We start from the raw sequence: 224,289 nt of genomic DNA, 5'->3' as shown, positions 1-224,289 counted from the left end.
CACCACGCATGAACATTGACCAGATTGTCGAAGAACTCACCGCAGCCGTTGCGGGCATCGTTGACAGCAGCACCCGTCGACGCGCGGAATATTCCACGGACGCCTCGAACTACCGGGTAGTGCCCCAGGTGGTAGTCATGCCCAAGAACGCGGACGACGTGGTCGAGGCGGTCAGGATTGCCCGCCGGCACGGACTGGCTGTCACAGGCCGCGGTGCCGGCACGTCGTGCGCCGGCAACGCCGTGGGACCCGGATTGGTGCTGGACTTCAGCAGGTTCATGAACCAGATCATCAGCATCGATGCGGAGAACCGGACGGCGGTGGTCCAGCCCGGCGTCGTCCTCAGTGACCTGCAGCGGGCTGCCGGCGTCCACGGGCTTCGGTTCGGGCCTGATCCGTCCACGTCCACTCGGTGCACCATCGGAGGCATGATCGGCAACAATGCGTGCGGCCCCCATGGGCTCTCTTTTGGGCGGACGGCGGATAACGTGCGCCGCCTTCGCTGGCTGACCGGCTCGGGACAAGTTGTGGAGCTGGGCTCGGGCAAGGAAGCCACGGCCCAAATCCCCGGACTCGATGAGTTCATCACCGCCAATCTGGACGTCCTTCGGCTGGAGTTCGGCCGGTTCGGCCGCCAAATCTCGGGCTATAGCCTTGAGCATCTCCTGCCCGAGAACGGCGGAAACCTGGCCGCTGCCCTGACTGGGACGGAAGGAACCTGCGGCATCATCCTGGAGGCCGAGGTCCGGCTGGTTCCGCAGGCGGCCGCCCCGGCGTTGGCCGTGTTGGGATATCCGGATATGCCGACTGCGGCCGACGCGGTTCCCGGCTTGCTTCCGCACCATCCGCTGGCCTTGGAGGGACTGGACGCGCAGCTGGTCAACGTGATCCGCAACGCCAAAGGCGAGCACGCCGTCCCCAGCATGCCGGCGGGGAACGGCTGGCTCATGGTGGAAGTGGGCGGAGCGACGTCGGATGATTCGGTAGCTGCCGCAGAGCGGATGGTCCTGGACGCGGGCGCGATCGACTCAATGATCCTTCCGGCCGGACCGGAGGCCAAACGGCTGTGGCAGATTCGGTCCGACGGCGCCGGTCTGGCCGGGAGAACCGCAGCCGGGAACCAGGCATGGCCGGGCTGGGAGGATTCGGCCGTCCCGCCCGAACATCTGGGCGACTACCTTCGTGATCTTGAACTGCTCATGGCCCGCGAGAACGTTTCGGGGTTGGCATATGGCCACTTTGGTGACGGCTGCGTCCACGTCAGGATCGACTTTCCGCTGGATCATGATGCCGCCGTGATGCGCCGCTTCCTGACGGCCGCGGCGGACCTAGTCGCCAAGTACGGCGGCTCGCTCTCGGGGGAACACGGCGATGGCCGGGCGCGCGGCGAGCTGCTGAAAACAATGTATTCGTCCCGGGCCCTGGCGGCGATGGCCGGGTTCAAGGCACTTTTCGACCTCCAGGACATCTTCAATCCGGGCGTCATCATCAAGCCTGATTCCTTCGACGCGCACCTGCGCCGCCCGCAAGCCGGCAACCTGCTGGCTTCAGATGGTTTCGCGTTTGCCCACGACGGCGGCAACATCACCAACGCGCTACACCGCTGCGTAGGCGTGGGAAAGTGCCGGGCCGATCTCCGAGAGGAGGGCGGGTTCATGTGCCCCTCGTACCTCGCCACCAAGGATGAAAAGGACGCGACCAGGGGCCGGGCGCGCGTCCTGCAGGAAATGCTCAACGGCGGCATCGTGGATATGTCCTGGAAGTCCCCGGAAGTCCATGAGGCCCTCGATCTTTGCCTGAGCTGCAAGGCCTGCGCCAGCGACTGCCCCACCGGCATCGACATGGCCATGTACAAGTCGGAGGCACTGCACCAGAGTTACAAGGGCCGCCTCCGTCCGCTCAGCCACTACACCCTCGGCCGGCTGCCCACCTGGCTGGGACTGATCGGACCCCTCGGCCCCCTGGTCAACAAGGTTGCCTCCATCGGGATCCTCCGCCGGACCATGCTCCGGTTTGCCGGCGCTGATCCTCGCCGGTCCCTGCCGACATTCCCCAAGACGCCGTTCCATTCCCTGGCGACGGCTCATCCCGCAACACTGAATGCATCGCGGGTCCCGGCGGCCGTGGCGGCAGACGGACCTGCACCGCACACGGCAAACTCTTCCCACAAGGTGCTGCTCTGGGTGGATTCGTTCTCTGACGCGCTTAGCCCCAATGTCCCCCTTGCCGCGGTCAAGGTACTCCAGGCCGCGGGATGCGATATCAAAATTGCCGGCCCCGGAGCATGCTGCGGATTGACACTGATTTCCACAGGACAGCTAACCGCGGCCAAGGCCACCCTCAGGAAGACCCTTGACGTCTTGCACCCGCATGTAGTCGACGGCAGAACCATCATCGGGCTCGAACCGTCCTGCACGGCAGTGCTCCGCTCGGACCTGCTCGAATTGCTGCCCGACGACGAACGCGCCCGGCAGGTCTCCGCCCGGACACAGACGGTCTCGGAATTTCTGACGTCCATCAACTGGCAACCACCTACCAGCGACGAACGGATTCTTGCGCAGCCTCACTGCCATCAAAACGCTGTCATGGGGTACGGCAAGGATCTGGAGCTGCTGAAGTCCATGGGCTGCGACGTGGACATCTCCAGTGGATGTTGCGGCCTCGCCGGCAACTTCGGCATGGAAAAGGGCCACTACGACGTCTCTGTGGCGATTGCCGAACAGGGCATTCTGGGCAAGATCGCGAACGCCCCGGACCGGGCCATCCTGGCCGACGGGTTCTCCTGCCGCACCCAAGTGGCCGATCTGGCCCGCCGCGACTCCCGCCACATCGTCCAGATCATCGCCGAAGCACTGGACAACGCCGGACATCGTTGAGCGCAAGCCTAATATGGACCACCCATCTCAACAAACGACAGTCGTGGGCCAGTGCACGACTGTCCGGCTGCGCCTGCCCACGGTCAGGGCGGTCTTGGACGAAGCCCTGACCGTCGCCGGGAAGGAACAACTCTACTACCAAGGCACCCACGCTCAAGATCCAGTCTGACGCCGTATTGAATGCGTTCATGGCATGGCGCAGGACCGCGTACTTCTACTCAGTGGATATGAGCAAGCTTACGCCGATGGACGCGCTCCCCAAGGGCGAGCACAAGGTGACCGCGATACACTCGGGCCCGCCCGCTGAGATCGCGGCCATGGTCGAGAGGGATGGCGGCGACAAGATCTCCGACTGGGATATGGCCCAAGCCGTCCTATACGGGGACCTGTTCCACTTCGACGCCGACAAAGCTCTGCATCTCGAGACTCTCGGCGCCATGACGCGGGCCATGCACGTCAAGGCGGCGGAAGTCCGCTGCCGCACGAGCTGCTACTACCTGCGGGGAGCCGTGGCGCTCATCGACCAAGGATGGGAAAGCGGGCTGCTTCCTCGCGTTGATGGCGATTTCGTTGGGTAAGCGTTGGATCGGTTGCTAAATCAAAAGCAGGCCAGGGGCTATGTGCCCCTGGCCTGCGCTTTTGGTGGCGGTGAGGAGGGCCCGATCCCCCGACCTCACGATTATGAGTCGCTCTCTCATCAACCACTACGACTCCGACAACACGAAGTGGCTGCCGTCAGCCCCGCCTTTGCGAGCTTAAGGATGGCCTTGAGCGGAACGTTCTTGGTCATGTCGATATCCTCCCCAAGTCCAGCGAGGGGTCAGACCAACGCCACGGAACGCAATCGGCCGGGCCTCTCGTCTTCTACGCCGGCGGCCTTCTGCCAGTGTCCCCTTCTACCAAGGGAATACCAGAGGCCTGTCTCATAACTTGGCTGATTCTGGCTGATCCAGCCTGAATGGTCACGTCCATCAGGCAACGAAAAAACCCCGCAGTCCCGTGTAAACACTGGGAACTGCGGGGTTCTAGCTGGTGGCTCCGACCGGCGTCGATCCGGTGACCTTTCGATTTTCAGTCGAACGCTCTACCAACTGAGCTACAGAGCCTAGGCGACACGTCACCTTGAAGGCCAGAATTTCTTCCGGCAATCAGAGCGACCCTGACGGGACTTGAACCCGCGACCTCCGCCGTGACAGGGCGGCGCGCTAACCAACTGCGCTACAGGGCCTTGCTTGTTTACTGCTTGTTCTTGCTGCCTGCGATATCGCTACCGCAGATTTTCAAGGCCTTTAGCCTACCAGACTTTTTCACCCGGTTTGACCAGTTCCTTGCGTACCCCCAACGGGATTCGAACCCGTGCCGCCGCCGTGAAAGGGCGGTGTCCTAGGCCGCTAGACGATGGGGGCCAGGACGCCATCCGGTGAAACATATCAGGGCAAAAATTAAGGGCCGAAGCCTGTCGTTTTTGTCCTTTCGGGTTCCTCCGAACTGGACTATAAAACTATAAGGGCAGACCCCCGGATTATCCAAAATCGGCCCCTCCCGCCGATACAAAGCCTGGCCAAGATGGGGGCGGGGCCGGGCAGAGTGGGTGCAAGATGGACTGATGGATGCCGTTGATGCCCTCAATGAGATTGCGTTCTGGCTCGAACGCGGGTTCGCCCCCACCTTCAAGATCCAGGCGTTCCGCAAGGCAGCCAGGATTATCGGCGCCCTGGACCCGGAGGAGGTCGCAGCGCGGGCACGCAACGGCAGGCTCAAGAGCATGAAGGGGATCGGCGACAGAACGTTCGAGGTCATCCGGCAGGCGGTCGACGGCGGCGTGCCCGACTATCTTGAGGACCTGCGCCAACGCGGGCAGCAACCCCTCGCGACCGGTGGCACCGAACTGCGCTCGGCCCTCCGCGGCGACCTGCACAGCCACAGCGACTGGTCCGACGGTGGGTCCCCGATCGGACTGATGGCTGACGCCGCCCGGACGCTGGGCCGGGATTACCTCGCCCTGACGGACCACTCCCCCAACCTCAAGATTGCCAACGGCCTGAGCGCCGAACGCCTTCGGGAACAGCTGGACGTTGTTGCGGACATCAACGCGGACGGCGGGGACTTCCGCCTCCTGGCCGGGATCGAGGTGGACATCCTGGAGGACGGCACCCTGGACCAGTCCCCGGCGATGCTGGACCGGCTGGACATCGTGGTGGCGAGCGTCCACTCGAAGCTCCGCTCCGACCGGAGCACCATGACCGAGCGGATGCTGGGCGCCATCAATGATCCGCACACGAACGTCCTCGGCCACTGCACCGGCCGGCTGCTGCAGGGGTCGAGGGGAACCCGCCCGCAGTCCGAGTTCGACGCCGCGCGCGTGTTCGCGGCGTGCGCCGGCAATAATGTGGCCGTCGAAATCAATTCCCGCCCCGAACGGCAGGATCCGCCGGACGAGCTGATCCGGCTGGCCCTCGATGCCGACTGTCTGTTCAGCATCGACAGCGACGCCCATGCGCCGGGCCAGCTGGATTTCCTGCAGTACGGTGCCGAGCGCGCGGCCTCGAACGGGGTACCCGCCGAGCGGATCGTCACCACCTGGCCGCTGGATCGGCTGCTGGAGTGGGCCGGAAGCGGCAAATAGCGGCCGGACAAATGCCCTGGGCCAGGCCCCAGGGCTACCCCAGCCCGCGGATGCCCCGCCCGCCAATGCCCTGCCCGCCGACGCCTAGGGCCGGGACGGCTCCGGCCCTTCGGGCTGCCACGGCGTGGGCCTGGGCAGCCAGCGCGGGACGTTGCTGCGGTACTCCTCGTACGCCGCACCGAACTTCCGGGCCAGTGTGGGCTCCTCGAACTGCCGGACGAAAGCCACCACCGGGATGGCGCCGATGCCCAGGGCGAGGAAGAGCTTTGGCTGGCCCAGCAGGAGCCCCTGCCCCGCGACGGCCGCGGCAATGGACACGTACATCGGATTCCGCACGTACCGGTAGAGGCCGCCAACCACCAGTTGCCTGGGCGGGGCAAATGGCGCGGGGTCCCGATGCCCTCGACGGCGAAATGCACAAAGGAGTTCGCGATGACGGCGGCGCCCGCACCGATCATCATTGCGCCCGCGATCTGCGCGGGCACCCCGCCGGGGACCGGGGACTCCACTTTCCAGCGGGTCAGCAGCCACGGCACCACGCCGGCGGCGGTTGCGGGGGCGATCGCGAAGACGGCTGTGCCGATGCCTGCACGCCGTCGTTCGCTGGCCGAGGCTGGGGATGCTGTCATACCAGCAATCGTGACCCCGCCACGTTAAACGGACAAGGGCCCGCCGGCCCAACCCCGGGGACGTTGGATCAGCCTCAGCTTTCCCGACACTTTGCGTGGACGCGCGGTGGGCGGCGGGCGGCGCGCGGCGGGGCGGGGCGGTGGGCGGGCGCGTGTCAGGTCAGCAGCAGCACGGCAAGGGTGACCATCACGACGGCGATTCCGGCGTCGAGCACGCGCCAGGCCGTCCGGCGCCGGAACAGGGACGTCAGGAACCGCGCACCCGCGCCGAGGGCGGTGAACCAGGCAATGCTTCCCAGGCCGGCCCCGGCGGCGAACCACCAGCGCCCGGCTTCGCCCTGGGCGGCAGCGAGGGACCCGAGCAGCAGCACCGTGTCCAGGTAGACGTGCGGGTTCAGCCAGGTAAAGGCCAGGCAAGTGCCAAGGACGGCGGCCCGGCCGGCGGCGGGCTTGTTGCCAGGATTCTCCATCTGCTCCCCGCGGACCGCGCGCCGGGCCGCGAGCGCCCCGTAGGCAAGGAGGAACGCCGCCCCGGCCCACCGGATCACGACGAGGGCAGCGGGCGCCCGGTCCAGGAGGATGCCGATGCCCGCGACGCCCAGCAGGATCAGCGCGAGGTCCGAGACCGCGCAGACTGCCACCACCATGACGACGTGCGAGCGCTGAATGCCCTGCCGGAGGACAAAAGCGTTCTGCGCGCCGATAGCAACAATGAGGGACAGTCCGGCGGAAAGACCGGAAAACAGGGGAAGGATCACCACTCCACGGTAGGCGCCCGCCAGAGATGAAACCAGTTAAAGATTCTGCTGATACGTAAGATGGGCTAATGATGGAGATTACCCCCGAACAGGCCCGGACGCTGGCCGCGATTCTGACGCACGGGAGCTTCGACGCCGCGGCCGCGCACCTGTCCGTGACGCCGTCGGCGATCAGCCAGCGGGTCCGGGCCCTCGAGACCGCCGTCGGCCGGCCGGTCCTGACCCGGGCGCGGCCGCCCGGACTCACGGAGTCCGGCGAGGCCGTGGTGCGCTTCGCCCGGCAACTGGAAATGCTCTCCGCGGACCTGGCCGAGGAGCTGCAGCCGGAGCACCCCCGCGGAGGGACGCGCCTGACGCTGGTGATCAACAGCGATTCCTTGCACACCTGGGCGTTGGCCGGCCTCGCGGCGGCCAGTGACAACGTCCAGCTCGAGATCCTGCGTGAGGACCAGGAGCACTCATTGGACCTGCTGCGCGCCGGAGCCGCCGCGGCCGCCATCACGGAAACAGCCCAGCCCGTGCCCGGCTGCTCATCGAGCAAGCTGGGCACCATGCGCTATTTGCCGGTGTGCGCTCCGGACTTCACCCGCCGCTGGTTTGGGGCGGGTGCGACCGGCGCGACGCTCGCCGCGGCTCCCGTTGTGGTCTTCGACCGCAAGGACGACCTGCAGGACCGCTGGCTGCGCCGGGTCAGTCGGGCCTCCCTGCAGCCGCCGCGCCACTATGTCCCGGCCGCCCAGGAGTTTGGCGACGCCATCCGCTGGGGCATGGGCTGGGGCATGATGCCCGAGATCGAAATCGGCGAGGACCTGTTGGCCGGCAGGCTCGAGGCCCTCGCCCCGCGGGCGCACGTGGACGTTGCCCTCTACTGGCAGCAGTGGCGGCGCGGCTCGGCGGCTCTGAACGACGTCGCGGCCGCTGTCCGGACGGCGGCGCGCGTCCTGCGCTGAGGCCATTCGGGATGTTGGCAGGATCTCGACTAGACGTGACCGATTCCCGCCAGCCGGGAGGAGGCGGGAACGGCTACATTGGCAGCATGGCAACAACAGCCGCATCCGGCCCCACTCCGTCCGCAGGCCCCCACGAAGGGTCTCCGCACGCTGCCCCCGCACCCGCCCCGCAACCCGCGCCGCCCCCTCCCGGGCAGCCGGCCACGATCAGCAGGCTCGGCATCGCCGCCGTCGTCGTCACCGTGGTCCTGTGGGCCTCCGCCTTCGTGGGCATCCGGGCCGTGGGCCCGAGCTTCTCCCCCGGCTCCCTGACCCTCGGCCGGCTGGCCGTTGCCGCCGTCGTGCTGGGCCTGCTGGTGGTGCCCAAGCTCAGGGGCCTGCCCCGGGGCCGCGAGTGGTGGCCCATCCTGGCCTATGGCGTCATGTGGTTCGGAGGCTACAACGTGGCCCTGAACGCCGCCGAACACATGCTCGACGCGGGCACGGCCGCCCTGCTGATCAACGTCAACCCCATCCTGGTCGCCGTCATGGCCGGTGTGATCCTGAAGGAAGGGTTCCCGCGCTGGCTCATCATCGGCAGCCTGATCGCGTTCGGCGGCGTGGCCGTGATTGCGCTTGGTTCCGGCCAGCGGTCGACGGCGGACGTGGCCGGCGTCCTGCTTTGCCTACTTGCGGCCGCGCTGGCGGCCGTGAGCGTGATCGTGCAAAAACCGGTGCTCCGCAAGTTCCCGGCCGCCCAGGCCACCTGGTTCGGCATCATGGTGGGCGCCCTGTGCTGCCTGCCCTTTAGCGGCCAGTTGGTCACCGAGCTGCAGGCCGCTCCCCTGCCGGCCACCCTGGGCCTGGTCTATCTGGGCATCTTCCCCACTGCGATCGCATTCACCACGTGGGCCTATGCGCTCTCGATGATTGATGCGGGACGCCTCGCGGCCACCACCTACCTGGTCCCGGGCACCACAATCCTGATCTCCTGGCTGGTTCTGGGCGAGATTCCGACCATCTGGGGCCTGGTGGGCGGCGTGATCTGCCTTGTGGGCGTGGGGCTGACCCGGCGCCGGTCCCGCTAGAGTTTGCCTATGCCCTCCTCCCTCCCGCCCGGCCTGCCGATCGTTCCGAACGGCGGGGACGGTGGTGACGGCCCCTTCCCGATGTCCGAGGCCGATTTCGAGGCTGCCGTGAGTGATGCCCTCGACCGGATCCCGCCGGATCTGGCAAAGACCATGAGCAATGTCGCGATCTTCATCGAGGACGACTACACCCCGCAGCCCGGGGAGGATCCGGACACCGTGCTGCTGGGGCTCTATGAGGGGGTGCCCCTGACCGAGCGGGACTCCTGGTGGGACGCCGGCTCGCTGCCGGACCGGATCACCATTTTCCGCCAACCCATCCTGGACATCTGCACCTCCCGGGAGGACGTGATCGAGGAAGTCACCGTCACCGTGGTGCACGAGATCGCCCACCACTTCGGCATCAGCGACGCGCGCCTGCACGAGCTCGGCTGGGGATAGCCTTGTAGGCATGGGACACGACCACAGCCACTCGCACGGCCTGACTGCCACCGGCAAGCACCGCAAGCGCCTGGTCGCCGTCCTGGCCATCACGCTCGCCGTGGTGCTCGTGCAGACCATCGGTGCGGTGGTCTCCGGCTCCCTGGCCCTGCTCGCCGATGCCGGACACATGCTCTCGGACGCAGCCGGCGTCTTCATCGCCCTGCTGGCCGCATGGATCGCCACCCGGCCCGCCAGCGATCTGCGCACCTACGGTTACCAGCGCGCCGAGGTTCTGGCGGCGCTGGCCAACGCACTGGTCCTGATCGTCATCTCGGTGGTCATCTTCACCGAGGCCATCCGCAGGCTCGGCACCACCCCGGAGGTTCACACCGACGTCATGCTCGCCGCGGCGGTCCTCGGCGCCGTCGCCAACCTGGTCTCCCTGCTGATCCTGCGCGGCGCCCAGAAGGAAAGCCTGAACGTCCGCGGCGCCTACCTCGAAGTCCTGGGGGATCTGCTGGGGTCCTTTGCCGTCATCGCGGCGGCGGTGGTCATCATGGTCACCGGGTTCCAGGCGGCCGACACCATTGCCTCGATCCTCATCGCCCTCATGATCCTGCCCCGTGCCTGGCACCTGCTGCGCGACGTCGTGGACGTGCTCCTCGAGGCCACGCCCAAGGGCGTGGACGTTCAGATGATCCGCGACCACATCCTGGCGGTGGACGGCGTGGTATCCGTCCACGACATCCACATCTGGACCATTACCTCTGGTGTCCCCGTCTTCTCCGCCCATGTGGTGGTGGAGGACGCAGCGCTCGGCGCCAAGGGCGCCGACCGGGTCCTGGACAAACTCACCAGCTGCCTTGGCTCCCATTTCGACACCGAACACTGCACGTTCCAGCTCGAGCCCACCACGCATTCAGAGCACGAGGCACACCAGCACGCCTGACCGTCGGCAGGACACGCCCGTCACGGACGTGGCCAAATGACACTCGTGTTGTTTATGTTATTCATGTGACTCGTGTTGCCAAAGTAGCCTTTGGCACGTAGCCTCATGCCTGCTGGGTGATCCGCAGAGGGCTTTCACGCGCCAAATCCGACCTCGCTCACTCCAGCCTGAGACTTCAGCGAGGTTGCCCATGAGTTGGATCCGATCCGGCCGCAAGACGGCTGTGCTCTGCACCGCCGTCGTCCTCCTCGGAACGCTCGCGCTCCCGGCCCAGGCCGCGCCGCTGACCTCCGCGCTGATTTCTTCGCAGCTTTCTGCGCAGGGGCGCCCGCCGCTGGAGACTGCCGGCCGGGTTCCGGCGTCGCCGGAGATCCCCTCACCGGAAGAGATCGCTGCCGCCAAGTCCAGTGCGAGCTCGACGGCGGCAGAGGTCACCAGGATCGACGGGCTTTTGGCCGACGCGTCGGCCGGTCAGGAAACCAGCCTCGCCGCATCCCTGCAAGCTAACAACGCGTACGGCGAGGCCCTCGTGGAGCTGGCCACACGCCGTGACGCGGCGGCTGTGGCGGCCGCCAGGGCTGCCGCCGCCGGGGCAGAACAGGCCAAAACCCGCAAACAGCTCGGCCAGCTGGCCGGTGACCTGTACCGCAACGGCGGCCTGAACCCGGCCCTCAGCAGCTTTGTCAGCGGCTCCGGGCGGGCCCTGGAGGATGCCGCCACGCTGGAAGCTGTAACGGCCGGACGCGCGCGGGCCTTCGAGTCCGCGGAAAACGCGGCCACGGCCGCGCAGTCCCTGACCGAAGCCGCAGCGGACGCCAACCGCGCCGCCGACGAGGCCGCCGCGACTGCCGCGGACCGCAAGGCCGACGCCGACCGCGCCGCTGCAGCCCAGCGCCAGGTCGTGGCCGATGCCAAAGCGCAGCGCAGCGCGCTCGTGGACCAGCTGGCAAGCCTGAGAAACACCACCGCGGCGCTGGAATCGGCCCGGGTGGACGCCCTCGACCGCCAGCGCCAGCAGGCTCGGCTCGCAGCACTGACCGCGGCGGCGGGCCCCGCGCCGCAGCCTGGCACGGGTTCACAGCCGGCACCAACAGCTCCGGGACGGGACGATTCGGCAGCAGGACAGCCAGCCGCTCCGGCTCCCGCCGACGTGCCGGCCCCCGCTGCAGCGCCCGCACCCGCACCCGCACCCGCACCCGCACCAGCGCCCGCACCCGCGCCGGATCCGGCATCCGCGCCGGATCCCGCGCCAGTACCTGCTCCGGTCCCCGCACCGAGTCCTGCCCCGGTTCCGGCGCCAGTACCTGTTCCGGTTCCGGCGCCGATTTCTGGCGGGTCAAACCAGACCGCGATTTCGGTGGCGCTCGGCAAGACCGGATCGCCATTCTTCTACCAGTACGGCGGAACCGGGAGCTATGGGTTTGACTGCTCGGGCCTGGTGCAGAATGCGTTCGCTGCGGCAGGGAAGTACCTGCCCCGCACTGCCTCCCAGCAGTTCGCCCAGGCCCCGGTCCATGTCCCGCTCTCCCAGGCGCGTCCGGGCGATCTGTTCGTCTGGGGTTCGGCCCCGGGCTTCTACCACGTGGCCATCTACCTCGGCGGCGGCCGCGTGGTCCAGGCGCTGAACCCCGACGCCGGCATTACCGTGACCGATGTTGCCGCCATGTCCGGGATGCAGCTGTACGGCTACGCGGCCCGTTACTGAGACTGGCGGCTAGGAGAGCACGTCCTTGGTGATGAACCTGCCGTAGGCCAGCGCGCCGAAGACGGCGACGTAGCCGCCCTGGAGGAGGGCATTGGCGGCCAGGGAATCCCAGGAAACCGGCTGCCGGAGCAGATCGCCAAAGTCCAGCCAGTAGTGGCTGAAAAGCCAGGGATGCAGCCACTCGAGTTGCGGCAGCGCGTCCAGGACCTGCGCGACGACCGAGAGCACCACGGTGGCCGCCATGGCCCCCACCGGAACATCGGTCAGGGTGGAGATGAACAGCCCGATCGCCGATAACCCCAGCAGCGAAACCGCCAGGTAGGCGGCGATCAGCAGGAGCCGGACCATGGCCTCTCCGGTGCCGATCGTGTCGCCGGAGAGCAGGGTCACCGGCCCCACAGGGAAGAGCGCCGCGCCGATTCCGGCCCCGGTCAGGGCCACCACGAGCGGGGCAACGATCACGAACACGGCCGCCCCGGCATATTTGACGATCAGCAGGCGGATCCGCCCGGCGGGAGCCACCAGCAGGTACCTCAGGGTCCCCTGTCCGGCCTCCCCGGCGATCGTGTCTCCGGCCACGACGCCGACGGTAAGGGGCAGGAACAGCGGAACGGAGACCACCATTGCCGTGACGCCCACGAACAGGCCGTTCTGGGCGATCCGGTCCAGGAAGGCCGGCCCGCGGCCTGCCGGCACGGCCGAGGAGACCCGCACCGCGACCGCGATCAGGATCGGGATGGCCGCCAGCGCGCACAACATGGCCCACGTCCTGCGGCGGCGGAACAGCACCCCGAGCTCGGACGCCAGCAGATCACCGGTCAGGGACCCGCGCCGGACCGGCGCAGCGCCGGCCCCGCTGTCCCCGACAGCGTCTGCGGCCGCGCCGCTGCGGCCACCGGCCGCTTCGCTGTGTCCCGGCGCCGGGGCAACTGACGGGCCTGCTGCCGGATCGCCCGCGGATGAGCTGTTACTGGACAACGTCGAACCCCTCCCCCGTCAATGCCACAAACCGGTCCTCAAGGCTGGCCTGTTCGGTCGCGAAACCGCGGACCCGGACCCCCGCCGCCACGAGGGCCGCCACCACGGCCTCCGGCTGCACGGTCTCCACGGACCGGGACGATCCTCCGTCTTCCCGGGCTGCCGCCCCTGGCGGAGCCACAGCCGGACCCGCAGCCGGAGCCCCAGGCAGTGACGCGAACAGGGCCGCGTCGGTCCCGGAGCCGGCGGCACCGGAACCAGCGGCACCGGGAGTATGGCCGTCGATGCCCAGGGTCGCGGTCAGGCCCAGGCCGGCCAGCACCTGCGCCGCGGTACCCGGATCCGGGGTCAACACGCGGATCCTTGCCTGGCCGGCCCCGCGCAGTTCCGCCAGGGTTCCCTGCGCCACAAGCCGGCCGGCGCTCATGATGGCCGCATGGGTGCAGATCTGCTCGACCTCGGCCAGCAAGTGGCTGGAGACGAACACCGTGGCGCCGTCGGCCGCGAGCGATCGCACCAGGCTCCGCACCTCACGGGTGCCCTGCGGATCCAGCCCGTTGGTGGGCTCGTCCAGCACCAGCAGTTCCCGCGGGGCGAGCAGTGCGTTGGCGATCCCCAGCCGCTGCTTCATCCCCAGCGAGTAGGCCCGGACCAGCTTGTCCGCGGCGTGCGTCAAACCCACCCGTTCCAGGGCTGACTGGACGCGGGCACGCCGCGTCGCGCCCGAACCATAAGGGTCCGCGGCGTCCATGCGGCGCAGATTGGCGGCGCCGGAGAGGAACGGGTAGAACGCCGGTCCTTCCACCAGCGCCCCGACCCGGGGCAGCACGTCATTGAGTTTGCCGGGCATCTCCTCGCCCAGCACGCGCATGGAGCCTCCGGTGGCCGTGGCCAAGCCGAGCAGGAGCCTGATGGTGGTGGTCTTCCCCGAACCGTTCGGGCCCAGGAAACCAAAGACCGCGCCTTTCGGCACGGCCAGGTCGACGCCGTCGACAGCCATCTGCTGGCCGAACCGTTTGGTCAGGCCCGTGGTCTCAATGCTCAGCTCGGCCGCCGGCCCGGCGGCGCTCACGCGGCCGTCACCGGATGGTCAGGGAGCAACCGTCGGCCACCGGATACCGCGCCGGACATCACTTCTGTGCGGCAGCGGCCTGGAGCCGCTCCAGTGGCACGGAGCCGGCGACGACCCGGCCGTCGTCGAGCACCAACACGTTCACCAGCGCGGTGGACAAAAGCCGGCCGCCCTGGACCGGGACGGTGGCCTGTTCGAGCAGGGCCGTGGCGTCCGACGCCGGGCCGGCCGTTCCCGCCGGGAACTCAACAACCGAGTCCCAGCCGGAGCCAGTGACGGCCGGCTTGCCGGCGCGGTCCTTGGCCGCCGGCGCCGTCGCGTTCCCGGCGTCGTTTCCGTGCTTGTGCTCCTTTACCGGAATCTCCTCGACCGTGGCACCCGGCGGCGGGGTGAATGTGAAGACCGACGCGTCGGGGGCCCCGAGGGTCAGGCTGGTGTAGGCGACGCGGAAGGCGGGATCCGACTGTCCGCGAGCCTTGATCTCGACGCCCAGTGGCAGACCGGTCTGGCCGTCAACGGCTACTGCGATGGACCCGACCAGCGTCGCATCGGACTTTGGTGTCAGCACCAGGTTGTAGGCGGGCCGGCCGGCTACCTGGACATCGGCTCCCACCGCCACGTCGGTGCCCGGTTCGATCTTGGCCAGTAGCATCGCGGCGAGCTGGTCGGGGGTGGCGGTGACGTCGCTGCCGGCGCTGTGACGGCCTGTGTCACCGGCGTCGTTGGCCGGGAGCTGGGCATGGGCGGCCGTGTTGTCCTTGGAGTTGTAGAACCACACGTCGTTGCCGTGGCGGATGGCGTTGCGTTCGGCCAGCCGGTCCATCACCTGGACGCGGGCGTTGTCCGTGCCGTCGCGATAAACCCGCGCGGTGTGCGGCCCCGTCAGCAGTTCGAGCCATGCCGTACCTGACGGGGCCGAACCGGCACCGGTCTTGCGCAGCTCGGGAAGCCCGAGCGCAGAAGACTGTTCCAGGGTTCCGGAGAGTGCGGGCTCGCGGTGCTGGGCAATCAACTGCAGCACCTGCTCCGGCGTCTTGGGCGGCAGGGGATCCCCGGCGCTGGCGGGCAGGGATCCGGCCAGCGCGCCGGCGGCAATAACGGCAGGAACGGCGGCAGCAGGCAGCCAGCGCAGCCACGTGCGCGTCATCGCGACCGCGCTCCGGAAAGAGATGTTCCAACTATCCGCGCCTGGGGAATGCGCGCTTCAGTGCAGCTCATAGGTCAACAGTACGCCTGGCCCCGGCGGCCCGGTTATCCTACTTCAGCACATTAATGGTCAGTTCCACGGCGCCCAGCAGGAACGCGAGCACGGAGGTGCCCAGGCCCGCCACGAGCAGCAGGCCGGGGTGGGCCAGGCCCACAACCACCCGCCTCAGCCGGGGCCTGTCCCGCAGGAACTTCTTGGGCACGGCGCCCGGTTCCGGCGTTTGTTTCCAGCCCCGGAGCCGCCGCAGGAACCAGGCGCAGCGAATGATGAAGGCCAGCCACAGTACGGAGACCACCAGTGGGATCGCGGCCAGCAGGAGGTTGAAGCCCACCGCGGTGACCTCGCGTTCGGACGCCCCGACGAGTGACTGAAGGGTGGTTGAGATCGAGGCGCTCATGACCACGGACACCCCCCACACGAGGAAGGCGGCGATCAGGGCCAGGAAGCGGACGAAGAAGTGGCCCAGGACCGTGTCCCGGCGCGGCTTCAGGTAGCGGCGCGGGGTGGCGTGCAGAAGGGCGATGCTTGCCAGCAGCGTCGGCAGGGCGGCGAGGCCAACCAGCACATACCAGGACCAGCCGGCCAGATCCAGGAACTCGTCGGCCACGATCAGCACCGCCCAGAACCCGGCCCACGCCCAGCCGGCGGTGAGCGGACGCCCCACGAACCACTCCGGCAGCCACGCGTCCGGGTCCGCGGGGGCGGGGGTCGCGTCAGCGGGGGTCGCGTCAGTCGCAGGCGCGGGGCTGCCGGGCGGCCGGGTGTCAGGCGCCGAGTTGCCCGCCGCGGGAACTCCGGCGCTCCCGGGCTCCCGGCCCTCGGAGCCGCGCACTTCGCTCATGGCCCCACTGTAGCGAGCCGGCCGACACCATGGTGCGGAGCCCGCCGCCGCCGGCGGCCCGGCGCGAAGTGGCCGGCGTCAGGGTGACGGCGTCAGGGTGCCGGCGGCGTTGACGGCGTCACGGTGCCGGCGGCGCCGTCGACCGTAATGCTGTGGCCCGTGGCGATCCTCGACGTCGCGTCGGGGACCCCCACCACTGCGGGGATCCCGTATTCCCGGGCGACGACGGCGCCGTGGGAGTTGGGCCCGCCCATTTCCATCACGAGGCCGCCGGCCGTCAGGAACAACGGCGTCCAGCCCGGATCGGTGGACGGCGCCACGAGGATCTCGCCCGGTTCCAGGTGCGCGCCCTGGGGGTCCAGGATCACCCGGGCCCGGGCCGTGATGGTGCCGGCCGAAGCCGGTGTGCCGGAGAGCCGCCCCGCGCCGCCGTCAGAACCCGCCGGACCCCTTCCGCCGGCTGTGGTCTGTATCGCAGTGATCTGCACCGCCTCGGGCTCGGTACCGTCCGAGAGCAGCACGCGGGGAATGTGCCGGCGCCCCAGTTCGGCCGCGTACGCCTCCCGGCGCCGTGCCACGAGCCCCTGCAGCGCGGCGCCGCCGAGCCCCCGGTGCGCGTCAGCCAGGTCGAGGAAGAAGATATCGTCCGCCGCATCGATGGCCCCGGCCGCGGCGAGTTCGGCCCCGACGGCTGCGAGCTGTTGCCGGACGGCGCCGAGCGCTTCCACGAGGTGGTACTTGGGCAGCTCACGCAGCCCGGCGAACATCCGGGTCCGCCGCAGCGCGGCGCGGGCGAGTGCACCGCGAAGGCGGCTGCGCTGCCCCGCCGCGGCCACCAGCCCGGCCACCTGCGCCTCCGCCTCGCGGGCCGCCTTGCCGAACTGCCGGTCCGGGGCGAGCGCAGGATCATCCATGCGCAGATAGTTGGCCAGGACCCCGAGGATGTGGGTCGGGTCATCAGACCAGCGGGGCATGCCGACGTCGATCTCCGCCACGGCCCGGTGGCCGTACCGGCCCAGGAAATCCCGCAGCCCGGATTGCACGACGCCGGGCAGGTCCCCCGCCCGGTAACGCCGGGCTATCTCGGGCAATGCGGCTTCCCCGAACACCGCCGCCGACGCCGGGTCGTGGCGGATGGCAGTTGCGAGCGACCACAGGTCCAGGTCCATTTCGGTGGTCACGTTGTTGGGCAGCCCCCGCAGGACTTCCTGCAGCGCCCCGTTCCCCTGTTTCCCGGCGAGTTTTCCGGCCACGGCCAGCAAGGCGAACCCCAACGCGGGCAACGGCAGGAGGGCGGGAACCACCGGAAAGACGTTCCGGCCGAGGATCCGCTCAACGTGGTCCAGGCGCTGCGCGGCCGTGGCGCCGGCGGGCACCGTGAGTGAGGCCCTGAGCTGTTCGCCCACCCGGTCTGCCCGGCGCAGCGCGTCCTCGGGCCGGATCAAGGCACGGATCAGCGTCTCCGGGACTCTCGCCCGCGCCGCCACCGGGGCGATGTGGCGCAGGAGCCGCCAGGGCGAGGTTGAGACGACGGAGAACCGGGGGTCGGCGAAAAGTTGGCGCAACACGACGGCCGAACGCGCCTCCATGACGTCAAACACGCGGGGGACGATGGCGCGCCCCGTCTGGCTCCGGAGCACCGGCGTGAGATCGAAGAAAATCCGCTGGCCGGCCTCCGCGTACGGCGCGGGCCCGTCACGGGGCACCGGCACCGGGAAATGCGCCGCCCCCGCAACCGAGGACGCAATCAGCCGGATGCCGGCGAGTCCCATCGGGGTGAGGGGCCGGGTCAGCCCCTGGGCCAGGCTGAAGCACAAATAGACCCGCGGCGTCGGCCCGGAGGGAGGCCGGTCCGGCATCGGATAGAGCGTGGTGATGGGCCTGGACTGCGTCAGCCACACGGCACCGTCCCGGCCGATGGCCCATTCGAGGTCCTGCGGCGAGCCGAAGTGCACCTCCGCGCGGCGGCCCAGGAGCTCCAGGGCTGCCAGTTGGGCGTCGTCCAGGCTGGGCGCCAGCCCGGCGTCCGGTTGCGCCACCCGCTCGGTGCCGCCGCCGGGCAGGGGACGGATGAGCAGGCCCTTGTCCCCAATTCGCCGCTCGAGGATCCGTCCCGTGGTGCCATCGAGCACGAAGTGGTCAGGGTTGACCGCCCCGGACACCACGGCCTCCCCCAGCCCCGGGCTGGCGTCGATGACGGCCTCGTGCCGCCGGCCGGTCACGGGATTGGCCGTGAACAGCACCCCGGCCACGGCCGCGTCCACCATGCGCTGGACCACCACGGCGAGGGACACCGCCGAGGGCTCAATCCCCTGCACCGCGCGGTAGGTCACCGCGCGGTCTGTCCACAGCGAGGCCCAGCACCGGCGGACGGCAGCCAGCACGGCATCCGCACCCACCACGTTCAGGAAAGTGTCCTGCTGGCCGGCGAAGCTGGCAAACGGCAGGTCTTCGGCGGTCGCGGAGGACCGCACGGCGACCGCCGTGTCGGTGCCCAGCGCCGCATAGGCGGCGCGCACGGCGGCGTCGATGCCGGCGGGGACATCGGCGTCGAGCACCAGCGCGCGGGCCTTCGCGGCAAGCGCAGCCAGCCCCGCCAGGTCGTCGGGGGCTGTTGCGGCGAGGGCGCGGTGCACGTCCGCCAGCGCCGGGGATGCCGTGGCGTCCAGATACGCCCTGGTGGCCAGGCAGAAGCCGGCGGGCACCGGTAGGCCGGCGCGTGCCAGTTCGCCCAGGTTCGCCGCCTTCCCGCCGACGGTGGCCAGCATGTCCGGGCCAAGGCGTTCAAGGGCCAGGACCGGCCCGCCCTCGGCAGGGTCCGGCGTCCCGGGGTGCTCCATCCGTTAACCGTCCTTCCGACGCCGGGCCCGTCGCCTTCTAGGAGTCGCCGAGCATCGGGCCGAAGCTGGCTCTGTCCGCCAGCCGCGGGTCGTCGCGGTCCGGCACCACCATGACCGGGCCCTTGGCGTGGTGGAGGACGCCGTCGGACGTGGAGCCCAGCAGCATCCCGGTGAATCCGCCGCGCCCTCGGGTGCCGACCACCACGAGCTCCACGTGCCGGCTGGCGTCGACGAGGATGTCGACGGGCGAGCCGTCGACGAGCTGCGTCTCCACCTGCAGGGCCGGGAAGTGGCTCCGCAGCCAGGCCACGCCGGCGTCGAGCTGTACCTTGATGTCGGCGAACAGTGCGTCGCGATCCATCGGGGTGGGCACCCATGCCAGCGAGCCGGTGTACTGCGGCACCGCGCACACCACGCGGAGCCGGGCGGAGAGCCGCTCGGCCTGCGCTGCGGCCTCCAGCACGGCGACGCGGGCCTGCTCGGAACCGTCGACACCGACGACCACGACGTTCTCCACCGGCTGGCTGCCCGACCTGGCACGTTCGGCGAGGACGTGCTTGTCGTCTGTGGTTTCGCCCAGGCGGTCCGCGCAGATCAGCGGCACGGTCACGGTGGGGCACTTCGAGTGGGCGGGCAGCGCGCTGCTGACGGAGCCGAGCAGCCGGCCCACGAAGCCACCGCGGCCGCGGGTGCCGAAGACCAGAAGCTCCGCGGTTTCGCTGATTTCCAGCAGCACGCCGGACGCGTCCCCGTTTTCGACGGACGCGTCGACGTCGATGTTGTAGAAGGCGATCTTGTCCATGGCGTGCTTGAGGATGGCTTCGGCGCCCTCGCGGATCACGGAGTCGTCCACCGTGGCGTAGCCGCCGTCGAGCCCGGAAGCGGCGAAGATCGGAACGGAATAGGCGGTCACGATGTGCAGCGGGCGGCGGCGGCGCTCCGCCTCGCGGGCCGCCCACACCAGGGCGCAGTGGCTGTGGTCCGAGCCGTCCACTCCCACGACGATTCCGCGGGGCGGCGCCGGCTCGCCACCGGTCTCCCATGCCGGGTCCGGATGCACCTGTTCACGGCCCATAGGGTCCGCCTCCTCGCGATTCTTGCCTGATGTTGCGGCTATTCTGCCAGAAGTACTGCCGCCCGGCGTCCACCGGCGAGGCGACCCGGAATCTGCGTGCAGGAACCCCTGATTTTCCTCACTATTCTCGGTTAATTGCGAACATTCAAGACGGCGGCACGGCGTCCCCGGCCGCCCGCGGCGGAAGGATTTACGCAGAGTTAACACGCCGTTTCCCGGCCCGGAAATTCAGGCTTTTGAGCCGGTTTCCGCTGGAGCGGGGGCACGGAAACCGCCGGAATCCGGCACCACAGCCAATGTCCTACCTCCCCTATCCACGGGCGGGAATCTTAGGTATCCTTCGAGGCATTGCTGAACCGAGACTGGTGTTCCAGAAAGCAGCCGCTGGGGCTGTGGAACCAGGCACGGGTTGGCGTCCGGGGTTTCCCCCGCGACTCGCACCATTTCAAGGAGGTACCCTGCAGTGTCGAGCATGCCTTTGTACGGCGGGATTGAGCGGACCACGGCCGTAGTCATCGGGACGGGGCTCTCCGGCCTGGCTGTGGCCAGCGAGCTCCAGCGCCGGGGCGTTGCGTCCATCATTGTGGACGGGCTCGACCTCCTGGGTGCCGGCCATCCGGCCAACACCTCCTCGCTTCAGCGCTGCGACGCGGCGGACGCCGCAAGCCTGAGGGAGCGCAACGAAATCCTGCGGCACCTGCGCAACTACGCCGCAAGCCACAAGCTCGACGTGCGGAACAACATCCGGGCCCTGCAGCTGGACCTCCTGGAGGCCGGCACGGACGGCTCACCCACCGAGAAGTGGGCCGTCCAGACCCCGGGCGGCGTCCTGCTGGCCGACCACCTTGTCCTGACCCGCTGCGCCCACAGCCAGCTGCGCCGCATGCTCTCGGAACTTGGCATGGCAGCCGGGCAGAACCTCATGGCGGCGATGCATGCCTTGGGAATGTACCTCGTGGGGGTGGGCGAGCTCATTACCCCGACGCCCAAGGAAGTCCTGCGCCAGGCCAAAGTGGTGGGACAGGCAATCTCCGCCAAGGTCCACCCGAACGGGATCCCCGCGCTGCTGCCCGGCGGCTTTGCCCTGGCCGCCCCCGCCTAGCAGCGCTTTGGCCGCGTTGCCGGAGTCGCGTCGGTTTGTTTCAGCCTTCGGTGTCGCCGCCATCGTCCGGTGTGAGGCGGCGTTTGGCCATCAGGCCCAGGGCCACCAGGATGCCGACCCCGACGGCGACGAAGACCATGACGCTCCAGGGAAACTGCTGCGACCCGGCTGGCGCAGGGGCAGGCGCCGGTGTGGTCCCCGGCTGGGCGGTGCCCATCGTGGGGACGCCGGCAGCCGCCGTCGTGCCTGCCGCAGCCGCCGTCGCGGTGAACGTGAAGCTGCCCTCGATCGGGTGGCCGTCGGAGCTGGCCACCCGCCAGTGCACGGTGTACGGCCCTGCGGGGGCGCCGGACTTCAGCTTCTGCGCAGCGACGTTGTCCACGATTTCCACGGGACCGTCCGACCAGTTGGCGCCGGTGGCGTCATTGACCAGGATCTGCGACCCCAGGGCGAGCGGATTGTGGTTGAACGTGACCGAGACCTGCTCCGGCGGTGCCGCGACGGTTGCCCCGGCAGCCGGGCTGGTGGACTCCGCGGTGTCGTGCGCCGCCGCCGGGCTCACTGCTCCCACCAGGACGGCCACAAGGACGACGGCGCCCAGCAGGGCGCTGCGAAGCTGGCGGATACGGCGCATGGGCAGGCTACTCCTAGTGTTGGCTTCCTTACAGACTAGGCGAAAACGCAGGGTTGGCCCTCGGGCGCCAAATAAGATATATGCAACACCCATCACTCCCGGAGGACTAATGCAAGACCTAATGCTCAAGCAGGGCTCGGCACTCGACCGGTATTTCAAGATATCCGAGCGGGGGTCGAACGTCTCGCGCGAGATCCGCGGAGGGTTCGCCACGTTCTTCGCCATGAGCTACATCGTGGTGCTGAATCCGCTGATCCTCTCCGGGCCGGACTCCTCGGGCGCCACGCTGGGCTTCCCCGCCGTCGCCGCCGTCACCGCGTTCGTGGCCGGCATCCTGACCATCCTCATGGGCGCGTGGGCCAAGCATCCCTTCGCCCTGGCCACCGGGCTCGGCGTCAACGCGTTCGTCGCCGTCACGGTGGCCACGAACCCCGGCCTGACCTGGCCGGACATGATGGGCCTGGTGATGCTCTCGGGCATCACCATGCTGATCCTGGTCCTCACCGGCTTCCGGACGGCCGTGTTCAAGGCCGTACCCGAGGGGCTGAAGACCGCGATCGTGGTGGGCATCGGCCTGTTCATCGCCCTGATCGGTCTCGTCAACGCGGGCTTCGTGCGCCGCGTCCCCGATGTCGCCGGCACCACCGTCCCGGTCGGCCTGGGCTTCGACGGCAAGCTCCTGGGCTGGCCGACCTTCGTGTTCGTCTTCGGCCTGATCCTGACCATCGCGCTGGTGGTCCGGAAGGTCAAGGGCGCCATCCTGATCGGCATCGTGGCCTCGACCATCCTGTCCGTGATCCTGGAATCCATCCTGCACATCGGGCCCAGCTTTGACGGCAAGACCCACAACCCGCAGGGCTGGTCCCTCGTGGCACCGCAGTTCTCCGAGTGGACGGCCCCGGACCTGTCCCTGATCGGCAAGGCCAACCCCTTCGGCGCCTTTGAACACCTCGGCTTCGTCGCGGCGACCCTGCTGGCGTTCGTGATCCTGCTCAGCATCTTCTTCGACGCCATGGGCACGATGGTGGGACTGGCCACCGAGGCCGGCACCATCGACAAGGACGGCAACATCCCCGACGTCGACCGCGTGCTGCAGGTGGACGCCCTGGGCGCGATCATCGGCGGCGGCGCCTCCGTCTCCTCGAACCAGATCTACGTCGAGTCCGGTGCCGGCATCGGCGAAGGCGCACGCACCGGCCTGGCCTCCGTCGTCACCGGCCTGCTGTTCCTCGTGGCGATGTTCTTCACCCCGCTGATCAACCTCGTGCCGTTCGAGGCCGTGGCCCCCGCCCTCGTGGTGGTCGGCTTCATGATGGTCTCCCAGGTGGGCAAGATCGACTGGCAGGACTGGGGCATCGCGATTCCGGCCTTCCTGACCTTCACCCTCATGCCGTTCACGTACTCGATCGCCAACGGCCTGGGCGCTGGCTTCATCAGCTTCGTGCTGATCCGCCTGTTCGAGGGCCGTGCCCGCGAGGTGCACCCGCTGATGTGGGCCGTGGCGTCCGCGTTCCTGCTCTTCTTCGCGATCGGCCCGATCGAGGCCGCCCTGGGGATCCACTAACGCAGCCCCGCCCGCGGTCACGCCCGCCGGGTGGGCCACGCCCACCCGGCGTGGCCCGCCCGGCGGCGTTTAAGCTCGGTTTCCGGGATTCCGGACAGTCCGACGGCGGTCCGGCTGGTTTTCCGGCCCGGGCTGCGGTGAGCTAGGGGCATGGTTTCTCCCGCGCTCCCCGTTGATGTCCCGCCCCAGCCCTGGACCGGCAGGTTCGACGGCGACGGCGACGAGCACCGGCGCTGGTGGCAGGCGGTGACCCCCTACGCTCCCGGCACGGTTCCGGCGGGTGTCCCTGCTGCGCGCCCCGCCGTCATCCTCGGCTTCGGCAGCGACGCCGGGGTGCGGCGGAACAAGGGCCGGACCGGCGCCGCGGCCGCCCCCGCCGCCATCCGGGCCGCGCTCGGCCCGCTCGCGTTCCACCTGACGCGGGCCGTGCACGACGCCGGCGACGTCACCGTGGCCGGGGACGCGCTCGAGGCAGGACAGGCACGCGCCGGGCTCGCGATCACCAGTCTGCTCGACGCCGGCGGGCTTCCCGTGGTGCTCGGCGGCGGACACGAGACCGCCTTTGCCAGCTATCTCGGCGTGGCCGGGTCGGCGGCCGTGCGCGAGGGCCTGAGCGTCGGCGTGCTGAATCTCGATGCGCACTTCGACCTCCGCGATGAGCCGGTGCCCAGCTCCGGCACGCCGTTCCTCCAGATGGCCCGCACCGAAGCAGCCGCCGGCCGCGAACTGCGCTACGCCGTCGTCGGGATTTCCGAGCCGAACAACACCCGCACGCTGTTCCGGACGGCAGACGAGCTCGGCGTGGATTACCTGCTGGACGAGGACTGCTCGGCGGACGCCGCGCACGCGTTTGTGGCAGCCTTCCTGGCACAGGTGGACGCGGTGTACCTGACCATCGACCTGGACGTGCTGCCGGCCTCCGTGGCCCCCGGGGTGAGCGCTCCCGCGGCCTTTGGTGTGCCGCTGCCGGTGATCAGCGCCGTGTGCCGCCAGGTGGCCGCGAGCGGGAAGCTCCTGCATCTGGATATCGCCGAGCTGAACCCGGAGTTCGACATCGACGGCCGCACCGCCAAAGTGGCCGCCCGGCTGGTCAATACGCTGCTGGGATAGGCGGGGCGGCGGGAACGGTCAGCCGCCGCCTCAGATAGGCGTTTTCGGCGCCTTGCCCTCGTCGCCATGTTGCTGCACAGCCTTCCGTTCGCGTAGCCGGTCCAGCCGGTTCATGACGGGAGCCGTTGTCGCCCCATGCAACACGATGGACATCCCCACCACCAGGCCGATGAACGCCCACAATTCCTCGGCCTGGGCTCCAAAGTCGCCGTTGCTGAGCGCGTATGCGAGATAGTAGAGCGAGCCGATGCCGCGGATGCCGAAAAAGGCGATGGCGATCCGTTCCCGCGGGCCGGTCTTACCCCGGGCGAGGCCGGTCCAGCCGGCCAGCGGACGGACGAGCAGCAGGAACGCCAGCGCCACCAGAACCTCCGCCCAGCCAATGCCGGCCAGCAGACCTCGTGCAATCGCGCCGCCCAGCAGCACCAGGATGACCACCGTCATGAGACGTTCGAGCTGCTCCACATAGGCGTGCATGACACGGTGAAACCCATGCGTGCGTTCAGCGGCCCGAATGGTCACGGCGCATACAAAGACGGCGATGAACCCGTAGCCTTCCAGCATTTCCGTCACCCCGTACGCGAGGAACGTCGCCGCCAGCGCCACGAAGCCCTCCGAGTGGTTGGACAGCCGGATGCTGTCGCGGGCGGAGAAGAACAGCTGGCTCAACGCTTTCCCGGCCAGCCAGCCGACGAGTAGCCCCATGCCGATCCGCCACAGGACATCGGTGAGGAACCAGGGCCAAAACCACTCGGACGGCGCCGACCCGGACAGGCTGATGGCGATGGCCAGGTAGACAAACGGAAAGGCCAGCCCGTCATTCAGGCCTGCCTCGGAGGTGAGGCCGAAACGGATCTCGTCTTCGCCACGCTCGGTTTCGTGCTCGTCGTCGGCGGGCTCGCCCACCTGCACTTCAGAGGCCAGCACCGGGTCGGTTGGGGCGAGCGCGGCTGCGACCAGCAGTGCCGCTCCGAGCCCCAGCCCCAGCGCCCAGAGCCCCAGCAGGGTCAGTGCAACAATGCAGACCGGCATGGCGATCCCCAGCATCCGCCAGGTGGTGGACCATTCGCGTCGTCCCACGGGACGGTCGAGTGCGAGGCCCGCGCCCATCAGGGAAATGATGACGCAGACTTCCGTCACGTGGGTGGTGAACTCCCCATATTGCAGGGGATCTGGCGCCGGCAGGCCGGGGATGAATGTGAAGGCGAGTATGCCGGCGGCCAGGAAGACCATCGGCATGGACAGCGGCGCGTTTCGCAGCAGCTTGGGCAGGAGTGCGGCGGCGAAAACGGCCATGCCTGCCGCGGCAAAAACGATGCTGGGAGCCTCAAACACTGCGTGGTCCTCCTGCCCGGGCCCGGATGCCCGGGGGATGAGTCGGGGCCCCGTCCCTGTGGAACGGCGCCCCTCACCCAACGATACGCGTGAACGCGTAAAACCCGGCCAGCCTAGCTGCGGCGGACCTGCACGCCGTCGGACTGCAGGAAAAGCTGCGTTTCCGACGGCCCCGCGGGGACCAGCCAGAGCACATTCCCGCTTACCGAGACCTCTTCGACCTCACCGGCCGCAATGACCTGTGCGTGCTTGACAATTTCGACGCGTTCGCCGACCCGGAGGCCGCTCCAGTCGGAAACCGTAGCTGCGGATGCTAGGCGCCTGGACAGTACCGTGCCGCGTGCTTTCATAGAACTCTTACCCCTTTGTATGTGTTCTTTGCCACAACTTCGTTGGTGTGGACTCTCCATTTGTACTACAGTTCCCGGGCCCCCGCCGTCCGTGTCGCCAAAGATTTCGGGGGCGCCGGGAATTGTTCAGCTGCCCTGCATTTTGTTTCTTCTCAGGCGAGATTTCCGACGGCGGATTCGGCCGCCGCCCGGACCTTGCCCGAGGCCACGAGGGCATCCGCCGCTTCGAGCTCCGGTGACAGGAACCTGTCGGTGCCCGGACCGTCGACGACGTCGCGCAGCGCGGCGATCACGGCCGCGCCCGCAGGTCCCGGCGTGAGTTCGCCGCCGGAGAGCTGGGTGCGGATGTCCAGCGCCCGGGCCGAGGTCACCAGTTCGATCGCCAGGACCCGGCGCAGGTTCTCCACCGCGCGGCGGAGCTTGCGGGCCGCGTGCCAGCCCATGGAGACGTGGTCCTCCTGCATCGCCGAGCTCGGGATCGAGTCCACCGACGCCGGGACGGCCAGCCGCTTGTTGTCCGAGACCAGGCCGGCCTGCGTGTACTGGGCGATCATGAGGCCGGAGTCGACGCCGGGGTCCGAGGCCAGGAAGGCGGGCAGCCCGTGCGAGCGGGCCGGGTCCAGCATCCGGTCGGTCCGGCGCTCGGCGATGGAGCTCAGGTCCGCGACGGCGATCGCCAGGAAGTCCAGCACGTAGGCCACCGGGGCGCCGTGGAAGTTGCCGTTGGAGCTGACCCGGCCGTCGGGCAGGACCACCGGGTTGTCGATCGCGGCGGCCAGTTCGCGGGAGGCGACCAGGGCGGCATGGTCCACGGTGTCGCGGACGGCGCCGGCCACCTGGGGTGCGCAGCGCAGCGAGTAGGCGTCCTGGACCTTGGTGTCGTTGATCCGGTGCGAGGCCACGATCGGGGAGTTGGACAGCACACGGAGCATGTTGTCCGCGGCGGCGGCCTGGCCCGGGTGCGGGCGCAGCGCCGCGTGCAGCTCCGGCAGGAACACCTGGTCGGTGCCGAGCAGCGCCTCGACGCTGAGCGCGGCGGTGATGTCCGCCGTCGTAAGCAGCTGGCGGATGTCCGCGATGGCCATCAGCAGCATGCCGAGCATGCCCTCGGTGCCGTTGACGAGGGCCAGGCCCTCCTTTTCGGCCAGCGTGACGGGTTCGATGCCGTGCGCGGCGAGGAGCTCGGCGACCGGGCGGGCATCCTTGCTCCCGTACAGCGTGCCGTCGGGGCCGGTCGCCTCACCTTCGCCCATCAGGACCAGGGCGCAGTGGGACAGCGGCGCGAGGTCGCCCGAGCAGCCGAGGGAGCCGAATTCGCGGACCACCGGGGTGATGCCGGCGTTGAGCACGTCCACCATGGTCTGCAGCACCACCGGGCGGACGCCGGTGCGGCCGGAGGCCAGGGTCTTGGCACGCAGGAACATGATGCCGCGGACCACTTCGCGTTCCACGGCCGGGCCCATGCCGGCGGCGTGGCTGCGGATTAGGGATTTCTGCAGCTGGGTGCGCAGCTCGTTGGGGATGTGCCGGTTGGCCAGCGCCCCGAAGCCGGTGGAGATCCCGTAGGCCGGGACCTCGCTGTGGGCGAGGTCGTCGATGTGGGCACGGACCTTGGCGACGGCGTCCAGGGCGTCCTGGGCGATGGTGACGTGGGCGTCGTGGCGGGCAACGGCCACGACGTCCTCGGGGGTGACACCGCTGGAGCCGAGGGTGACGGTGAGCGGTTCGTGGGTTGTAACAGTCATGGTGTTCCTACTTCTTTTCGTTCATCGGGATGCGGACGCCGCGTTCCTTGGCGACCTCGACGGCGCGGTCGTAGCCGGCGTCGGCGTGGCGGATGACGCCCATGCCGGGATCGTTGGTCAGGAGGCGCGCGAGCTTTTCCGCGGCGAGATCGGTGCCGTCGGCAACGGAGACCTGGCCGGCGTGGATGGAGCGGCCGATGCCGACCCCGCCCCCGTGGTGGATGGAAACCCAGGTGGCGCCGGAGGCCGTGTTGAGAAGGGCGTTGAGCAGCGGCCAGTCGGCGATCGCGTCGGAGCCGTCGGCCATGGCCTCGGTCTCGCGGTACGGGGAGGCGACGGAGCCGGAGTCGAGGTGGTCGCGGCCGATCACGATGGGCGCCTTGACCTTGCCCTCCTTGACGAGCTGGTTGAACAGCAGGCCGGCCTTGGCGCGTTCGCCATAGCCGAGCCAGCAGATGCGGGCCGGCAGGCCTTCGAACTCGACCCGTTCGGCGGCGGCATCGAGCCAGCGGTGCAGATGCTTGTTCTCGGGGAAGAGCTCTTTGATGGCCTTGTCTGTGACTGCGATGTCCTCGGGGTCGCCGGAGAGGGCCACCCAGCGGAACGGGCCGAGGCCCTCGCAGAACAGCGGCCGGATGTAGGCCGGGACGAAGCCGGGGAATTCGAAGGCGCGGTTGTAGCCGCCCTTGCGAGCCTCGTCACGGATGGAGTTGCCGTAGTCGAAGACCTCGGCGCCGGCGTCCTGGAACTCGACCATGGCCTGGACGTGCTTGGCCATCGAGGCCTGGGCCTTCTTGGTGAAGCCTTCGGGATCGGCCGCGGCCTCGCTGTGCCATTCCTCGACCGTGATGCCCTCGGGCAGGTAGCTCAGGGGGTCGTGCGCGGAGGTCTGGTCCGTGACGATATCGACGGTGAGCTCGCCGGCGTTGTGGCGGCGCAGGATCTCGGGGAAGACCTCGGCGGCGTTGCCGACGTAGCCCACGGACCAGCCGCGGCGCTCTTCCTTGGCCTTCAGGACCTTGGCGATCGCGGCGTCGAGATCAGTTTCGACCTCGTCGAGGTAACGCTTCCCGGCCCGGCGGCGCAGGCGGGTCTCGTCGACGTCGACAATCAGGCAGGCGCCGTCGTTCAGGGTGACGGCGAGCGGCTGGGCGCCGCCCATGCCGCCGCAGCCCCCGGTGAGGGTCAGGGTGCCGGCGAGCGTGCCGTTCTCGTCCCCGGTGAGCTTACGGGCGATCGCGGCGAAGGTCTCGAAGGTGCCCTGCAGGATGCCCTGGGTGCCGATATAGATCCAGGACCCGGCGGTCATCTGGCCGTACATCATCAGGCCCTCGGCCTCGAGCCGGCGGAACTCGGGCCAGTTCGCCCAGTCGCCGACGAGGTTGGAGTTGGCCAGCAGCACGCGCGGTGCCCATTCGTTGGTGCGGAAGACGCCGACCGGCTTGCCGGACTGGACCAGCAGGGTCTCGTCCTTTTCCATGGTTTCCAGGGTGCGGGTGATGGCGTCGAACGCGGCCCAGGACCGGACGGCGCGGCCGGTGCCGCCGTAGACCACCAGGTCATCGGGGCGCTCGGCGACCTCGGGATCGAGGTTGTTCATGAGCATGCGCAGCGGGGCTTCCGTCTGCCAGCTCTTGGCGGTGAGCTCGGTGCCGCGGGCTGCTTTGACCGGGCGGGCACCGGTGGTGAAATCGGCGGGTGCCATGAGGGTCTCCTTTGTCGCTGGATATGTGGCCGGATGATGTCTGTTCGGACGGGTGTCCTGGTGTATCCGGAGGAATGAGGTTCTGTATCAACTAAAGCCCCTTCGCGGCCGCGGAAACAGGCCTGCCGGAGGGGTGCTGTCCGGGATTCCAGACCCTTCCCCTCCCCCGTTGCGCGATCACTTCCGGTTGCTAAAAAGGGCGAATGGGAGCCCTAAGTGACAGCGCAACCGGGGGGTGGGGATAGGGGTGGGATGGGGCAACCGGTCAGGCGGGGCGGCCGTGGATCCGGACCGAGAGCTCGTTGGCGACCTTCTGGACCCGGGCGGCCAGGGCCGGCCACTGATCCGCGGGCAGCTTGTCCTCCAGGAACGTCACGGCGACGGCGGCGGTGGGCCACCCTACGTGGTCGGTCACGGCGGCGGCGATCGAACCGAATCCGGGGGTCACCTCGCCATGTTCGGTGGCGTAGCCGCGCTGGCGGACCTGGTCCAGATGCGAAGACAGCGCGGAGTACTTCATGATGGGCGATTCGGTTTCGTGCCGGGCCGTGAAGGCGGCAGCGTTCGGGTACAGCGCCCGCACCTGCGACTTCGGCAGCGCGGCGAGGATGGCCCGTCCACTGGCGGTCAGATGGCTGGGCAGCCGGACGCCGACGTCGGTCACCAGGGACGGCCGGTTCTTGGCCCGCTCCTCCACGATGTAGAGCACGTCGCGGCCGTGCAGCACCGCCAGGTGCGCGCTTTCGCCGATCACGTCCACGAGCGAGGCGAGCATTGGCCGGCCCAGCCGGGACAGCGGCTCCTGCCGGGAATAGGCCGAGCTGAGCTCGAATGCACTGATGCCCAGGCCGTAGCGCTGCTCCTCGTGCAGGTGCAGCACGAAGCCGTTCGCCTCCATCACCCCGAGCAGGTGGTAGACGCTGGAGCGCGGCAGTCCCAGCGCGGTGGCAATGTTCGACGCCGCCATCGGCCCGCGCCGGGAGGCCAGCAGCTTGAGGATGCGCAGCGTGTTCTCGGCGGCCGGCACCTTCGACGCCGCCTTGGTTCCGGCGGCCCTGTGGACGGCCTTGGGCGCGGGCGTGTCCGGCGCTGCGGACAACGTGGCGGCGGCGGGGCTCACTGCGGTGCTGGTGGGTGGCATTGATCCTCTTCACGGTCGGGCGGTGTCCGGTATCCCGTACTTAAGCATGCGCCCGGCGACGGTCAACCGACAGCCTCCCACAGGAACGGCTGTCTGGAATGCCGGACAAGTGCCACGTTCCGATGGCGGGCCTTCCGCCCCTAGCCCGGGCCGACCCCCGGTGTTCCGATGAACATGGGCGCCGGCTTTCCGGTGCGTGCCCCGCCATCGGACCCCGCCATAGGAGCCGGCCCGTCGCCGGCTGAGCCCGGCCCGTAAGGTCCCGGAGGGAAGGCACAGACGTGAATGCAGCGCTGTCGGGCAGGGTCGCCCTGGTTGCCGGGGCCACCCGGGGCGCGGGGCGCGGCACCGTCGTCGCCCTCGGCGAGGCCGGAGCGGTGGTGTACTGCACCGGGCGCACCACCTCCCGCCACCGTTCCGACTACAACCGGCCCGAGACGATCGAGGAGACGTCCGGGCTTGTCAGCGCCGCGGGCGGCACTGGAATCGCCGTCGAGGTCGATCACCGCCAGACCGCCGAGGTGGAAGCCCTCGTGCAACGGATCGACGCCGAGCAGGGCCGGCTGGACATCCTTGTCAACGACATCTGGGGCGGCGAGGACTTCATCGAATGGAACACTCCGCGCTGGGCCCACGATCTGAATTCCGGGCTGCAGATGCTCCACCTCGGCCTGGACACCCACCTCATTACGAGCCACTTCGCGCTGCCGCTGCTCACCCGCCGCCCCGGCGGCCTGGTGGTGGAGATGACCGACGGCACGCGCGAGTACAACGCAGAGCACTACCGGGTCTCCGTGTTTTACGACCTCGTCAAGACCGCGGTGCTCCGCCTGGCGTTCAGCCAGGCGGAGGAGCTGAGATCCTCCGGCTGCGCGGCGGTGGCGCTGACGCCCGGCTGGATGCGTTCGGAGATGATGCTCGAACACTTTGGCGTCACCGAGGCAAACTGGCGGGAGTCCGCCGGGACGCAACCGCACTTCGCCGCGATCTCGGAAAGCCCGCTGTTCGTCGGGCGTGCGGTCGCGGCCCTGGCGGCGGATCCCAATGTGCTCGGCCGCACGGGCGGCTCGTATTCGTCCGGCGCGCTGGCCCGCGAGTACGGCTTCACCGACACCGACGGCTCGCAGCCGGACTGTTGGAGGTACCTCGTTGAGGTCCAGGAAGCAGGACTCGACGCCGATGCCGCCGGATACCGCTGACATCCGCCCCTTCCTGGTCACGGACAACCGGCGGCAGGACGGACTACGATCGGTTCATGAAGCACACGTGGGAAGCTTCCGCGGACGGCATCATGGCTCTTCCGTCCGGCCGGCTCGTTCGTGGCCGCGGCCTGCACTACCCCCTTCCGGCCGGGCCGTTTCCCGAGTTCGGCGTGTATTTGCTGGGCAAGCAGCCGCCGCCCGTGGGGTGGGAGTCCCGATGGGTGCCCTGGCCCGACCTTCGGCTGCCTGTCGACCAGCCGGACGCCCTGGAGGCGTTCCGGGAGGCCTGGCGCCGGGCCGAGGCCGAACGGGTTGAAGTGGCCTGCTGGCGCGGGATCGGCAGGACCGGCACTGCGCTGGCCTGCATCGCGATCCTGGACGGAGTCCCGCCCGGCCAGGCTGTGTCCTACGTCCGCCGCCAGTACCGGCGCCGGACAGTGGAAACCCCGTGGCAGCGGCAGTACGTCGCCCGCTTCCCGGCCGGCACACCGTAGGCGGCGGCTAAGGCCTGACCGCTCCGGCTCAAATAGTGACGACGGCCTGCCCGCGGAGGTGTCCATCACGCAGGTCCCGGATTGCCGCCGGCGCGTCCGCCAGGGCGTAGCTCTTGCCGATGACCGGGGTCACCGCGCCCGCCTCGATGAGCCCGGTCAGGAACCGGAGGTCCTCCGCCCGCTCTGCGGCCATGACGCCCCTGAGCCGCTGGCCGACAAACACGGAGAGCAGCCCGGCGCCGAGCGAGCGTTGAAATCCGCCCGTCAGCCGCCCTCCGCCTTCCCCGCCGACGATCGCGAGCGTGCCCTTCGGCTTGAGCGCCCGCCGCAGGACGGTGAGCGGGCGGTTGCCGGCGGTGTCCACAATGAGGTCGAATTGCCGGGATCCGTCTGCGAAATCGTCATGTGTGTAGTCGATGACGTGGTCCGCGCCGATCGAGCGGACCAGATCGGTTTTCGCGGTGCTGCACACCCCCGTCACCTGCGCCCCGAACGCCTTGGCGAGCTGCACCGCGTACGCGCCGACACCGCCGGCCGCGCCGATGACGAGGACCTCCTGCCCGGCCTGGATCCTGCCGGCGTTCCGGAGCGCCTGCAGGGCAGTGACGGCCGAGATCGGGACGGCGGCGGCCTGTTCGAAGCTGAGGTTTTTCGGCTTCAGCGCGAGCCGGCCTTCCTTTGCGCACGCGTATTCGGCGAAGGATCCCTCACAGGTGCCGTACACCTCATCCCCGGTCCGGAAGCCGACAATATTCCGGCCGACAGCCTCCACCCGGCCGGCCACGGCCCGGCCCCGGATGCGGGTCTTCGGTTTCCTGAGCCCGTAGCCGACCACGCGGGTCAGGTACGGAAGGCCCGTCATGAGGTGCCAGACGCCCTGGTCGACACCGGCTGCCCGGACCCGGATCAGCACATCGTCGTCGCCGGGCACGGGGGCGTCGACGTCGCGCAGTTCCAGCACTTCAACGGAACCGTAAACATCCTGGACGATCGCTTTCATGGTGCTTCTCCTCTGGGTCAGCTCGCCATTCCGTAACCGCAGGCGCCGCGCGACACCTTGAATGTGAAGAAATCCTGACATGTTGTCAAGCTCTTTCGCCGCTCCCCCGCCGGTTGGGGTTCGACGACGCCGGCGACCGGCGCCGCGCGGGGGCGCCGCACAGTCTGAAATCAAAGACACGAAGTTCCCGTGAGACTCCTCACAGCAAGGCCGGACGTGGTCTGCTGGATGGCGATCCCCCTCCCAATGACGAGAAGGTATTCGCATGCAACAAGCCCAAACCGCCACGAAGGCGGCTCCTGCCGAGGCCGGCACCGGCAGCGCTGCCACCGCCGTCGGCGCAGCCGTCGACTCCGTACTCAGCCGGGGACTCAACGTCCGCCACATCCGCTTCATGGCGCTGGGCTCGGCGATCGGCACGGGGCTGTTCTACGGCTCCGCCTCCGCCATCCAGAAGGCCGGGCCCGCCGTCCTGCTGGCCTACATGATCGGCGGCGCCGCGGTCTTCATGGTGATGCGTGCCCTCGGCGAAATGGCGGTGCGGCATCCGGTGTCCGGGTCCTTCGGCCAGTACGCGAGCCGCTACCTGGGACCGCTGGCCGGATTTGTGACGGGCTGGACCTATGTCTTTGAGATGGCGATCGTGGCCATCGCGGATGTCACGGCGTTCAGCATCTACATGGGATTCTGGTTCCCCGGCGTGGAGCGCTGGGTCTGGATCCTGGCCATCATCTTCTTCCTGGCTGCCCTGAACCTGCTCAGCGTCAAGGTGTTCGGCGAGCTGGAATTCTGGTTCTCCCTGATCAAGGTGGCGGCCATCATCGCCATGATCGCGGGCGGGGCTGCGATCATCGTCTTCGGTTTCCAGGCCGGCGGCGCCACCGTGGCACCAGGGCTCGGCAACCTCGTGGATCACGGAGGCCTGTTCCCCAACGGGTTCGAAGGACTCCTTGCCTCCTTCGCCGTGGTGATGTTCGCGTTTGGCGGCGTGGAGACCCTCGGCATCACCGCAGGTGAGGCCGCCGATCCGAAAAAGGTCATCCCCAAGGCCGTCAACACCGTGCCCGTCCGGGTCCTGCTGTTCTATGTGCTGACCCTCGGCGTGCTGATGAGCCTGTTCCCGTGGGACGAAATTGGCAGCAACGGCAGCCCCTTCGTGCAGATCTTCAGCGGCCTGGGCATCCCGGCCGCACCCCACATCCTCAACGCCGTGGTGATCACGGCGGCGCTCTCGGCAGTCAACAGCGACATCTTCGGCGCCGGCCGGATCCTCTTCGGCCTGGCCCGGCAGGGCCACGCACCGGCGAGCTTCGGCAAGGTTTCCCGTCACGGGGTGCCGTGGATGACCGTGGTGATGATGACCGGCATCCTGCTGGTGGGGGTGGTGCTGAACGCCGTGATCCCGGAAGACGTCTTCCTGCTGATCGCCTCGATCGCCACCTTCGCGACCGTGTGGGTCTGGGCCATGATCCTGGCCTCCCATGTCGCCATGAAACGCGAGATCGCCCGCAAGTCCCTGCCGGCGTCGGAGTTCCCGTCACCGTGGTGGCCCGCCGCCTCCATACTGACCATCGCGTTCATGGCCCTGGTGATCGTGATTCTGGGCGCCTTCGAGGACACCCGGGTGGCGCTGTACGTGGGCGCCGTCTGGCTGGGCGTCCTGGTACTTGCTTACCGCCTCTGGGTCCGCGGCCACGGCCGGGCGCGGGCGGAACTGGTCGACGAAACCGCCCAGCTCCCGCAGGTTCCCGCCGGGCGGTGATGGGGGCTCGCACCCAAGGGATTAAGACGCTCCCGGGCGGGCCCTCACGGGGTTAGGATCAGGCATGGTCCCCGCCACCAACCTCTTGGCCTTTGCCCTTGCCGCCCTCGTGCTCATCGCCATCCCGGGGCCCAGCGTGCTGTTCGTGATCGGACGGACGCTGGCCCTGGGACGCAGGGGCGGGCTGTTGAGCGTCATGGGAAACGCGGCGGGAGAGGTGGTGCAGATCGCCGCCGTGGCCCTGGGCGTCGGCGTGGTGCTGGCACAGTCCCTGCTGCTGTTCAGCGTGGTGAAATTCGCCGGCGCCGCCTATCTGGTCTACCTCGGGATCCAGGCGATCCGGCACCGCGGCGGCGGCGCGGCGGCGGCGTCGTCCTCGAACCCGGCCTCGACCGCCCGCGTGCTCCGGGAGGGCTTCATCGTCGGCGCGACCAACCCCAAGTCGATTGTGTTTTTCGTGGCCGTGCTTCCCCAGTTCGTGGACTACTCGGCCGGAGCGATTCCCGTGCAGCTCGCCGCCTTGGGTGCGGTCTTCCTGCTCATTGCCCTGGTCTCGGACAGCACGTGGTCCCTCGCGGCCGGGACGGCCCGGCACTGGTTTGCGCGCTCCCCCCGGCGGATCGCCGCTCTCAGCACCACCGGCGGCGTGATGATGATCGGGCTGGGCGGCACCCTGGCGCTCGTGGGCAACAAGAACTAGCGGATTCCTGTCGCCCAGCAGATGGAAGCGGGCGGCGGCGGGCATGTGGAAGCGTGCGTCTAAGCAGGGCCCACGCCGTCCGGGTTCCTTGGCCGAGCTTGCGAGGCCAGGGAGACGGCGGGGAGGAACGAGCGAGCACGCGGACCATGTCCGTGCCGCCCGCACGGCAGCCCGGCCCGGGCTACCGCGCGGACCAGCCGCCGTCCATCGTGTAGCTGGCGCCGGTGACCATGCCGGCGTCGTCGGATGCCAGCCACGCCACCAGGGACGCCACTTCCTCGGGCTCCACGAGCCGCTTGACCGCTGATTCGGTCAGCATGATCTTGGCGAGCACCTCGGACTCCGGGATGCCGTGAACCTTGGCCTGGTCCGCGATCTGCGATTCAACCAGGGGCGTGCGGACGTAGCCGGGGTTGATGCAGTTGGAGGTGACCCCGTGCGCCCCGCCTTCGAGGGCCGTTACCTTGCTCAGGCCCTCGAGCCCGTGCTTGGCCGAGACGTAGGCGCTCTTGAACGGCGAGGCCCGGAGCCCGTGCACGGAGGACAGGTTGATGATGCGGCCGAAGTTGTTGGCGTACATGTGCGGCAACGCGGCCCGGATCAGCAGGAACGGGGCCTCCAGCATGAGGGTGATGATGCGGCGGAAGTCGGCCGGATCGAACTCCTCGATGGGGCTGATGCGCTGGATTCCGGCGTTGTTCACCAGGATGTCGCAGTCCAGGCTGAGCGTCTGGAGGGATTCGACGTCGAGCAGGTTGACGGCCCACGCGGTGCCGCCGACCTCGTCGGCGAGCGCGGCGGCTGCGGCCTCGTCCATATCCGCGATCACCACCTTGGCCCCGCGCGCAGCCAGGGCCCGGACGCTCGCCGCGCCGATCCCGCCGGCGCCGCCGGTGACCAGGGCCTTGCGTCCGTTCAGCGTGTTTTCCATAACTCAGCCTTCCGTGTCAAAAATTCGATGAGGCGGCCGGCTCCAGCGTGGCTGGAGCCGGCCCAAAACTCAAGCAGCTCAGCGGGTGGCTGCTACGGGCAGGCCTTCGCGTTCGGCGTCGGCCCGGTCCACGTCCTCCAGCGCGATGCCCTTGGTTTCCTTCAGGGTCAGCACTGCGACGGTGGTGATGGCGCAGGCGACCAGCAGGTAGATCGCGGTAGGCAGCCAGGAGCCGGTGTCCTTGAGCCACTGGGTGGCCAGGAGCGGCGCCAGCGAACCGGCGAAGATCGAGGTGACCTGCGAGCCAAGGGAGACCCCGGCGTAGCGCATCCGGGTCGGGAACAGCTCCGACATGAGGGCCGGCTGGCCGGCATACATGAAGGCGTGCAGGCACAGGCCGATCGTGACGGCCAGGACGATGATCACCGGGTTGCGGGTATCGAACATCGGGAAGGCGAAGAACGGCCAGGTGGCACCGGTGACAGCACCGATGAGGTAGACCGGCTTCCGGCCCCAGCTGTCCACGAGGCGCCCGACCTGCGGGATGACCAGGAAGTGGACGACGTGGGCGATCAGCAGGGCCAGCAGCAGCGAGGAGGTGTCGTACTTGTGCACGGACTTCAGGTAGACGATCGCGAAGCTGACCACGAGGTAGTACATGATGTTTTCCGCGAACCGGAGCCCCATGGCCTGCAGGATGCCCTTGGGGTATTTGCGGATGACTTCGCGGACGCCGTAGCTGGCGGACTGATCCTCTTCCAGCTGGGCCTTGGCCTCGAGGAAGATGGGCGATTCGGAGACGTGGGTGCGGATGTAGTAACCGACGAACACGATCACGGCGGAAAGCCAGAACGCCACCCGCCAGCCCCAGCTGAGGAAGTCGGCGGAGCTGAGCACGTTGGACATGATGAACAGGACCAGGGTGGCCAGCAGGTTGCCCACGGGAACGGCGGCCTGGGGCCAGCTGGACCAGAAGCCACGGGACTTGTTGGGGCTGTGCTCGGCGACGAGCAGGACTGCACCGCCCCATTCGCCGCCGAGGGCGAAGCCCTGGATGAAGCGCAGGAGGACCAGCAGCGCCGGCGCCAGGTAGCCGAGGGTGGCGAAGCCCGGGAGGCAGCCCATCAGGAAGGTGGAGACACCGATGATGATGATGGTGAGCTGCAGGGTGGGCTTGCGGCCGAGCTTGTCGCCGATCTGGCCGAAGACAATGCCGCCCAGGGGTCGGGCCACGAAACCGACGGCGTAGGTCAGGAACGCCTGGATGATGCCGTCCAGTTCGTTGCCCGTGGCGGGGAAGAAGTACTTGCCGAACACCAGGGTGGCGGCGGTGGCGTAGAGGAAGAATTCGTACCACTCGACGACGGTTCCCACCATCGATGCGGCGACGATTTTCTTGAGCCCGGAACCCTTGGATGCGGGTGCTGCGGCGGTTGTTGCAGAGCGTTCGTTTACGCTCATCTGATTCTCCTTAGTGTCCACGGTGACACGCGCTGTGACGCACAGCACTGAAATGGCTTCATTGAGTATTGCCGCACATCCACGGCGATTCAATGGCCAAACCAGCACCCGCTATGTGCAGAATTGCAGATATGAACGCCAATCCCGATGACCTGCTGGTCCTGCTCGCGGTCTCCCGTTCGGCTAAATTCACGACGGCGGCACAGACGCTCGGACTGAACCACACCACCGTTTCCCGCCGGATCGCGGCGCTGGAGAAGGCGCTGGGTGGCCGCGTGCTCTCCCGCGCCTCGGGAGGCTGGGAGCTCACCGAACTCGGTGCCGAGGCCGTTCGGGTGGCCGAGCAGGTCGAGAGTGCCGTGCGCACCCTCGAGCAGCCCGGGCACACCCCGGACCCCATCACCGGCGTAGTTCGGATGACCGCGACGGATGGATTCAGCGCCTACATCGCCGCCCCGGCCGTGGCCCGGCTCCGCCGCGACCATCCCGGCCTCAGCGTCGAGATCATCACCGTGACGCGCCGGGCGCTCCAGCAGCGGTCCGGCCTGGACATCGAGGTGGTGGTCGGCGAGCCGCAGGTGCACCGGGCAGAGGCCGCGCGGCTCGGCGAGTACATGCTGGGGATGTACGCCTCCCGCGGCTACCTCGCCGAGTACGGCACCCCGGCCACCGTGGAGGAGCTGACGGCCCACTCACTGGTCTACTTCGTCGATTCGATGCTGCAGGTGGACGATCTGGACGCCCCGCGGCGGCTGGTGCCCACCATGCGGGACGGGCTGAGCTCCACCAACGTCTTCGTCCACGTGGAGGCCACCCGGGCCGGCGCCGGGATTGGGTTCCTGCCCTGTTTCGCGGCCGACCTGCATCCGGACCTCGTCCGGCTCCTGCCGGACGAATTCGCGGAGCTGCTGCCCTACTGGATGGTGCTCCGGCCCGATTCGATGCGCCGGCCGGCGGTGGCCGCGCTCGTGCAGGCGCTGCGGGAGCAGACCGCGGCGCACCGCGATGCCCTGCTGGGACGGGGAGCAGCCCCATCGATTGCTCCGTAGCCGCCTTTATCGTGCCGCAAATATAGTGCCGCAAAAGGGCCGCTACGGAGCAGTCGGCGTCCCTGCGCGGGGCCCGGCCGGGGGCTCGGCGGGCGGCTGAGCGGGAACGGGCGGTTCCGCGGCCGGCTCAGCGGGCACGGGCGACTTCGGGTCATGCCGGACGGCGGCGCCGGCCGCGAACGCCCGCACCTTTTCGTCGTTCCAGATGTGGGCCGGTACCGCACCGCCGAGCAGGCGCCGCGCGAGGCCGGGGTCGTCGTCGAACGGGACATCGCTGCCGGCCATGACCATGTTGCCGAAGCGCCGGCCCTTCAGCATGGCCGGATCCGCGATGATCACGGTGTAGGCAAAGGCGTCGGCGATGGTCGCGGCGTCCTCGCGGGCATTCTTGAGGTCCGGGGCGTCGCCGGAGTTGACTACATATATCCCGCCGGGGGCCAGGACGCGCTTGGCGTGCTCGATGAATTCCCGGGTGGTCAGCGGCCGCGGGGTCAGCGAGCCGGCGAAGACGTCGCGGATGATCAGGTCCCGGGTCTGCGGGGTCAGGCTCTCGGTGACCTCGCGGGCCTCTCCCACGCGCAGGCGCAGCAACGGCGCCTTGGGCAGGTCGAACCAGCCCCGGACGTAGTCGGCGAGCTTGCCGTCCAGCTCCACCACCACCTGGCGGGCGTCCGGGTAGGCGGCGTGGAAATAGCGCGCCAGTGAGCATGCTCCCCCGCCAAGGTGCAGGGCGCGCAGCTTGGGCCCAGGCTCCCGCGGCCAGCGCGACTCCACCAGGGCTGCTATCCAGCGCATGTACTCGAAGTCGAGGAACAACGGGTCCGCGAGGTCAATGTGCGAGCTCATGACGCCGTTGATGCGCAGGAGCCAGCCGGTGGAATTGTCCTGGTCCGGGATCAGCTCGCAGTCCCCGGTATCGATGTAGTACACCCCGGCCAAAGGACCGGCCGGGCGGGAACCCTTGGGCACTTCCACAACACCCGGCCCGGCGGCTTGGACGCCCCGCCCTTTGCCCCGCTTGGCCATCAGCTATCCCCCGCATTGTGCATGTTTCAACCCTAGTTCACCGGCAGCCCCTGACGCGGCCCCGGACGCGGCCAGCCCGCGGGACCAAAGCCCCTACACATTCCCGGGCCGCAGGGTTCTACTGGGGCTGCACATAGTGCCGGGCGAAGGGGTGCGTCCGACGAGCCGGGAGGAAAAATGTCGGCACCCACAGGGCAGCAGGGCGGCACCGTGGCGGTCGGCTACGGCGGATCCGGGGCCGCCCAACTCGCTGTTCGCTGGGCGGCCGAATACGCGGCCGCGGCCGGGCTGGACCTCCTGGTGATCCACGCCTGGGTGTGGCCGGTTTTCACGAAGAACCTGGGCCCTGTCAAGGGCGTGGCCGGCAGCGGGCTGCGGCATTCCGCGGAAGCCGTCCTCGCCGAGGGCATCGAGCTGGCACGCGGCGCCGCACGCGAAGCGGCCGCTGGCGCACCGCTGGGGGCCGAGCGCGCCGTTACCGGGCAACAGCCGGAACGTCCGGGCCCCGCCGTCGACGGCGTCATGGAGGCCGGGCTCCCGGCGCCCGTGCTGCGCGACGCCTCCCGGGACGCACGGCTGCTGGTAGTGGGCAGCCGGGGCCTCGGCGCCGTCCTGGGCCAGGTGGCCGGCTCGGTCTGCGTCGATCTGGCCGGCTCGGCACCCTGCCCGGTGATGATAATCCGGCGCCCGCGCCGCCGGGCCCACCCCGTTGTCGTGGGAGTCGACGCCTCGCCCCGCAGCCCCGCCACGGTGGCCGAGGCCATCCGGTTGGCCAAAGTCCTCGGCGCCCCGCTGCACCTCGTCCACGTCGATCCATTGCGCGGCGGGGCACGGGAAGAGCACGGCCGCCATGCCCTGCTCCACGGCCAGGATCTGCTCGAGCGCGCCATCGACGAGGCCCGCGGGATGGCGCCCGGGCTGGAGGTTGCCGGCGTCCTGCGTGAGGGCCATGCGGCCCGGGAGCTCCTCGACGCCGCGGACGACGCCGACGTGCTGGTGCTCGGGACCCACAACCCTGCGGCCGGAGCCGGCAACACGGTCTCCGCCGTGCTGCACAAGGCGCGCTGCAACGTGCTAGTCACCCGCTAGCCGCCGCCAGCGCAACCGATTCGGACCTGCAGACGCTGCAAGAAGGAGGCCGCGGTGCGAGCATGGCAAGTTGGACTTCCGGGCCCCATGTCCACCGGCCCCCTCGTGGCAGCCGACCGCCCGGATCCTGTGCCGGGACGCGGCGAAGTCCTGCTGAAAGTGCGGGTCTGCGGTGTGTGCCGCACGGACTTGCACCTGGCCGAGGGCGACCTCACGCCGCGCCATGCCGGGGTCATCCCGGGCCACGAGGTAGTGGGTGAGGTGATCGGGCAGGGACCGGGGGCCGCCAGGTTCGGCATCGGCGAACGGGTGGGCGTGGCCTGGCTGGGCGGCACCTGTGGCGCCTGCCGGTTCTGCCTGCGCGGCCAGGAAAACCTCTGCCTGTCCCCCACGTTTACCGGCTGGGACCGCGACGGCGGGTACGCCGAGCTCATCACCGTGGCGGAGAACTTCGCCTACCGGATCCCGGAGACGTTCAGCGATGAGGAGGCTGCGCCGCTCCTGTGCGCAGGCATCATCGGCTACCGGGCCCTGACCCGGGCCGAACTGCCGATCGGCGGACGGCTGGGCATCTATGGGTTCGGCGGCTCCGCGCATCTGGCGGCCCAAATCGCCCTTTACCGGGGTGCGCGCGTGTACGTCATGACCCGGTCCGCGCAGGCTCGCGCGCTGGCCCTGGACCTGGGCGCGACGTTCGCGGGCGGGGCCGAGGAACAACCGCCCGATCCCCTGGATGCCGCGATCCTCTTCGCCCCCGCGGGCGGGCTGGTGCCGGTTGCGCTCCGGGCCCTGGACCGCGGCGGGACGCTCGCCGTCGCGGGCATCCACCTGAGCGATATTCCGTCGCTGCACTACGCCGACGAGCTCTTCGAAGAGCGCCAGTTGCGCAGTGTCACAGCCAACACCAGGGCCGACGGCGAGGAGTTCTTCCGGCTCGCCGCCGAGATCCCGCTCCGCCCGACCACTGTGCCGTACCCGTTCGAGGCCGCGGACCGGGCCCTGCGGGACCTGGCGGAGGACCGGATCACCGGAGCAGCCGTGCTGCACATGGACGCGACATAGCCCGGAACCACCCCAAGCAAGTCACCGCACCGACGCCAGGGACACGCCAGCGCGGCGGCAGCTGTGGGCGACTCCGTCATGGCCCAGTCCTACCGGCGGTCGCTGCGGAGTAACAGCGGCCTTTGGCCCGGCCGCGCTCAGCCCAGGACTGCATCGAGGGTGGTGAAGCCGTAGCCGGCCTGGCGGATGCGGCTGATGACCTGGGGCAGGGCAGCGGCGTCCAGGGTGGTGCCGTCGTCGGGGTTGGAGCCGATGTGCATCAGGACAATTTCCCCCGGCTGCAGGCCCGACAGGACGCGGTCCGCCACGACCTGCGCCGTCACTCCGCCGCTGGTGCCTTTCCAGCCCAGGGTGTCGACGCTCCAGCGGACGGGAAGGTAGCCGAGGTTGTTGACGGTGGCGATGGTCCTGGCATCGCGGTCGCCGAAGGGAAACCGGAAGAGCGGCCGCGGGTCAGCCCCGGCCGTCCGGATGGCCTCTTCGGCCGACCGGACCTGGTCCTTGATGCCGACGTCGGGCAGCCCGGTGAATGCCGGATGCGTCATGGAATGGTTGCCCACCCGGTGCCCGCCGGCGACGATCGCCGCCACTCCTCCGGGGTTCGCGGCAGCCCAGCTGCCGGTAAGGAAGAACGTGGCCCGCACGTCCGCGGCGGCGAGACTCTGCAGGATGCTCGGCAGTCCGGCAGCGTTGGCGCCGGCGTCGAAGGTCAGGGCCACTACGGTTCCGGCGCCCGGGATGCTCTCGACGTCGTGGCCGGCGAGCGCGGCGGGGAACCGCGCCGCGGGGGGCACCGCAGGCGGCACGGGAGCGGCTTCGGTTGGTTCTGGTGCCGGCGGCGGGACGGGAACCGGCACGGCCGGCGCAGGCAGGCTGGTGCCCGGGGGCGGCGATGCCGCGGTCGTCAAGGCAGGGGTCTGTGTCTCGGAGGCGGAGGCAGTTGCGGGGATGGAGGCAGTTGCGGAGGCGGATCCGGATGCCGTCGCGGTGACAGGCGTAAATGCGGGCGGGAACGCCGTCGGCGTCCCCGGCAACAGCAGGACCGCGACGCCGGCGGCGAGCAGCCCGAGCGCAGCCACGACGGCCGCGATCATCATCAGCCGGCGCCGGCCGCCGCTAATCATGGACCGCATGGTTCACTGTGGCCCCACCGGTCACGGCCGGTCCAGTGCTGAAAGGCCCGCGCGGCCTTGTCGCAGCGTAGGAGGACGCCGGAATCAAGCCGGAATCAAGCTGGAATCAGGCCGTCCGCACGGTACCGGTCGAACAGCTGCAGGAAGGCGTCTTCCGTGCGGCGGTACCCGGTGAAACCGGCGAGCCGGCTCTTGCTCATGTCCGTGACCACCTCGAGGTTCCGGCCCAGGTCGCCGTCCGTGTGCCACCAGGAGGCGACCTGCGCGAGGTCGGGTTCGGCCAGCCCATGGCGGGCGGCGATGCCCGACCACACGCCTTCCATGCCGCTCATTTGCTGCTCCAATGGCCGCGGTTCGTTGCTGTAACCCACCGGCTCGACCCCGAAGTAGTCGGCCAGCGCAGGCCACATGCGCCGCCAGCGGAAGACATCGCCGTTGACGATGTTGTAGGCCTGGTCGCCAACGTTGTCCGCTGTGGCCGCCCAGATCATGTGGTCCGCCAGCAGTCCGCTGTCGGTCATGTCCGTGAGGCTGTTCCACTGCGTCTCGGAGCCCGGGAAGATGAACGGCTGGCCCAGTTCCTTACAGATGGATGCCTGAACGGCGAGGGTGAGCCCCATGTTCATGGCGTTCCCGACCGCATGCCCGATCACCGTATGCGCCCGGTGCACGGACCAGCCAAAGCCCTGCTTCGCGGCCGCAGCCCACAACTCGTCTTCCTGGGCGTAGTAGAAGTTCGGCGTCGGCAGCCTCGGCTCGCTCTCCCGAAAGGGGGTGTCCGGCATTTCCCCGGCCGCATACGCCTCAAACGGGCCCAGATAGTGCTTCAGCCCGGTCATGAGGGCGACGTGCTTCACAGGCTTGCCGTTGAGGCTGGCGAGGACGTTCCGCAGCATGCCCGCGTTTGTGTCGATGTTCTCTTGTTCGGTCTTCCGCCTGGACCAGGCGGTGTAGAACACATGGGTGGGCGAAACACCTGCCAGGGCCTGGCGCAGGTTCTCCACGGATGTCAGGTCCGCGCTCACATGGCGTACGTCACGGCGGCGGAGGGGATTGCGGGAGAGCCCCACCACGTCCCAGCCCTCCTCGGCGAGCCTGTCCACCAGGGCGGATCCGGCAATTCCGCTTGCCCCCACCACCAGGGCGGTCCGGGTGTCGACGGTCTCTGAACTGCTTCGCACGTCATTCCTCCTGGCATCGCTTGTGCTGCGCCGCGCCCATTGCATGTATCGGGTCCCTGCGCGCCGGCCCGCTTGATCGGGACGGCTGCTCGTCCAGCCTCTCATGCCGGGGTCCGGGGACGGTCCGGGAGGCCGTCCCGGCAAGCCGGTCGCGGCCGCGCAGTAGGATTCAGGGAGACGCCAAAACTGATACGAAGCTAAGGCGGAACATCCGTGAAATTCGTACTCCGGTATCCGCTCGTGGCCGGGACCCTCGTCGTCCTGCTGGCCGTGCTGGTCTTGCTGTTCTCCGGGCAGGAAGGCATAGCCCGGGCCGTTGCGAGCGTCTATGCCCTGGCCGTGGCGGCCTACCTCGCCGTCGGGATGGCGCGCCGGCTCGCAGGCGGCCAGTTCGGCATCGACATCCTGGCCGTCACGGCAATCGTCAGCACCGTGCTGGTGGGCGAGTACGTCGCCTCGATGATCGTCGTACTCATGCTCGCGGGCGGCACTGCCCTTGAGGACTACGCCGCCGGCCGGGCCAAGGGCGAACTCACCGCGTTGCTCGAACGCGTCCCGCAGACGGCCCACCGGGAGCGCAACGGCTCCGCCGCCGGAACCCACACAGCCGGAACCCCCGCCGCCGCCGGAACCCCAACGGAGAGCCAACACGAGGACGTGGCGGCCGCCGACGTCGAGATCGGGGACATCCTGCTGGTCAGACCCGGCGAGGTGGTCCCGTTGGACGGCGTCCTGCTCTCCGAGACCGGCTCTTTCGATGAGTCCTCGCTCACCGGGGAGAGCCTGCCGGTGGAGCGGTCCGCCGGGGACGGGCTCATGAGCGGTTCGCTGAACGGTGAGGCCGCGGTCCGGATGCGGGTCACGGCGCGCATGGAGGATTCGCAGTACAGCCGGATCGTCGCCCTCGTGCAGGAGGCGGCGGACAGCAAGGCGCCCATGGTCCGGCTCGCCGACCGCTATGCCGTGCCGTTCACGGCCCTCGCGTACGTGCTCGGCGCCGTGGGCTGGATCATCAGCGGCAGCCCGGAACGCTTCGCCGAGGTCCTCGTGGTGGCCACGCCGTGCCCCCTGCTGATCGCAGCGCCGGTGGCGTTCCTCGGCGGCATGAGCCGCGCCGCGCACTCCGGTGTCATCGTCAAGTACGCCGGGGTGCTGGAACAGCTGAGCCGGATCAAAACGGCCGCCTTCGACAAGACAGGGACCCTCACGTACGGCCGCCCGTCCCTGCTGCGTATCCGGACCGCCGGGCCCCTCGCAGAGGACGAGGTCCTGCAGTTGGCGGCGTCCGCGGAACAGTATTCCTCGCATGTCCTGGCCGCCTCGGTGATGGAGGCCGCCCGGAACCGGGCCCTGCCCTTCGCGGCCGCCACCGAAGCCACCGAATTCGCCACCCACGGGGTCCGCGCCAGGTTCGACGGCCAGGACGTGGTGGTGGGCAAGCCCGCGTTCGTCGCAGAGTGGGCGTCCGGCGTGGCGGAGGAGGGGCTGGCCAGCGGCGAGCTCGCCATCTACGTCGGTGCCGGCGGAAAATTCGTGGGCGCCCTGGTGATGAGCGATCCCATCCGCAAAGAGACCCGCCGCACCCTCGCCGACCTCAAGGCCCTGGGCGTACGCCGAACGGTCATGCTGACCGGTGACGCGCTCGCCACGGCCCGGCACATCGCGGACGAGGCAGGGCTCACCGACGTCCGCGCCGAATGCCTGCCGCGGGACAAGGTCGAGGCCGTCAGGTCGCTGCCGGACCGTCCGGTCATGATGGTCGGCGACGGCGTCAACGATGCCCCCGTCCTGGCGGTCGCCGACGTCGGAATCGCCATGGGCGCCCGCGGCTCGACGGCGGCCGGCGAATCGGCCGACGTCGTGATCATCCTCGATGACCTTTCCAAGGTGGGGACCGCCGTCCGGATCGGGCAACGCACCGTGCAGGTGGCCCTGCAGAGCATCTGGATCGGCATCGGCCTGAGCGTGGCCCTCATGCTGGCCGCGGCCGCGGGCTACGTGCCGGCCATCGCCGGCGCCCTGTCCCAGGAACTGGTGGACCTCGCCACGATCCTCAATGCCCTGCGTTCACTCGGCCCCGGCCGCCACGGCGCCGCCAGCCCGGTGCGGTCCCGGGAAAGCGCGCGGCAGGCCCCGCTACCGGGATGACTATTTCCTGGCTGACTCTGTCTCTGCTGCCGCGACGGCTGACTCAGTCTCCGCTTCCGCGATCCGCGGCACGGTCTTGAGGTAGCTGTCCGGGTTCAGGGAGATCGAGTCGATCCCTTCGCGCACCAGGAACGCGGCGAACTCCGGGTGGTTGCTCGGTCCCTGCCCGCAAATGCCGATCTTGATGCCGGCGGCGTGGGCCTTGCGGATGGCCTCGCTGATCATCGCCATCACGGCCTCGTCCCGCTCATCGAAGAGCGCCGCGAGCTGGCCGGAGTCACGGTCCACGCCCAGGACCAGCTGGGTGAGGTCGTTGGAGCCGATCGAGAACCCGTCGAACCGCGTGGCGAACTTCTCGGCCAGGACCACGTTGGAGGGGATTTCGCACATCATGTAGACCTGCAGCCCGTTGCTGCGGCGGACCAAACCATGCTCGGCCATCACGGCCAGGACCTTGTCCGCCTCCTGCGGCGTGCGGCAAAACGGCACCATGACAATCACGTTGGTGAACCCGAGCTTCCCGCGGACACGTTTGAGCGCGGCGCATTCGAGCGCGAACCCCTCGCGGTAACGGGGGTCGTAGTAGCGCGAGGCGCCGCGGAACCCGAGCATGGGATTCTCTTCCGGTTCCTCGAAGGCGCCACCGCCGAGCAGGTGGGCGTATTCGTTGGTCTTGAAGTCGCTGAGCCGGACAATCACGGGGCGCGGGTAATACGGCGCGGCGATCTTGGCGATCCCCAGCGACAGGGCGTCCACGAAGTACTCGGCCGGGTCCGCATAGGCCTGCGCCAGCTCCCGGATCTGGTGCGCCTCGGCCGGATCCGTGACCCGTTCCGGGTGGACAAGCGCCATGGGATGGACGCGGATCAGGCTGCTGATGATGAATTCCATCCGGGCAAGCCCGACGCCGTCCGCCGGCAGCCGCCACCACTGGAAGGCCGCGGCTGGGCTGGCGATGTTGACCATGACGGCCGTGCGCGTCGCAGGCAGCGCGCCGAGGTCCACCTCTTCGGTTTCGAACGCCAGGGTGCCGTCGTAGACCCGGCCCAGATCACCTTCGGCGCAGGAGATCGTCACGGGCCGGCCCTCGGCCAGGACGGCCGTGGCGTTGCCGGTTCCGACGACGGCGGGAACACCCAGCTCCCGGCTGACGATCGCCGCGTGGCTCGTGGGGCCGCCGTGGTCCGTGACGATGCCGGCTGCCCGTTTCATGATGGGCACCCAGTCCGGGTCGGTCATTTCGGTCACGAGGATGGCGCCGTCGCGGAACGCCGCGATGTCCGCCGCGGTCCGGATGACGCAGGCCGTGCCGTGCGCAATCGAGTCGCCGATGGCCGATCCGGTGGCGAGCACGGGCCCCTGTTCCAGCAGGTGGTGGATGGTGAACTGCGGCCCGGTCCGGCGTGACTGGACCGTCTCGGGCCGGGCCTGGACCATGAAGAGTTCCCCGGTCTCGCCGTCGCGGGCCCATTCCATGTCCATGGGCCGGCCGTAGTGGTTTTCGACCGTGACGGCCCAGCGGGCGAGGGCGAGGATCTCGGCGTCGCCCAGCACGAAGGCCCGGCGCTCGGCCTCCGAGGTGTCCACCATCCGGGTGCGGGCGCTCCCGCCGCGGCTGTAGACCATTTTCCGGGCCTTGGAGCCGAGCGATTTCTCGATGATCGGGGTGATGCCCTCCGCGGCCGCGGACTCTGTCAGGAGCGGCTTGAAGACCAGGTACTTGTCCGGATTGATGGTGCCCTGGACGACGGTTTCGCCAAGGCCCCAGGCCGCGCTGATAACGGCGGCGCGGGGAAAGCCCGAGTCGGTATCGATGGAGAACATCACCCCGGAGGCGCCGACGTCGGAGCGCACCATCCGCTGGACGCCGATCGAGAGGGCGACGTCCATGTGGTCGAAGCCCTTGACCTCGCGGTAGCTGATGGCCCGGTCCGTGAAGAGTGAGGCGTAACAGCGGCGGCAGGCGTCCAGCAGTTCCCGCTCACCCGCGATGTTCAGGAAGGTCTCCTGCTGCCCGGCGAAGCTCGCGTCCGGGAGGTCCTCCGCCGTCGCGCTGCTGCGCACGGCCACGGCGAGCCGGTCCATGCCGGCCCGGTCCCCCAGGGTCCGGTAGTGGGCGCGGATGGCGTCGGCGATGTCGCCGGGGAACTCGCTGGCCAGGAACAGGTCCCGGATGGCGTCTCCGGTGGCGCGCAGTGTGGCGTCCCCGGCCCGGTAGGCGGCAATGCGCGATCGCATGGCGGCGTCGATCCCGTTGGCCGCGACGAACGAGCGGTACGCGGCGGCTGTGGTGGCGAACCCGTCAGGGACCCGTATCCCCTCGCCTTGGAGGGTCCGGATGAGCTCGCCGAGCGAGGCGTTCTTCCCGCCGACCAGCGGGACGTCGGCCATGCCGATCTCGTCAAACCACATCACGGGCGATTCAGCCATCACAGCACTCCTGTGGATTGTCGGTGGACCCATACTGCGCGGGATCGGTGTTCCTGGGTCAGGGGCTTTGGACCCGCGCGCCCCCTCCGGCTACTGTGCCGGCTGCCCCGGGCCGCCGCCGTCGAAATCGCCGGACACCTGCGGGATCGCCGGAACTATACGGCGATGTCGGGCGGATCCGGCGAACTCGAGGGTGCGGGGTCGCGCGGGGTGCGGGGGGTGCCGGGTCGCGCGCATCCGGCGAACTCGCGGCTAGGGGGCGGCGTCACGTGCGTTAGTCTTCGGCGGCGCTGATCCCGAACTCGCTCTTGAGCCGCACGCGGGCACCGCGCTCAACCAGTGTGGGTATGTAGGTCCGGATCCGGCCTGCGTTCAGGGCATCGAATTCCTCGCCGACGATCCCGGCGATGTGCATCCGCGGTACGTGCGGAAACCTGGCAGCCAGACGCTCGACAACCTGATCAATGCTGGGTTCTTTCGCATCGTCCGTCACTTCTTCAGTGTGGAGCGGCCGGGTCCCGGCGTCAATGAATCTTCAGCCGGCAGGCGGCAGCAGGTGGCCCAGGCTCCGCAGGTAGGTGCCAAAGCCGTGGGGCGCCCGGGCATGGGTCCGGCCGGAGGTCATGACCCTGATGCTGTCCGTTGCGGTGACCGTAAAGGCGCGGCTGCGGAGGCTGTGCACCAGGGTCCGGTCTTCTTCGGACGTGACCCGGGCGAACCCTCCGGCGGCAAGATAGGCGGAAGCCCGGACCCCGAAATTCGCGCCATAGATATGGGGGTGGTCCTCGCGGAAGGGGTGGCGTTCGTGCCAGCGCCGGAGCAGCTCAGGGTCCATCCCGGCGGGGTCCGGTTCCACGGAACCCAGCACGGCGTCGGCCCCGGCCTCGGCGAACGCCAGCTGGTGCACCAGCCAGTTCTCCGGCACGCGGGAATCGGCGTCGGTGTTGGCCAGCCAGGTCCGACCGGCCCAGGGCGGCGGCGTCCAGCGCTGGCCGGGCGGCCGCCGCCGGGTCACGCCGATGCCGGAGGCCCGGACGCCAGCGGCCCGGCTGGCGCCGGCGCTGCGGTAGCTGACCGCCAGTGCGCTGAAACGCGGGTCCGAGGCTGCGAAGCCGGCCATGACGGCGGCGGAGCCGTCCGTGCAGCTGTCCAGTACCACCGTCACCCGGGTCTCGACGTCGGACCGGACCCTGTGCAGGGCGTCCGCGGATCGCTGGACGGCCTCCAACGCCAGTTCCAGGTGGTCTTCCTCGTTGTTTGCGGGCATGACGACGGCGACCCGGTCGATGCGGTGCCCGCGCGGCAACGGCAGCGCCGTCATCGGGGTCACCGCATCCGTTCCGGGCCGCCCAGGCCCGGCACGGCACCCGGTACAGCGTCCGGGGCAAGGAACACCTCGAGCACAAAGTCGCGCTCCTGGTAAGTCCCGCTGCCGGCCCAGCCCAGGTGCCGCCGGGCCGCGGCGTGGACCGCGTCGCCGTCGAGTTCCCAGCCGGAAATGGGGTGCCGCCAGTGGCACAGCGCGAGGGTCCCGCCAGGCATGAGCGAGCCTTGAATCCGGTCGAACAGTCCCGCGAGCTCTGCCGGTGAGAGGTAGTAGCCCACCTCTGAAACCACGATCAGGTCGAACGATCCGTCCGGCCACTCGTTCGGGACGGTCAGGTGTCGCGTCGTCGCCGCGGGCAGGTGCGCGAGCCGCCTGGCGGCACGGTCCAGCGCGGCGCCGCTGGCATCGACGGCGAGGAAGCTTCCGCACCGCGGCGCGAGTTCCACGCTCAGAGTCCCGATGGAGCAGCCGATCTCCAACCCGGACGTGTAGCTGCTGCCGGGCAGCGCGGCGAGCGTGAGGGTGCGTTTGCGCTGTTCGTACCAGCTCGACGTGTACTGCCAGGGGTCCTCCTCCCGGGCGTGGACCGCATCGAACACGCGCTCCGCGTCGCCCGCGGCGAAGGGCCGCCGGGACCCGCCATCCGCCCCGCCGTCGCCGGTGCCGTCCGCATGACCGTCGCCGTGGCCGTCGGCCGGCGCGACCGCGGGGTGCCAGGCAAATGTCTCCCAGGTCCGCGCAAAGTGTGCCAGGAAGGCCGGAGGCAGGAGCACCTCGTCGCCCGGCAGCCCGGAGAGCGGGCGGACCTGGGACACATGTGCCGCCATCGCGGCGGCCTTGGCCTCAAGCTCTGCCGGGCGCAGCGGCAGCCGGAACCAGCCGCGCCATGCGCCGCCGGCCGGGTCGCCGCCGGCATCCGGCGCGCCTGGTGCCGCCCACAGCCAGTACCAGATGGGGTACTCGAGGAGGGCGTGGCCCGCCGCGGCGCTGAGCCCGGCGGCAACGGATCCGAGGACGTCGTGGTCGGTGTGTCCATCAGAGCGGTAAGGCGCCACGAGAACCACCTCGTCCGCGGCGCGACCGCACACGGCCGCCGCCTCCCGGACCGCGTCCCGGACGGCCTTCCGGATCTCTTCCCGGTGCCCGGCGAGGTGACCGTCGGGCAGGCCCAGGCACTGCCACGCCACGTCCCCGGCCCCGTTCCCGACCCCGGAAAGGCGTTTCAGGGCATCGCCGAACTCCTGCAGCCGTACCGCCGCGAGCTGTTCCGGCGTCGTCGTTGGCGAGCCGGGGTGGGATCCTTCCCCCGCCGTGCACAGCAGCACCCGGACCGTGGCACCGACGGCGTGCAGCCGGGCCAGCAGCCCGCCGGCCCCGAGCGACTCGTCGTCCGGGTGCGCGGCCAGGACAACGAAGGCCCGGCCGGCGAGCGCCGCGTCATCCAGCGGCAGGTCCGGCAGCCCGGCGGCACGGCTGCCGGCCCAGGCGGCCTCGGTGGTCCCGGCGTCGTTGTGGGTGAAGGTCACCATGGGTTGCTTTCGGCCAGCGCCAGGGCGCCCAGCTGCGCGTCGTCGCGCATCGCGTGGTGCTGGCGGATGTACAGGGCGAGATCGGCCATCCGTTTTCCGTAGCGCTCGTCAAAGGCGAGCGGGGCCGGACCGAGATTTTGGCTCACGAGCGTCTGGACGCGTTCGACGGCGGCGGCCACGCTGCCGCGCACGCGCAGGGCTTCCTGCCACGCACCGCGGTCCGAGAGTTCGCCGGCGTCGATCCTCGCGGCCGTGCCGGCCAGGTAGGCGGTCAGGGCGGCCAGCGTTCGGTCAATCTCGCCGAGGTGGGCCAGTGCAATCTGGTCCGGTTCCCGTCCGCCGTCGGCGGCGTGCCGCAGGGAGTCGGCGAAGCTGCGCGCCACGGCGACGGCGCCGCCGAGCCAGCAGGCGGCCACGCCCATGCCGCCCCACGCGAAACCCGGGCGCTGATAGTACCAGCCGGCGCCGCCGAGGGGCACGGCGGAAACGGCCTCGAAGTGGACTGTGCCGCTGGGAATCTCGCGCAGCCCCCGGCTGGTCCACTCCGGATTCGCGAAGCCCACCCCGTTCGCGTGGAGGTCGACGGCGAAGGCGGCCCGGCCGCCGGCCTCCAGATGGGCCGTCAGCACGGCATGGTCCAGCTGGGCGGCGAGCGAGCACCAGGGCTTGGATCCCTGCAGGATCCAGCCATCTGCGGCTTCCTTGGCTTCGAGCCGCAGGCCGGGCACCTCGGCGGCGAACACACCCCAGGTCCCCTCGAAGTCGGCATCGTCCGGGTCCGGGCAGTCCCGGCCGTGCCGTGCCGCCTCATCGCCGGCTTGGGCCAGGATCGCCACGGCATCCAGGTGTGGTTCCAGCACCCGTCCGGCGGCGACATCGACGGCGGTCGCGGAGGCCAGAATCTCCCACAGGAACGCGGTCCGGCCGTCCCCTGGTTTGGGCGCCGCCGCCGCGGCCGCCTTGGCCAGCTCCAGCAGCGCCGGCACATCGCCGACGGCGTCCTGCGCCTCGGACAGCAGGGGGCTGATCGTCTCCAGCTCCGCGGCCGCGGAGCTGATCCGGACAGGTAGGGGGTGGTGCGAGATGGGGATCCCGTTCATTTCGGCGGCCTGTGTTCCTTCGGGCTGGGCGGATCGGGCTGGGCGGATCGGGCTGGGCGGATCGGGCTGGGCCCGGCCACGTGGCTGAAGTCCTGCGCGTCCGCGGCCGCGCCGCCATCGCTGGCGCCGTCGACAAGTAATCTAAGCATACTTAGCACTTGGGGGTGGCCGGGCGCTTCACGGGGTCGGCTGCCACCGGCGCGTTCGCCCCGGCGGACAATCTCTTGCACCTAGCGGACGATCGCGAGGGCGAAGCCGTCCCAGCCTTTCGAACCCACGGTCTGGATCACGGTGCCGTCCAGCCGAGGGTCATCGCCCATCATCTGGAGGGTGCTGATGATTCCGGGGGCGTTGACCGGGTCCATCGACGCGTCCAGCACCGCACCCTCCCACACGACGTTGTCCACCACGATGGTGGTGCCGGGCCGGCCAAGCCGGATGGCCCAGTCCAGGTAGTGCGGGTTGTTTTCCTTGTCGGCATCGATGAACACGAAATCGAAGGGCGGCCCGGCCTCGCTTTCCAGCTCGGGCAGGGTGTCCAGCGCCGCGCCGACCCGGATGTCCACCTTGTGGCCCAGCCCGGCGTCGTCAACGTTGGTGCGCGCGACGCGGGCGTGCAGGGGGAGGTATTCGCAGGTGACCAGCCGGCCGTCGTCGGGCAGTCCCTGGGCCATCCAGATGGTGCTGAAGCCGGCCAGCGTGCCGATCTCCAGGACGCGGCGGGCACCGGAGAGCTGGACCAGCAGTTTCAGGAGTTTGCCGGCGTTGGGGGCGACTTCGATGGGCGGCATGCCTGCCTCAAGCGCGCTGGTGACGGCGCGCTTGAGTGAACGGTCCGGGCGGACCACCGCGTCGGAGAGGAAGTTCTCGACGGCGACCCAGCCGGGGGCGGATTGATGCTCGATCATGCCCCCAGTGTTCCAGCCGCCCGCGCCCGGCGGTACCCCTCCGGGCGCGCCGTTCCCGCCGGCGTTTCGGCGTCCGGTCCGGCTCAGTACGCCTAGTTTCCCGGCCGGGTTGGGATTTGCGGGCCGGTCCCGCCGGCGCCCTGCCCGTCGATGGCGTTTTCCAGCCGTTCCACCTTGCCGGTCAGCTCGCCGCTGTAGCCCGGCCGGATGTCCGCCTTGAGGACCAGCGAGACGCGCGAACCGTAGGCGCCCACCGCGTCCGTGGCCCGCTTGACGACGTCCATGACCTCGTCCCAGTCGCCCTCGATCTCGGTGAACATGGAACTCGTCCGGTTGGGCAGGCCCGACTCCCGGACGATCCGCACCGCCGCCGCGACGGCGTCGTGGACCGACGCGTCGCCGGGCGCTTGCGCGTTGGCTGGGTCACCGGAGGGTGCTACGGAGAATGCGACCAGCATGTGGTGGTTCCCTTCACTCAGTCAGGACACCGGGGGCGAAAACTTCCGGGCTGTCCGGCACTAGTCTTTCACGCGATTCCAGCCCGGCAGCGGCCGGGGGCACCTCCGCCACCGTCACATAAGTCACTACCCGCCGGTAACAGGTTCGCGCACCCTTCGCGTTGCTACCCTAGGCAAATGAACCGGGCAGTAGACCGCAGGCCGCTCCGCGCAGATGCCGCGCGCAACGTGGACAAAATCATCGCCGCGGCCCGCCAGTGCTTCCGCGAGCACGGCCCCGAGGTGCCGCTGCAGACCATTGCCGTCACCGCCGGCGTGGGTCCCGCCACCCTTTTCCGGAATTTCGCCGACAAGGAAGAGCTGGTGCTCGCTGCCCTGAACCAGCAGCTCCGGCTGCAGGTGGATCCGGCCATCGATGAGGCCCTGGCCGATCCTGACGCCGCCGCAGGGCTCTTTCGGGTCATCGATGCCACGATGCATGTCGCCAGCGAAGAAGCCAACCTGCTGGGAGCTGTCGCGGGCCGGCGCGGGCTGCTGACCGGGATCACGGGCGGCCTGATTGAATCCATCGCCGTGCTGCTGGGCCGGGGCCAGGGGCAGGGCACCCTGCGCAGCGATATTTCCATGACGGACATGATCCGCCTGCTGGCCATGCTGATCGGCGTCGTGGACACCATGGAGCCGGGCTCCGACGCGTGGCGCCGGCCCGTGGCGCTGGTTGAGGACGCCATCCGGACGGAGCGGCCGGACCGGGCGTTGCCGCCGCAGGCCCCGCTGACGGGCACCGCGTTCGACGCCGTTCTCGGCTAGCACCCATAAGCGCCGGTTCCTGCAGGTGCCCCGACAGCCCGGTGCCCGGCGCTAGTCTTCGGCCGGCTTTTCCTTGGCTTCGAGAAGGTGTTGCTGAAGCTTCTCTTCGGCTTCCCGACGGCGGCGGGACATTTCGCGCATTTCACGGGTGGACTCAGCCCCGCCGGAAACATACGGCTCGTGCTGCTTGGTGCGCTGATCCTTGCGCGGCTCCGCGGCCTGCTGCTCCGCGGCCTGCTGCTCCGCGGCCTGCTCGTCGGCAGCCTCCCGGTCGGCAGCCGGCAGCTCGCCGTCGTGTTCAGTCATGTTCGAATGCTCCCATGCGATCCCGGCACCAAGTAGGGACTAAAGACCGTTCCGGCCCACCCACAGCCGGTCCGCGGCCCAGCGCGGTCAGGCGTCCCACGAACGGGTCAGTCCCAGCCGAGCAGCCGGAGCCCGGCGGCCGCGGCCGCACCGGCGATCACCACCACGAGGAACGGCGCGCGCAACCATAAGGCGATGCCCGCCGCCGCCAAGGCGCCCAGCCGGGCGTCCAGGACGAGCGACTGGCCGGAGGCGACGGCATTGACCACCGTCAGGGACGCCAGCAGCCCGATTGTCATGGTCCCGGCCATCCTGGACATCCGCGGGTTGCGGAGCAGGCTGGCCGGCACCAGGTAGCCGAGCAGCTTCCAGGCGTAGGCGAGCAGGCAGGAGAGCAGCAGCCACATCCAAAGGTTCATGCGTCGTCTCCGGAGCGTTCGCCGCGGGAATCGCGGGCAGGGTCGTGGTGGTGGTGGCGCACGTGGTCCTCCGCGTACGGATCGACGTCCGGTTCCAGGCCCTCGTCGCTGCGGCCGTGGCTGAACCAGCCGATCCCTGCCGCGACCACGGCGGCGACGAGGATCGGCACTCCCGGGGGCACGTACGGCACGGCCAGCACGGTGGCCAGCGCGCAGACCACCGCGATGGCCACAGGTTCCCTGCCTTTCAGCCGCGGCCAGAGCAGGCCCAGGAAGGCCGCCACGGCGGCGCCGTCCAGTCCCCACTGTTTGGGATCCCCGAGTGCTCCGCCGGCCAGTGCGCCGAGGGCGGTGAACAGGTTCCAGAGGACAAAGACGCCGATTCCGGCGGTCCAGAAGCCGCGTTTCTGCTCGTCGGGGTCCGTCTGCCCGGTGCTGGTGGCGGTGGACTCGTCGATGGTCAGTTGGGCGGCGGCAAACTTCCGCCACCCGCGCGGCTGCAGGAGGGCGTTGATCTGCATGCCGTAGATGCCGTTGCGCATGCCCAGCAGCGTCGCGGCGCCCATCGCGGCGACGCCGGACCCGCCTCCGGCCACCACGCCGATGAAGGCGAACTGCGAGCCGCCGCTGAACAGCAGCAGGCTCAGCGCCATGGTTTGCCAGAAATCCAGGCCTGAGGTTACGGACAGCGCGCCGAAGGAGACGCCGTAGAGGCCGGTGGCGATGCTGATCGACAAACCGATCCGCACCGCCGGTGACTGCAGGATTTTCACGGGCGCCGGTTCCGCCGTGTCAAAGTCCAGGCCCATGCGATGAGGGGCGCCTGGAGCGGGAGCCGCAGGGTGTGCACGCGTCGCCGGCGCGGCGAGCCCTCCGGTCCGTAGGCTTTGCGCAGGGCGTCCACGTGGCCGGCGAGGAAGGCGGCGAACAGCGCCGTGACACAGCCCGCGGCGGCCCTCCGGGTGGCCGGGACCAGGAGCCCGACGGCGGCGGCGGCTTCCAGCAGCCCGCTCACTGCCACCCATTCCTCACGGGACAGGACGGCCAGGGGCCCGTTCGGCTGCTCGCCGGAGTCGTCCCGGCACAGGAAGTCGGGTACCACCGGGTGGAAAAATTCAGGCTCGCGGAAGTGCTTGGCGGCACTGGTGAGCAGCAGCGCGCTCATCGCTGCCGCGGACAGCGTCTGGAGGTCCGGGACGGGCCGGCGAAATGGCATGCAACAACTCAACCACAGCGGCCACGCCGGCCGTAATCCGCGGGGACGCAGGGGATGTGAAGATGTGAGCCCAGGTTCCTTGGAGCGGCCAGGCGGCTAGCGTGGGGGCCGGCTGTCCGCCATGAGCTGGGAGAGGACCTGGGCCGGCCAGTTGGTGGTGATCTCCTGGATCCCGAGTTTCCGGCACCGTTCGACGTCGTCCTCGGTGTCGACCGTCCACACCCGGCACCGCAGCCCCGAGGCGAGCCAGCGCTGAACGGCCGGGGCGTGCGTGCGGACGTACCCGATGCCGGGGCCGGCAATGCCCGCCTCGGCCGCCGCCAGGATCCGTTCCCCCTCAGCCTGGGCGGCCTTCATCACGTTGGCCAGCGCCCCGCCGGTCAGGGCACCGAGGCCCAGTTCCTCCCGGATGTCCGCCACATTGACGTCGTCCACGAGCTGGCAGACGGCCGCGGCCGGCACGGACTCCAGGAGGTGTTTTACGGAGTCGGGGCTAAAGCTCATGAAGGAAACGGTGATGTTCTCCAGCATCGACGTCCGCGGATCCCAGCCCTCGGCCCTCAGGACCTCCAGGGCCCGGTCCTCGAGTCTGAGCTGGTACGGGCTCGGGTGCTTGAACTCGATCGCCAGCCCGATCCCGCGGCCGGCCGCGCGCAGGATGTCGAGCAGGTCCGGCAGGGTCAGGAACTGCCCGGACTTGGCGCCGTAGGCCTCCGGGATCCGGGCTCCCTTCCAGGAGGAGAAGTCCAGTTCCTGGAGTTCTTGCAGGGTCCGGTCGGCCACCTGGCCGGTGCCGTCCGAGGTGCGGTCCAGGGTGGCATCGTGCAGGAGCACCACGTGCTGGTCCCGGGTCAGGTGGACATCGCATTCCACGCCGTCGGCGCCGTCGGCGATGGCCTGCAGGTACGCGGCCCGGGTGTGCTCGGCGAAGGTTCCGCTGGCGCCGCGGTGGGCATAGACCAAAGGCCGGGCAGCGGCAGGCTCATCAGTGGTCATGGTGCCACGTTAGCGGACCGTCCGTTTCGGTGGCGGGCTAGGCTGGGCTCATGCAGGTCAATACTGAGTCAACTTCCCTGACCGGCGCCGCGGGACGTCCGGGCGGCGCCCGGCCGGGCGGTCCCCCCGGACAGCGTTCCGCTGCCTCCAGCGACGTCGAGAAGGCCGCGGCGCTGCGCCGGATGAAGCTCCTGGCCCTCTCGCTGCTGGTCGTCATGGCGGTGGTCTTCATCGTCGCGTTCGCCCTGCAGAAGCAGTACCCGGGGTTCGAATACGTCCGCGCCGCGGCCGAGGGCGGCATGGTCGGTGCCCTCGCGGACTGGTTCGCCGTCACGGCCCTGTTCAAGTACCCCATGGGCATCAAGATCCCGCACACCGCGATCATCCCGCGCCGCAAGGACCAGATCGGCGCCTCGCTGGGCGAATTCGTGGAAACCAATTTCCTCTCCGAACAGGTGGTCCAGGAGAAGCTGGCGTCCGCAGACATTGCGCGCAAGGCCGGCGCCTGGCTGTCCAGCCCCGGCGGCCCGGACCGGGTCGCCAAGGAGGGTGCCGCCGTCATCCGCGGCGCGTTCAAGGTCCTCAACGACGACGACGTCCAGGCCGTGATCGAGTCCATGGTCCGCAAGCACCTGCTCACCCCGCCGTGGGGGCCGCCGGTGGGCCGCCTCGCCGAGCGGATTTTCGACGACGGGCACCACCATGCGCTGGTGGACCTAATGGTGGACCGCACCGTGGACTGGGTGCGGGACAACCAGGAGACGGTCAACAGGCTGGTCACCGACCGGTCCCCGACGTGGGTGCCCTCGTTCGTGGACGGGCTGGTGGGCGACAAGGTGTACGTGGAGATCCTCAAGTTCACCCGCGCCGTGCAGTCCGACCCGCAGCACCAGGTGCGCCTCTCGATCGACAAGTACCTCAAGGAACTCGCGCAGGACCTGCAGCATGATCCTGTCATGATCGCCCGCGCCGAGGGCATCAAGGCCCAGGTGCTCGGCGACCCGGAGGTCCGCGAGCTCGCCTCCCGCACCTGGGACACCATCAAGACGGCCCTGCTCACCGCCGTCGATGACCCGCACAGCGAACTGACCGTCAAGTTCAAGGCGGCCGTGCATGACTTCGGCACCCGGCTGCTGGTCGATCCCGAGCTCGCCGGCAAGGTGAACGCCTGGATCGGCGACGCGGCAGGCTACCTCGTGAAGACCTACCGCTCGGACATCGCGGGGGTCATCACGGACACCGTGGCCCGCTGGGATGCCGAAGAGACGTCGCAGAAGATCGAGCTGCAGGTCGGCAGGGACCTGCAGTTCATCCGGATCAACGGCACGGTGGTGGGCGCCCTGGCCGGGCTGGCCATCTTTACGCTGGCCACCCTGCTGTTCGGCTAGTCCCTTGGCTGCGCTAGGCGGCCGCAACCTTGGCCTTGGTCCTGCCGTGCATGGCGAAGATGGTGAAGACCAGCGCCGCGAGCGCTGTGGCGACGAGCAGCAGCAGCCCGATCGCGTAGCTGTGCGCCGCGGCGTCATAGGTGGCGCCCATGATCAGCGGCGGGAAGTAGCCGCCCAGGCCGCCGGCCGCACTGACCACCCCGCTGATGCTGCCGACCTTGCCCTCCGGCGCGAGCACGCCCACCCAGGCGAATACCCCGCCCGTGCCCAGGCCCAGCGCCGCCGCCATGGCGACGAACGTCAGGCCGGCGGGGACATCGCCGTCGGGCTGCAGGTTCACCACCCAGGCGAGGACGGCGACGCCGGCGAGGGCGGCGATCACCACGGGCTTGGGACCGATCTTGTCGGCGAGTACGCCGCCCACCGGCCGCGCCAGCACGGCGGCGAGCGCAAAACCCGCGGTGCGGGCGCCGGCCGCGCTGGGATCGAAGCTGTAGACATCCCGGAGGTACGTGGGCAGATACGTGGCGAAGGAAACGAAGCCACCGAAGAGGACTGCGTAGAGGAAGCACAGCTTCCACGTGACCGGGGTCTTCGCGGCGTCGATCAGCTTGGGCATCACGGGCGCGTTGCTGCGGGTCCAGCCCGGCGCCTCCTTCATTCGGAACCAGATGATGGCGGCCATGACCGCCAGAATCGCGGCGATCAGCAGGTGGGTGGGAACGTAGCCGATGGCGGCGACAAGCCGGGGGTTCAGGAAAGCGGCCAGCGCCGTTCCGCCCATGCCCGCGCCGAAGACGCCGGTGGCGAAACCCCGCCGGGCGGGCTCGTACCAAGCGCTGACGAAGGGGATCCCGACGGCGAAGACGGTTCCGGCGACCCCCAGCAGCACGCCGGCAGCCAGCACCAGGGCGAAGGAGTCGAGGCTGCCGCCGACGGCCACCAGCAGGATCGGGACGATGGAGGCCAGCAGGACAAAAGTGAACATGGCGCGGCCGCCGTACTTGTCCGTCAAGGCGCCGACGACGATCCGCCCCAGCGAGCCGACGAAGACGGGCATGGCCACGAGCACGCCGGTGGTGGCCGGATTGAGGTGCAGATGCTGGGTGTAGAACGCGCTCAGCGTGGCGATGGAGTTCCAGGCCCAGAAGCACACCACGGAGGTCGAGGTGGCGAGCGTCAGATTGAGCGCCCGGCCCGCAGGGGCGGCGACGGGCGGGGACACTGCTCCGGCCACGGCGGTCTCCTTCCTGGTTCAACAGCGGTTCAGCAACGCAGCTTCAGTAACGCAGCTTCAGCGATGGCGCCGGGTCACCGGTTCCTGGTGTCCCGGTCCCGGGTTCCGACGGCGGACCAGCCCCGCCGCGCGCCGGCCGTGGAGCTCCGGGCGCCAGCTGTGCCTTTGGCCCCGGCCCCGCCGGTGTCCCGGTCCCGGGAGCGGTAAACGATGTAGGGGCGGAAGAGGTAGTGGAACGGGGCCGTGAAGGCATGGACCAGGCGCGTGAACGGCCAGATCACGAACAGCGCCATGCCTACCAGGGTGTGCAGGTGGAACGAGAACGGCGCCGCGGCCATCGCCGCGATGTCTGGCTGGAAGATGAACAGCGAACGGAACCACGGGGCCACGGTCTCGCGGTAATTGTGCCCGTGCTCGCCCTCGAAAACACTCGCCAAGGTGGTCCACAGCCCGAACACAATGGCCGCGGTGAGCACCACATACATGGTCTTGTCATTGCCGGTCGTGGCCATGAAGACCGGCCCGGTGGTCCGGCGGCGGTAGATCAGCAGGAGGATCCCGCCCAGCGTTCCCACCCCGGCGATCCCGCCGACCAGCAGGGCGTTGAAGTGGTAGAACTCCTGGCTCATCCCGGCCGCCTGGGTCCACGCCATCGGAATGACCAGGCCGAAGAAGTGACCGGCGATCACGGCGAGCAGGCCAAAGTGGAACAACGGGGACGCAATCCTCAGCAGCCTGGACTCATAGAGCTGGGAAGACCTCGTGGTCCAGCCGAACTGGTCGTACTTGTAGCGCCAGAGAAGTCCGCCGACCAAGACCACCACCATGACGTAAGGGAGAACGCCCCACACCACGATGTCCAGTGCCGAGAGTCCGACGGCGGATCCGGGTTCCGCTTCGAATGCCAGCATGCTCAGGCCCCCTTCACGGGCAGCAGGCGCGGATCGTACGGGTCCAGGCCCACGGCCTCGGTGGGCGGGCCGTAGCCGGCCATCCGCATGACGGCCTGCTCGTCCGCCGGGGATTTCCCGGGCAGCGTGGCGCAGACGGCCTGCAGGATCCGGGCGTGCGGCAGCTGGTCCCGGAGCAGCCCGAAGCGGAGCATCTCCAGGCTCGCCCGGAAGCGCGTCAGCAGCTCGCGGCCGGCCGCCAGGTCCACCAGCGCGGCGTATTCGAGGACCATCGGGAGGTAGTCGGGCAGTTCGCCGTGGGTGTCCACGAGGATGTCGCTTTGCCGGTAGGTCTTCTTGAAATTGCCCAGAACCTCGCCGCGGCGCCGGGTGTCCCCGTCAGTCCAGTAGGACAGGTGCAGGGCGTGGCGCTTTCCGAGGTCGAACTCGCGCACGTACTGGGACTGGAGCTGGATCGGCGGCGTGGACTCCAGCTGGTCCAGGACCGCCACGAAGTCCGCCGTGGCGCCGGGGAACTCTGCCAGCGCGGCCCGCATCAGCGGGACCCGGCCGGTCAGTTCCTCGTCAGGGTAGGACAGGCACCAGGCCGCAGCGAGGTAGAGGACCTGCTGGCGGCGGGTCATGGCTGCTCCCCCGCCGGAGGGGATTCCGCGGGGCCCGCCGGTTTCGGCGGCGGCGGTTCCGCCGGAGGCGGTTTTTCCGGAAGCAACGCCTTTTCCGGAAAAAGCCCGGAGGGTGCTCCGGTGCCGTCCCAGTTCAGCAGGTTCACCCTGCCGCGCAGGGTGGTTTCGCCGGGCGCGGAGCCGGAGGTCTGCCGGTCCCGGAGGGCGTTGAAGGTTTCCACCGCCACGGGGACGGGCCGGCCGCTGGCTTCGCCGAATCGGGCGGTATCCTGCATGCCGGGGCCGCCCTCGAAGTCGAGCGAACAGCCCATTTCCTCGAGGTCGTGGGCCTGTTCCACGTGGGCCTTCGGGATGACGTAGCGCTCCTCGTATTTCGCGATCGCCATCAGTCGGTACATCTCGTACATGCTCTGGCTGTCCATCCCCACGGCCTCCGGGATGGCGTCGTCCGGGTCATCGCCGAGGCTGATGCCGCGCATGAAGGAGCGCATGGCTGCGAGCTTCTTCAGCACCGCGGTGACCCGGTCCGCGTCGCCGGCGGTGAAGAGTTCAGCGAGGTATTCCACCGGGATGCGCAGCGCGTCGATGGCGCCGAAAAGGTTGCCGGTGTCCTCGCCGTCGTGGCCCTGGTCGCGCAGCAGGTCCACCACGGGTGAGAGCGGCGGCACGTACCAGACCATCGGCATGGTCCGGTATTCCGGGTGCAGCGGCAGCGCCACCTTGTAGACCTTGGCCAGGGCGTAGACCGGCGAGCGCCCGGCGGCGTCGATCCAGTCTTCGGGGATGCCCTGGGCCCGGGCCTCGGCCTGGACGGCGGGGTCGTTCGGGTCCAGCAGCACGTCCATCTGGGCGTCGTAGAGTTCCCGGGGGTCCGTGACGGCGGCCGCCGCGGTGACGGCGTCGGCGTCGTACAGGAACAGCCCCAGGTACCGCAGCCGGCCCACGCAGGTCTCGGAGCAGACTGTCGGGAGCCCCACCTCCACCCGCGGGTAGCAGAAGGTGCACTTCTCGGCTTTGCCGGTCTTGTGGTTGAAGTAGATCTTCTTGTAGGGGCAGCCGGTGACGCACTGGCGCCAGCCGCGGCATTTGTCCTGGTCCACCAGCACAATCCCGTCCTCCACCCGCTTGTAGATCGCGCCGGAGGGGCAGGAAGCCATGCAGGACGGGTTCAGGCAGTGCTCGCAGATCCGCGGCAGGTAGAACATGAAGGTCTGTTCGTACGCGAACTTGATCTTGTCCTCGGATTCCCGCCGGACCTTCTCCACGATCGGGTCCAGGTGGCCGTTCTCGGCGGAGCCGCCGAGGTCATCGTCCCAGTTCGCGGACCAGGTGATCTTGGTGTCCTCCCCGGTGATCAGGGACTTGGGCCGGGCCACCGGGAAGTCGTCGCCCAGGGGCGCGTCAACGAGGGTCTTGTAGTCGTAGGTCCATGGCTCGTAGTAGTCCTTGAGCTGGGGCTGGACCGGGCTGGCGAAGATCCCGAAGAGCTTCTTGACCCGGCCGCCGGCCTTGAGCACCAGTTTCCCGCGCTTGTTCAGCGCCCAGCCGCCGTGCCACTTCTCCTGGTCCTCGTAGCGGCGCGGATAGCCCTGCCCTGGGCGGGTTTCGACGTTGTTGAACCACACGTATTCGGTGCCGGCACGGTTGGTCCAGGCCTGCTTGCAGGTCACGGAACAGGTGTGGCAGCCGATGCATTTGTCCAGGTTCATGACCATGCCCATTTGGGCCATGACACGCATCAGTACTGCACCTCCTGGGAACGACGCCGGACGGTGGCCACCATGTCGCGCTGGTTTCCGGTGGGGCCAAGGTAGTTGAACGCGTAGGCGAGCTGGGCGTAGCCGCCGATCAGGTGCGAGGGCTTGACCAGCAGCCGGGTCACGGAGTTGTGGATGCCGCCGCGGCGGCCGGTGGCCTCGGACTTGGGCACGTCAATGGTGCGTTCCTGCGCGTGGTGGACGTAGACCACGCCGGCCGGCATCCGGTGGCTGACGATCGCCCGGGCCACCAGGACGCCGTTGATGTTCAGGCACTCCACCCAGTCGTTGTCCTTGACCTCGATGGCCGCCGCGTCGGCGGGGCTCATCCAGACGGTCGGGCCGCCTCGGGAGAGCGAGAGCATCAGCAGGTTGTCCTGGTATTCGGAGTGGATGGACCACTTGGAGTGCGGGGTCAGGTAGCGGACCACCACCTCCAGTTTCCCGTCCTGGCCGAGTTTGGGTTCGCCGAAGAGCCGGTGCATGTCCAGCGGCGGCCGGTAGATCGGCAGGGACTCGCCGATGTCCCGGATCCAGTCGTGGTCCAGGAAGAAGTGCATCCGGCCGGTCAGCGTGTGGAAGGGCTTGAGCCGCTCGACGTTGATGGTGAAGGGCGCATAGCGCCTGCCGCCGGTCTCGGAGCCGGACCATTCCGGCGAGGTGATCACCGGAACAGGGCCGGCCTGGGTCTGGGCGAAAGTGATGAATTTTTCTTCGGAGCCTTCGGCCAGGTCCGCCAGTTTCCTCCCGGTGCGGATTTCCAGGTCCTTGAAGCCCTGCACGGCCAGCGCCCCGTTGGTGGTGCCGGAGAACGCCAGGATGGCCTCGGCCATCTTCGCGTCCGTGTCGATCGCGGGGCGGCCGTCCGCTGCCCCGCCAAGCATCACCCCGTTGGAACGGCTGAGCCGGTCCAACGGGCCGGCAAGTTTGTACGTGACGTTCTTGACCGTGAAGCCCAGTTTGTCCGCCAGCGGCCCGACGGCGGCGAGCTTGTCCGCGATGGCGGTGTAGTCCCGCTCGACGACGGAAAAAATGGGCATGTTCTGACCCGGAACCGCGGGGATGGACATGTCCCGCCAGTCCCGCACAATCCCGCCGGGCTGGGCCAGCTGGCCGGGCGTGTCGTGCTGCAGCGGCACGCTCACCAGGTCCCGGCGGACGCCGAGGTGGGTTTTGGCCTGCCGGGAGAACTCCTGGGCCAGCAGGTGGAAGGTGTCGAAGTCCGTCTTGGTCTCCCACGGCGGGTCAATCGCGGGGGTGAAGGCGTGCACGAACGGGTGCATGTCGGTGGAGGACAGGTCGTGCTTTTCGTACCAGGTGGCGGCCGGGAACACGACGTCGGACAGCAGGGTGGTGGAGGTCATCCGGAAGTCAGCGGAAACCAGCAGGTCCAGCTTCCCTTCGGGCGCCTGCTCATGCCATTTCACATCCTTGGGCTTGAGCCCCTCGGCATGGTCCTGGCCCAGGACATTGTTGTGGGTTCCCAGCAGGTTCCGCAGGAAGTACTCGTTGCCCTTGGCCGAGGAGCCGAACAGGTTGGAGCGCCACAGCACGAGGGTCCGCGGCCAGTTTTCCGGGGCGTCCACGTCCTCGATCGCCGGGTTCAGGGTGCGGCTCTTCAGGGCATCGGCGATGTAGCCGGCGGCGTCCGTCGCGGTGCCGGCGGCGACGGCCGCCCCGGCCTCGTCCGCGAGGTCCAGCGGGTTCCGGTCGAACTGCGGGTAAAACGGCATCCAGCCCAGCCGCGCGGACTGGGCCAGGGCGTCCGCGGTGTGCATGCCGTCCAGGGCCCCGGTGGAGAGCGGGGACTTCAGCGCATCCGCGCAGTAGCCGTCCTGCCGCCACTGGTCCGTGTGCATGTACCAGTAGCCGGTGCCGATCATGGTCCGCGGCGGCCGGGACCAGTCCAGCGCGTTGGCCAGCGACAGCCAGCCGGTGACCGGCCGGGTCTTTTCCTGGCCGACGTAGTGCGCCCAGCCGCCGCCGTTACGGCCCATGCAGCCGGTCAGCATCACCAGGGCCAGCACCGCCCGGTAGGTGGTGTCGCCGTGGAACCACTGGCAGATCCCGGCACCCATGATGATCATGGACCGGCCCTTGGACTGTTCGGCGTTGCGGGCGAATTCGCGGGCCACCCGGATGCAGGCCTGCGCCGGGACGGAGGTGATCTCCTCCTGCCAGGCCGGCGTGTAGGGTGTCGCTGCGTCGTGGTAGCCGGCGGCCCAGTCCCCCGGGAGCCCGTCGCGGCCGACCCCGTACTGGGCCAGCATGAGGTCGAAGACGGTGGTGACCAGCTGGCCTTCCACCTCCAGGACGGGCACGCCGCGGCGGAGCACGCTGCCGTCCCCGCCGGCGTCCTCGAAGCACGGCAGCAGGATCTCGGCGCTTTCCGTTGACACTTCCCGGAGGGACAGCGCCGGTTCGATCGCTCCGAGGTCCAGGTTCCACTTGCCCTCGCCGCTCTCTGAGTAGCGGAAGCCCATGGAGCCGTTGGGGACCGCCGGCAGCCCGGTCTTCTTGTCGAACAGGACCGTGCGGAACGCGGCGTCCTCGGCCCCGGCAGCGGCGGGAAGGTCTTTGGCGGTGAGGAACTTGGCCGGTGTCAGGGAGCCGTCGTCGCGCCGTTCGAGACGGACCAGGAACGGCAGGTCGGTGTACTGGCGGACGTAGTCGGCGAAGAACGGCACCTCACGGTCGACGAAGAATTCCTTGAGCATGACGTGCCCCATCGCCATGGCCAGCGCGGCGTCGGTTCCGGCCTGCGCGGGGAGCCATTCGTCGGCGAACTTCGTGTTGTCCGCGTAGTCCGGGCTGACCGTGACCACCTTGGTGCCGCGGTACCGCACCTCGGCCATCCAGTGCGCGTCCGGGGTGCGGGTGACGGGGACGTTGGATCCCCACATCATCAGATAACGGGCGTCCCACCAGTCCCCCGATTCCGGGACGTCGGTCTGGTCCCCGAACACCTGTGGGCTGGCCACGGGGAGGTCTGCGTACCAGTCGTAGAAGGACGTCATCACCCCGCCGATCAGCTGGATGAAGCGGGTCCCCACGGCGTGCGAGACCATGGACATCGCTGGGATGGGCGAGAACCCGGCGCAGCGGTCCGGGCCGTAGGCCTTGATGGTGTTCACGTGCGCGGCGGCGGCGATTTCGATCGCCTCCTGCCAGGAGACCCGCACCAGGCCGCCCTTGCCGCGGGCCTGCTGGTAGCGGCGGCGCCGCTCGGGGTCGCCCACGACGTCGGCAAAGGCCAGCACCGGGTCACCCAGCCGGGCCTTGGCCTCGCGGTACATCTCGACGAGGACGCCCCGCGCATACGGAAAACGCACCCGGGTGGGTGAATAGGTGTACCAGGAGAAGGCCGCGCCGCGCGGGCAGCCCCGCGGCTCGTATTCCGGGCTGTCCGGCCCCACGGAGGGGTAGTCGGTCTGCTGGGATTCCCAGGTGATGATGCCGTCCTTGACGTACACCTTCCAGGAGCAGGAGCCGGTGCAGTTCACCCCGTGCGTGGACCGGACCACCTTGTCGTGGCTCCAGCGGTCCCGGTAGAAGATGTCGCCCTTGCGGCCACCCTCGCGGAACACCGCCCTGCCGTCGTCGGTCTGGTCCCATTTCGTAAAGAATCGGCCCAGCTTCAACATTGCATCCGAGGCGGGCCCGTCCAGCCCCGCCGCGTCTCCGGCAGTCATTCCTTCAAGCTAGGGTGCCCCTTCTGGCCGGAACAGGGCCTTAGGACACTGTGGCAGCCCCGGGTCCGGGCGGCCCGGGAGCTGCCCGGCCGGCCCCGCAGTTCAGGGCCAGCGGGTCAGGGCCAGCGGTTCAGGCGAAGCTTTCCAGCTCGACGCCGGCAGCCTCCAGCGCCGCACGGATCGCGGTCGCCGCGGCAACGGAGCCGGGGGTGTCGCCCTGGAGGCACAGCGACTGCGGCTCGATCCGGAGCACGGTGCCGTCGACGGCCTCGATTTCGCCCTTTGTGGCGAGCCTGACCGCCCGCTCGGCAACCTGTCCGGCGTCGAGCATCACCGCCCCCACCTCGGTGCGCGGCACGAGGGTGCCGTCGGGGAAGTAGGCACGGTCGGCGAAGGCCTCGGAGAAGACGGGGTGCCCGGCTTCCTTGGCGATTTCCAGCAGGGCTGAGCCGGGGAAGCCGAGGACGGGCAGTCCGGGATCGTAGGCCTGGATAGCGGCGATCACGGCGGAGGCCTGCTCGCCGTCGTGCACGGTGCGGTCGTAGAGCGCCCCGTGCAGCTTGACGTAGTCCACCGAGGCGCCCACGGCATGGGCGACGCCGTCGAGCGCCCCGAGCTGGTAGAGGACCGCGCCGAAGAGATCGTCAAAGGTCATATCCAGCGAGCGCAGGCCAAAGCCGGCCAGGTCCGGGTAGCCGATGTGGGCACCGACGTTGACGTCGAGCTCGTACGCCGCCCGGCAGGTGTCCAGCATGGTCACGGGGTCCCCGGCGTGCATCCCGCAGGCCACGCTGGCGCTCGTGACCAGCGGAAACATCGCGGCGTCGGCGCCCTTGGTCCAGGTCCCGAAGGACTCCCCCAGGTCAGTGTTCAGATCCAAAACGTGCCGCCGTCCTTCGTTGAAGTCTTCGGAGCGCCGCTGCCCCGGGTGCCGCCGTCCGGGCGGCCGCTGTCCTGGGTGCCGCCGCCCGACGCGCCGCCGTCCGGCTGCGCGTCCAGGGAAGTTTCGTAGAGCGCGGCCGGGCCGGTGGTTTCCGCAAGGGCCTGCAGTTCTCCCGGAATCGTGTCCGGGATGGGCCCGAAGGCTTCCTTGGCGTTCGCGACGACCGCATGGCCCATCACCCGGTTGCCCACGCCGCCTACGACGGCGCCGATACCGAAGGGCAGGGCACGGCCCAGCCAGGCTGTGCCCTGGGTCTTGAGCAGGGAGCGCAGGAACATCGTCTGCATCTTGGCCCGCACTGTACCGAAGCCGGCGAGAGGGACGCGGCGGGTGAAGGCCGCGGTCCACGCCTGGGTGGGCCCCTTGCCCCGGCCCGCCGCCTGTCCGCTCAGCGAGCTCAGCAGCTGGGTGCCTTCCTCGCCCAGCATGACCGCCATGACCAGGGTGCTGGCTCTGTCCGGGTCCACCATCCGGATGCCGTGCAGTTCAGCAAGAGCCGTGGAATACAGTGCGGTGGCTTCGAGGAACCCGACTGCTGCGGCGGCCGAGAGACCCAGTGCGGCCGCAGTTCCGACGCCCGGAATCACGGCGGCCCCGCCGACCAGCGCACCGCCGCCGGTGACGGCCAGCAGGTAGTCGCGCTCCAGGATGGCGGCGAGCTGCGCCGCGGTGGCGTGCGGATGCCTGCGCTGAAGCCTGCGGATATTGGCCAGCACCAGCGGCCGCTGGACTTCAACCGCCCGCAGGAGCACCTTGTGCAGGCCGGGCCGGGGCTGGCCTGCGGCGTCGAACATCGCGCTGTGGGCTGTTTCCTGGGCAATCTTCATTGCCGGGTTGCTGCGCTTGGCCATGATCGCCTCTCGTCGGAACCATAAAACTAAGTGCACTTAACACTACACACGGGCAGGCAGGCGGGGTCGCCGCTGCGCCCCGGAGGGGTCTCAGCCCGGCCGCGCGGCTGGCTACTAGACTGGGCCCATGCCCGCCCTGCGAGCCCTCCGCCCCTTCGCGCACCGGGAGTACCGCGTGCTGATCACGGCGCTGGCCATCTCCATCTTCGGTTCCGGGATGTGGGCCGTCGCGATGGTCTACGAGGTGATCCACCTGGGCGGCGGACCGCTGGAGCTTTCGGTCGTGACCGCGGCGGGCAGCGTCGGGCTGGTGACGTTTCTGCTGGCCGGCGGCATCGCCGCGGACCGTTTGCCCCAGCGGCTCCTGATCATCGCGGTCGAGGGCGCCAACCTCGCCGTCGTTGCCGCTGTCAGCGGGCTGGCCCTGGCCGGCTTGCTCGAGCTGTGGCATCTCGCGCTGGGGGCCTTCGTGCTCGGCGTCGGGGCTGCGTTCTTCTTCCCCGCCTACTCCGCCATCCTGCCGCGGATCCTGCCGCCCGAGGACCTGCTGGCGGCCAACGGCCTGGAAGGCACCATGCGGCCGCTGTTGCAGCAGGCCGCCGGACCGGCCGTTGCGGGCATCCTGGTGGCGGCCCTGTCCCCCGCCTACGCCGTCACCGGAGTGGCGGCCTGCCATCTGGTGGCCTTCTGCATCCTGAACCTCCTCCACCGCCAGCCCGCGGCAGGGGTCCCGGTCAGCGGAGAGGCTACCGAATCTGGCCAGTCGCGGGCCAAGGCGTCCCTGCGCCACGATCTCCGCGAGGGCGTCAGCTACACCGTCCGGACGCCCTGGCTGCTGTGGACCCTGCTCTGGGCCTGCATTTCGGTGCTGTTCCTGATCGGCCCCATCGAGGTCCTGATCCCCTTCGTGGTCCGGGACCAGCTCGGCGGGGACGCGCGCATGTTCGGTTTCCTGCTCGCCATCATGGGCGTGGGCGGTGCCGCAGCCTCGCTGGCCACGGCTTCTTTTCCCCTCCCGCGCCGCTACCTCACCGTGATGATGGTGTCCTGGGGAGCGGGAAGCCTGCCGATCGCCGCCGTCGGAATCATGGACAGTTTCTGGGCCGTGGCCGCCGCCCTCTTCATCTTCGGCGCCACCGGCGGCGTGGGCAAGGTGATCTGGGGAACATTGCTCCAGCGCCGGGTGCCGCCGCATCTGCTGGGCCGCGTCTCGAGCCTGGACTTCTTTGTATCCCTGGCCCTCATGCCGGTCTCCATGGCACTCGCCGGGCCGGCCGCCGAGGTGCTGCCGGTGTGGCTGATCTTCCTCGTCGCCGGGACCGTGTGCCCGGCGATGGCCGTCGTCGCGATGGCCGTGGCGCGGATGCCGGCCGATGAACTGGCCCACCCCCTTGCCGGCGGTGAGGAGCCCGCCGACGCCCCGACCCCTGCCGAATCCTCCGGACCAGGGCAGCCCGGCCCGGTTTAGACTGCGGCGCGCACCACCGGGATCGACGACGTCGGAAGGCCGCTGGGGAAGATGGTCGGTTCCGGGGCGGTGACGGGCGCCAGCGGGACCCGGACCGGGCCGCCGTCGACCGTGAGCAGTTCCCCGCGCACGTCGACCTCCAGCGGCGCGCCGTCGCGGACGGTCAGGCTGATCGAATCCTGCTCGAGCCCGACGTGCAGGAGCCTGCCCTGGATCTTCAGGTGGAACTCGAGGCCGTCCCATTCGGCAGGCAACCGGGGATCGAAGTACGGCACCGCGCCCTGGTCCCGCAGCCCGGCGAAGCCGCTCACCAGCGAGCTCCACACCCCGCCGGTGGAGGCGATGTGGACGCCGTCGATCGTGTTGCCGTGGGTGTCGTCGAGGTCGATGAACAGGGCGTGGGTGAAGTGGTCCAGCGCGGCCTTGCCATAGCCGACCTCGGCCGCCATGATGCCCTGGACGCAGGCGGACAGCGTGGAGTCGCCCGTGGTGATGGGGTCGTAGAAATCGAAGGCGCGCCGCTTTTCCTCGGCGGTGAAGTCCTGCCACTGCAGGAACATGGCCAGCACGGTGTCGGCCTGCTTAAGGACCTGGTGCCGGTAGATCACCAACGGGTGGAAGTGCAGCAGGAGCGGGTACTTGGACCGGGGCGTGGTCCAGTCCCACGGTTCCAGCGTCATGAAGTCGTTGTCCTGGGAATGGACCTGGAGGTCCTCGTCGTAGGGCAGCTGCATGCGGTTGGCTGCCTGCTCCCAGAGCTGGCGTTCGGCGTCGTCGATCTCCGGGTGGTCCAGCGCCGCCGCGGCGCGCAGGTTGAAGCGCGCCATAACGTTCGTGTACAGGTTGTCGTTGACGACGGCGGTGTACTCGTCGGGGCCCGTGACGCCGTGGATGTGGAACAGTCCGTCCTTGCCGAAGAAGCCGAGTGAGACCCACATCCGTGCAGTCTCGATCAGCAGATCGGAGCCCAGGGTGGCCTGGAACTCGGCGTCCCCGCTGGCCCAGATGTACCGGTTGGTCGCGAAGGCGATCGCGGCGGCGATGTGGAACTGTGCTGTGCCGGCCGCGTAGTAGGCGCTGGCCTCGAGTCCGTTGATGGTGCGCCAGGGGAAGAGCGCGCCGTCGACGCTGAGTTCCTTGGCGCGGATCTTCGCCTCGGGCAGGAGGTCGTGGCGGAATTCCAGGACCTGGCGGGCGTTGCCCGGGTTCGTGTAGGTCAGGTAGGGCAGCAGGTACACCTCCTGGTCCCAGAAGTAGTGGCCGTCGTAGCCGGAGCCGGACACGCCCTTGGCCGGGATGCCGGCCACATCGGCGCAGGCCGTGGCCTGCGCGAGCTGGAAGAGGTTCCAGCGCACGCCCTGCTGGAGCTCGGTCTGGCCCGCCAGGACGATGTCGCCCGTGCTCCAGTAGGCGCGGTAGTGGTCCTCGCTCTCGGCGAAGATCTCGCTGACCGGCTTGAGGCTGGCTTCGGCACTGTCGGCGAGGTCCTCGGCGGCCTGGCCCACGGCGTAGCTGACGCTCTTCTCCAGCAGGAACGGTGCGTCCGCGCTGACGGCGAGCACGTAGCGCACGCTGCTGTCGTCCTGGTCCACCTGGGTGTCGAACGGCTGCACGCCGGCCGAGGTCCAGTGATCCACGGCCATCCCGAGCCGCTGCTTGGATTCCGAGGCTTCCCAGGACAGGCGCAGGGAGCCGTCCCCGCCGTCGAGCCGAAGGGGCAGCAGCACGCGGCCGGCGTGCCGGCCGGCGCGGCGCGGATCATGGGCGGAGTGGTCCTCCACCGGCTGGTCCTGGCGGTTGATGACCGAGGACGTGACGTCCGCGGAGATATCCCGGTCGGCCGCCACTTCGAGGCTGATGCCCAGCGCCCCGCGGGTTGCGTAACCGACGGCGCGCCGTTCCGTGGTGGTCACGGTCGCACCGGAACGGCACTGCCAGGTGATCCGGCACTCGTAGATACCCGTGGCGAAATCCACCGACCGGCGGTAGTCCAGCACGGTGGACTCCTCCAGGCTCAGCGGCTCGCCGTCGATGATGACGGTGAAGTTGTTGGCGTCCGGGACGTAGAGGATCCGCTGGCCGGTGCGGGCAAAGCCGTACGCGTTTTCCGCGTGCTTGATGTCCCAGGTCTCGTGGAAGCCGTTGATGAAGCTTCCCGGAAGTTCGGCGTCCGCGGCACCCCAGTGCGCGCCGCGGATGCCCAGGTGCCCGTTGCCGAGGCTGAACAGGGTCTCCAGGGTGCCGGCATTGCCGGGGAGGTGAACGGTCTCGACCAGCTGCCAGGGATCGTTGGGGAACCGGGCGCGGTCCGAGGTGATGAGAGCCATGGTTTGGGGGGTTCCTTCGGCGGGAGTGGCAGTGGGTTGGGCGGTGGGGTGAGCGGGCCGGGCTAGAGCAGTTCGGCGAGGTCGTTGACCACGACCGTGGCCCCGGCGTCGAGCAGGGTCTGCCGGCCGGCGCCGCGGTCGACGCCGATCACCGAGCGGAAGTCTCCCGCGCTGCCGGCCTGGACGCCGGAGACGGCATCCTCCACCACGACGCACTCCTGGCTCGGCAGGCCCAAGAGCCGCGCGGCGTATTCGTAGGTGGCCGGGCTGGGCTTGCCGGGCAGTCCCTCGGCGACGGCGACGACGCCGTCGACCACCACCGGGAAGTAGTCGGACAGGCCGGCAGCCTTCAGCACGGCAGGGGCATTGCGGGAAGAGGAGACGACGGCGAGCTTGAGCCCGCGGGCCAGCGCGGCCTCAACCAGCCGGACGGAGCCCTCGTACGGCTGGACTCCACCGGCCTCGACGATGTCGTTGAAGACCTTGTTCTTGCGGTTGCCGAGTCCGTGGACCGTGTCATGCGCGGGCTCGTCGTTCACCGGGCCCTCGGGCAGCACAATCCCGCGGGAGGCCAGGAAGTCCCGGACGCCGTCAAACCGCGGCTTGCCGTCGATGTGGTCGAAATAGTCGCTCTCACGGTACGGCTCAGCACCGGGGACCGAGGCCAGGAAGCCGTCAAAGAGCTGCTTCCAGGCGTGCTCGTGCACCACGGCGGTGGGGGTCAGGACGCCGTCGAGGTCAAAAAGGATGGCGGTTGCACCGGAGAGCGCACCGGCGAGGCCGGAGGTGTCGGGAACTACAGTCATGAGTCGAGGTCCTTTCAGACGACGGGCAGGCAAGACGGTTTGGTCAAAGCGATGGTCTAAGGCAGGCAGTTCAGGGCTGCTCGTTTGGGGCCGTTCCGGCGTCGGACGCCGTGCGGATCAGCGTCGGCGTGTGCCGGTGCGCTCTACGAATGTGGTGTCCGGCAGATGGTTCGACGGCGGACTGGCAGGCGGCGGATTGGCAAGTCCTGAGCGATGAAGTCTTTCAATCAGCAGGTTGGCCGCGAACGCGCCCTGGTCGGCCAGTGGCTGGGCAATTGTGGTCAGGCCCAGGAACCAACTCATCTGATGATCGTCTATTCCTATGATGGACACGTTTTCCGGCGCTGACAAACCGGGCTCCCGCATGGCCATGAGCACACAGCAGGCTGTCCCGTCGCAACGAGCGAGGATCGCGGACGGCATCCCTGGGTTTTCCACAGGCTCCACCATGGCCAGCCCGCCGCCTTCGATGCCGGAGCCGGCGTCGAGCACGAGGTCCGGAGGAGACGGTGCAGATGGAGAGTCCGGGGAGCGCGGGGACGTCCTGGATTCTCACGCGCGGGGTGTTGGCCTGCGGCACGGGCTCAGCCCTTTCTTCCCCCCGAAGTAGTGGGCCCGGTGTTCATGGCCGAGGTCGATTGTAAGCGCTTACATATTTGGCATGCAAGTGGATGATCCGGAGTTTGGCAGCGGATTGGGAGCGGGTTGGCAGGCCCGCTTGGCCGGGGGTTGGCAGGGCCCGGCGGGCGTCCTGGTCAGCGCCCGGTCAGCGCCTTGGTAGCGCCTTGGTCACGCAGGATGTAGCGCCCGGTCAGCGCAGGACGTAGTGCCGCAGGAACGCGCTGACGTCCACGAGTTCGGGCTTCGAAATCGTGTGGCCCATGCCCGGATAAGTCCTGGCCGTGAGCTGGGTATTCCGGTTCAGCCACGCCTCGGTGTGCTCGGTAGCCGCGTCGTTGATGACGACGTCGCCCTTGTCCCGGCCCCAAAAGAACGGCGGCCGGGCGGTGAACGATTCGCTCATCGCCAGCAGTTCGTTGTCCAGGACAAAACCCGAGAGCCCCACAGCTGCGCGGAATTGTTCCGGCCGGAGCCGCAGGAGCGTGCTGGCCATCGCCATCCCCTGCGAAAATCCGAACAGGCTGACGCTGCTGTGCCGGGCTTTGACCGACTCAATCCAGGCGAAGACCGCGTTCGTGGAGGCGATGACGTCGGCAAAGTCGTGGGTGAGGAAATAGTCCAGCAGGAACCAGCCGTAGTGGTCTCCAATGTCCTTGGGTCCACGCAGGGCGGCGCAGCTGAACTCGGGCGGCAGGGAAGCGAACAGCTTGGACATGCGGAATTCGTCCGTACCGTAGCCGTGCAGCATCACCAGCAGCGGGGTGCCGCCGCGTTCGTGTTCGGGTTTCGACCAGATCACCGTCTCCATTGGCTCAGCCTATCCAGCACCGCCACGCGTCCCGCCCCGCACGGGCCGCGCTCCGCGGTTTCCGCGGCGTAAGCGGACCTCCGCCCCCCCGGATCCGTGGCGCATCCGTCCGGAAAAGGCGCGGCTGGCCGAAACCGGCGCGGAAATTTCCCCGCGGGGCGGAGGGCGCTTCATTGAAACAGCCGGGGCGGGGTTGTAGCGTGACGCTGGACAGCATGCTTACCATCATCAGCCCGCCCCCGGGCATCAAGGAGCACGTTATGAGAATCGGTTCCGCAATCTTCCTCATCGCCATCGGCGCCATCCTCGCCTGGGCCGTCGCCCCGGGGCTGATCCCCAATGTGAACCAGGCCATGATCGGCTACATCCTGATGGCGGTCGGCGTGATTGGACTCATCGCTTCTCTCGTCCTCGCCGGCCCAGGACGGGGCCGCACGCGCCGGGTCAGCGAAAGCCGCACGGTAGTGGACCCCAACACCGGCGAGACCATCACCCGCAATGAGAGCCGCGACGCAGGCATCTGAGATTTCCCCGCACCCACTAAGCGGCGCGGAATCCAACGACCCGGAAGCCGGGCCGGACCTCGAGGTCGGGCCCGGCTTCCGCCATCCGGGCCCACTCCCCGGCCCGACCACTGGACATGTCCCCCGGCGCCCGCCCCGCAACCACCCCAACCGCAGCACATGCCCAACCCCCGCGGCAGCCCATGGACATATCCCCCAAATGCCCACTCCGCGGCCCGAACACTGGACATGCCCCCAGATGCCCGGCCCCAACACTGGACATGTCCCCCGGCGCCCGGCCCGCAACGACCCCAACCGCAGCACATGCCCAACCCCCGCGGCAGCCCATGGACATATGCCCCGAGTGCCCACTCCGCGGCCCGAACACTGGACATGTCCCCGGCGAAACCGGCCGGGCCACTGGGCATGTCCCGCGGCGAAGCCCACCCTTCTGCGTTCATGTGGTTTTTCATTGACAAACCAACAAGAACAAAGATAAAGTCAAATAATTCCACTTCATGTGACGGGAGTCACCGAAGCGGCCGGGGCGCATTTCCAGCCCAACGCACGGCCAGAACAGAAAACAAGTCAGACGCAGTACGCAATGGAGGGTAAGTGTTCGCCGAAGAACGCCAGCAGCTGATCGTGGGGCTCATCTACGCCAGCGGCCGGGCCAGTGTCACGGACCTGGCCGAGCGTTTCAGCATCACCACCGAAACCATCCGCCGGGACCTCGCCGCCCTGGAAGCCTCCGGAAGCGTCCGCCGGGTGCACGGCGGCGCGGTCTCCCCGGACCGCTTCAGCACCACGGAAGAAAGCATCCTGGAACGGACCGTCCAGCGGCAGCCCGAGAAGACCCGGATCGCCGAGGCCGCCCTGGCCCTCATTCCCCAGGGCCTCACCGGCAGCATCCTGATCGATGCCGGCTCCACCACGGAGGCCCTCGCCGAACTCCTGTCCGCCCGGGCCGCCGGAGCCGCCGCGCAGGGCACCGTTGCGGCATCTGGGTCCGACGCCGAACTCGTCGTCATCACCCACTCCCTGCCCATCGCGTCCCGGCTGTCCGGCGGACCCGGGATCGCCCTGCACCTGCTCGGCGGCAAGGTCCGCGGCCTGACCCAGGCCGCGGTCGGCCAGTCCACGGTGGAAGCCGCCCGCCGGATCCGCCCGGACATCGCCTTCATCGGCACCAACGGCATCCATGCAGCCTTCGGGCTGAGCACACCCGATCCTGAAGAAGCCGCTGTCAAGGCTGCCTTCGTCCAATCAGCGCGCCGCATTGTGGTGCTGGCTGACTCCTCCAAGCTGGACGCGGAAACGCTGGTCCAGTTCGCCTCGTTGAAAGATCTGGACACCGTGATCACAGACTCGCAACCCAGCCGGGAACTCGCCGACGCCCTTGCGGAAGCCGGAGTGGAGGTGGTGGTCGCGTGATTGTCACCCTCACCGCCAACCCCAGCCTGGACCGCACCGTGGCGCTGCCCGGCCCCCTCCTCCGCGGGGAAGTTCAGCGGGCCATCTCCGTCCGCCAGGAATCCGGCGGCAAGGGAGTCAACGTCTCCCGCGCCCTCGTCGCGTCGGGGCTGAAGACAGTCGCCGTTCTCCCCGGCGCCGAGGCCGACCCCGTCCTCACCGGTCTGCGGGAGACCGACGTTCCGTTCGCGGCCCTGCCGATTGGCGAGCCGCTGCGCAGCAACGTGGCCCTCACCGAGCCCGGCGGCGTCACAACCAAGATCAATGAACCCGGACCGGCCCTCAGCGAGGACCAGCAGGAGGCCCTGATCAGCCTGCTGCTGGACCACGCCCGCGGTGCCGCCTGGGTAGTCCTGGCCGGCTCGCTCCCACCCGGGGTCCCGGCCGACTTCTACGCGACCGTCACCCGGCGGCTGCGTTCCCTGTTCGACGGCGAGGCCGCACCACGGGTCGCCGTCGATTCATCCGGCGGACCCCTCGCCGCAGTGGTCTCCGGCGACACCTCGGGAAAACCGGACCTCTTGAAACCCAACGCCGAGGAACTGGTGGAACTGGCTGCCGCAGCCGGTTTCGCCACGAACAAGTCTGCCGAGGAGCTCGAAGCGGACCCGGAAGCTGCAGCAGCTGCCGCCTCCGCCGTCGTGCGCTCCGGAGTGGGTGCCGTACTGGCCACCCTCGGCTCCAAGGGTGCCGTTCTTGTGACGGCCGACGGCGCGTGGCTGGCCACGCACCCGCCGGTCACCGCGGTCAGCACTGTCGGCGCCGGCGATTCCTCGCTGGCCGGATACCTGCTCGCATCCAGCCAGGGCGCCGCCCCGGTCGATTGCCTCCGTCAGGCGGTGGCCCATGGTGCCGCCGCCGCTTCCCTGCCTGGCTCCACTGTCCCGGCAGTCAACCAAACCACCCCTGATGCCGTAACCATCACGGCCCTCCGGAAGGATTGACAGTGACACAGCTCATTACTACCGAACTGGTCGAGCTCGACCAGAATCTGGGCAGCTCGCCCGAGGACGTGATCCGGCATCTGGCAGGCAGGGTTGCAGCCACCGGACGCGCCACCGAGGCCGAAGGGCTTTTCGCCGACGCCTTCGCCCGGGAATCCAAGACCGCCACGGGCGTCCCGGGCGGCATCGCGATCCCGCACTGCCGTTCGACGGCGGTCACCGAACCCACTCTGGCGATGGCGCGGCTGTCCCAGCCGGTCGACTTCGGCGCCAAGGACGGGCCCGCGGACATCATCTTCTTCATCGCCGCTCCCGAGGGCGCGGACCAGGACCACTTGAAGCTGCTTTCGAAGCTGGCGCGGTCGCTGATCAAGAAGGACTTCACGGCCAGCCTGCGCGCCGCGACCTCCCAGGCGGAAATTGTCGACCTCGTCGACGCCGCCCTGGCGGACAAGCCGGCCGCCCACACCGCTGCCGAAGCGACCGGCGCCGCATCCGCGGCCGGCGCCACAGCCGCGGCGGCCGCAACCGGTGAAGGTGCCGGCGCGGCGAAGGCCAAGGGGCCCAAGCGCCTCGTCGCCGTCACCGCGTGCCCCACCGGCATCGCCCACACCTACATGGCCGCCGACTCGCTCGTCGCCGCGGCCAAGGAGGTCGGCGTGGACCTGCAGGTCGAAACCCAGGGATCCTCCGGCGCCAAGGCCCTCGACCCCGCCGTGATCGCCGCCGCCGATGCCGTGATCTTCGCCGTGGACGTCGACGTGCGCGGCAAGGAGCGCTTCGCCGGCATGCCGGTGATCAACGCGCCGGTCAAGCGCGGCATCGACGAACCGGACAAGATGGTCGCCGAGGCTCTCGCCGCAGCGGACAACCCGCACGCCCACCGCGTGCCCCACTTCGGCGCCGAGGAGCAGGCCGAGATGGCCGCCGAGGAAAAGAGTGAGCACATCGGCACGAAGCTGAAGAAGGCCCTCCTGACCGGTGTCAGCTACATGATCCCGTTCGTGGCTGGCGGCGGTCTGCTGATCGCCCTCGGCTTCCTGCTGGGGGGCTACAACATCACCGCCTTCGCGGACAAGATCCTGGCGGAGAACAGCCTCACGAACTTGCCCACCGCGTACCCGGAACTGGCCTGGGGCCCGCTGGGCGCCTACCTGGGGGCCGTGCTCTTCAAGATCGGCGCCCTGTCCCTGGGCTTCCTCGTACCCGCGCTGGCCGGCTACATCGCCTACGCCATTGCTGACCGGCCCGGCATCGCCCCGGGCTTCGTTTCCGGCGCCGTTGCCGTCTTCATGGGTGCCGGGTTCCTCGGCGGCATCGTGGGCGGCCTGATCGCCGGCTACGTGGCCCATTCGATCGGCAAGCTTAAAGTGGCCCGCTGGCTGCGCGGACTGATGCCGGTGGTCGTTATCCCGCTCGTGGCGTCGCTCGCGGCGTCGGGCCTGTTGTTCGTGTTCCTGGGCGCCTACATCGCCCGGGTCACTGTCGGGCTCAACGAGTTCCTGTCCGGCCTCACCGGTGCCAGCGCCATCGCCCTGGGCGTCATCCTGGGCCTGATGATGTGCTTCGACCTCGGCGGCCCCGTCAACAAGGTTGCCTATTCCTTCGCAGTCGCCGGCCTGGGCGCAGCCTCCATCACCAACCAGGCCCCGTGGCAGATCATGGCGGCCGTCATGGCCGCCGGCATGGTCCCGCCACTGGCCATGGCGTTGGCCGCGACCGTGCTGAACAAGAGGCTCTTCAGCCTTGCGGAACAGGAAAACGGCAAGGCTGCCTGGCTGCTGGGGGCCTCCTTTATCACCGAAGGCGCCATCCCGTTCGCCGCCGCGGACCCGCTCCGCGTCATCCCCGCCAGCATGCTCGGCGGCGCCGTGACCGGTGCCATCTCGATGGCGGCCGGCGTGGGCTCGAAGGCCCCCCACGGCGGAATCTTCGTCTTCTTCGCGATCGATTCGTTCCTGTGGTTCTGCATCGCCATTGCAGCCGGTACCGTTGTCGGCGCCTTCGCCGTGATCGGGCTCAAGCGCTGGGCAGTCAAGAAGCCGGTTGATACGGTGGAAACGGTTCCCGTAGCCGCCTGAACCAGGACGCTTTTCCCAGCAGATACTCACAGCTGACAAACACCCAAGCTGACAGCTGACAAACACCCAAGCTGACTTCAAGGAGCAGAAATGACCGAACGTAACGCCACCATTGCCAGCCGGGTCGGGCTGCACGCCCGTCCGGCCGCCATCTTCGCCGAGGCTGCAGGCGAGTTCGACAACCTCGAGATCACGATTGCCCGGCTGGGCGAGCCGGAGGACGAGGCGATGGACGCCGCCAGCATCCTGTCGCTGATGAGCCTCGGCGCATCGCACGGCGAAGTTGTGGTGTTGCGTGCCGAAGGGGAGGGCGCCGACGCCGCACTTGACCGCCTCGTGCAGATCCTTGAGACGGATCACGACGCCGAATAGCCTCACCTTCCGGCCCCGCGCCGGAACACCGGCAGCTTCAGTTGGCCCGGCCGCCCCCCGATCAGGGGCCGGCCGGGCCTTCGCGTTGCCTGCCGCGTTGCTCTGGCGGCGGACCGTCAGGGCAACTTTTATAAGGGGCCTTAGCAAATGCTTGTCACGGCCCCGAGGCGCGGCTAGTTTGGAATCCCCGGCGGCACCGACCGCGGGCCGCCGCCCATGTGGTTCCCGGCCGAAGGAGATGATCGCGCAGCCATGCCAACGAAGAAGGGCGAGCCCCAAGGCTCAGAGAGCCCCAGCATCAAGGACCCCGAGCTCTATGAGAAGTTGCTCGAGGACGGCGCCTCCAAGCAAAAAGCCGCCAGGATCTCCAACGCCGCCGCCAAGCGGGGCCGTTCCTCGGTCGGCCGCAAGGGCGGCAAGGCCGGAGGCTACGAGGACTGGACGGTGCCGCAGCTGAAGGCACGCGCCAAGGATATCGGCCTCAAAGGCTACTCGGCCAAGAAGAAGAGCGAACTCATCTCCGCCCTGCGGAACTCCTGATTAACGTGCACGACGGCGCCAACCGGCATCCGGGCTCAGGCACGCTTTCGCGCCGGCTTCGACGCCGTCACTTTAGGCGCCGCTTCAGTCTTGGAAGCCGCCGCAGTCTTCGAACCAGTCCTGGTTGCCGCCGTCTTGGCGGCCGTGGATTTAGTGCCTGTGGACTTGGCTGCCGCCGTCGTGGCGGAGGTCCTCGGGGCGGCCTTCGCAGCAGAACCGGAGTCCCCGGCAGGAGTCTCCGCCGGCCCACCGCCGCGCTTTTTCTCGATGCTGCGCTTGAGGGCTTCCATCAGGTCGATAACTTCGCCCTCGCCGGCCTCGGCGGGGGCGCCGAAGGTCTCCTCCGTGTCCAGCGACTCCCCCTTGTCCAGCTTGGCCTCAATCAGCTGGCGCAACTGCTCCTGGTAATCGTCCGTGAACTGGTCCGGCTCAAAGTCGGAGGCCATCGAGTCAACCAGGGCCGCGGACATCTCGCGTTCCTGCGCCGAGATCCGGATGGAGGTCTCGAGTGCGGGAAAGCTGGCCTCACGGACCTCGTCGGCCCACAGCAGCGACTGCAGCACCAGGACCTCGTCACGAATCCTCAGCGCGCCAAGCCGGGTCTTGTCCCGCAGCGCGAACTGCACAATTGCCACCCGGTCCGTGTCCTCGAGGGCGCGCCGCAGCAGCACATACGCCTTGGGCGACTTGGAGTCGGGTTCAAGGTAATAGCTCTTTTCAAACATCATCGGATCGAGCTGGTCGACCGGGACGAACTGGACCACTTCGATTTCGTGGCTGTTTTCCGCCGGGATGGACTTGAGCTCGTCGCGCGTCAGGACCACCGTGCGGCCGTCGTCCTCGTAGGCCTTGTCGATGTCCTCGTAGTCGATGATCTTGCTGCAGACCTCGCAACGGCGCTGGTAGCGGATCCGGCCGCCGTCGGCGTTGTGGACCTGGTGGAGGCTGATGTCGTGGTCCTCGGTGGCGCTGTAGACCTTGACCGGCACGTTGACCAGCCCGAACGCTATTGCGCCTTTCCAGATGGCTCTCATGGATCAAGTGAACATCACAGTTGCGCGGAGGTGAAGGGTTTTGCCCAACGGTAAGGAACGCGTCCGCGTGGACGGGCGCGAACTGGTGCTCACCAACCTGGAAAAAATCATGTACCCGGAGACGGGCACCACCAAGGCCGACGTCCTGGCCTACTACGCCGCCGTCGCGCCGGTGCTGATCCCCGCCGCCCGCAACCGGCCGGCCACGCGGAAGCGCTGGGTCCACGGCGTCGGGACCGCAGATGCCCCCGGGGACATGTTCTTCCAGAAGCACCTGGACCATTCAACGCCCGGCTGGGTGCCCCGTGCCGCCATCACGCACAAGGACCGGACCATCCAATATCCCCTGGTCAATGATCCCGCCACCCTCACCTGGCTGGCCCAGATCGCGGCCCTGGAGATCCACGTGCCGCAGTGGCGGGTTGACTCCCACGGCAACGCCATGCCGCCCGACCGGCTGGTGCTGGACCTGGACCCGGGCGAGGGCGCGGGTCTGGCGCAGTGCGTGGAGGTGGCCAGGTTGGCCCGCACCATCCTCCAGGACGTTGGCCTGGACCCCGTGCCGGTGACGAGCGGCAGTAAGGGCATCCACCTCTACGCGGCCCTGGACGGGTCCCAGAGCTCGGACCGGATTTCCGACTTCGCCCGCGAACTGGCCCGCTCGCTCGAGGCAGACCACCCGGATCTCGCTGTCAGTGACATGAAAAAGACCCTGCGCACGGGCAAGGTGCTGGTGGACTGGAGCCAGAACAACGCCGCCAAGACCACCATCGTGCCGTACTCGCTGCGCGGCCGGCTCCGGCCTACGGTGGCCGCCCCGCGGACATGGAGGGAACTCAGCTCCGCGTCGCTGCACCAGCTGGATTTCCAGGAGGTGATGAAGCGCGTCGCAGCCGGCAAGGATCCGTTCGCCCCGGTTTCCGGCGGCCGGCACGGCGCCGGAGCCCCGGCGCACGCGCCGGACCACCGGGCGGACCACCGGCTCAGCGGACTGGCAGAAATCTCTCCCGAGCCGGCCGGCGACGGCGGCGACACCGATCCGCGGCTGGAAAAGTACCGCACCAAACGGGACAGGTCGGCCACTCCCGAGCCCTTCACCGCGGACCGGCACCACGCCGGGGACGACGGCGGGACACGCCGGGAGAAGTTCGTCATCCAGGAGCACCACGCCAGCCGGCTGCACTACGACTTCCGGCTGGAACGCGACGGCGTGCTGGTGTCCTGGGCGCTGCCCAAGGGCGTCCCGACCAGCAAAACCAAGAACCACCTCGCGGTCCAGACCGAGGACCACCCGCTGGACTACGCCGACTTCGAGGGTGACATTCCCAAGGGCCAGTACGGCGCCGGGACGGTCAGCATCTGGGACCACGGACACTACGAATGCGAAAAATGGATCGCGGGCAAGGAGGTCATCGCCACCCTGACCGGAGCGGAGGGCGGCGGCCTCGGCGGACCGCGCAGGTTCGCCCTGATCCACACCGGCCGGGCCGATGACCAGTGGCTGATCCACCTGATGGACCCCGCGGGCCCGCAAGGCCGTCCCGGGCCGCCGCGCCCGGCCGGCACGGCGGACAATACGGAGAAAGACACCGACGAGGCCGCGGACGACGGCGGGGAGGACGGCTCAGCGGACGGCCGCGGCCACGGCGAGGGCGGAGCGGAAACCGCCGCTGGCACCGAACGAGCCCCGGACGCCTCCGGGTTCAGCCCGATGCTGGCCACCTCCGGGACCCTGGCGGACCTTCCGGACCTGGACTGGCAGATCGAGCTCAAATGGGACGGGGTGCGGGCCCTGGTGATCGGCGACGCAACGACGGTCCGGCTCATCAGCCGCAACGGCATCGACATGTCAGTGAGCTACCCCGAGCTGACGGCCCGGTCCTGCTGGCCGGAGCAGGGCTTCGTCGCCGACGGCGAGATCATCGCCGTCGGCCGCTCCGGCCGGCCCGACTTCGGGCTGCTGCAGGGCCGGATGAAACTGAGCAGGGCCGCCGACGTCGCCCGGGCGCAGGAGTCGACGCCCGTGCGGCTGATGCTGTTCGATCTGCTCTTCGACGCCGGCCAGGACCTGCGGCGCCAGCCGCTGAGTGAGCGGCGCAGCCGGCTGGAGCAATTCTTCCGCTCTTCCGCCGCCCCGGTGGAGCTCTCCGGCGTGATCGATGGCGACGTCGCGCACATCCTGGAAAGCGCCGCCGAGCTCGGGCTCGAGGGAGTCATGGCCAAGCGCACGGACGGGCGCTACGTCGGCCAGCGGAGCCGGTCCTGGCTCAAGCTCAAGGTTGAACGGACCCAGGAGGTGGTGGTGGGCGGCTGGCGGCCCGGGAAAGGGGGCCGCCGGGAATCCGTGGGCTCGCTGCTGCTGGGGATTCCGGACGGCTCGAAACTACGGTATGTAGGCCGGGTGGGCAGCGGCTTCAGCACCCGTGAACTCAAGGAACTCAGGCAACAACTCGACGCCCTGCCACGGAAGACCTCCCCGTTCCGGGACGTGCCGGACGCTGACGCGGCAGACGCCAACTGGGTGAGCGCAAAACTCGTCGGTGAGGTCACCTTCGGGGAATGGACCGGCAGCGGGAGGCTCCGGCACCCGGTGTGGCGCGGCTGGCGCCTGGATAAGGCGCCAGCCGACGTCGTCGCAGACCCTGCCGCCGGCCCCTAGCCGTGTGGGGGCCAGCGGTGATGGGGCTAGTCGTGGTGGGGCAGCTGCGGACGGCTTTGCCGGTGCATGGCGCCGGCGGCCACCTGCTGGCCCTGCCGCCCGCGGGCGCTGTCGCGGTCCTTGGGGTGCCGCTGCTTGCCGCTGCCGTCCGGCCATTGCTGTCCTTGGCCGGGCCCGGGGGGAGCGTGGTGCAGGGCCTCGGGTCCCGGGGCTTCAGCCATGGACTGCGCCAGATGGCTCGCGACCTCGGGCTCGATTTCTTCTCCGAACTGATGATCCGCCATTGATCTTCCTTTCCGCTGTAATTAACCGCTGTGAAATGAAGTGTCCATCAATCGTAGGACTGCCCCGGGGAGATGTCTGTAGCGCCCGCCGTCTGACTTTCCGGCAGCCCGAATCCCGTCGGAAACCCCCGCAATCGAGGGCTGGCGCGGAAAATTTTGGGCGCGGCGCCGCAGGGATGGCCGGTTCCCAGTATCCGCGCGGTGAAAGCGGGCAAAGAAATTAGTGAATTGCCCCCAATTCGCACCCGAAATGGGCGATCATACGGCACACAACTCGGAAACTCCAGAGAATTCCCGTAAAATTGAAAGCCTGCCCAGAGCGGGGCAGCTACAAGTCGCAAGCAAATGATCTCCCTAGGAGCTTCCCAAATGCCCACAGACCGAAGCACGACCGACTCTTCAGCAGGCGTCATCGACGCCAGCAGAACCAACCAAGGCGCACCCAAGGGTGTGAAGAAACCGAAGCTACGTCGCCGTCGACTCCGCGAGTCCGACGTCAACGTTGTCGACCAGCCGATGCTCAAGAAGGCACTCGGCGGCACCATCGTGGGTAACACCATGGAGTGGTACGACGTCGGCGTGTTCGGCTACCTGATCACCACCATGGGACCGGTGTTCCTGCCGGAGGCGGACAAGTCCGTCCAGACCCTGTTCCTGCTCGGAACCTTCGCCGCAACCTTCATCGCCCGCCCCCTCGGCGGAGTCGTGTTCGGCTGGCTTGGCGACAAGATCGGCCGCCAGAAGGTCCTCGCCGCGACCCTGATGATCATGGCCGCCAGCACCTTCGCCGTCGGGCTCCTGCCCGGCTACGCACAGATCGGCATCTGGGCTGCGGTCCTGCTGGTCCTGTTCAAAGTTATCCAGGGCTTCTCTACCGGCGGTGAATACGCCGGCGCCACGACCTTTGTGAGCGAGTACGCCCCTGACAAGCGCCGCGGATTCTTCGCCAGCTTCCTGGACATGGGCAGCTACCTCGGTTTCGCCCTTGGCGCGGCCCTCGTTTCGGTGCTGCAGCTGACCCTCGGCCAGGACACCATGGAGCAGTGGGGCTGGCGCATCCCGTTCCTCCTTGCCGGCCCGCTCGGCCTGATCGCCGTGTACTTCCGGAGCAAGATCGAGGAATCCCCCCAGTTCCAGGCAACCCTGGATGCCCAGGAGAACCTCGCCAAGGACGCAACCGCCTCGGACATCACAGCCTCCAAGGGCCCGGTGGGCATCGTGAAGGCGTACTGGCGCTCCCTCATCGTCGCGATGATCCTGGTCGCGGCGGCAAACACCGCCGGCTACGCACTGACCTCCTACATGCCGACGTACCTGACGGAATCCAAGGGCTACGACGAGCTGCACGGCACGCTGCTGACCATCCCCGTGCTGGTCATCATGAGCCTCTGCATCCCGCTGACCGGCAAGCTTTCCGACCGGATCGGCCGCCGCCCCGTGCTGTGGATCGGCGCCATCAGCACCGTCGTCCTCGCCACCCCCGCCTTCCTGCTGATCGGCATCGGTGAAATCTGGTCCACGCTGGCCGGCCTTTCCCTGATTGCCTTCCCCGTGACGTTCTACGTGGCCAACCTGGCGTCGGCCCTGCCGGCCCAGTTCCCGACGGCCAGCCGTTACGGCGCCATGGGCATCGCGTACAACTTCTCGGTGGCCATCTTCGGCGGCACCACGCCGTTCATCGTTGCCGCCCTGATCAGCGCAACCGGCAACGACATGATGCCGGCCTACTACCTGATGGCCACCTCGGCGATCGGCGCAGTAGCGATCTACTTCCTCAAGGAATCCGCCCAGATGCCGCTGCCCGGCTCCATGCCGAGCGTGGACACCCAGGCTGAGGCCCGCGAGCTGGTCGCGACGCAGGACGAGAACCCGCTGATCGACCTCGAGCACATGGACATGCCCATGGTCGCACCGGCCGTCGATTCCACCGCAGGGCGCGGGGAAGCCGAGAAAGTCCCGGCCACAGCCTAAGCCTGCCGGTCCGACCGGACCGGCAGCAGTAGTCCAGGCTACGTAGCTGACAGCCCCGCCCTTTGAGGCCTGTTCCGGATACTTACCCGTTGGGGGACGCATCCGGGCAGGCCTTAGGCGTGTCCGAACCGCTATCAGCACCCGGGCGCCGGGGCCCCCGCCAACCCCCGGGATCCGGGGAACCACTGAAACCACAGGAACCGGAAAGGCGGTCGTGATGTCCCTGCTGCACCACATCCGTTCGCTGCACACCCTGTCCCCGGCCAACAAGGACCACGTGTCGGCTTGGCGGATGGCGATCAGCGTGGCCGTTCCGTCCCTGGCGCTCCTGGCAGCCGGTCGCCCCGAGCTGGCCGGCTACGCCGTTTTCGGCGCGCTGACCGGCATGTACGGCCGCACCGAGCCGCACCAGCTCCGACTCCGCCATCAAGGCCAGGCGGCTGTCCTTCTGGTTGCCGGCGTAGGAGTCGGCGTCTTCCTCTCGGCCCACCACATTCATTCGTGGGCCCTGGTGATCATTGAGGCCGCGTTCGCCGGCGTGGGCTCGCTGTTCACGGACAAGACTGCCCTGAAACCCGCCGGTCCCTTCTTCGGGATCCTGGCCTTGGGCGCGTGCGCCTCCGTTCCCGCCGCAGCCCCCTGGCACACGGGCCTTCTCATCGCCGCGGGATCGGCCGCGTTCTCCATCTTGGTCGGCTTTGGCGGCTGGTTTGTCGGCCGCACCTGGCAGCGCGGGAGGCGACGGGACGTCATAATACTGCGCGGGGCAGGGCGCCGGGCGGCGTGGCTGCATGCCGCCCGCTACGTCACCGCTGTCGGCGGCGCCGGCACCCTGGGGGTCCTCAGTGGCAGCGGCCACCCGCACTGGGCCATGGCCGCGGCGGCGGTGCCGCTTGCCGGGGCGGACCTGCCCAGCAGCGTGTACCGCGGCATCCACCGGATTGTCGGCACCCTGATCGGCCTCGTGGTGGTCGCGGCGGTCCTGTTCCCGTGGCCGGGGTCACCGCTGCTGGCCTTCCCCGGGCAGGAGGCCGCCGTCCTGGTCTGCCTCGTGATCGTGTTGCAGTTCAGCACCGAGCTGTTCATGACCCGGCACTACGGCCTCGCCATGGTCTCCTTCACCCCGGTGATCCTGCTGGTCGGACAGCTTGCCGCGCCGGCCAATCCCGCCGTACTGGTGACCGAACGGGCCGTCGAGACACTGGTGGGCGCCGCCGTCGGGATCGCCGTCGTCGTACTGATCCGCCGACGGCGCCCGGCCGTCCGCTGACGTACCCGGCGGTTACTTGGCGCGCCGCGCCGGCCCGGCGACGAGCTTTGAGGGCAGCACCCGCGAAACCGAGGTCAGGACTTTGTAGCGCTTGCTGGGGATCGAGACGGCCTTGCCCTTGGCGTTATCCGCCAGTCCCTCGCTGACCACCTGCCGGGCCTCGAGCCACATCCACCGCGGCGTCGCCGTCTTGTCCATCCCCATCCGGTCGTGGAACTCGGTGTGGGTGAAGCCGGGGCACACGGCGGTGACCTTCACCCCGCGCGCCGCATAGGCCATGTTGGCCGAGCGCGAGAAACTCAGCAGCCAGGCCTTCGCTGCCGAGTACGTGCCGCGGGGCAGGAAGGCCGCCACGCTGGCGACGTTGATGATCCTGCCGGACTGGCGCCCGAGCATGCCTTGCAGGGCGGCATGGCTGAGCTCCATGGCGGTTTCGACATGGAGCTTCAGGTGTTTCTTCTCCTCGGCAATGTCGTTGTCCTCGAAGGGCCGCAGCAGGCCGATTCCCGCGTTGTTGACCAGGATCTCCACCGGCCGCGCGGGGTCACTGAGGCGCGCGACGACGGCGGCAATCCCGGCGTCGTCGGTCAGGTCCGCGGCGATCGTCTCCGTCGCGGTCCCGTAGCTGTTCCCCAGCTCCGTCGCGGTGGCCGCGAGGCGGCCGGCGTCGCGGGCCACGAGCACCACGCGGTGGCCCTGCTCGGCGAGCTGGCGGGCGAACTCGGCGCCAAGGCCTGCCGTCGCGCCCGTGACCAGGGCTGTGCTGCCGGATGTAGAGGCTGTTTGAGGGTTCATAGCGACAGCCTAGTCTCGTCCCGGCTCAGGCCAGGGCCGTGTCTTGCGCCAGTTCGTCCCCTGCCGGGTCACCGTCATCGAGCAGGTGGCGGTTCTGAAGCTCTTCGGCCGCAAGCTCGTACCAGGTGTGCGCCCCGAAAGACGGGCTGCTGGTGTCGAGGTGGCGGTAGAGAGCGTCCGCGAGCCGGCACAGCGCCGTGTCGGACAGTGCCCGGACCGTGGCCACAGGATCCAGCGTTCCCTCGAAGTACTCCGAAAGCGCCAGCCCGTCGATGGAGCCAAGGTCGCTGGGACCGCCGGTTTCCGCGGCCAGCGGGCTGTTGGCCTCCCCCAGCCCGGAGTCGGATCCGGAGCCGGGCCCGACGTCGAGCAGTCCGGCAGCTTCGCTGTCTCCGTTCCCGGCGACGGCGACGGGGGCCGGGCGGTGGTCGGTGTCGAGTCCGGCGAGGACCTCGGCGTCGGCGCCGACGTGCACGAGGCAAATTGGCAGCACCGCCGGCTCATCGAGGGCGAAACGAAGCGGCCCGGCCTCTGCGGAGCCCCCGGCATCGGGAGCGGGCAGGTGTCCGGCACCAGCGAGACGCCGGAGGTCCAGCAGCACCTCAGGGTCCAGGTGGGAGGCGCCGTGGAGGTCGATGACCACGGCGGCGCCCGGTTCGAGGCGGCAGGCGCGGCGCACGATGTGCAGGAGGGCTGCTGCGTCAGACTGGGTAACGCAGCCGGTAATTTCGAGGGTGACCTGTGCGGGATCGACGTCCACCCGGACAAGCACACGCAGTTTATGGTTCATGGGGTACTCCAAAGTCACCTGTCCAAGAGCCAACTGCATAACTCTGGTCAAACTTTACGAGGTTGGTCCGCTGCCCACAAGCGGGCAGGCCGATGACGCCGTTCCGGCCCCCGGGCCAGGCGCTCAGGCTCCCTCGGGGACCCGCTCCGGCCAGTCCACATACTGGTGGTACGACTCATGTTTGCGCAGGTAGCGGTACATGAACGGGCAATTCGGGATAATCCGCTTGCCGGAGGCAACCACGTCATCGAGGGCGAAGTGCGCCAGCACTTTGGCGAGCCCTTGGCCCTGGAACTGCTCTGCGGTATCCGTGTGGATGAAGTCGATATGGCCCGGCCTGTCGATGAAGCGCACCTGGACGGCCAGCTTGTCGCCGACACGGAGTTCGTAACGGTGCAGCTCGTCGTTCCGGGTGGTGGAGACGTCCGGGGTGAAGGTGTCTTCCGTGGTTGCCGAGTTCTCCGTCATGGTTCGACATTGGCACTTAATGGCGGGCGTGGCAATGGCGGTTCCGATCCGCCCTGCCCGTCAGGTGGCGTCGTGAGCCGAACCGGAATCCGGCCCAGGAGCACGACGGCGAGCGCGAAGCAGGCGGCGCCCCCGCCGAGGAGCCCGGGCGTGAGGCCGGTGAGCGCGGCGTTGACTGCCGGGACAAAAACGGCGACGGCGGCCAGCAGCACGGCGGCCGCCGGCCGGCTCGGCGACGGGCCGGACGCCGTCGGCCGCTCCTCCAGCCTGCCAAACAATGCCACCACCGGCAGCAGCAGGGCGATGACCCCCAACAGCACCAGGGGCCGCCCCCACCACCAGGCCGCACTACCCCCGGGGGGCTGCGGGAAATCCGTCAGCAGCAGCAAACCGGACATCGCCGCCAGCAGGGGCAGATGCCACAGATAAACAGTCATGGACCGCCGGCCGGCCACGCCCATCATCCGGCGCACCCCGGCCACGGACGCGATCCGTGACAGAACGGGCCGGAAGAGCTGGAGGGCGGCGGCCTGCGAGATGCCCAGGAGCAGCAGGGTCACATTGGGCGGATTGAGGTTCACCAGCATGTTCCCGGAATACAGCCCCAGCAGGACTAGCAACCCCAGCAGCATGTTGCTGGCAACCATGATGCCCAGGTGCGCCGGCCGGCCCGGCAGCAGCCGCGGGCCATCCGCCACGATGAATCCGAGCTGCTGCACGGCGCACCACAGGAACAGCATGTTCAGGTATGCCAGCAGCGGCAGCACTCCCCGCAGGCAATCGACCGTCACCACCAGGGCGGTGAGGCCGGCGAAGGTCATCCATGGCGCGCGGGCGTGGAGGGCCGCCAGCCAGGGAAGGTTGAGTTGCGCGGCGAGGTATGCGGCCAGGAACCACAGCGGCATGCCGGCTCCGCTGGTGAGAAGCTCGACGACCTGAGGGTCAACCCCTGCGAGGCGGGCCGCCGACAGGCCAACGAACATGACCGCCAGCAGGACGGCGGCCGGCCGGATCAGGCGCAGCAGCCGGGCCTGCATGAAATCGAAGGCGTTGCCGCCCCTGGCGCGGAGCCGGCGCCAGGACTGCAGCCCGGTGATGCCTCCGGCCACAAAGAACAGCGGCATGATCTGGAAGACCCACACCACTGGTTCAAACCAGTGCTGATCGCCCAAGGTGTTCTCGGACGTCACGGTGCCGTCCGGGTGCAGGACGGGACTCACCATCATGGTGTGCGCGACCACCACCAATGCCAGGCAAAAGAAGCGGACAAGGTCGATCACCGGGTCTCGGTCCGGCGTCGGCGCCGGGTCGCCGGCTGGCCGCTGCTGCGCAAGCATGGCACCCCTCGGGAAGGCAGGCTGTGGTGCCATCATTGTCGGGCCGGGGCGCCCTGGCTGCCAGAGCAGTATGGCCCGGATGCGCGCCGGCGGCGGGCCATACTGCTCTGGCAGTCACAGTGTCAGCGCGAGAGTGTGGCCAGGGCGGTGGCCGCGAAGGTCCTGGCCGAGGCATTCCACAGGCCCAGCAGTGCCTGGAGGTTCTCGCCGTCGGCCCGGTGCGCTGCGGTCTGTTCCTCAAGGACCGCCAGGACGCCGGTGCGCAGCTCCGTGTTGAAGTTGACCTTGCCCACGTTCATCGCGGCGGCCTTGACCAGTTCCTCAGCCGGAATGCCGGAGGCGCCGTGCAGGACCAGCGGGATCCGGGTCCGCACGGCGATGTCCTGCAGCACGTCCCAGCGCAGCCGGGGCTCGCCTTTGTACTTGCCATGGACATTGCCCACAGCCACGGCGAGCAACTGCGCCCCGGTGCGGGCCACGAAGTCCTCCACCTGGGCGGAGTCAGTGAGCCCGGCGGGGGCGTCCGACTCCACATTGCCTGCGGCGTTGCCTGCGTTATCTGCGGCGTCGCCTGCGGTATCCGCGGCGTCGGTCCCGAAGGCCCGGTCCTCGTCGCCGGCGAGTCCGCCGAGTTCTGCTTCAATGACGACGTCGGCCCGGCCCTGCGCCGCCAAGGCCGCGCGGACGTTCCGGACCAGGTCGATGTTGTCCTCGTACGGCAGCGAGGACCCGTCGACCAGCACCGAGTCGGCCCCGGCGCTGACGGCGTCGGCGATCACCTGCGGGTCGGTGGCATGATCCAGCTGCACCGCAATCGGCACCGAGGCTGCGTCGGCGAGTCCGCGCAGGGCGGCGATCAGCCGCAGCCCGTTGGGCGTTGCCGCGGTCTTCGGCGCGACCAGCAGGATGGCGCCCCGGCCGGATTCCTCGGCCGCCCCCACAACGGCGAGCGCGGTGGTGAAGTCGTAACAGGTGAACGCCGGAACGGCAGAGCCTTGCTGCAGGGCGCCGGTCACCAGGGTGTCCAGTTGGGTACGCATCAGGCGCTCAGTCCCCCTACCAGCATCCAGGCGACGAATGTCAGGGCGAAGCCTGCCAGTCCCAGCACGGTGGTGAGCACGGTCCAGGTCCTGAGGCCGTCGGCGACGGTCAGTCCGTAGTAGCGCACAACCACCCAGAAACCGGCGTCGGTCACGTGGGAGAGGCCGAGGGCGCCGAATCCGATGGCGATCACGATCACGGCGGTCTGCGCCGGCGTGTATCCGCCGCCGGCGACGGCGGAGGAGAGCAGGCCGGCCGTGGTGACGATCGCGACGGTGGCCGAGCCCTGGGCTGCGCGGAGGGCGAGGGAGATGATGAAGCCAAGCAGCAGCAGCGGAACGCCGAGCGTGTCGAGGGATTCGGAGAGAGCCTTGCCGATTCCGCTCACCTGCAGGACGCTGCCGAACACGCCGCCTGCCGCAACAACCATCAGGATGGACGCGATCGGAGGCAGCGCGCCTTCGAAGATTTCGCCGGTTTCCGTCAGCGACCACTGCCGGCGGACGGCCAGGAGGAAGAAGCAGAGCGCAACGGCCACCAGCAGGGCGAAGACGGGGTTGCCTACGAACGCCGCGACGCCGTACCAGAAGTCGTTCTTGTCGATCACCAGGGTGCCGACGGTGCCGAGGAGGATCAGCACGATCGGGGTGGCGATGAGGAAGATGATCAGTCCCGGACGGGGCGGGGCGATGGCTTTGCTGCCCGGGCCCTCGTGGCCAACGCGGACCATGGTGGCGGAGCCGAACTCGTCCACCTGGGTTTTGACGGCCGGCAGCAGCTCGTAGGTCTTGCGGTTCATGATGGAGGCGACCCAGTAGGACAGGAAGCCCAGCGGCACGCAGATCGTCAGCGAGATCAGGGCGATCAGCCCGATGTCGGCGCCGAGCACGCCGGCGCCGGCAACAATCCCCGGGTGCGGGGGGACGGCCACGTGGATGGCCAGCATGATGCCGGCCATGGGCAGGCCGAACTTCACCGGGTGGACGTTGGCGATTTTAGCGAAGGCGTAGACGACCGGCACCAGGACAATGATGCCGACCTCGAAGAACACCGGAATCGCGACCAGGAAACCGACGGCGGTGAGGGCCACGGCCACCCGGGTGGCGCCGAGCTTGGCGGTGAAGTGGTCGGCGAGGGACTGGACGCCGCCGGAGACCTCGATCATCCGCCCCAGGATCGCGCCGAGCGCAATCAGGAGGGCGACCTTGCCCATGGTGCCTCCCACCCCGGCGGCCACCACGGTGAACACGTCCTTGAGCGGGATCTGCGCGGCCACGGCCACCAGGATGCTGACGGTCAGCAGGGCAACGAAGGCCTGGATCTTGAAGCGGATGATCATCACCAGCAGCAGGGCGACGCCGGCCGCCGCGATTGTCAGCAGCAGCGGAGTTCCCAGCTCCACGGCCGGCTTGATGACGGGCGCGTCGGCGGCGCGCACCATCAGGGAATTGAGCAGGGGGGTCATGAAGAGGTGTCTCCTTTGACAGGAAGGTCGCCCAACGAGTCAGTCGCCGGGAACAGTGGGGTGGGGACCCGGCGACGGCGGAGGGGGGACCGCCGTCGCCGGGGATGGGATGGCTGGTTAGGCGGTGCGCCTGGTGGGCGCGACGACCTTGATGACGGCGGAGTCATCGGCGGCAGCGAGGCCCTGGGCCTGGCCAAGGAGGTAGAGCTGCTCGGCGGCGGCGGCCACCGGGGCGGCGAGGCCGGCGGCGCGGGTGGCCTTGCCGACGATCCCCATGTCCTTGACGAAGATGTCCAGCCGGCTGAGGACTTCGGCGCCGTCCTCGGTGTAGGCCTCCAGGATGCGCGGTCCGCGGTTGGAGAGCATGAAGGAGCCCGCTGCGCCGGCTTCGAGGGCGGCGAGGGTCTTGGCCTGGTCCAGGCCGAGGGCGTCGGCCAGGGCCATCGCCTCGGCGGCAGCGGCGATGTGGATGCCGCAGAGCAGCTGGTTGACGGTCTTGAGGGCCTGGCCGTCGCCGGGTTTGTCGCCGACCACGGTCAGGGTGGAGGCCAGCAGCTCAAGGGCCGGGCGGGCCTTTTCCCGGGCCTCGGGCGAGGCGCCCACCACGATCAGGAGGTCGCCCTCGCCGGCACGCTTGGGGCCGCCGGACAGCGGGGCATCAACCAGTTCGACGCCGTATTCGGCCAGGCGGTCGACGGTGGCCGGGATGGCGTCGGTGCCCACGGTGCTGCCGAGGATCACGACGGCGCCCGGCTTGAGCACGGAGGCCACGCCGTTCTCGCCGAACAGGACATCGCCCAGCTGTTCACCGTTGCGCACTGCCAGCAGCAGCGCGTCGGCGCCTTTCGAGGCTTCCCGTGCGGAGGCGAAGGTGCGGATGCCTGCCTCTTCGGCCAGCTTCAGGCGCGGTTCGGCGATGTCGAAGCCGTGGACGGTGAGCTCGCTTGCCAGGCGCGTGGCCATGGGCAGGCCCATGGCGCCAAGGCCAAGGACGGTGATGGTGTAGTTGCTGGTCATGGTGTTCTCCATCGAATGACGTGTGGTGCTGGGCCCATACCGGCGGGGGCCCTGCCTGAGGTTGTGAAAGCTGGGAGCCGGCGGGGATTAGAAGGTGTTGCTGAGCTTGCGCGTGACATCGGCGAGGGACTGGTCGTCGCCCACGTTGCCGGCGAAGACGATGTACGGGATGCCCTTGGCCGGTCCGTCCACCGGTTCCCACAGGCTGACGATGCCCGGCAGCATGGGCCCGCGGACTATCGCGTGCCGGATTTCCAGGCCGTGTGCGGCCACGTCCGAGGACGTGATGCCGCCCTTGGCGATCACGAAGCGGGGCGGGAAAGTCTTCAGAGTGCGGTTCACCACCGCGACGACGGCGGCGGAGACGGTGCGGGCGATCCGCAGGCTTTCGGCGGCGTCGGAGGTCTTGATCAGGAGCCGGCTCGTGTGCACGATCACGTCGCCGCCGCGGAGTGCAGCGACCACCGTGTCCACGGTTTCGTCCAGGTACTCCCCCGCGTTGTCGCCGAGGAGCTTCTCGACGTCGATCTCCACGATCCGGGCCGCGCTGTGCTGCTCGGTGAGGGCGTTGAGCTGGCGGGTGGTGACACCGACGTGCGAACCGACCACGATCAGGCCACCGGCTTCCGAGGGGGTATTGCCCGCATAGGCTTCCTCGCCGCTGAGTTCGGTGCGGATTTCCTGGCCGATCCGTGCCCGGACAAACGGCGGGCCCACGCGGTAGAGCAGCTTCTTGCCGCGGCTTTCCGCTTCTTCCAGGCCCAGGGCCAGTGCCCGCAGGTCGTTTTCGGTGACGATGTCCGCCACGATCGGAGTCGAATCCGTGGCGGCATCGATGGCATCGGCAATGGCCTTGGCGGAGATCATCGGATCGGCGGACGCCCGGATGATGTCCAGATCCAGCACGATCACCGAATCCGCGGGGAACCGGCCGTTCGACTTCTCCTCGACGTACTTGGCCATCTCCGAGTTGGCGAAGCCGAAGCTGGCGTCGCGGGCGAATTCGGTCTCGGCCACGGGGGTGAGCTGCCCGGCGTCCTTGCCTGTGCCGCGGGTGAAGTGCACGCCGCCGACCGTCACGCGGCCGGCGTCGGGGAACGCGGGAACGATCACGACGCCGTCCGTCTTCTCGCCGTTGACGGCGGTGACGGTGGCGGCGATGACGTCCGGTTCGAGCGGGTAGTGTCCGCGGAGGGTGGAGTCGCTGCGGCTGACAAAGCTGAGCCGAAGCGCGGGTTCAGCGGACGCTGCGGCCGCGAGTGCGTTACGGACGATCTCCTCGTTGCGGGCAGCCGCCTCGGCAGGGTCAAGGCTGCGGGTGTTGGTCAGCACGTAGACCGCGCGCTGGCGCTGGCCGTTGACTTCGTAGGCGAACGCCCAGGCAAAGTCCGCCACTTCCCAGCGGGTGAGGACCGGCAGGTTCGCCACGGACTGGGTGCCGGTGGGGTCGTCGTCGAGTACGACCAGGACACGGGGGGATGCCACGGAGGAGGCGGCCACGCTGTCTGCCACCAGCCGGGCGGGGATCTGTACTTCCGCGGGGAAAGCGGCCAGCACGTCTGCTTCGAGGGGCACTATGCACTCCATTGTGTGTGGATCTGTCAGTGGAAAACTGCGGTTCTCCGCGAGCCGCAGCAGGAACAAAATGTAAGATGTCAGACATCTTGCATATGAATGCTAGTGTGGCATATGGCACAACGACGCGCAAGTAGACTTGGCCATCACGGAGCACGCCATCAGGCAACAAGTCGCTGGACGGGGAGAATTGGCTAGGAAATCGCTGGTCGGCGTTGTGGCCGACGAACTGCTGGACCGGATTATTGGCGGCGAGTTTCCGCCCGGCGCGAGCGTCCCCGGCGAACTGGAGCTCAGCTCCCGGCACGAAGTCAGCCGCATGACCGTGCGCGAGGCCATGAAGACCCTTGAAGCCCAGCGGATCCTCAGCGTGGAACGCGGCCGGGGCACGTTCGTGAACCCGGTGAACCGCTGGGGCTCCTTGGACGCCGTACTGCGGGCAGCCTCGGAGGGCACAAATGACGCCTCGGCCGCAATCCAGCTCATCGAGCTCCGGCGGATGCTGGAGACGGGCGCCTGCGAACTGGCTGCCGGGCGGATGTCGGACACGGATATCCAGGCCCTCCGCGCGCACGTCGACAGGATGCGGCTGGCCCACGAGAGGAATGATCTCGCGGCATTCGTGGAGGAAGACCTCGCTTTCCACGACCTCATCCTGCAGGCCTCGGAAAACGTCTTCGTCGCCGTGTTATTCGAACCCTTGCACCGCGTGCTGGAAAAACGGCGGACGGAAACCTCCAAGGTGCCGGAGATCCAGGAGCACGCCATCGGGCACCATCAGAACATCGCTGACGCCCTGGCCTCCCGCGACCCGCACCGCGCCCGCGACGCCATGGACGCCCACATGCAGCAGACCCTTGACGACCTGAAGACCTTCGTGCTGGCCGGCGGCCCCGCCTGACGCGGACCCGCGCTTTGCCCGGATGATGAGCTCAGGCGAGCGAGAGGAAGAGCTTCTCGAGTTCGGCGCGGTCCAGGCTGGGGTCTTCCTGCTGCATGCACTGCTGCAGGCCCGTGGCAATGATGGAGAATCCGGCCTTGTCCAGGGCACTCGACACGGCCGCCAGCTGGGTCACGACGCTCTTGCAGTCACGGCCCTCCTCGATCATCCTGGTGACGGCCGCGAGCTGGCCCTGGGCGCGGCGAAGCCGGTTAATAACAGGCTTCATGTCGGTGGGATCGAGTTCCATTGGTTCCTCCGGTTCGATGCGTCAGGCTCCACATTATACCCCCCTGAGTATTTCGCCTCCCGGGTGGCGGGCGGCCGGGGGTGGCCGCCGCGGCCTCATGCCGCCCCGCTAGGGGCATAAGTACCTAGCGAGGCATGGAATATCGGCGTATTGCTGGTGATGTGAACGCCGCCAGGTTCCTAGAGCCGGACGCCGGCGGTACCGGCGTCAACCTCCCCGCCGCGGGGCCGTGGCATCCAGGGGATCAGAGCTCCGCACGCGGGCGTGCCGGTGACCTGCGTTCCCGGCCCTGGAGCCGGTATGTCGCCTTGGGCGACTCGTTCACGGCAGGCGTCGGCGACCCGGAACCGCTGAGCCCCGGGGGCATTCGGGGGTGGGCGGACCGCATCGCCGAGGAACTCGGCGGGGGCCGCCGCGAGTTCGGGTACGCAAACCTTGCCATCAGCGGGCTGGTCCTGCGCGAAATCCTCGACCAGCAACTCGGACCGGCACTGAACCTGAAGCCTGACCTCGTCTCGCTCTCCGCCGGCGGGAACGATCTCGTGTTTCATCGCGGCGATCCGGACCGGATGGCCGCGGCCCTGGACGACGCCGTGGCAGCCCTCTCCGCCACCGGGGCCACGGTGGTCCTGTTCACCGGGCCGGACTGGGGCGAGACCGCTGTGTTCGGACACATCCGGGGGAAGGTCGCGGTATTCAACGAGAACATCCGTGTCATCGCCGCCCGGCATGATGTCGTCATCGCCGACTTGTGGGCCCTGCGGCAACTGAGCGATCCGCGGATGTGGGATCCGGACCGCCTGCACTTCTCGCCGCTGGGACACCACACCATTGCGGCCATGGTCCTGGACACGCTCAGCGTGCCACACCGCCTGCGGCCGCTGGAGCCGAAGCCGATGCCGCCGGGCAACTGGCGGGAGACCCGGGCCGGCGACCTGGCTTGGATGGCGCACTACATGCTGCCCTGGATGGTGAGCCGGATCAGGCCGCGCGCAGACGCCCCGCCCCGGCAGGCCAAACGCCCGCTGCCCGGACCGCCTCCCGGGGTCCCGGACTCCGGGCACAAACCCCTAGTCCGGCCGGGTTCGGTCGGCTAGTCTGCAGGAACGGCCCACAGCCGGGCATCGATGGCGATCACGAGGAGCGAAGTTGTCTAATCACACTTACAGCATTTCTGAAATTGTCGGAACCTCGAGCGAGGGCGTCGATGCGGCCGTCCGGAACGGCATCGCCGAGGCCGCCAAGACCCTCCGGAACCTTGACTGGTTCGAAGTCAAGGAGATCCGCGGCCACCTTGAAAACGGGCAGGTCGCCGACTGGCAGGTCACCATCAAGCTGGGGTTCCGCCTGGAGCGTTGACGCCAGACTCCGGAGCGGGCCGGCACGCACCGCCTTGCTCCGGAGAAACCCGCAACCCGTCAGGGCAGAGGAGGCCAGGGCGGAGAGGAAAACTTCATGCGCTATACGCATCTGGGCCGCTCCGGCCTGACAGTCTCGCGCCTTTGCCTGGGCACCATGAACTTTGGCCCGCAGACCGAGGAGACGCAGGCCTTCGCCATCCTGGACACCGCGCAGGCCGCCGGCATCAACTTCGTCGACACGGCCAATGTGTATGGCGGGTCCAGCCACCGCGGCTGGACGGAGGAGATAGTCGGCCGCTGGTTCGCCCAGGGGGGCGAGCGCCGCGAGCGCACGGTGCTTGCCACCAAGTTGTTCGGCACCATGACCGACCGGCCCAACGAGTCCAAACTCTCGGCACTACACATCCGCCGGGCGCTCGACGCCAGCCTGAAACGGCTGCAGACGGACTACATCGATCTGTACCAGTTCCATCACGTGGACCGGAACACGCCTTGGGATGAGATCTGGCAGGCTATCGAGGTCGCCGTCCAGCAAGGCAAGATCCTATACTCCGGCAGCAGCAACTTCGCCGGCTGGCACATCGCCCGGGCCCAGGAAACCGCCGGCCGCCGCAACTACAACGGGCTGGTCAGCGAGCAGTCCATTTACAACCTGCTGACCCGGGACGTGGAACTGGAGGTCATCCCGGCCGCCCAGCAGTATGGCCTGGGGATCCTGCCATGGTCGCCGTTGCACGGCGGCCTGCTCGGCGGAGTGCTGAAGAAGGAGAACGACGGCGTCCGGCGCATCGCGGGCCGGGCCCTCGATGCGCTCAAGTCGCACCAGAAACAGATCCGGCGATACGAGGAATTCGCCGCCGAACTGGGTCAGGAACCCGCGGACGTGGCACTCGCGTGGCTGCTCCACCAGCCGGCAGTCACCGCTCCGATCATCGGCCCGCGTACCCTCGAGCAGCTCGAAGCCTCCGTCAGGGCGCACAAATTGAAGCTCGACACCGATGCGCTCAAGCGCCTCGACGAGATTTTCCCGGGCCACCGGACGGCTCCGGAAGACTACGCATGGTAGGGCGCATTCGGCTGTTTTGGCACCCCGCCCGCCGAACCCACGGGTGTCGGGTGGCTCTTTGATACTAAGCATGATTAGTATTAGGGCAGAAGGATGTAGCGCACCCGGCGATCCGGGTGCCTCCTCTATGAAAGAAGAAGGAACGAAAAAATGGGTTTTCTCGCATTTCTGATTCTGGGCCTCATCGCCGGCGCGATCGCTAAGGCTATCCTCCCGGGCCGTCAGGGCGGTGGCATCATCATCACTCTGATCCTGGGCGTCGTCGGCGCCCTGCTCGGCGGATTCATTGGCAGCGCACTGTTCGGCGTGGGCATCAACGAGTTCTTCTCGCTGTCGACCTGGCTGCTGGCCATCGGCGGTGCGATCATCGTCCTGCTCGTTTACGGCATGATCAGCAAGCGCTCAGCCCGCTAATACGGAAGCTGACCGGAAACCGGCCCTGGGTTGTTCCCGGGGCCGGTTTTTTGCACTATTTTGACAGCAAGGCGGCCTGCCGGCCGCACGGGCCGGCACCGCCGCCCACTGTCCAGGAACTGTACAACAACGTCTACTTTTCACCTACGTCAGGGAGCAGGAGCACAGCATGAAAGGCAAACTTCTTTTCGCCACCGGACTGGCAGCAGGGTACGTCCTGGGATCGCGGTCAGGCCGCGCAGCCTATGACAAGCTCAAGGCCAAGTCGGCAGAGCTCTGGCACAGCCAGCCGGTCCAGGACAAGGTGGCCGCGGCAGCAGAAACGGTCAAAGACAAAGCCCCCGAGGTCTCCGAGCATCTCGGCGAAGCCGCCCGCCGTGCCGGTACCGTCATAAGCTCCGCTGTACACCGCGATGCCGGCCACGGAAGCACGTCCGCGGCCACGCCGGGAACGGCCACGCCAGGAAAACAGGGAGCAGCCACGCCCGGAACGCCGGAGCCCGCGGCCCGCGATGTCCATTCCGACCCTGCGCTCACCGACCAGACCGGCCAGGACTGGTCGGACGAGGGCGGTGCCACCCCGGCGGGCCCGGCCACCAACGTGAATGAGGACAAACTGCCCTAGGGGTTAATTGAGGGGCCACCGTCGCCGCCGCTGCCGGCTACCGCCCGCCGGAGGGCAGCAGCACGCCGGCCACCACGGTGGCCCCCAGTTCCTCCGAGCGCAGCACCCGGGCCGCCAGTCCGTGCCCGCGGAGGATTCCGGCAGTCCGCGCGGACTGCCGGCGGCTGGTCTCTATCAGCACGTGGCCGCCGGGCGCCAGCCACTGCCGTGCGCCGGCGGCGACCCGCCGCTGCACCTGAAGCCCGTCGGCGCCGCCGTCAAGGCAGGCCCGCGGCTCGTGGACGCGCGCTTCCTGCGGCATGGTTTCGATATCTGCCGAGGGAACGTAGGGGGCGTTGACGGCCAGCAGCCGGACCCGGCCCCGGAGGCCTGGCGGGAGGGGAGCATAGAGATCACCCTCGTGGACCTCCCCGCCCAGGGGCAAAACGTTGGTGCGTGCACAGGACACGGCGGCGGGGTCAATATCGGCGCAGTGGAGTTCGGCGGGGCCGGCGAGGGCCGCGAGCGCCGTACCGACGGCGCCGGACCCGCAGCAGAGATCGACAACGACCGGTGCCGGGGCGTCGCCCCGCGCCATGCGGCTTGCGTCCAGCAGCGCAGCGGCCTGCCGGACGAGGAATTCCGTCCGGCGGCGGGGCACGAAGACTCCGGTGACGACCGCGATGCGGAGTCCGCAGAATTCCGCCCAACCGAGAATGTGTTCAAGGGGAAGGCCGGCGACCCTCCGGGCGGCCATCCGTTCGAGCGCCTCCGGCGTCGGGGCCGCGTCGATCAGGAGGCGGGCCTCGTCTTCGGCAAACACGCAGCCGGCTGATCGGAGTCTGGCCGTGAGCATCTCGTGCGGGGAAAGATGGCGGACTACTGGCATGGGAGCGCCTTTCGGTCGGGTGTCAGACGCCCTCACCGTGAGCTGGCCGCGGCGGGCACTGCTGGGCGGGCATCCTTGCTGGACTTGCGTGAACGGGACCCACCTCCTTTGCTGCAGTTGCTCGATTGCCCCATGCTACCGAAGCCGCCCGCGGCCAGCTGTGATTGGGTCTGCTGTGATTGGTCGGGGTTTTGCGGCGGCGGGTTGCGGCGGCTGATTGCGGCGGCGGATTGTGACGCCTGATTGGGATGCCTTGGCGGTGGCGGCTGGCAGGATGGCAGCATGGACTCCCTGCCTGCACACGATCTCATCTGGACCGGCTCCTACACGGCAGATTCCGGCGGCCGCGGCACGGGGATCGGCGCGGTTGCCGCGGCGGCCGACGGCACATTGCGGTGGCTGGGTATTGCGGCGCCGGCCGACTCGCCGTCCTTCCTGGCGGTCCACCCTTCTCTCCCTGTGGTCTATGCCGTGGCCGAGCAGGCCAGGACCGTCCGGGCCTACCGCCGGGCCGGCGCGTTTGGCTTGGAGCCCGCGGGCCCGGCGTGGCCGGCCGGCGACGCGGCCTGCCATGTCGCCGTCGAGCCTTCCGGCCGTTTCCTCGTCGTCTGCTGCTGGGGCGACGGCCAGGTGCTGTTCTATGAGCTCGACGCCGACGGCGGCATCGTTGACCGGACGGCCGGCGTCGAATCGCCCGACCCGTACGGCGAGGCTCCCGGCGGCGGCCCCGGCGAACGGGAAAAACGGCCGAGCCGCGCTCATGCGGCACTCATGCTTGCCGACGGCAGGGTGATGACCACCGACCTCGGCCACGACCTGCTGCGGATCTGGAATGTCGGCTCCGGACCGGAGCGGACTCTGGGCCCGGTCCTGGACCACGAGGTGGTCCTGCCGCGTGGCAGCGGCCCCCGGCATCTGGTCCAGCATCCGGGCGGCCACGTCTTTGTGGTGACGGAGTATTCACTCGAGGTGGCTGTAGCCGGGTTGTCGCCGGACTCCGGGGACTTCCGGCTCGGATTCGTCGGGCCCGCCGCCGCCGGCGGGGCGCAGCCGGATGATTCGGCGGCAGAGATCGCGTTGGCGGCCGACGGCAGGTACGCCTATGTGGGCGTCCGCGGTTCGAACCGGATCTGCGTGCTGGAGGTGGAGGCCGGGGGCGCGGCGCTGCGTCCGGTGGCCGACGTCCCCAGCGGCGGCAACTGGCCCCGGCACCATCTGATCCGCGACGGTTTGCTGCACGTCGCCCACGAACGCTCCGGCGACGTCGTAACGTTTCCTCTGGACGCGGCATCCGGGTTGCCGGGTCTCCCTGCGGACCGGCTGCAGGTGGCCTCCCCCACCGCGCTGGTGCCGGCCCGGCGCCGGCTGGTGCCCCGGGGTGAGGAGCCGGGGCCCGGCTGACGCGGCGCTGCGGTGAGGAGCGGGCTGGTGAGAAGCGGCCGCTGGGTCAGCAGGCCGCGGCAAGCCCCGCGGCAGCCTGATCGGCGCCCTGTTCGCCACCATCCAGCTGGATCCCGCCCAACTGGAACCCGACCTCCGGCTGGAACACGCTCTCCGCCTGGAACCCGTCGGCGAAGTGGAGTCCGTCCCCCAATTGGATACCGCCGTCGAGCTGGAAGCCACAGGGACAGCGCCACAGGGCCGGGAGATCGAGGGACGGGTCCGCGGGCCCGAACGAGTAGGAGGGCATCGCGGGCTCCGGCGAGGTCCACTGCATGGGTGCGCCGCAGTGCAGCGGGGCACCGGGCGGGAGCTCTGTCGCGGGGTCCCCGGTCAGGGTTGCGGATTCAGCCACGGCGCCTACTCTCGTTGAGATCTAAAAAACAAGTAGCAAGCATACATATAACTAGTTAAACGAGCTAGTTATGCCGCTCGGCGCCGATGGCCGCGCTCATCCGGCGGAGGAAAGTGATGACCACGCGGGCGTCCTCCGCGCTCATGGACTCTGCCACCTCCATCATGCGCCGGTGCATGTGTCCAAGCGTGGCGCGGACTTCGGAGTCCGTCGCCACCGTCGGCACGATCACAAGGGAGCGACGGTCCGTCGGGTGCGGCTCCCGCCGGACGTGCCCGCTTGCTACCAGCCGGTCGATCAGGGACGTTGTGGAAGCGGTGGTGATGCCCAGGACGCGGCTGAGATCCTTCGGGCCAACCCGTTCGCCTGTCGCTTTGGCCCGCAGCAGGTAGCGCAACGCCAGCACGTCGGTCTCACCCATCCCCATCGAATCGCGGGCGGACCGCCTGGTCGCCACCTCCGAGATCCGATAGTCGCGGAGGGCCTGCAGGATCGCCGCCGGAGGATCCAGGCTGTCATCGGGGCCATACCAGTATCCGGAGGCGCCGTGGGAGTCCATTCGCCAAGCCTAGCGGAACTGGTAACTAGCCAGTCGTACAATCCGGGTGGCTGCAGCCACAGGGCCCCAGGGCCCCGGAGCCGTGGGGTCTGGGGCCCCGGCCGCCAGGACAGGACCCCGGTGGCGGGCACAAAAAACCCCGGTTTCCTGTTGCCAGGAAACCGGGGTTTTTCCACTCTTCGCTAAAAGAGTGGGCCCTGTGGGGATCGAACCCACGACCCACGGATTAAAAGTCCGATGCTCTACCAACTGAGCTAAAGGCCCCAGCCGAGAGCCCCGAACCAGCGGATAAATCCGCTGGTGCAGCGCGTTTCGGCCCAGTCCATTTCTGGACGTTAACACTGTACCCCAGACCCGGGCCGGCTTTTTTCACGTTGGCCGCACCGGCGTCGTCGGCCCCCTGCGTCTATGGCAGCAGCGCGCACCGATCCTCGATTCCCTTGCGGCACTGGAGTAGCGTGGGGGCATGAGCGAGCAAGCAGGATCAAGCGCCCCCGGCCCGCGGCACCACAAGCCGAAACCCTTCGCACCGATCGACTTTGAGCCTTTCGCCGGAGGGGCCGATCCTGCCCGCGTCTCGGAGGCGGCCCATCTGGCCGCGCAGGCTCTCGTGCGCCGCGGCCGGGACAGCGACGATCCCAAAGTCACCAAACGGCTCGTCAAACTCGCCGATGAGCAGGGCCTGGAAGCAATCGCCGAAATGTGGGCCGAAAGCCCCGCCCGGTCCCTCCCCGGCGCGCTGTGGCGCCTGTACGCCCTGCGGGCCGCCACCATCCAGGATCCCGAGCGGATCTCCGTCTACTTCAAGGCGGGCAAGGACACGGCCCAGGTTTCGCATGTGGTCGCCGGCGCGGCCGAACCGCCCGGCGCCGATGAGATGAAATCCATGGCGGACGCCATCCTCTCCGGGGCGTTCGACGGCGAATTCGACGTCGCCCTGGAACGCTCCGCAGCGTTCTGCCGCGTGGTGGCCCTGGGCCAGGCAACGCTTGCGGACAACGCCGAGCACAGCAACGAAAACCACGCCAGCAAACTCACCCGCAACTCGCATCTGCTCGTCAAGACGGCCGAGGACCTCGAGCACGCCGCCAACGCGTGGCGGCTGGGCGAACTGGACTGAGGGGCCGGCCGGGCCGGGCGGCAGGCGCCGGATGACGGGCCCGCAGCACCCAGGACACGCACGACGCGGGCAGGCTGTCAATGTTGACTTGCATGAACCTACGTAGAAAACTAAAAGCGGTGCCGAACCGCGAAACCCCCGGGCTTCAACATTTAGCCGCCTAGAGCGGCCTACCGCCGAGAGGCGTATCCGGTTCGGCACCATTTTCATGCCTTCTTACCCTGATGTTCGCCCGGTTTTCACCTGCGCCGTCACACGCCGCGTCGGGCCGGGCCGGACCCGCCGCGGACGGTAAAGTGATGCGTATGCACTGGTCACCGTCAAGTCACACGGCCGGCCGGCTCCACCCGCGAACCTCCTCCCGGAAGACCGGTGACACCACGTGAAGCTGCGCCTGTTCCCCCAGGAGTCCGCCGGACTGAACCTGCTCTCCCAAATGGCGCGCCAGATCGTGCTGGGGACAGGAACGCTCTCGGAGATCCTCGGCGCCCCGGCCAGCGAGCATGCCCGGCTGGTGGAGGACATGCACAACCACGAGGCCAAATCCGCGGAGCTGCACTTTGCCCTCCTGACCCACATGCGCACCAGCTTCGTGAACCCGCTGCCGCGCGAGGACATGTACACGCTGTCCCGGTTCCTCAACGAGGCCATGGAGAAGCTCGACGCCGCCGCCGAGCTCGTCTCCCTCTACAAGCTCGAACGGCTGCCCAGACGGGCCGCCGACCAGCTGGAAATCATCAGCCGCCAGGCCGAACTAACGGTCGATGCGATGCGGCGGCTGAACAATCTGGACGACCTCGAGGACTACTGGATCGAGATCCTGCGCCTGGCCAAGCGTGCCGAGCGCACGCACCGGGTCTGGGTCGCGGACATGCTCCACGAGATGAAGGCCATGCAGTACGCGCGCAACCGCGATGTCGCGAACCAGCTCGTGGAAGTCACGAAGGACATGCGCCGGATCGCCACCCAGGTGGGCAGCATCATCGTCAAGGAATCCTGACGTGGTGCTCTTCTTCCTTGCCCTGGTGCTGCTCTGCGCCGGGGCCTTTGCATTCCTCAACGGGTTCAGGGACGCGTCCTCGTCGGTGGCGCTGGCCGTGCGGACGCGCGCGCTGACCCCAACAGTGGCGGTGATTCTGGCCAGCCTGTTCAACTTCATCGGTGCCGGGCTGAGCGCCGCCCTGGCTCTGGCCGTCAGCCAGGCGTGGCTGTCGCTGCCGCCGGGCACAAACGGCCTGACGATTCTGCTGGCCGCGCTGCTGAGCGCCATCCTCTGGGGCGTCTACTTGTGGTGGCGCGGCATCCCCTCGTCCTCCACCCATGCCCTGGTCGGCGGGCTCGCCGGGGCGGGGGTCGCCAGCGTCGCCGTCGGCGGAAACCCCGTCATGGGCGTTGACGCCTCGCTCCTGTCCCAGGTAGTGCTCCCGCTGCTGATCTCACCGGTGATCGCCTATGCGGGGTCGTTCCTGCTGGTCTGGCCCGCGGGCTGGGCGGCCCGGTACACGCCGCCCAATGTCGTCAACACCCGCTCCCGGCGGGCCCAGGCCATTGCCGCGGGCGCCGTCGCCTTCGGGCACGGGCTGCAGGACGGCCAACGCACCAGCGCGGTGGTGATCCTGGCGCTGCTGGCGGCCGGGCTCTCCGACGGCGGTTCAGTGCCGGTGTGGGTGGCCCTGCTGACGGCCGTCTTGCTGTCGGCGGGAACCCTCGCGGGCGGGTGGCGGATTTCCTACACCATCGGCTACCGGCTGACCCGGGTCGATCCCCTGCGCGGATTTGTCGCGCAGATGTACAGTGCGGTGATGCTGTTGGTGGGCGCGATCGGGCTGCACTGGCCCGTCTCCACCACGCACACGGTGACGGCGGCAACCCTTGGCGCCGGCGCCAACCAGTGTTTCCCGGGCACCGACCGGCGGCTGGTGATCCGCATCCTGGTGTTCTGGGTAGCGACCCCGGTTGTCACCGCTGCCGCCGCGTTCGTCCTGCAGTTGGCGCTCTCGACGGTGGCCGGCCTGTAGCAGGCTGGTTTATCCGAAGCGGCCGGAGACGTAGTCCTCGGTGGCCTTCTCGGTCGGGTTGCTGAAGATCGTGGGGGTGTCGCCGAACTCGATCAGCTTGCCCGGCTTGCCGGTGCCGGCAATGTTGAAGAAGGCTGTCTTGTCCGACACGCGGGCCGCCTGCTGCATGTTGTGCGTCACGATCACCACCGTGTACTGGTCCTTGAGCTCGTTGATGAGGTCCTCAATGGCCAGCGTCGAGATCGGGTCCAGGGCGGAGCAGGGCTCGTCCATGAGGATCACCTGGGGTTCAACGGCAATCGCGCGCGCAATGCACAGGCGCTGCTGCTGGCCGCCGGACAGCCCGGAGCCGGGCTTGGCCAGGCGGTCCTTGACCTCGTTCCAGAGGTTGGCCCCCTGCAGGGACCGCTCCACCAGGACATCGGCCTCGCCCTTGGAGATCTTCGTGTTGTTCAGCTTCACGCCGGCCAGCACGTTGTCCCGGATGGACATGGTGGGGAACGGGTTGGGGCGCTGGAACACCATGCCGATCTGGGACCGGACGGTGACCGGGTCGACGCCGGGGCCGTACAGGTTGTCCCCGTCCAGCAGCACTTCGCCTTCAACCCTCGCACCGGGAATGACCTCGTGCATGCGGTTCAGGGTGCGCAGGAAGGTGGACTTGCCGCAACCCGAGGGGCCGATGAAGGCCGTGACGGACTTGGCGTCGATGTTGATGTTGACGCCTTCGACGGCCAGGAATTTGCTGTAGTAGACGTTCAGGTCCTTGACGTCGATGCGCTTAGACATGGTGTTCCTTCACTTGCTGGAGGTAGGGGCGGCGGGCGCGGATGGCCTAGCGGCCTGTCTTGGGGGCGAAGATGCGGGCAATCAGGCGTGCGCCGAGGTTGAGCAGCATCACCAGGATGATGAGTACCAGGGCCGCGCCCCAGGCCCGCTGGGAGGACGGATCCGGGTTCGACGGCGAGGTGGGGTTCAGGATCTGGGTGTAGATGAAGGTCGGCAGGGAGGCCATCCAGCCGCTGAACACGTTGGTGTTGATGGTGGTCGCGAATCCGGCGGTGACCAGAATCGGCGCGGTTTCGCCGATCACGCGGGCGATCGCCAGGGTGATGCCGGACGCGATGCCGGAGATCGCCGTCGGGAGGACCACCTTGAGGATGGTCCGCCACTTGCGGACGCCGAGGGCGTAGGCGGCCTCGCGGAGTTCGTTGGGCACGATCTTGAGCATTTCCTCGCTGGAGCGGACCACCACCGGGATCATCAGCACCGACAGTGCGACGGCGGCGACGGCGCCGGTCTTGGTGCCCGGGCCGACCACCGCGAAGAACGCGGCGGCGGCGAACAGGCCGGCGACAATCGAGGGAATGCCGGTCATGACGTCCACGAAGAAGGTGATGGCCCGGGCCAGTGCGCGGTCCTCGCCGTATTCCACGAGGTAGATCGCGGTCAGCAGGCCCACGGGGACCGAGATGAGGGTGGCGAGCACCGTGATCAGCAAGGTGCCCATGAGCGCGTGGTAGATGCCGCCCAGCAGGGGGGCGCCTTCCTCCACCGTCTTGTTGTCGAAGGCGCCGGTGACCCCGTTCATGGAGGTGGTGAGGAAACCGGGATCCAGGAGCCCGGGGAGCCCATTGATCAGTACGGTCCAGATCACCGAGAACAGGGGCAACAGGGCAACCAGGAAGGCCCCCACAACCAGGCAGGTGGCCAGCTTGTCCTTGGCTTTGCGGGCGCCTTCCACAACAAGGCTCCAGCCCACCAGGCCGGCGGCGAAGAGAATGGCGGAGACGATTCCCCAGCCGAAGGCATTGAAGCCGATCAGCGCGAGGATCGCCGCGCCGAGGATCAAGGCAACGGCCAGGACGATGTACGGCGCGGCCTTGGGCAGTTGGCCCCTGGTCAGCGCCGAGCGCTTGCGTACCGGAGTCAGGGTGGAGGTCATTTAGTTGGCTCCCGAGAATTCTTTGTGCCGGCTGATGATTCCCCGGGCAATCATGTTTACTCCGAGGGTAATGACGAACAGCACCAGGCCCGCGGCGATCAGCGTGCTGACCTTGAGCCCGCTGGCCTCGGGGAAGTTCAGGGCGATTTCGGCGGCGATGGTCTGGTTGCCGGTCTGGATCAGGCTGGCGGTCAGGGCTCCGGAGGACAGCACCAGCGCGACGGCCATGGTCTCGCCGAGGGCCCGGCCCAGTCCCAGCATCACGGCGCTGATGATTCCCGGCCGGCCGAACGGCAGCACGGTCATCCGGATCATCTCCCAGCGGGTGGCCCCGAGCGCCAGCGCGGCCTCTTCGTGCAGCTTGGGGGTCTGCAGGAAGATTTCGCGGGTCAGAGAGGTGATGATCGGCAGGACCATGACGGCGAGCACGATTCCGGCCGTCAGGATGGTCTTGCCGGTGGCGGAGGCGGGGCCCTGGAAGATCGGCAGCCAGCCCATGTTCTCGGCCAGCCAGTTGTACGACGGCGAGATTTCCTTGGCCAGGAACGCGACGCCCCAGGCGCCGTAGACCACGGACGGGATGGCGGCGAGGAGGTCAATCACGTAACCCAGGCCGGAGGCGAGCTGGCGCGGCGCGAAGTGCGAAATGAACAGCGCGACGCCGATCGCGATCGGCGTCGCGATCACGAGAGCGATCACCGAGGCGATGAGGGTGCCGATGACGAGCGGCCAGATGTAGGTGAAGAATCCTTCGCCGCCCTGGATCTTGTCCGCCGGAGCCACGAGGGCGGGGAGCGCCTGGATCACGAGAAACAGTGCCACGCCGAAGAGCACGACGAGGATCAAACACCCTGCTGCCAAGGTGGCTGCGGAAAAGACTTTGTCACCGGCGTGGCCTGCGCCCCGGGACTTGGTCAGGGAGGTGGTGGTCACTTCACGGTCCTTCGGTTTGGATGCCCGGCAAATCTTGATGTATGGAACAAACGCGTCAGTTCCCTGCTCCATGGCGGCCGCCGGTGACGGCCGCCATGGAGCAGGGAACCTTGATCAGGCCCGTGTTTCCACTATGCCCTTTTCCACTTCGCCTCGCGGCGCAGCGTATTCCTAGGCCTTGGCCTTGACGGAGTCGACGGCAGCCATTGCCTTGTCCTGGAGGGTCTTGGACAGCGGCGCCGACTTGGCGGCGTCGGCCGCGGCCTGCTGGCCCGCGTCGGAGGCGGCGTACTTGACGAAGGCCTTGACCAGGTCAGCGGTGGCCTGCGTGTCGTAGGTGGTGCAGACGATGTGGTAGGACACCAGGACGATCGGGTAGGCGCCCGCGGCCGTGGTGGTGCGGTCCAGCTTGATGGCGAGGTCGTTGGCGTTGCGGCCCTCGACCGGCTTGCCCTGGTCGACTGCCTTGGAAGCTGCCTCGGCGGAGATCTTCGTGAAGGAGTCGCCGACCTTGATCTGCGCGGTGCCGAGCTTGCCGCTGACAGCGGAGTCGTCGGCGTAGGTCACGGCGCCGGGGGTGTCGGTGACAGTCTTGACGACGCCGGAGGTGCCCTTGGCGTTCTCGCCCTTCAGGCTGGCGGGCCAGACGCCGGCTGCCTTGTCGGTCCACACGGTGGGGGCTACGGCGGACAGGTAGTCGGTGAAGTTGGTGGTGGTGCCCGAGTCATCGGAGCGGTTCACCGGGGTGACCTTGAGGTCCGGAAGCTGGACGCCCGGGTTCATCGCCGCGATGGCGGGGTCATTCCAGTTGGCGACCTCGCCGCGGAAGATCTTTGCGACGGTGGCGGCGTCGAGCTTCAGGTCCGTGATGCCAGGGACGTTGAAGGCGACGGCGATCGGGGAAATGTAGACCGGGATGTCAATGGCTCCGTCGGGACCACACTTTTCCTTGGAGCTGGCGAGTTCGTCATCCTTGAGGTAGGCATCGGAGCCGGCGAACTGGGCCGAGCCGTCGAGGATCGCCTTGCGTCCGGCGCCGGAACCGTCCGGGGAGTACTGCACAGTTGCGCCCTGGTTCGCGGTAGCGAAGTTGGTCTTCCAGACATCCATGGCTGCGCCCTGGGCGGAAGAACCGATGCCGGTCAGGGTGCCGGTGACCGCGGGACCCGAGGCGGACGGCGCCGCGGTCTGGGCCGTGTTAGTTGCGTTGTCCGAACCGCAGGCGGTCAGCGCAAGTGCGCCGACGGCGATTACAGCGATAGCCGCGTTGCGGCCGAAGCGGAGAGCCTTCACTGAGTTGTACCCCTTCCAGGGCTGTGAGTGCCGGGCCTGGAGAAGGCCCGCAGGGATGCGTACGGGTTTGTACCTTTACCGACCGTAAGTGGCCCAGGTGAAGAGAATTGCGGACCAAAGTGAACGGCCGGTGAACGACGCGGGACTATTGGCTTACATATGCCGGGCCGCCATTGTGTTCTGTGCGTCACAGTCGTATCAGCCGCACAGTGCCCGCGGCCCGTGCCGTGTCCTGCCGTGCCGGCCGTCCCGGCGCAGCAAATAGACTGGAGGGCATGGCCTCCGCGACTGGACTCTCCGCAAGCGCACGATTTCTGCGCGGCCGGGTCCGCACCGGCTTTGTCCGGAGCCGGAACTCCCTGGGCCCGGCCATCCAGATGACCACTTGCGCCGTGGGCGCTTACGCTTTCGCAGAATACGTCCTGGGTCACAGCGGGCCGTTGTTTGCGGCCACGTCATCCCTTATTGCGCTCGGTTTTTCCCGCGACCCCCGGCTGCGCCGCGTCATCGAGGTGGGCTTGGGCTGCACGCTCGGAATCGTGGTCGGAGACCTGCTGCTGCACTGGCTGGGCTCCGGAATCTGGCAGGCCGCCGTCGTGCTCCTTTTCTCCATCCTGCTGGCCAGGTTCCTGGACAGCGGGACGATTTTCACGACGCAACTGGGCCTGCAGTCGGTGCTCGTGGTGCTCCTGCCCGCACCGATCGGGGGCCCGTTCACCCGCAGCATCGACGCCGTGGTGGGCGGAGTGTTCGCGCTGCTGATGACCGTCCTCGTTCCCAAGGATCCGCGGCGTGAACCCCGCAGCGACGTCAAGAAGCTCCTGCACGAGCTCGCCGAGGTGCTGCGGGAATGCGCCTCGGCGCTGAGCTACAGCGATTCCACCCAGGCCTGGCATGCCCTCATCCGGGGCCGGAACTGCCAGCCGCTCGTCGACGCCATGCGCCAGTCGCTGCGTGCCTCCGGCGAAGTGGCAACCCTGGCCCCAGCCTACCGGCGGCACCGGGACGAACTGGACCAGATGGAGCAGTCGCTGGACTACATCGATCTCGCGCTGCGCAACAGCCGGGTCTTTGCGCGCCGACTGACCAGCGCCATCAACCATGCGGCGCTCTCGGACGAGGCCACCCAGAACATCGCCGAGGTCCTGCAGGAGACGGCCGCCGCCGTCGACGAGCTCTCGCTCGGCCTGGCGGAAGTCCACGACGGCGCCCGCCGCGCCCACCTGCGGACAGCACGCTCGGAGCTGCGGGAGATCGCAGGCCGGCTGCATCCGCGGATACTGGACGTCCAGCGGCTCGAGGGCGAAACGGTGGTCATGCTGTTCCGCCCGCTCATGGTGGACCTGCTCGAGGCCGCCGGGCTGGATTCCAAGGAAGCCCGGGACATCCTGCCCCCGCTGTAGCTGCTGCAGCTGGCGCACGGGCCCTGCTGGCCCCGCCGCCGGCGCACTTGTTGTCGCTGGCCCCCGATAGTGTGGACCAATGGCTACGAAGACTTCCCGGGGGCCGAAGGCGCCCGGCTATAAATGCGCCGAATGCGGCTGGACGACGGCCAAGTGGGTGGGCCGCTGCGGCGAGTGCCAGGCGTGGGGCAGCGTGGAGGAGACCGGCACCGCCGTCGCCCGGACGACGGCGGCCACGACGGTCCTGGAACCGGCCCGCCGGATCGCCGACGTCGACGCCACTACCGCCGCGTTCCTGCCCACCGGCGTGGATGAACTCGACCGCGTGCTCGGCGGCGGGCTGGTGCCAGGCGCCGTGATCCTGCTGGCGGGCGAGCCCGGGGTGGGCAAGTCGACGCTGCTGCTGGACGTTGCGGCCAAGTTCGCCCGCACGGCGCAGGACGTCCTCTACATCACCGGCGAGGAATCCGCGGCCCAGGTCAAACTCCGCGCGGACCGGATCGACGCCGTCGCCGAATCCCTGTACCTGTCCGCCGAAACTGACCTGGGGCAGGCCCTGGGGCAGGTGGAGAAGCTGGAGCCGCGCCTGCTGGTGGTGGACTCCGTGCAGACCCTCAGCAGCGCCGACGTCGAGGGCAGCGCCGGCGGCGTGTCCCAGGTGCGCGAGGTGGCGGCGTCCCTGATCGCCGCGGCCAAGCGCCGCAACATGACCACGCTGCTGGTCGGGCACGTGACCAAGGACGGCTCCATCGCCGGGCCCCGGCTGCTGGAACACCTCGTGGACGTCGTCTGCCAGTTCGAAGGCGAACGGCACTCGCGGCTGCGGCTGCTGCGCGCGGTCAAGAACCGCTACGGACCCACCGATGACGTCGGCTGCTTCGATCTGAACGAGGACGGCATCGAGGGCCTCGCCGATCCCAGTGGGCTGTTCGTCTCCCGGACCAAGGAGCCCGTTTCGGGAACCTGCATCACGGTCACGCTGGAGGGCCGCCGGCCGCTGCTGGCCGAGGTGCAGGCGCTGCTCGCCGAGAGTGCCAGCTCCCAGCCCCGCCGCGCCACCAGCGGGCTCGACAGCTCGCGCGTCGCGATGCTGCTGGCCGTCCTGCAGCAGCGCGCCGGCTGCCTGCTGAACAAGGACGACTCGTACGTGGCAACGGTCGGCGGGGTCAAGCTCAGCGAACCCGCCACGGACCTCGCCGTGGCCCTGGCGGTGGCTTCGGCCAAGGCCAGGAAGCCGCTCCCCCAGCGGCTCATAGCCTTCGGCGAGGTGGGCCTGGCGGGCGAAGTCCGCCCGGTGCCCGGCATCAACCAGCGCATCCAGGAGGCGCACCGGCTCGGCTTCACCCATGCCGTGGTACCGGCCAGCCCCAACGGGCACGGACCGGTTCCGGCGGGCTTCTCGGTCCGCGAGGTCGGCCACTTGGCCGAGGCCCTGGGACTGCTGATCAGCTGACGCCGTGGAAGCCGGGCGCCCCGGTGGTCTGGGACCTGGGGACGATGCGAGTTGCCAGAGGTCCGCTGAGGCTGGAAATGCCCTCTTGCCAAAGATACCCCCCGGGGGTATGTTGGGCGTAGCCGCAGATGACTGAGCATCCGTCAGGAGCACACACCATGGAACACCGGCACAGCAGCCCCGGCGCGGACCAGGGCCTCCGAGACCACAGCCCGGGCGGGACGCCGCACGGCAACCATGCTGTGAGCTCCGCCGCGGACGAGCACACGGTACACACTCACGGCCAGCATGCCGGGCACAGCGTCGCGATGTTCAGGGACAGGTTCTGGCTGTCACTGGCCCTGGCCGTGCCGGTGGTCTTCTTCAGCCCCATGTTCGCGGAACTCCTGGGCTACGCTCCTCCCGCCTTCCCCGGCTCAGCATGGATCCCGCCGGTCTTCGGCACGGCGATCTACCTCTACGGCGGCCGTCCGTTCCTCCAGGGCGGACTCAATGAACTGAAGACGCGAAAACCGGGGATGATGCTGCTGATTGCCATGGCCATCAGCGTCGCCTTTATCGCCTCCTGGGTGACCAGCCTCGGCATCGGCGGTTTCGATCTCGACTTCTGGTGGGAGCTGGCGCTGCTGGTCCCCATCATGCTGCTGGGCCACTGGATCGAGATGCGCGCCCTCGGCTCGGCGCAGGGTGCGCTGGATGCCCTGGCGGCGCTGCTGCCCGACGAAGCGGAACGCGTCACGGCTGCCGGCACGGAGACCGTCAGCCTCGCCGAACTCCGTGCCGGGGACACCATCCTGGTCCGCCCCGGCGGCCGGATGCCGGCCGACGGCACCGTCAGCGGCGGGCAGGCCGAATTCGACGAATCCATGATCACGGGCGAATCAAAAACCGTCCTGCGGGCCCCGGGGGATCCCGTGGTGGCCGGCACCATCGCCACTGACAACTCCGTGCGGGTCCGGGTGTCGGCCATCGGCGAGGACACGGCCCTCGCCGGGATCCGGCGCCTCGTGGCCGAGGCGCAGGCGTCCTCCTCCCGGGCCCAGGCCCTGGCCGACCGGGCTGCGGCCTTCCTCTTCTACTTCGCGGCCGGCACCGGCGTCCTGACCTTCATCTTCTGGACCCTGATGGGCAGCCTAGGAGACGCGGTCACCCGCACTGTGACGGTCCTGGTGATCGCCTGCCCCCACGCCCTCGGCCTAGCCATCCCGCTCGTCATCGCCATTTCCACCGAGCGCGCCGCCCGGGCGGGCGTCCTGATCAAGAACCGGATGGCGCTGGAGCGCATGCGGACAGTCGATGTCGTGCTGTTCGACAAGACCGGAACCCTGACCAGGGGCGAACCGGAACTCAAGGAAGTCGCCGCCGCAGACGCGGGAACAACCGGCCAAGACGCTGCGCAGAATACGGTGCTGGCACTCGCGGCCGCCGTGGAGGCTGACAGCGAACATCCCTTGGCCCGCTCAATCGTTGCCGCGGCCCGCGAACGGGGACTTAAGCTTCCTACGGCGGACGGGTTCACGTCGCTGACTGGCCGCGGAGTCCGCGCCACGGTCGATGGCCGCACGATCCAGGTGGGCGGCCCGGCCCTGCTCCGGGAGCTGGGTTTGCAGGAGCCGCCGGATTTGGCCGCCACGACCGGCGCCTGGCTGGAGCGCGGCGCGGCGGTGCTTCATGTCGTGGACGGCGGCAGGGTCCTGGGTGCTGTCAGCCTCGAGGATGCCGTGCGGCCCGAGTCCCGCCAGGCCGTCCGCGCCCTGCAGGCACGCGGCATCAAGGTGGCCATGGTCACCGGCGACGCCCGGCAGGTGGCGCACGCCGTCGCCGCCGAGCTCGGCATCGACGAAGTGTTCGCCGAGGTGCTCCCGGCCGACAAGGACAAGAAAGTGGCGGAGCTCCAGGGCCGCGGGCTGAAGGTGGCCATGGTCGGCGACGGCGTGAACGACTCCCCCGCGCTGGCACGGGCGGAGGTGGGGATCGCGATTGGAGGCGGCACGGATGTGGCCGTGGAATCCGCCGGTGTGGTCCTGGCCGGCAACGATCCGCGGGCTGTGCTGTCAATGCTCGATCTTTCCAGTGCGAGCTACCGGAAGATGTGGCAAAACCTCGTGTGGGCCACCGGATACAACGTCATCTCGGTGCCGCTGGCTGCCGGTGTCCTCGCCTTCGCCGGAATTGTCCTGTCCCCCGCCGCGGGCGCCGTGATGATGTCGGCGTCGACCATTGTGGTTGCCCTGAACGCCCAGTTGCTGCGCAGGCTCAAGCTCAACCCGGCCGCGGTCAGCTGACCTGTTGGAGGCCCCGATGCCGGAAACCACCCGCCGTGAGTCATCATTCGGGAGATCGTATGCCCGGGTGGGTCCGCGGATGGACGCCCGCGGCGCAGCAGAGCACCGCCGCCGGCTCGTGGCGCCGGCGCACGGCTTCGTCATCGAAATCGGGGCGGGCTACGGGGCCTCCTTCCCGTTCTACCCTTCCGCGGTATCCGGTGTGCTGGCCCTCGAACCGGACCCCACGCTCCGTGCGCTGGCCCTCGCCGCCGCCGGTAAGGCGCCTGTGCCCGTCACGGTGAGGGACGGCGTGGCGGAAGCGCTGCCGGCGGCGGATGCCTCGGCCGACGTCGTTGTCTCCAGCTTGGTGCTGTGCAGCGTGCCGGACCCGTCCCTCGCCCTGGCGGAGGTGGTCCGGGTCCTGCGGCCCGGCGGCCTGCTGCTGTTCTACGAACACGTCCGCTCAGCGCACCGCATGCTGGGGGCCGCCGAAGACCTGCTCACACCGCTGTGGGGCCGGCTGGCAGGCGGATGCCACCCGAACCGTGACACCGCCGCCATGATCGCCGCGGCAGGCCTGAGCGTGCAGGGCATCGAGCGCTTCGGCTTTTCGGTGCTTCCCGGCAATCCGCGGCTGGCCCACGTCCTCGGTGTGGCGGGCAAATCCTGAGCGCGTTCCGGCACAACGAAAAGGGGGCGCCTGCCGCGATGGCAGACGCCCCTCTTCTGATTTCACTCCGGCTGAGCCGGCCTGGGTTTGCTAGGCCTTCTTGGGAGGCAGGGCCAGCTTGAAGATCTTCGCCCACGTGGAGCCGACCTGCTTCAGCAGCGGGCCCGTGGTGTACGGCAGTCCGTAGCGCTTGCAGATCTCCTGCACCTTCGGCTGCACCTCCGCGTAGCGGTTCGAGGGCAGGTCCGGGAACAGGTGGTGCTCAATCTGGTGCGAGAGGTTGCCGGTCATGAGGTGCATGAACTTGGAGCCGGAGATGTTGGCCGAGCCAATCATCTGCCGCACATACCAGTCACCGCGGGTCTCGCCCTCCACCATTTCCTCGGTGAAGGTGTCAGTGCCTTCGGGGAAGTGGCCGCAGAAGATCACTGCGTGCGCCCACACGTTGCGGACGGCGTTGGCGGTCAGCGTGCCGTAAAGGGCCTGCTTGCCGGAACCGGTCAGCATGGCGACGGCGGGAGTGGCGGCGTAGTCCTTGGTGAACTGCGTCAGTGCCTTGCGGCCGAGGGCCTTCAGGTCCTTGGTCAGGGCTTCCTTCGATTTCCGGCCCTCTTTGTAGTCCACCAGTTCGAGGTCGTAGATCGCGATGCCCCACTCGAAGACCGGTGCCAGCAGCGCGTTGTACAGCGGGTTGCCCAGGTTGAAGGGAGTCCATTTCTGGTCCGGATCCATCCGCAGCAGGTTGTATCCGATGTCGTTGTCCTTGCCGACCACATTTGTCCAGCGGTGGTGGAGGTCGTTGTGGGTGTGCTGCCAGGAGCGCGCGGGGGTGACGAAGTCCCATTCCCAGGTGGTGGAGTGGATGTCCGGGTCCCGCATCCAGTCCCACTGCCCGTGCAGGATGTTGTGCCCAAGTTCCATGTTTTCCAGGATCTTGGCGAAGCTCAGCAGCGCGGTGCCGGCGAACCAGGCGGGCTTCTTCTTGCTGACAAGGAGCAGGGCACGGCCGGAGAGCTCCAGGCCGCGCTGGATCTTGATCATGCGGCGGATGTAGGCGGCATCGGCGGACCCGCGCTTGGCGAGGATGTCATCTTTGATGGCGTCGAGTTCGCGCCCCAGCTCCGCCACCTGCTCGTCGGAGAGGTGGGCGGCCGCGGGCGGGCGCAGCAGCGGGCTGCCGGTTTCGGCGAGGGCGCCGGGCCGCGTCTTCGCGACCGTGACGACCTTTGCTGTGTCGGCTGAACCGCTGGTGGCGGGGGTGTCGGCGTCGGAAAGGTCCGGTTTGTTGGAAACAATCGTCATGCGGTGATACTCCTCAGAGGTCGAGGTTAACGGGGCCGGCGGCTGCCGACACGCACGTCTGGATTAGTTGGCCGGGCTCGCCGTGCACTTCGTTGGTGCGCAGGTCACGGACGTGGCCGGCCCGCAGCGGGATGAGGCAGCTGTGGCAGATACCCATCCGGCAGCCGCTGGGCATGAGGATGCCGGCGTCCTCGCCGACATCGAGCAGCGGGGTGTCGCCATCGGCCTCGACTTCACGGTCGGAGGCCTCGAAGGTGACCAGGCCGCCGTCGTGCCCGGCGCCGCCGGCGAGGCTGGTGCTGAAGCGTTCGATGGTCAGGGTGCCCGAGCTGGCCGCGGCCTGCTGGGCGTCCTCCGCTTCGGCCTCCCACAACGCCTCGGCGTCGTTGAGGTACCCTTCCGGACCGCATGCGTAGGCGGCGCGCTGGCGCCAGTCCGGGCAGAGCCGGTCCAGGTCGGCGGCCGAGGTGAAGTCCAGCCGTCCGCTCTCACCGGTGAACCAGTGCGTGACGCGCAGGTTGGGGAACTGGTCGGCGAGCTCGGCGAGTTCTTCACGGAAGATGGTGTCCGCGGCGGTGCGGGCGGTGTGGATCAGGACGACGTCCGAATCCGGGCGGTGCGGAACGAGCGTGCGGATCATCGACATCACCGGGGTGATCCCGCTGCCGGCCGTGAGCATGAGCAGCGGCCGCGGATGCTCGGGAAGGACGAAATCGCCCTGCGGGGGCGCCAGGAACAGGACATCGCCGGGCTTGGTGCCGCGTACGAGGGCCCCGGAGACGGCGCCCATGTCGGTCACGGTGATTGCCGGGTCCTGTCCGGCGGGGGCGCTGAGCGAGTAGGACCGCCAGTGGCGGACACCGTCGAGCTCGACGCCAATACGGGCCCACTGGCCGGCAAGATGTGCTTGCCAGCCGCGGCCGGGACGGAAGAAAATGGTGGCGGAATCGGCCGTTTCTGGAACCACCCTGGTGACCACGCCGCGCAATTGGCGGGCGGAAAACACGGGATTGAACAGCGACAGAATGTCTTCTGGAGCTAGTGGGGTGGTCAGTAGAGATGCGGCGCGCGCCAGCTTACGGAGCCGGATCATTCATCAAGCTTATGTCAGATTGCGCCATACTTCTTCACCCAAGGCATACGATCGACTCGAGAAAACTATCCCGCCGCAACAACTCATCGGACTTTCCATGAACACATCCCCTGCCCGGGAGCCTGCCGGCCCCGCCCCCGCCTACGATCCTCCCTGGCTGGCCCTGCCGCGGGAGGTCAGCGACATGCTGCGGCCGCGGATGCCCGGCATTGTCGAGGCCATCATCGAGGCCGTCCCGCAGCTCGTCCCGGCGTACGCCAGGCCGATCGAGGGGCGCTTTGGCAGGGGGCTGCGCAGGGGCGTGGCCGCGGCGCTGGACCGCTTCCTGCAACTGCCCGGGACCCGGCTGCCGGCGCTGTCCGAGGAAAGCCGGGAGCTGGTGGCCGGGCTGGGCAGCGGCGAGTTCCGGCAGGGGCGGAGCATGGACGCGCTCCTGAGCGCCTACCGGATGGGCGCCCGCGTGACGTTCCGGGAGATGTCCAAAGTCTCAGTGGAACACCATCTGGGCCAGGGCGTCGTGGTGGACCTGGGCGAATCGATCCTCGCGTACATCGATGAGCTGTCGGCGGTCAGCGCCGAGGCCTACGCCTTTGAGCAGTCCGAACGGGCCGGAGCAGTGGACCGGCGGCGCACCGAACTGCTGGACCTGCTCCTGCTAGGCCAGGCCGACGAGGCGGCCCTGCGCCAGACGGCGGCGATGGCGGACTGGTCCCTGCCCCAGCGCATGGCGGTGGTGACGCTGCCGCTGGACCGGGCGGCCGGGCTGCGGCTGCGCCTGGGCCCGGGCACCCTTGTGATTGAGCGCGAGACCGATGTTGTCGCCCTGGTGCCGGCGCGGATGTCGCGCTCCGCCCGGGACGACCTGGACCGTGCCCTGAAGGGGCGCGGCGCTTCCGTGGGACCGGCCGGGGGCTGGGAGAGGGTTCCGGATTCGCTGCGGCTGGCCGTGCTGGCGGCCGCAGCACTGCCTCCGCGGGAGGGACCGGATGATCCCCCGATCTGGGCCGACGAGCACCTGGCGCAGGTGATTCTCGGTGCAGAACCCTCGGCGATCACGGAACTCGCCAACCGCCGGCTCGCGCCGCTGGAAGGGCTTCGGCCCGCACAGCGCGACCGGCTCGCCGAAACCCTGCTCTCCTGGTTGCGCCACTGGGGCCAGCGGGCGCCCGTGGCCGCCGAGCTCGGGATCCACCCGCAGACCGTGGGCTACCGGGCAGCGCAGCTGCGCGAGCTCTTTGGCGACGCCCTCGAGGACCCAACGGCGCGCTTCGAACTCGAACTGGCCCTTCACGCCGGCCGGCGGTAGGCCAGCCCGTCAGGCGGACCGCGGGTTACCCGGCGAGCGCCCGCCGGCTGTGGAGCCGCAACTCCAGGTCGTGCATCACGAGCGCCGCCAGGTCCTCCAGCGCAGCAGTGTCCTCATCGCTGAACTCGCGGGGCTCACGGTCCAGGATGCAGAAGGTGCCCAGGTTGTAGCCGTCCGGAGTGCGCAGCGGCACCCCGGCATAGAACTGCAGGCCGAACTCGCCTGCCACGAGGGGGTTGGCCAGCGTCCGGGGATCGTTGACGGCGTCCCGGACAATCCAGGCATCGCCCTGCAGGACGGCGGAGGCGCACAATCCGGGGTCCCGGCCGATTTCCGTGACATCCGTGCCGTGGTGGGACTTGAACCAGATCCGGTCATGGTCCACAACACTGACAATCGCCACGGGCACCGAGAACATGCGTGCGGCCAGCGCCGCGATCCGGTCAAAGACGCCGTCCGCGGGAGTGTCCAGGATCCGGTACCGCTCGACCGCCTGCATGCGCCCTTCTTCGTCGGTCAACAGCGCGGCCGGGTCCCGGCGGCGGCGTCCCGTGCCGTTGATGACTTCCTGGCGCAGGGCCAGGGACACTTCCCGGGCCGGCGGGCGGGCGGCCGGATCCCTGTCCAGCATGGAGGTCAGCAGGGCCGCCCACATGGGCGCGATGTCTTCAGGGACGTCCGGGTCGTGGAGCAGCCGGGCCAGGGCGGACTGCACCGGCGCGCCGGGATAGGCCATTTTCCCGGTCAGGCCTTCCAGGAGGACCAGCCCCAGCGAATAGACGTCGCTGGCGGGGCCCGCCGGTTCGCCGGCAGCCTGTTCGGGGCTGAGGTAGGCCGGGGTGCCGGAGCTGTCATCGGGGTCGCCGTGGTGGCCTTCGCGGATGGTGATGGCCACGCCGAAGTCGCTGAGTTTGGCGCGGGCGCGCCGGTCCTCGACGCTGTAGTCCACGAGCAGGATGTTGGCCGGCTTGACGTCCCGGTGGATGATGCCGTGGTGGTGGATGTGCGCAAGACCGTCCGCGAGATCGTGTCCGATCAGCGCCATGTGGGCCGCCGACAGCGGGCCCTCGGCCGAGCGGCGGCGCAGGTCGGGGCCGCGGACGAGTTCCATCACCAGATAACTGAGCCGGCGGGTCGGGTCACTGAGGTCCGTGCCGGCGTCGAACAATGTCACGAGGGCGTGGTGGGCCATCCCCGCCAGGATCCGCACTTCATCGGCTTGCCTGCGGGCCCGTTCTTCGTCCACGGTCCCGTCGCGGAAGAGTTTGACTGCCACTTCACGCCCCAGGACCTCGTCCGTGGCACGGTACACGCTCGATTGGCTGCCCCGGCCAATGAGCTCTTCGATCCGGTAGCGCCCGCTGAGCAGGGAACCGGGGTCCATGGTTGTCAAAGGTCTACGTGGTCCCTCTAATGGGGCCGCCGCTGGAGGCGGGCGGATCAGTCCAAAGCCGGGACAAATCCCGGCACCCGCATCATAAGCAAGCTTACTTATCATAACGCGGAAACCGGATTCCGGAAGACTTCCCGGAAGTCTTCGGTCCGCCGCCTTGGGCTATTTTGCGGGGTTGTGGGTCCCGATCGGCACCAGGGTGAGGTCAGGGTGGTTCTTTTCGATCCGGCGCAGGGCCCAGACGTCGTTGAACAGGGCCAGGTATTCCCCGTCGGAGCGCAACAGGACTTCGGCGCCGGGGACGTTGGCCAGCGCCGGCATGGCGTCGGCGGTCGAGATCCGGGCCATGGAATACGGGAGCCGCTCCAGCCGCATCGGGGCGCTGAAGTCGTGCGCCATGCGGTCCTCGACCACTTCGAACTGCATGGGGCCGACGGCGGCAAGAACGGGCGCCTGGTCACCCCGGATGTCCGAGCGGAGCACCTGGATGACGCCCTCGTGCTCAAGTTGTTCGATGCCGCGGCGGAACTGCTTGAACCGGCTCGGGTCCTTGGAGCGCGCCACCTGGAAGTGCTCCGGGGCGAAAAGCGGGATCGCCGGGAATTCCACGGGCTGGTCCAGGAACAGGCTGTCCCCCACCCGGAGGGAGGAGGCGTTCACGAGGCCCACCACGTCGCCCGGGAAAGCCTCGTCGATCACCTCGCGTTCGCGGCCGAAAACCTGCTGGGCGTACTTGGTGGCGAAGGATTTCCCCGTCCGGGTCTGGGTGACCACCATGCCGCGCTCGAACATGCCGGAGCAGACACGGATGAAGGCAACGTGGTCGCGGTGGGCCTTGTTCATGCCGGCCTGGACCTTGAAGACGAACCCGGCGAACGGGGCATCCACGGGGCGGGGGTCGCCGTCGACGTCGGGCCGCGGGGCAGCGGGCGGGGCGAAGTCGACGAGGGCGTCGAGGATTTCCTTGACGCCGAAGTTCAGCGCGGCCGAGCTGAACAGGATCGGCGTCGCCTTGCCGGCGTGGAAGGCTGCGACGTCGAACGCCAGGTTGGATTCGATGACCAGCCCGGCCTCGTCCACGGCGTTGGACCAGTCGTCGCCCTGGCTGGCGGCGGCCTCGTCGGGGGTGAAGTATTCGGTCAGGGCGATGTTGGCCCCGGCGTTGTTGCGCTTGAACTGCGCGAAGCGGTCGTTGCGCAGGTCCCAGACGCCGCGGAAGTCGCCGGAGATGCCAACGGCCCAGGTCAGCGGCATCGGCTGCAGGCCGGTGCGTTCGGTGATCTCGTCCATCAGCGCCAGGGCGTCCAGGCCGGGCCGGTCCCACTTGTTGATGACAGTGATGATGGGCAGGTTGCGCTGCTTGCAGACCTCGAAGAGCTTCATGGTCTGGGTTTCCAGGCCCTTCGCTGCGTCGACCAGCATGACAGCACAGTCCACGGCCGCGAGCACGCGGTAGGTGTCCTCGGAAAAGTCGGCGTGGCCCGGGGTGTCCAGGAGGTTGATGACGGTGTCCCGGTAGGCGAACTGCAAAGCGGCAGAGCTGATGGAGATGCCGCGGTCCTTTTCCATCTGCATCCAGTCCGAGACCGTCTCCTTGCGGTTGGCCTTTCCGCTGGAGGCGCCGGCCGTGCCGATCACCTTTGCGTGCAGCGCCAGGGCCTCCGTCAGGGTGGATTTGCCGGCGTCGGGGTGCGAAATGACCGCGAAAGTCCGGCGCCGGGCCGCCTGCTTGTGAATCTCCTGGACTCGGGCGGGGCTGAGGACTTCTTGAGACACGATGCTACTTTCGCTGCGGCAGTGGACGGGTCACGGCGCGGAGAGCCCGCGGTACACCCAAGGATCCAAGTTTATCGCAGGCCGCGGACCGCGGACGAAGCTGCGGCCGGACCGCGTATGAAGCTACGCGAGGCCCGGGCACGAAGCTGCGGCGTTAAGGCGCCAAAATGCCGTCACGGACGGCGCCCGGGGCAGCCCTTCAGGAGGCCCGCGGCGGCACGCCGCAATGGACCACTTTAAGGCTTGCCTGTGCGGAAGTGGCCTTGCTTTACCCCTATCATGGGGAGAGCGGGGAACTGAGTACTTTGATCCTGCCGGGAGACCCTGGAATCCGGCGCACTTGCAGGCTCGTCCCTGCACCTTTGAAGGGAAATCTATGGCTCGGAGCCCTGAAGATGCGCTCAAGGCGACCTTGGCCAGGGTGGCACCGGGCACAGCCCTCCGCGACGGCCTGGAACGCATCCTCCGCGGCCGGACCGGCGCGCTGATCGTGCTGGGCATCGACAGGACCATCGAGTCCATCTGTTCGGGCGGCTTCGAGATCGGCATCGATTTCTCCCCCACCCGGCTGCGGGAACTGGCGAAGATGGACGGCGCCATCGTCTGCGACAAGGATGCCAGCAACATCCTGCGCGCGGCGGTCCAGCTCGTCCCGGATTCGAGTATCGAAACGCAGGAATCGGGCACCAGGCACCGGACCGCGGAACGCGTGGCCATCCAGACGGGCGTCCCGGTCATTTCGGTCAGCCAGTCAATGCAGATCATCGCGCTGTACGTGCACGGGCTGCGCCACGTCCTGGAGGGCTCCGAAAAGGTCCTGGCCCGCGCCAACCAGGCCCTGGCAACCCTGGAACGCTACCGTTCGCGCCTGGACCAGGTCACCAGCTCGCTCTCCGCCCTGGAAATCGAGGCCATGGTGACGGTCCGTGACGTCGCGGTCACGCTGCAGCGCCAGGAAATGGTGCGCAGGATCTCCGAGGAAATCTCCCAGTACGTCCTGGAACTGGGCGAGGACGGCCGCCTGCTCTCGCTGCAGCTGGACGAGCTCACCGTCGGCCGCGGCCCGGGCAGCGACGTCATCATCCGCGACTACTCCGGGCCGGCCGCAACAGCGGAGGACATCGACAAAGCGGTCAAGGCACTCGTCGGCCTGGGCCCAACCGAGCTGATCGACCTGGGCAAGATCGCCGGCATCGTCGGCTTCGCCGGCGGCGAGGCCAACCTCGACGCCGTCGTGCAGCCGCGCGGCTACCGCTTGCTCTCCGGGCTCAAGGCCGTGCCGAAGGCCGTCGCCGACCGGCTCGTCGACCACTTCGGCGGCCTGCAGTTCCTGATGGCGGCAACAATCGATGACCTCATGACCGTCGACGGGATCGGTGACCAGCGTGCCAGGACCGTCAGGGAGGGCCTGAGCCGCATGGCCGAGGCCAGCCTGCTGGACCGCTTCCTCTAACCCCCTCCACAAACCCGTCGGGGGGGGGTAACAGGAGTTACACGGGTCAGCTGAGCTGGAACACGGCCTTGGGGCTGTTCTTGTTCGCCAGCCGGGCGGTGAAGACGTAGTAGGCGCCGCCGGCACCGGGCGTGGCCTCGACGGGCTCGCAGCCCTGCACCGTGCGGTTGCGCTGCCACGGGAAGTTCGCCGTCTCGCTCTTGCCCGGAGCAATGGTCTTCATCAGGTCCGTGCTCTCCGCCTGGCAGTCCTTGGAGGAGAAGATCCGGTCCGAGCCGCTGGTGATCATGTACTCCATCTGCGAGGTCCCGATGTTGACCTCGCACGGGACCTTGTTGTTGTTGGTCACCGTGAGGCTCAGCAGCGGCTTCTCACCGGCTGCATAAGCCTGTTTGTCGGTGGCGGCCGTAACGGTGATCAGATTCTGCTCGCAGCCCTCCCCCGATGTGGCCGTGGGAGAGGCCGAAGCCTCCCCGGACGCCGTCGGGCTCCCCGACGCGGAGTCAGCCGGGCTGGCCGCCGGCGACGTTCCTGCCCCGGACGGCTGGGCGCCGGCAGACTGGCCCCCGCCCAGGGCGTTCGAGACCGCCACAAAGCCGCCGAAGGCCACCGCGATGACGAGCAGCAGGACCACCCCTGCAAACAGCCGGCGGCGGCGGTAGACCCGGCGCAGCGGGGGCCGTCCGGATTTGCGCCCGGATTGCCCCGGGGCCGAACCTTTCGGCCGCGAACCGCCCGTACCTGAAGTGCCTTGCCTGACCATTGTTCTAGCCTAGAGAACCGCGCGGGCTCTGGCGCCCGGCCACGCCGCGGGACCGGACGCCGTCCCGATCCGTTACCCCGATCTATTACGCTGAATGGATCGAAACTCTAACCCCCACGCCCCCCGTATCCGCCGCGGCACCGCGTGACTCCCTGCCCGCCGGGGCGCCCGCCCGCGCCGGCAATCTCCCAGCGCTCTATACGGCCCTGGACGACTGGTTCGCGTCCAATGCCAGGGACCTGCCGTGGCGGGCCGCGGACTGCACGCCCTGGGGTGTGCTGGTCAGCGAAGTGATGCTCCAGCAGACGCCGGTGGTCCGGGTCCTGCCGGTCTGGGAAGAGTGGCTGCGCCGCTGGCCGGAACCTGCAGATCTGGCCGGCGAACCCGCCGGGGAGGCCGTCCGGTCCTGGGGCCGGCTGGGATATCCCCGGCGCGCCCTGCGCCTGCATGCCGCCGCCGTCGCCATCAGGGACAGCCACGGCGGGGCCGTCCCCGGCACCTACACCGAACTCCTGGACCTGCCGGGCGTGGGCAGCTACACGGCCGCGGCCGTCGCCGCGTTCGCCTACGGACGCCGCGAAACGGTGGTGGACACCAACATCCGCCGGGTCCACGCGCGGCTGGTCACCGGCTCTGCCCTGCCGGCGCAGGCCCTGACCGCCGCCGAAATGCGGCTGGCCGCATCGCTGCTCCCGGACCGCCCCGACGCCTCGGTGCGCTGGAACGCCGCCGTCATGGAACTCGGCGCCCTGGTCTGCACTGCGCGGACCCCCAAGTGCGGCCAGTGCCCTGTCCGGGAGTCCTGCGCCTGGCTGGCGGCCGGGGAGCCGGCGCCGGCGTACACGCCCAAGGGCCAGGCCTGGCACGGCACGGACCGGCAGGTGCGCGGCGCCGTGATGGCCGTCCTGCGGGCAGCCGAGGAGCCGGTGGCGCCGGTCCTGTTCCACCAGGCTCCCGCGGACCTGGGCTTCGAACCGGAGGGCGTCGGCATCCCGCTCGCGGCCCTGCACCGGCTCAACGCGGCCCCCGAGCAGCTGGAACGGGCGCTGGCAGGGCTGCTGGGCGACGGCCTCGCCGAACTGCACCAGGGCGGCTTCCGGCTCCCGGGCTGAGGATCTACGCTGGAGCATGCGCAAGCTGGCGGCCGCGGCGGTGCTGGTCCTCACCGCAGTCCTGGCTGTCTCGTGCCGGCCGGAGGCCGCCTGCCCGGCGATCGCCCAGGCGCCCGTTGTATCGCTAACGGTGGACCGTGAGTACGCCCCGTCAGTGCGGACCATCCACCTGGCCGCCTGCCAGGACGGCCGCTGCAAAGAGGCGGACCTCGAACTGGTTCCCGGAAGCACGGCCGTGGACCAAGGCTGCGAGCCGGGCCCCTACGGCGGCGACGGCGTCTGCTCGGCCACTTCTTCACCCGACGGCACCCTGACCGGAATGCTGATGATGGAGACGCTGAGCGCCAGCCGGATCGAGGTGACGGCCACGGGCACGGACACCGCCGGGAACCCGCTGCCGGCCCGGACCGCGGCGTTCACGCCCCGCGCGGCGCACCCGTTTGGTGAGCAGTGCGGAACCTTCATCACCGCCAGCGTGGTGCTCGACGCGGCCGGCCTCCGCCAGGCACCCTAGCGCTTACGGTTCTCCGAACCCCGAGCCGACCAGGCGTTCCAGGTAGTCGACCGCCTTGGCGGCGTCCGGGCCGCTGGCCTCCACGTGCAGGACGGTTCCCTTGCCGGCGGCAAGCATCATGAGCTCGGTCATGGAGGCGCCGTCGGCGCCGTTCACGGTCACCTCGGCGTCCATGGCGGACAGGCCTCCGGCGATCTTCGCTGCCGGCCGGGCATGCATGCCGGCTTGGTTGACGAGCTCAAAGTCCCCGGTGGCGTCCGGCGGCTGCTGGTGCACATGCCCCGCCTCCGCGGGATGGGCCGGCGGCCGGTAGACGGCCTCGGCCGCGTCCTTCACCGCCGCCGCTTCGGCTCCTGCCTGGGCAGCCACCGCGGCCGCGACGAGTCCTTCGACGAGGGGCGCGTCAGCAATCAGCACCGAGCCCGGCTCGGCTGCAAACTCCGCAGCGGACTCGGCCGTCATCACCGCGGAGCCGAGGTCGGCGAGCACCACCACACCGTCACCGGCTGCCTGCTCCAGGGCCGCCATGACCTTGTCCAGGCTCGTGCCGATGCGGCCGTCGTCGGTGCCGCCGGCGGGGAGGATCAGGACGTCGGGAGCCATCTGCGCGGCGAGTTCGACGGCGCCGTCCGCGATCTTGGAGCTGTGCGAGACGACCACCAGCCGGACTGTCATTCGGCCGCTCCGGCCGCGGCGCGCAGAATCAGCGCGCTGGAGACCGCTCCGGGGTCGCGGTGGCCGATGCTGCGCTCCCCCAGGTAGCTGGCACGGCCCTTACGGGCGAGCATCGGATCCGTGGACACGGCGCCGGCTTCGGCGGCCTCCGCCGCGGCTAGCAGCACCTTTCTGACATCGCCGTCGCCGTCGCCAGCCGCTGCGGCGGCCGCCTCGATCGCGGGCGTCCAGGCATCCACCATGGTCTTGTCGCCGGATTCGGCCTTTCCGCGGGCGACGATCCCGTCGCGGGCGGCCTGCAGCGCGGCAGCGAGGGTGGCGGCGTCGACGTCGGAGGCCTCACCCAGGGCCGTGGCGGCCCGCAGGAACGCCGTGCCATACAGCGGGCCGGCCGCCCCGCCGACCTTGGACATCAGCGTCATGGCCGTCAGTTTCAGGGCCGCGGCCGGGGTTTCCGGCGGCGCCTCGGCAAGTTTGTCCATCACGGCCTTGAAGCCGCGGTCCATGTTCTCGCCGTGGTCCGAGTCGCCGATGGGACGGTCCAGCTCGATTAGTTCCACCCGGTGCTCCGCCATGGCCTGCGCCGAAAGCGTCAGCCACCGCACCGCCCAGCCGACGTCCAAGCCCACGGTCAGACGCCCCAGCGAAGGGCCGGAGTATGCACGGGAGCGTCCCAGAGTGTTGTCATCTCGTCATCGAGGCGCAGGACAGTGATGGAGCAGCCCTGCATTTCGAGGGACGTGATGTAGTTGCCCACCAGTGAGCGGGCCACGGTGACGCCCTGCTCGGCCAGTTTCTGGGCGGCCCTGCGGTAGACGATGTACAGCTCGCTTTGTGGGGTGCCGCCCATGCCGTTGACGAACAGGAGCACCTGGTCCCCGGAAGCAAGGCCGAGGTCGCTGACCACCGGATCCAGGAGCCGGTCGGTGATGCCGTCGGCGTTTTCCATCGGGATGCGGTGCCGTCCCGGTTCGCCGTGGATACCGATGCCGATCTCGATCTCGTTTTCCTCGAGCTCAAAACTGGGCACGCCGGCATGCGGAACGGTGCAGGCGGACAACGCCACGCCCATGCTGCGCACGTTCTGGTTGACGCGGTCACCGATCGCGGCGACGGCGTCCAGGTTGTCACCGCGCTCGGCGGCCGCACCGGCGATTTTCTCGACCAGGACGGTGCCGCCGACGCCCCGGCGCCCGGCCGTGTACAGCGAATCCTGCACTGCGACGTCGTCGTTGACGAGCACGGTGCGGATCTCGACGCCTTCGGCCTGCGCGAGTTCGGCGGCGGTTTCGAAGTTCAGGACGTCACCGGTGTAGTTCTTCACGATGTGCACGACGCCGGCGCCGGAGCTTACGGCCAGCGTGGCCGGCAGGATCTGGTCCGGAGTGGGAGAGGTGAACACGGCGCCCGGGACGGCGGCGTCGAGCATGCCCAGGCCCACGTACCCGCCGTGCAGCGGTTCGTGTCCGCTGCCGCCGCCGGAGACGAGCCCGACTTTCCCTGCGACGGGAGCGTCCTTGCGCACGATGTATTTCGGGTCCGGGAAGACGGTCACGAGGTCGGCGTGAGCAAGCCCGAACCCTTCCACTGACTCGTCGACCACGGCTTTGGGATCATTGATGAGTTTCTTCATGGCGGTGCTCCCTGGATGGTGTCCTGGCTGCTTGCTTAGACCCTACTACCGGGGCACGGCCGGCGGTAGGCTCCCCGTTCCCCCGGCCCGGGCTCCCTGATGGGCTGCGAATCCCGGGGCGGCGGGGTTGTGGCCGTGCGTTCCGAACCCCCGCGCTTCAGGCCTGTTGGTCGGCCCAGGCCGGAGAATGCGGCCAGGCATCGACGCCCAGCCACGAGAACGGCGGCGCGGCGAGCCGGCCCTCGCGGGCGCGGGACGTGGCCGGCGGTCCTGACGCGGCAGATACCGCCTCGGCGGTTTGCCCCGTCACGGGCGCGCCGGTGCCGGGCGAGGAGTGGTTGGCGGGTTCGGGCGGCAGCGCTTCCAGCGGCTGGTCCGGCGGCCCTGCCGGAGCGCTGGCGATTGACCTGTGGATTGCGGAGAGATCGGGAAAAATCACGGCTTTGTGCAATTTTTTGCCTCCGGAAGTATGGCGGCCCACCCCCTGGGCCGGCATCAGTTTATCCACCAAATTTACTGAAGGGAAGCCCTGCGTGGACGTCGAGTTCCTGGCGGCTAGGGGCGCCGGCCTGGAGCCACCTTCGCTGGCCGGGGGGCCGGCCTGGAGCCGCCTTCGCTGGCCGGCGAACAGCCGCGCGCAGCCGCAACCCGGCGGGGGCTACAGCTCCTTGATCATCCTGGTGTTGCCCAGCGTGTTCGGTTTGACCCGCGCCAGGTCCAGGAACTCGGCCACGCCTTCGTCGTGCGAGCGCAGGAGCTCGGAATACACCACGGGATCGACGGCGGTCTGGTCAGCCATGACTTCAAAGCCGTGCTTCTTGAAGAACTCCACTTCGAAGGTCAGGCAGAAGACCCGGGAGACTCCCAGCGCGCGGGCATCCTCCAGCAGGCGCTCCACCAGCGCGTGGCCCACGCCCTTGCCGCGCCAAGCGTCCGAGGCTGCGAGGGTGCGGACCTCCGCGAGATCCTCCCACATGACGTGCAGCGCCCCGCAGCCGATCACCCCGCCGTCTTCGGATTCGGCGATCCGGAACTCCTGCAGGCTTTCGTAATAGGCCACGGTTTCCTTGGCCATGAGGATCCGCTGGTCGGCCAGGGGCGCCACGAGGGTCTTGATGGCGCCAACGTCGTCGGTGCGGGCGGGGCGGATGCGGATCGTCTCAGTCGCGGTCTCAGTCACGGTCTCAGTCACAGCCCAATCTTACGGGTGCCCCGGGCCCGGCCGGCTCCCTGCCGGCACGGGCCCGGTCCGTCAGAGACCGAGTTCGTCGGGGACGGGAACGTCCTTGTCCAGCAGGTTCCTGGCCAGGAAGTGCTCCACCACGCCGTACCAGACCTTGGCGTGCTGCGGCTGCAGGATCCAGTGGTTCTCGTCCGGGAAATACAGGAACCGGTGGTCCGTTTCGCCGTTCCCGTCCGCCGCCAGCTGCGACTTGGCGAGCAGTTCGTACCAGAGCCGGAGTCCCTCGCCGATCGGCACGCGGTAGTCCTTGTCGCCATGGATGACCAGCATGGGAGTTCGGATGTTCTCCACGTGCAGGTGCGGGGAGTTCTCCAGCGCCATCTCGGCCGTCATCTCCTTGAGCCAGTACTGCGCGGCGTCGGTGGTGGGGCCGAACTGGTCCAGGGCCCAGAGGCTGGCGTGCGTGACGATTGCCTTGAAGCGGTCCGTCTGCCCGGCCACCCAGTTGGCCATGTACCCGCCGAACGAGCCGCCCATGGCGGCCGTGCGCGTCTGGTCGATGTCGGGGCGCTGCACGACGGCGTCGGTGATGGCCATCAGGTCGGTGAACGGAGCCTTGCCCCATTCCCCCCAGCCGCGCTGGATGTGGTCCTGGCCGTAGCCGGTGGAGAGGGCGGGGTCCGGGAGCAGCACCGCGTAGCCGCGCGCCACCAGCAGCCACGGGTTCCAGCGCCACGTCCAGGCGTTCCAGGATCCCAGCGGGCCGCCATGGATCCAGAGCAGCAGCGGGGCCGGGGCCGCGGCGGACGCGCCCTCCGGCAGAGCCAGGTACGCGGGCACACGGGCGCCGTCGGCCGCCGTCGTCTCCACGCGCTCCAGCGTGCCCGTGAAGTGCGGGCGTTCCGCGGGCGCGGGCAGGCGGACGACGTCACCGGAGGCGAGGTCGATCCGTACAGGTTCGGCGGGGAATTCGTAGGAGCTGCGCAGGGCGTAGGCGCTGCGTCCGTCCGGTGCGACGACGACGTCGGTGTACGCCGCGGCGTCGGCCGTCAGGCGCAGCACCTGGGCCGCCCCGCCCGGGTCTCCGGCCACACCGATCCGGAATACCGGCGATGCGCCGTCCTCGTCGGCGGTGACCAGCAGGGCCGATCCGTCCGGCAGCCATGCGGCAGGGCGGGCCCAGCGGTCCCAGTCATGGGCGAGCGGCGTCAGGGCGCCGTCCCCGGCCGCCGGGCCGGCGACGTCGAGGAGGTGCAGCAAGACCCGCGGGGCCGCCAGCGGCGTGGTGTCGCTTTCGCTGACCACCACCAGGCTCCGGCCGTCCGGACTGACCGGGCCCGGGAAGTAGCTCTGGCCTTCCGTGTCCAGCAGGACCGTGCGGGTGCCGGTGGCGACGTCGATGGCGACCAGGACGGAACGTGAATCGGCATTGGCGAGGGGCTTGGCGAAGCTGCTGTAAATCGTCGTGCCGTCCGGGCTGAGCACCGATTCGGCGTCCCTGAGCCGCGTGCCGGCGTCGGGCGTCAGGTTGCGCATCTTCAGCGGCGGCGCGGCGTCGATGGTTGCCGGCTTTCCGGCCTCCAACGGGTCTCCGGGTTCGACGGCGAACAGCCGCGGCTGCGCCGGGCCCAGGTCCGCATCCCAGTAGCGGACAGGGTATCCGCTGTGCAGGATGGCCGCGACCTTGTTGTCCTTGCGCGCTTTCCGGCGTTCCTCGTCATTGTCCTCGTCCGTGGAGCCGGCCAGGACCGAGGCCGCGACCACCACGGTGTCGGCGTCCTTGGCGGCGTGGACGCCGCCGATTCCGCCGGCCCGGGACAAGGCCACCCGGGCTTCGCCACCGTCGGACGGCAGGATCCAGAGGGCGTTCACCGGGTCTGCCTCGGGGCTCTCCGGATCGGGACGGGCCGAGGTGAAGTACAGGTCGCCGTTGGCGGCAAACACCGCACCGGCCTCCCCCTTGGCGCTGCGCGTGATCCGGCGGGCCTGTTTGGCCCCGCCCGGATCCACCTCCCACAGCGCGGTGCAGTATTCGGTGCCCTTCGCGCCGAGGGTCGCCACGGTGGTCACCAGCCGGGCGCCGTCCGGGCTCAGCGTCAAACCGCTCACTCTGGGGATCGCGAGGTAGTGGTCCAGATCGTGGAAGGGGGTCTCGGGTTGTTCGCTCAGGGTCTCTGAGTCCTTAGCAGCCATGCACCGATTCAACACCGTATGTGGTATCGATCACAAAACGTTCACTAAGAGTGAAACATTGCTTTCAGACACAGCTCCCGAATCATGCGGGACGGGCCCTGGCGCTTCAGCACGGCCACCGTTCGCCGTTCGCCGAAGATGGCCGCTAAGCCAGCTCCCATAGCGGCCATCTCTGGCAAATGGTTCAGTGCGGCGGGCAACGCAAAGGCCCCGCCGCCCCTTTCGGGGCAGCGGGGCCGTTGTTGATGGTGCTTAGACGCTCGGAGCGATCTCCGGGATGCGCGGCTTGGCGTTGCCGGCGAAGGTGAACTTCGCGTCGTCGCCTTCGCCTTCCACGTCCACCACCACGATGTCGCCGGAGTGCAGTTCGCCGAAGAGGATCTTCTCGGAGAGCTGGTCCTCGATCTCGCGCTGGATGGTGCGGCGCAGCGGCCGGGCACCCATGGCGGGGTCGTAGCCGCGGGTCGCCAGGAGAACCTTGGCCGCGGACGTGAGCTCGATGCCCATGTCCTTGTCCTTGAGGCGCTTCTCCAGGCGGGCGACGAACATGTCCACGATCTCGATGATCTCGTCCTGGGTCAGCTGCGGGAAGACCACAACATCGTCAACACGGTTCAGGAACTCGGGGCGGAAGTGCTGCTTGAGCTCTTCCGTGACCCGGGCCCGCATCCGGTTGTAGCCGGTCTGCGTGTCCGTGCCGGACTGGAAGCCGGTGGCAACGCTCTTGGAGATGTCCCGGGTGCCGAGGTTCGTGGTCATGATGATCACGGTGTTCTTGAAGTCCACCACGCGGCCCTGGGAGTCGGTCAGGCGGCCGTCTTCCAGGATCTGCAGGAGCGAGTTGAAGAGATCGGCGTGCGCCTTCTCCACTTCATCGAACAGGACCACGGAGAACGGACGACGGCGGACCTTCTCGGTCAGCTGGCCGCCTTCCTCGTAGCCCACGTAGCCCGGAGGGGCACCGAAGAGCCGCGACACCGTGTGCTTCTCCGAGTACTCGGACATGTCCAGGGTGATCAGGGCGTCTTCCTCGCCGAACAGGAACTCGGCGAGGGCCTTGGCCAGTTCGGTCTTGCCGACGCCGGTGGGGCCGGCGAAGATGAACGAGCCGCCCGGACGCTTGGGGTCCTTGAGGCCTGCTCGGGTGCGCCGGATCGCCTGGGACAAGGCCTTGATGGCCTCGTTCTGGCCGACCACGCGCTTGTGGAGTTCGTCTTCCATCTTCAGCAGGCGCGAGGACTCTTCCTCGGTCAGCTTGAAGACCGGGATGCCGGTGGAGTTCGCCAGCACCTCGGCGATGAGGTCTTCATCAACTTCGGAGATGTCGTCCATGCCGCCGGTCTTCCACTGGCGTTCCTTCTCGGCGCGCTCGGCAATGAGCTTCTGCTCCTTGTCGCGCAGCGAAGCGGCGCCTTCGAAGTCCTGCGCGTCGATCGCGGATTCCTTCTCCAGCTTCATGGCGGCGATCTTCTCGTCCATGATCTTGAGCTCCGGCGGGGCAGTCATGCGGCGGATGCGGAGCCGCGCACCGGCCTCGTCGATCAGGTCGATTGCCTTGTCCGGCAGGAAGCGGTCCGAGATGTAGCGCTCGGAAAGGGCCGCCGCCGAGGCGAGGGCGCCGTCGGTGATGGTGACGCGGTGGTGTGCCTCGTACCGGTCGCGGAGGCCCTTGAGGATCTCGATCGCGTGCGCGACGGAGGGTTCCTTGACCTGGATCGGCTGGAAGCGGCGCTCCAGCGCGGCATCCTTCTCGATGTGCTTGCGGTATTCGTCCAGTGTGGTGGCACCGATGGTCTGGAGCTCGCCGCGGGCCAGCATGGGCTTCAGGATCGAGGCCGCATCGATGGCGCCTTCGGCGGCACCGGCGCCCACCAGGGTGTGGATCTCATCGATGAACAGGATGATGTCGCCGCGCGTGCGGATCTCCTTGAGGACCTTCTTCAGGCGCTCTTCGAAGTCGCCGCGGTAGCGGGAGCCGGCCACGAGGGACCCGAGGTCCAAGGTGTACAGCTGCTTGTCCTTGATGGTCTCCGGGACATCGCCGCGGACGATGGCCTGGGCCAGGCCCTCGACGACGGCGGTCTTGCCGACGCCGGGCTCACCAATCAGCACAGGGTTGTTCTTGGTGCGGCGGGAAAGGACCTGCATGACGCGTTCCATTTCCTGCTCGCGGCCGATCACAGGGTCCAGTTTGTTCTCGCGCGCCGCCTGGGTCAGGTTGCGGCCGAACTGGTCAAGGACAACGGACCCGGCCGGGGTCCCCTCAGCCTGTCCGGGGCCTACACCGGCGCCCGTGGCTTCCTTGCCCTGGTAACCCGAGAGCAGCTGGATAACCTGCGAGCGGACCCGGTTCAGGTCTGCGCCGAGCTTGACGAGCACCTGGGCGGCAACGCCTTCGCCCTCCCGGATAAGGCCGAGGAGGATGTGCTCGGTACCAATGTAGTTATGGCCCAGCTGCAGCGCCTCGCGCAGCGAGAGCTCCAGGACCTTCTTGGCGCGGGGGGTAAAGGGGATGTGGCCGGAGGGCGCCTGCTGGCCCTGGCCGATGATCTCCTGGACCTGCTCGCGGACACCGTCGAGCGAAATGCTCAAGGATTCAAGGGCTTTGGCGGCAACACCTTCACCCTCATGGATCAGACCCAAGAGGATGTGTTCGGTACCAATGTAATTGTGGTTCAGCATGCGTGCCTCTTCTTGGGCAAGCACAACTACGCGACGGGCACGGTCCGTAAATCGCTCAAACATTTCGCCACACTCCTAGCTACGACGTACTTTGATGCTACGTGGCCGGGTTCCAGATTTGGGGCTTGTTCGCCACAGGGGAAACCGGAGGGTTGCGCAACCGCGCCCGGACCGGGTCCCCGGCCAGGGGCAAGAACCGCCCGGAACCCCTCCGGACCGGCGCATCCGGCCCTTCCGGAAGGGCGCATCCTGCCGAGCCGGACGGCCTCAACCGGCCGCTAAGCGGGCCGTTCCGGCCGGGCGGCGGAGCCTGTTCATCGCCGGACGGGCGGGCCGCTCTGCCGGACGGGCGCTCCGCTGCGGGCATGGCAATGCCCCCGTCAGATAACAGGGGCATTGGCATTTGACAGACGCTCGATTACGACGGCATGAAACGTGATTGCGGCTTGATACTGCGCCCTCATGACGGGCCCGGCACTGCACCCTGACGCGGGTCCCTGCTAGGAATTAGCCTTTTGGTAGGCTTCCTGAATTTCAGCCTGGATGCGTCCGCGGCTGTTTACCGCATAGCCGTTGTCCCGTGCCCACTGGCGGATCTGGGCAGAGTCCTGATTCCGTCCGCTGGAAATTTTCGTGCGCGTGGCGCGTCCGCTTGACGTTTTGCGCGCGTGCGTCACAAATCGGTCCACCGCGGAGCGCAGTTCTGATGCATTGCTTGACGACAGGTCTATTTCGTAACTGACGCCGTCAAGGCCAAACCGGACAGTTTCGTCCGCGGATCCCCCATCCAGATCATCAACGAGGATGATTTTTACTTTCTGTGCCATAAAGGACTCTCTTTCCAAAGATCGAGCGTTTAGAAAAGCAGGATGTATCTGGAATAAGTATCCTCCGCGTTACAGCAGGGAGTCAAAGCGCAAAACTCTGCCCAAAGGAAAACCGAAGGCGGCAATAGGGAACTATTACTTCTTTCGGGTAATTAGCTTCCCAGGGTCCCGGAATCCGGTCCTTTGGCCCTAGTTTCGGCTTCGGCATGGGCGCGGGCTTCTGCCTGCCGCTCTGATTTGTCGGCATTGAATATGGATTTCATGGCAAACCAGAAAAGCAGGCCCACCACGATGGGGGGCAGCAATACGGCGATATAGTCCATGCTCAGTGTCCTTCGGGCTTCAACAGGGGGAAGAGGATCGTTTCGCGGATGCCGGCTCCGGTGAACAGCATCACGAGCCGGTCGATGCCCAGGCCGATCCCGCCCATCGGCGGCGCACCGTACTCGAGCGCACGGAGGAAGTCTTCGTCCAGCTGCATTGCCTCCACGTCACCAGCGGCGGAACGGCGGGACTGTTCGGTGAGGCGTTCGCGCTGGATGACCGGGTCGATCAGTTCGGAGAACGCCGTGCCCCGCTCCATGCCGCCGATGATGAGGTCCCAGGCCTCGATCAGGCGGCCGTCTTCGCGGTGCTGGCGGGCCAGCGGCTGCGCGGACGGCGGATAGTCGTAGACGAACGTGGGGTTGAGCAACGTCGGCTCCACCAGTTCGCCGAAGAGTTCGACGACGAGCTTCTCGGCTTCCCAGGCGGCGTCGACCTTAACCTCGTGCTTGGCAGCCAGCTCCAGCAGCTCGGTAACCGGGGTATCGGGGGTTACTTCCTGGCCCACGAAGTCGGACAGCCCGGGGTAGACCGCCAGCCAGGTCCATTCGCCGTCGAGCTTGATCTCCCCGGCTTCGGTCTGCAGCACGCGGCCCACACCGGCGGCGTCGGCGGCGTCCAGGATGATCTCCTTGATCCGGTCCGCCATGACGAACTGGTCCGCCCAGGCCTCGTAGGACTCCAGGGTGGTGAACTCGGGGCTGTGCGTGGAGTCCACGCCCTCGTTGCGGAAGACCCGGCCCATGTCGTAGACGCGGTCGATCCCCCCCACCACCGTGCGCTTGAGGTAGAGCTCGGTAGCGATGCGCAACGTCATCTTCTGGTCGAAGGCGTTCATGTGCGTCTCGAAGGGACGGGCCGTGGCACCGCCGTGAACCAGCTGCAGCATGGGGGTTTCAACCTCAACGTAGCCCTGGCGGTGCAGGGTTTCGCGGATGGAGCGGGTGATCGCGGCGCGGGTGTACACCATCTCGCGGGCTTCGTCGCGGACAATGAGGTCCACGTAGCGCTGGCGGACACGCGTTTCTTCGTTCAGCCCGGCGTGCAGCACGGGCAGCGGGCGCAGCGCCTTCGAGGCCATGGTCCAGGAATCCGCCATGACGGAGAGTTCGCCGCGGCGTGAGGAAATGACCTCGCCCTTGATGAAGACGTGATCGCCGAGGTCCACGAGGGACTTCCACTCCGCGAGTGCCTCCTCACCGATGTTGGCCAGGCTCAGCATGACCTGCAGCCGCACGGCTTTGCCGTCCAGGCCGCCCTCCTGGAGGGTGGCGAAGCAGAGTTTGCCCGTGTTGCGGATGAAGACGATGCGGCCGGTCACGCCAACGGCGTCGCCGGTGGTTTCATCGGCCTGCAGGTAGGCGTATTTCTCCCGGATTTCCGTGAGCGAGTGCGTGCGTTCGACACCCACCGGATATGCCTCGACGCCGCGTTCGATCAGCTTGGCGCGCTTCTCCATGCGGATGCGGGTCTGTTCGCTGGCATCATGCGGCTCGGCGGCGGTGTTCGGGGTGGGGGTGTTTTGGGAAGTCACAATCCCCAAGTTTACCGTCGATTTGCGTCCGGGAAGGTCCCGGCCCGGTTCTGCCCGGGCGGCAGCCAGGCGGACGGGGTGCGGGAATAGACTCGAAGTTGTGGAGACATGGACAGTGAGGACCGACGACGGCAAGGGACACCTTGAGCTGCACACCATCCGCCCGGCGGGGCACGCACCGGGCAGAACAGCCGCGTCCGACGCCGCCGTGGCGTCCCGCGGCGAAGGATCCGGCGTCGTCGTCGTGCACGGGACCCTGATCACCGATGCGCTCTACCGGTCCTTTGCCCGAAAACTTTGCCGGCTGCTGGACCAGCCGGTGCACTGCTACAACCGCCGCGGACGCGCCGGCTCCTCGCACCAGCCGGCCGACTATTCCGCCGCCACCGAGGTGGCCGACCTGGCAACGGTGCTCCGCGAGACCGGCGCCAGCGACGTCGTGGCCCACAGCTATGGCGGGTTCGTGGCCCTCGAGGCCGCCCGGCGCATGCCGATCCGCAGGATGGTGACTTACGACGCCGCCGTGAGCCTCTCCGGGAACCTCACCCAGCGCTGGCGGCCCGAACTGGAAAGGTCCGTGGCTGCCGGCGAACTCGACCACGCCTGGGCGCATTTGGTGCAAGGCCTGGAGACGGCCGGCCCGGTGTCCATGCTGCCCCTGGGCGCACTGCGCATGCTCAGCATCCTCTCGGCCCGGACCAGGCTCGGCGCCGAAATGCGGCAACTGCTGCCCACGGCCGTCGCCGAGATGCGCGCCGTACTGGATGCCGACGCCGAACTCGAGGATTTTGCCGCCATCACCACCCCCACCCTCATGCTCAGCGGCGGCTGGAGCCCCGGCTACTTCGCCGACACGAGCCACCAGCTTGCCGACGCCGTCCCCGCGGTCAGCTTCGCCGTGGTCCCCGGGCAGCTCCACGAAGGCCCCATCCGGCCGGGAAGCCGGCTGGCCCTCCGCACGGCCCGGTTCCTCCACGGCGGACCCGGGGCTGCGACCCCGCCGCCCGTCAGCCTGGCCGGCAGCCTTGCAGCCGCGGGCGTGCCGGCCCGGTGGCGGCGCAGTGGGCCCGGCCGCTGAGTGCTGCGACGCGACCGACCGCTAGAATCGGGGGCGACCCTTTCGAAAGGACCCCCTTGGCCAAGCTCTACTTCCGCTACGGCGCCATGAACTCCGGCAAATCTACGGGGCTTCTGCAGGCGGCCTTCAACTATGAGGAACGCGGCCAGCGGGTCCTGCTGGCCAAGCCGGACGTGGACACCAAGGGCGACTCCGACGTCGTGTCCCGCCTGGGCATGACCCGTTCGGTGGACTTCCTGATCCCCGCCGGCGCGTCGGCCCGCGACCTGTTCACCGCCCAGGCCCACGGCGACGATCCCGACGCCCTCCTGCAGCACGTGGACACCCCGCCGGTGGCCTGCCTGCTGGTGGACGAGGCCCAGTTCCTGGAACCGGAGCAGGTGGACGACCTCTTCCGCATCGCGGTCCTGGACAACGTCCCCGTCCTCGCCTACGGCATCCGCACCGACTTCCGGACCCGCGCGTTCCCCGGTTCCCTGCGCCTGCTGGAGATCGCGCACACCCTCGAAGAGCTCAAGACCATCTGCCGCTGCGGACGGAAGGCCATCTTCAACACGCGCCGGATCGGGGACCACGTGGTGTTCGACGGGAACCAGGTTGCGATCGATGGCCAGGACGTCTGGTACGAGTCACTCTGCGGCGCCTGCTACCTCGAGGTGTCCGGCGGCCGGCTGGGCAACTAGCGACGGCGCGATCGTGCGGCGCCGCTGCGACGGGACCACAACTGAACTGCGGTCATAGTGGATTGCGGTCATAGTGGGCTGCGCCCTACTGGACTGGCGCCATAGTGCACCGCGGCTTACTGCACTGGGGCGTGGCCTCGGCTAGGCTCGGAGCATGACCCGCGAGAACATCAGAACCCCCAACGGCGGAACGATCGAGCTTTTGAGCACGGGCGCCGAGCTCGCCTCGGCGGGTTCGGGCATCGTTGTCGTGCCGGCCTCGATGGTGACGGCCGCCGACTACACCCGTTTCGCGCAGAAGCTCAGCGCGTCACTTGGACGGCCGGTGCACACCTTCAACCGTCGCGGCCGCGGCTCGTCCTCCCCGCAGCCTGAGGATTACACCCTCGACGTGGACATCCACGACCTCGACGCCGTCATGAAGCACACCGCCAGCACGGACGTCTTCGGCCATAGCTTCGGCGGGGCAGTGGCCCTGCACGCGGCCCGCACCCTGCCGGTGGAACGGCTGGCCGTGTATGACCCCGCCGTGTCCGTCAACCACAGCGTCACGGCGGACTGGACGCCCGAATACGAGCGGGCGACCGCAGCCGGCGACGACGACCGCGCCCTCGCCGTCCTGCTCAAGGGCCTGGAGACCGGCAGCGCCCTGTCCCGGATGCCGCTGTCCATGCTGACGCTGGCGAACAAGCTTTCGGCGGGCACCCCGATCGGCAAGCAGCTGCGCGACCTCATGCAGACCGGCGTCCGCGAGATCAAGGCGATCATCGCCGCGGACATGCCGGCCGAACCCTTCCTGGAACTGCCGCTGGAAACGCTGATCATCGTGGGCGAGAAGAGTCCGGCCTATTTCGGGGTGGCCTGCGCCCAGATCCACGATGTCCTCTCCGGCTCCAGCTATACGATCCTGCCGGGCATGGGCCACGACGGTGTCAACAAGGCGCCGGACAAGCTGATCGCCGAGCTGAGCGCGTTTTACGCAGGCTAACCCGCACCACGCAACGCCCTATCAAGCAACGCTGGGTCACTTGGCGCCCATTCCGGAGGGCGAGACCGGCGCTAAGTCACCCCGCGTTGTTTTTTGATTGCAGCTAGTGGGCGGCCGGGTGTCCCGCACCTTCGGTTTTGCGCATCATGGTGGACAGTACGACGGCGGCGACGGCTATGACGGCCGCCGTCAGGAATGCGGCATGCATGCCGGCGACCATGCCCGAGGCAACGGCCACGAAGGCGTAGATCGAGACCAGGAGCGCCGTGCCGGCGGCGCCGGCCACCTGCTGCAGCGTGCTCATGATGGCCGAGCCGTGGGAGTACAGGTGCGGCGGCAGCGGGTTCAGCCCGGTCGTGAAGGCGGGGGTGAACAGCAGCGCCAGGCCCAGGCTGAGTGCCACGTGCAGGGCGATGATCCACCCCAGCGGCGACGTTGCGTCCAGCATGGAGAACTGCCAGAGGGACAGCACCATCATGATCGAGCCTGTCACTGTCAGCGGCAAGGGCCCGACCCTGTCGAATACGCGGCCGATGAAGGGCCCCAGCAGGCCCATGGCGAGGCCGCCGGGCAGCAGGACCAGGCCGGTCTCGAGGGAGGTCAGGCCGCGGATTTCCTGCAGGTACAACGGCAGCAGGATCACCGCGCCGAACAGCGCGATCATGGCCACGACCAGCAGCAGCACGGAAACGGTGAACATCCGGAACGTGAAGGCGCGCAAGTCCAGCAGGGGGCCGCCGGTCTTCTGGAGCTTCAACTGGCGCAGGACGAAAGCTGCCATGGCCAGCACACCAACGGCCAGTGCCACCACGGCGGGGGTGCGGGAGCCTGCCTGGCCGCCGCCGATCTGGCTCAGGCCGTACACCAGGCCGCCGAAGGCGGGGACCGTGAGCACCACGGAGAGGGCATCGAGCCGGGTTTTCTCGGTCTCACCGATGTTGGTCAGATACCTGGCCCCGATGGCGAGCGCGGCGAGGGCGATCGGCAGCACGAAGACGAACATGAACCGCCAGGAAAAATGCTGGAGGATCAGGCCGGAAACTGTCGGGCCCAGTGCCGGCGCAACCGAAATGGCGATGCTGACGTTGCCCATGACTGCGCCGCGGCGCTCCAGCGGCACGAGAGTGAGGATGGTGGTCATCAGGAGCGGGAGCATGATGGCGGTGCCGCCGGCCTGGACGATGCGGGCCAGCAGCAGGACTTCGAAGCCCGGCGCGAGGGCGGCCAGCAGGGTGCCGCCGGAAAAGAGTCCCATGGCCAGCATGAACACGGCACGGGTGGTCAGCCGCTGCAGGATGAACCCGGTGGTGGGGATCACGACGGCCATGGTGAGCATGAAACCCGTGGATAGCCACTGCACGGTAGGCGCATCGATGTTCAGATCCACCATCAGCCGCTGCAGGGCCACGTTCATGATGGTCTCGTTGAGGATCACGACGAAGGTGGCCACCAGCAGCGTGGCGATGATGGCCACGGACTCCCGGGGCATCTTTGCCGGCGCGGTGGGCGCGGTGGATGCCGCGGGCGCGGCCGGCGTGGCCGATCCGGGGATGGCGGGGGCAGCGCCCGGTGCGGGATCGCCAGAGGCGTTGGAAGAGACGTCTGTTGACATGGGAATTCCCTCAGGGAGTTTGGTGTGGGTCCGGCGAGCGTCGGCGCTGCTGCAGGTTCCAACAGTCTAGGGCCCGGGGGCATTCCCGTCACCGCGAAAACAACGCGGGTTCGGATAAGCCGATGACGGGCGGCGGCATGGGCTGTATCTGACCCCGCGTTGCTTATTGGTGGTGGGGTTGGGGCTAGGAGTTCAGGGGCGCGTTGTCGATGAGGCGGACGGGGCCGACCTTGGCAGCGATGATCGCCAGCCCCTCGCCGCGGAACGGGGTGTCCCGGCAGTTCTCCGCCAGGGGCTCGAGAGTGCGCGGATCCACCACCTCGAAATAGTCCAGCTCCACGAGCGGCTGGGACCGGACGAGGGCCTGCGCGGAATCGATGTCCAGCGGCTCATGGGCGTTGGCGCGCTCCTCGATGAGCCGCAGCGCGCGGGCGAGCACCAGGGCCGCCTCGCGCTGGTCTTCGGAGAGGAAGCGGTTGCGGCTGGACAGCGCCAAGCCGTCGGCCGAGCGCACAATGGGCACCGGCACGATCTCCACGGGAAAATTCAGGTCAGCCACCATGCGCTGGACCAGGGCCAGCTGCTGCGCGTCCTTCTGGCCGAAATAGGCGCGGTACGCGGGCTGGCCGCCCCCGGGCAGGCCGGCCCCAGGAATGCCGTAGTGGAGCAGTTTCGCGACGACGGTCAGCGCGCCGTCGAAGTGCCCCGGCCGGGACGCGCCTTCCCATTTTTCGCCCAGGGGTCCCGCCGTGATCCGCACAAGGGGTGCCCCGCCGGGGTAGACCTCCTCAACACCCGGCGCGAACGCCAGGTCCACCCCTTCGGCGTCGAGCAGCGCGAGGTCGGCGTCGAGCGTCCGGGGGTAGCGTTCGAGGTCCGCGGCCTCGCCAAACTGCAGCGGGTTGACGAAGATGGTGGCCGCCACGACGTCGTTCTGGGCGACGGCCGTCCGGGCCAGCTGGGCATGTCCCTCGTGCAGGGCGCCCATGGTGGGCACGAGACCCTGGGACGTGCCACCTTTCTGTGCCAGCAGCCGGGCGCTTGCGGCGCGGAGCTGGGCAGCAGTGGTGACGAGTTGGATTGCCATGTCAGGGTCCTTCCGGGGCGGGCGTCCCGTTCTGGCCGGGGCCGCCGAGCGCCTGTTCGATGCCGTCGAGTTGTTCCGGCTTCAGGAGCCCGCGGCTTCCTGCCCGGCGGGCTGTCGCCCGGGCCATGGCCAGGTACGCCTCAAGAATATCGCCGGCCGCGCCGCCGTCGTACTCGCGGAGGGCGCCGGCGTGCGCGGCCACCGTGCCGGTGTCGCCGCGGGCCACGGGCCCGGTCAGGGCCGTTTCACCGGAGGCGAGGGCGTTCTCGAGGGTGGCGCGCAGCAGCGGGCCCAGCATCCGGTCCGGGGCGTCGACGCCGACGTCGCGGAGCAGCTGCGAGGCCTGCGCCACGAGCGTGACCAGGTGGTTGGATCCGTGCGCGAGGGCAGCGTGGTAGAGGACGCGGTCGGCCTCGGCGATCGCGACGGGCTCGGCGCCCATTTCGACGACGAGTGCCTGGGCGATCGGCAGCATCGCGGCGTCGGCCGTGACGCCAAAGGTGCAGTCCAGGAGCCTGGTGAGGTCCAGGCTCATGCCCGTGAACGTCATGGCCGGGTGCAGCGCGAGCGGCACGGCACCGGCGGCGCGGACCGGATGCAGGATCCCGACGCCGAAGCGCCCGGAGGTGTGTGCCACGAGCTGGCCGGGCTGCCAGGCGCCGAGCTTGGCCAGTCCGTTCACCAGCGGGCCCAGGGCATCGTCCGGGACGGCGAGCAGGACCAGTTCGGCCCGCTCCACGATGTCCTGCACGTCCAGGATCGGGACGCCGGGCAGGAGCGTTTCGACGCGTTCTTTGCTGGCGTCCGAAACGGCGGACGCCCCGATGACGGCGTGCTCGGCTCCGCGCAGCGCCGCCCCCAGGACGGCGCCGACCTTCCCTGCGCCAATGATTCCGACGCCGAGGCGTCCTGGTTTAGCCATGATGCGGGCCTTCCTGGGGGTCTTCGACGGGTGGTGCGGCCGGCTGGGCCGCCGGCTCCAGCCAGTGTTCGCTCTTCTGGTGCTTGCGCGCGGCGCGGGCACGGGCGGACTGGGCATCGAACAGGGCCCGGGCCTCGTCGAGCCCGGCCTGGATGAGCCGCGGGGCCACCGGACCGGCCGTGGTGTGCAGGACCAGGTCCGCCACCCGGAACCGCCGGGCGAGCGGGCCCTGCTGGAGCGCCATGGACTGGGTGCGCTGGTGCGGCACCACCACGAAGTTCCGCCACCAGCGGCCCGACCTCAGGAGCAGGGCGGTCTCCGTTGCCGCGAAGCCGTTGCGCCGCCAGCCCAGCGGCGCCAGGAACCGGGCCCGGCGCGGGCTGGTGACGAAGCCGCCGTCGGCGTCCTTCCCTGCTGCGCTGCCCGGGATCCCGGCAGGGTCCGCGAGGCCGGTGATCCCCGCGGTGAACAGCCCCACCGGGTCCGGGGTCCCAGGATCCGGGAGCACCAGGGAGAGGATATCCATGACGTCGCCGAGGTATCCCACCGGAAGCAGCGTGGTTCGGGCCGATCCTTCGCCGGCGCTGCCGGCCAGGCCATAGCCGGCCACGTTGACTTGGATCCGGTACCAGCCGAACATCCGCCACAGCGGCGGCTGGCTGACCTTCAGCGCCTGGATCCGGCCCGGCGGAACGGTCTGCGCCTGCGTGTCCAGCAGGCCGTACCGCAGCCGGATGCCGTCCGGGGAAATGGCGGCCGTGAAGTTGTAGCCCTTGTTGAACGAGGACCAGTAGGAGGCGATGAGTCCGATCGCGGCAGGGATCAGGAAGACCGTGAAGTTCCGGTTCTCCGTGACGGCGGAGAGCATCACCGAGGCAATGCCGCCAGCCAGGATCACGACACTTTGTTCGCTCAGAAGCAGCGAGCCCACCAGGCGCGGCGGCGGCACGGTGAGCACGGCCTGTTCCGGGGCTTCCACGGCGGCGGCCTCCAGCTCTCCGGACTCCGGGTCTCCCGGTTCCCGCACCGGCGTTCCGCCCGCGGCACCGGAGGCGCGGGCCAGGATTGTCGCGCGGAGCTGCCGGGCCTCGTCCGCGCGCAGGTACGCCAGGCGCACCGCGGACTGGCCGGCGTCGGCGACTTCGAACCGCAATTCAGCCAGTCCGAAGATCCGTGCCAGTAGAGGTTGCACGACGTCGATCGCCTGCACCCGGTCCAGCCTGGCCTGCCGCTGCTGCTTGAACAGGAAACCGGTGTTGACGCGCACGTAGCCGCCGGCCACCTGGTAGCGGGTGAAGTACCAGCTCAGGACGTAGCCGAGAACGGTCAGCAGAATCAGGGCGCCGCCGCCGAGCAGCAGCCAGGGCGCCCGTCCGGCCAGCCGCTCGTCAAAGAGCGGGCCGCCCTGCAGGAACCGTTCGAAACTGTCGCGCCCAAAAAAGAACAGCAGTGCAGCCAGCGCCACCCAGCCGCGGACAAAGGGTGAGGCGGGGTGCACGCGCAGCCAGCCGGCGTCGGCGGTTCCTTCGATTCCGGAGCCGACGGCGGTTGCGTCGGCGGCGCGTCCGGCATCCTCCGGTGTCAGCGCCATCCCGTCACGGCCTTCCCGTCACAGCCCGGCCAGCCGGGCTTCGCCGCGGGCGGACAGTTGTTCGCGGAGCCGGGCGCCTTCGCTCGCGGGCAGCCCCGGAATCTCGGCGCTGGTCGCGGCGGCCGCGGTGTGCAGCTTCAGTGTGCACAGGCCCAGCTGGCGTTCGACCGGGCCCACCGCGATGTCGACGTACTGCATCCGCCCGTAAGGAACCACGAGCGTGCGCTGGAAGAAAATGCCGCGCCGGATCAGGAGGTCATCCTCACGCTCGGCGTAGCCGATCGAGCGCACCTGCCGGGGAATCAGCGCGAGCCGCCACAGGGCCAGCAGCAGCGCTACCGCGGGCAGGGCGACGGCCAGCCAGACCGGCAGCCAAGTCCCGCCGGTCAGCACCAGGATGAGGGGAAGCGACAGCAGGGCCACCGCGACCAGGGTTCCCAGCGCCCATCCCGCGAGGCGCACGGTGACGTACTTCGGGGAGATCCGGAGCCAGTCGATGCCCGGAGGATCAATCGCTTCGGTAGGCATATTCGCCTTCCGCCGAGGGCTTGCTGCGTTTTCCCTGCACGCCTGGCCGGGAATCGGCGTCGCCGTCCTCGGGGGGAATCCGGCAGAACCGCTCGACGACGAGCCCGACGATCACCATGATCAGCCCGCCGCCAGCCATAGCCAGGGCCTGCCAGGTGATCTCCTGGTTGCTGCGCAGGTTCCACAGCCTCAGTTGCTCCACCACGATTCCCGCGTGCCAGCCCAGCAGGACCGACCCGGTGTAGGCGCAGGCCTGCGCGAGGACCAGGGTCCAGGCAGCCAGGATGGGGTTGAGGATTCTCTTCTTCTTGCCGTTGCGCCACCGGAGCACGCGGATGCCCAGCACCAGCGTGAGGGCCACGATCACGCCCATGGTCACCAGGCCCGTCAGCGGCAGCACCGGGGTGGCCAGGCCGTAGCGGCCGGAGAGCATGGTGGCGAACCAGCCGGCCACGGCCAGGACCACGCAAATGGCCAGCAGGAGCAGGGGGCTGGTCAGCTTCACGGCCGCTCCGCCGCACCGGGCACGCCGGTGATCTCCGTGGCAGTGACATCCGCTGCGGCGGAGTTCTGGAAGCCGTCAAAGGTGGCAAGGTCGGCGAAATCGGCGGCTTTCGCCGCGAGGTCGCCCACGCGTTCGCCGTTGAGCTCCGCCACGGGATCGATCAGCGACCACGGATAGAGCACGAACGCCCGTTCCGCGGCCCGGGGGTGGGGCAGGGTGAGCTCGGGATCGGAGCTGACCACATCCCCGTACGTGATGATGTCCACGTCCAGGGTCCGAGGCCCCCACCGGACCTCGCGCACGCGCAAATGCTTCTGCTCCACGTCCTGGCAGTGCTCGAGCAGTCCGAGCGGCGGCAGCGACGTCTCGACGGCAATCACCATGTTCAGGAAGTCGGGCTGGTCCGGCGGACCTCCCACGGCCTTGGTCTGGACGATCGGCGAGATGGCCAGCAGGCGCACCTCCGGCGGGTCGACGAGGTCTGCAACGGCGGCGGACAGGGTGTCGCTGCGCTCCCCCAGGTTGCTGCCGAGCGCGATCACGGCACGGGTGTAGAGCGGGCTCACGTCCGCCTCCGGTGCACGCTGACGGCGACGTCGCCAAAGTCGACTTCGATCGGGGCCTTGGGCTTGTGCACGGTGATGTCCACGGCGGCGACGGCGAATTTCTGCAGGACGTCCTCGGCAATCCGCACCGCGAGGGCCTCAATCAGGTTCAGCGGCTCACCGGTGATCCAGTCCCGGATGCAGTTGGCCACCTCGCCGTAATGCGCGGTGTCCACGACGTCGTCGGAAGCGGCCGCTTTGCTGAAGTCCAGGTGCAGCACCGCGTCGACAACGAATGGCTGCCCGTCGCGGCGCTCGAAATCGAACACACCGTGATGGCCGACGGCGGTGACGCCGCTCAGCGTGATCTGATCCATGGTGCCGGCCGGTCAGTTCGTGCCGGCGTTGGCGGAACCGGCCGGTGCCGGGGGAACCATGTGGGCGGCGACCTTGACGGCGTCCAGGCTCGCGCCTACGTCGTGCACGCGCACAGCCCAGGCGCCGCGGAAGGCGCTGATGGCGGTCATGGCGGCGGTGGCGGCGTCGCGTTCAACCGGCTGGGCGGCCTTGCCGGCCACGGTCAGGAGACTGCCCAGGAAGCGTTTGCGTGAGCCGGCGACGAGGACCTTGTGGCCCATGGCCTGCAGGACATCCAGGTGCTGCAGGAGCTCCCAGTTCTGGCCCTCGTTCTTGGCGAAGCCCAGTCCCGGGTCCACAATAATCTGTTCCGGCGCGACCCCGGCGGCGTACAGCTTGTCGCGGACGCCGGCGAGCTCCATCACGACTTCCCGGGCGACGTCACGGTAGTCCGTCAGGGAGTTCATGGTGCTGGCGTCGCCGCGGCGGTGCGTGAGGATGTAGGGGACCTTGGTGCGGGCGGCGAGTTCGGCCATTTCCGGTTCCATGGTCAGGCCCGAGACGTCGTTGATGATCGCGGCGCCGGCCTTCAGGGCCGCGGCAGCCGTCGCGGCGTGGGTGGTGTCGATGCTGACCAGGGCGCCGGCCTTGACCAGGGCCTCGATGACCGGCAGGACGCGGCGCTGTTCCTCGTCAGCGCCGACTGCCGTGGCACCCGGGCGGGTGGATTCGCCGCCGACGTCAATGATGTCCGCCCCGGCGTAGAACATCCGCAGCCCGGCCGCGATCGCCGTGTCCGCCGTCGCGTGGGCTCCGCCGTCGCTGAAGGAATCAGGGGTGACGTTGAGGATTCCCATCACCAGTGTCCGGTCCGTGGGCAGGTCCTGGAACTTCGCCGCCGGGCGCGGTTTGCGCAGGATGGGCAGGGGCGAAGTGGCGGGGCCGGTGCCCGGGGCTGCAGCTAGGGAGTCCATGGTCTGTGTTCTTACCTTCCGAGTATGAGGCTCATGGCTTCGGCACGGGTGGCCGGGTCATGGAGTTGCCCGCGCACTGCGCTGGTGACGGTCTTGGCGCCGGGCTTGCGGATTCCCCGCATGGACATGCACAGGTGTTCACATTCGACGACGACGATCGCGCCACGCGGATTGAGGTGCGTAACGAGGGCCTCGACGATCTGGGTGGTCAGGCGTTCCTGGACCTGCGGGCGCTTGGCGAACATGTCCACCACGCGCGCCAGCTTGCTCAGGCCCGTGACCTTGCCGTCGTGGGACGGGATGTAGCCCACATGCGCCACCCCGTGGAACGGCACCAGGTGGTGCTCGCAGGTGGAATAGAACGGAATGTCCTTGACCAGCACGAGTTCCTCGTGCTCGAGGTCGAAGGTGGTGGCCAGGATCTCGGCGGGGTCGTGGTGCAGGCCTGCGAACATTTCCACGTAGGCCTTGGCCACCCGCTTCGGGGTGTCAATGAGGCCGCCGCGGTCCGGGTCCTCACCGATCGCCAGCAGGATTTCCCGTACTGCCGCTTCGATCCTGGGGCGGTCCACTTTGGACTTTGAATGCGGGGCTCCCCCGTCCCCCGCCGAAGCAGCGGCGGGGGCGGGAACGTCGTCGTCGAAGTTAGAAGTCACAGAAGAAGCCTAGCCGGGATGACCATCAGTCCCGATATCTGTTGCACCGCCCTGGAAGGACTCCTGCCCGCCGACGCCCTGGGCATGCGGGGGCTGGGCGTCCAGCGGCTCTTCGAGCCGGGCGTGGGTGGCTTCCTCCTGGGCTTCACGCTCCGCCTTTTCACGGCGTGACTCCACCGGGCCGGCGGTCTGGAGCGTGCGGGTCTCCTTGGAGAGCCAGACGTCGCGGAAGTCGCGCTTGCGGATGTGGGTGAATATTTGCGCGATTTCGGCCTGGTTCAGTGTTTCGCGTTCGAGCAGTTCCAGCGCCAGCTCGTCCAGGACATCCCGGTTCTCGGTCAGGATGGCGTAGGCCTCATCATGGGCGCCGTCGATCAGGCGGCGCACTTCCTCGTCGACGATGTAGGCGATCTGGTCCGAGTAGTTGCGCTCGTGGCCGGCGTCGCGGCCCAGGAACGGCTCGCCGCCGCCCTGACCGAGGCGCACGGACCCGACCCGTTCGCTCATGCCGAACTCGGTGACCATCTTCCGGGCGATCCCGGTGGCCTTCTCGATGTCATTGGATGCACCCGTGGACGGATCGTGGAAGACGAGTTCCTCGGCGACGCGGCCGCCCATGGCGTAGGCCATCTGGTCAAGCAGTTCGTTGCGGGTGATGGAGTACTTGTCGTTTTCCGGGACCACCATGGTGTAGCCGAGGGCACGGCCGCGGGGCAGGATGGTGATCTTGGTGACCGGGGCGGAGTTCCGCAGGGCAGCCGCGACGAGGGCATGGCCGCCTTCGTGGTACGCGGTGACTTTGCGTTCGTGTTCCTTCATGACCCGGCTGCGCTTCTGCGGGCCGGCCATGACGCGGTCGATCGCCTCGTCCAGGGCGCGGTCATCGATCAGGTTGGCGTTGGACCGGGCCGTCAGCAGGGCGGCCTCGTTCAAAACGTTGGCCAGGTCCGCGCCCGTGTAGCCGGGGGTCTTCTTGGCAACAGCCTTGAGGTCGACGCCGGCAGCCATCGGCTTGCCCTTGGCGTGCACCTGCAGGATCTGGTCGCGGCCGATCAAATCGGGGGCCTCAACCCCGATCTGCCGGTCAAAGCGGCCCGGACGCAGCAGGGCGGGGTCCAGGACGTCGGGGCGGTTCGTGGCGGCAATCAGGATGACGTTGGTCTTGACGTCGAAGCCGTCCATTTCCACCAGCAGCTGGTTCAGGGTCTGCTCGCGCTCGTCGTTGCCGCCGCCGATTCCGGCGCCGCGGTGCCGGCCGACGGCGTCGATCTCATCGACGAAGATGATCGCCGGCGCGTTGGACTTGGCCTGCTCGAAGAGGTCGCGGACACGGGAGGCACCCACGCCGACGAACATTTCCACGAAGTCGGAGCCTGAGATGGAGAAGAAGGGTACGCCGGCCTCGCCGGCAACCGCGCGGGCCAGGAGGGTTTTGCCGGTGCCCGGAGGGCCGTAGAGCAGCACGCCCTTGGGGATTTTGGCGCCAACGGCCTGGAACTTGGCCGGTTCCTGCAGGAATTCCTTGATCTCCTCGAGTTCCTCGACGGCCTCATCGGCGCCGGCGACATCGCTGAAGGTCACCTGGGGCATGTCCTTGTTGACGAGCTTGGCCTTGGACTTGCCGAACTGCATCACCTTGGACCCGCCGCCCTGCATCCGGGAGAGCAGGAACCAGAACAGGACGCCGAGCAACAGCACGGGCACCAGCAGGGAGAAGAGCCCGGAGAACCAGTTGTTTTCGATCGGCTGGTCGGTGAAGCCGCCGGACGGTTTGGAGTCCGTGACGGCCTTGACGACGTCCTGGGCGCGGGCGTTGACGAAGTAGAACTGGACGTTCTTGCCCTTGTCCTGCCCGTCGACCTGAAGGTTGTCCTTCAGGACCAGGTCCACCCGGTTCTCGGCGTCAAAAATCTTGGCCTGTTCAACTTTGCCGCCGGCTGTCAGCAGCTCAAGGCCCTTGTCGGTGTCGATCCGGCTGGCGCCGCCCGGCGCAAGCGTGGCAAATGCCAGCAGCAGCATGGCCACCACGACGACAATCCAGATGCCGGGGCCCTTGAAGAAACTCTTAGCTTTCATCTGTTCGGGGCTGGCCCCGTCCCTCCTGGTAGTGCTGCACGGCGACCGGTCTGCGCGCGTGTGGTGCTGCGTCAGCTTCTAGCTATACACCGTCGCACTACCTCACGCACGGCAAAGGGCAAAAGTTCCCTGTGGGCGTAGCGGGGCCGGGCCTCCGGCCGCCCGGGGCCCGGACGGGGTTGCCTTCGCGTGGACGATTTACTCGTAGACGTGCGGAGCCAGGGTGCCGACGAAGTCCAGGTTGCGGTACTTCTCGGCGTAGTCCAGGCCATAGCCCACCACGAACTCGTTGGGGATGTCATAGCCGACGTACTTGACGTCGATCTTGACCTTGGCGGCCGTCGGCTTACGGAAGGCGGTGCAGATTTCCACCGACGCCGTGCCGCGCGATTCCAGGTTCGTCTTGAGCCAGGACAGCGTGAGGCCGGAATCGATGATGTCCTCGACGATCAGGACGTCTTTGCCCATGAGGTCGGTGTCGAGGTCCTTCAGGATGCGGACCACGCCTGAGGACTGCGTGCCCGAGCCGTACGAGGAGACGGCCATCCAGTCCATGGAGACGTGGGTGTGCAGCGCACGGGCCAGATCTGCCATGACCATGACGGCGCCCTTGAGCACGCCGACGATCAGGAGGTCGCGGCCCTCGTAGTCCTTGTCGATCTGCGCCGCGAGTTCGGTGATCCGTTGCTGGATCTGTTCCTTGGTGTAGAGAACGTGTTTGAGGTCTGCCTGGACGTCGTTTGAATCCACCAATGGCTCCTGTGTAGATGCGGGGTGCGACTAATTTCGGGGCGGCTGTTGAGGCCGGAATACAAGCTTCCCACAGCGGGCGGCTTCGCGGGGAACACCGGCGGCGGGCGGCTCCGCCGCAAGGAGCTGCGCGAGCGAGAGCCGGAAGACGCTGACCCCGCCGGGAAGCTCCACCGGGCCGGCCGATCCCTGCCGGCGCAGGAGCGCTTCCGCCGCGAGCAGCCGCTGGTAGCTGGGCTGCTGACCGCCGACGGCGGCGGCGGCCTTGGCGATCACCCGGAACCTCACGGCCGGGGCAAGATCCCTCAGCCCGGCCTCCGGAAGGCTGATCTCCTCCCCTGTCTGCTGGCGCAGCCGCTCGAACGTGTCGTTCGCCACGTCCTCCAGATAATCGGCGTCGAGCTGCAGGATCGCGGCCGTGCGGGCGAGCGATTCGGCAACGCCGGGGCCAAGCTTGTCCTCCAGCAGGGGCAGCACCTCAACCCGGGTCCGGGAACGCGCGTACACGGGATCGGTGTTGGACGGGTCGTGCCAGGGCTCCAGGTCCTCCACCCGGCAGATCTCCAGGGTGTCCGCGCGCCGCAGGCCCAGGAACGGGCGCAGCAGCCGGCCGCGGGCCGGCCGCATCCCGGCGAGGGACCGGGTGCCCGACCCGCGCGCCAGGCCCAGGAGCACTTGTTCGGCCTGGTCATCGAGGGTGTGGCCGAGCAGGATCGCGGCTGCACCTGCCTCGTCCGCGGCGGCCTCAAGGGCCGCATGGCGGGCGTCCCGGGCGGCGGCCTCGGGGCCCGCGCCGCTGGAGGCGACGTCGACAGTCCTGATCGTCACGGGAGAGAGCCCGAGCTCCTCGAGGGTCCGGGCCGTGGTGGCCGCGACCGCGGCCGAGCCCGGCTGCAGCTGGTGGTCCACGACGACGGCGCCGACAGAAACAGGATGGCCGTCCACGTGGCCCCGGCGCCCGAAATAGGCGGCGACGGCGGCGAGAGCCAGCGAGTCCGGCCCGCCGCTGCAGGCAACCAGGACGCGGTCCGGGTAGCCGGCCGCGGCGAGGGCGTCCTGCAGCATTTTTCGGGCCGTGCCGACCACCGGCGCGAGGCGGCCGGGCCGGCGTCGTCCGCTGGAAATCGAGGTCGAACCGGCGCCGTCGGCGGCAGTCATGGCGGCTAGAGGCCCATCCGGTCGAGCCAGAGCCGGGAGTCGTGGATCTCGGGTTCGCTGGGGAGGTGGTCCGCGGACTCCCAGACTTTGTTGAAGCCTCCCATGCCGGCGGCGGCCACCACTTCCCGGACGAACTTGGCGCCGTCACTGTACTGGCGCATCTTGGCGTCGAGGCCGAGCAGGTTGCGGATGAATTTCTCGATCATGCCGCGGTCCTGGCCGCGGTCGTTGAAACGTTGCCGGATGGTCTTCACTGAGGGAACGATGCTGGCGTCCACGGCGTCCATGACCACATTGGCGTGACCTTCGAGCAGGCTCATGAGGGCAGTCAGGCGGGACAGGGCCGCCTTTTCCTCCGGGTTCTGGAGCAGGTCCAGGATGGCGCCGCGGCCGGGCGCGGCGCCGGGTGCCGCGCGGTCCTTCAGCGATTTCGCGGCCGCCGAGGCCCGTTCCATCAGGGAATCGACATTGCCCAGCAACAGTCCGCTGAGGTTTTCGATCTCCTGGAGCATGTGGTGCCGCAGCCACGGTGCGGCGGCGAACTGCACCCGGTGGGTTTGTTCGTGGAGGCAGACCCAGAGCCGGAAGTCCGCGGGTTCGACTTTCAGTTCGCGTTCCACGGAGATGATGTTCGGCGCTACGAGCAGCAGCCGTCCGGAAGCGGGGGCCGTGGAGTTTTCGGCCAGCGCTGAGAAGGGATCGTACTGGCCCAGGACTTTGCTCGAAAGGAAGGCCAGGATGGCGCCGAGCTGGCTGCCGGTGATGGCTGCGCTGACCCCGGCAGCGCCGGGGCTGATGGAACCGCGGCCCTCCAGCAGCTTTCCCATGGCGGGCTTGAGCATGACGGCGAAGCTCTGCGTGTTGGCCTTGGCCCATGAGGCCCGGTCCACGACGAGGACCTCGGAGTCACGCAGGTCCCGGGCGGCGTCCAGGCCGGTGATGTGGTGGACGTGCGGCACGGAAATGTCCGCCATGAGCCGCAGATTTTCGACGGCGGCGCCGATCTCGGCGCTGCCCAGGACGGGGCCCGCCGGCGTCAGCCGGGCTGCCGTGGACGCGGCGAGCTCCCAGTTGATGAGATCCGGGACCTGGACCGATGCCGCACTCGGCGTCTTGGGTGATGTCTCGCTTGCAGAGGACTCCATGGGGTCCATCAGATCACAGGGCCCCGACAATGCGCCTTAATTTTCGCTGACCGGCGAACCGACCGGGGCTCCGGGACCTCCGGCCGAAGGGCCAGACCGGCGCGAAGAGCCAGACCTGCGCGGGGTCCCGGCCGGCCCGCGCCGTCAGCGGCAGCCGCAGCCGGCGAGGACGGCGGCGGAGCGGTCCAGCGCGGCTTTGTTCGCGGCGCCGGGGGTCAGCCCGTTGCCGACGAAGGAAAAGACCAGGAGCCGGCCGTCGGCGTCGACCACGGAACCGCTAAGCGCAATGACTGTGTTCAGTGTGCCCGTCTTGGCGCGGACCAGCCCGGCGCCCGCGGCCGAGGACGCATCCGTGTAGCGGTCCCCCAGGGTGCCGGTGAGCCCGGCGACCGGGAACCCGCTCAGGGCGGCGCGCAGCCGGGGGTCTGTGCCCGAGGTCATGGCCCGGACCACGTCCGTGAGCTGCCGGGCCGAGACCCTGTTGGCCAGGGCCAGGCCGGAGACGTCCGCGGCCCGGAGCGAGTCAGTGGGAACGCCCATGTCCTTGACCTGCTGCAGCACGGCGGCAATGGCGTCGTCGCTGCTGCCGGGCCGGCCGACGCCGAGGGCAGTCATCCGTCCCATCACCTCGGCGAGGTAGTTGTCCGAGGTCTGCAGCATCAAGTCCACCTGCTGCCCCACCGTGGCGGACTGGACCTCGGCCAGGACTTTGGCGTGCCCGCCCTCCGGCGCGTCACCGGGCCGGCCCCGGGCGACGCCGGGGGCCACGGACAGCCCCCCGGCCGCCGCGGCCGCCGTGAGCCGGGCGGCGAACACCTCGGCGGTGGTCATGGCGGCGTCCTGCGGGCGGGGTCCGGTGGTCTTGGCGGGATCGAACCTGGCGGAGTTCAGCGCCAGCGGGTACAGCGGGGCCATCTCGCCGGCGGCGACGTCCTCTGGGCTCCACGCCTGGCTGAGCGAGGGGCCGCTGAAGAGGGAGTCATCCAGCAGGACGTTCACCGTGCCGGTGACGCCGCCGGCTTTGAGGGCATCGATAGTGGCCTTCGCGAGCGTGGTCAGCCCGGCGCGGCCCAGAACGGCGCCCGGGGCCGATTCTCCGGCGCCCAGGAGGACATCACCTCCGCCGGTCAGGACCACCGAGCCGGGGGTCGGCCCTGCCAGCACGCGGGTGCTGAAGCGGCGGTCGGTGCCCAGGACACGCAGGGCCGCACCGGCTGTGAGGAGCTTCATGTTCGACGCCGGAACGCGGGCCTCGTCGGCAGCCCGGTCGAAGAGGACCTTCCCCGTCGCGGCGTCCTGGACGATGCCGGTGAAGGTGCCGGCGCCGTCGGGCCTAAGGGTCTTGTTCAACTGCGCGGCGACGGCGGCCCCGGCCGGAACCGGGGCGGAAGTGCTGAGGGGCCCGACTGCCCCCAAACTGTTGCCGGGAGGGCTCAATGTGGCGGGGATCTGCTGCCAGGGCGGTGCTGTCTGCGAGGCGTCGGAGGACCCGTCATGGCTGAGGAACGCCGGGGAGATGGCGATGCCGGCCGGCACAGCCACTGACACCACGAGGATTGTCTGGAGCAGCAGCGCGGGCATCCTGCGACCCCTGCCGGGCACCGGCTGGGTACCCTCGCGGCTGGTTCTCGGTTTCATGCTGCTGCTGGTCCTTAGTCCTGAAATGTCCCCACTAGTTCCTGAAACCAGCGCCTCTCGCTATATCCTCAATAGTAGTCGGCGGCACCGACAGCCCTTATGCACGTGCCGCGCACCCCCTGAATTCGTCAAGGAGCATTCCATGAAGCATGACGTGACCATCGAGATCCCCAAGGGATCGCGCGTCAAGTACGAAGTCGACCACGAGACCGGCCGCGTCCGCCTGGACCGCGTCCTGTTCACGTCGATGCAGTACCCCACCCACTACGGTTTCTTCGAGAACACCCTGGGTGAGGATGGGGATCCGCTGGACGCGCTGGTGCTCCTGCAGGACTTCGACCTCTACCCCGGCGTGATCGTCGAGTCCCGCCCGATCGGCGTGTTCAACATGACCGACGACGGCGGCGGCGACGCCAAGGTCCTGTGCGTCCCGACCGATGCCCGGTTCGACCACATCAAAGAGATCAGCGATGTCAGCGAGTTCCTGATCAAGGAAATCGAGCACTTCTTTACCCGTTACAAGGACCTGGAGCCGGGCAAGTGGGTCAAGGCCGAGGGCTGGGGCGACCGTGCCGCCGCCGAAGCCGAACTGGCAGCCTCCATCAAGCGTTACGTTCCGGCAGCCGGCCACTGACCGTTCCTGCACTCCAGCGCGGGGTCACGTACCGCCCATCCGGGGTTCCGGAACGGGCGGTACGTGACCCCGCGTTTTTGTTGGGCGTTTTTCGATTGGCGTTCAGTCAAGTGGCTGGGGCGCGGTGATGCGGACTCTCGGCGTCGACCTCGCTGCCGCCGCGAAGAAGACGGCAGCGGCCGTCATCGAATGGGATCAGGGCGCGGCGCGCCTGGCGCATCTGTCGTTGGACGTGGGCGACGAGGAGATCCTCCGCCTCTTCGGCACCAGCGCCATGACGGGGATCGATTCCCCGCTGGGCTGGCCGGACGCGTTTCTTCCCTTCATCGCCGGGCACCTGAGCTTCGAACCCCATCCGGTGCTGGACCATGACGGGATCGAGGGCCGCCGGCTGCTCGCCTACCGCGACACCGACCGTTTCGTCACCGGCAACACCGGCCTGATCCCGCTCAGCGTCTCCGCGGACCGGCTGGCCCACCCGGCGATGCGTTGCGCGGTGATCCAGGCGAAGATCGCAAGGGAGTATGGGCCGCAGGCCAGGGACGGCAGCGGCCGGCTTGCCGAGGTGTACCCGGCGGCGTCGCTGAAGCTCTGGGGGATCCGTGCCCGCGGCTACAAGGGGCGCGGGGCGCCGGAGGCGGGAAAGCTGTCCTCAGCGGTGGCGGATCTGGCCGTGAAGGCGCCGTGGCTGGACCTGGCGGAGTACCGGGCCGATCTTGCGGCGTCCGATGACATGTTCGATGCCCTCATCGCCGCCCTGTCCGCGCGGGCCGTCGCCGTCGGCGCGACGCTGCGGCCCGGTCCCGGGCACGCCGCGGCGGCCCTGACCGAGGGCTGGATCCATCTGCCCCGGGGCGGGCTGCAGGAGCTCCCGGGCTAGTCCCGGGCGGGCGCTGCTCAAATCCGCAGCGACCACGTGCTGATCTCCGCCGGGTCCTCGCCGTGCTCCCGGGTGTGGTCGCGGGCCCGCATGCGGCTGTCCTGCAGGGACTGGCGCAGCAGCGAGTGCCTCCCGGGCAGTCCGGGGACCCGGTCGATCGCGTCAATTGCCAGCTGGAAGCGGTCGATTCCGTTCAGCATGGCCATGTCGAATGGGGTCGTGGTGGTGCCTTCCTCCTTGTAGCCGCGAACATGCAGGCCCTCCCGGTTGGTGCGCCGGTAGGTGAGCCGGTGGATCAGCGCGGGGTAGCCGTGATAGGCGAAGATCACCGGTTTGTCCGCCGTGAAGATGCCGTCGAAGTCCCGGGCCGTCAGCCCGTGCGGGTGCTCGCTGGCGTCCTGGAGCCGCATGAGGTCCACGACGTTGACCACCCGCACTTTCAGCCCGGGCGCCCCCTGCTTCAGGAGCTCGGCCGCGGCGACGGTTTCGACCGTGGGGACGTCGCCGGCGCAGGCAAGGACGACGTCGGGCTCCTCACCGGCGACTTCGGAGCCGGCGAACTCCCAGATGCCCAGGCCCCGGCGGCAATGGTGCGAGGCCGCGTCGGGCCCGAGCCAGGTCGGCGAAGGCTGCTTGCCGCTGACCACGATGTTGACGTAGTCGCGGGAGGCCAGGCAATGCTCCATCACGGCCAGAAGCGTGTTGGCGTCCGGGGGCAGGTAGACCCGGATGATTTCGGCCTTCTTGTTCACGGCGTGGTCGATGAAGCCGGGATCCTGGTGCGAAAAGCCGTTGTGGTCCTGCTGCCACACGTGGGAGGACAAGAGGTAGTTCAGTGAGGCCACGGGCTGGCGCCACGGCAGCTGCCGGTGGACTTTGAGCCATTTGGCGTGCTGGTTGAACATCGAATCGATGATGTGGATGAACGCCTCGTAGCAGTTGAACACCCCGTGCCGTCCCGTCAGCAGATATCCCTCCAGCCAGCCCTGGCAGAGGTGTTCGCTGAGGACTTCCATTACCCGCCCGGCGCGGGCAATATGCTCATCCAGCGCATCAATCCTGTACTGCCAGACCTTGTCGGTGGCCTCGTAGACGTCCTGCAGCCGGTTCGATGCCGTCTCGTCGGGGCCGAAGAGCCGGAAGGTCTCGGGGTTCAGCGCAATGACGTCGCGCAGCCAGGGGCCGAGCGTCACCATGGGACTGATCCTTTCGATGCCGGGCTCGGCGACGTCGACGGCGTGCCGGCGGTAGTCCGGCAGGTTGAGCGGGCGCAGCATGATCCCGCCGTTGGCATGGGGGGTTGCGCTCATCCGCAGCGCACCGGCCGGGGCGTTCCTGGCCGTCTCCGGTCTCAGGCGTCCGCGGTCGTCGAAGAGTTCCGTCGGCCGGTAGGACTCGAGCCACTGCTGCAGCTGGCTCAGGTGCCCAGGATTGGTGCGGACCTCGTTCAGCGGAACCTGGTGGCTGCGCCAGGTGCCCTCTACCTGCTCCCCGTCCACCGTCTTGGGCCCGGTCCAGCCCTTGGGCGAACGGAGCACGATCATGGGCCACTGCGCAGCACCGTCCTGCGCAGTGCCGCTGCGGTGGCGCTGCTGGATGGTCCGGATCCCGGCCAGGCAGGCGTCCAGTGCGGCCGCGAAATCCCGGTGCGCCGCGGCTGTGTCGGCCGGATCGGCCACGGTGACGAAATGGGGGACGTGCCCGTAGCCGCGCAGCAGCTGTTCCAGCTGGGCCTCGGGCATACGGGCCAAAATCGTGGGGTTGGCGATCTTGTAACCGTTGAGGTGCAGGATGGGCAGCACAGCGCCGTCGGCCGCCGGGTTCAGGAAGTTGTGCGAATGCCAGCTGGCAGCCAGCGGCCCGGTCTCGGCTTCGCCGTCACCGATGACGACGGCCGTGATCAGGTCCGGGTTGTCGAAGACAGACCCATACGCGTGTGCCAGCGAGTAGCCGAGCTCGCCGCCTTCGCTGATCGAACCGGGGGTCTCCGGGGCGGCGTGGCTTGGAATGCCGCCGGGGTAGGAGAACTGCCTGAACAGCTCGGACAGGCCGGCTTCGTCGTCACCAACGTGGCCGTAAATTTCCGAATAGGTCCCCTCCAGCCAGGCGTTGGCGACCACCGCGGGGCCGCCATGGCCGGGACCGGCGATGAAGAGCATCTGCTGGCTGTCCCGGCGGATAGCCCGGTTCAGGTGGGCATAGACAAAATTCAGTCCGGGTGTGGTCCCCCAGTGACCAAGGAGCCTGGACTTCGTGTGTTCCGCGCGGAGGGGTTCGCGCAGCAGCGGATTGGACCGGAGGTAGATTTGCCCCACCGAGACGTAGTTCGCCGCCCGCCACCAGCGGTCCACCAGGTCCAGGGCCGCGGCGTCCAGGATCCCTGTCTCCAGGACCGCATTGTCCAGGGACGGGCCGTCGGCCGGCATCTGCGCGCGGGTGGTTCCATTCACGTCATTGCTCACTGGGATCCTCGCCTCGTGGGTCCTGCGTCGGCACATTTGGTCCATCGCAACACGTTCGGCGGACGGGGCACAACCCCGGTCCGTCACCGGCCGCCGGCAACTTGCCCCGCAAGTGCCAGCAGGTAGTGTGTCATCCAGAATGTTCACGCTGACCATCAATCAAACCGACAGCCGGCGCGACGGCGACCGCGTGCCGCAGCTCCTCAAGGACCTGCGGCACATTCCGGCGCGCCTTGATTTCGATCGTTCCGTTGAAGATGAGGTCCAAGGGATCCTGGACTGTCCGCATCAGACGGTGGAAGCGGCCATGATCGCCCTTCGCAGCGGCAGCTGGTACGTGGGCATTGGCGTGGGCCCGGTCAATGAACCCCTGCCGAACCAGATCAAGGACGCCTCCGGGCACGGGCTGATCTACGCCCGGCGCGCGGTGGATCGTCTCCGAAACCACAAGGACCGCGTCCGGGTGGCCGTGGAGGGCCCGCTGGCCGATCTTGCCGCAGAGGCGGAAGCCGTGCTGCGCCTCCTGGGCCACATTGTGCACGACCGCAGCCAGGCGGAATGGCGGGTACTGGACCTGCTCACCCCGGGGGTTCGGGGTCAGCAGAAGACGGTCGCAGAGGAACTCGGGATCACCACCCAGGCCGTGAGCAAGGCCGTGGCCCGGTCCCAGTGGAACGAAGAGCACGCGGCCCGGCCCGCTGCGGCGCGGCTCCTGAGCCTCATCCTCGACGTCCGCTAGCCCGTCCCGGCCCCTCCTCGGAACCGCCCGACCGTTTGCCGCGCCCTTGAGGCCTTAGAGGAGGCTGCGAAGCACGTGCGCGGCGCCGTCGTCGTAGACCGATTTCGTCACTTCGTCAGCAGCGGCAATCACCTCAACGGGGGCCTGGCCCATGGCCACGCCGCGGCGCGCCCAAGTCAGCATCTCGATGTCATTGCGACCGTCGCCGACGGCGACAGTACGGTGCGTTTCTATGCTGAGCCGGTCGCGGAGCTGTTCCAGTGCGCTGGCCTTCGTGACACCGGCAGCGGCGATGTCCAGCCACGCCGTCCAGCCCACCGAATACGTGACGCCGGCGAGCCCGATGTGGCGGATCGCGGTGTTGAATTCTTCGGGCGTATTCTCCGAGCTGAAGACCACCACTCGCACGGCGGTAGCCTCCAGCATGGTCTGGAAGTCGACGCCGACCGCTTCGACGCCGAAGCTGGCGTCCTGGAAGCGTTCTGTGGACAGGAAGTTGCCGTCCCCGTCCTCGAGCGCGTACTTGGCCGAGGGCAACCGCTTGCGCAGCGCGCGAAGGACCGGCCCGGGGTCAAACGTTGCCTTGTGGAGGATTTCGTAGCCCTCGGGCAGTCCGGAGTCGACGCGCAGGATCACACCGCCGTTGGAGCACACGGCGTAACCGTTCTCGATCCCGATATGTTCGATGACGGGCAATGTGGCGTTGAGGGAGCGGCCGGTCGCGATCATGACGTGGTGGCCTGCGGCCACCACGGCCTGGGCGGCCTCGCGGACAGGAACCGACATATGCCCGTCGTGGTCCACAAGGGTGCCATCGACGTCCAGGGCGATCAGCATCTTGTCGCCGGCTCGGTTCCGGGAGTTTCCCACCCGGGCCGCGCTGGCCGGGGCCGCCGTGTTCTGGTCTGTCATGTTCTGGTGTGTGGTGCGCCGGTCATCGTTGCCGGCGACTGAGGATTCAGTCATTGTTGTCATCTCACAAGTAGAGCAGAGACCCCCGACTGCCGCTAGGACACACGCCACAGCAAGGCGTGAACTTGCGGTAAACACCCACATAATGTCCCCGTTGTGGGCGTTTACCCGGCGGCCATCGGAGGCCTGGCTGGGGTCGGGACCGGGGTTAGAGGACGGGGAAAACCGTCATGCCGCCGAGGTACTTCTGCAGGGCGGCGGGGACGTTGACGGAGCCGTCGGGGTTCTGGTGGTGCTCCAGGATGGCGACGATCCAGCGGGTGGTGGCCAGGGTGCCGTTGAGCGTGGCGACCGCCCGCGTGCCCTTGGGCGCGCCGTCCTCGTTCAGAACCCGTTCCCGGATGTTCAGCCGGCGCGCCTGGAACGTGGTGCAGTTCGACGTCGAGGTCAGCTCCCGGTATGCGCCCTGGGTGGGGACCCAGGCCTCACAGTCAAACTTCCGGGCCGCGGAATTGCCCAGATCGCCGGCGGCGGTGTCAATGACGCGGTACGGGAGCTCGCACTTGGCCAGCATCTCCTCTTCCCATGCCAGCAGGCGGGCGTGCTCGGCGGCAGCGTCCTCAACCGTGGTGTAGATGAACATCTCCACCTTGTTGAACTGGTGGACGCGGATGATGCCGCGGGTGTCCTTGCCGTGCGAGCCCGCCTCGCGCCGGTAGCACGAGCTCTGGCCGGCATAGCGGATGGGGCCGGCCGAAAGGTCCAGGATCTCGTCGGCGTGGTAGCCGGCGAGGGCCACCTCCGAGGTGCCCACGAGGTACAGGTCGTCTTCGGCGAGACGGTAGATCTCGGCGTCGTGCTTGACGTCAAAGCCGGTGCCCTGCATGGTTTCCGGGCGGACCAGGGTGGGCGTGATCATGGGGACGAACCCGGCGTCGATCGCCTGTTCCATGGCCATCTGGAGCAGCGCCATTTCAAGCCGGGCGCCGACGCCGCGCAGGAAGTAGAAGCGTGAACCGGAAACCTTCGCCCCGCGTTCCATGTCGATGGCCCCGATCAGCTCACCGATCTCGAGGTGGTCCTTCGGCTCGAAGTCGGGGAATTCGCGCGGCGCGCCCACCGTCTTGACCACAATGTAGTCGTCCTCACCACCGGCCGGGACGCCGTCCTCGATCAGGTTGGGGATGGTCCGGAGGAGTTCGTCCTGGGCGGCCTGGACGAGATCGGCCTCGGCCGATGCCGCTTTGACGGAGGCCGCCAGAGCCTTGACCTCGGCGAGGAGGGCCTGCTTTTCCTCGCCCTTGGCCTGCGCGACCTTCTTCCCGTACGCATTCTGCTCGGCCCGCAGGTTCTCGAACCGGATCAGGGCTGCCCGCCGGGCCGAGTCCCCAGCGATGATCGCGTCCACCGCGGATTCGTCGGCGCCTCGGGCGCGCTGGCTGGCACGGAACTTGTCCGGATTTTCGCTGAGGTCTTTTACGTCGATCACCAGACAAGAGTATCCAATCCGGTCACGGTTGCCCGGCAAGCCGGCCTGCATGCGCTGGCGGGATACTGTTGGATCACAATGCGCGACTGGCTGCTCTACCTCGTCATCGCTGGGGCCCTGGTCTTTGCCGTCTCCAGCTGGTGGGGGGTGCGCCGGCTGAAGGCCAAGCACACCCGCAGTGCCGTGTGGGAGGAAACCCACAGCCCGGGCCCGGGCCGCCAGAAGGTGGCCGTGGTCCTGAACCCCATCAAGGCCAAGTCTGCCGAGGCCCGTGGCCTGATTGAAGCAGCGTGCGCGGCGGCCGGCTGGCCGGCGCCCCGCGTCTTTGAAACCACCGCAGAGGACCCCGGCTTCTCGCAGGCGCGGGCTGCGGTGGCCTACGGGGCCGACGTCGTCCTGGCCGGCGGCGGCGACGGTACCGTGCGTGTGGTGGCGGAGGTCCTCGCCGGGACGGACACCGCCATGGGCGTGATCCCGCTGGGCACCGCAAACCTCCTGGCCCGCAATGTGCATCTGGAGGTCAACGACCTGCCCGGCAACGTGCAGGCCGCCCTGTTCGGGGACCAGCGGTTCATCGATACGGCGCGGCTCACCCTGGAAAATTCGCTCACCGGGGAGTCAGCGCAACACACGTTCCTGGTGATTGCAGGCATCGGCATGGACGCCGAAGTAGTCAGCGACACCCTTGACGGCCTGAAGAGGGCGGTGGGCTGGCTGGCGTACACGGAAGCCGGGGCCAGGCACCTTCTGGGGCGCCGCAAGAAGGTCTCCATCGCGCTGGATGGCCAGCCTGAGCAGGCCCGGAAGATCCGCAGCGTCCTGTTCGCGAACTGCGGCCTGATCCCCGGGGGAATCGACTTCATCCCGCAGGCCATGATCGATGACGGGATGCTGGACGTGGTGGTGATGAGCCCGCGCAGTGCGATCGGCTGGCTGGCCATGTACACAAAGATCGTCCTGAAGCACAAGAAGGACCTGCCGGTCATGACGTATTACCGGTGCGGCAAGATCACTATCCGGTGCCCGGAACCTATGCCCACCCAGGTCGACGGCGATCCTTCCGGCGAGGCCACGATGGTCACCGTCGAGGTGGACCCGGGATCCCTGCTGGTGAGGGTCAAGGACGGCACCGAAGGCCGCTAGGCCGACGGCGGCTGGAGCGCGCCACTGCAGCGCGCCAGGAGCGAGGGACTAGGCGCTGGCGGCCTTCTTGGCCTCTGCCGCCTTCTTCGCCTCGGCCGCAGCCTTGGCGGCCCGGGCTTCGGACTGCTCACGGATCATTGCCTGCTCCTCTTCGAAGCGCAGGCGGTCCGCGCGGTCGGCGTCGTCGCCGTCCCAGTCCTGATTTTCAGCTGTCGGCTTGGGATTGACAATCATTCCCTGGCCGTCATTTTCTGTGCTGGTGCCTGACATGACCCGCTCCCTCCCGTAGGGGAATTCCCCAATATGGATCAGGCAAGCATACGCACAGTTGGGAGGGGGTGGAAGTGCGCCATATGGCATTTGCCTACGCTCTGGGCGAAGCCCCCGGGGTATATTCCGGCACAGCAGATGCGCCCCCCAGTATGTCTTTCACCCACGCATGCGCGGCGCGGAATGCCTGGTCGGAGGTATGCGGCGCGACGCTGGTCCGGTGGCCGTCGGCACGCTGGTAGGACCCGAGGAAGCGGGTGGCCGGGCTGATCCGGTGAAGACCCGCGAGCGCGTCGGCCACCCGGGCGTCGGCGACATGGCCGTCGGCATCAATGCTGAAGAAATAGTGGCCCAGGTACTGCCCGGTGGGCCGGGATTCGATCCGGCTCAGGTTCACGCCGCGGGTGGCGAACTGGTCCAGGATCTCCATCAGCGCACCCGGCCGGTCTTCGGGCAGCGGCACCACGACAGTGGTCTTGTCGGCTCCGGTGGGGGCCGGCAGTTCACCCGGGCGGCCCACCAGCACGAACCGGGTGACGGCTCCGGGGTTGTCGCCGATGTTTTCCGCCAGCACCATCAGGCCCGGCTGTTCGGTGGCCACGATCGGGGCGCAGATCGCGGCGTCGTAGTGGACGCCGTCACCATCCAGCAAGCCCATGGCGGCAGCGGCGGTGGAAGAACCGGGGATGTATTCCGCATTGGGAATATTGGCGTCCACCCAGAGCCTGCACTGGGCCCAGGCATGCCCGTGGGTGGAGACGCGCCGGATGTCCCCGAGCGCCACGCCGGGCCTGGCCACCAAGACGAAGCTGATGGGCACCAGGGCCTCCCGGAGGATCCTGAGTTCCTGGCCGGTGGCGATGGCGTCGAGGGTGGCGGTGACCCCGCCCTCGACCGAATTTTCGATCGGTACCATGGCCGCATCGGCGGAGCCGTCCCGCACCTTGTCCAGCGCCGTGTTCACATTCGAGGACGGGATGCGGATGGCCTCCGCCGCGTCCGGGACCTGCATCAGGGCCGCTTCGGTGAAGGTGCCCTCGGGTCCGAGGAATGTGTAGGTGAGCGTCGGTGCGGGCATCAGTTCTTCCTTCTTCAGTTACAGGACAACCGGTTTGAGGCCGTTGTCGGACACCAGCGGCATGCCGGTCTCAACCCACTGGTCCATGCCGCCTGCCACATTCACGGCGGAATATCCCATTCCGACCAGCCACTGGGTGGCCCGGAAGGAGCGGCCGCCGGTGCGGCAGATGACGTAGACGTCCTCGTCCGGGTCCAGCTCCTCAATCCGGGAGGGCAACTGGTCCATGGGAATGTGCAGGGCACCCTCGGCGTGGCCCGCAGCCCACTCATAGTCCTCGCGGACGTCCACGATCTTGGCGCCATCGGGGATGCCAGACACGCTTACGCTCTGGAAGTCGCTCATGTTGACCCTTTCCGCAGAATTCAAGCTCCGATCCCAGCGTATCCCCCGCCGCTGGCACCGCACCCCCGCTGGCGGCACGTTACGCTTCTGGGGACCGCAAAGGAGACCTCATGGCTGCCGAACACCCCGCGGAGCGGCCGGTCCGCGGCCCCCGCCACGGGACATGCCCTGCCCTGGCCGCGAGCGCTGGGCATGATGCAAATGTGTCCTTCCGCCGGTCCCAGGAATGGGCATGTCCCCCGGGTAGCCGGCCCGCGCGGCCCCAGGTACGGCCGGAGTCCCGCCTCCTTGGCTGAAATCCACGAACTCTCCGCCGTCGAGCTCCGCGATGCGCTCCGTTCCGGGGAGCTGTCCGCCAGGGCCGCCGCCGATCATTTCCTGGACCGGGTCGAAGCCCAGAACCCGCACCTCGGTGCCTTCATCACGGTCACCGCGGAACAGGCGAGGAAAGACGCCACGGCAGCCGACCGGCGCTACGCCCTCCGGAGCCGGAACGGCGGCGACTTGCCCCTGCTGCATGGAATGCCGGTCGCCTTCAAGGACCTGACGGATGTGGCAGGGGTCGTCACCACGCATGGAAGCGCGGCCCTGGAACGCAAGCCGGCCCTGGCCGACGGCGCAGTTCCCGCCGCGCTCAAGGCCGCCGGGGTCCTCTCGCTGGGCAAGACACAGGTCCCGGAGTTCGGCCTGACCGCCTACAGCGAGAATCGGATCGCCCCGCCGTCGCGCAATCCGTATGCACTCAGCCGCAGTTCGGGCGGCTCCTCGGGCGGCAGCGCTGCCGCGGTGGCCGCGGGGCTGTTGCCGTTCGCCCCAGGGTCCGACGGCGGGGGCTCCGTGCGGATCCCTGCCGCGGCATGCGGGCTGGTCGGGTTGAAGCCCGGACGTGGGCTGGTGCCGGCCGGGGAAAGCTCGGGCGATCCCGCGCAGCTCGTGGTTGCCGGACCGCTCGCCCGCTCCGCCGCCGACGCCGCGCTGCTGCTGGATGCCCTGGTGCCGGGACCGGACAATCAGGGTGCGGGCGGACAGGGTGCGGGCGGTCCGGGCATGGGCGGCCGGGCGCACGCCAGCTACCTCGAGCTGACCGCCAGGGAGCCCCGTCCGCTGAGGATCGGCATAAGTCTCGACAGCCCGTGGCAAGCGAAGTTTCCCTTCATCCCGGACAGTGAGGCGCTCGACGCACTCGCGGACGGCATCTCGCGGCTGGAGGCGGCGGGGCACGAGGCCATGGAAGCGGCGATTCGCTACGACAACCGCTACCCGGATGCTTTCACCACAGCGTGGACGGCCGGCATTGGCAGCGCGCGCATCTCGCCGCAGCGCGAGGCGCTCCTGACGCCGCTCACGAGGACTTTCCGCCGGCGGGCACAGCAGCGCAGTGCAGCCAAACTCAACGAATCCCTCGGGTTCCTCCGGCAGTTCCAGCAGGACACCATTGTCCAGTACGCCCAATGGGACCTCATAGTGACGCCGGCCCTGGCGCAGACACCCCGTCCGGTGGGCTGGTTCACTGGCGCGACCCACGGCGGAGGCTACTGGCCGGCCGCGGAATGGGCGGGCGACGCCGACGGCGACTACCGCAAACAGTGCGAGTACGCGCCGTGGTCATCCATGGTCAACGTCTGCGGGCTGCCGGCCATCAGCATCCCGGTGCACTGGACCGGCGGCGCCCCTGGTTCCGGCCTGCCGATGGGCATCCAGCTGATCGGGCCGATGGGCTCCGAGGGGCTCCTGCTGCAGGTGGCCGCCCAATTGGGCTTCTAGCCGCGAACCCGGCACTCACCCGGGGACATGCCCACTCCTGACGCCGCCCAGGGGACATGTCCGGAACTCACATCGGGCACCGGACACGGCCGTCCTCCACCAGTCGGGACGTGCCCGTTCCTCAGGCCGTGCACCGGACCCGCCCGCCCCTCACGCCGCGCAATGGACATGCCCAGTGCTCATCACGGACATGTCCGCCTGCGGCCGGGGCGGATGGACATAATGCCATCTTGTCCACGCCCGGGCACCAAGAATGGGCATGTCCCCCGGTGAGGCCCAGGAAACCAGCCAACCCAAGCCCCCAGCCACCCCAAGCCCGCGGACGCCGTCGGACCTCCCCTTCCCCCAAATGGACGCTGGCGGCGGCAGGCGGCTATCGTTCACTCAAACCCGACCAGGCCGCGAAAGAGGATCGATGAAGATCACCGGTGCAGTACTTGAGGAAATCGGCCGCCCCCGCCCCTTCGCGGAGTCCCGGCCGATCAGCATCTCCGAGCTGGAACTGGCGGCTCCCGGGCCCACCGAGATCCTTGTCCGGATGGAGGCCGCCGGAATCTGCCACTCGGACCTGAGCGTCGTCGACGGCAACCGGGTCCGGCCCGTTCCCATGCTGCTGGGCCACGAGGCCGCGGGCCGCATCGTGACGGTCGGTTCCGGCGTCACGGACCTGCAGCCCGGCCAGCGCGTGGTCATGTCCTTCCTGCCCCGCTGCGAGAACTGCGCGAACTGCGCCGAGGACGGCCGGCTGCCCTGCACGGCAGGGTCCAAGAGCAACAACGACGGGACCCTGCCGCACGGATCCCGGCTCCTGAGCCGCGACGGCGAGCCCGTCCACCACCACCTGGGCGTCTCAGGCTTCGCCACCCACGCCGTCGTGGACCGCGCTTCCGCCGTGCCGGTGGACGACGACATCCCCGCGGACATTGCGGCAGTACTGGGCTGCGCCGTGCTGACCGGCGGCGGCGCGGTGCTCAACGCGGCCCGGCCCCGCCCGCAGGACAGCATCATGATCGTCGGCCTCGGAGGGGTGGGGATGGCGGCGCTCATCACCGCCGTCTCGCAAGGAATCTCGCGGATCATCGCCGTGGACACGCTGGAGCAGAAACTCGATCACGCCCGCCGCCTCGGCGCCCACGAGACATACACCCCGCAGCAGGTCCTCGACGCCGGGGTCAAAGCCAGGTTCGTGATCGAGTGCGCGGGAAATCCCCGCGCGTTCGAGACCGCTTTTGCCGCCACCTCCCCCGGCGGCACCACCGTCACGGCCGGACTGCCCTCCCCCGAGGCCCGCGCCCAGCTGGCACCGCTGACCGTCACCGCCGAAGCCAGGACTATCGTGGGCAGCTACCTGGGCTCCGCCGTCCCGTCGCGCGACATCCCGAAATACGCCCAGTTGTGGCGGGACGGGAAACTGCCCGTCGAGGAGCTGATCTCGGACCGCATCGCCCTGGCCGATATCAACCGGGCCATGGACCAGCTGGCAGACGGCCACGCCATCCGGCAGATCATTATGTTCGACGCCGGCGAGCCCGCCCAGGAGCCCGCCGGCAAGCCCGTCTAGGACACGACCGCCCAGCCCGGAACGCCCGCGAAACCGGCGGAAAGAGAGACGAAAGAGAGGCAAAACACGGCCCGGGCTGCTTGCCTCGGGGCCGCTCGAATGTGACAATCGCGCGTCACAATGTCACCATTAAGTAAATGAGCACAACTCATTTATCCAATCCCCCCGCTATAACGCCGGGCGATCCCTCGTTACGTCCCCCCACCAAAACACCGAGCGACACATCGTTTTTTGGCCACCCAAAGATGCTGGCCAGCCTTTTCTCCGTAGAGATGTGGGAGCGCTTCTCCTTCTACGGAATGCAGGGGATCCTCCTTTACTACATGTACTTCACGGCTGCCCAGGGCGGCCTTGAGATTCCACAAGCTTTGGCGGCCGGCCTCGTCGGCGCCTACGGTGGCGGCGTCTACCTCTCCACAATCCTCGGCGCCTGGCTCGCGGACCGGCTCTTCGGGTCCGAGCGGGTGCTGTTCGGCGCGGCCGTCCTGATCATGGCCGGCCACATCGGGCTGGCACTCGTGCCCGGCATACCCGGCCTGATCGCCGGACTGGTGCTGGTGGGCGTCGGCTCCGGCGGCCTGAAGGCCAATGCCACCGCCCTCGTCGGCAGCCTGTATGGGGAGAAGGACGAACGCCGCGACGCCGGGTTCTCCATCTTCTACATGGGCATCAACGCCGGTGCGCTGATCGGCCCGCTGGTCACCGGCTGGCTGCAGGAAAGCCAGGGCTTCCACTGGGGCTTCGGCGCCGCCGCCGTCGGCATGGCCATTGGCCTTGTCATCTACTCGCTGGGCCGCAAGAAGCTGCCCGAAGAAGCACACCGGGTACCGAACCCCCTCCCGGCCGCCCAGCGCACCCGCTACGGCCTCGTATTCGCCGGCATCGCCCTGATCATCGCCGTGCTGCTCGTGACCGGCACGGTGAACGCCGAAAACCTGGCCATGTCCATGGCCTACGCCGCAATCGGCGCGTCGGTGCTGTACTTCGCGCTGATCTTCAGCAGCAAGAAGGTCACCCCCACCGAGCGCGGACGGGTCGCAGCATTCATCCCGCTGTACATCGCCTCCGCCGCGTTCTGGGCCCTGTTCCAGCAGCAGTTCACCTTCATCGCCGTGTACTCGGAGGAGAAGCTGGACCGGAACCTGTTCGGCTGGGAAATGCCTGCCGCCTGGGTCCAGTCCATCAACCCGGTGTTCATCATCATTTTCGCCGGCATCATGGCCGCCCTCTGGACCCGGCTCGGCCGCAAGCAGCCCGGTTCGGCCCTGAAGTTCTCGATCGGCCTGTTCGTGATGGGCCTTGCGTTCCTGGCCTTCATTCCGCTGGCCGGCGATGGCAAGACCCCTCTGCTGGCCCTGGTCGGAATCCTGCTTCTGTTCACGCTTGCAGAGCTGTTCCTCTCCCCCATCGGCCTGTCTGTGACCACCAAGCTGGCGCCGAAGGCCTTCCACACCCAGATGGTGGCACTGTTCTTCCTGTCCGTGTCCCTGGGCACCACCCTGGCCGGCATCCTGTCCGGTCTGTACAACCCGCAGGACGAGCTGCCCTACTTCATCGGCATCGGCGGAACCGCAATGCTGCTGGCTGTGGGCCTGGCGGTCGCCTCCCCGGCGATCAAGAAGCTCATGGGCGGCGTACGCTGACCCGATGAGCACCGCACATCGCGTTCCGGTTGCTTCGCGCGGCTACACGCCCGGCCCCGGCGAGGCGTCCGACGTCGAACTCATGCCGGCAGGCGATGTCACCGACGGCGTGGTGCGGGTTGGCGGAACTATCCGCCGCCCGCACCAGCCGCAATCCCTCGCCGTCGCCGAGTACCTCGACTGGCTGGACGACGCCGGTTTTGAGGGCTCCCCCCGCTTCCTCGGCCGCGACCCGCAGGGCCGGGACGTCCTGACCTTCGTGCCGGGAGACTGCGCCGGGTCGCCGCCGGAATCCTGGGTGCAGTCCGAGGACCTGCTGGCCTCCGTGGCCCGCCTGGTGCGGCGCCTGCACACCGCCTCCGCCGGCTTCGTGCCGCGGGCCCACGCGTTCCCGCCCCGGCCGGTCCGGCCTAACCCCACCGACGCCGCCGGACTCATCTGCCACCTGGACGTGACACCCCAGAACGTGGTGGTCCGGGACGGCGTGGCCGCGGGACTGGTGGATTTTGACCTCGCCGGGCCCGCCACGGCACTTCACGATTCGCTCAACACCGCCATGCACTGGGTGCCGCTCCACGACCCGGCAGATGCGTGGCCGGGCTGGGAAGACCAGAATCCGTTCCGCCGGCTGCGCATCTTCGCCGACGCCTACGGCTGGAGCGAGGATGAACGACGCCGGGTTCCCGGCGCCGGGATCGACGCCGCGGCGCTCAGCTACGAGCGGATGCGGCACAACGCCGCGGCCCTGGGCGGCGGCTGGGCGCGGATGTGGCAGGACGGCGTGGGCGGCCAGATCAACCGCCGGCGCGCTTGGCTTGAGGCCAACGCGAAGCCCCTGGTGGCTGCACTGACAACCTGACCAGGCGCGGCTCCGGCGCCACAGGGCAGACCTAGGCTCCGTACCCGCTGTTGCGCGCGGTGCCGATGACCAGTCCGAAAATGACCAGGACCAGGATGGTCACGGCGATGCCCACGTAACCCATCACCAGGCCGGCGATCGCCATGCCCCGGCCGGCCGGTTCGCGCCGCAGGGCCAGGTGCCCCAGAATCACGGCGGCCAGCTGCGGGAGCAGGAAAAATCCGAATCCCACCAGTGCGGCGATGCCGCAGCACATGCTGGCGATGCTCAGACTCTTGGGCGACGGCGGCGCGCCGTAGTACGCGGGCTGGCCGTAGGCGTTGGGGCTGCCCGGCTGGGCATACGGCGACGGCTGGCCATATGGGGCGGACGGCTGGCTGTAGATCGGGGGGTACGGGCTTGAGTACTGGCCGCGGTCAGGTGCCGCCTGGCCGGTGTAGGGCTGCTGTCCGACGTGGGGCTGCTCCCCCGTGTCGGGCTGCCGGCCTGTGTGAGGCTGCTGGCCCGGGTAGGGCTGCTGCGGGGATTCGGGTTGCGCGGACTGCTGCGTCGCCGACGGTCCCTGGTCCTGGCCGGCGGGTGGTGTCTGCCCCGGCGGAACGTCGGGCTGCTGGTCCGGGAGGCGCAGGGTCGGCTGGTAGCCCTCCGGGGTCTCGTCTTTGCCTTGTTTTGGCTGTTCAGTCATGGCTTGTCCCCTCAAGAAGTCCCTGGATCCAGAGTACCGCCGCACGGTTGGCTTGGGACCGGGCCTATTGGCGGGTTTTCTTTCGTCACAGGAGCGGGTTTGGCGCGAAACCGTGTTGCACCCCGCCCTCGTCTGGCATGCTGGTGCCATGGCTAGCCGCGCGGGCACAGTTGCCCAACCCCAAGACCTTGTTGACCTCACTGCGCTTTTGGATGCGTACTACGACGTTTCGCCGGATCTCTCGGACCCGGGCCAGCGGGTGGCCTTCGGCACCTCCGGGCACCGTGGATCGAGCCTGAAGGCCTCCTTCAACGAATCCCACATCCTCGCCATCACGCAGGCGATCGTGGAATACCGGGCAGGCCAGGGCATCACCGGCCCCCTCTACATGGCCAAGGACACCCATGGCCTGAGCGAGCCCGCACAAAACTCCGCCCTTGAGGTGCTGGCCGCCAACGGCGTGCACGTCCTCATCGACGCCCGCCACGGCTACACGCCCACCCCTGCCCTGAGCCACGCCATCCTGACGCACAACCGCAATGCCGCCCCTGGCGCGCCGCAGGCCGACGGCATCGTGGTGACCCCCAGCCACAACCCCCCGGGAGACGGCGGATTCAAGTACAACCCTCCGCACGGCGGCCCCGCGGACACCGACGCCACCGGCTGGATCGCCAACCGCGCCAACGAGCTGCTTGAAAACGGCCTGCGCGGCGTCAAGCGGATTCCGGTGGCCGAGGCCCTGGCCGCCGGGACCACCGGCAAGTTCGACTTCCTGAGCAGCTACGTCGACGACCTCCCCTCGGTACTGGATCTCAACGCGATCCGCGAGGCGGGCGTCCGGATCGGCGCCGACCCGATGGGCGGAGCGTCGGTGGACTACTGGGGCGAGATCGGTGAGCGCCACCACCTGAACCTCACCGTGGTCAACCCCACCGTCGACCCGCAGTGGGCTTTCATGACGCTGGACTGGGACGAGAAGATCCGGATGGATTGCTCCTCGCCGTCGGCGATGGCGTCCCTGATCAACCGCATGTCCGACGGCGCCAAGTTCGACGTCGCCACCGGCAACGACGCCGACGCCGACCGCCACGGGATCGTCACCCCCGACGGCGGGCTGATGAACCCGAACCACTACCTCGCCGTCGCCATCGATTATCTGTACCGGCACCGGACCGGCTGGAACCCGCAGTCCGTGATCGGCAAGACCCTGGTTTCCTCATCCATCATCGACCGCGTGGCCGAGAGCCTGGGCCGCAAACTTGTCGAAGTGCCCGTGGGCTTCAAGTGGTTCGTCCCCGGGCTGCTGTCCGGAGAGGGCGCCTTCGGCGGCGAGGAATCCGCCGGCGCCTCCTTTAACAAGATGGACGGGAGCGTCTGGACCACCGACAAGGATGGCATCCTGCTGGCCCTGCTGGCCTCGGAGATCACGGCGGTGACGGGCAAATCACCGTCGCAGCTGTACAAGGGCCTCACCGACCAGTTCGGCGACCCCGTCTACGCCCGGATCGACGCGGCCGCCACCCGGGAGCAGAAGGCGGCGCTGGGCAAGCTCTCGCCGTCGGACGTTACCGCGACCGAACTGGCCGGCGAAACGATCACGGCCAAACTGACCGAGGCGCCGGGCAACGGGGCCGCGATTGGCGGCCTCAAGGTCGTTACCGAAAACGCCTGGTTCGCAGCCCGGCCCTCCGGCACGGAAGATGTCTACAAGATCTACGCCGAGTCCTTCAAGGGTGCCGAGCACCTCAAGCAGGTCCAGGCCGAGGCGAAGGCGCTGGTGGACGGGGTTATCTCGTAGTTCAGCCACCGGTGGCCAACTCGGCGCGGTCCCTGCCAAGCGTCTTTGCCTGGTAGAGGGCCGCGTCGGCCGAGATCACTGCGGCGTCGAGGCTGCCCGCTCCGGCGCCGGTGGACGCGATGCCGTAGCTCACGGTGGGCAGCCGGGGAATCACTGCGGACCCGGATTGATGGAGCCGGACGCTGATGTCGGCAGCGATTTCCCGTGCCCGGTCCGGCGTGACGCCAGGCAGCAGGAGGATGAATTCCTCACCGCCGTAACGGCCCACGAGGTCGGTGGAGCGGACGGTGCCGGAGCAGGCCCTGGCAAAGGCCTGCAGCGCGGAGTCCCCTGCCGAGTGGCCGAACTGATCGTTGATGGCCTTGAAGTGGTCCAGGTCCGCGAGGATGATCGATGCCGTGGTGCCGGTCCGGCGCAAACGGCGCAGTTCGTTTTCCGCGAGGTCCAGGAACGCTGAACGGTTGAGCAGGCCCGTGAGGCCGTCCACGGTGGCCCGTGCCCGGAGGTCCTGGGTCTGCTGTTCGTAGCTCAGCTCGGCCATGGTGAAGGAAGCAACCACGAGCGTGATCGTCGAGAAGACCGTCATCGGGACGGAGCCGAACACCGACGTGAAGACGGCACCGTCCGGTCCGTTCGCCAGGAAAGCGACAAGGCGGCCCAGGTAGAACACGGCCAGGATGCCGGCGCCCACCGCGAGGGGACGGTGGACGCGCGAGTAGTCGCGCTCGAGCAGGAACAGCTCCCGGGATGCCAGGCCGATCAACACGGCCATGAATCCCAGGTACACCGGGCCTCCCGCCCAGACGTTGGTGGCCGGGTGGCCGAGGAAGGAAGCGACGGCGGTCGCGGCAGGACCGGCCGCGAGCTGCCAAGGCCGGAGTGAGGGGGCGCGGAGGGATCGACCGCCGGCCCAGATGCTGGCGGCACCGGCGACCAGCAGGACGTTGCCGGCAGGGATGGCCCACCCCTGCTGCGTCGTACCCTCCAGCAGGTACGCGCCGTTGCCGACCAGGAACAGCAGGAGCGCCATGCACCACCAGCCGCTGTAGTGCGACCGGGTGCGCCGGAACGTAATGAAGTAGAAAAGCATGAGCAGTGTGAGGTCGACAAGCGCCAAGGCAACCCGCAGTGTCGCGGCGTCAAGCATCATTTAGTGGTCCCCCCGGTCCGCTGTGACTTGCCCTAAATACTCACTTCGTCTTCGAATTACCGTCGAATAGCTGCCGAAGTTGACCCAAGTATGGCACCCGGTCCGCAGGAATCCAGCGCCGGCGTCGCGGATATGACGTCGTGCCCTCCCCAGACGCCGTTCTGGCGCCTACGCCTGGCCGACAGTCCACAACTTCAGGATCCGGCGCGTGGCGTGCCCGCCGTCGGGCGCCATGTCCACGAGCGCTATTCGGTCAAGCGCGAACGTGTCGCCCTGCCGGAGCCGTTTGTCGCCGTGGTGCGAGACGTGCGGCCGGTACCCCTCCAGGGTGAAGGCAGGCGTGGAGATCCGGCCGGGCAGCTGATCCACGATCCGGACCAGCTCGTTGTGGAGGACCTGCAGCTCATCGTTGGGTTCAATCAGGTTGACCGGGATCGACCCTGCGCGTCCGAACCCGGCTTCGCCGCCCACGCTGATCCGGCAGCCCAGGGCAGCGGCCACCGGGTCCGCCATGAGGGCGGCGATGTGGCCGGCGAGCGGATCGCCCGCGGCTGGCGGCGTGCCCGGCGCGGGTTCCGCGCGGGTTTCCTGGCCGGGTTCGACGACGTCGGACTTCACGACGCCGGCCTTGACCACGTCGAATTTGACCAGGGTGAGGTGCAGCGGCCAGTCATCCCGGGGAAACTCGAGCCCCTCGGCTACCGGTTCCACGAAGGCCACCGCGATCAGGTTCCGCATGGGAAAAGTGTGCCACGCCGCGGCGCCTCCGGGGCCGGGCGGGCGCCGCAAACTCACAGTGCCGGCGGCGACGGCGCGGACTAAAATGGGAAGTGGCCCTGGATGTGGGCCTTGCGCTGAACCGCAGAATCGCATCCCGAGTGCCTCCGGCCTGTCCCCCATGGTGCCGGAGGCACCTCCGCGGGAGGACAGTGCCGGAGGCACCTCCGCGGGAGGACAGTGCCGCAGGCACCTCTGCGAAGGGGACAGTGCCGGAGGCACCTCCGCGGAAGGACAGTGCCGGAGAACGGCGCCGGGGGCTGTTAGACGGTGCGGACGACGTCCTCGTAGGCGAATTTCGGCTTGGCTTCGCCCCAGGCGTCTGCCCCGGGCTGGCCGATGTTGACCACCAGGAAGCTCTGCTGGTTCCCGTCGGGGAAGAACGCGGCGTCGATCTTGGCGAAGTCGGCACCGGTCATGGGACCTGCCGCGAGGCCCAGGGTGCGGACCGCGAGGATGAAGTAGCCGGCCTGCAGGTGGGCGTTGTTGTTGCCCGTGGCCGCTGCGAGTTCCGGCGCGGCGTCATACATGGCCTTGGGTGCGTTGTAGCCGGGAAGGAACGCGTCCCACTGGTCCTGCCAGGCGGTGTCGTAGCTCAGGACCGCGACGAGCGGCGCTGATGCCGTCTTGGCGCGGTTTCCGGCGGCCAGCGCATCTACAAGCGTGGCGCGGGCTTCGTCGGAGCGCACGTACGTAACGCGCAGCGGCTGGGAGTTGAACGCCGTGGGGCCGAACTTCGTCAGTTCGTAAATCGCGCGGGCCTGCTCGTCGGTGACGTCGCCGGTGAAGGCGTTCGCCGTGCGGGCTTCGGCAAAGATGGCGTCGACGGCGGCTGCCTCGATTACTGCTTCATCGTGGGCGAGTGTCATGGGCATCCCTTTCGCTGGGCCGGCGCACTCTTGGGCGGCCGGCGTCTCCTGCTGTCAATAGTTGCAACTTCAACGGACGGCGCCTGCTTCCCGCTGCGCCCTGTGACCTCGCGCACACCGGCCCGGCACGCAGCACGCCGGCCCGACGGGACGGCCGGTAAATGCTGCGCGGTAAAGTTGCTCGGGAAGATTCCTTCCCGCCCGCCCCACATTCTCTGAAAGGCTCCCGGCATGAGCATGCTCGGCACCAAATGGAAGCTCCACGGCAACGGCAAGTCCGTCCGCCCCGGTGAGGTCGTCAGGCCGGATGAGCGGCTCACCTGGCCCCTGACGGTGGGGATCGGGATGCAGCATGTTGTGGCCATGTTCGGTGCCACCTTCCTGGTCCCGATCATCACGGGCATGCCGCCAGCCACCACCCTGTTCTTCTCCGGCATTGGCACGCTCCTGTTCCTGGTCATCACGCAGGGACGGGTGCCCAGCTACCTCGGTTCCAGCTTCGCGTTCATCGCGCCGATCATGGCTTCCCAGCAGCAGTTCGGCGTCCCCGGGGCACTCGGCGGCGTGGTCCTGGCGGGCGCGACCCTCGCCGTCGTCGGCGCCGTGGTGCAGAAGTTCGGCGCCGGCTGGATCAACCGGGTCATGCCGCCGATCGTGACCGGCGCGATCGTGGCGCTGATCGGCCTGAACCTGGCACCCGCGGCGAAGGCCAACTTCGACCAGGCCCCCGTGACCGCCTTCATCACCCTGGCCGTCATCATCGTGGTCAGCGTGCTGTTCCGCGGCATGCTGGGCCGGCTGAGCATCCTGGCGGGTGTCCTGGTGGGCTACCTTGTTGCGATGATCCGGGGCGAGGTGGACTTCTCCAAGGTGGACAGTGCTGGGTGGGTGGGCCTGCCGCATTTCCAGACCCCCGAATTCCACCTCGGCGTCGTGGGCCTCTTCGTGCCGGTCGTTCTGGTGCTGGTGGCAGAGAACATCGGCCACGTGAAATCCGTGTCCGCCATGACGGGGCAGAACCTCGACGGCGTCTCCGGCCGCGCACTGCTGGCCGACGGCGCCGCCACCGTACTTGCCGGTCTTGGCGGCGGGTCCGGGACGACCACCTACGCCGAGAACATCGGCGTCATGGCCGCCACCAAGGTGTATTCGACGGCGGCGTACTGGGTGGCCGGCGGCTTCGCAGTGATCCTGAGCTTCTCGCCGAAGTTTGGCGAGCTTATCGCCACGGTCCCCGCCGGCGTCCTGGGCGGCGCGGCCACGATGCTGTACGGCATGATCGGGGTGCTGGGCGTTAAAATCTGGGTCCAGAACAAGGTGAACTTCTCCAACTCGATCAACCTGACCACGGCCGCCGTCGCCCTTATTGTCGGGATTGCCGACTACACCTGGACCATCGGCGACTTGAAGTTCACCGGGATTGCGCTCGGCTCGGCCGCGGCCCTGGTGATCTACCACGGCATGAAGGCGATCGCGAAGGTGCGCGGCACGGTGGCCGAACCGGAAACCGAAGATCCCGCGCCGGCCGCAGCTTCGACGGCCGCGGTCAAGCGCTCCCCCAAGAAGCGCCGCTAAAGAGCGCCGCCCGGAAGCGCGCGGCAGGCGGGCAACCCCGCCGACGAGAAAGGCCGGACTCCGCCCTCGGGCAGGAGTCCGGCCTTTTCGCTGCCACGGCCGGCAGCGCCGGCAGTGGCGGGGCGCGACGGCCCTGGGACTAGCCGGCGTCGAAGGCGTCCTTGTCATCGTCGCGGTCCTTCGGCGACTTGTTCTCCGGCAGGTCCGTCCCGGAGCCGTCCGGCAGCCCCGCCGCGTCCTGTCCGGACTCAGAGGAGAAGGGCCGCCCGGCGTCGGGCTCTTCCGTGTTGGCCCCGTCCATCTCCGCTTCCGACGACGGCACTGCCGCCTCGGAATTCTCCGAGGCGTCCGGATCGAAGCCGGGGGTTGCGCTGGCGTTTTCTGAACTCATTTGTTCCTCCGCTCCTCCGAAGCGACCTGCTCCGGGTTCTCCTGCACTGTCTTGATCTTCTGCACCGAACTGGCTCAGGTCCGGCGCGCCGGCCGGATACGTCTCGCCGTCGGGGCTGTCCTGGTTCAGCCCGGCGGCGTCGAAGGCCTCCTCCTCGCGGGGCTGGGCGAATTTCTTCCCATCGCCGCCCATCTCCTGCTCGGCGGTCGGTGTGCCGTAGCCGCCCGCTTCCTCGGTGACGGTCTTGGGATCCTGCTGGTTTTCAGTCATGTCATTCCTCCTGGTACTGGAAACTGGTGCTGGAAATGGGACTAGCTGGCAGTGGACGGGTCCGGAGCGGGTTCAGAGGCCTTTGCCTCCGGTGACCGGAAGCACGGCTCCGGAAATGTAGGAACCGTGGTCGGAGGCGAGAAGGACGTAGGCGGCCGCGAGCTCCGCCGGCTGCCCCGCCCGCTGCAGGGGCGTGTCCTGGCCGAAGGACGGGAGCTTGTCGGGCCATTCGGTGGCCGGAATCAGCGGTGTCCAGATGGGACCCGGGGCCACGGCGTTGACCCTGATGCCCTTGGGTCCGAGCTCCTGGGCCAGGGCTTTGGTAAAGGCCACCTGGGCCGCCTTGGTCATGGCGTAGTCAATGAGTTCCGGGGACGGGTTGAAGGCCTGGATGGACGCAGTGGTGATGATCGACGCACCCGCTTCCAGATGCGGGACCGCGGCACGGGCCGTCCAGAGCAGAGAGTACAGATTGGTTTTGAAAACTCGATCGAACTCTTCGGTGGGCAGTGATTCGAAGCTCTCGCGGTTCTTCTGGTAGGCCGCATTCAGCACCAGGACGTCGAGGCGTCCGAATTCGGCCAGCGTCGCCTTCACGATGTCCGCCGCGAAGTCCTCGCTGCGGCCGTCGCCGGGGAGCAGCAGGGCCTTGCGGCCGGCCTTTCGGATCCACTCGGCGGTGTCCTGCGCGTCGTCTTCTTCCTCCGGCAGGTAGGAGATGGCGACGTCGGCCCCCTCCCGGGCGAAGGCGATCGCCACCGCCCTGCCGATTCCGGAGTCGCCGCCCGTGATCAGGGCGGCCTTGCCGTTCAGGGCACCGCTGCCGCGGTAGCTTTCCTCGCCGTGGTCCGGTTTGGGCTCCATGGGCGCGGTGAGGCCGGGCTGCTTCTGGACCTGTTCCGGGAACGGGCCGGAATGGTAGCCGGCGCGTGGATCGCGCGGCTGGTCGGGCTGCTTGGGCTGGTCCTGCCGTTCGATTGAGTCGCTCATAGTCCGCCTAACAACGTGTCGGTTTCCAGGGATGTTCATCGGTCCCGTGTGGCCGGGGCCCGCTGAATCCATCCCGGCGAAGTAATCAGTTTCTACCCTAACCACAATATCGTCAGCAAGCTTAGTACCAACTTGTTTTTGGCAACTCTCAAGCCTAGGTTGAGGGTGGAGCCACATGCTGCGGCGGGTTCCCTTGGTTTCAGGATTTTGCGGAGGAGTACCGATGGCTGGCCCAGTAGTGCCGAAGAACGACGGCAGGGACGAGTCCGTTGCGGAGCGGATGGACCGCAACTGGGTCGAACTGCTGCAGGAACTGCGCGTACTGCAGACCGGCGTCCAGATTCTCGCCGGCTTCCTCCTGACGCTGCCGTTCCAGTCGCGTTTCGAGACGCTCGATGAGTACCAGACCCGCCTGTATCTCGCCAACGTCGTCCTGGCCGCCCTGACCACGGCCACGATCCTGCTGCCTGTGAGCGTGCACCGCCGGCTGTTCCGGCAAGGGCTGAAGCAGGCCCTCGTGAGCAGCGCGGACATCATCGTCAGGTTTTCGTTGACCGGGGTGGGGCTGCTGAGCGTGGGCACCACCTCACTCATCTTCGATGTCACGGTAGGCCGGACGGCGGGCGTGATCGCCGGCGTCGGGCTGCTCGCCGTGCTGGTGCTGCTGCTGGTACTTGTCCCTGCCTGGATCCGTCGACGGGCCCGCAAAGAGGAGTCGCTATGACAAACGTTTCACATGAGCGCCACACCGCAGGCACGGGAACCTTGGGCAAGTGGGTCAAGGAACATGGACTGCTTCTAGCCAATATCGGGCTGTTCGTCGTGTTTTTCGGCGGCATGGTCCTGAGCGGGGCAAGCACCTACAGCGACGAGCAGCTTGCCCACGGCGAACCTTCCGTGACCGTCCTGCAGTACCTTGGCACCGGGAACTTCCTGGAGGCGACTTTCGAGAACTGGGAGTCGGAATTCCTGCAGATGGGCATGTACGTCATCCTCACCGTCTTCCTGTTCCAGAAGGGGTCCTCCGAGTCCAAGCCGATGGGCCGGACCTCCCCGCAGGACGAGGACCCCCGGCAGGCAAAGCTCAAGGAGTCCACGCCGTGGCCGGTGCGGCGCGGCGGCTGGGTCCTCAAGCTCTACGAACACTCGCTTTCGATCATGTTCCTCCTGCTGTTCCTGGCGTCGATCGCCCTGCACGCGGTTGGCGGCGCGGAGGACTACAACAGTGACCAGCAGGCGCACGGACAGCCCACCGTGACGGTGCTGGGCTATCTGGCGACGAGCCGATTCTGGTTCGAGTCCTTCCAGAACTGGCAAAGCGAGTTCCTCGCCGTGGCGGTCCTGGTGGGCGCCTCGGTCTACCTGCGCGAGAAGGGCTCGCCCGAGTCCAAACCCGTGGCCGAACCGCACTACGAGACCGGCGCCTAGGCGGCAGGCCGGCCGGCACGGCCTACCAGAAGGGACCTCAGGCGCCTTCGAGGACCTGGCTGGTGACCCAGGTAAGGTACTTTGCGGCGTTTGCTACTGCGTCCTGGGGGCTGCCGGCGACGTCCAGCAGCTGAGCCGCGGCCACCACGCCGTGACGGGCAAGGTCCTCTGGGGTGACGAGGATCCGGCCGGCCACCACGACCACCGGAATGCCAAGGGCCTGGGCGGCATCGGCGAGGGCGATCGGCGCCTTGCCTGTCAGCGATTGGCTGTCCATGGAGCCTTCCCCGGTGATGACCAAATCAGCCACCGCGAGTTTCGCGTCCAGCCCGGTGAGGCCGGCCACCAGCTCGAAGCCGCCTTCCAGGGCGGCCGTGCTGAAGGCCAGGAACGACGCCGGGAACCCGCCGGCCGCTCCGGCGCCGGGCACGTTGACGTCCCGGCCGGTCTTCTGGCGCAGGACCGAGGCCCAGTTGCGCAGGCCGGCGTCGAGCAGTTCCACCGCATCGGCGTCGGCGCCTTTTTGCGGGCCGAACACGTGTGCCGCGCCGTCGCTGCCGAACAGCGGGTTTTGGACATCGACGGCGATCCTGAACTTCACCCCGGCCAGCCGCGGGTCCAGGCCGCTGATGTCCACGGACGCGACGTCGGCAAGCGACCCGCCGCCGAGGGGCACCACGTTGCCGGCGGCGTCCAACGGCTTGAGTCCGAGGGCGCGGAGGGCCCCGCTGCCGCCGTCGCTCATGGCCGAACCGCCCACGCCCAGCACGATTTCCGTGGCACCGGCGTCCAGTGCGGCGGCGATCAGCTGGCCGCAGCCATAGCTGTGGGCGCGCAGCGCGTTGGCCGGTGTGGGCTCCATGTGCGCCAGCCCTGAGGCCTGCGCCGTTTCAATCACCGCGGTGGCCCCGCCGAAAGCATCCGCCCGGATGGCCCACGCGGCACCGATCGGGGCCAGGATCGGGCCGACAACCGCGTTGAGCCGTTCCTCGTAGCCGGCCGCGACGGCCGCCTCGAGCGTCCCTTCGCCGCCGTCGGCCACCGGAAACTGGATGGCGTCGGCCTCGGGGTAGACGCGCAGGGCGCCTTCGGCAATGGCCGCGGCGGCCTCGACGGCGGTGAGGGAGCCCTTGAACTTGTCCGGGGCGATGAGGATGCGCATGGCTCTATCCTGCCAGCCCGGCGGCCCCCGATGTTGCCCCATCGCCGGTGCAGGGACAAATCCGTGCCACTGGGAGTAACCTGTCTGCCACACATATTCCAGCCCGGGCCAGCCCCGGCAGAGGACAACGTTGGAAAGCAACGGATAGGGGGATCGGTGAGCCACTACGGACACGGCGTTCCGGGCGTGACCGAGTTACTGCTGGTGCGGCACGGTGAAAGCCAGGGCAACGTTGCCGCCACGCTGGCTCAGCAGGCCGGCGCGCATGTCATTGATGTCCCGGCCCGGGATGCGGATGTCGGATTGTCAGACACGGGACGGGAGCAGGCGCTGGCCCTGGGCAGGCTCCTCGCGGGCTACCCGGACGGCCGGCGCACGCCAGTCTGGTCCTCGCCCTACCTGCGCGCACGCCAGACCGCGGAACTCGCCGTCCAGACCGGCGGCTGGCAAACATCTGTCCTGATCGATGAGCGGCTGCGCGACCGTGAGCTCGGCATCCTGGACATGCTCACTTCGGCCGGGGTGGAAGCCCGCCTCCCGGAGGAGGCCGGCCGGCGGCGGTGGCTCGGCAAGTTCTACTACCGGCCCCCGGGCGGCGAGTCCTGGGCGGACGTCGTGCTGCGGCTTCGCTCGCTGCTCGCCGACCTCGACAACAGGCATCCGGGCGGGGGCGTCCTGCTGGTCTGCCACGACGCCGTGATCCTGCTCATCCGCTACATCCTGGAGGGGCTCTCGGAGGAGCAGCTGCTGGACATCGCGGCCGCGTCCACCATCCTCAACGCCTCCGTCAGCCGCTTCGTCCGGCCCGGCGGCCGGGGGGAATGGCAGCTGGAGGCGTTCAACATGGCCGACCACCTCACGAGCGAAGGTGTCCCGGTAACCCAGCACTCGGGAGACGCCGATGTCCACCCCCGCTAACTCCCGGCAGGCGAAACGCCGCCCCCAGGCCGAGGCCGTCACCCCCGCTTTGTTGCGCGCCTGGCCGCTCCCTGACGGCGGCTCCGGAAAGGATGACCGGGGCTCCGTGCTGGTGATCGGCGGTGCGCGCAAGACGCCCGGAGCGGCCTTGCTCGCCGGCGTCGCCGCCCTCCGCGCGGGCGCGGGCCGGCTGACCCTGGCCGTGGCGGAGTCCGTGGCGGTGCCGCTCGCCATCGCCCTGCCCGAAGCCGGCGTCCTTGGCCTGCCGGAAACGACGGCCGGGACCCTGGTCGGTTCCGCCGCCGGGTCCCTGGCCGCCGAGCTGGAAACCGCCGACGCCGTCCTGGTGGGGCCGGGCCTGGACGACAAGGACCAGACCACGGCGCTGCTGCGCGAACTCCTCCAAGCCACCCCGGGCAGCCCGCCGTGCATTGTCCTGGATGCTTTTGCCCTGGCCAGCGTCCCGGAACTCGAAGCCGAACTGGCGCCGTGGGCCGGCCGGCTGATCCTGACCCCGAACATCACGGAGGCGGGCATCCTGCTCGGGCGGGAGGTCGAGGACCTGCACCGCCAGCTCCCTGAGGTGGCCGACAAATACCGGGCCGTAGTCACGTGTCAGGGCGCCATCGCAGAACCCCGCAGCAGCAGGGCTGCCGCGTCCGGGGCCGGCCTCTGGGAGATCACCACAGGGCACAGCGGGCTGGGCACCTCGGGCAGCGGCGATGTCCTCTCCGGCGCCATCACCGGCCTCCGCGCCAGGGGAACGGACAATGCGCAGGCCGCCTGCTGGGGAACGCATCTGCATGCTGCGGCCGGAGACCGCCTTGCCAGCCGGCTGGGCGGTCTGGGCTATCTCGCCCGGGAGCTCACCGACGAATTGCCGCCACTCATGATGGAACTTTCCGCCTGAGCGGAGCGAACCTTCAGGACCAGGTCCCGCGCTCCTGGAGGACCGACTTGAGCAGGTCCGCGCGGTCCGTGACAATCCCGTCGACGCCAAGGTCAAGCAGCCGGTGCATTTCCGCGGGCTCGTTGATTGTCCACACGTGGACCTGCAGCCCGTGCCGGTGTGCCCGCCGGATAAAGCCCGGCGTCACCACCGGCACGGCACCGTAGCGGACGGGGACCTGCAGGGCGTGGACTCCGCGCAGTGCCCGGCGCACCACGGCAGACATCAGCGGCGTCGGCAGCACGGGGCCCAGCAGGACGAACACGGCGTTGGACACGATGCCGGCCGAGCTCGCGGCCGGACGGCTCAGCTGCTTCAGCACTGCCCGGCGCCGCCGGTCCGAGAAACTGGCCACCAGCACGCGGTCGTGCAGTCCGTGGCGTTCGATCGCCGAGGCCAGGGTGCCCACGGAGTTCCAGTCCTTGACGTCGATATTGAGCCGGACGTCCGGGAAGGCAGCGATCAACTCATCGAACCGCGGGATCGGTTCGGTCCCGCCGATCCTGGCCCGGGCCACGGTTGAGGCCGGAAGGTCCGCGATTTGGCCCCGGCCCTCCGTGATCCGGTCCAGGGTCTTGTCGTGGAAGAGCACCAACACGCCGTCGGCCGTGGTGTGCACGTCCGTCTCCAGATGCCGGAACCCAAGGTCGACCGCAGCTCGGAACGCGGCCATCGAGTTCTCCAGCCCGTCCAGCGAAAAGCCCCGGTGGGCCAGCGCCAGCGGCGCCCGGGAACCGCCCGGGGCCGGGGTGGCGGCGCCCTCCGGGCCGCCGTCGCGATCCCCGCGAGGGGCAAAGTAGGGGTGCAGGTCAGTCACTCCTGAAGCGTACCTTGGTCTGACGGGACCGGGGCTTGCGGGCCGGTACTGGCGGCCCGGGCCCATCGGGGCCAGGTCAGCGGGGCCGGGTCAGCGGCCTCAGCGGGACGGGGTGTCAGCAGCCTGCCGGCGGATTTCGACGCCGTCGCTGCAGTGCAGCAGCGTGCGGCCGCGGCCGCCGTCGAGGTCGACCCAGACCACGCTGTGGTCCGCCGTCACGGCGTCCACAAGCCCACCGGTCTCAACGCCCGGGGCGAGCCGGACGCTGACGCGGTCGCCCTGGCGCAGCTGCCGCCAGTGCCGGTCCGGTTCCACCGGGTGCAGGGGTTGTTCGTCCGTGTTGTTGATGCGGTGCCTGGCCATGATGTCCCCACTCTCGGTCAAACGTTTCGTCGCGAGCTTTCAGCCTAGGAGGCCAAGGTGAACGCCAGTTGACCGTCCGCTGGGAATCCGGTGTCCGCCGTGAACCGTGCGATCGGTGCGGGGACGTGGACCTGAGCCGGGTGCGGGCGTGGGGACCTGAGGCGGGGCCGGAGTGCTAGGGCAGCCGGACGCCGAGTTCGGCGAGCTTTGACTCGAGGATCTGGGCGACGCCGTCGTCGTCGAAGTGCGGGGCCTGCCGCCCGGCGGCCCGGATCGCTTCCGGGTGCCCGCTGGCCATCGCGTAGCCGTGCCCGGCCCAGCGAAGCATCTCGATGTCGTTGGGCATGTCCCCGAATGCCACCACGTCCGCGGCGCCGATGCCGAGGGACGACGCATATTCAGCCAGGGCCACGGCCTTGTTCACGCCTGGCAGGGACAGCTCGAGGAGAGCCATGTTCGGCGCCGAGTGCGTCGCGGCGGCCAGATGGGCGACGGCGGGCGTCACCTCGGCCAGGAACTCGTCGGCGGTGCCTTCGCGGACAATGGCCAGGAACTTCGCCACGGCGTCCGCCTCGGTGAGCGTGGTGTGAAGCGGGGCCGGGGTGAAATCCGCGAGCAGTTCGCTCGAGCCGTTTTCGATAAAGCCCGGTTCCAAATGGAAGCCGGTCAGGGTTTCGGCGGCAAACAGCGCGGAGGGACGCAGCCGCTTGATGATGCGGCGGACCTCGAACACGGCGTCGAGGTCCAGTGTCCGCGCCGAGAGCAGGCGGTCCGCCTCGAGGTCCCACACGACGGCGCCGTTGGAGCAGATGACCGTTCCGGTATGCCCCAGCTGGTCCTGCAGGGGGTGGAGCCAGCGCGGCGGCCGCCCGGTGACAAACACCAGTTCCAGCCCGGCGTCGCGGCAGGCGTGGAACGCGCGGACGGTCCGGTCGCTGATTTTGCCGTCATGGCCGAGGATCGTTCCGTCAATGTCACTTGCTACCAGCCGCATAGTGCCAGTCTACGTGCGCCGGGGCGGCAGGCCCTCGCGGCCGCATTCGCCGAGTTCGCCGGACCGCGTCGGGTTCGCCGGACAATCACGGCGAACTGGGGAGGTTCCGGCGAGCTCGGCGTCAGGCGCGAGGCGCGGCGGCAGGCGGGCGGCGGGGGCTCAGTGACGTTCGAAGATGCCGGTCAGCGTGCCCCGGCCCAGGGTGTGCCGCGACAGCTTCGCTTCCAGGCTGCCAGGGGCGGTGTGCTCGTTGAGTCCGGACGGTGCGATGTCGAGCGCGTGGACGGTGATGACGTACCGGTGCGGCCCGTGTCCGGGAGGCGGTGCGGCGCCCAGGTAGCCGTGGAACCCGGCGTCGTTCTTCAACTGGATGGCGCCCGCGGGAAGGAGCCTGCCGCCCTCGGCGCCCGCTCCTGCCAGCAACGAGGTGACGTCGACGGGGACGTCCAGCACGGCCCAGTGCCAGAAGCCGCCGCGCCCCGGGGCGTCGGGGTCGAACATCGTCACCGCGTAGCCCTTGGTGCCGGCCGGGGCGCCGCTCCAGCTCAGCTGCGGGGATTCGTCCTGGCCGCCGGCGCGCATTTTGCCGCTGCGCTGGGCGGCCGGGAGCGTCTGGCCCTCCGCGAAGGATTCACTGCGGACGGGGAACACCGGAACATCGTGGCGTGTCATGGCTGCCTTTCACTCACTGCAGGGGCTGGTCCCCCATTTCCATCCGTGCCAGTTCCGCGCGCGTGGGCGGGTTCGCGCCGGCGCGGGACACGGTGACCGCCGCTGCCCGGGAGGCATGGGCGAGGACATCGCGGAGGCTTTCGGCGGAGAGTTCGCGCAGGCCCTTGCGGTTTTGTGCCCCGTCCAGGCCCAGATCCACCACGCCGGACAGGAGCGCGGCCATGAAGGAATCCCCGGCGCCGACTGTGTCCGCGACGTTGATCTCAGGGGCCGGGAACTGCGCCTCACCGGCGGCGTTGATGGCCCAGGGCCCCTTGCTGCCGCGGGTCACCACCACCATTGCCGGCCCTTCGGAACCGCCCAGCGCCTGCCAGCGGCGGGCCGAGTCCAGCGGGTCCACGCCTGGGTAGAGCCATTCGAGGTCCTCGTCGGAGGCCTTCACAACGTCGGCGAGGCGCACGAACTTTTCGGCCTGCCCGCGGGCGTAGTCCACGTCCGGGATGATGCTGGGACGGCAATTGGGGTCGAAGCTGATGGTGGCGGACGGGTGGGCGCGCTCGACGGCGGCAAACACGTCGGCGGCGCCCGGGGCCAGCATGGTGGCGATCGAACCGGTGTGCAGCAGCGTGGTTCCCTGGAGCAGGAACGGCAGTCGCGCCGCGACGCCGGGAAGCTCCCAGGCGAGGTCGAACGTGTACGTGGCGGCGCCGGCGTCGTCGATCAGGGCGGCGGCCACACTGGTGGGCAGCTCGTCGGGTCCCAGCGGGAGCAGCACGGAGCTCGACCTCAGGTGCGCGGCGAGGGCCTCACCATACGCATCGCGGCCGTAGCGGCCGATGAACTGGACCGGATGGTCCAGCCGCGCCAGCCCCACGGCCACGTTGAGGGGGCTGCCGCCGACATGGGCCTGGACGCCGGAGGACCGCTGGACTACATCAACCAGCCCCTCGCCAATAACTGTGAGCATGACCATACTCTGCCAGAGAATGCGCTCCGGTGCCGTGTGTTGCGCCCACCTCCCGCGTCCGCCGTGCCGGCGTCACTGCCGGCGCTCCCGGGCCGCCGGCGCTCAGGCCGCGGAGGTGTCCAGCGCGATTCCCGCGGACGCGGCATGGGCAAACCTGGCGTCGATGTGGACCACGTCCCGGCCTGCCCGTTGCAGGAGGCTGGCGGCGACCCCGGCACGGTACCCGGAACCGCAGTGCACCCAAAGCTTCCCGGCGGGAATGTCCCCGAGGCGCAGCAACAGCTCGTGCAGCGGCACGTTGACCGCGCCCACCACGCGGGCGGCGGCGAATTCGTCGGCCCGGCGCACGTCCAGGACGGTGTCATCAGGCGCCCGGCCGGCGAGCATGCCGTCCCAGCCCACCCGCGGGTAGGAGGCGAGGCCGGCCTGCGGGGCGAGGGCGTGCGGCTCGGAACCGAGCGCGGCGTCGGGGGATTCGATGCCGATCCGGGAGAGGTCGCGGATGGCGTTCTCAACATCTTCCCGCGAGCCCACCAGGGTCAGCGGTTCGCGCCAAGGCAGCACCCAGCCGAGATAGGTGGTGAAACTGGAGCCGGAGGCGTACTCAAAACTGACGCTGCCCTTGAGGTGGCTGTTGGCGAACGCCACGCGCCGGCGCAGGTCCACCACCCACTGGCCGCCGTCCAGGCGCCGGGTGAGTTCGGCGGCATCGAGCGATGCCAGAACGGCCAGCTCCGCGGGGCCCGGGCCCCGGACATTGGCCGGGCTCATGTGCGCGTAGTAGGAGGGGTGGTCCGTGAGGTTGGCGATGAGCTGGCGGACGAAGTGGTCCTCATCGGGGTCCGTTAGGGCGTGGTTCGCGGCAAGCTGCTCGCCGATGGTGGAGGACCGGGCACCGCTGGCGGGTCCGGAGGAGCAGAACGAGCCGAATCCATGGGTCGGGAACAGTGCCGCGTCAGGGCCGGCCTCGGCGGCGAGGCGACGGACCGAGGCGTACTGGTCGTGGGTCAAGCCAACCGTGTCCGCCTCGGCGACAAGGTCCGTGCGGCCCACCGAGCCATACAGGAGGCTGCCGCCCGAGAAGACGGCCTGCTTCCCGCCGTCGTCCACGATGAACGACAGGTGGGTATGCGTGTGGCCCGGCGTGGCGACCGCCTTGACCGTAAGCGAGCCCACGCGGACCGTTTGGCCGTCCGTGATGGGAGTGCGCTCGAACCCGACGGCGTCGGCGGCGTTGACGAGATAGCTGGCGCCGTGGGCGCGGGCCAGGATCAGCCCGCCGGTGATGTAGTCATTGTGCATGTGCGTTTCGGCCACGTGCGTGATGGCTACTCCGGCGTCACGGGCGGCCGCCTCGATGCGGTCCGTGTCGCGCTGCGGGTCGATCGCCAGCGCCACCGAGCCGTCGTGGACCAGGTAGCTGCGGTCCCCGAGCTGCGGGGTCTCGATGACGATGACTTCCATGGTCCCTCCGGTGCGGTCAGCCCCTTGAAGGTCAGCCCCGGTTGACGGGGTGTCCTTCGTCCTGCCACTTCATGATCCCGCCGGTGACGTTGACGGCGTCGTATCCCTGGTCCTCCAGGTAGGTGGCGGCCTGGGCACTGCGGCTCCCGGCGGCGCACATGACGTAGACGGTGCCGCTGGCCGGGACCTCGGCGAGGGACTGGACGAACCGCGAGAGCGGGATGCTCCGGGCGCCGGGAACGCGGACGGCGACGTATTCGTCTTCCTCGCGGACATCGACGATTTCGGTGGCATCGCCCAGGGCGGCCAGGTCCTTGACGGAAATGCTCTTCATGCCTGTTCCTTTCGCGGGCGCCGGACGGCCCGGCGCGCGTATTCCAGCTCAATCATGATACCCCTTGGGGTATCATTGACCCTCCGGACGGCCCCTCCCGCCACACCCCCAAATATAGCCCGTCGGCCTGGCCCGCCAACCTAGCCTGCGGGGCGGTCCTGCTGGTAGACGTCCGGGATGCCGTCCTGGTCCGAGTCGACCTGTTCCGCCTCCTCCGCACGCCGGTACTGGTGGTTGCGTGTGCGGAGCACCGTGGTGGCGAGGAGCGCGGCGAGCAGTGAGGCCGCGAGGATCCCTACCTTCGCGTGGTCTTCATGCGCAGTGCCCTGGCCGAAGCTCAACTCGGCAAGCAGCAGCGAGACCGTGAAACCGATGCCCGCGAGGATGGCGAGGCCGAAGACGTCGATCCACTTGAAGGACGCGTCCAGGCGGGCCCGCGTGACTTTGGTGATGAGCCATGTGGTGCCGAGGATCCCCGCCGGCTTTCCGGCAACCAGCGCCACGATGATGCCCACCGCCACGGGGTCCGTCAGGGCCGCACCGAGGCCCTGCCAGCCGCCAATGGCCACCCCGGCGGAAAAGAACGCGAACACCGGGACCGCGATCCCGGCCGAGATGGGGCGGAACCGGTGTTCGAAAATCTCCGCCAGCCCCGGGCCGGCATCAGGGCCGCCGCTGGCCTTCGAACGTTTGACCGGAACGGCAAATCCGAGCAGGACCCCGGCCACGGTGGCGTGGATGCCTGATGCGTGCACGAGGGCCCACGTCGCGAAGCCGAGCGGCAGCAGGATCACCCAGGCTGCGGCTGCGTGCGTGCCGAAGAACCGCCGGTATTTGTGCGCCAGGAACGTGTAGAGGCCCAGCGGGAGCAGGGCCAGCAGGAACGGCTCGGGGTGGAGATCGCTGGTGTAGAAGATCGCGATGATGGCGATGGCCAGGAGGTCGTCGACGACGGCGAGGGTCAGCAGGAAGATCCGCAGCGCACTGGGCAGGTGGGAACCGATGAGCGCCAGCACCGCGACGGCGAAGGCGATGTCGGTGGCGGTGGGAATGGCCCAGCCGTGCAGCGTTTCGGGACCGGAGAGGTTGATGGCCGCGTAGATGAGCGCCGGAACGGCCACACCGCCAACGGCGGCGGCCACCGGAACCACGGATTTGCTCGGCTCGCGCAGGTCTCCGGCGACAAACTCGCGCTTGAGTTCGAGCCCCACCAGGAAGAAGAAGATGGCCAGCAGGCCGTCGGCGGCCCAAGCGCCCAGGCTCAGGTCCAGATGCCAGGGCGCGTAGCCGATGGTGAAGTCGCGCAGTGCGAAGTAACTCTCCGAGGCCGGGGAGTTGGCCCAGATAAGGGCCACCATCGCCGCGGCGACCAGCAGGGCGCCGCCCACGGTTTCCTTACGGAGGATCTCGCCGATCCGCAGGGCCTCGGCATAGCTGCCCCGGCCGAAAATGGTGAGGCGCGGCGGCGAAGGAGGAGGCGGTGTGGGTGAAGAGGGTGTTGGCGAAGGGGGCAGGGCGCTCATGGGATCCTCAAAATGGGTCGGCGAAACTATGCCGACCAGACTTCCCGGCGCACCTGCGCTCCAGTCTATGCGCTTTCGCCGGCCAGGGGATGCCGTCAGGGACACCGGAAACCCCATCCCGGCCGCCGGGCGGGCCGGCCTGGCGGCGGGCATGCCGGCCTGGCGGCGTCCGGGCGTCAGACCAGCAGCTGCTGCACGAGTTCACGGCATTTCCGGTACGCGGGTGCCTTTGGATCGATGAGCGCAAAGTGGTCGCCCGGGACCTTGAGCAGCTGGACCGGCGCACCGGCGGCCTTGGCTGCGCCGGCGTAGGTCTCGGACTGGCTTACCGGCACGGTATCGTCCTCCGTGCCGTGAACGGCATATACGGGCACGCCCAGCGGCACCGCACTCATGGGGTCCGCAAATTTATGCCGTTTGGGATATTTCTCCGACGAGCCGCCCAGGAAGTTGCTCACGGCGCCGTTGCTGAGGTTAAGCCGCTCGGCGGCCGCGAGGTTAAGTACCCCCGACTGGCTGACGACGCCGGTGAGCTGCACCGCGCCGTCGTCGTCGCCCCGACGCGTCAGCTGGCGGTCCGCGTCCGGGGCACCAAGCCCCGCGAGCCGGCGGCGTCCCGCCGCCCAGACGGCGAGGTGGCCGCCAGCCGAGTGGCCCAGGGCCACCACGCGGTCCAGTCCCAGCCCGTGCTCGTCGGCCAGTTCACCGAGCTTGTCGATGCCGGCCAGGACGTCGGCGAAGGTGTTGGGCCAGCCTCCGCCGTTGCCGGCCCGCCGGTACTCCAGGTTCCAGGCTGCCATGCCGTGCGCGGCGAGGTCCTTGGCAAGAGGCTCCCCCAGTTCTGCGCCGTACTGCGAACGCCAGTACCCGCCATGGATCACCACCACCACACCCTTGGGCGCGGCAACCTCCGGGAGGAAGAGCTCACCCCACTGGCTGGGGTCCTCGCCATATTGGTACTTGTGCCTCTTCACAGCGTCCTCCTTGGGGCCCGGTGAACAGGCGGCGGAGACTGCCCCCAGAGTCACCGCCGCTGCGGCCGCGATCATAGTCCGCCGCCGCATTTCAGCCATGTGTTGAGCCTACCTTGGGCACCAAGCGGCCCAGCGCAGGCCGGACCCCTCCCATGCCGGACCCCTCCCATGCCTGCTCCGCTGCACTTGCCTGCGGGCGTGCCCGGCGGTGCCAGCCTGCGGGCCGGTGTCGGTGGTGCGCCGTAAGCTGGATCCATGGCGAGCAACTGGGACCGTTTGGACGTGAGCCTGCGCGATTCCGTGCAGGAGAACGTGGAGTTGTACGAGCGGGTCCGGCCTGCCCTGAAGCTGGTCACCCGGGAGGTCCTGCTCACGCTGCGGACCATGCTCAAGGACACCGAAGTCACGCCGTTGTTCGTCACCGGACGCACCAAGACCGTTGAATCCTTCCGCGAGAAGATCTCCCGCACTGAAGAACCGCTGGAGCCGGGCGGGCCACCTGTGCTGAAGTTCCCGGACCCGTTCCGGACCCTGAATGACATGGTGGGAATCCGTGTGATCACCAAGCTGCCGGCGGAAAACGCGGTGGTGGCGAATCTGATCAAGCGCCAGCGCCAGCTCTTTGACTGCCGGGGGGACCGGGAAAAGGACATCGGCTCGATCGAGTCCGGCACATACGGCTACTCCAGCCGGCACCTGATCCTGCGGACCATCCAGAACGAGGCCGTCAAGGACTACCAGCTGGCCTTCAACCCGGACGTCCCGCCGAACGGCAGCTACTTCTTCGAGTGCCAAATCCGGACCGTCTTCGCCCACGCCTGGAGCGAGATCGAGCACGACATCCGCTTCAAGGCCGAGGACCCGCGGGCGTGGACCCCGCACTTCGACCGCCAGTTCACCGCGACGGCCGCCATGCTGGAGACCGTGGAGAGCGCGTTCTCGGACCTGCACGAACGCTACGAGGAGGTCCGCGGCTACTGGGACATGGACGGGGAGGGTGCGGCGCAGCTGACGCCCAACCGGATCCGCGACGTCTGGCGGACCCTGCTTCCGCACGTGGACCGGAAGGTCGACGACGACTGGGGCTGGGCCGCGGAGCTCATGGCCGCCCACGGCCTCAACCAGACCATGCAGCTCGCCGGGCTGCTTAGCGCCAACCGGATCACCGAGGTCCGCAAGGCCTTGGACCACCGCTACTCCCCCGGCCCGGACCGGCTCCTCGATGACCTGCTGCTGTGGCAGTACGGCACCGAACACATCGAGCTCACCGCCGAGCCGGCCGACGCAGTCCCGCACCCGCGGCGCGACAGCCTCCTGCGCCGGCTCAAGCAGATCGAACGGTACCGGCTCACCCAGGGCTAGCGCGTGCCTGCCTCCGCGGGTGCCCTCTGCCACCACCGATCCTCCCCACCTTTGAACCAGCGACGCCGGGCCTCACCGGCGGTCCGCCCCGACACGCGGGGTGCGGCGACCAAAGGTGGGGAATTTCAGCGCCAGCGGGGCGGATGGTCGATGGACGCGGACGGCGGGTGCGGCTACGTGTGGGCGTAGGTGAGGCAGTCGGCGTTGTCGACGCCCGGGCCCACGTGAACTTCGGGCGCCTTGCACATCAGATGGTCGTTGTGGGTGCACTCGGAACGCTGGCAGGCGCCGACGTCGGCCAGCACCTTGGGGAGCCCGCCGTGCACACCGATGTCGATGAAGGTCGCGCAGGAGGCATGGTCTGCGGCGCCTGCGACGGTGATGGCGGCGGCGTTGCAGTGGGAGTGGTCATTGAAGGAGCAATTGCTCACGCTGCAGTCGGCTACGTGCGTCGTCATTGGATTTCCTCCATGCTCCGGCCACCCGGACGGGCGGCGCCGTAAATCCACGCTAGGCCGCACCAAGGCAAACAAAAAGACCCAAACGTGTGACCTAATACCGGTCCGACCGGTCGCGCCGCACCGTCAGTTCCCCGCGCCGAGCTTGCCGGCCAGGCGTTCGCGCATCAGGGCGCTGGCCTGGTTCAGGCCCACGACGTCAACGCTCTTGCCGTGCTGCCGGTACTTCTCCGTGATGGCATCCAAAGCGGCGATCGTGGAGGTGTCCCACAGGTGGGAGTCGCGCATGTCGATGACGACGCGTTCGGGGTCCAGTGCGTACTCGAACTGGGTGTAGAGGTCATTCGCGGAGGCGAAGAACAGCTCGCCGTCCACGCGATACGTGGCCCGGCCGCCGTCGTGCCCCGTCACGGTGCGCTCGACGGTGACGAAGTGGGCCACCCGCCTGGCGAACAGGACCATCGCGACGAGTACGCCGACCCCGACGCCGGTTGCCAGGTTGTGCGTGGCAACGGTGACCGCCACCGTCACTGCCATGACGGCGGTTTCACTCTTGGGCAGGGCCTTGAGGGTGGCGGGCCGGATGCTGTGCCAGTCAAAGGTGGCGACTGATACGAAAATCATGACGGCCACGAGCGCGGCCATCGGGATGAGGGACACAATGTCTCCGAGTGCCACCACGAGGATGAGCAGGAAGACGCCGGCCAGAAGGGTGGAGATCCGGGTCCGGGCGCCGGAGGCTTTGACGTTGATCATGGTCTGGCCGATCATGGCGCAGCCGCCCATGCCGCCGAAGATGCCGGTGACAATGTTCGCGACACCCTGCCCCCAGGCCTCGCGGGTTTTGGCTGAACGCGTGTCCGTGATGTCATCCACGAGCTTCGCGGTCATGAGGGATTCGAGCAGGCCCACGAAGGCCATGGCCAGCGCGAACGGGAAGATGACCTGCAACGTTTCGAGTGTGAACGGCACGTTGGGCAGTGACAAAGAGGGCAGCGAGTCCGGCAGTGCACCCTTGTCCCCCACAGTGGGAACGACGACGGCGGCCGTCACCGTGATGAGCGTCATGGCCACAATGGCCACGAGGGGTGCGGGGACGGCTTTGGTGAGCCTGGGCAGGCCGAAGACGATCAGCAGGCCCAGCGCGGTGAGCGGGTAGACCAGCCAGGGCACGCCGACCAGCTCGGGCACCTGCGACAGAAAGATCAGGATGGCCAGGGCGTTCACAAACCCCACCATGACCGGACGGGGGATGAACCGCATCAGTTTCGCCACCCCGGAGAGGCCCAGCACGATCTGGAAAATGCCGGCCAGAATCACCGTCGCCACAAGGTAATCCAGTCCGTGGGACTTCACCAGTGGGGCGATTACCAGGGCGACGGCGCCGGTGGCCGCCGAGATCATCGCCGGCCGGCCGCCGACGAAGGCGATGGTCACTGCCATCGTGAAGGACGCGAAGAGTCCGATCCTCGGGTCCACGCCGGCGATGATCGAGAAGGCGATCGCCTCAGGAATCAGCGCCAGTGCCACCACGAGGCCGCCCAAAACCTCGGTCTTGAGCCGTCGCGGGGACGTCAAGGCGCCTCGGACCGATTGCAGTTGTGCAGGCGTGGCGGCCGGGGCCGGCGCGTCGATACTGGTGGCCATCGCTGGCTCCGTTCGTGGTCAAGGAGGCCCAACGGCCGCCAGATGTCAAAGAATGTGCAGAATTCAGGGAAGGTGGGGCGCTGCGTCGCGCCGGGGTGGGGAGTTCGCCTTTTTGGGCTCACCCACGCAATGAACCCTACCCGCCGGACTCCCGCCCGCACGGCGGCCTAAAAATCTGACATATTTGTCCGACAGGTGGTCACGAAGTGGCCACCCCGTGGACGCCGATGGCACCATTCTTGGATGCTTGAGGCAACTAAAACTCCGAATACCGCCCGGGACGCGGGCACTGCCGCCGACGTCCCGGCCAATCCCGCCCTCGCCGCCGAGGCAAAGATTGCCCGCATCGCGGTGACGGTCTTCCCGGTCCTTGTGGTGGTGGCCGGGCTCGCCGGCTTCCTGCTCCCCGGTGCGTTCAAACCCCTCGCCCCCAGCGTGCCCTTCCTGCTGGGCATCATCATGTTCTGCATGGGCCTGACCCTGACGCCGCCCGATTTCGCCTCGGTGGCCAAGCGGCCCTGGGCCGTGGCCCTGGGAATCGTGGCGCACTACGTCATCATGCCGGGGGCCGGCTGGCTGATCGCCGTCGGACTCCACCTCGAGCCGGAGCTTGCGGTGGGCCTGATCCTGGTGGGCTGCGCGCCGTCGGGCACCGCCTCCAACGTGATGGCGTTCCTCGCCAAGGGCGACGTCGCCCTGTCCGTGGCCGTCGCCTCCGTGTCCACCCTGATCGCGCCGATCGTGACGCCGCTGCTGGTGCTGTTCCTGGCCGGCTCGTACCTGAACATCGACGCCGGGGGCATGGTCCAGGACATCGTCAAGACCGTCCTCCTGCCGGTCATCGCCGGCCTGCTGGCCCGCCTCTTCCTCAAGAAGCTCGTGGCCAAGGTCCTGCCCGCGCTGCCGTGGGCCTCGGCCGTCGTGATTTCCCTGATCGTCGCGATTGTGGTGGCCGGCAGCGCCAGCAAGATCGTGGCCGCGGGTGGCATCGTGTTCCTCGCCGTGGTGCTGCACAACGGCTTCGGCCTGGGCCTGGGCTACCTGGCCGGCAAGCTGGGGCGCCTGGATGACAAGGCGCGCAGGGCCCTCGCCTTCGAGGTAGGGATGCAGAATTCCGGCTTGGCCGCCACCCTCGCCACCGCGCACTTCGGCGCGCTGGCGGCGCTGCCGTCTGCGGTCTTCTCCCTGTGGCACAACGTCTCCGGCGCGATCGTGGCCGCGTGGCTGGCCCGGCGTCCCCTCCGGGAGGCCGCAACCCAGGAGGCCGCAACGCGGGACGCGGCACCGGAGGCCGCGCTGGAAGCCTAAGGGGTCCTAGCCTCGCAACTGTGCCAGCAGCCGAGTGACGGCGCGCCCGGCCAGGATCTCGGGGGTGTCCGTTCCGGCGGGGACCACCTCGTGTCCGCCCTGGACACCAGGGCTGCCGGGCCCGGCGTCGTCCGTGATGAGCACGCGGGGCGCGCCGCGGCCGGCGAGCTCTGCCATGGCACCGGAATCGTCGTCTGCCTCCGGCGCGCTGGTGTGGATCACGCCGTCGGCACCGCCGGAGAGCATGAACTGCCGCCAGTTCCCGCCCAGCAGGATGACCGACTGGTAGCCGTGCTCCGGCAGGATCCTGGCCAGCACCGTGGCGATGGCCCTGTCCCGGGGCTGCTCGAGGTCCGGTACGGCCACGGCCACCAGCTCCGTCCGGCCCCGGCGCATTCCCCGGGCGGCGCTGTTGGCCACATAGCCAAGTTCGCGGACCGCGGCGTGCACCCGGTCCTGGGTGGCCTCGCTGATCCGGGTGGTTCCGCCGGAGCGGCCGGAGAGCACATAGGAGACGGTGGTCAGGGAGACCCCGGCCGTCTGCGCGACATCGCGGATGGTGGGCTTGGATCCAGGCCGCACTGCTGACTCCCGGCTGTTTCTGCGCCGGGTCCGCGGCGGCTCGTTAATACGTTGCTTCAGGGCAGACCCCCTGTGTGAACTCTAGCCCGAAGCACCGGTTCCCGGCCCACGCCCACCAAGCAGCGCGGCGGGGTTTGCGGCGGGCAGGTCCTTGGTGAATGCCAGCGGCCCGATGGTTTCCGGGTCGGCGGAGAGATCGAACTGTGCCTCGTAACCGGTGCTCAGGTAAAGGTGTTTCGCCTCCGGCTGGCGCGGGCCGGTTGTCAGGTAGACCTTCCGGTAGCCGCGACGGCCGGCCAGCGCCTCCAGCTCGGCCAGGACAAACCGGGCCAGTCCGCGGCGGCGGTGCGCCGAATGCGTCCAGATCCGCTTGAACTCGGCGGTCTGCGGGCCGTGCCGGCGGAACGCGCCGCCGGCCACGGATTCGCCGTTCTCGCGCACAATCAGCAGGGCCCCGCCCGGCGCGGCGAATTCCTCGGCCGGGTAGCGGTTGAGTTCCTCCGCGGCGGCCCCGCGGCCAAAAAGGTTGCCGTAGCGGGTGTCGTATTCGAGCGCGAGCTCATCCAGGAGCGGACGGACCCTGGGATCGCTCATGGGCAGATTGAGGACCGTCAGCGCGGCTGTGTCCACGGGTGGGGTGTCCACGGGCGGGGTGTCCACGGGCGGGGTGTGTAGTGGGGGCGGGGTCATGACGGGTCCTTTCCGCCGGCGGCGGCCTGCGGCACCGCCCGGCCGGCGTCGGTTTGATCGTTGTTGGCCAGGCCGCTGTCGGCCGGGCCGTTGTTGGGCTTCGCCAGCAGGTTCAGGACGCGCCGAGCCAGGGCATCGTTTTCGCGGAACGGCGCGGCGTTGGTGCCGGGCCGGGCGAAGGCGCCGGCGCCCCAGCCGGAAGTACCGGGCCCGACGCCGAACAGCCGCTCGCGCCGCTCCCCCACCGGGCTGATGAGCTCGTTGTGGGCGGACACCAGGAGCCGTCCGGTCGCGTGCGTGCCGTCGGCAGTGAGGAGCTGCTGTTCGGTGCCGAGCCCGGAGGCGTGCAGCTGGCGCAGCAGCGGGTTCGCGGAGCGGGCCACCGACGGCGCCGGGAGCCGGGCCTCGATCAGGGCCGGCGCTGACACGGTGATCCCGGACTGGGCCGAGCGGGCGACGAACCGGCCCGCGTGCTCCGCGGTCTCGATCTCCAGCCCCGGGCCAATGAACTGCAGCAGCCCGGCCCGGTGGATCGCCAGCATCTCCCGCAGCCTGCGCGGCGGCGGCCCGGAATCGACGAAGCTGAAGAAGCCGTGCCACCAGCCCTGGACCTCCCGCTGCGACCGCGCGTTCAGCCGCTCGGACGGCACCAGCCGGCCCAGGTCCATGTAGGACTTCAGCAAGGAAGTGAACAGGGCCAGGGTTTCCGAATGGTCCGGCCCGGTGCGCAGCTCAAGGTCGCGGCCAATGTACGTTGCCACCGCCGACTGGAAGTCTGCGTGACCCGCGTAAACGCGGCCGGCGAAGGGATGGTCCAACCGTTCGAGGTCCAGGTGGAGCCCTGCGTCCGGGACGGACCCGGCGACGAGCCGCCGGCGCTCCTGGCTGTACCAGTCCGCCGCGGCGAACCGTTCGGCGAATTCCTGCCAGCCGGTCCGGACCCGTTCCGGGTAACCGGTGAACAGCTCGCGGTAGTACGCGTAACCGGCGTCCTTGGCGATCAGGGGCCACAGCTGGGCGCGGAAGTCCACCTCGCCGGGCGCATCCAGCAGCGCCGCGACGGCGTCAGCCGTGAAGAACGCCGGCTCGCCCTCCGCGTCGCCGCGCAGGGCGGACGTGATCTTGGAGTGGTAGGGCACGCCGCGGCGGGAGCCGGCCCACAGCCGCGGCTCGGCACCGGAGGGCACGTAGCGCAGGCCGCCGCCTGGCAGCTCCTCGAACCTGCCGCCGCGGCCCTCCATGAGCAGGACCAGCAGGTCCACGAAGGCCAGGCCCATGCCGGAGACAATCACGTCCTGGCCGGCGGCGAGGGGTGAGTAGTCGACGTCGGTGGTGTAGCTGGGCGCCGCGTGAAACGCGCCGTGCCGGGCGGCAAAACCGGCCCACGCCGCAGACTCCGCATCGGGCAGCGAATCCGCGTGCCCCAGGGAGGCGATTACGACGTCGGCGGGCAGCACCGCGCCGCCGGCCAGCCGGACGCGGTAGCGTTCCGGACCCTGTTCGGCTACATGCTGCACCGGCTCGACGGCGGACGCCGTGTCCCGGTGCACGGTGACGGTGGTGTCCGGTCCGAGGGCGGCGACGGAGCGGCGGAAGAACCATTCCAGGTAGACACTCTGCAGCTGCCGGGTGGGGAAGGTGGCACCGGTGAGAGCGGTCAGCTGGCGCCGGAGTTCCGCCGGCAGCTCCGGAACATCCGCGATGGACCCGTCCAGGACCCCGGCGGCCCACTTTGCCAGGCCGGGGCCGTCGACCGCGGGTCCCTCGCATTGGACGGAGGCATCCGTGAACATCGTGACGTCCGCCGCCGCGGAGTTGAGCATCAGCCCGGGATGCTGCTCGTAACGCCAGATCCTGCCGGCACCCGGGGTGTACGGCTCCACGACGTGGATCTGCAGGGCGCCGTCGAGCAGCTCCGGCCGGTTGGCGGCGAGGCGTTCCAACAGCCCGGCCGCGCGCGGGCCGCCGCCGATGAGGACCACGGACGGGGCATTCACTGGCATGACGGTCTCCTGGCTCGGGTGCGGAGCCCTCATGCTAGGCACCCGAAATGGAGCCGGTCGAGGCGCCGGTCACGGCCGTTCACCCCGCGTCACGCGGCGTAAATCGAGGCAAGAATTCGTCGTGTGACGCCGTGCGAACCTGCGTGAACGTATGCAACCTGCCGCCTTGCCGCGCGATTTCGCACGGCCCTAGATTGGCAGCCAACTACCCCCACAGCAACTGGAAGAAGCGAGGTGGCGCATGAGTTCAACAGCAACCCCGGTGGCACAGTCCGCCCCGGAGCCGGCGTCCGCCGGCATCGAATCCGCACCTGAGACCGCGGAGGTCCGGGCCGCAGGACCCGTACCCGCCGGCGAGACCGCACCGGCCGGAACGGTCGGCTCCGATTCGGTGGGCCGCAAGGCCGCCACCGACTACGCCGACTACCGGCTGGTCCCGGCCCGCCACCCGTGGCGCTGGGTGGGCACCGCCGTCGTCGCCGTGGGCGTGGCCGGCATTGCCTGGTCGCTGGCCACCAACCCGCGCTGGGAGTGGGGCGTGGTGGCGCAGTGGTTCACCGCGCAGTCGATCGTGAACGGCCTGCTGGAGACCCTGAAGCTGACGGCGATCTCCGGGGCGCTCGGCTTCATCCTGGGTTTCATCCTGGCGCTGATGCGGCTCTCGGCGTCGCCCCTGCTGGTCTCCGTCTCCTGGACGTTCTCCTGGATTTTCCGCTCCACGCCGCTGCTGGTGCAGATGCTGCTCTGGTACAACCTGGGCTACCTCTACGAGAAAATCAGCCTGGGGCTCCCCTTCACGGACGTGCGCTTCTTTGAGGCGCAGACCACCACCCTGATCAGCCAGTTCGCCGCGGCAGTCCTCGGCCTGACCCTGAACCAGGCCGCCTACTCCGCCGAGATCATCCGCGGCGGCATCCTGTCCGTGGACCAGGGCCAGCTCGAGGCCGCAACCGCCCTGGGCATTCCGGCCTGGCGGCGTTCCACCAGGATCGTCCTGCCCCAGGCCATGCGGGCCATCCTGCCCACCGCGTTCAACGAGGTGATCGGCCTGGTCAAGGGCACCTCAATCGTTTACGTCCTGGCCTATTCCGAGCTTTTCTACACCGTCCAGGTCATTTACAACCGCACCCAGCAGGTCCTGCCGCTGCTGCTCGTGGCCACGCTCTGGTACGTCGTCATCACCTCGGTCCTGAGCGTCTTCCAGTACTACATCGAGCGGCACTACTCCAAGGGCGCGGTCCGTACGCTGCCCCTGACGCCGCTGCAGAAGGCCCGCAAATTCCTCGCCGTCCATACGCCCGCCGCCCGGGAATCGAACCAGGAAAGGGGCACCCGATGAGCACCGCACTCCGTACGACCACCCAGACCCCGTCCGCGGCCGCTGCCACGGACGCCGTAACAACCCGCGGCCTCGTCGAGATCACGAAGGTCCGCAAGTCCTTCGGCGCCGCGGAAGTCCTCAAGGGCATCACGCTGACGGTCGAGCCCGGGGGTGTCGCCGTGATCGTCGGACCGTCCGGATCCGGCAAATCCACCCTCCTGCGCACCATCAACCACCTCGAAAAGGTCGACGCCGGGTTCATCGCGATCGACGGCACGCTGGTGGGCTACGAGGTCCGCGGGCGCCGGCTCCACGAGTTGCGCGAAAAGGAAATCCTGAAGCAGCGCACCGAGATCGGCATGGTGTTCCAGAACTTCAACCTCTTCCCGCACCTGACCGCGCTGGAAAACGTCACCGAGGCACCGATCGTCGCGCCGCGGGCCGGAAAACCCCGGCTCTCCAAGGCCGAGGCCCGCGACCGCGGGCTGGAACTGCTGGACCGCGTGGGCCTGAAGGACCGTGCCGGCGCCTACCCGCGCCAGCTGTCCGGCGGCCAGCAGCAGCGCGTCGCGATCGCCCGGGCGCTTGCCCTGGACCCGAAGATCCTGCTCTTCGACGAGCCCACGTCGGCCCTGGACCCGGAACTGGTCAACGAGGTCCTGGACGTCATCCGCGGGCTGGCCAAGTCCGGCACCACGCTGATCATCGTCACGCATGAGATGGGCTTCGCCCGCGACGTCGCCGACACGGTGGTGTTCATGGACCAGGGCCAGATCGTCGAGCAAGGCACCCCCCAGGAAATTTTCACCAACCCGCGCGAAGTTCGCACCCGGAGCTTCTTCTCCAAAGTCATCGAACCCGCTTTCAACATCTAAGGAACCCCATGGCAATCAGCTCCGCCCCCCGCACCGCCCGCGCGAGTACTGGTCCCCGGCGGACGCGTGCGGCGCTTCCCGCCGTCGTCCTTATCGGCACCCTGTCCGGCACCCTGGCCCTGAGTGGCTGCGCGGATCCCGGCGCCTCCGCGGCTGCCGGCGGGCAGCCGGCGACGACGGCGGCGCGCAACGGCGTCGTCTACAACACCTCGCCGGACCAGCAGCGGATCCGGGCGGATAAGGACGCCGCCCTGGCCGCGAAGGTCCCTGCGCTGATCGGCAAGGACGGCAAGCTGACCGTCGCGACGACGGCGGGCGCGATTCCGCTGTCCTTCCACGCCACGGACGACAAGACCCCGATCGGCGTGGAGGTGGACCTGGCCCAGCTGGTCGCGGACAAGCTGGGCCTGGACCTGGACGTCCAGGTGACCTCCTGGGAGAACTGGCCGTTGAAGACCCAGTCCGGTGACTTCGAGGCCGTGTTCTCCAATGTGGGCATCAACGCCGCCCGGGTGAAGCTCTTCGACTTCTCCAGCTACCGCGCCGCGTACATGGGCTTCGAGGCCAAGAAGAGCTCCGGCTACAACATCAAGGGCTCCGACGACATCTCCGGGCTGAAGATCTCGGTGGGCTCGGGCACCAACCAGGAGAAGATCCTGATCGCCTGGAACAAGGAGCTCGAGGCCAAGGGCAAGGCACCCGCGGTGCTGCAGTACTACTCCTCCGACGCCGACACCATCCTGGCCCTGTCCTCCGGCCGCACTGACCTGAACCTCGCGCCCTACCCGTCCGTCACGTACCGGGAAAACACCCGCGACGACCTCAAGGTGGTGGGCAAGGTCAACGCCGGGTGGCCGTCCGAGACCCTGGTCGCGGCCACCACGCTCAAGGGCAACGGCCTGGCCCCGGCCATCACGGACGCCCTGAACTCCGCCATCAAGGACGGCTCCTACGCCAAGGTCCTGGACCGCTGGGGACTCTCCGAGGAAGCCCTTCCCGAGTCCACGACCGTCACTGAGGCCAACTTAGGGACAGCCCCTTCAGGGAAAGCACAGACCGGGAAAACACAGTGAGGTTCCAGGTCCTCGACATCATCCCGCACTTGAAGAACCCGGTCACCGGGGAGATCGTCTCCACCGCGGACCGGCTCAACCAGGTGGTGGAGACCGCGCGCCGGGCGGAGGAGCTCGGCTACGACAGCTTCTCCATCGGGGAACGCCACGCGGGTGAGTTCATCTCCTCCTCCCCCACCACCGTGCTAGCCGCCATCGCCGCCGTGACCACCAGGATCCGGCTGCAGAGCGGCGTGACGGTGCTGTCCGTGCTGGACCCGGTGCGGGTCGCGGAAGACTACGCCACGATCGACCAGCTCAGCCGCGGCCGGCTGGAACTGGTGATCGGCAAGGGCAATGAGGTGCTGCAATACCCGTTGTTCGGCCTGGACCTGGCGGACCAGTGGGAGCTCCTCGCGGAGAAATATGCCCTGCTCCGCCGGCTTTGGACCGAGGAAAACGTCACGTGGTCCGGGAGGTTCCGGGCCGCGCTGACGGAGCCCACCACCACGACGCCGCGGCCGTTCGCCGGGGCGCCGCGGGTCTGGCATGGCTCCGCCACCAGCCTGGCCTCGGCGGCCCTCGCCGCGCAGTGGGGCGATCCGCTGTTCACGGCCAACGCGATCCAGCCGCGGGAAAACTACAAGGTGCTCATTGACCACTACCGCGAGGAATACGCACGCCACGGCCACGATCCCCGGCACCAGTACCTGAGCTCCGGATCGGGCGCGGGCGGGGTGTTCATCGCGGACACCACGCAGGAGGCCAAGCGGCAGTTCGGCCCGGTCTACGAGGCCCTCACGACCGGCCGGAACGTTCCCGGCAACAACTCCCCCTACCGGGACATCGACCACGCCGTCGCCGACGGTCCGGCTCTGGTGGGCAGCCCGGAGCAGGTGATCGACAAGATCCTCAGCTACCACGCGCTCTACGGCCACGACCTGCAGTCCATCGCGCTGCCCACCACGCTGCCCTTCGCCCAGCAGCAGGAAATTCTGGAGCGCTTCGCCCTGGAAGTCATTCCGGCCGTCCGCGCCGCCGCGCCCACCACGCTCTGGGGCGACGGCGACCCGTACGCCGGCCGGCCGGCATTCGCCGGCACTACTGAGACCGACGCCGCCGCCCGCGTCACAGCCGACCACAACCACCACGGGAGTTCACATGTCCACGCCCACTGACACCGACGGCCGTCCTGACCTTCGTCCCGACCGCCGCTCCGACCTGGAATTCGAAGCCGCCTGGGCGGACTGGCATGCCGCGCACGAACGCCACCGCGCCAGCCCCCACGGCTTCCTCGCCGTCACCCACCTGCACTGGCTCGAGTCCTCACCCGCCCGGCTGGACGGTGCGCCGGGCACCTGGAGCGTCGAGGACGACGTCGTCCGCCTGGCTTTGGGGGCAGGCGACCGCGTCCTTCGCGACGGGCAGGAACTGAACGCGGACGGCACCGGAGCTACCGTGTTCCTCGGCCCGATTCCCGAGCGCGATGGCCTGAACCTGCGGGTGGAGGATGCCGGCGCCGGCCATACCGTGATCGAGCTCGCCAAGCGCGGCGGCCGCTATGTCGTGCGGCCGCGGCATCCCCTGAACCCGCTGCTCACCGGCTACCGCGGCACCCCCGCCTACGCCCCCAGCATCGAATATGCCATTTCAGGAATATTTGTGCCGTTCGCCGAACCGCGGCCCACCACCGTGGGCGCGGCGGTCGAAGGAATCCACCACGTCTACGAAGCCCCGGGGGAAATCCGCTTCCGGCTCCGCGGCAAAGACCTGAGCCTCACCGCCTTCAACGGCCACACTCCGGGCACGCTGTCCGTGCTTTTCACGGACGCGACCTCGGGCAAGAGCACCTACGCGGCCAACCGCTCGCTCACCGTGGCCGCTCCGGGCCCCGACGGCACGGTCTGGCTCGACTTCAACCGGGCGGTGAACCTGCCGTGCGCCTACACGGACCTCGCCACGTGCCCGCTGCCGCCGGCGGAGAACCGCCTGCCGGTGCCCATCGAGGCCGGCGAACAGATCCCCTACGAACGACAGGACGCATCATGAGCAGCCATTCCGCCCAGGACGGGCCCCGCGAACACGGCCTCCTCCTGCTGGAGCTCGACGGTGCCGGCAGCCACCCGGCCGCGTGGCGGGTTTCCCGCACGGCCCCGGCAGCCGTGCTGGGCCCGGAACACCTCCGCGGCGCCGTGCTCGCCGCCGAGTCCGCCGGGTTCCACGCGGCGACGTTTTCCGATCCCGGCATGCCGGCCCCCGGGCACCCGGACGCCGCGGCCCGGCTCAACGCCCTGCAGCGCGCCGCGTTCGCCGGCCCCGTGACCCGCTCCCTCGCACTGATTCCGGAAGTGGACACCGCCTACACCGAGCCCTTCCACATCTCCACCCAGCTCGCCAGCCTCGACTACGTCTCGGGGGGACGGGCCGGCTGGCTGGTAGCCGCTTCATCAAGCGCGGCCGATGCCGCCGCCGTCGGACGCGACACCGTGCGCGGGGACCGGCTCTCCCGCGAGGCCGCCGATTCGATCGAGGTCAGCCGCAGGCTCTGGGACTCCTGGGAGGACAACGCCGTGATCCGCGACGTCCCCACCGGGCGCTACCTCGACGTCGACAAGCTGCATTACATCGACGTCGAAAACGGCAGCTATTCCGTCAAGGGTCCGTCGATCATTCCACGGCCGCCCCAGGGCCAGCTGCCCGTACTGGCCCCGGCCGGGCTCCTCACCGCGGAGGCCGTCGCGGCCGGGGCAGCCGACGCGCTCCTGGTCTCGGCCCCGACGCCCGGGCTCCTGGCCGCCGAGCTCGCGGCGACGCGCGCAGGACTCGCCGCCGGCGGCGACGGGCCTGCGCTGATCGCCGAGCTCGACGTCGTGCTGGACTCCCGCGGCCAGCCCGCCGCTGAGCGGCTGGCCGGACTGAACGGCCACACCCCGTGGCAGAGCCCGCGCGCACAGTTCATCGGCTCGGCGGCCGGGCTTACCGATCTGCTCACCGAGGTGCTGGCCTGGGCCGAAGGGGTCCGCCTGCACCCCGCCGTGCTGGACACGGATCTTGAGGAACTGACGCGGCTGGTGCTGCCCGAACTGCGCCGGCGCGGGGTCCTCGCCCCCACCAGCCCGGACGCCACATTCCGCGATCAGCTGGGGCTGGCACGGCCAGCCAGCCGCTACGCCGCCGCATCCAGCGCCCCCGGCGCGGAAAACTAAGGAGCCCACCATGAGCCACAGCACCCACCCCGCCGCTGAATTCACCGCGTCCGGGTTCATCCCCTCGGGTCAGCTCCAGCTGGGCGTGTTCTTCCAGGGCGTCAACTCCGGAACCGTCTGGAAGTCAGCCGAATCCGGCTCCCAGACCGACTTCGAATCGTTCCGGCGCATCGCCCAAACCGCCGAGCGCGGCCTGTTCGCGGCGTTCTTCCTCGGCGAAGGCCTGCGGCTGCGCGAGCACCTTGGCCGCCCGCACGCGCTCGACGTCGCCGGCCGTCCCGACGCGCAGACCGCCCTCGCCGCCCTCGCCGCGGTGACCACCAAGATCGGGCTCGTCGCAACCCAGAACACCACGTACAACGACCCCGCAGACCTGGCGCACCGGCTCTCCACGCTGGACCTGCTGTCCGGCGGCCGCGCGGCCTGGAACATCGTCACCACGGACAACGCCTGGACCGGCGCCAACTTCCGCCGCGGCGGCTACCTGGACCACGCAGACCGGTACACCCACGCCGAGGCCTTCGTGGAAACCGCCAAGCGGATCTGGGACGCGTGGGACGACGGCGCCGTCGCGGGCTCAGCCTCCGCCGAGCGGTGGTCGGCGGAGGGCGCGGTCCGGCGGGTGCGCCACACCGGCCGGCACTACACCGTCGACGTCACCCCGCGGCTGCCGCGCAGCGCCCAGTACCGGCCGGTGCTGTTCCAGGCCGGGGATTCGCCCGAGGGCAGGGACTTCGCCGCCCGGCAGGCGGACGTCATCTTTTCCGCGCACCCGCAGCTCGATGACGCCCTGGAGTTCCGCCGCGACATCGTGGAGCGCACCCTCCGGGCCGGCCGCGGCGCCCAGGACGTGAAGATCATGCCCGCCAGCGAGTTCATCCTCGCCGCCACGCCGCGGGAGGCCCTCGAGAAGAAGGCCTGGGTCCGCAGTCTGCAGATCGGCCCGCAGCAGGCCATCGCGTACCTCGAACAGTTCTGGGGCCGGGAGCTGCAGGGCTACGATCCCGACGGCCCGCTGCCGGACATCGACCCCGTGGTGGAAGAAACCTCCGAAACGCGCGGCAGCGGCTTCCACGGCGCCAAGGCACGCCAGCTGGCCGACCAGTGGCGGGCCGAGGCCAAGGAGAAGGGCCTGTCCATCCGCCAATTCGTCTCGGCCAAGACCAGCCGGGGCGACTCCACCTTCACCGGCTCGTACACCGAGGTCGCGGACCGGCTCAGCGAGTATGCCCGGACCGGCGCCGTCGACGGCTTCAACATCTCGCCGTGGCTCATCCCGTCCGGCCTCGACGACATCGTCAACCACCTCGTGCCGGAACTGCAGCAGCGCGGTGTGTACCCCACGGAGTACGCGGGCAGCACGCTGCGGGAGAACCTCGGCCTGGCCACCCCGGCCCGCACAGGCGCCAGCGTCGAGGCGGCCTCCGTCACGGCACAGGCCTAGACGATCTCCGCTGGGTCACCACGCAGCCATAACGAATCCCCGCCGGAGACGTTCCCGGCGGGGATTCGTTGGCTTTCGGTACCGTTCATTCAACCAACGCGGGCGGGCTACTTCTTCGGCAGGCCCGCCGGGTTCAGCTCCGACTTCGCGACGGCTTCCGCGGACAACCCCCAGCGGTCCAGGATCTTGGCGTAGCTTCCGTCCTGGATCAGGTGGTTCAGTCCGGCCTGGGCCGCTGCGGCAAACCCGTTGTCCTTCTTCGTGGTGACGGCGATGCTGGCCTTCAGCGGCCAGCCGCCGTCGACCAGGCCCACGAGCTTAGTCTTGGCGTCGGAGGCCGCCTTGTAGGCCGCCGTGGCGTTGGGGCCGAACGTGACGTCCGCCCGTCCGGACTGGATGGCGAGCTGGGAGGCGGAGTCGTCGTCGTAATACTGGAACTCCACGGGCTTGAGGCCGTTTTTCTTGTTCTCCTCATCCCAGCGCAGCAGGATTGCCTCCTGGTTGGTGCCGGAACCGACGATCACGCGCTTGCCGGCGACGTCCGGGGCCGATTCGACCTTGGTGACGCTGCTGTCCGCCTTGGCATAGAAGCCGAGCTTGTCTTCACGGTAGCTGGCGAAGTCGAACTTGAGCTTGCGCTCCTCCGTGACGGTGACATTGGACAGCACAGCCTCGTACTTGCCGGAGTCGACGCCGAGCGGCCAGTCGGCCCAGGCCGTCGGGACAATGTCTGCCTCCAGGCCCAGGGACTCGGCCAGAGCGACGGCGATATCCACCTCGTTGCCCACCGGGGTCTTGTTGTCGGTGGCGTAAACGGCCAGCGGTGCCGCAAACGGGCTCACCGCCACCGTCAGCTTCCCGTCCTTCTTAACGGCTTCCGGGACGAGCGCGGCGGCCGCGGCATCCACCGTGGCCTTGACGCGGTCCTGCTGCGGCGAGAGGTTGAACTGCTTCACCCCGGTGGACGACGACGGCGCCGCCGACGGGCCGCCGGCAGCAGCGGCGCCGGGATCGGAGCAGGCCGCCAGACCCAGGACAGTGGTGGCCGCCAACGCGACCGCGGCGCCTGATTTAAACGAAAGACTGGACATGTTCTCCCCTTGAGAGTGGACTGAAATGGTGCTGGTGCCAGCAACTATCCGGGGCCCGGGAGAGCCGGTCAAAGCGCCGTGAAACCGGGTGAAACCAAGGGATACAGGCGGTAATACCCGTTCATCCGGCGTCCGCGGACGCTGCCTGCGGACGCCCTGTGTTACCGAAGATTGCCCTGCGTGACGCGACGGGACGGAATTGTTCACGGCAGGCCGCAACTGGCCTAGCCTGCATAGAAGACCTGCAAGGTGACAGCACGACACAGGAGGGGTGAACTTGTCAGTGAGCACGCACCAGCAAACGCACCGGACCACGCACCGGCTCGGCATCAACGCCCCGGCGGACCTTGTCTTCAGCATGCTGCGCGACGCCTCACACTGGCCCTACCTCGAGGGCCTGACGGTGTACTCGGAGCGCGTCAGCGGCGACGACGCCGGCCACGAGCTGCGCACCTCCGTGGTGTCCAACGGCTCACTCAGTTCAAGCCACTGCTGGCGCGTCTTTGACACCGCCAGCCACCGCGCCCAGTTCCACCAGCTGGACCTCGAGCCCCCGTTCCGGGAGCTCGGCGGCGACTGGGAGATCCGGCCGGCGGACGGGCTCTCCGTGGTCACGCTGAACCACGAGTTCGAGGTCGACGACGAGCACCTCACCGAGCGGATCCGTTCGATCATCGAGGACTACAGCCGGCGTGAACTGGAGGCGCTGCGGATCAGCTGCGAACGGTTGTCCGTCCTCCTGCAGCACCACGCCCCGCAGGCGCACCCCACCCCACATCTCACGGCGCAGTCCACCCCGCACCCCACAGCACAGGAGGCCTAAATGTCAGACGCCAGGTTCACGACGGAACGGGACAGCTTCGGCCGGCTTCTCGCGGACCGCGAAGTCTGGCGGCAGGCCTCCACCATCCCGGCGGCCGGCGAACTGACCGCCCGTTGGCTGGAGGGCAACAGCCAATACCAGCCGGGCGTCTTCGCGCCCGGGTTCGACGAGGAGACCGCGGCCATCGCCGGAGAGCTCGCCCGGCTGAACCGCAACGGGCTCTTCACCAAGGAATCGCAGCCGGGCGTTCAGGCCGGGGGCCTCGCCCAGCGCGCCTACGTGACGGCCTTCTGCGGCCCGGAGGCGGCGACGGCACTCCTGGCCCTGTCCGCACGGACCGGCCTGGTGACGGTCGTCCACGACCCCGGTGAGGCGAGCAGCGTCTCCATCCCGGTGACCGTACAGGACGACGACGTCGCGACCTTGCTCGGCAGCAGCGAGGGGCCCGTTGGGGAGGACCAGCTCAGGGACTGGGCAGCCGAGACCAACGAGACCTTGGCCCTGGTCCTGGCGGATGCCTGGTACGTGGAAATCTTCGATCCCGTCTGGGGCCGGAACGATGTCCTGTTGGCCGCCGTACTCGAGGCGCTGCAGGCCCCTTAGCCGGCGGGAACGCGCGCCGCGCAGCCGGCGGCGACCCGGTTCCCGGTAAATTCACATATCGGTCGCATCCCACCCGATGCTCGCGGCCTCGTCCAGGGTGCGCGCCTCGAAATGCTCCAGCATGTCCTTCATTGCCTCGAGGCCCTGCTTGAACAGGGCAGAATCCCGCCACTGTTCAATCTGTTCCAGGGACTCCCACGGGCCGGTGCTGATGAACCTGTTCTTGACGTCGCGATCGTGCATCAGCACGGCTTTGGCGTTGGGAAAGTCTTCCTTCGTCTTCCTGGCCAGATCCCGCCAGGCCTGCACAAAATCGTTCTCGCGGCCAGGATGCACCAGCCAGATTCCGAGCGTATAAACAGACACGTCGATCGCCTCCATTGTCCGTACGGGTTGATACGCCGATTATGTTCCTGTCCTCCGGCCGGCGGTAGTCCCGGACCGCCCGGAGCCCGGTTGTGGCGGCAAATGAACCGTTGTAAGGGTGCAGTGGAAGGCCTAGCATGTGGGCAGACCCCCACTCTGGGGCCAGCCTCGGACCTTCCATCGTTGGGAGCGGGCACACGTTCGGATGCCGATGTCCTGGGCGAACACAGGATAGGAAAAACGATGAGCAAATATCTGTTCGAAGCGAACTACGTCGGCGACGGAATCAAGGGACTCATGCGTGAGGGCGGCACCAAACGGCGTGATGCCGTTGTCGAAGCCCTCAAATCGGTGGACGGCTCGCTGGAAAGCTTCTACTACGCCTTCGGGGAGACCGACGTTGTCGGAGTCTTCGATATCCCCGACCAGGCCGACGCCGTCGCCCTGTCACTGATGATCAATTCCACCGGCGCCGTGAACCTGCACATGAAACCGCTCATGTCAGCAGAGGATCTCGACGCGGCAGCCAAGAAGACGCCGTCGTACCGGGCCCCGGGGCAATAGCCCACGCGGTTCCCGGCATGCCGGTGCGGGGCCAGTCCCCCGGGCTGGCCCCGCACCGGCAGCGCCGGATGTTTTAGCGCAGCCGCGCTAACTGCCTGGCGGTCGCGCTACTTGGCGCCGTTGTATTCCTCGTCGGTCACGAGGTCACCCCACTCGGACTCCGCGCCCTCTGCTGGCGCTTCCCACATCGCGAGGTGGTGCGCTGCGTCCTAGTTCAGGGTCGCGGTGTCGATCACGAAGCGGTAGCGGACGTCGGAGGCCAGGACGCGCTCGTAGGCGTCGTTGATCTTCGCGGCCGGGATGACCTCGATTTCGGCGCCCAGGCCGTGCTCGGCGCAGAAGTTGAGCATTTCCTGAGTTTCACGGATGCCGCCGATCATCGAGCCGGCGAAGGAACGGCGGCCCATGATCAGGGCGAACGCGTTCACCGGGAGCGGTTCCGCGGGGGCGCCGACGTTGACCAGTGCGCCGTCGAGGGTCAGCAGCTGCAGGTAGGAGCTGATGTCGATCGCGGCACTGACCGTGTTGATGATCAGGTCAAAAGTGCCGGCAAGGTCCGTGAAAGTGTTCTCGTCGCTCGTGGCGTAGTAGTGGTCCGCGCCCAGCTTCAGCCCGTCTTCCTGCTTCTTCAGCGACTGCGACAGGACCGTGACCTCGGCGCCCATGGCGTGGGCGATCTTGACTGCCATGTGGCCCAGTCCGCCGAGGCCGACGATCGCGACCTTTTTACCGGGACCCGCGCCCCAGTGGTTCAGCGGCGAGTAGGTGGTGATGCCGGCGCACAGCAGCGGCGCGGCGACGTCGAGCTCGATGCCCTCGGGAATGGTGACCACGAAATCTTCGGTCACAACGACGTGGGTGGAGTAGCCGCCCTGGGTGATGGTGCCGTCTCGGTCGACGGCGCCATAGGTGCCGGTGTTCCCGGCGAGGCAGTACTGCTCCTCGCCGGCCTGGCAGTTGACGCACTCGCCGCACGAATTGACCATGCAGCCGACGCCGACCCGGTCACCGACGGCGTGCTTGGTCACGGCCGTTCCCACCTCGGTGACAATGCCGGCAATTTCATGGCCGGGAACCAGCGGATAGGTCTGCGGGCCCCAGTCGCCGCGGACAGTGTGGATATCGGAATGGCAGATCCCGGCGTACTTGATCTCGATCAGGACATCGTGGGGTCCCACGTCGCGGCGCTCGATGGTGGTGAGGGCGAGCGGCCCGGTCGCGGACGGTGATGCGTAAGCGTTGACAGTAAGCAATGAATCTCCTGCTTGTTGATCGTTGGGGGTTGTTCAACGGAACACCATCCATCAAACCCGGTAACGCAGCCGTGAGGGAGTCCCTGCTGATAGGGGTACTGGCAGGGCCTCCCTCAGAGAGCCCAAAGGCCTAACGTTGATGGCATGGACAATCGAGAGGCGACCCGCGAGTTCCTTGCCTCGCGCCGGGCCAAGATCACCCCCGAAGAGTCGGGATTGCCGATCTACGGCGCGAAACGCCGGGTCCCCGGACTCCGCCGCGGGGAAGTCGCCATGCTGGCCGGCGTCAGCGTCGAGTACTACACGAGGCTGGAGCGGGGAAACCTGTCCGGCGTTTCGGAGGGAGTTCTGGACGCTGTGGCCAGGGCCCTCCAACTCGACGACGCCGAACGGGCCCACCTCTTCGATCTGGCCCGGGCAGCGGCCCCGGGCAGCCGGACCCGCCGTCGTCCCCGTCCCGCGGAGTCCGTCCGGCGCAGCGTTCAGCTGACGCTGAACGCCATCGCCAACGCGCCCGCCTTTGTGCGGAACGGACGCATGGACATCCTTGCGGCCAACCCGCTGGGCCTTGCCCTGTATTCGGACATGTACGCGGGTCCGGCCCGCCCGGCCAACCATGCCCGGTTCATCTTCCTGGACGCGCGATCGCGCAGCTTCTACCCGGGCTGGGACCGTGCGGCGAGCGACACCGTCGCGATCCTGCGCACCGAGGCCGGCCGGGATCCCTACGACCGCGGGCTGACCGACCTGATCGGGGAACTCTCGACGCGGAGCGAGGAATTCCGCACCCTGTGGGCGGCGCATAACGTGCGCCAGCACTACACCGGGCTCAAACACTTGCACCACCCTGTGGTCGGGGATCTCCACCTGATGTACGAGGCAATGGACGTCTCCGCCGACGCCGGGCTGTCCCTGCTGGTCTACAACGCCGAGCCCGGCTCCGCGTCGGAAGATGCGCTGCGGCTGCTGGCCAGCTGGGCCGCGACCAACCAGCAAGCCAAGGAGGCCGGGGCGGCTTTTACTGTGGACAAGACCTGACCGGGGCAGCCGGCACTCTCACGCCAGGGCGGATATGCCGTCCGTGTATCCACCGGACTGGCCGCTGGAGGTAAAGTTGCTCAGCCAGGCCGTGGCCTTGTCCCGGGAAGTGAAGAATTCGTGGGGGTAGCGGGTGTGCCGGCTCATGGCCGCCGCGATCACACGATCCACGGTGCTGGATCCAAGCACGGCAATCGCCAGAACCCCTGTTGTCTGCGCGAACTCGTACCTGGCGGCCGCGCTGATCTCAACGTCCGTCATTTCGGAGAGCATCGGCATCGGTATTCCGCCGCTGATCTGCGCTACGGCCAGCATCGCGTCCCTGGCATCGTCGACATCAACAAACGTGCCCGGCTGCCAGACGGATGTGATGATGCCCGCACTGATGCTCAGCACGTTCTTTCCGTCAGCAGCTGCTATATGTCCTGGCATCATCGAGACCATTGTAGGGCCGGTCCTGACAAGCCACGGGTTTGGGACCCGGTGCGCGTGGCGGACCGCAGACCATGGCTGCACTCCGCGTCGCCGACCGGCCACGGACATGCCCCATGCGGCCTGCAGCCCGTACCGGTATTCAGCAAAGGCATTGCCTTCGCCATGGCCCGCAGGCATACTCGTGCCTGCGGGAGGACGTCCCCGCGTCCCCCACAGACGGCCCGCGATGCACACGCGAACGGATGAGCGCCATGGCTGATATGACCAACCTCGAGCAACAGCAGGTGGACCGGGCGAACGCTTCCGGCCTCAAACCCGTCGTCTTCGTCCACGGACTATGGCTCCTGTCCAGCAGTTGGGACCGGTGGCGGGCCCTCTATGAGGAGAACGGCTACACCACGCTCGCCCCCACGTGGCCCGATGATCCCGAAAGCGTCGATGAGGCCAGACGCAGCCCGGAGGTCTTTGCCAAGAAGATGGTCAGGCAAGTCACGGAGCACTACCTCGACGCGATTGGCCAGCTCACCATCAAGCCCGCTGTCGTGGGGCATTCCTTCGGCGGACTCATCGCCCAGAGGATCGCCGGAACCGGAGCCTCCGCAGTCACGGTGGCGATCGACCCCGCACCGTTCCGGGGAGTCCTGCCGCTGCCGGCCTCAGCCCTAAAGTCAGCAGCGCCTGTGATCGCGAATCCCGCCAACGCCAAGCGTGCAGTGTCTCTGACTTTTGACGAATTCCGTTTCGGCTGGGCCAATGCCGTGGACGAGGACGAAGCCCGCCAATTGTTTGACACCTTTCATGTCGCGGCCTCTGGCGTGCCTCTGTTCCAGGCTGCAACCGCAAACCTCAACCCGTTCACCGAGGCCAAGGTCGACACGAAGAATCCGGATCGGGGGCCGTTGCTGATCATCTCCGGGGAGAAAGACCACACCGTGCCGTGGGCCATCGCCAATGCGTCCTACAAGCGTCAAAAAGGAAATTCGGCGCACACGGCAATCAAGGAGCTGCAGGACCGCGGCCACTCTCTCACGATCGATCACGGCTGGCCTGAAGTCGCCCAAACCGCCCTGGACTTCATCAAAGAGTTCGGCTGAGTACTACCGGCCAGAGTCAGCGTGTCCGGCAGTGGACATGCCCCCTTTTCAGGAATGGACTTGTCCCCCGGCGCGGCTCAGGGATGGACATAGTGGGCATATGTCCATCCCTGGGCGCCGGAGGAGGGCATGTCCCGCGGAGGGGTGCCGGAACCGGCCCGGCCGTCACAGCATCCGGCGGTCAGGACTCCAGGACCAGCAGCTGGGCCTTGTCCGCGTCCCAGCCCACCCACAGCTCCTCATCCGGCCGGATCCGGGCGACACTGTCGGAGCTCAGCTCACGGAGCTGGAGGTCGTGGCCGCCGGCCGTGAGGCGGTGGCGGACCGTGGCGCCAAGATTCGTGGAGGACACCAGGGTCGCGGCGCATCCGTTGCCCGCCGCGGCCCGTGTCCTGAATTTGAGGTGCTCCGGGCGGATGGAGACGGCGTAGTTCTCACCGCTTGCCCCGCGGTCCCGGACCTTTGCCATACCCAGTCCGCCGAGGTCCACCACGGCTTCCTCGCCGTTGCGCTCCACGATGGTGCACGGGATGAGGTTGGTGTCGCCCAGGAAGCTGGCCACCCAGTCGGTCATGGGGTGGTTGTACACCTCCTCCGGCGGGCCGGACTGCACGATCTTCCCGTCCCGCATCACCACGATCCGGTCCGACATGGCCATGGCCTCGTCCTGGTCGTGTGTCACGAACAGCACGGAGATGCCCAGGCCCTTCTGCAGGGTCTTGATCTCCTCCTGCATCTGCTCGCGAAGGCGCTTGTCCAGGGCTGCCATCGGCTCATCCAGCAGCAGGGCCGCCGGGTTGAAGACCAGTGCCCGGGCCAGCGCCACCCGCTGCTGCTGTCCGCCGGAGAGCTGGCGCGGCTTGCGCCCGCCCATCTTGCCCAGTCCCACACGGTCGAGAGCTTCCTCGGCGCGCTGGCGGCGTTCCGCGCGCGGCACCTTCCTCATGCGCAGAGCAAACTCCACGTTTTCCAGCGCGCTCATGTGCGGGAACAGGGCGTAGTTCTGAAACACCACACCGAGATTGCGGTCCCGCGGCGGCAGCGTGTCCACGGGTTTGCCGTCAATGAGGATGGCTCCGGCGGTGTGTTCTTCAAATCCCGCCACCATCATCATGGTGGTCGTCTTGCCGGAGCCGCTGGGGCCCAGGAGGGTCACGAACTCCCCCGGCTGGACTGTCAGGTCCAGTTCGTCCACGGCAACGACGTCGCCGTAGTGCTTGCTGACCTGGCGGAGCTCAATGGCGCCCTGGGCGGCCCTGCCCGTGCCGGGAAGGGGCCCCGCGGAAATCACTGATGCGGTCATCGACTTTCCTTACGTTTGTGCGGACACGGCCAGCGGCAGCATCCGGGTTGAAGAGCGGCGCTTGAGGACAAACAAGACCTGGAGCAGCAGCCCGATGGTGGCGACGCTGACCAGCAGGGCGGAGGACACCGCGATCTTCGGGGTCAGGTTGAACTGGATATCCGTGAACATCTTCACCGGCAAGGTGGTGGCCCCCGGGGACTGCATGAACAGGGACATCACCGTCTCATCGATGGAGACCGAGAACGCGAAGAGCGCCCCGGAGATCAGGCCGGGCAGGATGATGGGCAGATACACGTGCCGCAGGACGGAGAGCGGTCCGGCCCCGAGGCTCTGCGCCGACCGGACCAGGGCCGGGTTGAGCCCGGCGAGGCTGGCGCGGGTGGTCAGGTACACATAGGGGGTCGCGATCACGGCGTGCGCCAGGCCGATGGGGACAATGCTGCCCACCATGCCGATCGAGATGAAGAACTGGTAGAACGCCAGCGCCAGCACCACGGTCGGCACGATCATCGGCGCGAGAATCAGACCCACCACGGCGGGCTGGCCGGGAAACTTGCGCCCGTGCAGGCCGATCGCCGCGGTGGCGCCCAGCAGCACGCCGATCACGACGGCGATCGCCGCCGACTGCAGGCTGGCCGTCAGTGCGGAGGTCCAGGCCCGGTCGGCGAAGAATCCGGCTACGGCGGCGAAGGAGATTCCCTCCGGCGGGAAGGTGATGTAGCGGCTGTCGTTCAGCGCGACCGGCACCACAATCGCCGTCGGAATGACGAGGAACAGGAAGGCCGGGATGGAAAGGAGCGCCAGCATCCGGTGCTGCGGATTAGTTGTCTTCATGGTGGCCTCCTGCCTTGAGGACGCGCTGGTAGACGGCCACGAGGATACTGACCATGACCGTCAGGATGACGGCCAGCGCAGCGGCCCCGGAGAAGTCAGTCAGCTGTCGGGCGTAGTAGTCGATCTGGTTGGCGATCATCATGTCGCCGGGCCCGCCCATCACCACCGGGGTGATGAAGAAGCCTGTGCTGATGATGAAGACCAGCAGCCCGGCCGCGGAAATGCCGGGCATGCTCAGCGGCAGCGTGATCGTGCGGAAGACGGATCCTTCCCGCGCGCCAAGCGAGCGGGCCGCGAGCCCCAGCCGGTCATCGATCGATGTCAGCGAGGAGAAGATCGGGAACACCGCATACGGCAGGAGGCAGTGCACCATGCCGACGATCACGGCGAACCGGTTGTGCAGCAACGGGATCGGCGCACCGGTCAGCCCGATTCCCTGCAGGAAGGCGTTCACAATGCCGTTGTCCTGCAGCAGGACGGCCCAGGCGAAGTTCTTCACCAGGATGCCGGTCCAGAACGGCAGGAGTACGACGGCGAACAGGATCACCCGGGTGACGTTGCCGGCCCGCCACAGCACCATGGCGATGATGTAGCCCAGCACCACGGTGACAATGGTGCTGGCCAGGCTGATGGTCAGGGTGTTGACCAGGGCGCGCACCACCAGCGGGTCCTCAAGGACCCGCTGGTAGGCGTTGTCGGCAAAGCTTGCGCCGACCAGTTTGCCCAGCGGCGTCAGGAACAGCACGACGTCGAAGGCAAGGATCGGAGCCAGCAGCAGCCACCAGCCGCTGCGCCGCCGTCGTGGTGGTGCCTCGGCGGAGGCAGGCGCACCGCGGCCCCGCGGCCGGGGCCGCTCGAGAGTTGCGTTGCTCATGTCAGCTGGCCTGCCAGAGCTTGAACTGCTGCTCGGTCTTCTTCAGGTTCTGCGACCACCACTTGTCGTCGCGGACCAGGATCTTGTCCGCGAGCCGGGGGCTGGTGGGAAGCGTGTCGGCGATTTCCTTCGGCAGCTTGGACAGCGCCGGGGTGTTGGCCAGGGTCAGGTTGGTGACCTTGTCGAACGCCGCGCCGGCCTCGGCGTCGTTGGACATGAAGTTCATCAGCTTGAAGGCCGCTTCCTTGTTCTTGGCGCCCTTCGGAACCACGAAGTAGTCGCCGGCAAGGACGGCGTTTTCGGCGGAGAAGTTCAGTTTCGCGCCGTCGTTGCGGGCTGCGTTAATGCGGTTGTTGAAGCTGGTGGAGAGTGAGACCTCGCCGGAGGTGAGCTGCTGGATGGGCTCCTGGTTGGCGGCGTGGTACAGCAGCCGGTCCTTTCCCGGGTGCTGGCCCAGAACCCTCAGGGCCCGGTCGACGTCGAGCGGGTAGATCTTGTCGAAGGGGACACCGTCGGCCAGCAGCGCGGCTTCCAGGACGGAGCTGTCGGAGAGCTGGTTGTACACCGAGCGCTTGGTGTTGTACTTGCCCTGGTCGAAGAATTGGGCCCAGTCTTTCGGGGCCTGCGCGTCGGAAATGACCTTCTGGTCCCACGCCATGACAAACAGGAAGCTCAGGTACTTGATGCCGTATTCAGCCTTCGCGTATCCGGGCAGGCCCTTGTCGCTGATGATGTTGTAGTCGAACTTCTCTAACAGTCCCTCGGCCACGGCCACCTCATACTCCGGCGCCGTGATTTCCACGAGGTCCCACTGCACGTCGCCGGACTGGACCTGGGCCTTCAGCGCGGCCAGGGAGGTGTTGGCCAGCAGCGTCGTCTGGATCCCCGACTGCTTGGAGAACGGGTCCAGGATTGTCTGGGTCAGCTGGTCGTTGTACGAGCCACCATAGGACGTGACGGTCACTGTCTTGTTGGCAGCGGCACTTTCGGCGGGCTTCGCCGCGCAGCCGGAGAGCGCCAGACCCGCAAATGGCGTCAGCGCTGCCGCTTTGAGGAGCTGCCTGCGGTCAAAGGGAGTGGAACGGAATGCTGTCATGGGGGAAGTGCCTCTCATGGACGCGGGCACGCCAAAAGAGGGCGTGCAGGATTGCGGGCGTAGCGGGGTGCGGTGCGTGTGATTGCGTGTGGCGCAGTGAAGGAGAAGAAGTGAAGAGAGAAGGAGAAGTGACAGCCGCGGTTCGCGCGCGCCATCCATTCCACCTGGAGATCTCGAGTCCGCCTTCCGGCGGCTTTTCGGTTTCGCAACTGTAACTGTGAAGTTGCTCACTAGTCAACAGTTGTATTGCTTTAAGAAACTCCGGAATTTGAACTGGGGACACTCCCCCGGCCGCCGGTTTATGCGGGGCCCGATTTGCACAGCAAATTCACAGCGGGGCACTATCGCGGATACAGCGGGACGACCGACAATGGTTCGACCTGATAGGAGTATTTGCCGGGCGATGGTGGCCGCGACTTACTGGAGCGTCAGTGGCGAGCGTCCTGACCGATCGAGCCGGAGCAAGCGAACTTGTACCGACTAGTGATGGGCTCCCGGCATGATCACTCTCCGCAAGCACGTACTTCCCTCGCTCCTCGCCCTGGTCCTGCTCTCGACGTCGGCCTGTACCTCCGGGGTCGCGGCTGGCATCCCGTCGGCCGGCATTCCGTCCGGTGGCACACCATCTGGCACACCCTCAGGTGGCGCCACGGGCAAATCCGGCGGCGGCACGAGCCAATCCGCCGCACCCGAGTCCGCCACTCCGAGTGCTGCGGTCCCGCAGCTGACCCCGGCGAGCACGGTGGATGCGCGCGCCGTGCTGGCGGCGTTCAAGTCCCGGGACATGTCGGGGCACCTGCAGGCGCTGCAGCGGGTGGCGGATGCCAACGGCGGGAACCGGGCCTCGGGGACCTCCGGGTATGAGGAGTCGGCCCGCTATGTCGAGGAACAGCTGCGTGCCGCGGGGTACTCGCCGGTGCGGCAGAGCTTCACGTTCAAAGAGGACGGCCGGCGCGGCAAGACGGTGGAGTCCTTTAACATCCTGGCCGACACCGCAGGGGACGCCGGGAACACGGTGGTGGTGGGCGGGCACCTGGACTCCGTGCGGGAGGGGCCCGGGATCAACGACAACGGCAGCGGGGTCGCGGCGGTCCTGGAGACCGCGCGGTGGATGAAGGAGGCCGGGATCACGCCGGCGAACCGGGTCCGGTTTGCGTTCTGGGGCGGCGAGGAGGACGGCCTGTACGGGTCCCAGCATTACGTTGACGAGCTGAGCGCGGCCGAAGTCCGCCGGACGGCGCTTTACCTGAATGTGGACATGGCAGCCTCGCCGAACGGGGTGCGGTCCTTTCACGACGGCGACGGATCGGATTTCGGGGAGGCCGGGCCGATGGGCTCCCAGGAGATTGAGGAGGTCTTTTTCCGGTTCTTCGAAAGCAACTCGCTGCCGGCGGAAACAACGCCCTTTGTCGACGGCGACTCCGATTACGAACCGTTCCTCATGGCCGGCATTCCCGGCGGCGGGCTGTTCACCGGCGATGAGAAGTCAAAGACCAAAGCCCAGGTGCAGGCCTACGGCGGGGTGGCCGGCAAGGACCTCGATCCCTGCTACCACGAGGCCTGCGACACGATCGCCAACACCAACCCGGAACTGCTCAGGAACTGCTCA

Annotated in this window: 208 protein-coding genes, 4 tRNA genes and 1 pseudogene; 83 read left to right on the top strand and 130 right to left on the bottom strand. The window is 68.6% G+C overall.

The annotated features are described in order from the left end of the window. Positions 1–8: 8 nt before the first annotated feature. The 3 genes and pseudogenes from AC1DRO_RS10345 to AC1DRO_RS10335 all read left to right on the top strand — a co-directional run bounded on the left by AC1DRO_RS10345 (position 9) and on the right by AC1DRO_RS10335 (position 3,454). The gene (locus AC1DRO_RS10345) at positions 9–2,876 is read left to right on the top strand and encodes an FAD-binding and (Fe-S)-binding domain-containing protein (protein ID WP_476950741.1); all 2,868 of its coding nucleotides are present in this window, start codon (positions 9–11) and stop codon (positions 2,874–2,876) included. Positions 2,877–2,940: 64 nt separating this feature from the next. Then, a pseudogene (locus AC1DRO_RS10340) lies at positions 2,941–3,033 on the top strand (IS21-like element helper ATPase IstB); the annotation flags it as partial. A 70-nt stretch (positions 3,034–3,103) separates the two neighbouring features. Further along, positions 3,104–3,454, top strand: a complete 351-nt coding sequence (locus AC1DRO_RS10335; RefSeq protein WP_476950740.1) for a hypothetical protein — start codon at positions 3,104–3,106, stop codon at positions 3,452–3,454. A gap of 452 nt (positions 3,455–3,906) precedes the next feature. Here the strand turns inward: AC1DRO_RS10335 and AC1DRO_RS10330 are convergent. From AC1DRO_RS10330 to AC1DRO_RS10320, 3 genes are all read right to left on the bottom strand, one after another. Beyond that, positions 3,907–3,982 (bottom strand) — tRNA-Phe (locus AC1DRO_RS10330). Between the two features lie 48 nt (positions 3,983–4,030). Continuing rightward, positions 4,031–4,104 (bottom strand) — tRNA-Asp (locus AC1DRO_RS10325). A 105-nt stretch (positions 4,105–4,209) separates the two neighbouring features. Beyond that, positions 4,210–4,282, bottom strand: a tRNA-Glu gene (locus AC1DRO_RS10320). 200 nt (positions 4,283–4,482) lie between these two features. Here AC1DRO_RS10320 and AC1DRO_RS10315 point away from each other — a divergent pair. Beyond that, positions 4,483–5,502, top strand: a complete 1,020-nt coding sequence (locus AC1DRO_RS10315) for a PHP domain-containing protein (protein ID WP_476950739.1) — start codon at positions 4,483–4,485, stop codon at positions 5,500–5,502. A gap of 84 nt (positions 5,503–5,586) precedes the next feature. Here AC1DRO_RS10315 and AC1DRO_RS10310 read toward each other — a convergent pair whose 3' ends face one another. Beyond that, positions 5,587–5,862: a methyltransferase family protein gene (locus AC1DRO_RS10310; RefSeq protein WP_476950738.1), complete on the bottom strand. Its 276-nt coding sequence runs from the start codon at positions 5,860–5,862 to the stop codon at positions 5,587–5,589. Between the two features lie 72 nt (positions 5,863–5,934). On the opposite strand from AC1DRO_RS10310, the gene AC1DRO_RS10305 reads away from it, so the two are divergent. Continuing rightward, positions 5,935–6,159 (top strand): hypothetical protein, encoded by a 225-nt coding sequence (locus tag AC1DRO_RS10305; RefSeq protein WP_476950737.1) that lies wholly within the window; start codon positions 5,935–5,937, stop codon positions 6,157–6,159. A 127-nt stretch (positions 6,160–6,286) separates the two neighbouring features. On the opposite strand, the gene AC1DRO_RS10300 is transcribed toward AC1DRO_RS10305, so the two are convergent. Next, entirely contained in the window at positions 6,287–6,889 is a 603-nt protein-coding gene (locus AC1DRO_RS10300; RefSeq protein WP_476950736.1) for a LysE/ArgO family amino acid transporter, read from the bottom strand. A gap of 68 nt (positions 6,890–6,957) precedes the next feature. On the opposite strand from AC1DRO_RS10300, the gene AC1DRO_RS10295 reads away from it, so the two are divergent. The 5 genes from AC1DRO_RS10295 to AC1DRO_RS10275 all read left to right on the top strand — a co-directional run bounded on the left by AC1DRO_RS10295 (position 6,958) and on the right by AC1DRO_RS10275 (position 11,983). Next, the gene (locus tag AC1DRO_RS10295; protein WP_476950735.1) at positions 6,958–7,839 is read left to right on the top strand and encodes an ArgP/LysG family DNA-binding transcriptional regulator; all 882 of its coding nucleotides are present in this window, start codon (positions 6,958–6,960) and stop codon (positions 7,837–7,839) included. An 86-nt stretch (positions 7,840–7,925) separates the two neighbouring features. Continuing rightward, the gene (locus AC1DRO_RS10290) at positions 7,926–8,906 is read left to right on the top strand and encodes a DMT family transporter (protein ID WP_476950734.1); all 981 of its coding nucleotides are present in this window, start codon (positions 7,926–7,928) and stop codon (positions 8,904–8,906) included. 9 nt (positions 8,907–8,915) lie between these two features. Further along, positions 8,916–9,347 (top strand): metallopeptidase family protein, encoded by a 432-nt coding sequence (locus AC1DRO_RS10285; protein WP_476950733.1) that lies wholly within the window; start codon positions 8,916–8,918, stop codon positions 9,345–9,347. A gap of 10 nt (positions 9,348–9,357) precedes the next feature. Continuing rightward, positions 9,358–10,278 (top strand): cation diffusion facilitator family transporter, encoded by a 921-nt coding sequence (locus tag AC1DRO_RS10280; protein WP_459383669.1) that lies wholly within the window; start codon positions 9,358–9,360, stop codon positions 10,276–10,278. A gap of 190 nt (positions 10,279–10,468) precedes the next feature. After that, positions 10,469–11,983: a C40 family peptidase gene (locus AC1DRO_RS10275; RefSeq protein ID WP_476950732.1), complete on the top strand. Its 1,515-nt coding sequence runs from the start codon at positions 10,469–10,471 to the stop codon at positions 11,981–11,983. 9 nt (positions 11,984–11,992) lie between these two features. Here AC1DRO_RS10275 and AC1DRO_RS10270 read toward each other — a convergent pair whose 3' ends face one another. The 6 genes from AC1DRO_RS10270 to AC1DRO_RS10245 form a co-directional block, all read right to left on the bottom strand. Beyond that, positions 11,993–12,805, bottom strand: a complete 813-nt coding sequence (locus AC1DRO_RS10270; protein ID WP_459385941.1) for an ABC transporter permease — start codon at positions 12,803–12,805, stop codon at positions 11,993–11,995. A 145-nt stretch (positions 12,806–12,950) separates the two neighbouring features. Next, positions 12,951–14,033, bottom strand: coding sequence for an ABC transporter ATP-binding protein (locus AC1DRO_RS10265; RefSeq protein WP_476950731.1), 1,083 nt, complete (start codon positions 14,031–14,033; stop codon positions 12,951–12,953). A gap of 58 nt (positions 14,034–14,091) precedes the next feature. Further along, a complete protein-coding gene (locus AC1DRO_RS10260; RefSeq protein ID WP_476950730.1) occupies positions 14,092–15,180 on the bottom strand; it encodes a LolA family protein in 1,089 nt (362 codons plus the stop codon). 109 nt (positions 15,181–15,289) lie between these two features. Beyond that, a complete protein-coding gene (locus tag AC1DRO_RS10255; RefSeq protein ID WP_476950729.1) occupies positions 15,290–16,081 on the bottom strand; it encodes a hypothetical protein in 792 nt (263 codons plus the stop codon). Between the two features lie 92 nt (positions 16,082–16,173). Further along, the gene (locus tag AC1DRO_RS10250; RefSeq protein WP_476950728.1) at positions 16,174–18,921 is read right to left on the bottom strand and encodes a PEP/pyruvate-binding domain-containing protein; all 2,748 of its coding nucleotides are present in this window, start codon (positions 18,919–18,921) and stop codon (positions 16,174–16,176) included. A gap of 37 nt (positions 18,922–18,958) precedes the next feature. Beyond that, positions 18,959–19,996: a universal stress protein gene (locus tag AC1DRO_RS10245; RefSeq protein ID WP_476950727.1), complete on the bottom strand. Its 1,038-nt coding sequence runs from the start codon at positions 19,994–19,996 to the stop codon at positions 18,959–18,961. 472 nt (positions 19,997–20,468) lie between these two features. On the opposite strand from AC1DRO_RS10245, the gene AC1DRO_RS10240 reads away from it, so the two are divergent. Then, positions 20,469–21,098, top strand: a complete 630-nt coding sequence (locus tag AC1DRO_RS10240; RefSeq protein ID WP_043436212.1) for an NAD(P)/FAD-dependent oxidoreductase — start codon at positions 20,469–20,471, stop codon at positions 21,096–21,098. 40 nt (positions 21,099–21,138) lie between these two features. Here the strand turns inward: AC1DRO_RS10240 and AC1DRO_RS10235 are convergent, their stop codons facing one another. Then, on the bottom strand, positions 21,139–21,732 hold the full coding sequence (locus AC1DRO_RS10235; protein WP_476950726.1) for a copper resistance CopC family protein: 594 nt from the start codon (positions 21,730–21,732) through the stop codon (positions 21,139–21,141). 121 nt (positions 21,733–21,853) lie between these two features. On the opposite strand from AC1DRO_RS10235, the gene AC1DRO_RS10230 reads away from it, so the two are divergent. Next, positions 21,854–23,296 (top strand): NCS2 family permease, encoded by a 1,443-nt coding sequence (locus AC1DRO_RS10230; protein WP_028277143.1) that lies wholly within the window; start codon positions 21,854–21,856, stop codon positions 23,294–23,296. A 150-nt stretch (positions 23,297–23,446) separates the two neighbouring features. Beyond that, positions 23,447–24,406, top strand: a complete 960-nt coding sequence (hutG, locus tag AC1DRO_RS10225; RefSeq protein ID WP_476950725.1) for a formimidoylglutamase — start codon at positions 23,447–23,449, stop codon at positions 24,404–24,406. A gap of 30 nt (positions 24,407–24,436) precedes the next feature. Here the strand turns inward: hutG and AC1DRO_RS10220 are convergent, their stop codons facing one another. From AC1DRO_RS10220 to AC1DRO_RS10200, 5 genes are all read right to left on the bottom strand, one after another. After that, positions 24,437–25,741, bottom strand: coding sequence for a cation:proton antiporter (locus tag AC1DRO_RS10220; protein ID WP_476950724.1), 1,305 nt, complete (start codon positions 25,739–25,741; stop codon positions 24,437–24,439). A gap of 113 nt (positions 25,742–25,854) precedes the next feature. Further along, positions 25,855–26,091: a hypothetical protein gene (locus AC1DRO_RS10215; protein ID WP_018774814.1), complete on the bottom strand. Its 237-nt coding sequence runs from the start codon at positions 26,089–26,091 to the stop codon at positions 25,855–25,857. A 152-nt stretch (positions 26,092–26,243) separates the two neighbouring features. Continuing rightward, on the bottom strand, positions 26,244–27,836 hold the full coding sequence (gene hutH, locus AC1DRO_RS10210; protein ID WP_476950723.1) for a histidine ammonia-lyase: 1,593 nt from the start codon (positions 27,834–27,836) through the stop codon (positions 26,244–26,246). 7 nt (positions 27,837–27,843) lie between these two features. Beyond that, positions 27,844–29,541 carry a urocanate hydratase gene (gene hutU, locus AC1DRO_RS10205; RefSeq protein ID WP_243181347.1) on the bottom strand — a complete coding sequence of 566 codons (1,698 nt, stop codon included), beginning with the start codon at positions 29,539–29,541 and terminating at the stop codon, positions 27,844–27,846. Between the two features lie 265 nt (positions 29,542–29,806). After that, positions 29,807–30,682 carry an IclR family transcriptional regulator gene (locus AC1DRO_RS10200; protein WP_476950722.1) on the bottom strand — a complete coding sequence of 292 codons (876 nt, stop codon included), beginning with the start codon at positions 30,680–30,682 and terminating at the stop codon, positions 29,807–29,809. Positions 30,683–30,963: 281 nt separating this feature from the next. Between AC1DRO_RS10200 and AC1DRO_RS10195 the strand changes: the two genes are divergently transcribed. After that, positions 30,964–31,881 (top strand): SDR family oxidoreductase, encoded by a 918-nt coding sequence (locus AC1DRO_RS10195; RefSeq protein WP_476950721.1) that lies wholly within the window; start codon positions 30,964–30,966, stop codon positions 31,879–31,881. A gap of 56 nt (positions 31,882–31,937) precedes the next feature. Then, positions 31,938–32,378, top strand: coding sequence for a protein-tyrosine phosphatase family protein (locus AC1DRO_RS10190; RefSeq protein WP_028277136.1), 441 nt, complete (start codon positions 31,938–31,940; stop codon positions 32,376–32,378). A 28-nt stretch (positions 32,379–32,406) separates the two neighbouring features. Here the strand turns inward: AC1DRO_RS10190 and AC1DRO_RS10185 are convergent, their stop codons facing one another. Then, positions 32,407–33,378, bottom strand: coding sequence for an NAD(P)-dependent alcohol dehydrogenase (locus AC1DRO_RS10185; protein ID WP_459383657.1), 972 nt, complete (start codon positions 33,376–33,378; stop codon positions 32,407–32,409). A 265-nt stretch (positions 33,379–33,643) separates the two neighbouring features. Here AC1DRO_RS10185 and AC1DRO_RS10180 point away from each other — a divergent pair, with 265 nt between their 5' ends. Then, on the top strand, positions 33,644–35,140 hold the full coding sequence (locus AC1DRO_RS10180; protein WP_476950720.1) for an amino acid permease: 1,497 nt from the start codon (positions 33,644–33,646) through the stop codon (positions 35,138–35,140). A 64-nt stretch (positions 35,141–35,204) separates the two neighbouring features. Further along, positions 35,205–35,840 carry a LysE family translocator gene (locus tag AC1DRO_RS10175; RefSeq protein ID WP_476950719.1) on the top strand — a complete coding sequence of 212 codons (636 nt, stop codon included), beginning with the start codon at positions 35,205–35,207 and terminating at the stop codon, positions 35,838–35,840. Positions 35,841–36,021: 181 nt separating this feature from the next. Here AC1DRO_RS10175 and AC1DRO_RS10170 read toward each other — a convergent pair whose 3' ends face one another. Then, positions 36,022–36,771 (bottom strand): 3-hydroxybutyrate dehydrogenase, encoded by a 750-nt coding sequence (locus AC1DRO_RS10170; RefSeq protein WP_028277131.1) that lies wholly within the window; start codon positions 36,769–36,771, stop codon positions 36,022–36,024. Between the two features lie 78 nt (positions 36,772–36,849). Beyond that, positions 36,850–38,232: an MFS transporter gene (locus AC1DRO_RS10165; RefSeq protein ID WP_028277130.1), complete on the bottom strand. Its 1,383-nt coding sequence runs from the start codon at positions 38,230–38,232 to the stop codon at positions 36,850–36,852. 131 nt (positions 38,233–38,363) lie between these two features. On the opposite strand from AC1DRO_RS10165, the gene AC1DRO_RS10160 reads away from it, so the two are divergent. Beyond that, on the top strand, positions 38,364–39,281 hold the full coding sequence (locus tag AC1DRO_RS10160; RefSeq protein WP_476849839.1) for a LysR family transcriptional regulator: 918 nt from the start codon (positions 38,364–38,366) through the stop codon (positions 39,279–39,281). A 42-nt stretch (positions 39,282–39,323) separates the two neighbouring features. Here the strand turns inward: AC1DRO_RS10160 and AC1DRO_RS10155 are convergent, their stop codons facing one another. Continuing rightward, positions 39,324–40,307 (bottom strand): spermidine synthase, encoded by a 984-nt coding sequence (locus tag AC1DRO_RS10155; RefSeq protein ID WP_476950718.1) that lies wholly within the window; start codon positions 40,305–40,307, stop codon positions 39,324–39,326. A gap of 177 nt (positions 40,308–40,484) precedes the next feature. On the opposite strand from AC1DRO_RS10155, the gene AC1DRO_RS10150 reads away from it, so the two are divergent. Together AC1DRO_RS10150 and AC1DRO_RS10145 are read left to right on the top strand one after the other, a co-directional pair. Continuing rightward, positions 40,485–41,396 (top strand): universal stress protein, encoded by a 912-nt coding sequence (locus tag AC1DRO_RS10150; RefSeq protein ID WP_476950717.1) that lies wholly within the window; start codon positions 40,485–40,487, stop codon positions 41,394–41,396. Positions 41,397–41,450: 54 nt separating this feature from the next. Next, entirely contained in the window at positions 41,451–42,458 is a 1,008-nt protein-coding gene (locus tag AC1DRO_RS10145; protein ID WP_476950716.1) for a zinc-dependent alcohol dehydrogenase family protein, read from the top strand. A gap of 137 nt (positions 42,459–42,595) precedes the next feature. Here AC1DRO_RS10145 and AC1DRO_RS10140 read toward each other — a convergent pair whose 3' ends face one another. Together AC1DRO_RS10140 and AC1DRO_RS10135 are read right to left on the bottom strand one after the other, a co-directional pair. Further along, complete coding sequence (locus AC1DRO_RS10140) at positions 42,596–43,582, bottom strand: polysaccharide deacetylase family protein (protein ID WP_476950715.1); 987 nt, start codon at positions 43,580–43,582, stop codon at positions 42,596–42,598. 104 nt (positions 43,583–43,686) lie between these two features. Further along, the gene (locus tag AC1DRO_RS10135) at positions 43,687–44,772 is read right to left on the bottom strand and encodes an SDR family oxidoreductase (protein ID WP_476950714.1); all 1,086 of its coding nucleotides are present in this window, start codon (positions 44,770–44,772) and stop codon (positions 43,687–43,689) included. 213 nt (positions 44,773–44,985) lie between these two features. On the opposite strand from AC1DRO_RS10135, the gene AC1DRO_RS10130 reads away from it, so the two are divergent. Continuing rightward, positions 44,986–46,920, top strand: coding sequence for a heavy metal translocating P-type ATPase (locus AC1DRO_RS10130; protein ID WP_476950713.1), 1,935 nt, complete (start codon positions 44,986–44,988; stop codon positions 46,918–46,920). Here the strand turns inward: AC1DRO_RS10130 and ppsA are convergent, their stop codons facing one another. From ppsA to AC1DRO_RS10095, 7 genes are all read right to left on the bottom strand, one after another. Then, positions 46,921–49,350, bottom strand: coding sequence for a phosphoenolpyruvate synthase (gene ppsA / locus AC1DRO_RS10125; protein WP_476950712.1), 2,430 nt, complete (start codon positions 49,348–49,350; stop codon positions 46,921–46,923). It abuts the gene before it with no gap. Positions 49,351–49,624: 274 nt separating this feature from the next. After that, complete coding sequence (locus AC1DRO_RS10120; protein ID WP_028277122.1) at positions 49,625–49,843, bottom strand: three-helix bundle dimerization domain-containing protein; 219 nt, start codon at positions 49,841–49,843, stop codon at positions 49,625–49,627. Between the two features lie 42 nt (positions 49,844–49,885). After that, on the bottom strand, positions 49,886–50,671 hold the full coding sequence (locus tag AC1DRO_RS10115; RefSeq protein ID WP_476950766.1) for a glycosyltransferase family 2 protein: 786 nt from the start codon (positions 50,669–50,671) through the stop codon (positions 49,886–49,888). 5 nt (positions 50,672–50,676) lie between these two features. Further along, positions 50,677–52,206 (bottom strand): PIG-L family deacetylase, encoded by a 1,530-nt coding sequence (locus AC1DRO_RS10110; protein WP_476950711.1) that lies wholly within the window; start codon positions 52,204–52,206, stop codon positions 50,677–50,679. Beyond that, a complete protein-coding gene (locus AC1DRO_RS10105; RefSeq protein WP_476950710.1) occupies positions 52,200–53,306 on the bottom strand; it encodes an acyl-CoA dehydrogenase family protein in 1,107 nt (368 codons plus the stop codon). Before AC1DRO_RS10105 ends, AC1DRO_RS10110 begins: the two co-directional genes overlap by 7 nt. A gap of 230 nt (positions 53,307–53,536) precedes the next feature. Continuing rightward, positions 53,537–54,214 carry an O-methyltransferase gene (locus AC1DRO_RS10100; protein ID WP_028275270.1) on the bottom strand — a complete coding sequence of 226 codons (678 nt, stop codon included), beginning with the start codon at positions 54,212–54,214 and terminating at the stop codon, positions 53,537–53,539. A 92-nt stretch (positions 54,215–54,306) separates the two neighbouring features. Next, complete coding sequence (locus AC1DRO_RS10095; protein ID WP_476950709.1) at positions 54,307–54,672, bottom strand: thiamine-binding protein; 366 nt, start codon at positions 54,670–54,672, stop codon at positions 54,307–54,309. Between the two features lie 177 nt (positions 54,673–54,849). Here AC1DRO_RS10095 and AC1DRO_RS10090 point away from each other — a divergent pair, with 177 nt between their 5' ends. Beyond that, the gene (locus AC1DRO_RS10090) at positions 54,850–55,482 is read left to right on the top strand and encodes a TetR/AcrR family transcriptional regulator (RefSeq protein ID WP_028275272.1); all 633 of its coding nucleotides are present in this window, start codon (positions 54,850–54,852) and stop codon (positions 55,480–55,482) included. Between the two features lie 51 nt (positions 55,483–55,533). Here AC1DRO_RS10090 and AC1DRO_RS10085 read toward each other — a convergent pair whose 3' ends face one another. From AC1DRO_RS10085 to AC1DRO_RS10065, 5 genes are all read right to left on the bottom strand, one after another. Then, a complete protein-coding gene (locus AC1DRO_RS10085; RefSeq protein ID WP_476950708.1) occupies positions 55,534–55,788 on the bottom strand; it encodes a hypothetical protein in 255 nt (84 codons plus the stop codon). Between the two features lie 107 nt (positions 55,789–55,895). Further along, positions 55,896–56,207, bottom strand: coding sequence for an AzlD domain-containing protein (locus tag AC1DRO_RS10080; protein WP_476950707.1), 312 nt, complete (start codon positions 56,205–56,207; stop codon positions 55,896–55,898). Then, complete coding sequence (locus tag AC1DRO_RS10075) at positions 56,204–57,016, bottom strand: AzlC family ABC transporter permease (protein ID WP_476950706.1); 813 nt, start codon at positions 57,014–57,016, stop codon at positions 56,204–56,206. The genes AC1DRO_RS10080 and AC1DRO_RS10075 overlap by 4 nt, the downstream gene beginning before the upstream one ends. Then, positions 56,977–57,423 (bottom strand): DoxX family protein, encoded by a 447-nt coding sequence (locus tag AC1DRO_RS10070; RefSeq protein ID WP_028275275.1) that lies wholly within the window; start codon positions 57,421–57,423, stop codon positions 56,977–56,979. Before AC1DRO_RS10070 ends, AC1DRO_RS10075 begins: the two co-directional genes overlap by 40 nt. 96 nt (positions 57,424–57,519) lie before the next feature. Then, on the bottom strand, positions 57,520–58,419 hold the full coding sequence (locus tag AC1DRO_RS10065; protein WP_476950705.1) for a glycerophosphodiester phosphodiesterase: 900 nt from the start codon (positions 58,417–58,419) through the stop codon (positions 57,520–57,522). A 50-nt stretch (positions 58,420–58,469) separates the two neighbouring features. On the opposite strand from AC1DRO_RS10065, the gene AC1DRO_RS10060 reads away from it, so the two are divergent. Then, a complete protein-coding gene (locus AC1DRO_RS10060; protein WP_476950704.1) occupies positions 58,470–59,807 on the top strand; it encodes a DUF445 domain-containing protein in 1,338 nt (445 codons plus the stop codon). A gap of 13 nt (positions 59,808–59,820) precedes the next feature. Here the strand turns inward: AC1DRO_RS10060 and AC1DRO_RS10055 are convergent, their stop codons facing one another. From AC1DRO_RS10055 to AC1DRO_RS10025, 7 genes are all read right to left on the bottom strand, one after another. Then, positions 59,821–61,044, bottom strand: a complete 1,224-nt coding sequence (locus AC1DRO_RS10055; RefSeq protein WP_459383636.1) for an MFS transporter — start codon at positions 61,042–61,044, stop codon at positions 59,821–59,823. 74 nt (positions 61,045–61,118) lie between these two features. Beyond that, positions 61,119–61,955 (bottom strand): respiratory nitrate reductase subunit gamma, encoded by an 837-nt coding sequence (gene narI / locus AC1DRO_RS10050; RefSeq protein ID WP_476950703.1) that lies wholly within the window; start codon positions 61,953–61,955, stop codon positions 61,119–61,121. A 2-nt stretch (positions 61,956–61,957) separates the two neighbouring features. Continuing rightward, on the bottom strand, positions 61,958–62,578 hold the full coding sequence (narJ, locus tag AC1DRO_RS10045) for a nitrate reductase molybdenum cofactor assembly chaperone (RefSeq protein ID WP_243178363.1): 621 nt from the start codon (positions 62,576–62,578) through the stop codon (positions 61,958–61,960). Further along, complete coding sequence (gene narH, locus AC1DRO_RS10040) at positions 62,575–64,317, bottom strand: nitrate reductase subunit beta (RefSeq protein WP_476950702.1); 1,743 nt, start codon at positions 64,315–64,317, stop codon at positions 62,575–62,577. The genes narJ and narH overlap by 4 nt, the downstream gene beginning before the upstream one ends. Further along, complete coding sequence (locus AC1DRO_RS10035) at positions 64,317–68,027, bottom strand: nitrate reductase subunit alpha (protein ID WP_476950701.1); 3,711 nt, start codon at positions 68,025–68,027, stop codon at positions 64,317–64,319. Before AC1DRO_RS10035 ends, narH begins: the two co-directional genes overlap by 1 nt. 130 nt (positions 68,028–68,157) lie before the next feature. Then, positions 68,158–68,907, bottom strand: coding sequence for a LamB/YcsF family protein (locus tag AC1DRO_RS10030; RefSeq protein WP_476950700.1), 750 nt, complete (start codon positions 68,905–68,907; stop codon positions 68,158–68,160). After that, positions 68,898–69,821, bottom strand: coding sequence for a hypothetical protein (locus AC1DRO_RS10025; RefSeq protein WP_028276584.1), 924 nt, complete (start codon positions 69,819–69,821; stop codon positions 68,898–68,900). Before AC1DRO_RS10025 ends, AC1DRO_RS10030 begins: the two co-directional genes overlap by 10 nt. 127 nt (positions 69,822–69,948) lie before the next feature. On the opposite strand from AC1DRO_RS10025, the gene AC1DRO_RS10020 reads away from it, so the two are divergent. After that, positions 69,949–71,289 (top strand): MFS transporter, encoded by a 1,341-nt coding sequence (locus AC1DRO_RS10020; RefSeq protein WP_476950699.1) that lies wholly within the window; start codon positions 69,949–69,951, stop codon positions 71,287–71,289. Here AC1DRO_RS10020 and AC1DRO_RS10015 read toward each other — a convergent pair. The 4 genes from AC1DRO_RS10015 to AC1DRO_RS10000 form a co-directional block, all read right to left on the bottom strand. After that, positions 71,286–73,616 (bottom strand): glycoside hydrolase family 65 protein, encoded by a 2,331-nt coding sequence (locus tag AC1DRO_RS10015; protein WP_476950698.1) that lies wholly within the window; start codon positions 73,614–73,616, stop codon positions 71,286–71,288. The genes AC1DRO_RS10020 and AC1DRO_RS10015 overlap by 4 nt on opposite strands. A 62-nt stretch (positions 73,617–73,678) precedes the next feature. After that, entirely contained in the window at positions 73,679–74,422 is a 744-nt protein-coding gene (locus AC1DRO_RS10010; protein WP_223914646.1) for an HAD family hydrolase, read from the bottom strand. Positions 74,423–74,539: 117 nt separating this feature from the next. Beyond that, on the bottom strand, positions 74,540–74,914 hold the full coding sequence (locus AC1DRO_RS10005; RefSeq protein WP_476950697.1) for a substrate-binding domain-containing protein: 375 nt from the start codon (positions 74,912–74,914) through the stop codon (positions 74,540–74,542). Positions 74,915–75,233: 319 nt separating this feature from the next. Next, positions 75,234–75,851 carry an alpha/beta hydrolase gene (locus tag AC1DRO_RS10000; RefSeq protein WP_476945447.1) on the bottom strand — a complete coding sequence of 206 codons (618 nt, stop codon included), beginning with the start codon at positions 75,849–75,851 and terminating at the stop codon, positions 75,234–75,236. Between the two features lie 260 nt (positions 75,852–76,111). Between AC1DRO_RS10000 and AC1DRO_RS09995 the strand changes: the two genes are divergently transcribed. The 6 genes from AC1DRO_RS09995 to AC1DRO_RS09970 all read left to right on the top strand — a co-directional run bounded on the left by AC1DRO_RS09995 (position 76,112) and on the right by AC1DRO_RS09970 (position 81,764). Continuing rightward, positions 76,112–76,375, top strand: a complete 264-nt coding sequence (locus AC1DRO_RS09995; protein ID WP_018774860.1) for a DUF6458 family protein — start codon at positions 76,112–76,114, stop codon at positions 76,373–76,375. A 594-nt stretch (positions 76,376–76,969) separates the two neighbouring features. Further along, positions 76,970–77,788 carry a DeoR/GlpR family DNA-binding transcription regulator gene (locus AC1DRO_RS09990; protein ID WP_223914650.1) on the top strand — a complete coding sequence of 273 codons (819 nt, stop codon included), beginning with the start codon at positions 76,970–76,972 and terminating at the stop codon, positions 77,786–77,788. Next, positions 77,785–78,771, top strand: a complete 987-nt coding sequence (locus AC1DRO_RS09985; RefSeq protein ID WP_476950696.1) for a 1-phosphofructokinase family hexose kinase — start codon at positions 77,785–77,787, stop codon at positions 78,769–78,771. The genes AC1DRO_RS09990 and AC1DRO_RS09985 overlap by 4 nt, the downstream gene beginning before the upstream one ends. 2 nt (positions 78,772–78,773) lie before the next feature. After that, a complete protein-coding gene (locus tag AC1DRO_RS09980; RefSeq protein WP_476942674.1) occupies positions 78,774–80,852 on the top strand; it encodes a PTS fructose transporter subunit IIABC in 2,079 nt (692 codons plus the stop codon). A 90-nt stretch (positions 80,853–80,942) separates the two neighbouring features. Next, on the top strand, positions 80,943–81,224 hold the full coding sequence (locus AC1DRO_RS09975; protein ID WP_018774864.1) for an HPr family phosphocarrier protein: 282 nt from the start codon (positions 80,943–80,945) through the stop codon (positions 81,222–81,224). 252 nt (positions 81,225–81,476) lie between these two features. Next, positions 81,477–81,764 (top strand): DUF7218 family protein, encoded by a 288-nt coding sequence (locus tag AC1DRO_RS09970; RefSeq protein WP_476950695.1) that lies wholly within the window; start codon positions 81,477–81,479, stop codon positions 81,762–81,764. A gap of 35 nt (positions 81,765–81,799) precedes the next feature. Here AC1DRO_RS09970 and ku read toward each other — a convergent pair whose 3' ends face one another. Then, positions 81,800–82,798, bottom strand: a complete 999-nt coding sequence (gene ku, locus AC1DRO_RS09965; protein ID WP_476950694.1) for a non-homologous end joining protein Ku — start codon at positions 82,796–82,798, stop codon at positions 81,800–81,802. A 109-nt stretch (positions 82,799–82,907) separates the two neighbouring features. Between ku and AC1DRO_RS09960 the strand changes: the two genes are divergently transcribed. Further along, on the top strand, positions 82,908–85,457 hold the full coding sequence (locus AC1DRO_RS09960) for an ATP-dependent DNA ligase (RefSeq protein WP_476950765.1): 2,550 nt from the start codon (positions 82,908–82,910) through the stop codon (positions 85,455–85,457). Between the two features lie 26 nt (positions 85,458–85,483). Here the strand turns inward: AC1DRO_RS09960 and AC1DRO_RS09955 are convergent, their stop codons facing one another. Further along, positions 85,484–85,741 (bottom strand): hypothetical protein, encoded by a 258-nt coding sequence (locus AC1DRO_RS09955; RefSeq protein WP_028276596.1) that lies wholly within the window; start codon positions 85,739–85,741, stop codon positions 85,484–85,486. A 369-nt stretch (positions 85,742–86,110) separates the two neighbouring features. Here AC1DRO_RS09955 and AC1DRO_RS09950 point away from each other — a divergent pair, with 369 nt between their 5' ends. Then, positions 86,111–87,712, top strand: coding sequence for an MFS transporter (locus AC1DRO_RS09950; protein WP_028276597.1), 1,602 nt, complete (start codon positions 86,111–86,113; stop codon positions 87,710–87,712). A 217-nt stretch (positions 87,713–87,929) separates the two neighbouring features. Continuing rightward, positions 87,930–88,982 (top strand): FUSC family protein, encoded by a 1,053-nt coding sequence (locus AC1DRO_RS09945; RefSeq protein WP_476950693.1) that lies wholly within the window; start codon positions 87,930–87,932, stop codon positions 88,980–88,982. A 12-nt stretch (positions 88,983–88,994) separates the two neighbouring features. Here AC1DRO_RS09945 and AC1DRO_RS09940 read toward each other — a convergent pair whose 3' ends face one another. The 8 genes from AC1DRO_RS09940 to AC1DRO_RS09905 all read right to left on the bottom strand — a co-directional run bounded on the left by AC1DRO_RS09940 (position 88,995) and on the right by AC1DRO_RS09905 (position 97,470). Then, on the bottom strand, positions 88,995–89,777 hold the full coding sequence (locus AC1DRO_RS09940) for an SDR family NAD(P)-dependent oxidoreductase (RefSeq protein ID WP_476950692.1): 783 nt from the start codon (positions 89,775–89,777) through the stop codon (positions 88,995–88,997). Positions 89,778–89,802: 25 nt separating this feature from the next. Next, positions 89,803–90,567 (bottom strand): hypothetical protein, encoded by a 765-nt coding sequence (locus AC1DRO_RS09935; RefSeq protein WP_476950691.1) that lies wholly within the window; start codon positions 90,565–90,567, stop codon positions 89,803–89,805. Between the two features lie 123 nt (positions 90,568–90,690). Beyond that, the gene (locus AC1DRO_RS09930; protein WP_028276599.1) at positions 90,691–91,035 is read right to left on the bottom strand and encodes a GNAT family N-acetyltransferase; all 345 of its coding nucleotides are present in this window, start codon (positions 91,033–91,035) and stop codon (positions 90,691–90,693) included. Continuing rightward, positions 91,032–92,372, bottom strand: coding sequence for an acyltransferase family protein (locus tag AC1DRO_RS09925; RefSeq protein WP_476950690.1), 1,341 nt, complete (start codon positions 92,370–92,372; stop codon positions 91,032–91,034). Before AC1DRO_RS09925 ends, AC1DRO_RS09930 begins: the two co-directional genes overlap by 4 nt. A gap of 122 nt (positions 92,373–92,494) precedes the next feature. After that, a complete protein-coding gene (locus tag AC1DRO_RS09920; RefSeq protein ID WP_476950689.1) occupies positions 92,495–93,412 on the bottom strand; it encodes a class II fructose-bisphosphate aldolase in 918 nt (305 codons plus the stop codon). Next, complete coding sequence (locus AC1DRO_RS09915; protein ID WP_223914661.1) at positions 93,412–94,878, bottom strand: GntP family transporter; 1,467 nt, start codon at positions 94,876–94,878, stop codon at positions 93,412–93,414. The genes AC1DRO_RS09920 and AC1DRO_RS09915 overlap by 1 nt, the downstream gene beginning before the upstream one ends. Before the next feature lie 117 nt (positions 94,879–94,995). Further along, complete coding sequence (locus AC1DRO_RS09910) at positions 94,996–95,895, bottom strand: NAD(P)-dependent oxidoreductase (protein WP_476950688.1); 900 nt, start codon at positions 95,893–95,895, stop codon at positions 94,996–94,998. Positions 95,896–95,982: 87 nt separating this feature from the next. Next, positions 95,983–97,470 (bottom strand): four-carbon acid sugar kinase family protein, encoded by a 1,488-nt coding sequence (locus tag AC1DRO_RS09905; RefSeq protein ID WP_476950687.1) that lies wholly within the window; start codon positions 97,468–97,470, stop codon positions 95,983–95,985. 190 nt (positions 97,471–97,660) lie between these two features. Between AC1DRO_RS09905 and AC1DRO_RS09900 the strand changes: the two genes are divergently transcribed. Then, positions 97,661–98,371, top strand: a complete 711-nt coding sequence (locus tag AC1DRO_RS09900; RefSeq protein ID WP_223914664.1) for a FadR/GntR family transcriptional regulator — start codon at positions 97,661–97,663, stop codon at positions 98,369–98,371. A gap of 31 nt (positions 98,372–98,402) precedes the next feature. On the opposite strand, the gene AC1DRO_RS09895 is transcribed toward AC1DRO_RS09900, so the two are convergent. Next, the gene (locus tag AC1DRO_RS09895; RefSeq protein ID WP_018774886.1) at positions 98,403–98,660 is read right to left on the bottom strand and encodes a metal-sensitive transcriptional regulator; all 258 of its coding nucleotides are present in this window, start codon (positions 98,658–98,660) and stop codon (positions 98,403–98,405) included. 134 nt (positions 98,661–98,794) lie between these two features. Here AC1DRO_RS09895 and AC1DRO_RS09890 point away from each other — a divergent pair, with 134 nt between their 5' ends. From AC1DRO_RS09890 to AC1DRO_RS09870, 5 genes are all read left to right on the top strand, one after another. Beyond that, on the top strand, positions 98,795–99,757 hold the full coding sequence (locus tag AC1DRO_RS09890; protein WP_476950686.1) for an SGNH/GDSL hydrolase family protein: 963 nt from the start codon (positions 98,795–98,797) through the stop codon (positions 99,755–99,757). 52 nt (positions 99,758–99,809) lie between these two features. Further along, positions 99,810–100,019, top strand: a complete 210-nt coding sequence (locus AC1DRO_RS09885) for a dodecin (RefSeq protein WP_243178340.1) — start codon at positions 99,810–99,812, stop codon at positions 100,017–100,019. A gap of 96 nt (positions 100,020–100,115) precedes the next feature. Further along, positions 100,116–101,087: an aldo/keto reductase gene (locus AC1DRO_RS09880; protein ID WP_243178339.1), complete on the top strand. Its 972-nt coding sequence runs from the start codon at positions 100,116–100,118 to the stop codon at positions 101,085–101,087. 150 nt (positions 101,088–101,237) lie between these two features. Continuing rightward, positions 101,238–101,501 (top strand): GlsB/YeaQ/YmgE family stress response membrane protein, encoded by a 264-nt coding sequence (locus tag AC1DRO_RS09875; RefSeq protein WP_018774889.1) that lies wholly within the window; start codon positions 101,238–101,240, stop codon positions 101,499–101,501. A 169-nt stretch (positions 101,502–101,670) separates the two neighbouring features. Beyond that, complete coding sequence (locus AC1DRO_RS09870) at positions 101,671–102,126, top strand: hypothetical protein (protein WP_476950685.1); 456 nt, start codon at positions 101,671–101,673, stop codon at positions 102,124–102,126. Between the two features lie 37 nt (positions 102,127–102,163). Here the strand turns inward: AC1DRO_RS09870 and AC1DRO_RS09865 are convergent, their stop codons facing one another. Further along, a complete protein-coding gene (locus tag AC1DRO_RS09865) occupies positions 102,164–102,994 on the bottom strand; it encodes a putative protein N(5)-glutamine methyltransferase (RefSeq protein WP_476950684.1) in 831 nt (276 codons plus the stop codon). Between the two features lie 282 nt (positions 102,995–103,276). On the opposite strand from AC1DRO_RS09865, the gene AC1DRO_RS09860 reads away from it, so the two are divergent. Beyond that, positions 103,277–104,395: a lactonase family protein gene (locus AC1DRO_RS09860; protein ID WP_476950683.1), complete on the top strand. Its 1,119-nt coding sequence runs from the start codon at positions 103,277–103,279 to the stop codon at positions 104,393–104,395. A gap of 46 nt (positions 104,396–104,441) precedes the next feature. Here AC1DRO_RS09860 and AC1DRO_RS09855 read toward each other — a convergent pair whose 3' ends face one another. The 3 genes from AC1DRO_RS09855 to AC1DRO_RS09845 all read right to left on the bottom strand — a co-directional run bounded on the left by AC1DRO_RS09855 (position 104,442) and on the right by AC1DRO_RS09845 (position 105,612). Beyond that, a complete protein-coding gene (locus AC1DRO_RS09855; RefSeq protein ID WP_476950682.1) occupies positions 104,442–104,789 on the bottom strand; it encodes a hypothetical protein in 348 nt (115 codons plus the stop codon). A 64-nt stretch (positions 104,790–104,853) separates the two neighbouring features. Next, positions 104,854–105,348 (bottom strand): MarR family winged helix-turn-helix transcriptional regulator, encoded by a 495-nt coding sequence (locus AC1DRO_RS09850; protein WP_476950681.1) that lies wholly within the window; start codon positions 105,346–105,348, stop codon positions 104,854–104,856. A 191-nt stretch (positions 105,349–105,539) separates the two neighbouring features. Next, a tRNA-Lys gene (locus AC1DRO_RS09845) sits at positions 105,540–105,612 on the bottom strand. Between the two features lie 202 nt (positions 105,613–105,814). Between AC1DRO_RS09845 and AC1DRO_RS09840 the strand changes: the two genes are divergently transcribed. The 3 genes from AC1DRO_RS09840 (at position 105,815) to AC1DRO_RS09830 (ending at position 108,486) form a co-directional block, all read left to right on the top strand. Continuing rightward, on the top strand, positions 105,815–106,468 hold the full coding sequence (locus tag AC1DRO_RS09840; RefSeq protein ID WP_018774895.1) for a hypothetical protein: 654 nt from the start codon (positions 105,815–105,817) through the stop codon (positions 106,466–106,468). A 382-nt stretch (positions 106,469–106,850) separates the two neighbouring features. Further along, a complete protein-coding gene (locus tag AC1DRO_RS09835; protein ID WP_028276610.1) occupies positions 106,851–107,468 on the top strand; it encodes a DUF47 domain-containing protein in 618 nt (205 codons plus the stop codon). 1 nt (position 107,469) lies between these two features. Further along, complete coding sequence (locus AC1DRO_RS09830; protein WP_459383617.1) at positions 107,470–108,486, top strand: inorganic phosphate transporter; 1,017 nt, start codon at positions 107,470–107,472, stop codon at positions 108,484–108,486. A gap of 9 nt (positions 108,487–108,495) precedes the next feature. On the opposite strand, the gene pstB is transcribed toward AC1DRO_RS09830, so the two are convergent. The 4 genes from pstB to pstS all read right to left on the bottom strand — a co-directional run bounded on the left by pstB (position 108,496) and on the right by pstS (position 112,657). Next, on the bottom strand, positions 108,496–109,275 hold the full coding sequence (gene pstB, locus AC1DRO_RS09825) for a phosphate ABC transporter ATP-binding protein PstB (RefSeq protein ID WP_018774898.1): 780 nt from the start codon (positions 109,273–109,275) through the stop codon (positions 108,496–108,498). A gap of 46 nt (positions 109,276–109,321) precedes the next feature. After that, positions 109,322–110,431 carry a phosphate ABC transporter permease PstA gene (gene pstA, locus AC1DRO_RS09820; protein ID WP_459383616.1) on the bottom strand — a complete coding sequence of 370 codons (1,110 nt, stop codon included), beginning with the start codon at positions 110,429–110,431 and terminating at the stop codon, positions 109,322–109,324. Further along, positions 110,432–111,364, bottom strand: coding sequence for a phosphate ABC transporter permease subunit PstC (pstC, locus tag AC1DRO_RS09815; RefSeq protein WP_230007456.1), 933 nt, complete (start codon positions 111,362–111,364; stop codon positions 110,432–110,434). Positions 111,365–111,535: 171 nt separating this feature from the next. Then, positions 111,536–112,657: a phosphate ABC transporter substrate-binding protein PstS gene (gene pstS / locus AC1DRO_RS09810; RefSeq protein WP_028276613.1), complete on the bottom strand. Its 1,122-nt coding sequence runs from the start codon at positions 112,655–112,657 to the stop codon at positions 111,536–111,538. 275 nt (positions 112,658–112,932) lie between these two features. On the opposite strand from pstS, the gene AC1DRO_RS09805 reads away from it, so the two are divergent. From AC1DRO_RS09805 to AC1DRO_RS09790, 4 genes are all read left to right on the top strand, one after another. Then, on the top strand, positions 112,933–114,060 hold the full coding sequence (locus AC1DRO_RS09805; protein ID WP_028276614.1) for an FUSC family protein: 1,128 nt from the start codon (positions 112,933–112,935) through the stop codon (positions 114,058–114,060). Between the two features lie 79 nt (positions 114,061–114,139). Beyond that, positions 114,140–115,513: a DNA repair protein RadA gene (gene radA, locus AC1DRO_RS09800; RefSeq protein ID WP_223914678.1), complete on the top strand. Its 1,374-nt coding sequence runs from the start codon at positions 114,140–114,142 to the stop codon at positions 115,511–115,513. Between the two features lie 158 nt (positions 115,514–115,671). Continuing rightward, the gene (locus AC1DRO_RS09795) at positions 115,672–117,798 is read left to right on the top strand and encodes a copper-translocating P-type ATPase (RefSeq protein WP_476950680.1); all 2,127 of its coding nucleotides are present in this window, start codon (positions 115,672–115,674) and stop codon (positions 117,796–117,798) included. Positions 117,799–117,814: 16 nt separating this feature from the next. Next, positions 117,815–118,450, top strand: coding sequence for a class I SAM-dependent methyltransferase (locus AC1DRO_RS09790; RefSeq protein WP_476950679.1), 636 nt, complete (start codon positions 117,815–117,817; stop codon positions 118,448–118,450). A gap of 90 nt (positions 118,451–118,540) precedes the next feature. Here the strand turns inward: AC1DRO_RS09790 and AC1DRO_RS09785 are convergent, their stop codons facing one another. Both AC1DRO_RS09785 and AC1DRO_RS09780 read right to left on the bottom strand, forming a co-directional pair. Further along, positions 118,541–119,752 (bottom strand): fatty acid desaturase family protein, encoded by a 1,212-nt coding sequence (locus tag AC1DRO_RS09785; RefSeq protein ID WP_243178328.1) that lies wholly within the window; start codon positions 119,750–119,752, stop codon positions 118,541–118,543. Between the two features lie 13 nt (positions 119,753–119,765). Then, a complete protein-coding gene (locus AC1DRO_RS09780; RefSeq protein WP_243178327.1) occupies positions 119,766–120,845 on the bottom strand; it encodes a ferredoxin reductase in 1,080 nt (359 codons plus the stop codon). Between the two features lie 97 nt (positions 120,846–120,942). On the opposite strand from AC1DRO_RS09780, the gene AC1DRO_RS09775 reads away from it, so the two are divergent. Continuing rightward, on the top strand, positions 120,943–122,151 hold the full coding sequence (locus AC1DRO_RS09775) for a PucR family transcriptional regulator (RefSeq protein ID WP_028276908.1): 1,209 nt from the start codon (positions 120,943–120,945) through the stop codon (positions 122,149–122,151). A 25-nt stretch (positions 122,152–122,176) separates the two neighbouring features. On the opposite strand, the gene AC1DRO_RS09770 is transcribed toward AC1DRO_RS09775, so the two are convergent. Continuing rightward, complete coding sequence (locus tag AC1DRO_RS09770; RefSeq protein WP_476950678.1) at positions 122,177–123,535, bottom strand: protein kinase domain-containing protein; 1,359 nt, start codon at positions 123,533–123,535, stop codon at positions 122,177–122,179. Positions 123,536–123,706: 171 nt separating this feature from the next. After that, on the bottom strand, positions 123,707–125,320 hold the full coding sequence (locus AC1DRO_RS09765) for a peptide chain release factor 3 (RefSeq protein ID WP_028276909.1): 1,614 nt from the start codon (positions 125,318–125,320) through the stop codon (positions 123,707–123,709). A gap of 376 nt (positions 125,321–125,696) precedes the next feature. Here AC1DRO_RS09765 and disA point away from each other — a divergent pair, with 376 nt between their 5' ends. Next, positions 125,697–126,773 carry a DNA integrity scanning diadenylate cyclase DisA gene (disA, locus tag AC1DRO_RS09760; RefSeq protein WP_476950677.1) on the top strand — a complete coding sequence of 359 codons (1,077 nt, stop codon included), beginning with the start codon at positions 125,697–125,699 and terminating at the stop codon, positions 126,771–126,773. Between the two features lie 46 nt (positions 126,774–126,819). Here disA and AC1DRO_RS09755 read toward each other — a convergent pair whose 3' ends face one another. Further along, entirely contained in the window at positions 126,820–127,536 is a 717-nt protein-coding gene (locus AC1DRO_RS09755; RefSeq protein ID WP_476950676.1) for a hypothetical protein, read from the bottom strand. Positions 127,537–127,811: 275 nt separating this feature from the next. On the opposite strand from AC1DRO_RS09755, the gene AC1DRO_RS09750 reads away from it, so the two are divergent. Together AC1DRO_RS09750 and AC1DRO_RS09745 are read left to right on the top strand one after the other, a co-directional pair. Then, a complete protein-coding gene (locus AC1DRO_RS09750; protein ID WP_476950675.1) occupies positions 127,812–128,648 on the top strand; it encodes an HhH-GPD family protein in 837 nt (278 codons plus the stop codon). A gap of 16 nt (positions 128,649–128,664) precedes the next feature. Next, positions 128,665–129,162, top strand: coding sequence for a hypothetical protein (locus AC1DRO_RS09745; protein WP_476950674.1), 498 nt, complete (start codon positions 128,665–128,667; stop codon positions 129,160–129,162). Positions 129,163–129,165: 3 nt separating this feature from the next. Here AC1DRO_RS09745 and dhaM read toward each other — a convergent pair whose 3' ends face one another. From dhaM to lysS, 10 genes are all read right to left on the bottom strand, one after another. After that, entirely contained in the window at positions 129,166–129,837 is a 672-nt protein-coding gene (dhaM, locus tag AC1DRO_RS09740) for a dihydroxyacetone kinase phosphoryl donor subunit DhaM (RefSeq protein WP_476950673.1), read from the bottom strand. After that, entirely contained in the window at positions 129,834–130,466 is a 633-nt protein-coding gene (gene dhaL / locus AC1DRO_RS09735; RefSeq protein ID WP_026266688.1) for a dihydroxyacetone kinase subunit DhaL, read from the bottom strand. The genes dhaM and dhaL overlap by 4 nt, the downstream gene beginning before the upstream one ends. A 2-nt stretch (positions 130,467–130,468) precedes the next feature. Continuing rightward, positions 130,469–131,470, bottom strand: coding sequence for a dihydroxyacetone kinase subunit DhaK (gene dhaK / locus AC1DRO_RS09730; RefSeq protein ID WP_223914689.1), 1,002 nt, complete (start codon positions 131,468–131,470; stop codon positions 130,469–130,471). Between the two features lie 157 nt (positions 131,471–131,627). Then, positions 131,628–131,909, bottom strand: coding sequence for a hypothetical protein (locus AC1DRO_RS09725; protein WP_476950672.1), 282 nt, complete (start codon positions 131,907–131,909; stop codon positions 131,628–131,630). A gap of 219 nt (positions 131,910–132,128) precedes the next feature. Continuing rightward, positions 132,129–132,662 (bottom strand): amino-acid N-acetyltransferase, encoded by a 534-nt coding sequence (locus tag AC1DRO_RS09720; protein WP_173403079.1) that lies wholly within the window; start codon positions 132,660–132,662, stop codon positions 132,129–132,131. Between the two features lie 60 nt (positions 132,663–132,722). After that, on the bottom strand, positions 132,723–134,846 hold the full coding sequence (locus AC1DRO_RS09715; RefSeq protein ID WP_476950671.1) for a S9 family peptidase: 2,124 nt from the start codon (positions 134,844–134,846) through the stop codon (positions 132,723–132,725). Between the two features lie 252 nt (positions 134,847–135,098). Then, complete coding sequence (locus AC1DRO_RS09710) at positions 135,099–137,591, bottom strand: ATP-dependent Clp protease ATP-binding subunit (RefSeq protein ID WP_028276917.1); 2,493 nt, start codon at positions 137,589–137,591, stop codon at positions 135,099–135,101. 437 nt (positions 137,592–138,028) lie between these two features. Beyond that, on the bottom strand, positions 138,029–138,355 hold the full coding sequence (locus tag AC1DRO_RS09705; protein ID WP_028276918.1) for a histone-like nucleoid-structuring protein Lsr2: 327 nt from the start codon (positions 138,353–138,355) through the stop codon (positions 138,029–138,031). A 152-nt stretch (positions 138,356–138,507) separates the two neighbouring features. Beyond that, positions 138,508–138,678 (bottom strand): hypothetical protein, encoded by a 171-nt coding sequence (locus AC1DRO_RS09700; RefSeq protein WP_476950670.1) that lies wholly within the window; start codon positions 138,676–138,678, stop codon positions 138,508–138,510. A gap of 2 nt (positions 138,679–138,680) precedes the next feature. Beyond that, the gene (gene lysS / locus AC1DRO_RS09695) at positions 138,681–140,213 is read right to left on the bottom strand and encodes a lysine--tRNA ligase (RefSeq protein ID WP_476950669.1); all 1,533 of its coding nucleotides are present in this window, start codon (positions 140,211–140,213) and stop codon (positions 138,681–138,683) included. 100 nt (positions 140,214–140,313) lie between these two features. Between lysS and AC1DRO_RS09690 the strand changes: the two genes are divergently transcribed. From AC1DRO_RS09690 to AC1DRO_RS09680, 3 genes are all read left to right on the top strand, one after another. After that, complete coding sequence (locus AC1DRO_RS09690; protein ID WP_476950668.1) at positions 140,314–141,291, top strand: alpha/beta fold hydrolase; 978 nt, start codon at positions 140,314–140,316, stop codon at positions 141,289–141,291. 56 nt (positions 141,292–141,347) lie between these two features. After that, positions 141,348–141,974 carry a thymidine kinase gene (locus AC1DRO_RS09685; protein ID WP_028276920.1) on the top strand — a complete coding sequence of 209 codons (627 nt, stop codon included), beginning with the start codon at positions 141,348–141,350 and terminating at the stop codon, positions 141,972–141,974. A 154-nt stretch (positions 141,975–142,128) separates the two neighbouring features. Next, positions 142,129–142,962 carry an alpha/beta fold hydrolase gene (locus AC1DRO_RS09680; protein WP_028276921.1) on the top strand — a complete coding sequence of 278 codons (834 nt, stop codon included), beginning with the start codon at positions 142,129–142,131 and terminating at the stop codon, positions 142,960–142,962. Between the two features lie 103 nt (positions 142,963–143,065). On the opposite strand, the gene AC1DRO_RS09675 is transcribed toward AC1DRO_RS09680, so the two are convergent. The 15 genes from AC1DRO_RS09675 to dacB all read right to left on the bottom strand — a co-directional run bounded on the left by AC1DRO_RS09675 (position 143,066) and on the right by dacB (position 158,506). Further along, positions 143,066–144,574 (bottom strand): MDR family MFS transporter, encoded by a 1,509-nt coding sequence (locus AC1DRO_RS09675; protein WP_476950667.1) that lies wholly within the window; start codon positions 144,572–144,574, stop codon positions 143,066–143,068. A 184-nt stretch (positions 144,575–144,758) separates the two neighbouring features. Next, entirely contained in the window at positions 144,759–145,661 is a 903-nt protein-coding gene (panC, locus tag AC1DRO_RS09670) for a pantoate--beta-alanine ligase (RefSeq protein WP_476950666.1), read from the bottom strand. Between the two features lies 1 nt (position 145,662). Continuing rightward, positions 145,663–146,583 carry a Rossmann-like and DUF2520 domain-containing protein gene (locus tag AC1DRO_RS09665; RefSeq protein ID WP_223914698.1) on the bottom strand — a complete coding sequence of 307 codons (921 nt, stop codon included), beginning with the start codon at positions 146,581–146,583 and terminating at the stop codon, positions 145,663–145,665. After that, entirely contained in the window at positions 146,576–148,174 is a 1,599-nt protein-coding gene (locus AC1DRO_RS09660; RefSeq protein ID WP_476950665.1) for a PH domain-containing protein, read from the bottom strand. The genes AC1DRO_RS09665 and AC1DRO_RS09660 overlap by 8 nt, the downstream gene beginning before the upstream one ends. Before the next feature lie 18 nt (positions 148,175–148,192). Continuing rightward, the gene (locus AC1DRO_RS09655; protein WP_476950664.1) at positions 148,193–148,702 is read right to left on the bottom strand and encodes a PH domain-containing protein; all 510 of its coding nucleotides are present in this window, start codon (positions 148,700–148,702) and stop codon (positions 148,193–148,195) included. Then, a complete protein-coding gene (locus AC1DRO_RS09650; protein WP_476950663.1) occupies positions 148,683–149,207 on the bottom strand; it encodes a DUF3180 domain-containing protein in 525 nt (174 codons plus the stop codon). Before AC1DRO_RS09650 ends, AC1DRO_RS09655 begins: the two co-directional genes overlap by 20 nt. Beyond that, positions 149,204–149,773: a 2-amino-4-hydroxy-6-hydroxymethyldihydropteridine diphosphokinase gene (gene folK, locus AC1DRO_RS09645; protein ID WP_476950662.1), complete on the bottom strand. Its 570-nt coding sequence runs from the start codon at positions 149,771–149,773 to the stop codon at positions 149,204–149,206. The genes AC1DRO_RS09650 and folK overlap by 4 nt, the downstream gene beginning before the upstream one ends. Then, on the bottom strand, positions 149,770–150,129 hold the full coding sequence (gene folB / locus AC1DRO_RS09640) for a dihydroneopterin aldolase (protein WP_028276929.1): 360 nt from the start codon (positions 150,127–150,129) through the stop codon (positions 149,770–149,772). The genes folK and folB overlap by 4 nt, the downstream gene beginning before the upstream one ends. Before the next feature lie 12 nt (positions 150,130–150,141). Next, positions 150,142–151,083, bottom strand: coding sequence for a dihydropteroate synthase (gene folP / locus AC1DRO_RS09635; protein WP_476950661.1), 942 nt, complete (start codon positions 151,081–151,083; stop codon positions 150,142–150,144). Between the two features lie 11 nt (positions 151,084–151,094). Next, positions 151,095–151,739, bottom strand: coding sequence for a GTP cyclohydrolase I FolE (gene folE, locus AC1DRO_RS09630; protein ID WP_230007204.1), 645 nt, complete (start codon positions 151,737–151,739; stop codon positions 151,095–151,097). 9 nt (positions 151,740–151,748) lie between these two features. Continuing rightward, the gene (ftsH, locus tag AC1DRO_RS09625; RefSeq protein ID WP_028276931.1) at positions 151,749–153,815 is read right to left on the bottom strand and encodes an ATP-dependent zinc metalloprotease FtsH; all 2,067 of its coding nucleotides are present in this window, start codon (positions 153,813–153,815) and stop codon (positions 151,749–151,751) included. A gap of 198 nt (positions 153,816–154,013) precedes the next feature. Continuing rightward, entirely contained in the window at positions 154,014–154,565 is a 552-nt protein-coding gene (gene hpt / locus AC1DRO_RS09620; protein WP_018774939.1) for a hypoxanthine phosphoribosyltransferase, read from the bottom strand. A 30-nt stretch (positions 154,566–154,595) separates the two neighbouring features. Continuing rightward, complete coding sequence (gene tilS / locus AC1DRO_RS09615) at positions 154,596–155,630, bottom strand: tRNA lysidine(34) synthetase TilS (protein WP_476950764.1); 1,035 nt, start codon at positions 155,628–155,630, stop codon at positions 154,596–154,598. Positions 155,631–155,728: 98 nt separating this feature from the next. Beyond that, positions 155,729–156,868 (bottom strand): zinc-dependent metalloprotease, encoded by a 1,140-nt coding sequence (locus AC1DRO_RS09610; protein WP_476950660.1) that lies wholly within the window; start codon positions 156,866–156,868, stop codon positions 155,729–155,731. Positions 156,869–157,012: 144 nt separating this feature from the next. After that, positions 157,013–158,506 (bottom strand): D-alanyl-D-alanine carboxypeptidase/D-alanyl-D-alanine endopeptidase, encoded by a 1,494-nt coding sequence (gene dacB, locus AC1DRO_RS09605; RefSeq protein WP_476950659.1) that lies wholly within the window; start codon positions 158,504–158,506, stop codon positions 157,013–157,015. Between the two features lie 142 nt (positions 158,507–158,648). Here dacB and AC1DRO_RS09600 point away from each other — a divergent pair, with 142 nt between their 5' ends. Both AC1DRO_RS09600 and AC1DRO_RS09595 read left to right on the top strand, forming a co-directional pair. After that, complete coding sequence (locus tag AC1DRO_RS09600; RefSeq protein WP_018774943.1) at positions 158,649–159,140, top strand: inorganic diphosphatase; 492 nt, start codon at positions 158,649–158,651, stop codon at positions 159,138–159,140. A gap of 127 nt (positions 159,141–159,267) precedes the next feature. Beyond that, positions 159,268–160,020 (top strand): DUF429 domain-containing protein, encoded by a 753-nt coding sequence (locus tag AC1DRO_RS09595; protein WP_476950658.1) that lies wholly within the window; start codon positions 159,268–159,270, stop codon positions 160,018–160,020. Between the two features lie 17 nt (positions 160,021–160,037). On the opposite strand, the gene AC1DRO_RS09590 is transcribed toward AC1DRO_RS09595, so the two are convergent. Then, on the bottom strand, positions 160,038–162,446 hold the full coding sequence (locus tag AC1DRO_RS09590) for a phosphoketolase family protein (RefSeq protein ID WP_476950763.1): 2,409 nt from the start codon (positions 162,444–162,446) through the stop codon (positions 160,038–160,040). Between the two features lie 175 nt (positions 162,447–162,621). Here AC1DRO_RS09590 and AC1DRO_RS09585 point away from each other — a divergent pair, with 175 nt between their 5' ends. After that, complete coding sequence (locus AC1DRO_RS09585; RefSeq protein WP_243178301.1) at positions 162,622–163,221, top strand: hypothetical protein; 600 nt, start codon at positions 162,622–162,624, stop codon at positions 163,219–163,221. Between the two features lie 54 nt (positions 163,222–163,275). Here AC1DRO_RS09585 and AC1DRO_RS09580 read toward each other — a convergent pair whose 3' ends face one another. Both AC1DRO_RS09580 and serS read right to left on the bottom strand, forming a co-directional pair. Then, positions 163,276–164,196, bottom strand: coding sequence for an HAD family hydrolase (locus tag AC1DRO_RS09580; RefSeq protein ID WP_243178300.1), 921 nt, complete (start codon positions 164,194–164,196; stop codon positions 163,276–163,278). Positions 164,197–164,341: 145 nt separating this feature from the next. Next, positions 164,342–165,622 (bottom strand): serine--tRNA ligase, encoded by a 1,281-nt coding sequence (serS, locus tag AC1DRO_RS09575; RefSeq protein ID WP_028275985.1) that lies wholly within the window; start codon positions 165,620–165,622, stop codon positions 164,342–164,344. 78 nt (positions 165,623–165,700) lie between these two features. Here serS and AC1DRO_RS09570 point away from each other — a divergent pair, with 78 nt between their 5' ends. Beyond that, positions 165,701–166,765, top strand: a complete 1,065-nt coding sequence (locus AC1DRO_RS09570; RefSeq protein ID WP_028275984.1) for a diacylglycerol/lipid kinase family protein — start codon at positions 165,701–165,703, stop codon at positions 166,763–166,765. Positions 166,766–166,813: 48 nt separating this feature from the next. Here the strand turns inward: AC1DRO_RS09570 and AC1DRO_RS09565 are convergent, their stop codons facing one another. From AC1DRO_RS09565 to AC1DRO_RS09555, 3 genes are all read right to left on the bottom strand, one after another. Next, the gene (locus AC1DRO_RS09565) at positions 166,814–167,035 is read right to left on the bottom strand and encodes a hypothetical protein (protein ID WP_018774949.1); all 222 of its coding nucleotides are present in this window, start codon (positions 167,033–167,035) and stop codon (positions 166,814–166,816) included. Between the two features lie 94 nt (positions 167,036–167,129). Further along, a complete protein-coding gene (gene pheA, locus AC1DRO_RS09560; RefSeq protein ID WP_476950657.1) occupies positions 167,130–168,113 on the bottom strand; it encodes a prephenate dehydratase in 984 nt (327 codons plus the stop codon). A gap of 18 nt (positions 168,114–168,131) precedes the next feature. After that, the gene (locus AC1DRO_RS09555; RefSeq protein ID WP_028275982.1) at positions 168,132–168,458 is read right to left on the bottom strand and encodes a rhodanese-like domain-containing protein; all 327 of its coding nucleotides are present in this window, start codon (positions 168,456–168,458) and stop codon (positions 168,132–168,134) included. A 288-nt stretch (positions 168,459–168,746) separates the two neighbouring features. On the opposite strand from AC1DRO_RS09555, the gene AC1DRO_RS09550 reads away from it, so the two are divergent. The 4 genes from AC1DRO_RS09550 (at position 168,747) to AC1DRO_RS09535 (ending at position 174,285) form a co-directional block, all read left to right on the top strand. After that, a complete protein-coding gene (locus AC1DRO_RS09550; RefSeq protein ID WP_476950656.1) occupies positions 168,747–170,222 on the top strand; it encodes an amidase in 1,476 nt (491 codons plus the stop codon). A gap of 415 nt (positions 170,223–170,637) precedes the next feature. After that, positions 170,638–171,783 carry an alcohol dehydrogenase catalytic domain-containing protein gene (locus AC1DRO_RS09545; protein ID WP_476950655.1) on the top strand — a complete coding sequence of 382 codons (1,146 nt, stop codon included), beginning with the start codon at positions 170,638–170,640 and terminating at the stop codon, positions 171,781–171,783. 137 nt (positions 171,784–171,920) lie between these two features. Further along, positions 171,921–173,426 (top strand): peptide MFS transporter, encoded by a 1,506-nt coding sequence (locus AC1DRO_RS09540; protein WP_476950654.1) that lies wholly within the window; start codon positions 171,921–171,923, stop codon positions 173,424–173,426. 4 nt (positions 173,427–173,430) lie between these two features. Further along, on the top strand, positions 173,431–174,285 hold the full coding sequence (locus AC1DRO_RS09535) for a phosphotransferase (RefSeq protein ID WP_476950653.1): 855 nt from the start codon (positions 173,431–173,433) through the stop codon (positions 174,283–174,285). A 31-nt stretch (positions 174,286–174,316) separates the two neighbouring features. Here the strand turns inward: AC1DRO_RS09535 and AC1DRO_RS09530 are convergent, their stop codons facing one another. After that, on the bottom strand, positions 174,317–174,970 hold the full coding sequence (locus AC1DRO_RS09530; RefSeq protein WP_476950652.1) for a DUF4190 domain-containing protein: 654 nt from the start codon (positions 174,968–174,970) through the stop codon (positions 174,317–174,319). 148 nt (positions 174,971–175,118) lie between these two features. On the opposite strand from AC1DRO_RS09530, the gene pgm reads away from it, so the two are divergent. After that, a complete protein-coding gene (gene pgm, locus AC1DRO_RS09525; protein WP_476950651.1) occupies positions 175,119–176,768 on the top strand; it encodes a phosphoglucomutase (alpha-D-glucose-1,6-bisphosphate-dependent) in 1,650 nt (549 codons plus the stop codon). A 1-nt stretch (position 176,769) separates the two neighbouring features. On the opposite strand, the gene AC1DRO_RS09520 is transcribed toward pgm, so the two are convergent. The 3 genes from AC1DRO_RS09520 to AC1DRO_RS09510 form a co-directional block, all read right to left on the bottom strand. Further along, a complete protein-coding gene (locus tag AC1DRO_RS09520; RefSeq protein ID WP_476950650.1) occupies positions 176,770–177,918 on the bottom strand; it encodes a GGDEF domain-containing protein in 1,149 nt (382 codons plus the stop codon). 168 nt (positions 177,919–178,086) lie between these two features. Continuing rightward, positions 178,087–178,656 carry a hypothetical protein gene (locus AC1DRO_RS09515; RefSeq protein WP_476950649.1) on the bottom strand — a complete coding sequence of 190 codons (570 nt, stop codon included), beginning with the start codon at positions 178,654–178,656 and terminating at the stop codon, positions 178,087–178,089. A 302-nt stretch (positions 178,657–178,958) separates the two neighbouring features. Beyond that, positions 178,959–179,564, bottom strand: coding sequence for a malonic semialdehyde reductase (locus AC1DRO_RS09510; protein ID WP_476950648.1), 606 nt, complete (start codon positions 179,562–179,564; stop codon positions 178,959–178,961). 231 nt (positions 179,565–179,795) lie between these two features. Between AC1DRO_RS09510 and AC1DRO_RS09505 the strand changes: the two genes are divergently transcribed. Then, a complete protein-coding gene (locus AC1DRO_RS09505) occupies positions 179,796–181,139 on the top strand; it encodes a uracil-xanthine permease family protein (RefSeq protein ID WP_476950647.1) in 1,344 nt (447 codons plus the stop codon). A gap of 139 nt (positions 181,140–181,278) precedes the next feature. On the opposite strand, the gene AC1DRO_RS09500 is transcribed toward AC1DRO_RS09505, so the two are convergent. Continuing rightward, the gene (locus AC1DRO_RS09500; protein ID WP_028275970.1) at positions 181,279–181,800 is read right to left on the bottom strand and encodes a hypothetical protein; all 522 of its coding nucleotides are present in this window, start codon (positions 181,798–181,800) and stop codon (positions 181,279–181,281) included. Positions 181,801–181,872: 72 nt separating this feature from the next. Further along, positions 181,873–182,790 (bottom strand): SDR family oxidoreductase, encoded by a 918-nt coding sequence (locus AC1DRO_RS09495; protein ID WP_476950646.1) that lies wholly within the window; start codon positions 182,788–182,790, stop codon positions 181,873–181,875. A 223-nt stretch (positions 182,791–183,013) separates the two neighbouring features. Between AC1DRO_RS09495 and AC1DRO_RS09490 the strand changes: the two genes are divergently transcribed. Further along, on the top strand, positions 183,014–183,514 hold the full coding sequence (locus AC1DRO_RS09490) for a DUF6328 family protein (RefSeq protein ID WP_476950645.1): 501 nt from the start codon (positions 183,014–183,016) through the stop codon (positions 183,512–183,514). Continuing rightward, complete coding sequence (locus tag AC1DRO_RS09485; RefSeq protein ID WP_476950644.1) at positions 183,511–184,218, top strand: DUF6766 family protein; 708 nt, start codon at positions 183,511–183,513, stop codon at positions 184,216–184,218. Before AC1DRO_RS09490 ends, AC1DRO_RS09485 begins: the two co-directional genes overlap by 4 nt. Before the next feature lie 37 nt (positions 184,219–184,255). Here AC1DRO_RS09485 and AC1DRO_RS09480 read toward each other — a convergent pair whose 3' ends face one another. Next, entirely contained in the window at positions 184,256–185,380 is a 1,125-nt protein-coding gene (locus AC1DRO_RS09480) for a glycerate kinase (protein ID WP_476950643.1), read from the bottom strand. A gap of 156 nt (positions 185,381–185,536) precedes the next feature. Here AC1DRO_RS09480 and AC1DRO_RS09475 point away from each other — a divergent pair, with 156 nt between their 5' ends. Together AC1DRO_RS09475 and AC1DRO_RS09470 are read left to right on the top strand one after the other, a co-directional pair. Further along, positions 185,537–186,298, top strand: a complete 762-nt coding sequence (locus tag AC1DRO_RS09475) for a histidine phosphatase family protein (protein ID WP_243178285.1) — start codon at positions 185,537–185,539, stop codon at positions 186,296–186,298. After that, positions 186,282–187,208 carry an NAD(P)H-hydrate dehydratase gene (locus AC1DRO_RS09470; protein WP_476950642.1) on the top strand — a complete coding sequence of 309 codons (927 nt, stop codon included), beginning with the start codon at positions 186,282–186,284 and terminating at the stop codon, positions 187,206–187,208. The genes AC1DRO_RS09475 and AC1DRO_RS09470 overlap by 17 nt, the downstream gene beginning before the upstream one ends. A 13-nt stretch (positions 187,209–187,221) precedes the next feature. Here AC1DRO_RS09470 and AC1DRO_RS09465 read toward each other — a convergent pair whose 3' ends face one another. The 9 genes from AC1DRO_RS09465 to AC1DRO_RS09425 all read right to left on the bottom strand — a co-directional run bounded on the left by AC1DRO_RS09465 (position 187,222) and on the right by AC1DRO_RS09425 (position 195,355). Further along, positions 187,222–188,064, bottom strand: a complete 843-nt coding sequence (locus AC1DRO_RS09465; protein ID WP_476859532.1) for a glycerophosphodiester phosphodiesterase family protein — start codon at positions 188,062–188,064, stop codon at positions 187,222–187,224. Between the two features lie 99 nt (positions 188,065–188,163). Beyond that, positions 188,164–188,427 carry a hypothetical protein gene (locus tag AC1DRO_RS09460; RefSeq protein WP_476950762.1) on the bottom strand — a complete coding sequence of 88 codons (264 nt, stop codon included), beginning with the start codon at positions 188,425–188,427 and terminating at the stop codon, positions 188,164–188,166. A 175-nt stretch (positions 188,428–188,602) separates the two neighbouring features. Beyond that, positions 188,603–189,421, bottom strand: coding sequence for an HAD family hydrolase (locus tag AC1DRO_RS09455; RefSeq protein ID WP_476950641.1), 819 nt, complete (start codon positions 189,419–189,421; stop codon positions 188,603–188,605). A gap of 159 nt (positions 189,422–189,580) precedes the next feature. Continuing rightward, entirely contained in the window at positions 189,581–190,093 is a 513-nt protein-coding gene (locus tag AC1DRO_RS09450) for a YbhB/YbcL family Raf kinase inhibitor-like protein (RefSeq protein ID WP_476950640.1), read from the bottom strand. 13 nt (positions 190,094–190,106) lie between these two features. After that, positions 190,107–191,060 (bottom strand): carbohydrate kinase family protein, encoded by a 954-nt coding sequence (locus AC1DRO_RS09445; protein ID WP_476950639.1) that lies wholly within the window; start codon positions 191,058–191,060, stop codon positions 190,107–190,109. 102 nt (positions 191,061–191,162) lie between these two features. Further along, positions 191,163–192,524 (bottom strand): MBL fold metallo-hydrolase, encoded by a 1,362-nt coding sequence (locus AC1DRO_RS09440; protein WP_476950638.1) that lies wholly within the window; start codon positions 192,522–192,524, stop codon positions 191,163–191,165. 31 nt (positions 192,525–192,555) lie between these two features. After that, positions 192,556–192,858: a rhodanese-like domain-containing protein gene (locus AC1DRO_RS09435; protein WP_476950637.1), complete on the bottom strand. Its 303-nt coding sequence runs from the start codon at positions 192,856–192,858 to the stop codon at positions 192,556–192,558. 140 nt (positions 192,859–192,998) lie between these two features. Then, on the bottom strand, positions 192,999–194,381 hold the full coding sequence (gene nhaA, locus AC1DRO_RS09430) for a Na+/H+ antiporter NhaA (protein WP_476950636.1): 1,383 nt from the start codon (positions 194,379–194,381) through the stop codon (positions 192,999–193,001). Between the two features lie 176 nt (positions 194,382–194,557). After that, a complete protein-coding gene (locus AC1DRO_RS09425) occupies positions 194,558–195,355 on the bottom strand; it encodes an alpha/beta hydrolase (protein ID WP_079555271.1) in 798 nt (265 codons plus the stop codon). Positions 195,356–195,610: 255 nt separating this feature from the next. Here AC1DRO_RS09425 and AC1DRO_RS09420 point away from each other — a divergent pair, with 255 nt between their 5' ends. Continuing rightward, on the top strand, positions 195,611–196,717 hold the full coding sequence (locus tag AC1DRO_RS09420) for a GTP pyrophosphokinase (protein ID WP_028275955.1): 1,107 nt from the start codon (positions 195,611–195,613) through the stop codon (positions 196,715–196,717). A 173-nt stretch (positions 196,718–196,890) separates the two neighbouring features. Here AC1DRO_RS09420 and AC1DRO_RS09415 read toward each other — a convergent pair whose 3' ends face one another. Both AC1DRO_RS09415 and AC1DRO_RS09410 read right to left on the bottom strand, forming a co-directional pair. Continuing rightward, on the bottom strand, positions 196,891–197,175 hold the full coding sequence (locus AC1DRO_RS09415) for a DUF1540 domain-containing protein (RefSeq protein ID WP_476950635.1): 285 nt from the start codon (positions 197,173–197,175) through the stop codon (positions 196,891–196,893). A gap of 126 nt (positions 197,176–197,301) precedes the next feature. Then, on the bottom strand, positions 197,302–198,822 hold the full coding sequence (locus tag AC1DRO_RS09410) for a SulP family inorganic anion transporter (protein WP_476950634.1): 1,521 nt from the start codon (positions 198,820–198,822) through the stop codon (positions 197,302–197,304). Positions 198,823–199,065: 243 nt separating this feature from the next. Here AC1DRO_RS09410 and AC1DRO_RS09405 point away from each other — a divergent pair, with 243 nt between their 5' ends. Continuing rightward, positions 199,066–200,130 (top strand): bile acid:sodium symporter family protein, encoded by a 1,065-nt coding sequence (locus AC1DRO_RS09405; protein ID WP_476950633.1) that lies wholly within the window; start codon positions 199,066–199,068, stop codon positions 200,128–200,130. 6 nt (positions 200,131–200,136) lie between these two features. On the opposite strand, the gene AC1DRO_RS09400 is transcribed toward AC1DRO_RS09405, so the two are convergent. The 3 genes from AC1DRO_RS09400 to AC1DRO_RS09390 form a co-directional block, all read right to left on the bottom strand. Next, the gene (locus tag AC1DRO_RS09400) at positions 200,137–200,712 is read right to left on the bottom strand and encodes a LacI family DNA-binding transcriptional regulator (protein WP_476950632.1); all 576 of its coding nucleotides are present in this window, start codon (positions 200,710–200,712) and stop codon (positions 200,137–200,139) included. 81 nt (positions 200,713–200,793) lie between these two features. Beyond that, positions 200,794–201,402 (bottom strand): GNAT family N-acetyltransferase, encoded by a 609-nt coding sequence (locus AC1DRO_RS09395; RefSeq protein WP_476950631.1) that lies wholly within the window; start codon positions 201,400–201,402, stop codon positions 200,794–200,796. Next, positions 201,399–203,405: an FAD/NAD(P)-binding protein gene (locus AC1DRO_RS09390; RefSeq protein WP_476950630.1), complete on the bottom strand. Its 2,007-nt coding sequence runs from the start codon at positions 203,403–203,405 to the stop codon at positions 201,399–201,401. Before AC1DRO_RS09390 ends, AC1DRO_RS09395 begins: the two co-directional genes overlap by 4 nt. Before the next feature lie 241 nt (positions 203,406–203,646). Between AC1DRO_RS09390 and AC1DRO_RS09385 the strand changes: the two genes are divergently transcribed. From AC1DRO_RS09385 to AC1DRO_RS09355, 7 genes are read left to right on the top strand one after another with little or no spacing between them, the layout of a single operon-like run. Then, positions 203,647–204,744: an amino acid ABC transporter permease gene (locus tag AC1DRO_RS09385; RefSeq protein WP_476950629.1), complete on the top strand. Its 1,098-nt coding sequence runs from the start codon at positions 203,647–203,649 to the stop codon at positions 204,742–204,744. Beyond that, the gene (locus tag AC1DRO_RS09380) at positions 204,741–205,601 is read left to right on the top strand and encodes an amino acid ABC transporter ATP-binding protein (protein ID WP_476950628.1); all 861 of its coding nucleotides are present in this window, start codon (positions 204,741–204,743) and stop codon (positions 205,599–205,601) included. Before AC1DRO_RS09385 ends, AC1DRO_RS09380 begins: the two co-directional genes overlap by 4 nt. An 8-nt stretch (positions 205,602–205,609) precedes the next feature. Then, the gene (locus tag AC1DRO_RS09375; protein ID WP_476950627.1) at positions 205,610–206,674 is read left to right on the top strand and encodes an ABC transporter substrate-binding protein; all 1,065 of its coding nucleotides are present in this window, start codon (positions 205,610–205,612) and stop codon (positions 206,672–206,674) included. After that, positions 206,671–207,831: an LLM class flavin-dependent oxidoreductase gene (locus AC1DRO_RS09370; protein ID WP_476950626.1), complete on the top strand. Its 1,161-nt coding sequence runs from the start codon at positions 206,671–206,673 to the stop codon at positions 207,829–207,831. The genes AC1DRO_RS09375 and AC1DRO_RS09370 overlap by 4 nt, the downstream gene beginning before the upstream one ends. Further along, the gene (locus AC1DRO_RS09365) at positions 207,815–208,702 is read left to right on the top strand and encodes a DUF1684 domain-containing protein (protein ID WP_476950625.1); all 888 of its coding nucleotides are present in this window, start codon (positions 207,815–207,817) and stop codon (positions 208,700–208,702) included. The genes AC1DRO_RS09370 and AC1DRO_RS09365 overlap by 17 nt, the downstream gene beginning before the upstream one ends. Next, a complete protein-coding gene (locus tag AC1DRO_RS09360) occupies positions 208,699–209,859 on the top strand; it encodes an LLM class flavin-dependent oxidoreductase (protein ID WP_243178270.1) in 1,161 nt (386 codons plus the stop codon). Before AC1DRO_RS09365 ends, AC1DRO_RS09360 begins: the two co-directional genes overlap by 4 nt. 10 nt (positions 209,860–209,869) lie before the next feature. Next, complete coding sequence (locus tag AC1DRO_RS09355) at positions 209,870–211,303, top strand: NtaA/DmoA family FMN-dependent monooxygenase (RefSeq protein WP_476950624.1); 1,434 nt, start codon at positions 209,870–209,872, stop codon at positions 211,301–211,303. Positions 211,304–211,410: 107 nt separating this feature from the next. Here the strand turns inward: AC1DRO_RS09355 and AC1DRO_RS09350 are convergent, their stop codons facing one another. Beyond that, positions 211,411–212,394 carry an ABC transporter substrate-binding protein gene (locus AC1DRO_RS09350; protein WP_476950623.1) on the bottom strand — a complete coding sequence of 328 codons (984 nt, stop codon included), beginning with the start codon at positions 212,392–212,394 and terminating at the stop codon, positions 211,411–211,413. 283 nt (positions 212,395–212,677) lie between these two features. Here AC1DRO_RS09350 and AC1DRO_RS09345 point away from each other — a divergent pair, with 283 nt between their 5' ends. Continuing rightward, positions 212,678–213,217 carry an SRPBCC family protein gene (locus AC1DRO_RS09345; RefSeq protein ID WP_476950622.1) on the top strand — a complete coding sequence of 180 codons (540 nt, stop codon included), beginning with the start codon at positions 212,678–212,680 and terminating at the stop codon, positions 213,215–213,217. Further along, positions 213,218–213,820, top strand: coding sequence for a DUF6919 domain-containing protein (locus AC1DRO_RS09340; protein ID WP_476950621.1), 603 nt, complete (start codon positions 213,218–213,220; stop codon positions 213,818–213,820). Positions 213,821–213,871: 51 nt separating this feature from the next. Here the strand turns inward: AC1DRO_RS09340 and AC1DRO_RS09335 are convergent, their stop codons facing one another. Next, positions 213,872–214,201: an antibiotic biosynthesis monooxygenase family protein gene (locus tag AC1DRO_RS09335; RefSeq protein WP_028275943.1), complete on the bottom strand. Its 330-nt coding sequence runs from the start codon at positions 214,199–214,201 to the stop codon at positions 213,872–213,874. 228 nt (positions 214,202–214,429) lie between these two features. On the opposite strand from AC1DRO_RS09335, the gene AC1DRO_RS09330 reads away from it, so the two are divergent. Then, on the top strand, positions 214,430–214,750 hold the full coding sequence (locus AC1DRO_RS09330) for a GYD domain-containing protein (protein WP_028275942.1): 321 nt from the start codon (positions 214,430–214,432) through the stop codon (positions 214,748–214,750). Between the two features lie 209 nt (positions 214,751–214,959). Here AC1DRO_RS09330 and AC1DRO_RS09325 read toward each other — a convergent pair whose 3' ends face one another. Next, positions 214,960–216,003 (bottom strand): NAD(P)-dependent alcohol dehydrogenase, encoded by a 1,044-nt coding sequence (locus tag AC1DRO_RS09325; RefSeq protein ID WP_459383567.1) that lies wholly within the window; start codon positions 216,001–216,003, stop codon positions 214,960–214,962. A 144-nt stretch (positions 216,004–216,147) separates the two neighbouring features. On the opposite strand from AC1DRO_RS09325, the gene AC1DRO_RS09320 reads away from it, so the two are divergent. After that, complete coding sequence (locus tag AC1DRO_RS09320) at positions 216,148–217,041, top strand: helix-turn-helix transcriptional regulator (RefSeq protein ID WP_476950620.1); 894 nt, start codon at positions 216,148–216,150, stop codon at positions 217,039–217,041. Positions 217,042–217,059: 18 nt separating this feature from the next. On the opposite strand, the gene AC1DRO_RS09315 is transcribed toward AC1DRO_RS09320, so the two are convergent. After that, the gene (locus AC1DRO_RS09315; protein WP_164468552.1) at positions 217,060–217,476 is read right to left on the bottom strand and encodes a DUF7793 family protein; all 417 of its coding nucleotides are present in this window, start codon (positions 217,474–217,476) and stop codon (positions 217,060–217,062) included. Positions 217,477–217,727: 251 nt separating this feature from the next. Here AC1DRO_RS09315 and AC1DRO_RS09310 point away from each other — a divergent pair, with 251 nt between their 5' ends. Continuing rightward, complete coding sequence (locus AC1DRO_RS09310; protein ID WP_476950619.1) at positions 217,728–218,570, top strand: alpha/beta hydrolase; 843 nt, start codon at positions 217,728–217,730, stop codon at positions 218,568–218,570. Between the two features lie 181 nt (positions 218,571–218,751). Here the strand turns inward: AC1DRO_RS09310 and AC1DRO_RS09305 are convergent, their stop codons facing one another. The 4 genes from AC1DRO_RS09305 to AC1DRO_RS09290 are packed head-to-tail and all read right to left on the bottom strand — an operon-like array spanning position 218,752 to position 222,680. After that, entirely contained in the window at positions 218,752–219,873 is a 1,122-nt protein-coding gene (locus tag AC1DRO_RS09305) for an ABC transporter ATP-binding protein (RefSeq protein WP_476950618.1), read from the bottom strand. Between the two features lie 9 nt (positions 219,874–219,882). Then, on the bottom strand, positions 219,883–220,710 hold the full coding sequence (locus AC1DRO_RS09300) for an ABC transporter permease (RefSeq protein WP_028275936.1): 828 nt from the start codon (positions 220,708–220,710) through the stop codon (positions 219,883–219,885). After that, a complete protein-coding gene (locus AC1DRO_RS09295) occupies positions 220,697–221,584 on the bottom strand; it encodes an ABC transporter permease (RefSeq protein WP_476950617.1) in 888 nt (295 codons plus the stop codon). Before AC1DRO_RS09295 ends, AC1DRO_RS09300 begins: the two co-directional genes overlap by 14 nt. A 1-nt stretch (position 221,585) precedes the next feature. Continuing rightward, positions 221,586–222,680 (bottom strand): extracellular solute-binding protein, encoded by a 1,095-nt coding sequence (locus AC1DRO_RS09290; RefSeq protein WP_476950616.1) that lies wholly within the window; start codon positions 222,678–222,680, stop codon positions 221,586–221,588. 499 nt (positions 222,681–223,179) lie between these two features. On the opposite strand from AC1DRO_RS09290, the gene AC1DRO_RS09285 reads away from it, so the two are divergent. Further along, positions 223,180–224,289, top strand: a 1,110-nt coding sequence (locus tag AC1DRO_RS09285; protein WP_476950615.1) for a M20/M25/M40 family metallo-hydrolase, incomplete at its 3' end; no start/stop codon positions are given.

The sequence above is a fragment of the Arthrobacter sp. P4_F11 genome (genome assembly GCF_056401395.1).
Note: the sequence above shows the minus strand (reverse complement) of the source record. Positions and strands in the feature narration are given on the sequence as shown.

What these genes read in the sequence shown, in the direction of transcription:
- tilS (WP_476950764.1), bottom strand. Translation starts at nt 155,630, where the DNA reads ATGCTGCAGGACGCCCTCGCCGCGGCCGGCTACCCGGACCGCGTCCTG.
- AC1DRO_RS10155 (WP_476950718.1), bottom strand. Translation starts at nt 40,307, where the DNA reads ATGGCCAAGCGGGGCAAAGGGCGGGGCGTCCAAGCCGCCGGGCCGGGT.
- AC1DRO_RS09360 (WP_243178270.1), top strand. Translation starts at nt 208,699, where the DNA reads ATGAGCAGCCATTCCGCCCAGGACGGGCCCCGCGAACACGGCCTCCTC.
- AC1DRO_RS10105 (WP_476950710.1), bottom strand. Translation starts at nt 53,306, where the DNA reads ATGAACGGGATCCCCATCTCGCACCACCCCCTACCTGTCCGGATCAGC.
- nhaA (WP_476950636.1), bottom strand. Translation starts at nt 194,381, where the DNA reads ATGAGCGCCCTGCCCCCTTCGCCAACACCCTCTTCACCCACACCGCCT.
- AC1DRO_RS10075 (WP_476950706.1), bottom strand. Translation starts at nt 57,016, where the DNA reads ATGGGCCTGGACTTTGACACGGCGGAACCGGCGCCCGTGAAAATCCTG.
- AC1DRO_RS09355 (WP_476950624.1), top strand. Translation starts at nt 209,870, where the DNA reads ATGAGCCACAGCACCCACCCCGCCGCTGAATTCACCGCGTCCGGGTTC.
- narH (WP_476950702.1), bottom strand. Translation starts at nt 64,317, where the DNA reads ATGCGTGTCATGGCCCAAATGGGCATGGTCATGAACCTGGACAAATGC.
- dacB (WP_476950659.1), bottom strand. Translation starts at nt 158,506, where the DNA reads ATGAAACCGAGAACCAGCCGCGAGGGTACCCAGCCGGTGCCCGGCAGG.
- pheA (WP_476950657.1), bottom strand. Translation starts at nt 168,113, where the DNA reads ATGCCCGCACCGACGCTCACCTACACATTCCTCGGACCCGAGGGCACC.
- radA (WP_223914678.1), top strand. Translation starts at nt 114,140, where the DNA reads ATGGCTACGAAGACTTCCCGGGGGCCGAAGGCGCCCGGCTATAAATGC.
- AC1DRO_RS09875 (WP_018774889.1), top strand. Translation starts at nt 101,238, where the DNA reads ATGGGTTTTCTCGCATTTCTGATTCTGGGCCTCATCGCCGGCGCGATC.
- AC1DRO_RS10175 (WP_476950719.1), top strand. Translation starts at nt 35,205, where the DNA reads ATGGTCCCCGCCACCAACCTCTTGGCCTTTGCCCTTGCCGCCCTCGTG.
- AC1DRO_RS09410 (WP_476950634.1), bottom strand. Translation starts at nt 198,822, where the DNA reads ATGGCCACCAGTATCGACGCGCCGGCCCCGGCCGCCACGCCTGCACAA.
- AC1DRO_RS09705 (WP_028276918.1), bottom strand. Translation starts at nt 138,355, where the DNA reads ATGGCACAGAAAGTAAAAATCATCCTCGTTGATGATCTGGATGGGGGA.
- ppsA (WP_476950712.1), bottom strand. Translation starts at nt 49,350, where the DNA reads ATGGCTGAATCGCCCGTGATGTGGTTTGACGAGATCGGCATGGCCGAC.
- AC1DRO_RS10235 (WP_476950726.1), bottom strand. Translation starts at nt 21,732, where the DNA reads ATGCGCCGTATCCGCCAGCTTCGCAGCGCCCTGCTGGGCGCCGTCGTC.
- AC1DRO_RS09320 (WP_476950620.1), top strand. Translation starts at nt 216,148, where the DNA reads ATGGACAATCGAGAGGCGACCCGCGAGTTCCTTGCCTCGCGCCGGGCC.
- AC1DRO_RS09420 (WP_028275955.1), top strand. Translation starts at nt 195,611, where the DNA reads ATGGCGAGCAACTGGGACCGTTTGGACGTGAGCCTGCGCGATTCCGTG.
- AC1DRO_RS09455 (WP_476950641.1), bottom strand. Translation starts at nt 189,421, where the DNA reads ATGCGGCTGGTAGCAAGTGACATTGACGGAACGATCCTCGGCCATGAC.
- AC1DRO_RS10230 (WP_028277143.1), top strand. Translation starts at nt 21,854, where the DNA reads ATGCTCAAGCAGGGCTCGGCACTCGACCGGTATTTCAAGATATCCGAG.
- AC1DRO_RS10140 (WP_476950715.1), bottom strand. Translation starts at nt 43,582, where the DNA reads ATGATTAGCGGCGGCCGGCGCCGGCTGATGATGATCGCGGCCGTCGTG.
- AC1DRO_RS09850 (WP_476950681.1), bottom strand. Translation starts at nt 105,348, where the DNA reads ATGGACTCCCACGGCGCCTCCGGATACTGGTATGGCCCCGATGACAGC.
- AC1DRO_RS09675 (WP_476950667.1), bottom strand. Translation starts at nt 144,574, where the DNA reads ATGTCAACAGACGTCTCTTCCAACGCCTCTGGCGATCCCGCACCGGGC.
- AC1DRO_RS10170 (WP_028277131.1), bottom strand. Translation starts at nt 36,771, where the DNA reads ATGGAAAACACGCTGAACGGACGCAAGGCCCTGGTCACCGGCGGCGCC.
- AC1DRO_RS09925 (WP_476950690.1), bottom strand. Translation starts at nt 92,372, where the DNA reads ATGCTTGCGCAGCAGCGGCCAGCCGGCGACCCGGCGCCGACGCCGGAC.
- AC1DRO_RS10090 (WP_028275272.1), top strand. Translation starts at nt 54,850, where the DNA reads ATGAACCGGGCAGTAGACCGCAGGCCGCTCCGCGCAGATGCCGCGCGC.
- AC1DRO_RS09480 (WP_476950643.1), bottom strand. Translation starts at nt 185,380, where the DNA reads ATGCGCATCCTCATCGCCCCGGACAAGTTCAAGGGCTCCCTCACCGCC.
- pstB (WP_018774898.1), bottom strand. Translation starts at nt 109,275, where the DNA reads ATGTCTAAGCGCATCGACGTCAAGGACCTGAACGTCTACTACAGCAAA.
- AC1DRO_RS09335 (WP_028275943.1), bottom strand. Translation starts at nt 214,201, where the DNA reads ATGGAGGCGATCGACGTGTCTGTTTATACGCTCGGAATCTGGCTGGTG.
- AC1DRO_RS09945 (WP_476950693.1), top strand. Translation starts at nt 87,930, where the DNA reads ATGTCCCTGCTGCACCACATCCGTTCGCTGCACACCCTGTCCCCGGCC.
- AC1DRO_RS09340 (WP_476950621.1), top strand. Translation starts at nt 213,218, where the DNA reads ATGTCAGACGCCAGGTTCACGACGGAACGGGACAGCTTCGGCCGGCTT.
- AC1DRO_RS09655 (WP_476950664.1), bottom strand. Translation starts at nt 148,702, where the DNA reads ATGCCTACCGAAGCGATTGATCCTCCGGGCATCGACTGGCTCCGGATC.
- dhaK (WP_223914689.1), bottom strand. Translation starts at nt 131,470, where the DNA reads ATGAAGAAACTCATCAATGATCCCAAAGCCGTGGTCGACGAGTCAGTG.
- AC1DRO_RS09515 (WP_476950649.1), bottom strand. Translation starts at nt 178,656, where the DNA reads ATGCGGAACCTGATCGCGGTGGCCTTCGTGGAACCGGTAGCCGAGGGG.
- AC1DRO_RS09530 (WP_476950652.1), bottom strand. Translation starts at nt 174,970, where the DNA reads ATGACTGAACAGCCAAAACAAGGCAAAGACGAGACCCCGGAGGGCTAC.
- AC1DRO_RS09680 (WP_028276921.1), top strand. Translation starts at nt 142,129, where the DNA reads ATGACCCGCGAGAACATCAGAACCCCCAACGGCGGAACGATCGAGCTT.
- AC1DRO_RS10215 (WP_018774814.1), bottom strand. Translation starts at nt 26,091, where the DNA reads ATGAAAGCACGCGGCACGGTACTGTCCAGGCGCCTAGCATCCGCAGCT.
- AC1DRO_RS10115 (WP_476950766.1), bottom strand. Translation starts at nt 50,671, where the DNA reads ATGACGGCGCTGCCGTTGCCGCGCGGGCACCGCATCGACCGGGTCGCC.
- AC1DRO_RS10160 (WP_476849839.1), top strand. Translation starts at nt 38,364, where the DNA reads ATGAACGCCAATCCCGATGACCTGCTGGTCCTGCTCGCGGTCTCCCGT.
- AC1DRO_RS09710 (WP_028276917.1), bottom strand. Translation starts at nt 137,591, where the DNA reads ATGTTTGAGCGATTTACGGACCGTGCCCGTCGCGTAGTTGTGCTTGCC.
- AC1DRO_RS10065 (WP_476950705.1), bottom strand. Translation starts at nt 58,419, where the DNA reads ATGACCACTGATGAGCCTGCCGCTGCCCGGCCTTTGGTCTATGCCCAC.
- AC1DRO_RS09460 (WP_476950762.1), bottom strand. Translation starts at nt 188,427, where the DNA reads ATGGCCAGGCACCGCATCAACAACACGGACGAACAACCCCTGCACCCG.
- AC1DRO_RS09365 (WP_476950625.1), top strand. Translation starts at nt 207,815, where the DNA reads ATGTCCACGCCCACTGACACCGACGGCCGTCCTGACCTTCGTCCCGAC.
- AC1DRO_RS09955 (WP_028276596.1), bottom strand. Translation starts at nt 85,741, where the DNA reads ATGGCGGATCATCAGTTCGGAGAAGAAATCGAGCCCGAGGTCGCGAGC.
- AC1DRO_RS09505 (WP_476950647.1), top strand. Translation starts at nt 179,796, where the DNA reads ATGAGCATGCTCGGCACCAAATGGAAGCTCCACGGCAACGGCAAGTCC.
- folB (WP_028276929.1), bottom strand. Translation starts at nt 150,129, where the DNA reads ATGGATCAGATCACGCTGAGCGGCGTCACCGCCGTCGGCCATCACGGT.
- AC1DRO_RS10110 (WP_476950711.1), bottom strand. Translation starts at nt 52,206, where the DNA reads ATGGTGACCTTCACCCACAACGACGCCGGGACCACCGAGGCCGCCTGG.
- pstA (WP_459383616.1), bottom strand. Translation starts at nt 110,431, where the DNA reads ATGACCTCCACCCTGACTCCGGTACGCAAGCGCTCGGCGCTGACCAGG.
- AC1DRO_RS10285 (WP_476950733.1), top strand. Translation starts at nt 8,916, where the DNA reads ATGCCCTCCTCCCTCCCGCCCGGCCTGCCGATCGTTCCGAACGGCGGG.
- AC1DRO_RS09780 (WP_243178327.1), bottom strand. Translation starts at nt 120,845, where the DNA reads ATGATCCGGCTCCGTAAGCTGGCGCGCGCCGCATCTCTACTGACCACC.
- hutG (WP_476950725.1), top strand. Translation starts at nt 23,447, where the DNA reads ATGGTTTCTCCCGCGCTCCCCGTTGATGTCCCGCCCCAGCCCTGGACC.
- AC1DRO_RS09510 (WP_476950648.1), bottom strand. Translation starts at nt 179,564, where the DNA reads ATGACACTCGCCCACGATGAAGCAGTAATCGAGGCAGCCGCCGTCGAC.
- AC1DRO_RS09920 (WP_476950689.1), bottom strand. Translation starts at nt 93,412, where the DNA reads ATGCGTACCCAACTGGACACCCTGGTGACCGGCGCCCTGCAGCAAGGC.
- AC1DRO_RS09555 (WP_028275982.1), bottom strand. Translation starts at nt 168,458, where the DNA reads ATGAGCGACTTCCAGAGCGTAAGCGTGTCTGGCATCCCCGATGGCGCC.
- AC1DRO_RS09390 (WP_476950630.1), bottom strand. Translation starts at nt 203,405, where the DNA reads ATGCCAGTGAATGCCCCGTCCGTGGTCCTCATCGGCGGCGGCCCGCGC.
- AC1DRO_RS09300 (WP_028275936.1), bottom strand. Translation starts at nt 220,710, where the DNA reads ATGAAGACAACTAATCCGCAGCACCGGATGCTGGCGCTCCTTTCCATC.
- AC1DRO_RS09590 (WP_476950763.1), bottom strand. Translation starts at nt 162,446, where the DNA reads ATGCCGGCCGACGGCCCGTCCCTGGACAATGCGGTCCTGGAGACAGGG.
- AC1DRO_RS10260 (WP_476950730.1), bottom strand. Translation starts at nt 15,180, where the DNA reads ATGACGCGCACGTGGCTGCGCTGGCTGCCTGCTGCCGCCGTTCCTGCC.
- AC1DRO_RS10345 (WP_476950741.1), top strand. Translation starts at nt 9, where the DNA reads ATGAACATTGACCAGATTGTCGAAGAACTCACCGCAGCCGTTGCGGGC.
- AC1DRO_RS09895 (WP_018774886.1), bottom strand. Translation starts at nt 98,660, where the DNA reads ATGGAACTCGATCCCACCGACATGAAGCCTGTTATTAACCGGCTTCGC.
- AC1DRO_RS10085 (WP_476950708.1), bottom strand. Translation starts at nt 55,788, where the DNA reads ATGACTGAACACGACGGCGAGCTGCCGGCTGCCGACCGGGAGGCTGCC.
- ftsH (WP_028276931.1), bottom strand. Translation starts at nt 153,815, where the DNA reads ATGAAAGCTAAGAGTTTCTTCAAGGGCCCCGGCATCTGGATTGTCGTC.
- AC1DRO_RS10190 (WP_028277136.1), top strand. Translation starts at nt 31,938, where the DNA reads ATGAAGCACACGTGGGAAGCTTCCGCGGACGGCATCATGGCTCTTCCG.
- hutH (WP_476950723.1), bottom strand. Translation starts at nt 27,836, where the DNA reads ATGACTGTTACAACCCACGAACCGCTCACCGTCACCCTCGGCTCCAGC.
- AC1DRO_RS09595 (WP_476950658.1), top strand. Translation starts at nt 159,268, where the DNA reads ATGCGGACTCTCGGCGTCGACCTCGCTGCCGCCGCGAAGAAGACGGCA.
- narJ (WP_243178363.1), bottom strand. Translation starts at nt 62,578, where the DNA reads ATGACCCGCCGCCAGCAGGTCCTCTACCTCGCTGCGGCCTGGTGCCTG.
- AC1DRO_RS09960 (WP_476950765.1), top strand. Translation starts at nt 82,908, where the DNA reads ATGTACCCGGAGACGGGCACCACCAAGGCCGACGTCCTGGCCTACTAC.
- AC1DRO_RS09785 (WP_243178328.1), bottom strand. Translation starts at nt 119,752, where the DNA reads ATGACGATTGTTTCCAACAAACCGGACCTTTCCGACGCCGACACCCCC.
- AC1DRO_RS10070 (WP_028275275.1), bottom strand. Translation starts at nt 57,423, where the DNA reads ATGCCATTTCGCCGGCCCGTCCCGGACCTCCAGACGCTGTCCGCGGCA.
- AC1DRO_RS10165 (WP_028277130.1), bottom strand. Translation starts at nt 38,232, where the DNA reads ATGAGCGTAAACGAACGCTCTGCAACAACCGCCGCAGCACCCGCATCC.
- hutU (WP_243181347.1), bottom strand. Translation starts at nt 29,541, where the DNA reads ATGGCACCCGCCGATTTCACCACCGGTGCCCGCCCGGTCAAAGCAGCC.
- AC1DRO_RS10280 (WP_459383669.1), top strand. Translation starts at nt 9,358, where the DNA reads ATGGGACACGACCACAGCCACTCGCACGGCCTGACTGCCACCGGCAAG.
- AC1DRO_RS10290 (WP_476950734.1), top strand. Translation starts at nt 7,926, where the DNA reads ATGGCAACAACAGCCGCATCCGGCCCCACTCCGTCCGCAGGCCCCCAC.
- AC1DRO_RS10185 (WP_459383657.1), bottom strand. Translation starts at nt 33,378, where the DNA reads ATGAAAGCGATCGTCCAGGATGTTTACGGTTCCGTTGAAGTGCTGGAA.
- AC1DRO_RS09795 (WP_476950680.1), top strand. Translation starts at nt 115,672, where the DNA reads ATGGAACACCGGCACAGCAGCCCCGGCGCGGACCAGGGCCTCCGAGAC.
- AC1DRO_RS09600 (WP_018774943.1), top strand. Translation starts at nt 158,649, where the DNA reads ATGAAGCATGACGTGACCATCGAGATCCCCAAGGGATCGCGCGTCAAG.
- AC1DRO_RS09715 (WP_476950671.1), bottom strand. Translation starts at nt 134,846, where the DNA reads ATGGCTGCTAAGGACTCAGAGACCCTGAGCGAACAACCCGAGACCCCC.
- AC1DRO_RS10060 (WP_476950704.1), top strand. Translation starts at nt 58,470, where the DNA reads ATGCAGGTCAATACTGAGTCAACTTCCCTGACCGGCGCCGCGGGACGT.
- AC1DRO_RS09610 (WP_476950660.1), bottom strand. Translation starts at nt 156,868, where the DNA reads ATGGAGTCCTCTGCAAGCGAGACATCACCCAAGACGCCGAGTGCGGCA.
- AC1DRO_RS09910 (WP_476950688.1), bottom strand. Translation starts at nt 95,895, where the DNA reads ATGACCAGCAACTACACCATCACCGTCCTTGGCCTTGGCGCCATGGGC.
- AC1DRO_RS10010 (WP_223914646.1), bottom strand. Translation starts at nt 74,422, where the DNA reads ATGACTGTAGTTCCCGACACCTCCGGCCTCGCCGGTGCGCTCTCCGGT.
- AC1DRO_RS10025 (WP_028276584.1), bottom strand. Translation starts at nt 69,821, where the DNA reads ATGGCCAAGCGCAGCAACCCGGCAATGAAGATTGCCCAGGAAACAGCC.
- AC1DRO_RS09350 (WP_476950623.1), bottom strand. Translation starts at nt 212,394, where the DNA reads ATGTCCAGTCTTTCGTTTAAATCAGGCGCCGCGGTCGCGTTGGCGGCC.
- AC1DRO_RS09890 (WP_476950686.1), top strand. Translation starts at nt 98,795, where the DNA reads ATGGAATATCGGCGTATTGCTGGTGATGTGAACGCCGCCAGGTTCCTA.
- AC1DRO_RS09315 (WP_164468552.1), bottom strand. Translation starts at nt 217,476, where the DNA reads ATGATGCCAGGACATATAGCAGCTGCTGACGGAAAGAACGTGCTGAGC.
- AC1DRO_RS09495 (WP_476950646.1), bottom strand. Translation starts at nt 182,790, where the DNA reads ATGAGCGACTCAATCGAACGGCAGGACCAGCCCAAGCAGCCCGACCAG.
- AC1DRO_RS09520 (WP_476950650.1), bottom strand. Translation starts at nt 177,918, where the DNA reads ATGATGCTTGACGCCGCGACACTGCGGGTTGCCTTGGCGCTTGTCGAC.
- AC1DRO_RS09870 (WP_476950685.1), top strand. Translation starts at nt 101,671, where the DNA reads ATGAAAGGCAAACTTCTTTTCGCCACCGGACTGGCAGCAGGGTACGTC.
- AC1DRO_RS09970 (WP_476950695.1), top strand. Translation starts at nt 81,477, where the DNA reads ATGCCAACGAAGAAGGGCGAGCCCCAAGGCTCAGAGAGCCCCAGCATC.
- AC1DRO_RS09330 (WP_028275942.1), top strand. Translation starts at nt 214,430, where the DNA reads ATGAGCAAATATCTGTTCGAAGCGAACTACGTCGGCGACGGAATCAAG.
- AC1DRO_RS09770 (WP_476950678.1), bottom strand. Translation starts at nt 123,535, where the DNA reads ATGGACCCCGGTTCCCTGCTCAGCGGGCGCTACCGGATCGAAGAGCTC.
- disA (WP_476950677.1), top strand. Translation starts at nt 125,697, where the DNA reads ATGGCTCGGAGCCCTGAAGATGCGCTCAAGGCGACCTTGGCCAGGGTG.
- AC1DRO_RS09745 (WP_476950674.1), top strand. Translation starts at nt 128,665, where the DNA reads ATGCGCAAGCTGGCGGCCGCGGCGGTGCTGGTCCTCACCGCAGTCCTG.
- AC1DRO_RS10315 (WP_476950739.1), top strand. Translation starts at nt 4,483, where the DNA reads ATGGATGCCGTTGATGCCCTCAATGAGATTGCGTTCTGGCTCGAACGC.
- AC1DRO_RS09585 (WP_243178301.1), top strand. Translation starts at nt 162,622, where the DNA reads ATGTTCACGCTGACCATCAATCAAACCGACAGCCGGCGCGACGGCGAC.
- AC1DRO_RS10275 (WP_476950732.1), top strand. Translation starts at nt 10,469, where the DNA reads ATGAGTTGGATCCGATCCGGCCGCAAGACGGCTGTGCTCTGCACCGCC.
- AC1DRO_RS09535 (WP_476950653.1), top strand. Translation starts at nt 173,431, where the DNA reads ATGAGCACCGCACATCGCGTTCCGGTTGCTTCGCGCGGCTACACGCCC.
- AC1DRO_RS09880 (WP_243178339.1), top strand. Translation starts at nt 100,116, where the DNA reads ATGCGCTATACGCATCTGGGCCGCTCCGGCCTGACAGTCTCGCGCCTT.
- AC1DRO_RS10200 (WP_476950722.1), bottom strand. Translation starts at nt 30,682, where the DNA reads ATGCCACCCACCAGCACCGCAGTGAGCCCCGCCGCCGCCACGTTGTCC.
- AC1DRO_RS09445 (WP_476950639.1), bottom strand. Translation starts at nt 191,060, where the DNA reads ATGCTCACAGTTATTGGCGAGGGGCTGGTTGATGTAGTCCAGCGGTCC.
- AC1DRO_RS09755 (WP_476950676.1), bottom strand. Translation starts at nt 127,536, where the DNA reads ATGGTCAGGCAAGGCACTTCAGGTACGGGCGGTTCGCGGCCGAAAGGT.
- narI (WP_476950703.1), bottom strand. Translation starts at nt 61,955, where the DNA reads ATGCTGGCATTCGAAGCGGAACCCGGATCCGCCGTCGGACTCTCGGCA.
- AC1DRO_RS10245 (WP_476950727.1), bottom strand. Translation starts at nt 19,996, where the DNA reads ATGGGCCGTGAACAGGTGCATCCGGACCCGGCATGGGAGACCGGTGGC.
- AC1DRO_RS10335 (WP_476950740.1), top strand. Translation starts at nt 3,104, where the DNA reads ATGAGCAAGCTTACGCCGATGGACGCGCTCCCCAAGGGCGAGCACAAG.
- AC1DRO_RS10305 (WP_476950737.1), top strand. Translation starts at nt 5,935, where the DNA reads ATGACGGCGGCGCCCGCACCGATCATCATTGCGCCCGCGATCTGCGCG.
- folP (WP_476950661.1), bottom strand. Translation starts at nt 151,083, where the DNA reads ATGGACTCCCTAGCTGCAGCCCCGGGCACCGGCCCCGCCACTTCGCCC.
- panC (WP_476950666.1), bottom strand. Translation starts at nt 145,661, where the DNA reads ATGGCAATCCAACTCGTCACCACTGCTGCCCAGCTCCGCGCCGCAAGC.
- AC1DRO_RS09940 (WP_476950692.1), bottom strand. Translation starts at nt 89,777, where the DNA reads ATGAACCCTCAAACAGCCTCTACATCCGGCAGCACAGCCCTGGTCACG.
- AC1DRO_RS09385 (WP_476950629.1), top strand. Translation starts at nt 203,647, where the DNA reads ATGAGTTCAACAGCAACCCCGGTGGCACAGTCCGCCCCGGAGCCGGCG.
- AC1DRO_RS09580 (WP_243178300.1), bottom strand. Translation starts at nt 164,196, where the DNA reads ATGACAACAATGACTGAATCCTCAGTCGCCGGCAACGATGACCGGCGC.
- AC1DRO_RS09865 (WP_476950684.1), bottom strand. Translation starts at nt 102,994, where the DNA reads ATGCCAGTAGTCCGCCATCTTTCCCCGCACGAGATGCTCACGGCCAGA.
- AC1DRO_RS09565 (WP_018774949.1), bottom strand. Translation starts at nt 167,035, where the DNA reads ATGTCAGGCACCAGCACAGAAAATGACGGCCAGGGAATGATTGTCAAT.
- AC1DRO_RS09395 (WP_476950631.1), bottom strand. Translation starts at nt 201,402, where the DNA reads ATGACCCCGCCCCCACTACACACCCCGCCCGTGGACACCCCGCCCGTG.
- AC1DRO_RS09975 (WP_018774864.1), top strand. Translation starts at nt 80,943, where the DNA reads ATGACCGAACGTAACGCCACCATTGCCAGCCGGGTCGGGCTGCACGCC.
- AC1DRO_RS09840 (WP_018774895.1), top strand. Translation starts at nt 105,815, where the DNA reads ATGAGCGAGCAAGCAGGATCAAGCGCCCCCGGCCCGCGGCACCACAAG.
- AC1DRO_RS10295 (WP_476950735.1), top strand. Translation starts at nt 6,958, where the DNA reads ATGATGGAGATTACCCCCGAACAGGCCCGGACGCTGGCCGCGATTCTG.
- AC1DRO_RS09470 (WP_476950642.1), top strand. Translation starts at nt 186,282, where the DNA reads ATGTCCACCCCCGCTAACTCCCGGCAGGCGAAACGCCGCCCCCAGGCC.
- AC1DRO_RS09305 (WP_476950618.1), bottom strand. Translation starts at nt 219,873, where the DNA reads ATGACCGCATCAGTGATTTCCGCGGGGCCCCTTCCCGGCACGGGCAGG.
- AC1DRO_RS09950 (WP_028276597.1), top strand. Translation starts at nt 86,111, where the DNA reads ATGCCCACAGACCGAAGCACGACCGACTCTTCAGCAGGCGTCATCGAC.
- AC1DRO_RS09375 (WP_476950627.1), top strand. Translation starts at nt 205,610, where the DNA reads ATGGCAATCAGCTCCGCCCCCCGCACCGCCCGCGCGAGTACTGGTCCC.
- AC1DRO_RS09995 (WP_018774860.1), top strand. Translation starts at nt 76,112, where the DNA reads ATGAGAATCGGTTCCGCAATCTTCCTCATCGCCATCGGCGCCATCCTC.
- AC1DRO_RS10020 (WP_476950699.1), top strand. Translation starts at nt 69,949, where the DNA reads ATGCCCGCCCTGCGAGCCCTCCGCCCCTTCGCGCACCGGGAGTACCGC.
- AC1DRO_RS09790 (WP_476950679.1), top strand. Translation starts at nt 117,815, where the DNA reads ATGCCGGAAACCACCCGCCGTGAGTCATCATTCGGGAGATCGTATGCC.
- AC1DRO_RS09805 (WP_028276614.1), top strand. Translation starts at nt 112,933, where the DNA reads ATGGCCTCCGCGACTGGACTCTCCGCAAGCGCACGATTTCTGCGCGGC.
- AC1DRO_RS09490 (WP_476950645.1), top strand. Translation starts at nt 183,014, where the DNA reads ATGGCTGGCCCAGTAGTGCCGAAGAACGACGGCAGGGACGAGTCCGTT.
- AC1DRO_RS09540 (WP_476950654.1), top strand. Translation starts at nt 171,921, where the DNA reads ATGAGCACAACTCATTTATCCAATCCCCCCGCTATAACGCCGGGCGAT.
- AC1DRO_RS10150 (WP_476950717.1), top strand. Translation starts at nt 40,485, where the DNA reads ATGTCGGCACCCACAGGGCAGCAGGGCGGCACCGTGGCGGTCGGCTAC.
- AC1DRO_RS09450 (WP_476950640.1), bottom strand. Translation starts at nt 190,093, where the DNA reads ATGACACGCCACGATGTTCCGGTGTTCCCCGTCCGCAGTGAATCCTTC.
- AC1DRO_RS09930 (WP_028276599.1), bottom strand. Translation starts at nt 91,035, where the DNA reads ATGACGGAGAACTCGGCAACCACGGAAGACACCTTCACCCCGGACGTC.
- AC1DRO_RS09860 (WP_476950683.1), top strand. Translation starts at nt 103,277, where the DNA reads ATGGACTCCCTGCCTGCACACGATCTCATCTGGACCGGCTCCTACACG.
- AC1DRO_RS10250 (WP_476950728.1), bottom strand. Translation starts at nt 18,921, where the DNA reads ATGGAGCACCCCGGGACGCCGGACCCTGCCGAGGGCGGGCCGGTCCTG.
- AC1DRO_RS10015 (WP_476950698.1), bottom strand. Translation starts at nt 73,616, where the DNA reads ATGGCTCTCATCACCTCGGACCGCGCCCGGTTCCCCAACGATCCCTGG.
- AC1DRO_RS10000 (WP_476945447.1), bottom strand. Translation starts at nt 75,851, where the DNA reads ATGGAGACGGTGATCTGGTCGAAACCCGAACACGAACGCGGCGGCACC.
- AC1DRO_RS09665 (WP_223914698.1), bottom strand. Translation starts at nt 146,583, where the DNA reads ATGGCTAAACCAGGACGCCTCGGCGTCGGAATCATTGGCGCAGGGAAG.
- AC1DRO_RS09295 (WP_476950617.1), bottom strand. Translation starts at nt 221,584, where the DNA reads ATGAGCAACGCAACTCTCGAGCGGCCCCGGCCGCGGGGCCGCGGTGCG.
- AC1DRO_RS09440 (WP_476950638.1), bottom strand. Translation starts at nt 192,524, where the DNA reads ATGGAAGTCATCGTCATCGAGACCCCGCAGCTCGGGGACCGCAGCTAC.
- AC1DRO_RS09915 (WP_223914661.1), bottom strand. Translation starts at nt 94,878, where the DNA reads ATGACCCCCCTGCTCAATTCCCTGATGGTGCGCGCCGCCGACGCGCCC.
- AC1DRO_RS10180 (WP_476950720.1), top strand. Translation starts at nt 33,644, where the DNA reads ATGCAACAAGCCCAAACCGCCACGAAGGCGGCTCCTGCCGAGGCCGGC.
- AC1DRO_RS09700 (WP_476950670.1), bottom strand. Translation starts at nt 138,678, where the DNA reads ATGGACTATATCGCCGTATTGCTGCCCCCCATCGTGGTGGGCCTGCTT.
- AC1DRO_RS09660 (WP_476950665.1), bottom strand. Translation starts at nt 148,174, where the DNA reads ATGGCGCTGACACCGGAGGATGCCGGACGCGCCGCCGACGCAACCGCC.
- AC1DRO_RS09405 (WP_476950633.1), top strand. Translation starts at nt 199,066, where the DNA reads ATGCTTGAGGCAACTAAAACTCCGAATACCGCCCGGGACGCGGGCACT.
- AC1DRO_RS10035 (WP_476950701.1), bottom strand. Translation starts at nt 68,027, where the DNA reads ATGACTGCCGGAGACGCGGCGGGGCTGGACGGGCCCGCCTCGGATGCA.
- AC1DRO_RS09380 (WP_476950628.1), top strand. Translation starts at nt 204,741, where the DNA reads ATGAGCACCGCACTCCGTACGACCACCCAGACCCCGTCCGCGGCCGCT.
- AC1DRO_RS09570 (WP_028275984.1), top strand. Translation starts at nt 165,701, where the DNA reads ATGCGCGACTGGCTGCTCTACCTCGTCATCGCTGGGGCCCTGGTCTTT.
- AC1DRO_RS10100 (WP_028275270.1), bottom strand. Translation starts at nt 54,214, where the DNA reads ATGATCGAGCATCAATCCGCCCCCGGCTGGGTCGCCGTCGAGAACTTC.
- AC1DRO_RS10240 (WP_043436212.1), top strand. Translation starts at nt 20,469, where the DNA reads ATGCCTTTGTACGGCGGGATTGAGCGGACCACGGCCGTAGTCATCGGG.
- AC1DRO_RS10095 (WP_476950709.1), bottom strand. Translation starts at nt 54,672, where the DNA reads ATGCTGGTCGCATTCTCCGTAGCACCCTCCGGTGACCCAGCCAACGCG.
- AC1DRO_RS09310 (WP_476950619.1), top strand. Translation starts at nt 217,728, where the DNA reads ATGGCTGATATGACCAACCTCGAGCAACAGCAGGTGGACCGGGCGAAC.
- AC1DRO_RS09500 (WP_028275970.1), bottom strand. Translation starts at nt 181,800, where the DNA reads ATGACTGAAAACCAGCAGGATCCCAAGACCGTCACCGAGGAAGCGGGC.
- pgm (WP_476950651.1), top strand. Translation starts at nt 175,119, where the DNA reads ATGGCTAGCCGCGCGGGCACAGTTGCCCAACCCCAAGACCTTGTTGAC.
- ku (WP_476950694.1), bottom strand. Translation starts at nt 82,798, where the DNA reads ATGAGAGCCATCTGGAAAGGCGCAATAGCGTTCGGGCTGGTCAACGTG.
- AC1DRO_RS09290 (WP_476950616.1), bottom strand. Translation starts at nt 222,680, where the DNA reads ATGACAGCATTCCGTTCCACTCCCTTTGACCGCAGGCAGCTCCTCAAA.
- AC1DRO_RS09435 (WP_476950637.1), bottom strand. Translation starts at nt 192,858, where the DNA reads ATGAAGAGCATTTCCGTCAAGGACCTGGCCGCCCTGGGCGATGCCACC.
- AC1DRO_RS10255 (WP_476950729.1), bottom strand. Translation starts at nt 16,081, where the DNA reads ATGAGCGAAGTGCGCGGCTCCGAGGGCCGGGAGCCCGGGAGCGCCGGA.
- AC1DRO_RS09935 (WP_476950691.1), bottom strand. Translation starts at nt 90,567, where the DNA reads ATGAACCATAAACTGCGTGTGCTTGTCCGGGTGGACGTCGATCCCGCA.
- dhaM (WP_476950673.1), bottom strand. Translation starts at nt 129,837, where the DNA reads ATGACAGTCCGGCTGGTGGTCGTCTCGCACAGCTCCAAGATCGCGGAC.
- AC1DRO_RS09485 (WP_476950644.1), top strand. Translation starts at nt 183,511, where the DNA reads ATGACAAACGTTTCACATGAGCGCCACACCGCAGGCACGGGAACCTTG.
- AC1DRO_RS09545 (WP_476950655.1), top strand. Translation starts at nt 170,638, where the DNA reads ATGAAGATCACCGGTGCAGTACTTGAGGAAATCGGCCGCCCCCGCCCC.
- AC1DRO_RS09775 (WP_028276908.1), top strand. Translation starts at nt 120,943, where the DNA reads ATGAACACATCCCCTGCCCGGGAGCCTGCCGGCCCCGCCCCCGCCTAC.
- AC1DRO_RS10080 (WP_476950707.1), bottom strand. Translation starts at nt 56,207, where the DNA reads ATGAACCTTTGGATGTGGCTGCTGCTCTCCTGCCTGCTCGCCTACGCC.
- AC1DRO_RS09415 (WP_476950635.1), bottom strand. Translation starts at nt 197,175, where the DNA reads ATGACGACGCACGTAGCCGACTGCAGCGTGAGCAATTGCTCCTTCAAT.